Source organism: Bacillus sp. FSL W8-1202, from assembly GCF_038006165.1.
Classification (GTDB): Bacteria; Bacillota; Bacilli; order Bacillales; family Bacillaceae; genus Bacillus; species Bacillus subtilis.
Map to the genome: position 1 here is coordinate 2,674,380 of NZ_JBBOUR010000001.1, position 230,686 is coordinate 2,905,065.

At 43.5% G+C, this 230,686-nt stretch carries 225 protein-coding genes, 2 pseudogenes, 2 riboswitches and 1 other annotated feature (2 of these 230 only partly in view); of the genes and pseudogenes, 213 read left to right on the plus strand and 14 right to left on the minus strand.

The features are described 5' to 3' along the window. Positions 1-1,652: the final stretch of a pyruvate carboxylase gene (gene pyc / locus NSQ09_RS13970; RefSeq protein WP_341031737.1), read on the plus strand. It extends 1,795 nt beyond the left edge of the window; 1,652 of the gene's 3,447 nt are visible here — the last part of the coding sequence; its start codon lies off the left edge, out of view; the stop codon is at positions 1,650-1,652. Positions 1,653-2,059: 407 nt separating this feature from the next. Here pyc and ctaA read toward each other — a convergent pair whose 3' ends face one another. Continuing rightward, positions 2,060-2,980 carry a heme A synthase CtaA gene (gene ctaA, locus NSQ09_RS13975; RefSeq protein ID WP_014476717.1) on the minus strand — a complete coding sequence of 307 codons (921 nt, stop codon included), beginning with the start codon at positions 2,978-2,980 and terminating at the stop codon, positions 2,060-2,062. Positions 2,981-3,334: 354 nt separating this feature from the next. On the opposite strand from ctaA, the gene cyoE reads away from it, so the two are divergent. The 6 genes from cyoE (at position 3,335) to ctaG (ending at position 9,342) form a co-directional block, all read left to right on the plus strand. Next, on the plus strand, positions 3,335-4,252 hold the full coding sequence (cyoE, locus tag NSQ09_RS13980; protein ID WP_003232250.1) for a heme o synthase: 918 nt from the start codon (positions 3,335-3,337) through the stop codon (positions 4,250-4,252). Between the two features lie 239 nt (positions 4,253-4,491). After that, complete coding sequence (gene coxB / locus NSQ09_RS13985; RefSeq protein ID WP_014663859.1) at positions 4,492-5,562, plus strand: cytochrome c oxidase subunit II; 1,071 nt, start codon at positions 4,492-4,494, stop codon at positions 5,560-5,562. 32 nt (positions 5,563-5,594) lie between these two features. After that, on the plus strand, positions 5,595-7,463 hold the full coding sequence (ctaD, locus tag NSQ09_RS13990; RefSeq protein WP_003232245.1) for a cytochrome c oxidase subunit I: 1,869 nt from the start codon (positions 5,595-5,597) through the stop codon (positions 7,461-7,463). Next, entirely contained in the window at positions 7,463-8,086 is a 624-nt protein-coding gene (ctaE, locus tag NSQ09_RS13995; protein ID WP_003232244.1) for a cytochrome c oxidase subunit III, read from the plus strand. Before ctaD ends, ctaE begins: the two co-directional genes overlap by 1 nt. 2 nt (positions 8,087-8,088) lie before the next feature. Further along, positions 8,089-8,421, plus strand: a complete 333-nt coding sequence (gene ctaF / locus NSQ09_RS14000; RefSeq protein WP_003232242.1) for a cytochrome c oxidase subunit IVB — start codon at positions 8,089-8,091, stop codon at positions 8,419-8,421. 27 nt (positions 8,422-8,448) lie between these two features. After that, entirely contained in the window at positions 8,449-9,342 is an 894-nt protein-coding gene (gene ctaG / locus NSQ09_RS14005; RefSeq protein WP_014479711.1) for a cytochrome c oxidase assembly factor CtaG, read from the plus strand. A gap of 31 nt (positions 9,343-9,373) precedes the next feature. On the opposite strand, the gene NSQ09_RS14010 is transcribed toward ctaG, so the two are convergent. Beyond that, positions 9,374-9,736 carry a YugN family protein gene (locus NSQ09_RS14010; protein ID WP_014479712.1) on the minus strand — a complete coding sequence of 121 codons (363 nt, stop codon included), beginning with the start codon at positions 9,734-9,736 and terminating at the stop codon, positions 9,374-9,376. 139 nt (positions 9,737-9,875) lie between these two features. Here NSQ09_RS14010 and NSQ09_RS14015 point away from each other — a divergent pair, with 139 nt between their 5' ends. From NSQ09_RS14015 to coaD, 8 genes are all read left to right on the plus strand, one after another. After that, complete coding sequence (locus tag NSQ09_RS14015; RefSeq protein WP_326069587.1) at positions 9,876-10,322, plus strand: CBS domain-containing protein; 447 nt, start codon at positions 9,876-9,878, stop codon at positions 10,320-10,322. An 83-nt stretch (positions 10,323-10,405) separates the two neighbouring features. After that, complete coding sequence (locus NSQ09_RS14020; protein WP_041335865.1) at positions 10,406-11,446, plus strand: CAP domain-containing protein; 1,041 nt, start codon at positions 10,406-10,408, stop codon at positions 11,444-11,446. A 231-nt stretch (positions 11,447-11,677) separates the two neighbouring features. Then, a complete protein-coding gene (locus tag NSQ09_RS14025; RefSeq protein WP_003232233.1) occupies positions 11,678-12,076 on the plus strand; it encodes a YlbD family protein in 399 nt (132 codons plus the stop codon). A 15-nt stretch (positions 12,077-12,091) separates the two neighbouring features. After that, positions 12,092-12,331, plus strand: coding sequence for a YlbE-like family protein (locus NSQ09_RS14030; RefSeq protein WP_003232231.1), 240 nt, complete (start codon positions 12,092-12,094; stop codon positions 12,329-12,331). Between the two features lie 115 nt (positions 12,332-12,446). After that, complete coding sequence (ricF, locus tag NSQ09_RS14035; RefSeq protein ID WP_003221370.1) at positions 12,447-12,896, plus strand: regulatory iron-sulfur-containing complex subunit RicF; 450 nt, start codon at positions 12,447-12,449, stop codon at positions 12,894-12,896. A 54-nt stretch (positions 12,897-12,950) separates the two neighbouring features. Next, a complete protein-coding gene (locus tag NSQ09_RS14040) occupies positions 12,951-13,223 on the plus strand; it encodes a YlbG family protein (protein ID WP_015715839.1) in 273 nt (90 codons plus the stop codon). A 322-nt stretch (positions 13,224-13,545) separates the two neighbouring features. Continuing rightward, positions 13,546-14,100 carry a 16S rRNA (guanine(966)-N(2))-methyltransferase RsmD gene (gene rsmD / locus NSQ09_RS14045; RefSeq protein ID WP_017694816.1) on the plus strand — a complete coding sequence of 185 codons (555 nt, stop codon included), beginning with the start codon at positions 13,546-13,548 and terminating at the stop codon, positions 14,098-14,100. A gap of 4 nt (positions 14,101-14,104) precedes the next feature. Further along, positions 14,105-14,590, plus strand: a complete 486-nt coding sequence (gene coaD, locus NSQ09_RS14050) for a pantetheine-phosphate adenylyltransferase (RefSeq protein ID WP_003245283.1) — start codon at positions 14,105-14,107, stop codon at positions 14,588-14,590. A 10-nt stretch (positions 14,591-14,600) separates the two neighbouring features. Here coaD and spoVV read toward each other — a convergent pair whose 3' ends face one another. Beyond that, a complete protein-coding gene (gene spoVV / locus NSQ09_RS14055; protein ID WP_017694817.1) occupies positions 14,601-15,827 on the minus strand; it encodes a dipicolinic acid transporter SpoVV in 1,227 nt (408 codons plus the stop codon). Positions 15,828-16,007: 180 nt separating this feature from the next. Here spoVV and NSQ09_RS14060 point away from each other — a divergent pair, with 180 nt between their 5' ends. Further along, positions 16,008-16,790, plus strand: a complete 783-nt coding sequence (locus NSQ09_RS14060) for a patatin family protein (RefSeq protein ID WP_017694818.1) — start codon at positions 16,008-16,010, stop codon at positions 16,788-16,790. Between the two features lies 1 nt (position 16,791). Beyond that, positions 16,792-17,817 (plus strand): protease DdcP, encoded by a 1,026-nt coding sequence (gene ddcP, locus NSQ09_RS14065; protein ID WP_014476730.1) that lies wholly within the window; start codon positions 16,792-16,794, stop codon positions 17,815-17,817. Between the two features lie 16 nt (positions 17,818-17,833). Here ddcP and NSQ09_RS14070 read toward each other — a convergent pair whose 3' ends face one another. Next, positions 17,834-19,081: a nucleotidyltransferase gene (locus tag NSQ09_RS14070; protein WP_003244707.1), complete on the minus strand. Its 1,248-nt coding sequence runs from the start codon at positions 19,079-19,081 to the stop codon at positions 17,834-17,836. Continuing rightward, entirely contained in the window at positions 19,078-19,263 is a 186-nt protein-coding gene (locus tag NSQ09_RS14075; RefSeq protein WP_003232215.1) for a hypothetical protein, read from the minus strand. The genes NSQ09_RS14070 and NSQ09_RS14075 overlap by 4 nt, the downstream gene beginning before the upstream one ends. Positions 19,264-19,290: 27 nt before the next feature. Here NSQ09_RS14075 and NSQ09_RS14080 point away from each other — a divergent pair, with 27 nt between their 5' ends. The 3 genes from NSQ09_RS14080 (at position 19,291) to gerR (ending at position 20,737) form a co-directional block, all read left to right on the plus strand. Beyond that, complete coding sequence (locus NSQ09_RS14080) at positions 19,291-19,809, plus strand: YceD family protein (RefSeq protein WP_014479718.1); 519 nt, start codon at positions 19,291-19,293, stop codon at positions 19,807-19,809. Positions 19,810-19,830: 21 nt separating this feature from the next. Continuing rightward, positions 19,831-20,010 (plus strand): 50S ribosomal protein L32, encoded by a 180-nt coding sequence (gene rpmF, locus NSQ09_RS14085; RefSeq protein ID WP_003154457.1) that lies wholly within the window; start codon positions 19,831-19,833, stop codon positions 20,008-20,010. A gap of 145 nt (positions 20,011-20,155) precedes the next feature. Beyond that, positions 20,156-20,737 carry a sporulation specific transcriptional regulator GerR gene (gene gerR / locus NSQ09_RS14090; protein WP_015383592.1) on the plus strand — a complete coding sequence of 194 codons (582 nt, stop codon included), beginning with the start codon at positions 20,156-20,158 and terminating at the stop codon, positions 20,735-20,737. 56 nt (positions 20,738-20,793) lie between these two features. Here gerR and NSQ09_RS14095 read toward each other — a convergent pair whose 3' ends face one another. Further along, entirely contained in the window at positions 20,794-21,276 is a 483-nt protein-coding gene (locus NSQ09_RS14095) for an N-acetyltransferase (protein ID WP_014476736.1), read from the minus strand. A 159-nt stretch (positions 21,277-21,435) separates the two neighbouring features. On the opposite strand from NSQ09_RS14095, the gene NSQ09_RS14100 reads away from it, so the two are divergent. From NSQ09_RS14100 to sirC, 53 genes and pseudogenes are all read left to right on the plus strand, one after another. Next, a complete protein-coding gene (locus tag NSQ09_RS14100) occupies positions 21,436-22,332 on the plus strand; it encodes a 2-dehydropantoate 2-reductase (RefSeq protein ID WP_017694819.1) in 897 nt (298 codons plus the stop codon). A gap of 70 nt (positions 22,333-22,402) precedes the next feature. Further along, positions 22,403-24,022: a bacillithiol biosynthesis cysteine-adding enzyme BshC gene (bshC, locus tag NSQ09_RS14105; RefSeq protein ID WP_121591777.1), complete on the plus strand. Its 1,620-nt coding sequence runs from the start codon at positions 22,403-22,405 to the stop codon at positions 24,020-24,022. Between the two features lie 125 nt (positions 24,023-24,147). Further along, the gene (gene mraZ / locus NSQ09_RS14110) at positions 24,148-24,579 is read left to right on the plus strand and encodes a division/cell wall cluster transcriptional repressor MraZ (protein ID WP_003221402.1); all 432 of its coding nucleotides are present in this window, start codon (positions 24,148-24,150) and stop codon (positions 24,577-24,579) included. A 69-nt stretch (positions 24,580-24,648) separates the two neighbouring features. After that, positions 24,649-25,584, plus strand: a complete 936-nt coding sequence (rsmH, locus tag NSQ09_RS14115) for a 16S rRNA (cytosine(1402)-N(4))-methyltransferase RsmH (RefSeq protein WP_015715844.1) — start codon at positions 24,649-24,651, stop codon at positions 25,582-25,584. Positions 25,585-25,623: 39 nt separating this feature from the next. After that, positions 25,624-25,977: a cell division protein FtsL gene (gene ftsL, locus NSQ09_RS14120; protein ID WP_003232200.1), complete on the plus strand. Its 354-nt coding sequence runs from the start codon at positions 25,624-25,626 to the stop codon at positions 25,975-25,977. A 5-nt stretch (positions 25,978-25,982) separates the two neighbouring features. Further along, a complete protein-coding gene (gene pbpB, locus NSQ09_RS14125; protein ID WP_041057388.1) occupies positions 25,983-28,124 on the plus strand; it encodes a penicillin-binding protein 2B in 2,142 nt (713 codons plus the stop codon). Between the two features lie 116 nt (positions 28,125-28,240). Next, a complete protein-coding gene (locus tag NSQ09_RS14130) occupies positions 28,241-30,181 on the plus strand; it encodes a stage V sporulation protein D (protein WP_014479725.1) in 1,941 nt (646 codons plus the stop codon). Positions 30,182-30,356: 175 nt separating this feature from the next. After that, positions 30,357-31,841, plus strand: a complete 1,485-nt coding sequence (locus tag NSQ09_RS14135) for a UDP-N-acetylmuramoyl-L-alanyl-D-glutamate--2,6-diaminopimelate ligase (RefSeq protein WP_003245326.1) — start codon at positions 30,357-30,359, stop codon at positions 31,839-31,841. 111 nt (positions 31,842-31,952) lie between these two features. Continuing rightward, positions 31,953-32,927, plus strand: coding sequence for a phospho-N-acetylmuramoyl-pentapeptide-transferase (gene mraY, locus NSQ09_RS14140; RefSeq protein ID WP_003232192.1), 975 nt, complete (start codon positions 31,953-31,955; stop codon positions 32,925-32,927). Then, on the plus strand, positions 32,928-34,283 hold the full coding sequence (murD, locus tag NSQ09_RS14145) for a UDP-N-acetylmuramoyl-L-alanine--D-glutamate ligase (RefSeq protein ID WP_015383601.1): 1,356 nt from the start codon (positions 32,928-32,930) through the stop codon (positions 34,281-34,283). A 60-nt stretch (positions 34,284-34,343) separates the two neighbouring features. Next, a complete protein-coding gene (gene spoVE, locus NSQ09_RS14150; protein WP_003244810.1) occupies positions 34,344-35,444 on the plus strand; it encodes a stage V sporulation protein E in 1,101 nt (366 codons plus the stop codon). A 122-nt stretch (positions 35,445-35,566) separates the two neighbouring features. Then, positions 35,567-36,658, plus strand: coding sequence for an undecaprenyldiphospho-muramoylpentapeptide beta-N-acetylglucosaminyltransferase (gene murG / locus NSQ09_RS14155; protein ID WP_017694823.1), 1,092 nt, complete (start codon positions 35,567-35,569; stop codon positions 36,656-36,658). A 31-nt stretch (positions 36,659-36,689) separates the two neighbouring features. Further along, positions 36,690-37,601 carry a UDP-N-acetylmuramate dehydrogenase gene (gene murB, locus NSQ09_RS14160; protein WP_003232182.1) on the plus strand — a complete coding sequence of 304 codons (912 nt, stop codon included), beginning with the start codon at positions 36,690-36,692 and terminating at the stop codon, positions 37,599-37,601. A 129-nt stretch (positions 37,602-37,730) separates the two neighbouring features. Further along, positions 37,731-38,522, plus strand: coding sequence for a cell division protein DivIB (divIB, locus tag NSQ09_RS14165; protein ID WP_069837492.1), 792 nt, complete (start codon positions 37,731-37,733; stop codon positions 38,520-38,522). Further along, positions 38,519-39,214, plus strand: coding sequence for a DUF881 domain-containing protein (locus NSQ09_RS14170; RefSeq protein ID WP_014476745.1), 696 nt, complete (start codon positions 38,519-38,521; stop codon positions 39,212-39,214). The genes divIB and NSQ09_RS14170 overlap by 4 nt, the downstream gene beginning before the upstream one ends. Before the next feature lie 22 nt (positions 39,215-39,236). Next, entirely contained in the window at positions 39,237-39,944 is a 708-nt protein-coding gene (locus NSQ09_RS14175; protein WP_069837493.1) for a DUF881 domain-containing protein, read from the plus strand. Between the two features lie 17 nt (positions 39,945-39,961). Continuing rightward, the gene (locus NSQ09_RS14180) at positions 39,962-40,327 is read left to right on the plus strand and encodes a small basic family protein (protein ID WP_003238683.1); all 366 of its coding nucleotides are present in this window, start codon (positions 39,962-39,964) and stop codon (positions 40,325-40,327) included. Positions 40,328-40,490: 163 nt separating this feature from the next. Continuing rightward, positions 40,491-41,813, plus strand: coding sequence for a cell division protein FtsA (ftsA, locus tag NSQ09_RS14185; protein ID WP_003232169.1), 1,323 nt, complete (start codon positions 40,491-40,493; stop codon positions 41,811-41,813). A gap of 35 nt (positions 41,814-41,848) precedes the next feature. Continuing rightward, complete coding sequence (ftsZ, locus tag NSQ09_RS14190; protein ID WP_003232167.1) at positions 41,849-42,997, plus strand: cell division protein FtsZ; 1,149 nt, start codon at positions 41,849-41,851, stop codon at positions 42,995-42,997. Between the two features lie 302 nt (positions 42,998-43,299). Then, complete coding sequence (locus tag NSQ09_RS14195) at positions 43,300-47,601, plus strand: bacillopeptidase F (RefSeq protein ID WP_272515575.1); 4,302 nt, start codon at positions 43,300-43,302, stop codon at positions 47,599-47,601. Between the two features lie 194 nt (positions 47,602-47,795). Continuing rightward, complete coding sequence (gene spoIIGA / locus NSQ09_RS14200; RefSeq protein ID WP_026113602.1) at positions 47,796-48,725, plus strand: sigma-E processing peptidase SpoIIGA; 930 nt, start codon at positions 47,796-47,798, stop codon at positions 48,723-48,725. A 62-nt stretch (positions 48,726-48,787) separates the two neighbouring features. Beyond that, positions 48,788-49,507 (plus strand): RNA polymerase sporulation sigma factor SigE, encoded by a 720-nt coding sequence (gene sigE, locus NSQ09_RS14205; RefSeq protein WP_003221446.1) that lies wholly within the window; start codon positions 48,788-48,790, stop codon positions 49,505-49,507. Positions 49,508-49,646: 139 nt separating this feature from the next. Beyond that, positions 49,647-50,429, plus strand: coding sequence for an RNA polymerase sporulation sigma factor SigG (gene sigG, locus NSQ09_RS14210; RefSeq protein WP_213382380.1), 783 nt, complete (start codon positions 49,647-49,649; stop codon positions 50,427-50,429). 147 nt (positions 50,430-50,576) lie between these two features. Then, positions 50,577-51,370: pseudogene (locus NSQ09_RS14215) on the plus strand (ABC transporter ATP-binding protein). A 12-nt stretch (positions 51,371-51,382) separates the two neighbouring features. Then, a riboswitch (TPP riboswitch) is annotated at positions 51,383-51,484 on the plus strand. Positions 51,485-51,571: 87 nt separating this feature from the next. After that, positions 51,572-52,852 (plus strand): N-formyl-4-amino-5-aminomethyl-2-methylpyrimidine deformylase, encoded by a 1,281-nt coding sequence (ylmB, locus tag NSQ09_RS14220; RefSeq protein WP_341031762.1) that lies wholly within the window; start codon positions 51,572-51,574, stop codon positions 52,850-52,852. 82 nt (positions 52,853-52,934) lie between these two features. Continuing rightward, on the plus strand, positions 52,935-53,180 hold the full coding sequence (locus tag NSQ09_RS14225; protein WP_003232153.1) for a YlmC/YmxH family sporulation protein: 246 nt from the start codon (positions 52,935-52,937) through the stop codon (positions 53,178-53,180). Between the two features lie 162 nt (positions 53,181-53,342). Beyond that, positions 53,343-54,179, plus strand: coding sequence for a peptidoglycan editing factor PgeF (gene pgeF, locus NSQ09_RS14230; RefSeq protein ID WP_341031764.1), 837 nt, complete (start codon positions 53,343-53,345; stop codon positions 54,177-54,179). Positions 54,180-54,185: 6 nt separating this feature from the next. Next, positions 54,186-54,878, plus strand: a complete 693-nt coding sequence (locus NSQ09_RS14235) for a YggS family pyridoxal phosphate-dependent enzyme (RefSeq protein WP_014479734.1) — start codon at positions 54,186-54,188, stop codon at positions 54,876-54,878. Next, complete coding sequence (gene sepF, locus NSQ09_RS14240; RefSeq protein ID WP_014479735.1) at positions 54,875-55,330, plus strand: cell division protein SepF; 456 nt, start codon at positions 54,875-54,877, stop codon at positions 55,328-55,330. Before NSQ09_RS14235 ends, sepF begins: the two co-directional genes overlap by 4 nt. A gap of 6 nt (positions 55,331-55,336) precedes the next feature. Beyond that, positions 55,337-55,609, plus strand: coding sequence for a YggT family protein (locus NSQ09_RS14245; RefSeq protein WP_014479736.1), 273 nt, complete (start codon positions 55,337-55,339; stop codon positions 55,607-55,609). A 60-nt stretch (positions 55,610-55,669) separates the two neighbouring features. After that, positions 55,670-56,443 carry a YlmH family RNA-binding protein gene (locus NSQ09_RS14250; protein ID WP_015383612.1) on the plus strand — a complete coding sequence of 258 codons (774 nt, stop codon included), beginning with the start codon at positions 55,670-55,672 and terminating at the stop codon, positions 56,441-56,443. Between the two features lie 93 nt (positions 56,444-56,536). Continuing rightward, the gene (gene divIVA / locus NSQ09_RS14255) at positions 56,537-57,031 is read left to right on the plus strand and encodes a septum site-determining protein DivIVA (RefSeq protein WP_003221468.1); all 495 of its coding nucleotides are present in this window, start codon (positions 56,537-56,539) and stop codon (positions 57,029-57,031) included. 62 nt (positions 57,032-57,093) lie between these two features. Further along, positions 57,094-57,320 (plus strand) — a binding site (T-box leader). 52 nt (positions 57,321-57,372) lie between these two features. After that, positions 57,373-60,138, plus strand: coding sequence for an isoleucine--tRNA ligase (gene ileS, locus NSQ09_RS14260; protein ID WP_017694832.1), 2,766 nt, complete (start codon positions 57,373-57,375; stop codon positions 60,136-60,138). Positions 60,139-60,282: 144 nt separating this feature from the next. After that, positions 60,283-60,657, plus strand: coding sequence for a sporulation-related RNA polymerase-binding protein YlyA (gene ylyA, locus NSQ09_RS14265; protein WP_017694833.1), 375 nt, complete (start codon positions 60,283-60,285; stop codon positions 60,655-60,657). A 102-nt stretch (positions 60,658-60,759) separates the two neighbouring features. Then, positions 60,760-61,224 (plus strand): signal peptidase II, encoded by a 465-nt coding sequence (lspA, locus tag NSQ09_RS14270; protein WP_003245047.1) that lies wholly within the window; start codon positions 60,760-60,762, stop codon positions 61,222-61,224. Position 61,225: 1 nt separating this feature from the next. Continuing rightward, positions 61,226-62,137, plus strand: coding sequence for an RluA family pseudouridine synthase (locus tag NSQ09_RS14275; protein WP_024572186.1), 912 nt, complete (start codon positions 61,226-61,228; stop codon positions 62,135-62,137). A 182-nt stretch (positions 62,138-62,319) separates the two neighbouring features. After that, positions 62,320-62,865, plus strand: a complete 546-nt coding sequence (gene pyrR, locus NSQ09_RS14280) for a bifunctional pyrimidine operon transcriptional regulator/uracil phosphoribosyltransferase (protein WP_003232127.1) — start codon at positions 62,320-62,322, stop codon at positions 62,863-62,865. Between the two features lie 173 nt (positions 62,866-63,038). Continuing rightward, positions 63,039-64,346: a uracil permease PyrP gene (pyrP, locus tag NSQ09_RS14285; protein ID WP_015483210.1), complete on the plus strand. Its 1,308-nt coding sequence runs from the start codon at positions 63,039-63,041 to the stop codon at positions 64,344-64,346. A 145-nt stretch (positions 64,347-64,491) separates the two neighbouring features. After that, positions 64,492-65,406: an aspartate carbamoyltransferase catalytic subunit gene (locus NSQ09_RS14290; protein WP_257986613.1), complete on the plus strand. Its 915-nt coding sequence runs from the start codon at positions 64,492-64,494 to the stop codon at positions 65,404-65,406. Continuing rightward, complete coding sequence (locus NSQ09_RS14295) at positions 65,390-66,676, plus strand: dihydroorotase (protein ID WP_017694837.1); 1,287 nt, start codon at positions 65,390-65,392, stop codon at positions 66,674-66,676. Before NSQ09_RS14290 ends, NSQ09_RS14295 begins: the two co-directional genes overlap by 17 nt. Next, a complete protein-coding gene (locus NSQ09_RS14300) occupies positions 66,673-67,767 on the plus strand; it encodes a carbamoyl phosphate synthase small subunit (protein ID WP_003232115.1) in 1,095 nt (364 codons plus the stop codon). The genes NSQ09_RS14295 and NSQ09_RS14300 overlap by 4 nt, the downstream gene beginning before the upstream one ends. Further along, the gene (gene carB / locus NSQ09_RS14305; RefSeq protein WP_341031774.1) at positions 67,752-70,967 is read left to right on the plus strand and encodes a carbamoyl-phosphate synthase (glutamine-hydrolyzing) large subunit; all 3,216 of its coding nucleotides are present in this window, start codon (positions 67,752-67,754) and stop codon (positions 70,965-70,967) included. Before NSQ09_RS14300 ends, carB begins: the two co-directional genes overlap by 16 nt. After that, the gene (gene pyrK, locus NSQ09_RS14310) at positions 70,964-71,734 is read left to right on the plus strand and encodes a dihydroorotate oxidase B electron transfer subunit (RefSeq protein WP_041335909.1); all 771 of its coding nucleotides are present in this window, start codon (positions 70,964-70,966) and stop codon (positions 71,732-71,734) included. The genes carB and pyrK overlap by 4 nt, the downstream gene beginning before the upstream one ends. Continuing rightward, the gene (locus NSQ09_RS14315) at positions 71,734-72,669 is read left to right on the plus strand and encodes a dihydroorotate dehydrogenase (protein WP_017694840.1); all 936 of its coding nucleotides are present in this window, start codon (positions 71,734-71,736) and stop codon (positions 72,667-72,669) included. Before pyrK ends, NSQ09_RS14315 begins: the two co-directional genes overlap by 1 nt. After that, positions 72,638-73,357 carry an orotidine-5'-phosphate decarboxylase gene (pyrF, locus tag NSQ09_RS14320; RefSeq protein WP_003232107.1) on the plus strand — a complete coding sequence of 240 codons (720 nt, stop codon included), beginning with the start codon at positions 72,638-72,640 and terminating at the stop codon, positions 73,355-73,357. Before NSQ09_RS14315 ends, pyrF begins: the two co-directional genes overlap by 32 nt. Continuing rightward, positions 73,354-73,986, plus strand: a complete 633-nt coding sequence (gene pyrE / locus NSQ09_RS14325; protein WP_015715860.1) for an orotate phosphoribosyltransferase — start codon at positions 73,354-73,356, stop codon at positions 73,984-73,986. Before pyrF ends, pyrE begins: the two co-directional genes overlap by 4 nt. 145 nt (positions 73,987-74,131) lie before the next feature. Next, a riboswitch (SAM riboswitch) is annotated at positions 74,132-74,237 on the plus strand. Between the two features lie 161 nt (positions 74,238-74,398). Beyond that, entirely contained in the window at positions 74,399-75,100 is a 702-nt protein-coding gene (locus NSQ09_RS14330; protein ID WP_029317783.1) for a phosphoadenylyl-sulfate reductase, read from the plus strand. Positions 75,101-75,111: 11 nt separating this feature from the next. Continuing rightward, complete coding sequence (gene cysP, locus NSQ09_RS14335) at positions 75,112-76,176, plus strand: sulfate permease (protein ID WP_103330241.1); 1,065 nt, start codon at positions 75,112-75,114, stop codon at positions 76,174-76,176. A 48-nt stretch (positions 76,177-76,224) separates the two neighbouring features. Continuing rightward, positions 76,225-77,373 (plus strand): sulfate adenylyltransferase, encoded by a 1,149-nt coding sequence (sat, locus tag NSQ09_RS14340; RefSeq protein ID WP_129134274.1) that lies wholly within the window; start codon positions 76,225-76,227, stop codon positions 77,371-77,373. Between the two features lie 12 nt (positions 77,374-77,385). Then, entirely contained in the window at positions 77,386-77,979 is a 594-nt protein-coding gene (gene cysC, locus NSQ09_RS14345; RefSeq protein ID WP_015252120.1) for an adenylyl-sulfate kinase, read from the plus strand. Between the two features lie 98 nt (positions 77,980-78,077). Then, positions 78,078-78,851, plus strand: coding sequence for a uroporphyrinogen-III C-methyltransferase (gene cobA / locus NSQ09_RS14350; RefSeq protein WP_015383623.1), 774 nt, complete (start codon positions 78,078-78,080; stop codon positions 78,849-78,851). 2 nt (positions 78,852-78,853) lie between these two features. Further along, positions 78,854-79,639 (plus strand): sirohydrochlorin chelatase, encoded by a 786-nt coding sequence (gene sirB, locus NSQ09_RS14355; RefSeq protein WP_024572607.1) that lies wholly within the window; start codon positions 78,854-78,856, stop codon positions 79,637-79,639. Next, a complete protein-coding gene (sirC, locus tag NSQ09_RS14360) occupies positions 79,620-80,108 on the plus strand; it encodes a precorrin-2 dehydrogenase (RefSeq protein WP_017694847.1) in 489 nt (162 codons plus the stop codon). Before sirB ends, sirC begins: the two co-directional genes overlap by 20 nt. A 39-nt stretch (positions 80,109-80,147) precedes the next feature. Here the strand turns inward: sirC and rqcH are convergent, their stop codons facing one another. After that, a complete protein-coding gene (gene rqcH / locus NSQ09_RS14365) occupies positions 80,148-81,860 on the minus strand; it encodes a tRNA modification protein RqcH (RefSeq protein WP_172843760.1) in 1,713 nt (570 codons plus the stop codon). Between the two features lie 121 nt (positions 81,861-81,981). On the opposite strand from rqcH, the gene NSQ09_RS14370 reads away from it, so the two are divergent. From NSQ09_RS14370 to spoVM, 17 genes are all read left to right on the plus strand, one after another. Beyond that, positions 81,982-84,654 (plus strand): calcium-translocating P-type ATPase, SERCA-type, encoded by a 2,673-nt coding sequence (locus tag NSQ09_RS14370; protein WP_041057411.1) that lies wholly within the window; start codon positions 81,982-81,984, stop codon positions 84,652-84,654. A gap of 82 nt (positions 84,655-84,736) precedes the next feature. After that, the gene (locus tag NSQ09_RS14375) at positions 84,737-85,612 is read left to right on the plus strand and encodes a YicC/YloC family endoribonuclease (protein WP_009967215.1); all 876 of its coding nucleotides are present in this window, start codon (positions 84,737-84,739) and stop codon (positions 85,610-85,612) included. A 76-nt stretch (positions 85,613-85,688) separates the two neighbouring features. Next, positions 85,689-85,958, plus strand: a complete 270-nt coding sequence (gene remA / locus NSQ09_RS14380; RefSeq protein WP_003154355.1) for an extracellular matrix/biofilm regulator RemA — start codon at positions 85,689-85,691, stop codon at positions 85,956-85,958. A gap of 7 nt (positions 85,959-85,965) precedes the next feature. Next, complete coding sequence (gmk, locus tag NSQ09_RS14385) at positions 85,966-86,580, plus strand: guanylate kinase (RefSeq protein ID WP_003232083.1); 615 nt, start codon at positions 85,966-85,968, stop codon at positions 86,578-86,580. A gap of 3 nt (positions 86,581-86,583) precedes the next feature. Next, a complete protein-coding gene (gene rpoZ / locus NSQ09_RS14390) occupies positions 86,584-86,787 on the plus strand; it encodes a DNA-directed RNA polymerase subunit omega (RefSeq protein ID WP_003221520.1) in 204 nt (67 codons plus the stop codon). An 82-nt stretch (positions 86,788-86,869) separates the two neighbouring features. Beyond that, on the plus strand, positions 86,870-88,090 hold the full coding sequence (gene coaBC, locus NSQ09_RS14395; protein WP_017694849.1) for a bifunctional phosphopantothenoylcysteine decarboxylase/phosphopantothenate--cysteine ligase CoaBC: 1,221 nt from the start codon (positions 86,870-86,872) through the stop codon (positions 88,088-88,090). Further along, positions 88,087-90,504 carry a primosomal protein N' gene (gene priA / locus NSQ09_RS14400; RefSeq protein ID WP_341031791.1) on the plus strand — a complete coding sequence of 806 codons (2,418 nt, stop codon included), beginning with the start codon at positions 88,087-88,089 and terminating at the stop codon, positions 90,502-90,504. Before coaBC ends, priA begins: the two co-directional genes overlap by 4 nt. A 26-nt stretch (positions 90,505-90,530) precedes the next feature. After that, on the plus strand, positions 90,531-91,013 hold the full coding sequence (gene def, locus NSQ09_RS14405) for a peptide deformylase (RefSeq protein WP_015383630.1): 483 nt from the start codon (positions 90,531-90,533) through the stop codon (positions 91,011-91,013). 4 nt (positions 91,014-91,017) lie between these two features. Continuing rightward, positions 91,018-91,971 (plus strand): methionyl-tRNA formyltransferase, encoded by a 954-nt coding sequence (fmt, locus tag NSQ09_RS14410; RefSeq protein WP_134155419.1) that lies wholly within the window; start codon positions 91,018-91,020, stop codon positions 91,969-91,971. Next, positions 91,958-93,301, plus strand: coding sequence for a 16S rRNA (cytosine(967)-C(5))-methyltransferase RsmB (rsmB, locus tag NSQ09_RS14415; RefSeq protein WP_014479761.1), 1,344 nt, complete (start codon positions 91,958-91,960; stop codon positions 93,299-93,301). Before fmt ends, rsmB begins: the two co-directional genes overlap by 14 nt. 3 nt (positions 93,302-93,304) lie before the next feature. Further along, positions 93,305-94,396, plus strand: coding sequence for a 23S rRNA (adenine(2503)-C(2))-methyltransferase RlmN (gene rlmN / locus NSQ09_RS14420; protein ID WP_014476780.1), 1,092 nt, complete (start codon positions 93,305-93,307; stop codon positions 94,394-94,396). A 6-nt stretch (positions 94,397-94,402) separates the two neighbouring features. Continuing rightward, positions 94,403-95,167 carry a protein-serine/threonine phosphatase PrpC gene (gene prpC / locus NSQ09_RS14425; protein ID WP_043857480.1) on the plus strand — a complete coding sequence of 255 codons (765 nt, stop codon included), beginning with the start codon at positions 94,403-94,405 and terminating at the stop codon, positions 95,165-95,167. After that, positions 95,161-97,107, plus strand: a complete 1,947-nt coding sequence (gene prkC / locus NSQ09_RS14430) for a serine/threonine protein kinase PrkC (RefSeq protein ID WP_341031802.1) — start codon at positions 95,161-95,163, stop codon at positions 97,105-97,107. The genes prpC and prkC overlap by 7 nt, the downstream gene beginning before the upstream one ends. Before the next feature lie 14 nt (positions 97,108-97,121). Continuing rightward, positions 97,122-98,018, plus strand: a complete 897-nt coding sequence (rsgA, locus tag NSQ09_RS14435; protein WP_326147980.1) for a ribosome small subunit-dependent GTPase A — start codon at positions 97,122-97,124, stop codon at positions 98,016-98,018. A gap of 4 nt (positions 98,019-98,022) precedes the next feature. Continuing rightward, a complete protein-coding gene (gene rpe / locus NSQ09_RS14440) occupies positions 98,023-98,676 on the plus strand; it encodes a ribulose-phosphate 3-epimerase (RefSeq protein ID WP_341031809.1) in 654 nt (217 codons plus the stop codon). Positions 98,677-98,748: 72 nt separating this feature from the next. Beyond that, the gene (locus tag NSQ09_RS14445; protein WP_014479765.1) at positions 98,749-99,393 is read left to right on the plus strand and encodes a thiamine diphosphokinase; all 645 of its coding nucleotides are present in this window, start codon (positions 98,749-98,751) and stop codon (positions 99,391-99,393) included. A gap of 64 nt (positions 99,394-99,457) precedes the next feature. After that, the gene (gene spoVM, locus NSQ09_RS14450; RefSeq protein ID WP_003221545.1) at positions 99,458-99,538 is read left to right on the plus strand and encodes a stage V sporulation protein SpoVM; all 81 of its coding nucleotides are present in this window, start codon (positions 99,458-99,460) and stop codon (positions 99,536-99,538) included. 72 nt (positions 99,539-99,610) lie between these two features. On the opposite strand, the gene rpmB is transcribed toward spoVM, so the two are convergent. Continuing rightward, positions 99,611-99,799 (minus strand): 50S ribosomal protein L28, encoded by a 189-nt coding sequence (gene rpmB / locus NSQ09_RS14455; protein ID WP_003221548.1) that lies wholly within the window; start codon positions 99,797-99,799, stop codon positions 99,611-99,613. 276 nt (positions 99,800-100,075) lie between these two features. Here rpmB and NSQ09_RS14460 point away from each other — a divergent pair, with 276 nt between their 5' ends. From NSQ09_RS14460 to mutL, 122 genes and pseudogenes are all read left to right on the plus strand, one after another. Continuing rightward, positions 100,076-100,438 (plus strand): Asp23/Gls24 family envelope stress response protein, encoded by a 363-nt coding sequence (locus NSQ09_RS14460; RefSeq protein WP_041057440.1) that lies wholly within the window; start codon positions 100,076-100,078, stop codon positions 100,436-100,438. A gap of 15 nt (positions 100,439-100,453) precedes the next feature. After that, complete coding sequence (locus tag NSQ09_RS14465) at positions 100,454-102,115, plus strand: DAK2 domain-containing protein (protein ID WP_041335949.1); 1,662 nt, start codon at positions 100,454-100,456, stop codon at positions 102,113-102,115. Between the two features lie 138 nt (positions 102,116-102,253). Further along, positions 102,254-102,916: an L-serine ammonia-lyase, iron-sulfur-dependent subunit beta gene (gene sdaAB / locus NSQ09_RS14470; RefSeq protein WP_003232050.1), complete on the plus strand. Its 663-nt coding sequence runs from the start codon at positions 102,254-102,256 to the stop codon at positions 102,914-102,916. Between the two features lie 25 nt (positions 102,917-102,941). After that, positions 102,942-103,844: an L-serine ammonia-lyase, iron-sulfur-dependent, subunit alpha gene (gene sdaAA, locus NSQ09_RS14475; RefSeq protein WP_017694855.1), complete on the plus strand. Its 903-nt coding sequence runs from the start codon at positions 102,942-102,944 to the stop codon at positions 103,842-103,844. Then, entirely contained in the window at positions 103,822-105,870 is a 2,049-nt protein-coding gene (recG, locus tag NSQ09_RS14480) for an ATP-dependent DNA helicase RecG (protein WP_272515568.1), read from the plus strand. The genes sdaAA and recG overlap by 23 nt, the downstream gene beginning before the upstream one ends. A gap of 108 nt (positions 105,871-105,978) precedes the next feature. After that, positions 105,979-106,545 (plus strand): transcription factor FapR, encoded by a 567-nt coding sequence (gene fapR / locus NSQ09_RS14485; RefSeq protein ID WP_003232044.1) that lies wholly within the window; start codon positions 105,979-105,981, stop codon positions 106,543-106,545. Between the two features lie 13 nt (positions 106,546-106,558). Beyond that, complete coding sequence (gene plsX / locus NSQ09_RS14490; protein ID WP_341031818.1) at positions 106,559-107,560, plus strand: phosphate acyltransferase PlsX; 1,002 nt, start codon at positions 106,559-106,561, stop codon at positions 107,558-107,560. An 18-nt stretch (positions 107,561-107,578) separates the two neighbouring features. Further along, the gene (gene fabD / locus NSQ09_RS14495; protein ID WP_015383644.1) at positions 107,579-108,532 is read left to right on the plus strand and encodes an ACP S-malonyltransferase; all 954 of its coding nucleotides are present in this window, start codon (positions 107,579-107,581) and stop codon (positions 108,530-108,532) included. Then, a complete protein-coding gene (fabG, locus tag NSQ09_RS14500; protein WP_003232035.1) occupies positions 108,525-109,265 on the plus strand; it encodes a 3-oxoacyl-[acyl-carrier-protein] reductase in 741 nt (246 codons plus the stop codon). Before fabD ends, fabG begins: the two co-directional genes overlap by 8 nt. Before the next feature lie 83 nt (positions 109,266-109,348). Further along, entirely contained in the window at positions 109,349-109,582 is a 234-nt protein-coding gene (gene acpP / locus NSQ09_RS14505; RefSeq protein WP_003154310.1) for an acyl carrier protein, read from the plus strand. Positions 109,583-109,721: 139 nt separating this feature from the next. Then, on the plus strand, positions 109,722-110,471 hold the full coding sequence (gene rncS, locus NSQ09_RS14510; protein ID WP_003232030.1) for a ribonuclease III: 750 nt from the start codon (positions 109,722-109,724) through the stop codon (positions 110,469-110,471). A gap of 100 nt (positions 110,472-110,571) precedes the next feature. After that, positions 110,572-114,132, plus strand: a complete 3,561-nt coding sequence (gene smc, locus NSQ09_RS14515; RefSeq protein WP_341031824.1) for a chromosome segregation protein SMC — start codon at positions 110,572-110,574, stop codon at positions 114,130-114,132. A 19-nt stretch (positions 114,133-114,151) separates the two neighbouring features. Then, positions 114,152-115,141, plus strand: a complete 990-nt coding sequence (ftsY, locus tag NSQ09_RS14520; RefSeq protein WP_017694859.1) for a signal recognition particle-docking protein FtsY — start codon at positions 114,152-114,154, stop codon at positions 115,139-115,141. An 84-nt stretch (positions 115,142-115,225) separates the two neighbouring features. Beyond that, on the plus strand, positions 115,226-115,996 hold the full coding sequence (locus NSQ09_RS14525) for an aminoglycoside phosphotransferase APH(3') (protein ID WP_026113604.1): 771 nt from the start codon (positions 115,226-115,228) through the stop codon (positions 115,994-115,996). 130 nt (positions 115,997-116,126) lie between these two features. Continuing rightward, entirely contained in the window at positions 116,127-116,459 is a 333-nt protein-coding gene (locus NSQ09_RS14530; RefSeq protein ID WP_003238590.1) for a putative DNA-binding protein, read from the plus strand. 13 nt (positions 116,460-116,472) lie between these two features. Further along, positions 116,473-117,813: a signal recognition particle protein gene (gene ffh, locus NSQ09_RS14535; RefSeq protein WP_014113771.1), complete on the plus strand. Its 1,341-nt coding sequence runs from the start codon at positions 116,473-116,475 to the stop codon at positions 117,811-117,813. A gap of 105 nt (positions 117,814-117,918) precedes the next feature. Beyond that, positions 117,919-118,191 carry a 30S ribosomal protein S16 gene (gene rpsP / locus NSQ09_RS14540; protein WP_003220815.1) on the plus strand — a complete coding sequence of 91 codons (273 nt, stop codon included), beginning with the start codon at positions 117,919-117,921 and terminating at the stop codon, positions 118,189-118,191. Beyond that, complete coding sequence (locus tag NSQ09_RS14545; RefSeq protein WP_014476792.1) at positions 118,191-118,436, plus strand: KH domain-containing protein; 246 nt, start codon at positions 118,191-118,193, stop codon at positions 118,434-118,436. The genes rpsP and NSQ09_RS14545 overlap by 1 nt, the downstream gene beginning before the upstream one ends. A gap of 121 nt (positions 118,437-118,557) precedes the next feature. Beyond that, entirely contained in the window at positions 118,558-118,944 is a 387-nt protein-coding gene (locus tag NSQ09_RS14550; protein WP_015715875.1) for a YlqD family protein, read from the plus strand. A 4-nt stretch (positions 118,945-118,948) separates the two neighbouring features. Then, the gene (gene rimM, locus NSQ09_RS14555; protein ID WP_003232013.1) at positions 118,949-119,473 is read left to right on the plus strand and encodes a ribosome maturation factor RimM; all 525 of its coding nucleotides are present in this window, start codon (positions 118,949-118,951) and stop codon (positions 119,471-119,473) included. Continuing rightward, positions 119,470-120,201, plus strand: a complete 732-nt coding sequence (gene trmD / locus NSQ09_RS14560; protein WP_017694861.1) for a tRNA (guanosine(37)-N1)-methyltransferase TrmD — start codon at positions 119,470-119,472, stop codon at positions 120,199-120,201. Before rimM ends, trmD begins: the two co-directional genes overlap by 4 nt. A gap of 139 nt (positions 120,202-120,340) precedes the next feature. Continuing rightward, entirely contained in the window at positions 120,341-120,688 is a 348-nt protein-coding gene (gene rplS, locus NSQ09_RS14565) for a 50S ribosomal protein L19 (RefSeq protein ID WP_003220825.1), read from the plus strand. Positions 120,689-120,830: 142 nt separating this feature from the next. Further along, positions 120,831-121,679: a ribosome biogenesis GTPase YlqF gene (gene ylqF / locus NSQ09_RS14570; protein ID WP_003232007.1), complete on the plus strand. Its 849-nt coding sequence runs from the start codon at positions 120,831-120,833 to the stop codon at positions 121,677-121,679. Between the two features lie 70 nt (positions 121,680-121,749). Beyond that, on the plus strand, positions 121,750-122,517 hold the full coding sequence (gene rnhB, locus NSQ09_RS14575) for a ribonuclease HII (RefSeq protein WP_341031828.1): 768 nt from the start codon (positions 121,750-121,752) through the stop codon (positions 122,515-122,517). Between the two features lie 31 nt (positions 122,518-122,548). Further along, the gene (locus tag NSQ09_RS14580) at positions 122,549-124,279 is read left to right on the plus strand and encodes a hypothetical protein (protein WP_341031830.1); all 1,731 of its coding nucleotides are present in this window, start codon (positions 122,549-122,551) and stop codon (positions 124,277-124,279) included. Then, positions 124,276-124,557 (plus strand): FlhB-like flagellar biosynthesis protein, encoded by a 282-nt coding sequence (locus tag NSQ09_RS14585; RefSeq protein ID WP_003232001.1) that lies wholly within the window; start codon positions 124,276-124,278, stop codon positions 124,555-124,557. The genes NSQ09_RS14580 and NSQ09_RS14585 overlap by 4 nt, the downstream gene beginning before the upstream one ends. Positions 124,558-124,729: 172 nt before the next feature. Continuing rightward, a complete protein-coding gene (sucC, locus tag NSQ09_RS14590; protein WP_003244732.1) occupies positions 124,730-125,887 on the plus strand; it encodes an ADP-forming succinate--CoA ligase subunit beta in 1,158 nt (385 codons plus the stop codon). Positions 125,888-125,915: 28 nt separating this feature from the next. Continuing rightward, positions 125,916-126,818 (plus strand): succinate--CoA ligase subunit alpha, encoded by a 903-nt coding sequence (gene sucD, locus NSQ09_RS14595; protein ID WP_003238566.1) that lies wholly within the window; start codon positions 125,916-125,918, stop codon positions 126,816-126,818. A 60-nt stretch (positions 126,819-126,878) separates the two neighbouring features. After that, a complete protein-coding gene (dprA, locus tag NSQ09_RS14600) occupies positions 126,879-127,772 on the plus strand; it encodes a DNA-processing protein DprA (RefSeq protein WP_003245871.1) in 894 nt (297 codons plus the stop codon). Positions 127,773-127,959: 187 nt separating this feature from the next. Beyond that, the gene (gene topA, locus NSQ09_RS14605; RefSeq protein WP_003245599.1) at positions 127,960-130,035 is read left to right on the plus strand and encodes a type I DNA topoisomerase; all 2,076 of its coding nucleotides are present in this window, start codon (positions 127,960-127,962) and stop codon (positions 130,033-130,035) included. Between the two features lie 75 nt (positions 130,036-130,110). Then, positions 130,111-131,418, plus strand: coding sequence for an FADH(2)-oxidizing methylenetetrahydrofolate--tRNA-(uracil(54)-C(5))-methyltransferase TrmFO (gene trmFO, locus NSQ09_RS14610; RefSeq protein ID WP_003244725.1), 1,308 nt, complete (start codon positions 130,111-130,113; stop codon positions 131,416-131,418). Between the two features lie 67 nt (positions 131,419-131,485). Continuing rightward, positions 131,486-132,400: a tyrosine recombinase XerC gene (gene xerC / locus NSQ09_RS14615; RefSeq protein WP_003231988.1), complete on the plus strand. Its 915-nt coding sequence runs from the start codon at positions 131,486-131,488 to the stop codon at positions 132,398-132,400. A gap of 12 nt (positions 132,401-132,412) precedes the next feature. After that, on the plus strand, positions 132,413-132,958 hold the full coding sequence (gene clpQ, locus NSQ09_RS14620) for an ATP-dependent protease subunit ClpQ (protein ID WP_003238555.1): 546 nt from the start codon (positions 132,413-132,415) through the stop codon (positions 132,956-132,958). 16 nt (positions 132,959-132,974) lie between these two features. Beyond that, complete coding sequence (hslU, locus tag NSQ09_RS14625) at positions 132,975-134,378, plus strand: HslU--HslV peptidase ATPase subunit (protein WP_041335959.1); 1,404 nt, start codon at positions 132,975-132,977, stop codon at positions 134,376-134,378. Positions 134,379-134,417: 39 nt separating this feature from the next. Further along, positions 134,418-135,197, plus strand: a complete 780-nt coding sequence (gene codY, locus NSQ09_RS14630; protein WP_003220850.1) for a GTP-sensing pleiotropic transcriptional regulator CodY — start codon at positions 134,418-134,420, stop codon at positions 135,195-135,197. Positions 135,198-135,576: 379 nt separating this feature from the next. Next, on the plus strand, positions 135,577-135,966 hold the full coding sequence (gene flgB, locus NSQ09_RS14635; RefSeq protein ID WP_003245656.1) for a flagellar basal body rod protein FlgB: 390 nt from the start codon (positions 135,577-135,579) through the stop codon (positions 135,964-135,966). Further along, complete coding sequence (gene flgC / locus NSQ09_RS14640) at positions 135,966-136,418, plus strand: flagellar basal body rod protein FlgC (RefSeq protein ID WP_017694868.1); 453 nt, start codon at positions 135,966-135,968, stop codon at positions 136,416-136,418. The genes flgB and flgC overlap by 1 nt, the downstream gene beginning before the upstream one ends. Before the next feature lie 10 nt (positions 136,419-136,428). Then, the gene (gene fliE / locus NSQ09_RS14645; RefSeq protein ID WP_003238544.1) at positions 136,429-136,749 is read left to right on the plus strand and encodes a flagellar hook-basal body complex protein FliE; all 321 of its coding nucleotides are present in this window, start codon (positions 136,429-136,431) and stop codon (positions 136,747-136,749) included. A 38-nt stretch (positions 136,750-136,787) separates the two neighbouring features. Continuing rightward, positions 136,788-138,398, plus strand: coding sequence for a flagellar basal-body MS-ring/collar protein FliF (gene fliF, locus NSQ09_RS14650; RefSeq protein ID WP_080317085.1), 1,611 nt, complete (start codon positions 136,788-136,790; stop codon positions 138,396-138,398). 12 nt (positions 138,399-138,410) lie between these two features. After that, the gene (gene fliG, locus NSQ09_RS14655; RefSeq protein ID WP_003231981.1) at positions 138,411-139,427 is read left to right on the plus strand and encodes a flagellar motor switch protein FliG; all 1,017 of its coding nucleotides are present in this window, start codon (positions 138,411-138,413) and stop codon (positions 139,425-139,427) included. Continuing rightward, positions 139,420-140,172 carry a flagellar assembly protein FliH gene (fliH, locus tag NSQ09_RS14660; protein WP_026113606.1) on the plus strand — a complete coding sequence of 251 codons (753 nt, stop codon included), beginning with the start codon at positions 139,420-139,422 and terminating at the stop codon, positions 140,170-140,172. The genes fliG and fliH overlap by 8 nt, the downstream gene beginning before the upstream one ends. Beyond that, entirely contained in the window at positions 140,169-141,485 is a 1,317-nt protein-coding gene (fliI, locus tag NSQ09_RS14665; RefSeq protein WP_015715886.1) for a flagellar protein export ATPase FliI, read from the plus strand. The genes fliH and fliI overlap by 4 nt, the downstream gene beginning before the upstream one ends. A 2-nt stretch (positions 141,486-141,487) precedes the next feature. After that, entirely contained in the window at positions 141,488-141,931 is a 444-nt protein-coding gene (gene fliJ, locus NSQ09_RS14670; protein WP_017694871.1) for a flagellar export protein FliJ, read from the plus strand. 11 nt (positions 141,932-141,942) lie between these two features. Further along, the gene (locus tag NSQ09_RS14675; protein WP_017694872.1) at positions 141,943-142,557 is read left to right on the plus strand and encodes a MotE family protein; all 615 of its coding nucleotides are present in this window, start codon (positions 141,943-141,945) and stop codon (positions 142,555-142,557) included. A 12-nt stretch (positions 142,558-142,569) separates the two neighbouring features. Continuing rightward, positions 142,570-144,033 (plus strand): flagellar hook-length control protein FliK, encoded by a 1,464-nt coding sequence (locus tag NSQ09_RS14680; protein WP_341031836.1) that lies wholly within the window; start codon positions 142,570-142,572, stop codon positions 144,031-144,033. After that, a complete protein-coding gene (flgD, locus tag NSQ09_RS14685) occupies positions 144,030-144,452 on the plus strand; it encodes a flagellar hook assembly protein FlgD (protein ID WP_003231970.1) in 423 nt (140 codons plus the stop codon). The genes NSQ09_RS14680 and flgD overlap by 4 nt, the downstream gene beginning before the upstream one ends. A gap of 21 nt (positions 144,453-144,473) precedes the next feature. Continuing rightward, entirely contained in the window at positions 144,474-145,268 is a 795-nt protein-coding gene (gene flgG, locus NSQ09_RS14690; RefSeq protein WP_041335977.1) for a flagellar basal body rod protein FlgG, read from the plus strand. A gap of 39 nt (positions 145,269-145,307) precedes the next feature. After that, positions 145,308-145,523, plus strand: coding sequence for a swarming motility protein SwrD (gene swrD, locus NSQ09_RS14695; protein WP_003231966.1), 216 nt, complete (start codon positions 145,308-145,310; stop codon positions 145,521-145,523). Beyond that, a complete protein-coding gene (fliL, locus tag NSQ09_RS14700; RefSeq protein WP_003231964.1) occupies positions 145,520-145,942 on the plus strand; it encodes a flagellar basal body-associated protein FliL in 423 nt (140 codons plus the stop codon). The genes swrD and fliL overlap by 4 nt, the downstream gene beginning before the upstream one ends. Positions 145,943-145,975: 33 nt before the next feature. Then, the gene (fliM, locus tag NSQ09_RS14705) at positions 145,976-146,974 is read left to right on the plus strand and encodes a flagellar motor switch protein FliM (RefSeq protein ID WP_003220879.1); all 999 of its coding nucleotides are present in this window, start codon (positions 145,976-145,978) and stop codon (positions 146,972-146,974) included. Next, positions 146,964-148,100, plus strand: coding sequence for a flagellar motor switch phosphatase FliY (fliY, locus tag NSQ09_RS14710; RefSeq protein ID WP_003231962.1), 1,137 nt, complete (start codon positions 146,964-146,966; stop codon positions 148,098-148,100). Before fliM ends, fliY begins: the two co-directional genes overlap by 11 nt. 25 nt (positions 148,101-148,125) lie before the next feature. Continuing rightward, entirely contained in the window at positions 148,126-148,488 is a 363-nt protein-coding gene (gene cheY / locus NSQ09_RS14715) for a chemotaxis protein CheY (RefSeq protein WP_014476812.1), read from the plus strand. 14 nt (positions 148,489-148,502) lie between these two features. Further along, on the plus strand, positions 148,503-149,162 hold the full coding sequence (gene fliZ / locus NSQ09_RS14720) for a flagella biosynthesis regulatory protein FliZ (protein ID WP_041335980.1): 660 nt from the start codon (positions 148,503-148,505) through the stop codon (positions 149,160-149,162). After that, on the plus strand, positions 149,155-149,820 hold the full coding sequence (fliP, locus tag NSQ09_RS14725) for a flagellar type III secretion system pore protein FliP (protein ID WP_003245692.1): 666 nt from the start codon (positions 149,155-149,157) through the stop codon (positions 149,818-149,820). The genes fliZ and fliP overlap by 8 nt, the downstream gene beginning before the upstream one ends. Positions 149,821-149,834: 14 nt before the next feature. Next, complete coding sequence (fliQ, locus tag NSQ09_RS14730) at positions 149,835-150,104, plus strand: flagellar biosynthesis protein FliQ (RefSeq protein ID WP_017694877.1); 270 nt, start codon at positions 149,835-149,837, stop codon at positions 150,102-150,104. A 7-nt stretch (positions 150,105-150,111) separates the two neighbouring features. Next, positions 150,112-150,891, plus strand: a complete 780-nt coding sequence (fliR, locus tag NSQ09_RS14735) for a flagellar biosynthetic protein FliR (protein WP_003245510.1) — start codon at positions 150,112-150,114, stop codon at positions 150,889-150,891. Continuing rightward, complete coding sequence (flhB, locus tag NSQ09_RS14740) at positions 150,891-151,973, plus strand: flagellar biosynthesis protein FlhB (RefSeq protein WP_003231949.1); 1,083 nt, start codon at positions 150,891-150,893, stop codon at positions 151,971-151,973. Before fliR ends, flhB begins: the two co-directional genes overlap by 1 nt. A 32-nt stretch (positions 151,974-152,005) precedes the next feature. Next, complete coding sequence (flhA, locus tag NSQ09_RS14745; protein WP_341031841.1) at positions 152,006-154,039, plus strand: flagellar biosynthesis protein FlhA; 2,034 nt, start codon at positions 152,006-152,008, stop codon at positions 154,037-154,039. Further along, positions 154,039-155,139 (plus strand): flagellar biosynthesis protein FlhF, encoded by a 1,101-nt coding sequence (gene flhF, locus NSQ09_RS14750; protein WP_017694879.1) that lies wholly within the window; start codon positions 154,039-154,041, stop codon positions 155,137-155,139. The genes flhA and flhF overlap by 1 nt, the downstream gene beginning before the upstream one ends. Next, entirely contained in the window at positions 155,130-156,026 is an 897-nt protein-coding gene (gene flhG, locus NSQ09_RS14755) for a flagellum location/number ATPase FlhG (RefSeq protein WP_072557158.1), read from the plus strand. Before flhF ends, flhG begins: the two co-directional genes overlap by 10 nt. A gap of 1 nt (position 156,027) precedes the next feature. Beyond that, complete coding sequence (gene cheB, locus NSQ09_RS14760; protein WP_014476816.1) at positions 156,028-157,101, plus strand: protein-glutamate O-methylesterase CheB; 1,074 nt, start codon at positions 156,028-156,030, stop codon at positions 157,099-157,101. 5 nt (positions 157,102-157,106) lie between these two features. Further along, positions 157,107-159,125 (plus strand): chemotaxis protein CheA, encoded by a 2,019-nt coding sequence (cheA, locus tag NSQ09_RS14765; RefSeq protein WP_341031844.1) that lies wholly within the window; start codon positions 157,107-157,109, stop codon positions 159,123-159,125. 21 nt (positions 159,126-159,146) lie between these two features. Next, positions 159,147-159,617 carry a chemotaxis protein CheW gene (gene cheW / locus NSQ09_RS14770; protein ID WP_003231938.1) on the plus strand — a complete coding sequence of 157 codons (471 nt, stop codon included), beginning with the start codon at positions 159,147-159,149 and terminating at the stop codon, positions 159,615-159,617. Positions 159,618-159,635: 18 nt separating this feature from the next. Beyond that, positions 159,636-160,265, plus strand: coding sequence for a CheY-P phosphatase CheC (gene cheC, locus NSQ09_RS14775; RefSeq protein ID WP_003231935.1), 630 nt, complete (start codon positions 159,636-159,638; stop codon positions 160,263-160,265). Then, complete coding sequence (gene cheD / locus NSQ09_RS14780; protein ID WP_341031845.1) at positions 160,262-160,762, plus strand: chemoreceptor glutamine deamidase CheD; 501 nt, start codon at positions 160,262-160,264, stop codon at positions 160,760-160,762. Before cheC ends, cheD begins: the two co-directional genes overlap by 4 nt. Before the next feature lie 22 nt (positions 160,763-160,784). After that, positions 160,785-161,549 carry an RNA polymerase sigma-28 factor SigD gene (gene sigD / locus NSQ09_RS14785; RefSeq protein ID WP_003220911.1) on the plus strand — a complete coding sequence of 255 codons (765 nt, stop codon included), beginning with the start codon at positions 160,785-160,787 and terminating at the stop codon, positions 161,547-161,549. Positions 161,550-161,577: 28 nt separating this feature from the next. Further along, positions 161,578-162,081: a swarming motility protein SwrB gene (gene swrB, locus NSQ09_RS14790; RefSeq protein ID WP_015252089.1), complete on the plus strand. Its 504-nt coding sequence runs from the start codon at positions 161,578-161,580 to the stop codon at positions 162,079-162,081. A 143-nt stretch (positions 162,082-162,224) separates the two neighbouring features. Continuing rightward, the gene (gene rpsB, locus NSQ09_RS14795; RefSeq protein ID WP_003220918.1) at positions 162,225-162,965 is read left to right on the plus strand and encodes a 30S ribosomal protein S2; all 741 of its coding nucleotides are present in this window, start codon (positions 162,225-162,227) and stop codon (positions 162,963-162,965) included. Positions 162,966-163,066: 101 nt separating this feature from the next. Further along, positions 163,067-163,948: a translation elongation factor Ts gene (tsf, locus tag NSQ09_RS14800; protein ID WP_003231929.1), complete on the plus strand. Its 882-nt coding sequence runs from the start codon at positions 163,067-163,069 to the stop codon at positions 163,946-163,948. A gap of 145 nt (positions 163,949-164,093) precedes the next feature. Beyond that, positions 164,094-164,816 carry a UMP kinase gene (gene pyrH / locus NSQ09_RS14805; protein WP_003220923.1) on the plus strand — a complete coding sequence of 241 codons (723 nt, stop codon included), beginning with the start codon at positions 164,094-164,096 and terminating at the stop codon, positions 164,814-164,816. 1 nt (position 164,817) lies between these two features. Beyond that, positions 164,818-165,375, plus strand: a complete 558-nt coding sequence (gene frr / locus NSQ09_RS14810) for a ribosome recycling factor (RefSeq protein WP_003231927.1) — start codon at positions 164,818-164,820, stop codon at positions 165,373-165,375. A gap of 130 nt (positions 165,376-165,505) precedes the next feature. Continuing rightward, a complete protein-coding gene (locus NSQ09_RS14815) occupies positions 165,506-166,288 on the plus strand; it encodes an isoprenyl transferase (protein ID WP_003231925.1) in 783 nt (260 codons plus the stop codon). Between the two features lie 3 nt (positions 166,289-166,291). After that, positions 166,292-167,101: a phosphatidate cytidylyltransferase gene (cdsA, locus tag NSQ09_RS14820; RefSeq protein WP_003231924.1), complete on the plus strand. Its 810-nt coding sequence runs from the start codon at positions 166,292-166,294 to the stop codon at positions 167,099-167,101. A gap of 59 nt (positions 167,102-167,160) precedes the next feature. Then, positions 167,161-168,312, plus strand: a complete 1,152-nt coding sequence (dxr, locus tag NSQ09_RS14825) for a 1-deoxy-D-xylulose-5-phosphate reductoisomerase (RefSeq protein ID WP_341031847.1) — start codon at positions 167,161-167,163, stop codon at positions 168,310-168,312. A 6-nt stretch (positions 168,313-168,318) separates the two neighbouring features. Then, complete coding sequence (rseP, locus tag NSQ09_RS14830) at positions 168,319-169,587, plus strand: RIP metalloprotease RseP (protein ID WP_010886508.1); 1,269 nt, start codon at positions 168,319-168,321, stop codon at positions 169,585-169,587. Positions 169,588-169,619: 32 nt separating this feature from the next. Further along, a complete protein-coding gene (proS, locus tag NSQ09_RS14835) occupies positions 169,620-171,314 on the plus strand; it encodes a proline--tRNA ligase (RefSeq protein ID WP_003231918.1) in 1,695 nt (564 codons plus the stop codon). Between the two features lie 108 nt (positions 171,315-171,422). Then, positions 171,423-175,736 (plus strand): PolC-type DNA polymerase III, encoded by a 4,314-nt coding sequence (locus NSQ09_RS14840; RefSeq protein WP_021479286.1) that lies wholly within the window; start codon positions 171,423-171,425, stop codon positions 175,734-175,736. 329 nt (positions 175,737-176,065) lie between these two features. Further along, complete coding sequence (gene rimP, locus NSQ09_RS14845) at positions 176,066-176,536, plus strand: ribosome maturation factor RimP (RefSeq protein ID WP_003231915.1); 471 nt, start codon at positions 176,066-176,068, stop codon at positions 176,534-176,536. A gap of 34 nt (positions 176,537-176,570) precedes the next feature. After that, on the plus strand, positions 176,571-177,686 hold the full coding sequence (gene nusA, locus NSQ09_RS14850) for a transcription termination factor NusA (RefSeq protein WP_003231912.1): 1,116 nt from the start codon (positions 176,571-176,573) through the stop codon (positions 177,684-177,686). A gap of 13 nt (positions 177,687-177,699) precedes the next feature. Then, a complete protein-coding gene (gene rulR, locus NSQ09_RS14855) occupies positions 177,700-177,975 on the plus strand; it encodes a glucose-induced regulator RulR (protein WP_009967250.1) in 276 nt (91 codons plus the stop codon). 1 nt (position 177,976) lies between these two features. After that, on the plus strand, positions 177,977-178,279 hold the full coding sequence (locus tag NSQ09_RS14860) for a YlxQ family RNA-binding protein (protein WP_003220946.1): 303 nt from the start codon (positions 177,977-177,979) through the stop codon (positions 178,277-178,279). Positions 178,280-178,298: 19 nt separating this feature from the next. Further along, positions 178,299-180,449 (plus strand): translation initiation factor IF-2, encoded by a 2,151-nt coding sequence (gene infB / locus NSQ09_RS14865; protein ID WP_003231906.1) that lies wholly within the window; start codon positions 178,299-178,301, stop codon positions 180,447-180,449. Continuing rightward, entirely contained in the window at positions 180,446-180,724 is a 279-nt protein-coding gene (locus tag NSQ09_RS14870) for a DUF503 domain-containing protein (RefSeq protein WP_003220950.1), read from the plus strand. Before infB ends, NSQ09_RS14870 begins: the two co-directional genes overlap by 4 nt. A 16-nt stretch (positions 180,725-180,740) precedes the next feature. Then, entirely contained in the window at positions 180,741-181,094 is a 354-nt protein-coding gene (rbfA, locus tag NSQ09_RS14875) for a 30S ribosome-binding factor RbfA (RefSeq protein WP_341031850.1), read from the plus strand. An 81-nt stretch (positions 181,095-181,175) separates the two neighbouring features. Then, positions 181,176-182,105: a tRNA pseudouridine(55) synthase TruB gene (truB, locus tag NSQ09_RS14880; protein ID WP_003244678.1), complete on the plus strand. Its 930-nt coding sequence runs from the start codon at positions 181,176-181,178 to the stop codon at positions 182,103-182,105. A gap of 18 nt (positions 182,106-182,123) precedes the next feature. After that, positions 182,124-183,074: a bifunctional riboflavin kinase/FAD synthetase gene (gene ribF, locus NSQ09_RS14885; protein WP_003245551.1), complete on the plus strand. Its 951-nt coding sequence runs from the start codon at positions 182,124-182,126 to the stop codon at positions 183,072-183,074. A gap of 156 nt (positions 183,075-183,230) precedes the next feature. After that, the gene (gene rpsO, locus NSQ09_RS14890; protein ID WP_003220957.1) at positions 183,231-183,500 is read left to right on the plus strand and encodes a 30S ribosomal protein S15; all 270 of its coding nucleotides are present in this window, start codon (positions 183,231-183,233) and stop codon (positions 183,498-183,500) included. Positions 183,501-183,672: 172 nt separating this feature from the next. Then, on the plus strand, positions 183,673-185,790 hold the full coding sequence (gene pnp, locus NSQ09_RS14895; protein ID WP_257986620.1) for a polyribonucleotide nucleotidyltransferase: 2,118 nt from the start codon (positions 183,673-183,675) through the stop codon (positions 185,788-185,790). Between the two features lie 116 nt (positions 185,791-185,906). After that, positions 185,907-186,866 carry a polysaccharide deacetylase family protein gene (locus NSQ09_RS14900; RefSeq protein ID WP_213385309.1) on the plus strand — a complete coding sequence of 320 codons (960 nt, stop codon included), beginning with the start codon at positions 185,907-185,909 and terminating at the stop codon, positions 186,864-186,866. Positions 186,867-186,905: 39 nt separating this feature from the next. After that, complete coding sequence (locus tag NSQ09_RS14905; RefSeq protein ID WP_003245717.1) at positions 186,906-188,135, plus strand: M16 family metallopeptidase; 1,230 nt, start codon at positions 186,906-186,908, stop codon at positions 188,133-188,135. A gap of 77 nt (positions 188,136-188,212) precedes the next feature. Further along, the gene (locus NSQ09_RS14910; RefSeq protein WP_003231890.1) at positions 188,213-188,470 is read left to right on the plus strand and encodes a YlmC/YmxH family sporulation protein; all 258 of its coding nucleotides are present in this window, start codon (positions 188,213-188,215) and stop codon (positions 188,468-188,470) included. 185 nt (positions 188,471-188,655) lie between these two features. Then, complete coding sequence (gene dpaA, locus NSQ09_RS14915) at positions 188,656-189,549, plus strand: dipicolinic acid synthetase subunit A (RefSeq protein ID WP_003231888.1); 894 nt, start codon at positions 188,656-188,658, stop codon at positions 189,547-189,549. A gap of 2 nt (positions 189,550-189,551) precedes the next feature. Beyond that, on the plus strand, positions 189,552-190,154 hold the full coding sequence (gene dpaB, locus NSQ09_RS14920) for a dipicolinate synthase subunit B (RefSeq protein ID WP_341031855.1): 603 nt from the start codon (positions 189,552-189,554) through the stop codon (positions 190,152-190,154). A gap of 125 nt (positions 190,155-190,279) precedes the next feature. Further along, on the plus strand, positions 190,280-191,320 hold the full coding sequence (asd, locus tag NSQ09_RS14925) for an aspartate-semialdehyde dehydrogenase (protein ID WP_032721567.1): 1,041 nt from the start codon (positions 190,280-190,282) through the stop codon (positions 191,318-191,320). Between the two features lie 91 nt (positions 191,321-191,411). Beyond that, a complete protein-coding gene (gene dapG / locus NSQ09_RS14930; RefSeq protein WP_015483233.1) occupies positions 191,412-192,626 on the plus strand; it encodes an aspartate kinase in 1,215 nt (404 codons plus the stop codon). A 30-nt stretch (positions 192,627-192,656) separates the two neighbouring features. After that, complete coding sequence (gene dapA, locus NSQ09_RS14935) at positions 192,657-193,529, plus strand: 4-hydroxy-tetrahydrodipicolinate synthase (RefSeq protein WP_003245816.1); 873 nt, start codon at positions 192,657-192,659, stop codon at positions 193,527-193,529. Positions 193,530-193,706: 177 nt separating this feature from the next. Continuing rightward, the gene (rnjB, locus tag NSQ09_RS14940; RefSeq protein WP_017694892.1) at positions 193,707-195,374 is read left to right on the plus strand and encodes a ribonuclease J2; all 1,668 of its coding nucleotides are present in this window, start codon (positions 193,707-193,709) and stop codon (positions 195,372-195,374) included. 115 nt (positions 195,375-195,489) lie between these two features. After that, on the plus strand, positions 195,490-196,227 hold the full coding sequence (tepA, locus tag NSQ09_RS14945) for a translocation-enhancing protein TepA (protein ID WP_003245712.1): 738 nt from the start codon (positions 195,490-195,492) through the stop codon (positions 196,225-196,227). Continuing rightward, positions 196,224-196,436, plus strand: a complete 213-nt coding sequence (gene tepJ / locus NSQ09_RS14950) for a TepA modulator TepJ (RefSeq protein ID WP_047182622.1) — start codon at positions 196,224-196,226, stop codon at positions 196,434-196,436. The genes tepA and tepJ overlap by 4 nt, the downstream gene beginning before the upstream one ends. 130 nt (positions 196,437-196,566) lie before the next feature. Further along, positions 196,567-198,930 carry a DNA translocase SpoIIIE gene (gene spoIIIE / locus NSQ09_RS14955; RefSeq protein WP_128737859.1) on the plus strand — a complete coding sequence of 788 codons (2,364 nt, stop codon included), beginning with the start codon at positions 196,567-196,569 and terminating at the stop codon, positions 198,928-198,930. Positions 198,931-199,073: 143 nt separating this feature from the next. Further along, positions 199,074-199,799 (plus strand): GntR family transcriptional regulator, encoded by a 726-nt coding sequence (locus NSQ09_RS14960; protein ID WP_003245732.1) that lies wholly within the window; start codon positions 199,074-199,076, stop codon positions 199,797-199,799. Positions 199,800-199,937: 138 nt separating this feature from the next. Then, a complete protein-coding gene (gene bcbE / locus NSQ09_RS14965; protein ID WP_031600514.1) occupies positions 199,938-201,149 on the plus strand; it encodes a bacillibactin exporter BcbE in 1,212 nt (403 codons plus the stop codon). A gap of 179 nt (positions 201,150-201,328) precedes the next feature. Next, positions 201,329-202,609, plus strand: coding sequence for an EF-P 5-aminopentanol modification-associated protein YfmF (gene yfmF, locus NSQ09_RS14970; protein ID WP_095843710.1), 1,281 nt, complete (start codon positions 201,329-201,331; stop codon positions 202,607-202,609). Continuing rightward, positions 202,606-203,892 carry an EF-P 5-aminopentanol modification-associated protein YfmH gene (yfmH, locus tag NSQ09_RS14975; protein WP_042975801.1) on the plus strand — a complete coding sequence of 429 codons (1,287 nt, stop codon included), beginning with the start codon at positions 202,606-202,608 and terminating at the stop codon, positions 203,890-203,892. Before yfmF ends, yfmH begins: the two co-directional genes overlap by 4 nt. Positions 203,893-203,946: 54 nt before the next feature. Beyond that, entirely contained in the window at positions 203,947-204,675 is a 729-nt protein-coding gene (gene ymfI, locus NSQ09_RS14980) for an elongation factor P 5-aminopentanone reductase (RefSeq protein ID WP_088467660.1), read from the plus strand. An 80-nt stretch (positions 204,676-204,755) separates the two neighbouring features. Then, positions 204,756-205,013, plus strand: coding sequence for a DUF3243 domain-containing protein (locus NSQ09_RS14985; protein WP_003245199.1), 258 nt, complete (start codon positions 204,756-204,758; stop codon positions 205,011-205,013). Positions 205,014-205,142: 129 nt separating this feature from the next. Continuing rightward, on the plus strand, positions 205,143-205,934 hold the full coding sequence (locus NSQ09_RS14990; protein ID WP_003220998.1) for a DUF3388 domain-containing protein: 792 nt from the start codon (positions 205,143-205,145) through the stop codon (positions 205,932-205,934). A gap of 18 nt (positions 205,935-205,952) precedes the next feature. Continuing rightward, a complete protein-coding gene (rodZ, locus tag NSQ09_RS14995) occupies positions 205,953-206,867 on the plus strand; it encodes a cell shape determination protein RodZ (protein WP_003244699.1) in 915 nt (304 codons plus the stop codon). A gap of 49 nt (positions 206,868-206,916) precedes the next feature. After that, positions 206,917-207,498 (plus strand): CDP-diacylglycerol--glycerol-3-phosphate 3-phosphatidyltransferase, encoded by a 582-nt coding sequence (gene pgsA, locus NSQ09_RS15000; protein ID WP_003244753.1) that lies wholly within the window; start codon positions 206,917-206,919, stop codon positions 207,496-207,498. A 17-nt stretch (positions 207,499-207,515) separates the two neighbouring features. After that, the gene (locus tag NSQ09_RS15005; protein ID WP_003231847.1) at positions 207,516-208,766 is read left to right on the plus strand and encodes a competence/damage-inducible protein A; all 1,251 of its coding nucleotides are present in this window, start codon (positions 207,516-207,518) and stop codon (positions 208,764-208,766) included. Positions 208,767-208,938: 172 nt separating this feature from the next. Then, positions 208,939-209,985 (plus strand): recombinase RecA, encoded by a 1,047-nt coding sequence (gene recA / locus NSQ09_RS15010; RefSeq protein WP_003245789.1) that lies wholly within the window; start codon positions 208,939-208,941, stop codon positions 209,983-209,985. 167 nt (positions 209,986-210,152) lie between these two features. Further along, a complete protein-coding gene (locus NSQ09_RS15015) occupies positions 210,153-211,328 on the plus strand; it encodes a serine hydrolase domain-containing protein (RefSeq protein WP_305090438.1) in 1,176 nt (391 codons plus the stop codon). Positions 211,329-211,603: 275 nt separating this feature from the next. After that, positions 211,604-213,166 carry a ribonuclease Y gene (gene rny / locus NSQ09_RS15020; RefSeq protein ID WP_003221010.1) on the plus strand — a complete coding sequence of 521 codons (1,563 nt, stop codon included), beginning with the start codon at positions 211,604-211,606 and terminating at the stop codon, positions 213,164-213,166. 68 nt (positions 213,167-213,234) lie between these two features. After that, positions 213,235-214,029, plus strand: coding sequence for a 2',3'-cyclic-nucleotide 2'-phosphodiesterase (gene ymdB, locus NSQ09_RS15025; protein WP_003245138.1), 795 nt, complete (start codon positions 213,235-213,237; stop codon positions 214,027-214,029). Between the two features lie 199 nt (positions 214,030-214,228). Continuing rightward, positions 214,229-214,489 carry a stage V sporulation protein SpoVS gene (spoVS, locus tag NSQ09_RS15030; RefSeq protein WP_003154135.1) on the plus strand — a complete coding sequence of 87 codons (261 nt, stop codon included), beginning with the start codon at positions 214,229-214,231 and terminating at the stop codon, positions 214,487-214,489. A gap of 281 nt (positions 214,490-214,770) precedes the next feature. Beyond that, entirely contained in the window at positions 214,771-215,799 is a 1,029-nt protein-coding gene (tdh, locus tag NSQ09_RS15035; RefSeq protein WP_114523671.1) for an L-threonine 3-dehydrogenase, read from the plus strand. A gap of 12 nt (positions 215,800-215,811) precedes the next feature. Further along, a pseudogene (locus tag NSQ09_RS15040) lies at positions 215,812-216,990 on the plus strand (glycine C-acetyltransferase). 147 nt (positions 216,991-217,137) lie between these two features. After that, on the plus strand, positions 217,138-218,667 hold the full coding sequence (miaB, locus tag NSQ09_RS15045) for a tRNA (N6-isopentenyl adenosine(37)-C2)-methylthiotransferase MiaB (protein WP_014664026.1): 1,530 nt from the start codon (positions 217,138-217,140) through the stop codon (positions 218,665-218,667). Position 218,668: 1 nt separating this feature from the next. After that, positions 218,669-219,100, plus strand: coding sequence for a regulatory iron-sulfur-containing complex subunit RicA (gene ricA, locus NSQ09_RS15050; protein ID WP_003231834.1), 432 nt, complete (start codon positions 218,669-218,671; stop codon positions 219,098-219,100). A gap of 253 nt (positions 219,101-219,353) precedes the next feature. Beyond that, positions 219,354-219,899, plus strand: coding sequence for an outer spore coat protein CotE (gene cotE / locus NSQ09_RS15055; RefSeq protein ID WP_003231833.1), 546 nt, complete (start codon positions 219,354-219,356; stop codon positions 219,897-219,899). A 132-nt stretch (positions 219,900-220,031) separates the two neighbouring features. Further along, positions 220,032-222,608 (plus strand): DNA mismatch repair protein MutS, encoded by a 2,577-nt coding sequence (gene mutS / locus NSQ09_RS15060; protein ID WP_129137650.1) that lies wholly within the window; start codon positions 220,032-220,034, stop codon positions 222,606-222,608. A gap of 15 nt (positions 222,609-222,623) precedes the next feature. Next, entirely contained in the window at positions 222,624-224,507 is a 1,884-nt protein-coding gene (mutL, locus tag NSQ09_RS15065) for a DNA mismatch repair endonuclease MutL (RefSeq protein WP_122894521.1), read from the plus strand. Between the two features lie 399 nt (positions 224,508-224,906). On the opposite strand, the gene NSQ09_RS15070 is transcribed toward mutL, so the two are convergent. The 3 genes from NSQ09_RS15070 to NSQ09_RS15080 form a co-directional block, all read right to left on the minus strand. Beyond that, positions 224,907-225,362 (minus strand): regulatory YrvL family protein, encoded by a 456-nt coding sequence (locus NSQ09_RS15070; protein WP_129137651.1) that lies wholly within the window; start codon positions 225,360-225,362, stop codon positions 224,907-224,909. A 255-nt stretch (positions 225,363-225,617) separates the two neighbouring features. Next, on the minus strand, positions 225,618-226,976 hold the full coding sequence (locus tag NSQ09_RS15075) for an IS1182 family transposase (protein WP_041339714.1): 1,359 nt from the start codon (positions 226,974-226,976) through the stop codon (positions 225,618-225,620). Between the two features lie 126 nt (positions 226,977-227,102). Next, the gene (locus NSQ09_RS15080) at positions 227,103-227,660 is read right to left on the minus strand and encodes a hypothetical protein (protein WP_017694906.1); all 558 of its coding nucleotides are present in this window, start codon (positions 227,658-227,660) and stop codon (positions 227,103-227,105) included. Between the two features lie 120 nt (positions 227,661-227,780). On the opposite strand from NSQ09_RS15080, the gene NSQ09_RS15085 reads away from it, so the two are divergent. Continuing rightward, entirely contained in the window at positions 227,781-228,395 is a 615-nt protein-coding gene (locus NSQ09_RS15085; protein WP_341031873.1) for a TetR/AcrR family transcriptional regulator, read from the plus strand. 138 nt (positions 228,396-228,533) lie between these two features. Here the strand turns inward: NSQ09_RS15085 and NSQ09_RS15090 are convergent, their stop codons facing one another. The 3 genes from NSQ09_RS15090 to aprX all read right to left on the minus strand — a co-directional run. Next, positions 228,534-228,890, minus strand: a complete 357-nt coding sequence (locus NSQ09_RS15090) for a hypothetical protein (protein ID WP_003231786.1) — start codon at positions 228,888-228,890, stop codon at positions 228,534-228,536. A gap of 78 nt (positions 228,891-228,968) precedes the next feature. Continuing rightward, positions 228,969-229,793 (minus strand): MBL fold metallo-hydrolase, encoded by an 825-nt coding sequence (locus NSQ09_RS15095; RefSeq protein WP_072557160.1) that lies wholly within the window; start codon positions 229,791-229,793, stop codon positions 228,969-228,971. Between the two features lie 109 nt (positions 229,794-229,902). Then, positions 229,903-230,686, minus strand: partial view of a serine protease AprX gene (gene aprX, locus NSQ09_RS15100; RefSeq protein ID WP_041336030.1) — the 3' portion only. The gene runs 545 nt beyond the window's last position; 784 of the gene's 1,329 nt are visible here — the last part of the coding sequence; the start codon falls outside the window, past its right edge — the gene reads right to left on this strand; its stop codon occupies positions 229,903-229,905.

Genomic DNA, 230,686 nt, shown 5'->3' on the forward strand with positions numbered 1-230,686 from the left:
AAGATCTTCGCAAAGAAGTGCCGAATACATTATTTCAGATGCTGCTTCGCTCATCAAATGCGGTCGGCTATACGAATTATCCGGACAATGTGATTAAAGAATTTGTGAAGCAATCAGCTCAATCCGGTATTGATGTGTTTCGTATTTTCGACAGCTTAAACTGGGTAAAAGGGATGACGTTAGCCATTGATGCTGTTAGGGATACCGGCAAAGTGGCAGAAGCTGCGATTTGTTATACGGGAGATATCCTTGACAAGAACCGGACGAAGTACGACCTTGCATATTATACATCGATGGCGAAGGAGCTTGAGGCGGCCGGAGCCCATATTCTCGGGATTAAAGATATGGCAGGGCTGTTAAAACCGCAGGCAGCATATGAACTCGTTTCTGCGTTGAAAGAAACGATCGACATTCCGGTTCACCTTCATACGCATGATACGAGCGGAAACGGTATTTATATGTATGCGAAAGCTGTTGAAGCCGGCGTTGATATCATAGACGTGGCGGTCAGCTCAATGGCGGGATTAACGTCACAGCCTAGCGCGAGCGGATTTTATCATGCGATGGAAGGCAACGACCGCCGTCCGGAAATGAATGTCCAAGGCGTTGAATTGCTGTCCCAATATTGGGAGTCGGTGCGTAAATATTATAGTGAATTTGAAAGCGGAATGAAGTCTCCGCATACTGAAATTTATGAACACGAAATGCCAGGGGGCCAATACAGCAACCTGCAGCAGCAGGCCAAGGGAGTAGGCCTTGGCGACCGATGGAACGAAGTCAAGGAAATGTACAGACGCGTGAACGATATGTTCGGTGACATCGTCAAGGTAACGCCTTCCTCAAAAGTTGTCGGAGATATGGCACTTTACATGGTGCAAAACAATCTGACTGAAAAAGACGTTTACGAAAAAGGCGAATCTTTAAATTTCCCTGATTCTGTCGTGGAGCTTTTCAAAGGAAATATCGGCCAGCCTCATGGCGGATTCCCGGAAAAACTGCAAAAGCTGATCTTAAAAGGACAGGAGCCGATTACAGTCAGACCGGGCGAACTGCTTGAGCCGGTGTCATTTGAAGCGATCAAACAGGAATTTAAAGAGCAGCATAACTTGGAAATTTCAGATCAGGATGCTGTGGCATATGCCCTTTATCCTAAAGTCTTCACTGATTATGTGAAAACGACAGAAAGCTATGGAGACATCTCGGTATTAGATACACCGACATTCTTCTACGGTATGACATTAGGTGAAGAGATAGAAGTTGAAATTGAGCGCGGCAAAACGCTGATCGTTAAGCTGATTTCAATCGGTGAGCCTCAGCCTGATGCCACCCGCGTCGTTTATTTCGAACTCAACGGGCAGCCGCGTGAAGTAGTCATTAAAGATGAAAGCATTAAGTCTTCCGTTCAGGAAAGGCTGAAAGCAGACCGGACAAATCCAAGCCACATCGCAGCTTCTATGCCTGGAACAGTTATTAAGGTATTGGCTGAAGCAGGCACAAAAGTCAATAAAGGTGATCATTTGATGATTAATGAAGCGATGAAAATGGAAACAACGGTTCAGGCGCCTTTCTCAGGAACAATCAAGCAGGTTCATGTGAAAAATGGTGAGCCGATCCAAACGGGAGATCTGCTTCTCGAAATTGAAAAAGCATAAAAAAAACAAGAGTGTATATCAATGATATACACTCTTGTTTTTTTATAGAAAATGTGGAGTGAAACAGATGGTTAGAAGAGATATAAGGGGACTTCAGAGATTATAGAGTACTGTCACAAGCCCAAAATAAAAAGAGGTATACCACCAATTTTTTAGATGCTTTGTAGTAGTCCATGCATATTTCTTTAAGCACTATCTGATTTTCCAATGGCCAAAAGGCTTTAATACTTATGTTCGCGGACTATAGATGCATATGAAATTTCTATAATCACGATGAGAAAGGGGACAGACCGAAGTGAGCCGCTCACTGATCATCAAGTTCAGTGAAGGCTGGCCATTGAAACAATAAAGCGCCAAAACAAGACATGAAAAAGACCAAAGCCGTCTAAGGCTTTGGTCTTGAGTCCTTATGATTGCCTGGATTCATAACGGAAACGAGCAATCAATAATAAGAAGTAGCATAGAACGCCAAACAGACAGGCAATAAAGAACGAGTGGGCAAGTGCAAAACCCAGAGCGAGTTCAGTGTATACGATCATAATACCGGACAGTGCCTGTAATGTAATAAAAATAAGACATGAGATCCAACCCCAAAAGATTTGTTTTTGATCTTTATAGGAAGTAATAGCATGAACAGCGGCAACAATAATCCATACAAATAACAGTAAGGCTGCTGCTCTGTGGCCCATTTGCACCCATTCATGGAATTGGGTCGGAAGTCCATTGTTCAGCGGGCTGCACAGCGGCACATCAGGACATGCCAGACTTGATTCAGTGTGTCTTACATATGCGCCTGTATACACAACGATATAGGAATATATCAAAATTCCTATCATGTGAAATTGCATCTTTTTGCCGATTTGAAGCGGCTTAACCAGTGTTCTGACTGATTTATCAGCTTCAAATATGAGCAATGTTAAAATAAGCACTGAAGCAAAAGAAATTAATGAGATGCCGAAGTGAAGCGCCATAATCAGCGCGTTCGAACCGAATACGACAGCCAATGCGCCAAGCAATGCCTGAAGAAATAAAAAGATAATTGACATGATCGCGAGAAACGTTGTTTCACGAAAAATCGGCGTGATTTTTCTCCATGACCAAAACGCAAGGCTTAGCACAAGGATAATAGAGATTCCGCTTGCGAATCGGTGGCTCCATTCAATAATTGAAGCCGGATTCAGTTCAGGGAAAAAACGGCCGTGACACAGCGGCCACTGTCTGCCGCATCCTTGGCCGGAACCTGTTTTTGTAACGAGGGCACCCCCGATTAAAACAATTAGCATGACAAATGTCGTCAGAACACCGAGAGCTTTTAATGCTTTATTCATACAATATTCACCTTCTTAACATACTGCTGCAATTTTATATACGTTCCAAGTGTAAGCGAATATGTGTTTTGTGGCAATTCCCAGAGCCTTTTGTTCACAAAAATATAATAGAATGACGGCTTCTGGAAAATGTACACTTGATTATTCATGCCGGGTCTGATAGAAATAAGGTAAACGCAATGCCGATTTGGAGATTGCCTTCATCTTTGGTAAAATTCATAAAAAGTTCACAAATAAATTCCTGTTTGTCGTTTAATATTTAATAGGATGTTTTTTTACAAGATGTTATCTTGTATGATAGAGTTGCAGGTTATTTTATTCTCCTGCGTTAGGTTTGTAAGGGAGGTTTACGTTATGGCTAACTCCAGAATCTTAAATGATACAGCTATAGACGGACAAATTGAAGAAACAACGGCATGGAAAGATTTTCTGTCCCTTATTAAAATAGGGATCGTCAATTCTAACCTCATCACGACTTTCACTGGAATGTGGCTTGCACTGCATATATCCGGTTTAAGTTTTTTAGGCAATATAAACACCGTTCTTCTTACGTTAATCGGGTCTTCACTGATTATTGCGGGCTCCTGCGCGATCAATAACTGGTATGACCGGGACATTGACCATCTTATGGAGCGTACGAAAGTAAGACCGACGGTTACGGGTAAAATTCAGCCGAGTCAGGCGTTATGGTCTGGAATTTTGCTGGTTGCTTTAGGATTGATCATGCTGCTGATGACAACTGTCATGGCTGCTGTTATCGGTTTTATCGGAGTCTTTACGTATGTTGTATTGTACACAATGTGGACGAAACGCCGCTATACGATTAACACAGTAGTAGGAAGCGTTTCCGGTGCAGTGCCGCCGCTTATTGGATGGACGGCAGTGGAAGGGAATATCGGTGTCGTAGCATGGGTGTTATTCATGATTTTATTTATTTGGCAGATTCCTCACTTCTTAGCATTGGCTATTAAGAAAACAGAGGATTACAGAGCTGCAAATATTCCGATGCTTCCTGTCGTATACGGATTTGAAGTGACAAAAAGACAAATTATTGTGTGGGTTGCGTGCCTGATGCCGCTTCCGTTTTTCCTTGGTAGCCTGGGTCTTCCGATTGTGATTCTCGGCTTGCTGTTAAATATCGGCTGGCTGATTCTTGGCTTAATGGGATTCCGCTCCAAGAATATCATGAAGTGGGCAACACAAATGTTCGTTTACTCGCTTAACTACATGACAATCTATTTCGTTGCCATGGTTGTCTTGACGCTTTTCTAAAAAATAGATATGATGCTTGTTTTATCGCTTCAAAATAAACGATGACAACTAGTAAATGCCGCCTTGACCTCTTGTTTAATCAGGCGGCTTTACTTTTATACATAGATGGCATTTTGAGTAAAAAAACTCATAATTTAAGAGAAGAGGAAATGTAAGTGCTTTATTGGTGATAGGTTGGATGGCGATAGATTTCGATCCGCTTTCCGCCTTTGTATTGACCAGAAAAGGGGTTGGGTGAAATGGTAAAGCATTGGCGTCTTATTTTATTATTAGCCTTAGTGCCGCTTCTATTAAGCGGATGTGGAAAACCTTTTTTATCCACGCTCAAGCCTGCTGGCGAGGTGGCTGATAAACAGTATGACCTGACAGTGCTCAGCACATTGATTATGGTGGTTGTTGTTGCAGTAGTATCTGTTATCTTCTTTTATGTGATTGTGAGATTCAGAAGATCACGGGTCGGTGAGAACACGATACCGAAACAGGTAGAGGGGAATAAATTTTTAGAAATCACATGGACCGTGATCCCGATTTTGCTGCTCATTATTCTTGTGATTCCTGTTGTATTATATACGCTGGAGCTAGCGGACACATCACCAATGGATAAAAAAGGCCGCAAAGCTGAGGATGCTCTTGTAGTCAATGTTAGGGCAAATTTATACTGGTGGGAGTTTGAGTACCCTGATTACGGCATTATCACAAGCCAGGAGCTGATTGTACCGACAGATCAGCGTGTATATTTTAATTTAAAAGCCTCTGATGTAAAACATTCCTTCTGGATTCCTTCAGTTGGAGGAAAACTTGATACGAATACGGATAATGAAAATAAGTTCTTCCTGACATTTGATTCAAAACGAAGCAAAGAGGCAGGAGATATGTTTTTTGGGAAGTGTGCAGAGCTTTGCGGCCCTTCACATGCGCTGATGGATTTTAAGGTGAAGACGATGTCTGCAAAAGAATTTCAGGGCTGGACAAAAGAAATGAAGAACTATAAGTCTACAGCAGAGAGCGATTTGGCTAAGCAGGGTGAAGAACTGTTTAAAGAGAAAAACTGCCTGAGCTGCCATGCGGTAGAGCCGAATGATAAGCGTGCAGAAGCCGCTAGAACGGCACCTAACTTGGCGACCTTCGGTGAAAGGACAAAAGTGGCAGGGGTGAAAGAGGCCAACAAAGAAAATGTGAAGGCTTGGCTGAAGGACCCTGACAGTATAAAGCCGGGGAACAAAATGACAGGCACATATCCAAAGCTCTCAGACAGCGAAACAGATGCGCTTTATGAATACTTAAAAGGCTTAAAAGCGGAAAGCAAGTAGGGAAGAAAGGGAGATATTGGGGGAGGTCACATATGTTGAATGCGCTTACAGAAAAGCGGACGCGCGGATCTATGCTTTGGGATTATTTGACGACGGTGGACCATAAAAAAATCGCGATTCTTTATTTAGTGGCAGGGGGATTCTTCTTTCTTGTCGGGGGAATTGAAGCGATGTTTATCAGAATTCAGCTTGCAAAGCCGGAAAATGCGTTTCTCAGTGCTCAAGCATACAATGAAGTAATGACTATGCACGGAACGACGATGATCTTTCTGGCTGCGATGCCGCTCTTATTTGCCTTGATGAATGCGGTTGTGCCTTTGCAGATCGGGGCTCGGGACGTTTCGTTTCCATTTTTAAACGCGCTTGGTTTTTGGCTCTTCTTTTTCGGGGGCATTTTCTTAAATCTAAGCTGGTTTTTGGGCGGAGCGCCAGATGCGGGCTGGACGTCATATGCCTCACTTTCGCTTCATTCTAAAGGACACGGCATAGACTTTTTCGTCCTCGGACTCCAAATATCGGGGCTCGGGACGCTGATAGCCGGGATTAACTTTTTGGCCACGATTATCAACATGAGGGCTCCGGGCATGACGTATATGAGGCTGCCTTTGTTTACATGGACGACATTTGTGGCCTCGGCATTGATTTTGTTCGCGTTTCCGCCGCTTACGGTTGGATTGGCTCTCATGATGCTGGATCGGCTGTTCGGAACCAATTTCTTTAATCCGGAGCTTGGCGGAAATACGGTCATTTGGGAACATTTATTTTGGATCTTCGGCCACCCGGAGGTTTATATCCTAATTTTGCCTGCATTCGGTATTTTTTCTGAGGTCATCCCTGTGTTCGCCAGAAAGCGTTTGTTTGGCTATTCTTCAATGGTTTTTGCAATCGTGCTCATCGGCTTTCTGGGCTTTATGGTTTGGGTGCACCACATGTTCACGACTGGTCTCGGCCCGATTGCAAATGCGATTTTTGCGGTTGCAACAATGGCTATCGCGATTCCGACCGGGATTAAGATTTTTAACTGGCTGTTGACGATTTGGGGAGGAAATGTGAAGTATACAACCGCTATGCTGTATGCTGTCTCATTTATTCCATCCTTTGTGCTCGGCGGTGTGACGGGAGTCATGCTGGCAGCTGCTGCGGCTGATTATCAGTTCCATGATACGTATTTTGTGGTTGCGCACTTCCACTACGTCATTATTGGCGGCGTTGTATTCGGCCTTTTAGCCGGTGTTCATTTCTGGTGGCCGAAAATGTTCGGTAAAATTCTGCATGAAACGATGGGGAAAATTTCATTTGTATTGTTTTTTATCGGCTTTCACCTCACGTTTTTCATTCAGCATTTTGTCGGCTTAATGGGGATGCCGCGCCGGGTTTATACGTTTTTGCCAGGACAGGGTCTGGAAACCGGCAACTTGATCAGTACAATCGGGGCGTTTTTTATGGCGGCAGCTGTTATTCTTCTGCTGGTCAATGTCATATGGACATCGGTAAAAGGTGAATATGTAGGTGCGGATCCATGGCATGACGGACGTACGCTGGAATGGACCGTTTCTTCACCGCCGCCGGAGTATAACTTTAAACAGCTTCCTTTTGTCAGAGGACTTGATCCGCTTTGGATCGAGAAGCAGGCAGGGCACAAATCAATGACGCCGGCGGAACCGGTTGATGATATTCATATGCCAAACGGCTCAATCCTGCCGCTCATCATTTCCTTCGGCCTTTTTGTCGCAGCGTTCGGGCTGCTGTACAGAAGTGATTACGCTTGGGGCCTGCCGGTGATCTTTATCGGGCTCGGCATCACATTTATTACGATGCTGCTTCGTTCAGTAATTGATGATCACGGCTATCATATTCATAAAGAGGAACTGCCGAACGATGATAAAGGGGTGAAGGCATAATGCAAGTTCAAGAAAAATTCACCGCAGAAACCTTTCCAGCTTCTCCCGAAAAAGTAACCCTGGAAGGGAAAAATAAATTTTTAGGCTTTTGGCTTTTTCTTGGCGGAGAGACTGTTCTGTTTGCGTCTCTCTTCGCCACGTTTCTTGCGCTTCGGAATTCAAATGCCGGTGATCCGCCTACGACGGAAATGTTCGATGTGACACTTGTATTCATTGCCACAATGCTGCTATTAACGAGCAGTTTAACGAGTGTGTACGCGATGTACCACATGAAGAACTTTTCCTTCGGCAAGATGCAGCTTTGGCTGGGAATTACAATTTTATTGGGGGCCGGCTTTTTAGGACTGGAAATCTATGAGTTCAAGCATTACACCCATGAATTTGGCTTTACCATCACAAGCTCTGCCCTCGGTTCTGCGTTTTACACGCTTGTCGGTACACACGGCGCCCACGTGGCATTTGGGCTTATGTGGATCAGCACGCTTATGATCCGTAATGCCAAGAGAGGGCTGAACCTGTATACGGCGCCTAAGTTTTACGTTGCCAGCCTTTACTGGCACTTTATTGATGTCGTGTGGGTCTTCATCTTTACCGTTGTATATTTAATGGGGATGGTGGGATAAACATGGTCGATAAAAAAAGCAGAGGGCATATCAATAGCGACCTTGAATTCAAGAAAAAAAAGCATGCCCGGGAGATGAAATATCAAGTCCTGTCTTTTGGTTTAATGATCGGTCTTACGATTGTTGCATTTCTGACTGTGGCCACGGACGGTGTCGGCAGCTGGTTTACGATTCCTTTCATTATTTTGCTAGCTGCAATTCAAGTCATCTTTCAGCTGTATTATTTCATGCATATGAATCAGAAAGGGCATGAGGCGCCGGCACTGTTTTTGTATTCAGGGGTGTTTGTCGCGTTTATCACTGTGCTTGCGTTTGTGACAATTATATGGTGGTAATTTGAAACAGCCGCCGGAGGTGAAGAAATGAATCAGTTGGAGATATTCGGGTTTCGCGCGATGTGGAGCCCTTATCTTTTTTGTATCCTGTTAGGCATTACGGCGCTTTATCTCTATTTTTACAGGCGAATGTCTTCAAAGCCGAATCGAATAACTGGTAAAGAGATGGTGTGCTTTCTGTCGGCGATGCTGTTTTTATATGCAGCCGAGGGAAGCCCGGTTGACCTGCTCGGACATATTATGTTCAGCGCACATATGGTGCAGATGGCCGTCCTGTATTTGGTTGTCCCTCCACTGTTAATCGCGGGAATTCCTGCATGGCTCTGGGAAAAAATTATTTTCAGGCCTTCAATCAAACCGGTTTTTTCCTTTTTTACAACGCCTTTAATTGCTTTGCTTTTGTTTAACGGCATTTTTTCTTTATATCATGTACCGCTTATATTTGATACTGTCAAAACCGATTCGTTTTACCATACATTCATCACTTGGCTTATCTTTGTGCTTGCGTTCTTCATGTGGTGGCCGCTTGTTCATAAGGTGGGGCGTCTACGGCAGCTCAGCGGCTTGATGAAGCTGGGGTATATTATGGCGGACGGTATGCTGCTCACACCTGCTTGCGCCTTAATCATGTTCAGCGGTGCGCCGTTATACGCCACCTATACAGATCCGTCTGCATGGGCCGAGGCAATGCGCCTTTGCGTGCCAGCGGATATGATGGGGCAGGTCCCATTAACAGGACCGGAGATGTTGAATACACTGCCTTTGTTAGAGGATCAGCAGCTCGGGGCCGTCATGATGAAAATCATTCAGGAAATTGTGTACGGTACTTTTTTGGCGATTATTTTTTTCCAATGGGTGAAGAAAGAAAGGGAAAAGGACGGGCAGGAAGAGCCGCCGTATATTCAGCAGACGATATCATAAAAGGTACAGCGGAATATGCTGTACCTTTTCGTTACATTTGAACTGTTTTTAACATGTCGGATATGTCCTGAATCAGTGCTTTGCTTTTTGTCACAACCTGTACGGGAAACTCTTCCGTTTCTCCATACTCTACTCCGTGCGGGTAATAATGCTTGCCTAGGAGAGGGGACATTAATTGAATCACCGCGCGTCCGCTTCCGACATCACCCTCTGCCGCAATTCCTTGTATCCGCAGGTAAAACGTGCCCTCAATCGTCGAAAACTTCTTGTCATAGGTGACTCTCTCGTAATCCCATTGACCCGCTCTGATGAGACCTTTGCTTTCCATTAAGTCGTCTAGCCAGCTGAGCTCAGCCTTAACCCCTTCAAGTCCGCTTTCAGTAAACTTCAACACTGACCCCTCCTTATAAAAATTACCTTTCCTGACAATCATAGTATGAAAGCGTTAAACTTTCAATGAATCTTCTTCTTTTGAAAGTATGCAAAAATTAAATTTTGACAACAATAGCACTAGACTAAAGGAGGTTAAACGGATGACAAAAATAAAAGATCTGATGACAGCCGACTTGCAATATTGCACGGTATTAGATAATGTATATGAAGCTGCAGTAAAGATGAAGGACGCAAATGTAGGAGCGATACCGGTAGTTGATGAGGACGGGGAAACATTGGTCGGCATCGTAACCGACCGCGATCTCGTATTAAGAGGAATCGCCATCAAAAAACCGAACTCGCAAAAAATCACTGACGCGATGACCGAAAAACCTGTCAGTGTGGAGGAAGATGCTTCAGTCGATGAGGTTCTTCATTTGATGGCATCGCATCAGCTCAGAAGGATACCAGTTACAAAAAATAAAAAACTGACTGGAATTGTCACGCTTGGTGATCTTTCTTTATCTGAGCAAACGAATGAACGTGCCAGCAGCGCCTTATCGGATATTTCCGAAGGTGATAATAGAGAAGAAGGTTTTTTTCATTAACACATAAATCTTTGACATGTTAAATAGGCTGTATTGTAATGGGATGTAAGCAAAAGATTGTGAATCGCCACGGGGGTGATAGATTGAAAAATATATTGAGAGCAATGGTTATCCTTTTGATTATCTGCGGAACCTATGTTCTGTTTATTCAATATGGATCTGTTCCTGAAAAGAAATCAAATGACAGCGAGCCTCAGGTGTCGAATGAGGAAGCGCAAAGCGGCAAACGAATACATATGCCGACTTCAGGGTTATTGTCCTTCATGGGCAAGCCCGCCGATGAAGTAACGAAAAAGCTTGGGGAACCTGAACGTATTGACCCTTCGGCTTATGATTACGATTGGTGGGTATACAATCAAGGTAAGGATCAATATATCCAAATCGGGGTATTAAACAATAAAGTGGTCACATTATTCGCGTCGGGTAATGATATTAACGCCAAGCCTTTCAAAATTGGAGAATCAACTGGCGAAGTATTCAAGACCACCCAGGTGGCACCATTTGTGAATGTAGAGTATAAAGGAAATTCCTATCGGTTTGAATTTTCTGAAGAGGATATCAATACAAGACCGACTGTAAAGGTAGGAAAGATGTATGTCCAGCTGTATATGGACAAATTTGAGGGGAAGCTATCCAGCATCAGGGCGTTTGATGCGCAAACCTTTGTAAAGCAAAGACCTTATGAGGTAGTGTACCGCGGGGAATTAATTAAACCGAAAGCCGTTTCAGATGAGAAATGGAAAAAGATCCAAACGACGAGCGAAAAGCAAATCCTTGATTTGACGAATGTCATACGTGTTAAACATGGGCTTGCAAAGCTTGAGTGGGATCAGCCGACGGCGGAAGTGGCCTTCGGACATAGTGAGGATATGAAAGAAAATAATTATTTCTCCCATGTCTCCAAAAAATACGGCACGCTGAAAGACCGCTTAGAAGAAGGGCATGTTGACTTTCAGCAAGCGGGAGAAAATATCGCATACAATTATGTGGACGGTCCGGCCGCTGTAGAAGGCTGGCTGAATAGCGAAGGCCATCGAAAAGCGCTTCTGAATTCAGATTATACGCATCTTGGAGTCGGAGTAGACCGAAAATATTACACCCAAAATTTTATTAAACGATGGTAATGAAAGCCGCGGACGAATGGTTCCCGGCTTTTTCTATTTCCATACAAGCTGGTCTGAATGAATGTGCTGATAGCTTACAGATAAGGCCGTTTCCCATCCCTTCAGTCAGGCTTTTTCACCAGTGTATAGGGATATCGCTAAAAATTCATTTGGGAATGAATATAGGCGAACACAATGCCCGACAAAACGATACATTGTAGTAGGTAACGATTTTCGGAGGGGGTGAGGATTGTGGCGAATCAACATGCCAATCATTCAATCAATGACTTTAAACAATTCGTCAAAAAGCATCCCAAGCTGATAAAAGAAGTGCGCAAAGAACAAAGAAGCTGGCAGGACGTATATGAAAATTGGGTCCTCTTCGGGGAGAGCGACCCGATTTGGGATCCGTATCGGGAACCGGAAGAAGCTTCTGAAGCTGTGCCTGAAACACCGCAAAAAAATGATTTTGTCTCGAAAATGGTGACAGCGGTGAAAAAGATGGATGTCAATCAAATGAACGAACAAATCAATAAAATGAGCCAGTCGATCTCATCGTTGCAAAGCCTTCTTAATACATTTTCCGGAAGCGGACAGAAGCATTCTCAGCCAGGTTCTGGACAGCATCCTTTTTCTTTTCGAAAGGATTAAAAAAGGGGAGCTCATATGCGCAAAGAGGTTCAGGAATATATTTTAGCAAACGAAGAACGGAAACGATTCATCAGAGAACAGCCGATATGGTACCGCAGACTTTCAAGAAAACCGGATGATCTGTCCTCCTTTCAGCTTGAAATGATGAATTTTTATGAAAAAACCATTCCGCATCGGGTGAATCAGTTTACGAACGGGATTCAAATGGCGCAAATGATGATGCAAATGTTTCAAGCGATGCGGACAAAAGATTAAAAGACCCTGAAAAAGGGTCTTTTTTCATGCGGTCATAAGGTTTTGTTGGCGGCTGCGGTTAAGCATTTTCCAATTGGCTGGTTTCATGGTAAACTAACAACTGGAGGTGCATGTTATGTATGCGACGATGGAATCCGTGCGGCTTCAAAGTGAAGCTCAGCAGCTTGCCGAGATGATTCTGCAGTCGGAGACGGCTGAGAACTACCGCAATTGTTACAAGCGTCTCCAGGAAGATGAAGAGGCAGGTCGGATTATTCGTTCTTTTATCAAAATAAAAGAGCAGTATGAGGATGTACAGCGTTTTGGCAAATATCATCCTGACTATAGAGAAATATCCCGGAAAATGAGGGAGATCAAACGTGAGCTGGACCTGAACGATAAGGTGGCTGACTTCAAGAGAGCTGAAAATGAGCTCCAGTCCATTCTTGATGAGGTCAGCGTCGAGATTGGGACAGCTGTTTCGGAGCATGTGAAAGTTCCGACTGGGAACCCTTATTTTGACGGTTTGTCTTCATGCGGAGGCGGCTGCGGTTCAGGCGGAAGCTGCGGATGTAAAGTGTCCTGACGAGACTGGCCGTCTCGTCTTTTACATATAAGAGAAAACAGGCAGGTGATTGTATTGGAGAATAGGCGCCAAGGCATGGTTGTGTATCTGCACTCCCTAAAGCAAAGCAAAATGTTGAGGAAGTTCGGGAATGTGCACTATGTATCAAAACGATTAAAATATGTCGTACTATACTGTGATATGAACCAAATTGAAAAAACAATGGACAAGATTGCGTCTTACTCATTTGTGAAAAAAGTGGAGCCTTCTTATAAACCGTTTTTAAAATTGGAATTCGAGTCAAAGCTTGATAAGGCAAAAGAATACGATTATAAAATCGGCATATAGCTATAAAAAAATCCCCGCAGGCATCTGCGGGGTCCTTCTATTCCTTAATATGTTAAGGAGAAGGCAAAGGGAGAGGAGAAACCGGAGGAAGAACTTATGGGGAAACGTAAGTCTTCTCCGCGGTTGGCAACAACATCCTCTAGATGCTGTTGCTTATAGTATGGACAAGGATCATGCTGCCTATACACCTGTTTATCAAGATTAGCGTTCATTGTTTGGAAGAATGCTTTATGTTAAGATAGGATTGATTTTTTTCTATGTACATAGCGGCGTCCGGCCGAATAAAGAAACAAAATAGCTTTTAGAAAAAGTGGTGTGGAACATGAGAGTAATTTCTGGATCAAAAAAAGGCCGTTCACTAAAGGCTGTACCCGGAACATCAACAAGACCGACAACCGACAAAGTGAAGGAATCCATTTTCAATATGATCGGCCCTTATTTTGACGGGGGCAGGGGACTTGACTTATTCGCAGGGAGCGGAGGTCTTGGAATCGAAGCGCTTTCACGCGGGTTTGAGCATTGTATATTCGTTGACCGTGATTTTAAAGCGATTCAAACGGTAAAATCTAATTTGAAAACGCTGGAGCTTACAAAACAAGCACAGGTATACCGCAATGATGCGGAACGTGCTTTGCACGCTGCTGCTAAAAGAGAAACCGGCTTTCGCGGAATTTTTCTCGATCCGCCGTATAAGGAACAAAAGCTGAACGCGCTTTTAACGATGATTGACGAATATCAAATGCTGGAAGAAGACGGCTTTATCGTCGCTGAGCATGACAGAGAGGTCGAGCTTCCCGAAACCGTAGGAGAACTTGTGATGACAAGAAGAGAAACCTATGGGCTTACAGGTGTGGCGATTTATAAAAAGAGGGGGTAGTGAGGTGGCGAGTATAGCTGTCTGTCCCGGCAGTTTTGATCCGGTGACCTACGGGCATCTGGACATCATCAAACGCGGGGCGCATATTTTTGAACAAGTGTATGTATGTGTGCTGAATAATTCTTCAAAAAAGCCTTTGTTCAGTGTGGAAGAACGGTGTGAGCTTCTGAGAGAAGTCACAAAAGACATTCCGAACATAACAGTTGAAACATCGCAAGGCCTGTTAATTGATTATGCAAAAAGAAAAAATGCGAAAGCGATTTTAAGAGGCTTGAGAGCTGTATCTGATTTTGAATACGAGATGCAGGGGACATCAGTAAACCGGGTGCTTGATGAATCTATTGAGACGTTTTTTATGATGACAAACAATCAATATTCGTTTCTAAGTTCAAGCATCGTAAAAGAAGTGGCAAGATACAACGGCTCGGTATCAGAGTTTGTACCGCCGGAAGTAGAGCTGGCGCTTCAGCAAAAATTCAGACAAGGATGAGGGTTTTGACTCATCCTTTTTTTGTTCCGTTTGTCAGTCTGTAAGAAAAAATGATAATGTACGTAAACAGCGCGCATAGTGTGACAGCAGGTCCGATCTGCACAAGCAGATTCCAGCCGTTTATAAAGGCAGTTGGCATGTCACTGCTGTTAAGAGATTTAAATACATACTGATACGGATCATGCCATGCCGTGTAAAGAGGTTTCCATAAAAGCATGACGAAGACAGCGGCATAAACGCCCTGCAGCAAACGTGCGATAAAGAATGGTTTAAATCTAATGTCGGTTTCCGATAAAATACCTGCCACCTGAGCTTGTACGGAAAAGCCGCTAAACCCGAGAATAAAGCTGACGATAATGGCTTTTTGCAGAAGAGAAACATCTGTCTCGCTGACAAGCTTGCTGCCTAATGTAATTTCAAACATCCCTGATAAAAGCGGAATGTCCAATTGAGTCGGAAGCTGAAACAAAGTCAGTGCTCCTTTTGTGAAAACAGACAAAACATCAGTCAGCTGGACCACTGACAACAGCCGATTGAAGACAGAAAATAAAATAATAAAGCCGCCTATCATAAGAAGCGTTTGAACAGAAGACGTCACGGCGTCTCCTAAAATTTTGCCCAAAGGCCGTTTTTCTGCAAGTCTGGCGGTATGAAGAGCGTGTAAAGCATCTTTGACTGAAGGGAAAGGTATCGTTTTCTTTCTTTTGAGATGCTGCTCTTCCTTGCGGCCATAGGAACGCATTGTTAAACCGACAGCCAGATTCCCCAAATAGTGTGCAGAAGCTAATAAAATGCCTAGTGACGCGTTTTGAAAGAAACCGACGGCAACAGCGCCGAAAATAAAGAGCGGGTTTGAAGAATTGGTAAACGACGCGAGCCGTTCTGCCTCTACTCTTGAAATCTGATTTTCCTGCCGCAGACGGGCAGTGAGTTTTACTCCCGCTGGGTTTCCTGATGCCATTCCCATAGCAAGAACGAAGCCGCCGACACCCGGCACGCGAAAGATCGGCCGCATAAAAGGCTCAAGCAAAACACCGACAAATCGCACAATGCCAAAGCCGATTAAGAGTTCGGACAGAATAAAAAATGGCAGCAATGACGGAAACACAACCTCCCACCACATAGACAGCCCGGTTTTAGAGGCTTCGAATGAGGCCTGTGGATGTGAGATGACAGTCGCTGTTAAAAAAAGAAAAAACGAGGCAATCAAAAGTGTATTAATCTTCGACAAGTTCATTCTTACCTCCCCGATGCTAAAAATGCCCAATGACATGTATATCATGATAAAATAATGTATGATGTAAAACGGCCAAGCAGTACCTGTCCTCTTGATTCTTTGTACTAATATACGAGCATAGGCGTTCAGTTTAGACCATAGAATTCGGTATACAGGGAATTCAGGCAGGAGGTTAACGCTTTGGCCAAACCTAAAATCGGGTTAGCGTTAGGATCGGGAGGGGCCAGAGGGCTTGCTCATCTCGGTGTGCTTTCCAGTTTACATAAGCACCAAATTGAAGTGGATATGATTGCAGGAAGCAGCATGGGCGCTTTGGTGGGCAGTTTTTACGCCGCCGGACATGACGTGGCAACGATGAAAAAAGTAGCCAAAGCCTTTAAACGAAGGCTTTATGCTGATTATACGGTGCCGAAGCTCGGTTTTTTAAAAGGTGACCGCGTCAGACAGCTTGTGCATGCTTATACATTCGGAAAACCGATTGAAGAGCTCCAAATCCCGCTGGGCATTGTTGCGTGTGATCTACAGACGGGAGAAAAGATTGTGTTCCGAAAAGGATCAGTGTCAGATGCAGTGAGGGCCAGCATCAGCATCCCGGGTATCTTTATTCCGCAGCGGCTGGACGGACGCCTTCTTGTAGACGGCGCGGTCGTCGATCGAATTCCGGTTTCTGTTGTGAAAGACATGGGAGCTGATATTATCATCGCTTCGGATGTTTCCAGGGTTCGAAAAACTGAAACAGCAGTGCATATTTTTGATGTGATTATGCAAAGTATGGATATACTGCAAAATGAATTAGTGCGGCATCAAACAATTGCCGCAGATATCATGATTCGCCCTTCCCTTGAAACATACAGCTCAAGCTCGTTTGCCAATATTGAAGAAATGATATCGGCAGGCGAAGAGGCGACAAACCGAATGATCAGCAAGATAAGAAAAGAAATAGAGAATTGGGAGGACTCATAATTTGCTACGTAAAAAACATTTTAGCTGGATGCTCGTCATCCTCATACTGATCGCCGTTTTATCATTTATAAAACTTCCATACTATATTACAAAACCGGGAGAAGCGACAGAGCTTGCTTCATTGATAAAAGTGGAGGGAGGCTACCCGGAAAAAGGAAGCCTGTCCTTAATGACTGTTAAAGTGGGACCGGCTAATCCGTTTACATATGTGTGGGCAAAGATGCACCCTTATTATGAAATTGTTCCTGATGAGAGCATTAAGGAGGAAGGCGAGTCAGATAAGGAGTATATGAAAAGACAGCTCCAAATGATGAAAAGTTCGCAAGAAAATGCGGTTATAGCCGCCTATCAAAAGGCAGGAAAAAAAGTCAGCTATTCCTTTAACGGCATATACGCAAGCTCAGTTGTAGAAAACATGCCGGCAAAAGGGAAAATAGAAGTCGGTGATAAAATCATCAGCGCAGACGGCAAAAACTATCAGTCTGCTGAAAAGCTGATTGATTATATCAGCAGCAAAAAAGCGGGAGATAAAGTCACGTTAAAGATCGAAAGAGAAGAAAAAGAAAAGCGTGTCACCCTTACGTTAAAACAATTTCCTGATGAGCCGGATCGGGCAGGAATCGGAGTTTCGCTTTATACAGACAGAAACGTGAAGGTAGAGCCTGATATTGATTTTGAAATCGAAAATATTGGCGGCCCGTCAGCAGGGTTAATGATGTCCCTTGAAATCTATAATCAGCTGACAAAACCAGACGAAACAAAAGGCTACGATATTGCGGGAACAGGTACCATTGATGTTGACGGAAAAGTAGGCCCGATCGGCGGCATTGATCAAAAAGTCGTCGCCGCAGACAAAGCCGGAAAAGACATTTTCTTCGCGCCAAATCAAAACGGCGCCAGCAATTCCGATTATAAGAACGCAGTAAAAACAGCAAAAGATATTGATTCAGATATGAAGATTGTGCCTGTTGATACCATGCAGGATGCAATTGATTATTTGAATAAGCTGAAAGCGAAAAGCACCTGATTCTCAGGTGCTTTTTCTATACATTTAAAAAGTGTTGTTCATCTTCATCATATCGAATCGGTGCATGTCCGTATTCCTGCAGGTCAAACTCAGTTCTCAGCGGCTCTTCTATTGGCAGGCTGTAAATCCTGCTTGCTTTTACGTCCAGATCGAGAGCTGGATGGGAGAAAGAGGACAGTTTGCTGACAAGCGGAACAGACAGTGCTTTTTTCTTTTCGGATAAATAAGCCTGTCCTTTTTTCGTCATGCCGAGAAGCCTGATATACGGCGCCTTATCGTTGTCAAGCAGCTTTTGCATATCCTGTTTTTTTGTTCTGGTTAAAATGTGTGTATTCATCCGCTGGAGCCTTGTCCACGTATAGCGTTTTGTTTTCAGCAGTTCCATAAATTCCTGATAGGAGCTGGATTTTCTGATCGAACGAATAATTCTGTGCTCTAAACCTTCCTCCACCTCGTATACTTGCTGTAATTCCCGTGCCGTTACAGTTGAAAGGCTGTATTTTAAGTAAGAAAAGTAGCTTTCAGGTGTATGCCACAATCCGAAAGATTTGCGGTAAGCTGCTAATTCACGTGCAGATGCAGCAGGGAGAAAACGAAGGCAGGCTTCGAGATTCTGGCCAATCATCGCTTTTCTAATGCTTGTGGCACTTGCTATATGGTTTTCGCCTTCAGGGAGATCGGCATCATGATAGTCCGAAGAGATTCGTGCCGTAGTATAAGGTTTCATAGGATATCCCCCGGTTAGAATCGAGGTCACATACTGGTATCCCAAAATGTTATTTGGTTTTGACAAGTCAAGTGCACTTTCAGTATGCAAAATGGAGCTGAAGGCGATAGCCGCCGCTGCTGGGTAACTGGCCCCCTTTTTAAGTTCTTCTTTAATTCGGTCATTCAATATATGTTTATGCTCATCAATAAGCTGTGCTGTTTCTAAAAAAGGCTTGATATCCCCATTTTCACTCCCGAAAAACAGCGCCTCACATTCAAGTTCGTTCAGGATGGAAACACTGCCGCGTGCAAAAATGTCTGCTTTTTGCACGGCATAAAGATAAGGCAGCTCAATGACAAGATCAACTCCGCTTTGCAGCGCCATTTTTGTTCGGGCCCATTTTGATACAACAGCGGGTTCCCCGCGCTGTAAAAAATGTCCGCTCATGACCGCGACAGCCGTGTCACATCCGGTTTGCAGCTTTGCTGTTTGGGCATGATAAAGGTGACCGTTATGAAAGGGATTATATTCAACCACCAATCCGACAGCTTTCATATTTTTTCCGCCTTTCTTGCTATGTTTAAAAACGTATGGTACATTTGCAAATGAAAACTCTTACGCCTTATTTTTGTTTTAAGTGTATGCATAGCATATTCCGCTGTCAACGATACTTCAATGGCAGCATTATGCTGTAAAGAAAAAATATTGACAAAAACAATCTTAAAAGCTATAATCATGTTTGTTGCTTTCCTGAGGTGATACAAATGAAATGGACGATTTATCAGCTGCATCAAATGCCAAAACAAAGTTTTGAGTTTGATGAAACAGTTGAGTTAAATGAGCTGACAAAGCTGAATTCTGACATTCGCCGCATTTCTCCCGTCCGGGTGAAGGGCAGAGCGGATATCAAATCCAAACAGGTTTCGTTTGATTTTACAATTTCAGGCGAAATGATTTTGCCATGCTCAAGAACACTCGTTGATGTCCCGTATCCATTTGAAATTTCAACAAAAGAACTGTTTATATTTCATCACACGGATGATATAGAAGATGATGACGTTCACATTGTTGAGGACGATACTATCGACTTAACTCCGATCGTGAAAGAAGAAATTCTTTTAGAAATCCCTATGCAAATCTTTTGTGAATCTGAACAAGAAAAAGGAGCTGCTCCTCAAGAAGGAAAGGATTGGCAAGTCATTTCGGAAGAAGACAAGAAGAATCAAGTTGATCCGAGACTTGCAGCCCTTGAAAAGCTCTTAAAACAAGATGATGAATCTTAACTCTTTAAGGAGGTGGGAATAATGGCTGTACCTTTTAGAAGAACTTCTAAAATGAAGAAAAGATTGCGCCGTACACATTTCAAACTTAATGTACCTGGTATGACAGAATGTCCGTCATGCGGAGAGATGAAGTTGTCTCACCGTGTATGCAAAGCATGCGGATCATACAACGGCAAAGACATAAATGTAAAAAGTAACTAATGAGAAAAGCGCAGGGTGAAAGCCCTGCGCTTTTTCTTTTTCTCTTCCTGTCAGCTTGCGGAAAATTTGTGAGTGCAAATAGTCTATCTAATCTATTACCGGCATATGTATGAGATAAATAAGCTGACATGGAGGGAGATTGAATTTGACCATTACAAGACAAGATGCTTGGACTCAGGATGAGGATTTGCTGCTGGCAGAAGTGGTGCTTCGTCATATTCGAGAGGGAGGAACACAGCTCTCAGCCTTTGAGGAGGTAGGAAGGGCGCTGACCAGAACCGCGGCAGCCTGTGGTTTCAGGTGGAACTCGTATGTGAGAAAACAATACCAGTCAGGTATAGAGCTTGCAAAAAAGCAAAGGAAAGAACTGAGAAAGCAAATCGGCGTTCATTCGGTCAATATGCCGAATTCCATGAAGCAGACTGCCTCGGCATCGTCGGAAGGAAAACGAGATTTGTCCATTCAGGATGTCATTCAATTTCTCGAACAATTCAAAGAAGCACCGTCTGCACAAGAATTTCAGCTTGAAAGGGAAAAATTGAAGGAGCAAATTCAATCGCTGCAAAAAGAGCTTGAGGATTTGCGGAGTGAAAATCAGACATTGCGGAATCAGCTAGAGATGACAGAAGAGGATTACAAGGCACTGATCGATATCATGGATCGGGCCAGAAAAATGGTTGTTTCGAAGGAAGACGGAAGAATGAAAAAAGCGGCTCAAGAAACGTAAAGAAACGCCTGAAATGAACCGGCCCTATAGTAAGAATAGGCCGGTTGTTTTGATTTCTATGCAGACTCTCCCGGTGTCATTTCATGATCCATATCAGGATGCCAGATGAGCGGGTTTTCCCCTTTGTCCCGCGCCATATCATACTTAACAGTTTTAAAGTTCATTTTGTTCCAAAATTCCGCTGATTTCATTCTCGGATTTGTCCGGATCGGCATTTTGAATGATTTTGCAAATTCAACCAAGGCTCTCCCGTATCCCCTGTTCTGGTAGCCCGGAAGAACCTCAAGCTTCCACAGCTCCAAATAATCCTGGCGGTTGTCAAAATAGGGATTCGATTTGCCGTTAACTTGATACAGGCTCATTCGTGCTACAAGTTTATCGCCAAAATAAATCCCGTAAAAAGGCGAGGTGCTGTCATTTTCAATAATATTATCCTGAAGTTCTTCAAGCATTGAAAGCTCCTGAATGCCGTATTCTTTGAATTTCTTGAATTCTTCCAGCGTTTTATAGTTGATAAGCAGACGTTCTACCTTTGTCAAACAAATCTCCCCCTTTGTTGTTTCTGTATATATTGTAAACGCTTTATTTAAAAAATCCAAATATTTAAACTTTAATTTTAAGCACATGGGATCTTTGAGAAGTAATTTCTTCTTACTTCTGCTATGATAATACGTAAATGCTAAATTGGGTGTGACATCATGAAAATTGGAATTATCGGCGGAGGCTCCGTCGGTCTTTTATGCGCCTATTATTTGTCACTTTATCACGACGTGACTGTTGTGACGAGGCGGCAAGAACAGGCTGCGGCCATTCGGTCTGAAGGAATCCGGCTTTATAAAGGCGGGGAGGATTTCAGGGCTGATTGCAGTGCGGACACGAGTATCGATTCGGACTTTGACCTGCTTGTCGTGACAGTGAAGCAGCATCAGCTTCAGTCTGTTTTTTCGTCGCTTGAACGGATCGGGAAGACGAATATATTATTTTTGCAAAACGGCATGGGGCATATCCACGACCTAAAAGACTGGCACGTTGGCCATTCCATTTATGTTGGAATCGTTGAGCACGGAGCTGTAAGAAAATCGGATACAGCTGTTGATCATACAGGCATAGGTGCGATAAAATGGAGCGCGTTCGACGATGCTGAACCAGACCGGCTGAACATCATGTTTCAGCATAACCATTCGGATTTTCCGATTTATTATGAGACGGATTGGTACCGTCTGCTGACGGACAAGCTGATTGTAAATGCGTGTATTAATCCTTTAACTGCGTTATTGCAGGTGAAAAATGGAGAACTGCTGACAACGCCAGCTTATCTGGCTTTTATGAAGCTGGTATTTCAGGAGGCATGCCGCATTTTAAAACTTGAAAATGAAGAAAAGGCTTGGGAGCGGGTTCAGGCTGTTTGTGGACAAACGAAAGAGAATCGTTCATCAATGCTGGTTGACGTCATTGGAGGCCGGCAGACGGAAGCTGACGCCATTATCGGATACTTATTGAAGGAAGCAAGTCTTCAAGGTCTTGATGCCGTCCACCTAGAGTTTTTATATGGCAGCATCAAAGCATTGGAGCGAAATACAAACAAAGTCTTTTGAGCTTTTTCGGTAACATGCTATACTCATTTCGGATCACTAACTATTTATTGGAGAAAGGAAGTTCTAGAAGATGCAGCTAACTGAACTTTCCATCAAAAATCAGAATGTGTTTGTACAGCACTATATAGATGGCAAAGAAGAAATGTCTTCTTTTTTTGATTACAGTATTCATCATAAGGACATGTGGCGCGAAAGACTGGAAGACTTATCTTCCCGGTTTTTCGCAAGAGAGGAATTGGCGGCGTACTTAACCTCTTACCATAATAAATTCGGTTCAAGTGCGATGCAGTCTGCTATTGAGAAGCTGAAGGATCCGTCAAGTGCCGCTGTAGTCGGCGGACAGCAGGCAGGACTTTTAACAGGACCGCTTTACACCATACATAAAATCATTTCAATCATTGTTTTAGCAAAGCAACAAGAAAAGGAACTGCAAGTGCCTGTCATACCAATCTTCTGGGTGGCTGGAGAAGACCACGATTTGGATGAGATTAATTTTGTTCACACATCTGAAGAGAATGGGCCTGTGAAAAAAAAGCTGCCTCAGTCTTATTGGAAGAAATCATCAGCAGCGAGTACATCGCTTGATCAGGAAAAGTGTGCCGCGTGGATAGATGATGTTTTTGCCGCTTTTGAAGAAACAGACCATACGAATACACTTCTAGACAATGTGAAACGATGTTTAAGGGAATCTGTTACGTTTACTGACTTCTTTGAACTGCTGATCGCGGATTTGTTCCAAGAAGAGGGCTTAGTTTTATTAAATTCTGGAGATCCGGGGATTAAAAAGCTGGAAACGGCCATGTTCCAAAAGATTCTTCGAGAAAATGATGAACTCGCCCGGGCTGTATCAGATCAGCAGGCCTTCATGCGTCAAGCAGGCTACAAACCGATTATCGAGTCCGGAAAAGAGCAGGCGAATCTGTTTTATGAATACGAAGAAGAGCGTTTTTTAATTGAAAAAGATAACGGCCGATTTGTCATCAAAGAGCTTGATCTAGGATGGACGATGGATGAACTTCATACACATATAGAAGAACATCCAGAGCGTTTCAGCAACAATGTTGTAACGAGACCGTTAATGCAGGAATTTCTCATTCCGACTTTAGCATTTATTGCAGGGCCTGGAGAAATCAACTATTGGGGCGAGCTCAAACAGGCTTTTGCGGTGATGGGCTTCAAAATGCCTCCTGTCATGCCAAGGCTGAACATTACGATACTTGAGCGGCATATTGAGAAAAAACTGGCTGAACGGAATATCTCGTTACAAGACGCGATTGAGCGCGGTACGGAGAATCAAAGAGAGTCATACTTCGAGCGCCAGATTCCGGAAGAGTTTACGGCGGTGATGGATCAGGCGAAAAGCCAAATTGAAGCGATTCACAAAACAGTCCGGCAGGAGGCGTTAAAGGTTGATCAAAGCATGGAACCTTTACTCCTGAAAAATGCCGCTTTTATTCAGGATCAGCTTCAATTCTTAGAGCGCACGGTGACGAAGCGAATTGAAGAAAAAGAAGGCTACGTCTTGAAGGATTATGAAAGAATTCAAAATAGCATTAAGCCGCTGCTTGCGCCGCAGGAACGTATTTGGAATATTATGTATTATTTGAACAGGTACGGTCCAAAATTCTTCACGACATTCAAGAATCTGCCATTTTCTTTTCAAAATCAACATCAAGTTGTCAAACTTTGAAATAAAGTTTTAAAGAACCCTGACTAGTTCAGGGTTTTTTTTTATGGGTAAACAGTGTAAAATGAAGTTGTGGAGCGAAGTGGTGAATAGTGGTGAGTTAAGGAGAGAAAGTGGGGCAAGAGATCATGTTTATGGGTGAATATCAGCATACCATCGATGCGAAAGGCCGCATGATCGTACCCGCTAAATTCAGAGAAGGCCTGGGTGAGCAATTTGTGCTGACTAGAGGACTTGACCAATGTCTCTTCGGCTACCCTATGCACGAATGGAAACAAATTGAAGAAAAACTAAAAGCTCTTCCTCTCACAAAGAAAGATGCCCGCGCGTTTACCCGTTTCTTCTTTTCAGGGGCGACTGAATGCGAACTGGACAAGCAAGGCAGGGTAAATATCGCATCATCTCTATTGAATTACGCCAAACTGGAAAAAGAATGTGTTGTTATCGGGGTTTCTAATCGAATTGAATTGTGGAGTAAAGTAATTTGGGAACAATACACAGAAGAGCAAGAAGATTCATTTGCTGAAATTGCTGAAAACATGATTGGGTTTGATATATAATGATTCTTCGTGTATAACACTCTAAAAACAATTTCAATTCATCCTGATAAAAGGTGGGACCAACACAATATGTTTCAACACAAGACAGTACTTCTTCGTGAAACCGTAGACGGACTCAATATTAAGCCGGACGGTACATATGTAGACTGCACACTCGGCGGAGCTGGGCACAGTACATACTTATTGCAGCAGTTATCCGAGAAGGGGCGTTTAATCGCTTTTGACCAAGATGATACGGCATTACAGCATGCTAAAGAAGTGTTGTCCGATTATAAAGGACAGCTCATTCTGATTAAAAGCAATTTCAGGTATTTAAAAGAATGTTTGAATGAACAAGGCATTACAGAAGTAGACGGCATTTTATTTGATTTAGGGGTGTCCTCTCCGCAGCTGGATACACCGGAGCGCGGATTCAGTTACCATCATGACGCACCGTTGGACATGAGGATGGACCAGTCGGCTACGCTTACGGCGAAAGAAGTCGTTAATGAGTGGCGCTATGAGGATCTCGTCCGTATTTTCTTTAAATACGGAGAAGAGAAGTTCAGTAAACAGATCGCCAGAAAAATTGAGGAGGCAAGAATGAAGTCTCCTATTCAAACTACGGGCCAACTGGTCGATCTAATAAAAGACGCGATTCCCGCTCCAGCGAGAAGGAGCGGCGGACATCCCGCTAAACGCGTGTTTCAGGCAATCAGAATTGCCGTAAACGATGAACTTAGGGTGTTTGAAGAAGCTTTGGAGCAGGCAATTGAGGTTCTGAAGCCAGGGGGCAGGGTATCAGTCATTACCTTCCACTCGCTAGAAGACAGAATTTGCAAAACCACTTTTAAAGAAAAGTCGTCGCTTCCGGAACTTCCTCCGGGGCTTCCTGTTATACCAGAAGAGTTTGAACCGGAGCTGAAGCTCATCACACGAAAACCGATTACGGCATCTCAAGAAGAGCTTGAAGAGAACAACCGGGCTCGTTCTGCCAAGCTTCGGATTGCTGAAAAAAGAAAATAACGAAACGCGAACGCAAAATTAAAAGGAGGTCATCAGCCTATGAGCAATTTAGCTTACCAACCAGAGAAACAGCAGCGGCATGCGATCAGTCCTGAGAAAAAAGTGATTGTCAAGAAAAGGGCTTCCATTACTCTCGGAGAAAAAGTGCTTCTTGTCCTCTTTGCTGCGGCGGTGCTCAGCGTATCGCTTTTGATCGTATCGAAGGCGTATGCGGCATATCAAACCAATATTGAGGTGCAAAAGCTTGAGGAGCAAATTTCATCCGAAAATAAGCAAATTGGTGACCTCGAAAAAAGCGTTGCTGATTTAAGCAAACCGCAGCGCATTATGGACATTGCGAAAAAGAACGGCTTGAATTTAAAAGATAAAAAAGTGAAAAACATACAGGAATGATTCAAATGCCAAAAAAGAATAAATTTATGAATAGAGGAGCAGCGATTCTAAGTATTTGTTTCGCTCTCTTTTTCTTTGTCATCCTGGGGAGAATGGCATATATTCAAATAACCGGAAAAGCGAATGGCGAAGTGCTTGCGACAAAAGCGACAGAGCAGCATGAAAAGAAACGGACCATCGAAGCGAGCCGCGGCTCGATTTTAGACCGAAAAGGAAAAGTCATTGCAGAGGACACAGCGACGTATAAACTGATTGCGATTCTCGATAAAAAAATGACCACTGATGTCAAGCATCCTCAGCATGTTGTAAACAAAGAAAAAACGGCAGAAGCATTGTCTAAAGTGATAAACTTGGACAAGGCCGACATCCTTGATATCTTAAATAAAGATGCAAAACAAGTCGAGTTTGGATCAGCTGGCCGGGATATTACGTATTCACAAAAGCAAAAAATTGAAAAAATGAAACTCCCGGGCATTTCATTTTTGCGGGATACAAAACGCTACTATCCAAATGGTATTTTCGCATCCAATTTAATCGGCTATGCCGAGGTTGATGAAGAAACAAATGAAATTTCCGGCGCGATGGGATTAGAAAACGTGCTGGATAAGTATTTGAAGGAGCGCGACGGATATGTGACATATGAAAGCGACAAATCCGGCTGGGAGCTCCCGAACAGCAAAAATAAAATTACAGCGCCAAAAAATGGTGACAATGTATATTTAACCATTGACCAGAAAATTCAAACCTTTTTAGAAGACAGCATGACAAAAGTAGCGCAAAAGTATAATCCGAAAAAAATCATGGCCGCAGTTGTCGATCCGAAAACAGGCAAAGTCCTTGCCATGGGACAGCGACCAAGCTTTGATCCGAACAAGCGCGATGTGACAAACTACTATAATGATTTGATTTCATATGCGTATGAACCCGGATCAACGATGAAGATATTTACACTCGCTGCTGCGATGCAGGAAAACGTGTTTAATGCGAACGAAAAATATAAATCAGGTACGTTTGAAGTTGGCGGGGAACCTGTCAGGGACCATAATAGAGGTATAGGCTGGGGGCCGACAACCTATCATGACGGCGTCCTTAGATCGTCAAATGTCGCTTTTGCGAAACTGGCGAAAGAAAAGCTGGGATATGACCGTCTTAATCAATATTTACACAAATTCAATTTTTATCAAAAAACAGGTATTGATTTGCCAGGAGAAGTCTCTAGCAAAATCAACTTTAAATATGAATTTGATAAGGCGTCAACCGCATACGGACAAGCGTCTGCAGTCACACCAATTCAGCAGCTTCAGGCCGCAACGGCAATTGCGAATGACGGCAAAATGATGAAACCTTATGTGATTGACCATATCGTTGATCCCGATAAAGATAAAACCATCTATCAAAATAAGCCAGAATCAGCCGGAACCCCAATTTCTGCAAGCACAGCGAAAAAGGTGCGGGATATATTGGGAGAAGTTGTTACGTCGAAAATCGGAACAGGGCAAGCCTATAAAATCGAAGGATTTGATGTTGCCGGGAAAACAGGTACTGCGCAAATAGCCGGTAAAGGCGGATATCTAGACGGAACAGATGACTATATCTTTTCGTTTATGGGTATGGCACCAAAAGATGATCCTGAGCTTTTAATTTATGTTGCTGTACAGCAGCCGCAACTCAAAGCAGGACAAAGCAGTTCAGATCCGGTATCAGAAATCTTCAACCCGACAATGAAAAACAGCCTGCACTACCTGAACATTGAACCAACTGAAAAATCTGACTCAGATAAGGAAGAAACAAAAGCGCAGACAATGCCTGATTTAACAGATCAAACGGTAGCTGCTGCTCAAAAGAAAGCAAAAGAGGAGAATCTCACACCAATTGTCATCGGCAGTGATGTCGCTGTAAAAGAACAGTATCCGAAAGCGGATGAGGAAGTTCTCACCAATCAAAAGGTCTTCCTGAAAACGGGCGGCAAAATCAAAATGCCTGATATGACAGGGTGGTCGAGAAGAGAGGTTCTTCAATACGGCGAGCTCGCGGGAATTCATATTGAAGTAAACGGGCAAGGCTACGCTGTCAGCCAAAGTGTTAAGAAAGACAAAGAAATCAAAGACAAAACCGTAATCAAGGTTAAGTTTAAAAATCCTGATTAAAAAGAAAGCCTGCGTTATGCAGGCTTTCTTTTTTTATGCCTTCAGAGGAGCATCGTTCTACCTGTCCAATTTCAGGCATAAAATGAAACAAGCCTAAATAAGGAGTGAACGGTCTCTTGCGCGTCTCGAATGTAACGGTTAGAAAACGTTTATTATTTGTTTTGCTTTTTGGCGTGATCGTGTTTCTGATCATTGATACAAGGCTGGGGTATGTTCAGTTTGTGATGGGCGAAAAACTGACTTCGCTGGCGAAAGATTCCTGGAGCCGTAACTTGCCGTTTGAGCCGGAGAGAGGCGAGATTCTGGATCGGAACGGTGTGAAGCTGGCAACAAATAAAAGTGCGCCGACCGTATTCGTCGTGCCGCGCCAAGTTCAGAATCCAATGAAAACGAGCAAGCAGCTTGCGGCGGTGCTCAATATGTCAGAAGAAAAAGTATATAAACATGTGACAAAAAAAGCGTCAATCGAAAAGATCACTCCTGAAGGGAGAAAAATTTCAAATGAGAAGGCGAAGGAAATTAAAGCGCTTGATTTAAAAGGTGTGTATGTTGCGGAGGACAGTATCCGTCATTACCCGTTCGGCAGCTTTTTATCTCATGTGCTTGGATTTGCAGGAATTGACAACCAAGGACTCCTTGGATTGGAAGCCTATTACGACGATGATTTAAAAGGGGAAAAAGGTTCTGTCAAGTTTTATACAGATGCCAAGGGTAAAAAAATGCCTGATGAAGCGGATGACTATACGCCGCCTAAGGATGGGCTTGATATGAAGCTGACGGTTGATTCAAAGGTCCAGACGATAATGGAAAGAGAGCTTGATAACGCTGAGGCCAAATATCATCCGGACGGCATGATTGCCGTAGCCATGAATCCGAAAAACGGAGAAATTTTGGGGATGTCTAGCAGGCCTGACTTCGACCCTGCTGATTACCAATCTGTTGATCCGTCCGTCTACAATCGAAACCTGCCAGTATGGAGCACGTATGAACCGGGATCTACCTTTAAAATTATTACACTTGCAGCAGCCCTTGAAGAGCAAAAAGTAAATTTGAAACGGGATCAATTTTATGATAAAGGGCATGCGGAAGTGGACGGAGCGAGACTGCGGTGCTGGAAAAGAGGCGGGCACGGGCTTCAGACGTATCTGGAAGTTGTGCAGAACTCCTGCAACCCGGGGTTTGTTGAATTAGGCGAGCGCTTAGGAAAGGAAAAGCTTTTCAAATATATCAAAGACTTTGGTTTTGGACAAAAAACGGGGATTGATCTCCAAGGCGAGGGAACAGGCATCTTATTCCCGCTTGAGAGAGTGGGCCCGGTGGAGCAAGCAACTACGGCTTTCGGACAGGGAGTATCCGTCACGCCGATTCAGCAAGTTGCAGCAGTATCCGCCGCTGTAAACGGAGGAACGCTCTATACACCTTATATTGCAAAGGAATGGATCGATCCTGTTACGAAGAAAACGGTCAAAAAACAATCACCAATCGCAAAGAAACAAGTCATTTCTGAGGAAACATCCAAACAAATCCGCTATGCTCTAGAAAGCGTCGTCGCAGAAGGAACCGGCCGCAATGCATTTGTAGAAGGATATCGTGTCGGAGGAAAAACGGGAACTGCACAAAAGGTTAAAGATGGAAAATATCTTGAAAACAACCATATTGTATCATTTATCGGTTTCGCGCCAGCTGATGATCCGAGTCTAGTCGTCTACGTTGCGGTGGATAACCCGAAAGGCACGATTCAGTTTGGCGGAACGGTAGCAGCGCCTATTGTCGGAAATATTATGAGAGACAGTCTGCCGGAACTTGGTGTGAAGCTCCGGAAAAATCAAATCGAGAAAAAATACCAATGGAACGACACAAAAACAATAGAAGTTCCGAATGTTGTAGGGATGTCTGTCTCAGATCTTGAGTCACTATTGGTGAATCTCAATGTGGATGCTTCCGGGAAAGGGAGCAAAATCGTTAAACAATCGCCAGCTGCCGGAACGAAAGTAAAAGAAGGCTCAAAGATACGCGTGTATTTGACTGAAGAAGATGAAAAGGAGGCAGCCGATTGATTCGGGCTGCCTATTCTTTTATTGCAGAAAAAATGCTGATATCTTTCAAGATTAGCTGGATGTATCCTTTTATTTACGCTAAAATATGAACTGTATGCTTAAAATCATTACCACATCATTTGATGTGACTTCAATGATAAAAAGAACGAATTAGAATGTTGAGAGGTTTGATACGATGAAACTTACAAAGCTGCTTACATACTTAACAACCGAACCTTCTGTAAACGACTCACAAGACCCTGAAATAACTTCAATTGAGATGGACTCCAGGGAAGTAAAGAAAGGGAGTCTTTTTGTATGTGTAAAAGGGTATACGGTGGATGGCCACGATTTTGCGCAAAAAGCAGTAGAAAACGGTGCAGCGGCTATTGTGGCAGAAAGAGAGGTCGATGTGAATGTTCCTGTTATTATTGTCCGGCAGTCACTTCGCGCGCTCAGCGTTTTGTCTGATGCGTTTTACGGACAGCCGACGAAGAAGCTTCAGCTGATTGGGATAACAGGGACAAACGGCAAAACATCAACGACCCACATGGTCGATGAGATTCTGAAAAAAGCGGGAAAACGCACAGGCTTGATCGGTACAATGTACATGAAAATCGGAGACGAAACACTTCCTGTTAAAAACACGACTCCGGAAAGCGTCACGCTGCAGAAAACGTTTAAGAAAATGAATGACAAGCATGTTGACACTGCAATCATGGAGGTTTCTTCCCACGCTTTGTCTTTAGGACGCGTCCATGGCTGTGATTATGATATTGCCGTGTTTACGAATTTAACACAGGACCATCTGGACTATCATAAAACGATGGATGAGTACCGGCATGCAAAAAGCTTGCTCTTTTCCCAACTTGGCGGGGCTTTCAACCATGAACATCCAAAGCGTGCCGTCCTGAATGCTGACGATGAGGCGAGCGCTTATTTTGAAAAGGTAACAGCTGCGCATATCTCTACATACGGAATTAAAAACGATGCTGATGTGATGGCGAAGAACATCAGTATCACTGCACAGGGCACAAGCTTTGATCTCGTGACAAACAAAGGCACGAAGCACATCACGATGTCTCTCGTCGGACAATTTAATGTGTATAACGTGCTGGCCGCTGTTGCGACATGTATTGCAGCAGGCATACCGTTTGAAATCATCACTGAAGCTGTTGAAGAATTGCATGGTGTAAGAGGCCGTTTTGAATTGGTCAATCAGCAGCAGGAGTTTCCAGTCATTGTAGACTACGCGCACACACCGGACAGCCTTGAAAATGTGCTGGAGACATGCAGAGACATGACGGAAGGAAAGCTATTTGTCGTTGTCGGCTGCGGAGGAGACAGAGATAAGACGAAGCGCCCGAAAATGGCTAAAATTGCTGTGGAGCTGGCTGACGAGCCGATTTTCACGTCAGATAACCCGAGAAGCGAAGATCCTCGCGCGATTTTAAGAGATATGGAAGCCGGAGTAGAGAACGCATACTATCACAGTATTGCAAACCGCGAGCAGGCGATCTTTTTCGCAATTGCCAATGCCAAAAAAGGCGACGTTGTCCTCATTGCGGGAAAAGGACATGAAACCTATCAGCAGATCGGAAATGAAACTTTCGATTTTGATGATGCTGAAGTAGCGGCGAGAGCCATTGTTGAACTCAATAAGAATAAGACGAATTCATAGGAAAGAGATGTTACTGAATAATGGAGCTTGAAAAGATTTTTCATATGGAAAAAAATCATGAATATGATAACTACGTATGTCGTTTGAAAGAAACAGGAGGAGAAAAGGACAATGCTTGAGCAAGTCATTCTGTTTACAATTTTAATGGGGTTTTTAATTAGTGTTCTGCTCTCTCCGATTCTTATTCCGTTTTTAAGAAGATTAAAATTCGGCCAGAGTATTAGAGAAGAAGGACCGAAATCACATCAGAAAAAATCAGGGACACCGACAATGGGCGGGGTCATGATCATACTTTCTATCATAGTGACAACAATTGTTATGACACAGAAGTTTTCAGAAATAAGCCCCGAAATGGTGCTGCTTCTGTTTGTTACGCTAGGCTACGGTTTGCTTGGCTTTTTAGATGATTACATCAAGGTTGTCATGAAGCGCAATCTTGGATTGACATCAAAGCAAAAGCTGATCGGACAAATTATTATTGCAGTTGTATTTTACGCCGTGTATCATTACTACAATTTTGCGACGGATATTCGCATTCCTGGAACTGACTTATCATTTGATCTTGGCTGGGCTTACTTTATCCTTGTGCTCTTTATGCTTGTCGGCGGATCAAACGCAGTTAACCTGACTGACGGCCTTGACGGGTTATTGTCCGGTACTGCGGCGATTGCCTTTGGCGCCTTTGCCATTCTGGCATGGAATCAGTCTCAATATGACGTAGCGATTTTCTCAGTTGCCGTTGTCGGTGCAGTTCTGGGCTTCCTTGTATTTAATGCTCATCCGGCCAAAGTTTTTATGGGAGATACGGGATCGCTTGCATTGGGAGGAGCCATCGTTACCATTGCCATTTTAACGAAATTAGAGATCCTGCTGGTTATCATCGGCGGTGTATTCGTTATCGAGACATTATCTGTTATTTTGCAGGTCATCAGCTTTAAAACGACAGGTAAACGAATCTTTAAAATGAGTCCGCTTCATCACCATTATGAGCTTGTCGGCTGGTCTGAATGGAGAGTAGTCGTGACGTTTTGGGCTGCGGGACTTTTGCTTGCCGTTTTAGGAATTTACATCGAGGTGTGGTTATAAGTGGAAAATGATCAATTTTTACAGAAACAGCATTTTTTAATCCTTGGGCTTGCGAAAAGCGGATATGCGGCGGCCTCCATTCTTCATGAAAAAGGCATTTATGTTGCAGTCAATGACCAAAAGCCTTTTGAAGAAAATGAACCGGCACAAAAGCTTTCTGAAAAAGGAATCGAAGTTGTTTGCGGAGAGCATCCAGTTTCTCTGTTTGATCAGCATCAAATCACGATTCTGATCAAAAACCCGGGAATTCCTTATGAAAATATTATGGTTCAGGAAGCGGAGAAACGAGGCATTCCGGTTTGGACGGAAATTGAGCTCGCTTACTACCTGACCAGCGCCAAGTTTATCGGGATTACCGGATCGAACGGTAAAACGACCACGACAACGCTAATTTACGAAATGCTCAAAGCTGACTCGCAAAAAGCACTGATTGCCGGAAACATCGGCACAGTCGCAAGTGAGGTTGCCTATCATGCTGATGGAGATGAATGGATCGTTACCGAACTGTCTTCGTTTCAGCTGATGGGAACACACGCTTTCAGACCGGAAATCAGCCTGATTTTAAATGTATTTGACGCCCATCTGGATTATCACCATACGCGCGAAAACTATGAAAAAGCGAAACAGAAAGTGTACCTTCATCAGACTGCTTCAGATAAAGCCATTGTCAACCAGGATGATGAAACCGTCGTGCGTCTTGCTGAAGCCGGAAAAGCCGAAATCGTCCCATTTTCAGTCAGCAAAACGCTTGAACAGGGCGCATATGTAAAAGACAGTATGATTATGTTTAACGGCGAAGCCATTCTTCCTCTGGAAGAGGTTGTACTGCCCGGTGCTCATAACCTGGAGAACATTTTAGCAGCTATTGCAGTTGTGAAAACGGCAGGAGCATCCAATGAGGCGGTTAAAAAGGTGCTGACAAGCTTTACTGGTGTGAAGCACCGCCTCCAATATGTCACAACTGTGAATGGCCGCAAATTTTATAACGACAGTAAAGCAACAAACATTCTGGCGACAAGCAAGGCGCTTTCAGCTTTTGATAAGCCGGTCATTCTGCTTGCGGGCGGACTGGATCGTGGAAATGGTTTTGATGACTTGAAACCTTATATGAAACATGTCAAAGCAGTGCTTACATTTGGCCAGACGGCGCCAAAACTCGAGAAACTCGGCAATGAACTGGGAATACAACATGTCAAACGTGTCGATAATGTTGAACAAGCAGTATCTGCGGCGTTTGCGATCTCAAATGAAGGAGATGTCATCCTGCTGTCACCCGCGTGTGCGAGCTGGGATCAATTCAAAACATTTGAAGAACGCGGTGACATGTTTATAGATGCCGTGCATATGCTTAAGTAAGGGCTTGTCTTGAAGTAAATCGGCAGCCCTAATGACTTTAAGCTTGGGGTGTCGATTGCTTTGACTACTAAAAAAACATCGCCTGATTTGTTATTGGTCATCATTACGTTATTATTATTAACAATCGGATTAATTATGGTGTACAGTGCGAGTGCGGTATGGGCGGATTATAAATTTGACGACTCATTCTTTTTCGCGAAACGGCAGCTTTTGTTTGCGGGAATCGGCGTCATTGCTATGTTTTTTATCATGAATGTCGATTATTGGACTTGGAGGACATGGTCCAAATTGCTGATGGTTATCTGCTTTTTCCTTCTGGTGCTTGTTTTGATACCGGGCGTCGGAATGGTGCGGAACGGTTCAAGAAGCTGGATCGGAGTCGGAGCGTTCAGCATACAGCCTTCAGAGTTTATGAAGCTTGCGATGATTGCATTCCTTGCTAAATTTCTCTCTGAAAAACAAAAAAACATCACATCGTTCAGACGGGGGTTCGTCCCCGCACTTGGCATCGTGTTTTCAGCATTTTTGATTATCATGTGCCAGCCTGACCTCGGAACGGGGACAGTTATGGTCGGAACTTGTATTGTCATGATTTTTGTAGCCGGCGCACGGATCGCCCATTTCGTCTTTCTCGGGCTGATCGGCCTCAGCGGATTTGTCGGGCTCGTACTATCGGCTCCATATCGGATAAAGCGGATTACCTCATACTTAAATCCATGGGAAGACCCGCTCGGAAGCGGATTTCAGATCATTCAATCGCTTTATGCAGTGGGGCCCGGCGGGTTGTTCGGAATGGGGCTCGGACAAAGCAGACAGAAGTTCTTTTATCTGCCTGAGCCGCAAACAGACTTTATTTTCGCCATCTTGTCAGAGGAGCTGGGCTTTATCGGGGGAACACTTATTTTGCTCCTCTTCAGCGTCCTGCTGTGGAGAGGAATCAGAATTGCGCTTGGTGCGCCTGATCTGTACGGAAGCTTTGTCGCAGTCGGCATTATTTCAATGATTGCCATTCAAGTCATGATCAATATCGGCGTAGTCACGGGCCTGATTCCTGTAACAGGCATCACGCTCCCGTTTCTGAGCTACGGAGGCTCTTCATTGACTCTAATGCTGATGGCAGTTGGTGTGCTGCTGAATGTAAGCCGCTACTCGAGGTATTAACGAATGTATTTCCAAGCCTCCTGTCTAACATGAAGCTTGGAAACAATTGATGCGATAACCCTGTCCAACAAAACAGGGTTATCGTTATGTTATAGAGAAACTTAGACTGGGGGAAAAAAGAAATGCGAATTGCAATAAGCGGAGGCGGTACAGGGGGACATATTTATCCTGCTCTTGCTTTTATTAAAGAAGTGCAAAGACGTCATCCTAATGTGGAATTTTTATATATCGGAACAGAAAACGGGCTGGAGAAAAAAATTGTTGAGCGGGAGAATATACCGTTTCGTTCAATCGAAATTACAGGATTTAAAAGAAAATTGTCATTTGAAAATGTCAAGACTGTAATGCGTTTTCTGAAGGGCGTCAAAAAGAGTAAATCGTATTTAGCGGAATTTAAGCCCGATGCCGTAATTGGAACGGGCGGTTATGTATGCGGGCCGGTTGTTTATGCCGCTGCGAAAATGGGAATTCCGACTATTGTCCATGAACAAAACAGCCTTCCGGGCATCACGAATAAGTTTCTTTCAAAATATGTTAATAAAGTAGCGATTTGTTTTGAAGAAGCGAAATCACATTTTCCTAGCGAGAAAGTTGTATTTACGGGAAACCCGAGAGCCTCTGAAGTCGTCTCAATAAAGACGGGACGATCAATGGCTGAATTTGGGCTTTCTGAAGAGAAAAAAACGGTCTTAATTTTCGGCGGAAGCCGAGGCGCTGCACCGATTAACCGCGCTGTCATTGACATGCAGGATGCGCTGAAAACAAGAGACTATCAAGTGCTGTATATCACCGGTGAAGTTCACTATGAAAAAGTAATGAATGAGCTGAAAAGCAAGGGTGCCGCTGATAATATGGTCACAAAGCCGTTTCTTCATCAAATGCCTGAGTATTTAAAGGCCATTGATGTCATTGTGGCCAGAGCCGGTGCGACAACGATTGCCGAAATTACTGCTCTCGGAATCCCAAGTGTTCTGATCCCGAGTCCATATGTGACAGCGAATCACCAGGAGGTCAATGCGAGATCTCTCGGCCAGCATGATGCGGCGATTGTACTGAAAGAAACAGAGCTCAGCGGGGAGAAGCTGATTGAAGCGCTAGACCGGATTGTACTGAATGAGCAAACGTTAAAGGAAATGAGCGAACGAACAAAGGCACTTGGTGTTCCTGACGCGGCTGCCCGTTTATACAGCGTACTCGAGGAATTAAAAAAATAGTAGAAAAGCAAATGGAATGCGGAGGTTTACGATGGAGAAAGTGATACAGGAATTAAAAGAACGCGAAGTCGGCAAGGTTCTTGCAAATGAACCGCTCGCGAATCATACAACGATGAAAATCGGCGGACCTGCGGATGTATTGGTCATTCCAAGCAGTGTAGATGCTGTTAAAGACATCATGGACGTGATTAAAAAATATGATGTGAAGTGGACAGTCATCGGCCGCGGATCAAATCTTCTTGTTTTAGATGAAGGAATTAGAGGCGTAGTGATCAAGCTGGGTGCGGGTCTTGACCATTTGGAGCTTGAAGGGGAGCAAGTAACAGTCGGAGGCGGTTATTCAGTGGTCCGCCTTGCTACATCATTGAGCAAAAAAGGTCTGTCCGGTTTGGAATTTGCTGCCGGCATTCCAGGATCAGTCGGCGGAGCGGTTTATATGAATGCCGGCGCTCACGGTTCTGATATGAGCGAGATCCTCGTCAAAGCGCATATTTTATTTGAAGACGGAACGATTGAGTGGCTGACAAATGAGCAGATGGATTTCAGCTATAGGACATCTGTACTGCAAAAGAAACGCCCGGGCGTTTGCCTTGAAGCTGTTTTGCAGCTGGAGCAGAAGGATAAGGAATCAATCGTTCAGCAAATGCAAAGCAATAAAGACTATAGAAAAAATACACAGCCGTATTCAAGCCCTTGTGCGGGAAGCATATTCAGAAATCCGCTTCCGAATCATGCAGGGAACCTTGTAGAAAAAGCAGGCTTGAAAGGATATCAAATCGGCGGTGCAAAGATATCGGAGATGCACGGAAACTTCATCGTCAATGCGGGGGGAGCATCAGCAAAAGATGTGCTTGATCTCATTGACCATGTGAAAAAGACAATCCGTGAAAAATACGAGATTGATATGCACACAGAGGTTGAAATCATCGGCGGAAATCGCTGATTCAAGTTCTGACTGAAGCTGTTCATATGATATACTGTAAGCAAACGACAAACGGCATCATAGTATGCCGTTTGTTTTGGAATAGACAGACTTTTAACAGCTGTTTCATTTGAATGAGGTGAACAGGCAATGAACCCGGGTCAAGACCGAGAAAAAATCGTTAACATTGAAGAGCGGATCCCTAAAATTAAAGAGCAGAGGAAACAAAAGGCAAACCGCCGTCTCATTTCATTTATTATGCTCTTTTTTATTATGGTGCTGATCATTGTGTACCTGCAAACACCAATCAGTAAAGTATCAACAATCTCTGTTACAGGGAATGAAAATGTATCAAAAAAGGAAATTATCGACCTTTCCGATATTAACAGCGGAGATACTGAGTTTTGGAGTTTGGACAAGCGAAAAACAGAAAAGAAGATTCAGCAAAATAAATTAGTGAAAAAAGCGGAGATCAGCAAATCGCTGCCTAATAAAATCAACATTGCAATCGAAGAATATAAAGCGATTGCTTATTTAGAAAAAGACGATGTGTACTATGAAGTGCTTGAAAACGGCTCAGTTCTGCCAAACGAAGTAACGCCGGATGATGCCGGACCGATTTTAGTGAATTGGACAAACCCGAAGAAGCGGTCTCAAATGGCCAAGCAGCTCGATGCGTTGTCAAATTCGTTAAAACAGTCGATTTCAGAAATTTATTATACGCCTGTAAAAATGGATGAAAACCGTATTAAGTTGTACATGAACGACGGTTATGTTGTTACTGCATCTATTAAAACGTTTGCAGACCGAATGAAGACGTATCCTTCTATCATCTCACAGCTAAGCAGCAATAAAAAAGGAATCATTCATTTAGAAGTTGCCACCTATTTTGAAGAGTTTGGGAAAAACGATAAAGCTGCTAAAAAGGAAGATGAAAATTGAGGGGCAAATCAGCAGTCCTTCTTTCCTTGATTATGCTTATCGCAGGCTTTTTGATTTCATTTTCTTTTCAAATGACAAAAGAAAACAACAAAAGCGCGGCTGAGACGGAAGAGTGGAAAAAAGAATATGCGCTGAGAGATGAACTTCTGAAACAAGAGAAAGAAAATAAGAAGCTTGAAAAAGAATTATATCAAAAGCAAAACAAAGTCCGCCAGGCGGAAAATAAGCTGAAGAAAGAGAAGACGGAATACTATAATGTCCTCGAAGATACAGAAAAATACAGGATGTATATTGGGGAAGTCGGTGTGCAGGGAGAAGGCGTTGAGGTGACATTGGAAGATGCGTCATACATACCGGAAGGGGAGAATGTGAATAGTTACATCGTTCACGAAAGCCATATCTTCCAAGTAGTAAACGAACTGTATATCTCAGGAGCGGCGGCTGTCGCCGTTAATGGGCAGCGTTTGACGCATGATTCGTATATCAAATGCAATGGTCCTGTGGTAACGGTAGACGGGGTGCAGCATCCCGCTCCGTTTACGGTATCCGCTATTGGAGATCCAGATGTCCTGCTGCCCTCGTTAAATATCGCAGGAGGCCTAATTGATCAGTTGTCAATGGATCATATTTCTGTTTCGGCAGAAAAAGAGAAAAACGTACAAATGAAACCGATTCTGAAAACGAAGGAATGACTGAAAAAGCGGGTGAAACAGATTGAAAATAAAGCGTTCCTTCATAAGCATCAGTGTGCTTATGGTCATCTTCGGCCTGATGATATCTGTTCAGTTTAATTCGTTAAAGCACCCCAAAGTCCGGGATACAAGAGATATGTGGGATATTAGGGAAGAGCTGACATCAGAGCAGAAGAAGCAGGAAAAGCTGCTGGCTGAAATAAACAAATATGACAAACTGCTGAATAGCTATTCGCAAACGAAAGAAATGACAAAAGAAACCGCGCTAAATAATACCTTGCAATCCTTAAAAAAAACAGCCGGCATGACCGATATAACAGGTAGCGGAATTGTCATTACGATTTCCCCGCTTTTTTCTGAAAGCTTAACAGGAGAGCCGATCGAAAATCCGCCTCCGGATTTGCTGAAAAAGCTGATTAATGAACTCAACTCCTACGGTGCAGAGCATATCTCGATTAACGAGCGAAGAGTTGTGAATCATACAGTCATCAGAGATATAAACGGCACTACAAAAATAGACGGATACGCCCTTGACGATTATCCTTTAACAGTAAAAGTGCTTGCCAAAGATCCGGACACGTTACACAGCAGAGTGAAGGGGTCAGGCCTTGAGGATCTTTTTGCATCTGAAAATTTAGCATTAAAAGCCGGTAAATCTGAAAGCAAACTAACATTAAAAGCATATGACAGACCACTGGACGTACAACAGCTGAAACTGCTTAAAGACTGAAAAGGAGGAGAATTGTCATGTGGCTGCCCGTGTTGGGACTGGTGCTCGGAATAGCGATTGGACTAATGACAAACTTAACGATACCGAGTGAATACTCAAACTATTTATCGCTTGCGGTGCTTGCCGCACTTGATACATTAATCGGCGGAATCAGGGCGCATTTACAAGGTACATATGATGAAATGGTATTTGTTTCCGGTTTCTTTTTTAATATTATATTGGCAATAAGTTTAGCTTTTCTGGGAGTCCATCTTGGTGTAGACTTGTATTTAGCAGGTATATTCGCATTTGGAGTCAGATTATTTCAGAATATAGCCGTTATCAGAAGAAATCTACTAACAAAGTGGACTCTTTCTAAAAAAAATAAAAAAAATGTGATATAAAAGAGGATATACATAGGATATAACGAATATTTTCAATAAACATAAAATGTGAAAAATATTCTGTTGTTATTTTTTGTTACACACTTGTAAAGCCACATTCATTGTATTGTTGTTCCGCAAATAATAGAATAGAAATGATCGAAATGTGAGGAGGTGCCATAGAATGAACAACAATGAACTTTACGTCAGTCTTGACATCGGTACGTCCAATACAAAAGTGATCGTCGGAGAAATGACAGATGATTCCCTTAATATTATCGGTGTGGGAAATGTACCGTCTGAAGGGTTGAAAAAAGGCTCAATCGTTGATATAGATGAGACCGTTCATTCTATAAGAAAAGCGTTTGACCAAGCTGAAAGAATGGTAGGTTTTCCGCTTAGAAAAGCTATTGTCGGCGTTAATGGAAATTATATCAATATTCAAGATACAAACGGTGTTGTAGCAGTTTCCAGTGAAAATAAAGAAATTCAGGTTGAAGATGTACGCCGTGTCATGGAGGCGGCACAGGTTGTTTCAGTACCGCACGAACAGCTGATTGTTGACGTCATTCCTAAACAGTTTATCGTAGATGGAAGAGATGAAATCACCGACCCGAAAAAAATGCTGGGTGTGCGTTTAGAAGTAGAGGGCACCTTGATCACCGGTTCAAAAACAATCTTACATAACTTACTCCGCTGCGTTGAAAGAGCTGGTATTGAAATAACTGATATTTGCCTTCAGCCGCTGGCAGCCGGTTCTGCTGCATTATCAAAGGACGAGAAAAACCTTGGTGTGGCTCTCATTGATATAGGGGGAGGGTCAACAACCATTGCCGTATTCCAGAACGGACATCTCACTTCTACCCGTGTCATTCCTCTCGGAGGCGAAAATATCACCAAAGATATCTCCATCGGATTGAGAACGTCAACAGAAGAAGCAGAACGCGTGAAAAAGCAATTTGGACATGCCTACTATGACGAAGCCTCGGAAGATGAAATATTTGAGGTAACCGTTATAGGCACCAATCAAAAACAAACATTTACACAGCAAGAAGCAGCGAATATCATTGAAGCGAGAGTAGAAGAAATTCTTGAAATTGTTTCAGAAGAGCTTCGCAGTATGGGTATTACCGATCTGCCGGGAGGCTTCGTGCTGACAGGAGGACAAGCAGCTATGCCGGGTGTCATGTCTTTGGCGCAGGATGTGCTGCAAAACAATGTCAGAGTGGCAAGCCCGAATTATATCGGTGTAAGAGATCCTCAATATATGACGGGAGTGGGCCTGATCCAATTCGCCTGCCGGAATGCAAGAATCCAAGGCAGAAAAATAGGCTTTAAGATGCCTGAAGAAGCGATACAGGAAATCGCAGTCTCATCATCTGAGGAACAAGAGCAGCATCATCACCAAAATGAGGTGCAGCAGCGGCCAAAAGGAAAACAAAAAACACAAGCCGAACATAATAAACAGAGCAAAATGAAAAAACTATTAAGCATGTTTTGGGAATAGATAGATAGTCATTCGGCAGATTAGGAGGATTTAGCATGTTGGAGTTCGAAACAAACATAGACGGCTTAGCATCAATTAAAGTAATCGGAGTAGGAGGCGGTGGTAACAACGCCGTTAACCGAATGATTGAAAATGAAGTGCAAGGAGTAGAGTATATCGCGGTAAACACGGACGCTCAAGCTCTTAACCTGTCAAAAGCAGAAGTGAAAATGCAAATCGGCGCAAAGCTGACTAGAGGATTGGGAGCAGGTGCGAATCCGGAAGTTGGGAAAAAAGCCGCTGAAGAAAGCAAAGAGCAGATTGAAGAAGCACTTAAAGGTGCTGACATGGTATTCGTGACAGCTGGTATGGGCGGCGGAACAGGAACAGGTGCCGCACCGGTTATCGCACAAATCGCGAAAGACTTAGGCGCATTAACAGTCGGCGTTGTGACAAGACCGTTTACCTTCGAAGGACGCAAAAGACAGCTTCAGGCTGCAGGCGGAATCTCGGCAATGAAAGAAGCGGTGGATACATTGATCGTGATCCCGAACGATCGTATCCTTGAAATTGTTGATAAAAACACACCGATGCTTGAAGCATTCCGTGAAGCGGATAACGTACTTCGCCAAGGGGTTCAAGGTATTTCTGACTTGATTGCTACACCTGGTCTTATCAACCTTGACTTTGCTGATGTGAAAACAATCATGTCAAACAAAGGATCTGCTTTGATGGGTATCGGTATTGCTACTGGGGAAAATCGCGCGGCAGAGGCAGCAAAAAAAGCAATTTCCAGCCCGCTTCTTGAAGCGGCCATTGACGGTGCGCAAGGCGTCCTCATGAACATCACTGGAGGAACAAACCTCAGCCTATATGAGGTTCAGGAAGCAGCAGACATTGTCGCTTCGGCGTCTGATCAAGACGTAAACATGATTTTCGGTTCTGTTATTAATGAAAATCTAAAAGATGAGATTGTGGTGACAGTGATTGCAACCGGCTTTATCGAACAAGAGAAGGACGTGACGAAGCCTCAGCGTCCAAGCTTAAATCAAAGCATCAAAACACACAACCAAAGTGTTCCGAAGCGTGAGCCAAAACGTGAGGAGCCTCAGCAGCAGAATACAGTAAGCCGTCATACTTCACAGCCGGCTGATGATACGCTTGACATCCCGACATTCTTAAGAAACCGTAATAAACGCGGCTAATGTAAAGGACAAAATCGTTTTCGATTTTGTCCTTTTTTGTTTTTCTCTTCACACTTTCCTTCTTATAAAGTCTTTTTCCCTATTGCTTCCTTCGCTTAGTAACAAAAAAGATAATTAGACCTATTTATTTTTGTGACATTTTTATCATTTTCATATATATGGAAATTGAATGACATGAAACGACAATATCTGTAATTCAGATTGTCTACAGTTAATATACAGCGATGTTCTGACAAACCATTCATTATTAAAAGGAGGGACGACACTTTTTTTAAAAAGCATGTTGAAAAAGGGGGATGAAAATGAAGAAAAAAACGAAAAACAGACTCATCAGCTCTGTTTTAAGTACAGTTGTCATCAGTTCACTGCTGTTTCCGGGAGCAGCCGGGGCAAGCAGTAAAGTCACCTCACCTTCTGTTAAAAAGGAGCTTCAATCTGCGGAATCCATTCAAAACAAGATTTCGAGTTCATTAAAGAAAAACTTTAAAAAGAAAGAAAAAACGACTTTTCTGATTAAATTTAAAGATCAGGCTAACACAGAAAAAGCGGCAAAAGCGGCTGTTAAAAAAGCGAAATCGAAGAAGCTGTCTGCCGCTAAGACGGAATATCAAAAGCGTTCTGCTGTTGTGTCATCTTTAAAAGTCACAGCCGATGAATCCCAGCAAGATGTCCTAAAATACTTGAACACCCAGAAAGATAAAGGAAATGCAGACCAAATTCATTCTTATTATGTGGTGAACGGGATTGCTGTTCATGCTTCAAAAGAGGTTATGGAAAAAGTGGCGCAGTTTCCCGAAGTGGAAAAGGTGCTTCCTAATGAGAAACGGCAGCTTTTTAAGTCATCCTCACCATTTAATATGAAAAAAGCACAGAAAGCTATTAAAGCAACTGACGGTGTGGAATGGAATGTAGACCAAATCGATGCCCCAAAAGCTTGGGCACTTGGATATGATGGAACTGGCACGGTTGTTGCGTCCATTGATACCGGGGTGGAATGGAATCATCCGGCATTAAAAGAGAAATATCGCGGATATAATCCGGAAAATCCTAATGAGCCTGAAAATGAAATGAACTGGTATGATGCCGTAGCAGGAGAGGCAAGTCCTTATGATGATTTGGCTCATGGAACCCATGTGACAGGCACGATGGTGGGCTCAGAACCTGATGGAACAAATCAAATCGGTGTAGCGCCTGGCGCAAAATGGATTGCTGTTAAAGCGTTCTCTGAAGATGGCGGCACTGATGCTGACATTTTGGAAGCTGGTGAATGGGTTTTAGCACCAAAGGACGCGGAAGGAAATCCCCACCCGGAAATGGCTCCTGATGTTGTCAATAACTCATGGGGAGGGGGCTCTGGACTTGATGAATGGTACAGAGACATGGTCAATGCCTGGCGTGCGGCCGATATTTTCCCTGAGTTTTCAGCGGGGAATACGGATCTCTTTATTCCCGGCGGGCCTGGTTCTATCGCAAATCCGGCAAACTATCCAGAATCGTTTGCAACTGGAGCGACTGATATCAATAAAAAGCTCGCTGACTTTTCTCTTCAAGGGCCATCTCCATATGATGAAATAAAGCCGGAAATATCTGCACCGGGCGTTAATATTCGTTCATCGGTTCCCGGTCAGACATATGAGGATGGTTGGGACGGCACATCAATGGCAGGGCCGCATGTATCCGCTGTTGCTGCACTGCTGAAACAGGCGAATGCCTCACTTTCTGTTGATGAGATGGAGGATATATTAACCAGCACGGCTGAACCGCTCACGGATTCAACATTTCCTGATTCACCGAATAACGGATATGGCCATGGTCTGGTGAATGCTTTTGATGCTGTATCCGCTGTTACAGATGGTTTAGGGAAAGCGGAAGGACAAGTTTCTGTAGAGGGGGATGACCAAGAGCCTCCTGCCTATCAGCATGAGAAAGTAACTGAAGCCTATGAAGGTGGCAGCCTGCCACTGACTTTGACAGCTGAAGACAATGTGAGTGTGACATCTGTAAAGCTGTCCTACAAGATTGATCAAGGTGAATGGACAGAGATAACGGCTAAACGAATCAGCGGTGATCATCTAAAAGGAACGTATCAGGCAGAGATCCCAAACATAAAAGGAACTAAACTAAGCTATAAGTGGATGATTCACGATTTTGGCGGTCATGTCGTTTCGTCTGACGTATACGATGTAACAGTGAAACCAAGCATCACGGCGGGATATAAACAGGACTTTGAAACTGCACCCGGCGGCTGGGTTGCGAGCGGAACAAATAATAACTGGGAATGGGGAGTTCCGTCAACTGGCCCAAATACAGCAGCATCCGGAGAAAAAGTATATGGAACGAATTTGACAGGAAATTATGCCAACTCAGCAAACATGAACCTTGTTATGCCTCCTGTTAAAGCACCTGATTCAGGAAGTCTGTTCCTTCAATTTAAAAGCTGGCACAATTTAGAGGATGATTTTGATTACGGCTACGTTTTTGTTCTTCCGGAAGGTGAAAAGAATTGGGAGCAGGCTGGTGTCTATAACGGAAAGACATCAAGCTGGACGGAGGAAGAAATTGATTTATCGGCTTATAAAGGCCAAAACATTCAAGTGATGTTTAACCTTCAATCTGATGAAAGCATTGCAAAAGAGGGCTGGTATATTGATGATGTAGTGCTTTCTGACAAATCAGCCGGAAAAACAGTCAAAAAGAATAAGCTGGGCGTCGAAAAGCCGTCTGGAAAGCAAAAGAAAAAGCCAGTAAATCCGAAAAAGGCTAAGCCATCTGCAAACACAGGGGTAAAACATCAGAACAAGGCTATACAGCCTCAAGTTTTGCCGCTCAGGGCACAAGTCAGTGTAGTGGAAACAGGAAAATCAACTTATTCAGATCAATCCACAGGGCAGTACACGCTGAAGCACAAAGCGGGAGACTATACGCTTATGGCAGAAGCATATGGTTATCAGTCGAAAACACAAAAAGTATCTTTAAAGACGGATCAGACCACACAAGCTAATTTTACGTTAGAAGAGATGAAGAAGGGCACATTAAAAGGCACGGTCATCAATAAAACGACAGGAGAGCCGGTAAAAGGCGCTTCCGTTTATGTTGTAGAGGATGCTGCGGTGGAACCGGCTATGACAAACGACAAAGGTGAATATACGCTGGAGGCCTATGAAGGCGCTTATACGATTAAAGTCGCTGCACCGGGTTATTACAGTGATGAATTTTCCGTTGAGTTAAAAGGTGATGTTACAAAAGAAACTGCATTGAAGCCTTTCGTCGGTTATCCGGGTGAAATTGCATATGATGACGGAACGGCGGAGAATGCCAATTCCTATTTTGCTGCCGGGAACGGATGGGCGGTAAAAATGACGCTCGCTGACGGCAAGGACAAAGGCATGCTTACAGGAGGGCTGTTCAGATTCTGGGATACAGAGTTCCCTGATCCCGGCGGCACAGAGTTTAAGGTTGAGGTATACGATGCTACAGGAAAAGACGGAGCACCGGGCAAGAAAATTGCCGGGCCATTTAACGCTGAAGCTCTTCGCAATGGCGAGTGGACTAAGGTAGATCTCAGTTCAAAAGGGATTATGGTCGATAAAGACTTTTATCTCGTATATATCCAGTCGAAACCTGACCCGTATTCACCTGGATTGGCAATGGATGAAACCGGCAAGAATTCCGGCCGCAACTGGCAGTATATAGGTGGACAATGGGAGCCGGGTGACGAAGCAGACGGCAACTATATGATTCGCGCATTAGTTGATTACGAAGCTGCTGTACCTGAGATTACTTCACCGACAGACAAATCATACACAAATAAGGAGAACGTCACTGTAAAAGGAAAAGCTTCACCTAGTACAACGGTACACATTTATAATGATGAGAAAGAAGCAGGAGAAACAAAAACTGCCGCGGACGGCACGTTCCAGACAGGCATCACACTCAACAAAGGTGAAAATGAGCTGACGGCAACTGCATCAACTGACAACGGAACAACAGATGCCTCCAGCCCAATCACGGTCACGCTTGATCAAGAAAAGCCTGAGTTAACGCTGGACACTCCAAAGGATGGCGGGAAAACAAATAAAGAAACGCTGACTGTCAAAGGGGCTGTATCCGATGACAATCTGAAAGACGTCAAGGTGAATGGCAAAAAAGCAACAATAACCGATGGTTCATACTCAGCCCGAATTCTTTTGGAGAATGGAAGCAATGAAATCAAGGTGATTGCTACAGACTTAGCAGGCAACAAAACGACGAAAAAGGCTGTCATTGATGTCAATTTTGATAAGCCTGTCATTTCCGGCTTAATTCCGGGAGAGGATAAAAACTTAAAAGCCGGTGAATCTGTGAAAATCGCTTTCTCAAGCGCTGAGGATTTGGATGCAACGTTTATCATTCGTATGCCGCTGACGAATGCAAGAGCGAGTGTGCAAAATGCCACCGAACTCCCGTTAAGAGAAATTTCTCCGGGGAGATATGAAGGCTATTGGACAGCCACTTCTTCTATTAAAGCAAAAGGAGCAAAAGTAGAAGTGATCGTACGAGATGATTATGGAAATGAAACTAGAAAAACTGCGAATGGAAAACTTAATATCAACACAGAAAATTAAGTGGAAAAAAGCTGCCGTCATTGGCAGCTTTTTTATATATCCTCTCATTACACTTCCTCGACAAATTAAGCAGATTTCCCTGAAAAATTGTATTTTCCTCTCAACATTAATTGACAGACTTTCCCACAGAGCTTGCTTTATACTTATGAAGCAAGAAGGGGAACAGCGTGAGGCAAGAAAGAAAGGAGTCAGATGTGAAAATCTATTTAGATGTCATTTGGCTGTTAAACTTTTGTTTTGATGCACTTTTGCTTTTGCTCACGGCATTTATTTTAAAACGGCATGTAAAAAAAAGAAGACTGGTAGGCGGAGCGTTCATCGGTTCCAGTATTGTCCTTTTGATGTTTACTCCTTTTTCGCCGATTGTTGAACATCCGGCTGGGAAGCTAGCTTTTTCAGTTGTGATTGTGGTGGTGACATTTGGCTTTAAAAGATTTCGGTTTTTCTTTCAAAATTTGTTTTCCTTTTATTTTGCCACTTTTTTAATGGGGGGAGGAATTATCGGAGCCCATTCTTTGCTGCAGTCAAATTCTATTGTTCAAAACGGTGTCATGATTACCAATCAAACAGGGTTTGGAGACCCGATCAGCTGGTTGTTTATTGTTGGTGGCTTTCCAGCATTATGGTTTTTTTCTAAAAGAAGAATTGAAGATATTGAAACAAAAAACATTCAATATGAGGAACGAGTCAGCGTGCAGGCAGATTTGGGCAGCCAAACACTTCATGTCAGAGGCCTGATTGATTCCGGTAATCAGCTGTATGATCCTCTTACAAAAACACCGGTAATGATCATTTACATTGATAAACTGGAGCCGATTTTCGGAACAGCCGAAACGATGATCATTCGAAACACAGACCCATTGGAAGCCATCGAACATCTCGATGATTCCTTTCGCTTTTTAGATAAAATGAGGTTGATTCCATACAGGGGAGTTGGTCAGCAAAATCAATTTTTATTATGCGTTAAACCGGATCACGTAACGATTATGACAAAAGAAGAAATGATTTCTGCAGATAAATGTTTAATCGGTATCAGCACAACAAAGCTGTCGGCAGATGGAGAGTTTGACGCGATTATTCATCCGAAAATGCTTTCGGGCAAGGCTGTCAAACACGTTTCATAATGTTCGCAAATGTCCGTTACTTATCATACTCAAACGGCGTGACATTTAGAAGGGAGAGGAAGATGAAAAAACTGAAATTACGGTTGACGCACCTCTGGTATAAGCTGCTGATGAAACTTGGGCTGAAAAGTGATGAAGTCTATTACATAGGCGGGAGTGAAGCCCTGCCGCCTCCATTATCTAAAGATGAGGAGCAGGTTTTGTTAATGAAGCTCCCAAACGGCGATCAGGCGGCGCGCGCCATTCTAATTGAACGCAATTTGCGTCTAGTCGTATATATCGCCCGTAAATTTGAAAATACGGGAATTAATATAGAGGATTTAATCAGCATCGGTACCATCGGTCTAATCAAAGCTGTGAATACATTCAATCCAGAAAAGAAAATCAAGCTTGCTACCTATGCCTCCCGGTGTATAGAAAATGAAATCCTGATGTATCTGAGGAGAAATAACAAAATCCGTTCAGAGGTTTCCTTTGATGAACCGCTTAATATTGATTGGGACGGCAATGAGCTTTTGCTTTCTGATGTGCTCGGCACTGACGATGACATCATCACTAAAGACATAGAAGCTAACGTCGATAAAAAGCTTTTGAAAAAAGCGCTTGAACAGCTTAATGAGAGAGAAAAGCAAATCATGGAGCTGCGGTTTGGGCTTGTCGGTGAAGAAGAAAAAACCCAAAAGGATGTAGCGGATATGATGGGGATTTCTCAGTCTTATATTTCGCGGCTTGAGAAAAGAATTATAAAAAGGTTGAGAAAAGAGTTCAACAAAATGGTGTAAAAAATTTTATGGTTAGAACCCCTTTATTTTACAGGGATTTCCTGATTCCGACAGTTTTTCGGTCTGAGTGCAGTGCATATTTTTCCCACCCAAGGAGATACTTAACGTTGTACAGCAGCTCCTGTAGGGAGGGAAAAAAGTGTCGAGAAATAAAGTCGAAATCTGCGGGGTGGATACCTCCAAATTACCAGTACTCAAGAATGAAGAGATGAGAAAGCTGTTTAGGCAGCTGCAGGATGAAGGCGATGATTCAGCAAGAGAAAAGCTTGTAAACGGGAACTTGCGTCTTGTCTTAAGTGTCATTCAACGATTTAATAACAGAGGGGAGTATGTTGATGACTTATTTCAAGTCGGCTGCATCGGACTAATGAAATCCATTGATAATTTTGACCTAAGCCACAATGTTAAGTTTTCAACATACGCTGTACCTATGATTATCGGAGAGATCCGCAGGTATTTACGCGATAATAACCCGATCCGTGTCTCAAGATCACTCCGGGACATCGCTTACAAGGCGCTTCAGGTAAGAGAGCGGTTAATCAGTGAGACAAGCAAGGAGCCGACTGCAGAAGAGATCGCAAAAGTTCTTGAAGTACCGCATGAGGAAATTGTATTTGCGCTTGATGCCATCCAGGATCCGGTTTCTCTATTTGAACCGATCTATAACGACGGCGGAGACCCGATCTATGTGATGGACCAAATCAGTGATGAGCGCAACACAGATTCACAATGGATTGAAGAGCTGGCTTTAAAAGAGGGCATGAAAAGGCTGAACGATAGGGAAAAAATGATTTTGAGAAAGCGATTCTTCCAAGGGAAAACCCAAATGGAAGTCGCCGAGGAAATCGGAATTTCTCAGGCGCAGGTGTCCAGACTTGAAAAAGCGGCTATCAAACAAATGAATAAAAATATTCATCAATAATGAAAAGCCTTTAAAACGATGTTGTTTTAAAGGCTTTTCTATTGATTACGGATGGTTTACGTTTTGGAAAAAGTAAGGTATCCTAGTTCGTACAAAGTTTTATGAAAATTAAAACAATTATAAAAGGCAATAAAGAGGAGGACCACGATGATTTTGCAGCTTGACAATGTCTCACTAAAACGGAATGGGAAATGGATACTGAGAGATATTCATTGGAAGGTGGAAGAAAAGGAAAATTGGGTGCTTTACGGCCTAAATGGCGCCGGGAAGACGGCGCTGTTAAATATGCTTTGCTCTTATTATTTTCCAACATCAGGCGAGATGCAGGTGCTTGGCCATGAATTTGGCAAAACAGAGCTTGGGGAAAAGCTCAGACGTAAAATTGGCCTCGTCTCAGCAGCTCTTCAGCAAAAATTGTATCCGGCAGATTCAGCCTTTGAAATTGCTTTGAGCGGAGCTTACGCTTCGATTGGGTTATATGAAACGCCAAGTAAGGAAACCAGGGAAAAAGCGATTGGTTTGTTAGAGGACTTGGGAGCAATTGAATATGCCGATCGCCGCTATGAAACCCTTTCTCAAGGGGAAAAACAAAGAGCGTTGATTGCTAGAGCACTAATGGCCGATCCGGAGTTGCTGATACTGGATGAACCAGTCACAGGGCTGGATTTTATTGCCCGGGAAAAGTTGTTAGATACGATTACATACATTGCAAACAAAGAAAATGCACCATCTATCCTTTATGTGACTCATCATGCTGAAGAAATTTTGCCTGTCTTTGAAAAGCCCTTTTATTAAAACAGGGAGAGGTCTTTGGATCCGGAGAAATAAAGGAAATGCTTACTGATCAAGTACTTTCCGCTTTTTTTGATACGCCAATCCATGTATTATGGAATCAGGATCGGCCGTTTTTAACAAGAGCTGAGCCGATAACGAATGCCTGACAAACATATATAGATTCATCCTAGGGGTGCTTTGCGAAGCTGAGAGAGACTTTGTCTCAACCCTTTTGACCTGATCTGGATCATGCCAGCGGAGGGAAGCGGTGAAAAGCGGAGTACATCGGACTCCGTTTGTTTTTATTAAGCCGTTTCATCACATTTGAAACGGCTTTTTTGATTTTAAAGAATAGGAGCGGATTTACATTGGATCAACAAATAGACTCTTTGCTCAAAAAAGTGGAAGAACAAAAGGAGGAGCTTATTCAGCTTGCAAAAACGCTGATTTCTTATCAAACACCCGCTCCGCCTGCAAGAAATACAGAGGGCATTCAGTCATGGATTGCGGGATTTTTAAATGAATTGGGATTCTCGATCGACAAATGGGATGTGTACCCTGGAGATCCCAATGTTGTCGGCAAGCTAAAGGGAACAGATTCAGCAGATTATTACAGCCTGATTATCAATGGTCATGTAGATGTGGCAGAGGTAAAAGAGGATGAAGAATGGGAGCGCGATCCGTTTCATCCCATTGAAAAAAACGGTCTCTTAATCGGGCGAGGCGCTTCCGATATGAAGGGCGGAATGGCTTGTGTGCTGTTTGCTGTCAAATTAATTCGTGAAGCCGGCATTGAGCTTCCCGGTGATCTGATTCTGCAATCGGTTATTGGGGAGGAAGTTGGAGAGGCCGGCACACTTGAATGCTGCAAGAGGGGCTACCGCGCTGATTTTGCAATTGTCGCGGATACGAGCGATATGCATATTCAAGGCCAAGGCGGTGTTATTACAGGCTGGATCGAAATCAAAAGCAGTCAAACATTTCATGATGGAACGAGACGGAATATGATTCACGCAGGCGGAGGAACATTCGGAGCAAGCGCAATTGAAAAAATGGCAAAAATCATTGCGGGGCTCGGTGAACTTGAGCGCCACTGGTCTATTATGAAAAGTTATCCCGGTTTTAAACCCGGCACAAATACGATTAACCCGGCAGTTATAGAAGGCGGCAGACATGCGGCTTTTATAGCGGACGAATGCCGGCTGTGGATCACAGTCCATTTTTATCCGAATGAAACCTATGACCAAGTGGCAGCGGAAATAGAAGATTACGTCAATCGGCTGAGTGACAGTGATATTTGGCTTAGGGAAAACCGCCCTGTATTCAAGTGGGGAGGCTCATCTATGATAGAAGACAGAGGAGAAATTTTTCCGGCATTGGAAGTTGACTCTGGCCACCCAGGCGTCTTAGCGCTAACTGCCTCTCATCAGAAAGTGAAACGGGAGTGTCCAATTATTGACGTTTCTCAATCAGTTACAGATGGCGGATGGCTGTATGATGCCGGTATTCCATGCGTAATATACGGTCCTGGAGATCTGCACAATGCACACTCTGTGAACGAGAAGGTATCGATTGAGCAGCTAGTAGAGTATACAAAAATTATACTCGATTTTATCATCAGCTGGTGCAGCCGGAAAAAAGAACAATGACATGAAAATTTCTTCTTGCTGACAAGGTTCAGCCTGCCCGTTCATATACTTGAACAAAAGGACGGAAAAAGGACGTGATGGAATGATCAGCATTTCAGAATTTCAGGTAAAGGATGTCGTCAATGTCTCAAACGGAAAAAAGCTGGGGAGTATTGGTGATATTGATATCAATGTGACCACTGGAAAAATTCAGGCGATCATACTCGGAGGAAATGGGAAAGTTCTCGGATTTTTTGGAAAAGAAGAGGAATTGGTCATTCCATGGCGAAATATAGTAAAAATCGGGGAAGATGTAATCTTAGTCCGATTAAGTGAACCACATGCATAAACCTGCTTGTCTGCCGCAGATTGGCAAATGCCGGAAGTCTCGATTCTTCCGGCACATTTCATTTAGAAATATGCAAATCGGCGCTCAACGAATGCAGTAAGATGTGGTAAAATAAGTGGGGAATTCCGCTTTTTTAAATGTTTGTCGAAAGGTTGGATCATCATGAATACATATCACCCATTCAGTCTTACCACACCCTCGACACTCATGATACAAGACTGGGTTCAAACGAATCAAAACAACAAAAAAGTCATTGCCGGATTTACGACAAAAAACGGCGGTGTCAGCCAAAAGCCTTTTGAATCGTTAAATACAGGATTGCACGTTCATGACAAAGATGCAGATGTAGTTAAAAATCGTGAATATATTGCCGATATGTTTAATACTGATTTGCAGTCTTGGGTATTCGCTGATCAGACACATGATAATCGCGTTCAGAAAGTGACGCAGAGGGATAGGGGAAAAGGCACCCGTGAGTATCACACGGCTCTAAAAGCAACGGACGGGCTCTATACAAATGAAAAAAATGTATTTTTAGCATTATGCTTTGCTGATTGTGTGCCTCTTTTCTTTTATGATCCGGTTAAGTCGCTTGTCGGAGTCGCCCATGCCGGGTGGAAAGGCACCGTCAAACAGATTGGCAGAGAAATGGTGAAGCAATGGACTGAGAAGGAAGGTTCAAATCCCTTAGATATTTACGCTGTTATTGGCCCGTCTATCAGCGGAGCATGCTATACGGTAGACGACCGCGTCATGGATGCTGTTCGTGCATTGCCGGTTTCAGCAGACCTTGCCGCCAATCAGACGGCAAAGGCACAATATCAGCTTGATCTGAAAGAGCTGAACCGTCTTATACTGATGGACAGCGGTTTGGCAAGTGAACAAATTTCTGTCAGCGGTTTATGCACGGAAAGCGAGCCGTCTCTTTTCTATTCTCATCGCCGCGATCAGGGGAAAACTGGACGGATGATGTCCTTTATCGGAATGAAGGAGGCATAAAAGATCTTGCGTGTTGTTGATAATTTACGACATATAAACGAACGAATAAACGAAGCATGTAACAGATCGGGCCGCAGCTCCGATGAAGTTACGGTTATTGCAGTCACAAAATATGTATCACCTGAAAGAGCACAGGAGGCAGTAGATGCTGGCATCACCTGCCTCGGAGAGAATCGGGATGCGGAACTGCTCCGCAAACAGGAATTGATGAAAGGGAATCCGGAATGGCATTTTATCGGCAGTTTGCAATCAAGAAAAGCAAAATCTGTCGTCAATGCGGTTTCCTATATCCATTCCCTAGACCGGCTCTCATTAGCGAAAGAAATTGAAAAACGGGCTGAAGGTACTGTACGATGCTTTGTGCAGGTCAATACCTCTCTTGAGCCTTCTAAACACGGCATGAAAAAAGAAGAAGTCATTCCATTCATACAGGAGCTTTCCGGTTTCGAACATATCCTTGTTGCCGGACTGATGACAATGGCTCCGCTGACTGATGATCAAGATCAGATCAGAAGCTGTTTCAGGTCGCTGAGAGAACTCCGTGACCAGGTTCAGAAGCTGAACCAGCCGAACGCTCCGTGTACTGAACTGTCGATGGGCATGTCAAATGATTTTGAAATTGCAATTGAAGAAGGAGCTACTTATATTAGAATCGGCTCATCGTTAGTCGGAAATGAAACAGGGGGTGTACAGCAATGAGTATGAAGAATAAACTGAAAAACTTTTTCTCAATGGAAGATGAAGAATACGAATATGAATATATTGAGACAGAGCGGGAATCTCATGAGGAGCATGAGCAAAAAGAAAAGCCGGCTTATACGGGGAATAAACCTTCGGGCAAACAGAATGTAGTGAGCTTGCAAAGTGTTCAGAAATCCTCTAAAGTGGTGTTGAGTGAGCCGCGCGTTTATGCGGAGGCGCAGGAAATAGCCGACCATTTGAAGAACCGGCGGGCAGTTGTCGTCAATCTTCAGCGGATACAGCATGACCAGGCGAAGCGGATTGTTGACTTTTTAAGCGGAACCGTTTATGCCATCGGCGGCGATATTCAAAGAATCGGCTCAGATATTTTCCTCTGCACGCCTGACAACGTAGATGTATCAGGCACAATTTCTGAGCTCATATCTGAAGACGAACATCAGAGGTGGTAAAGCGAGATGATCCTTTATCAAGTTTTTTCGGTTTTAAACTTATTAATCACAATATACTCATTTGCCCTGATCATATATATTTTTATGTCATGGGTGCCGAGTACGAGGGAAACAGCAGTCGGGCGTTTTTTGGCTTCGATTTGTGAACCATATCTCGAACCATTCAGAAAAATCATCCCTCCGATTGCAATGCTGGATATTTCACCAATCGTAGCAATACTTGTGCTTCGGTTTGCGACAACCGGCTTGTGGGGACTTTATCGCATGATTGCGTTTTAATGTGACAGTTTGATAGGGGCTTGGCAGCAGCCAAGCCTCTTTACATAGAAGGGAAAGACGATGAGCGATATATATCAGCACTTCAGAAAAGACGAGCGGGCCTTTATTGATCAGGCGCTCGAATGGAAAAGAATTGTCCAGGAGCAGTACCGGATGAAGCTGACCGACTTTTTAGACCCCCGAGAGCAGGTCATCCTCTCTGCTGTTACGGGACAGGCAGATGTCGGGCTTGCCTTTTCCGGCGGCTATGACAGAGCGGAGCGAAAACGGGCGATTCTGTATCCAGAGTACATTACTCCGGAAGAATCGGATTTTGAATTGCAGGCGTTTAACGTCCGTTATGCTGACAAGTTTGTCTCAGTAGATCATCGTTCTCTGCTTGGTGCATTAATGGGCATAGGGTTAAAGCGGCAAAAATTCGGTGACATCGTGTTTTCTGAGACAGCAGTGCAATTGATTGTCTCAGCCGATACCGCTGATTTTGTGGCTGCACAGCTGACCCAAGCAGGCAAAGCGGCGGTCAGCCTAGAGAAAATCGACTTGTCAGACCTTAACATTCCAGCAGTTGATGTCGAAATAAGAGATGACACGGTTTCTTCTTTAAGGCTTGACGCCGTCTGCGCCTCTATGAGCAGGCAATCCCGCCAGAAATCACAGACGCTTGTGAAAAACGGCCTTGTGAAAGTGAACTGGAAGGTGGTTGAAGATCCTTCATACATAGTCGCGGAAGGGGACATGCTGTCAATCAGAGGTTTTGGCCGGTGCAGCTTAACAAAAATCGAAGGGAAAACCAAAAAAGACAAATGGAGAGTTACGTTTGAACGACAAAAATAGTCGGTTTTTCAGTTTTTTTCTCCATCTGTGCGAAATTTGTTTTATAATGTGAACTAGATAACCGTACTGAAATGTAAAAATGGAGGTGGCATCATGCCATTAACGCCAAATGATATTCACAACAAGACGTTTACAAAAAGTTTTCGCGGATATGATGAAGATGAAGTAAATGAATTCCTAGCCCAAGTCAGAAAAGATTACGAAATTGTTCTCCGCAAGAAAACTGAGCTTGAAGCGAAAGTCAATGAGCTTGATGAAAGAATCGGACACTTTGCCAATATTGAGGAAACATTGAATAAATCAATTTTAGTTGCTCAAGAAGCGGCTGAAGACGTAAAACGCAATTCTCAAAAAGAGGCAAAGCTGATTGTTCGGGAAGCGGAGAAAAACGCTGATCGCATTATCAACGAATCGTTATCAAAATCAAGAAAAATTGCTATGGAAATTGAAGAGCTGAAAAAACAGTCTAAAGTGTTCAGAACACGTTTCCAAATGCTGATTGAAGCTCAGCTTGATCTTCTGAAAAATGACGATTGGGATCATCTCCTTGAGTATGAAGTCGACGCTGTATTTGAGGAAAAGGAATAAATTCTCTGATTATCTTGACATTTTCTTAGCTTGTCGAATATAATACGTTCATAAATTCAGATGAAAAAACGGTTGAAAGGGACAGTCATGTTTCCTTCAGGCCTTCATAGCGACCCGGAGATGGTGAGAGTCCGGGATGGCCGGAATCATGTAGATCAGCCCTTTAGTTTCCTTGCTGAACTCACAGTAGGTTAGGACGTTCATCACGTTACGATGCTCAAGAGGAAAAAGTGTATGCTTGCTTTTTCTAAAAGGGTGGTACCGCGAGATAAGCTTTCTCGTCCCTTATGGGATGAGAGGGCTTTTTTTATTTTCTGAAAAAATGCAGTGGAGGAATGAAAATGGATTTTAAAGACACGCTCTTAATGCCGAAAACAGATTTCCCGATGCGTGGAAATTTGCCAAACCGTGAGCCTGACATTCAAAAAAAATGGGAGGAAGAGGATATCTATCGTCTTGTTCAGGAACGGACGAAAGACCGCCCGAAATTTGTTTTACATGACGGACCTCCGTATGCAAATGGCGACATCCATATGGGCCATGCACTTAACAAGATTTTGAAAGACTTCATTGTCCGCTATAAATCAATGAGCGGCTACAACGCACCGTATGTGCCGGGCTGGGATACACACGGATTGCCAATTGAAACAGCTCTGACAAAAAACAAAAAGGTCAACCGCAAAGAAATGTCAGTAGCGGAATTCCGCAAACTATGCGAAGAGTACGCTTGGAAGCAAATCGAGGGACAGCGTGAGCAATTCAAACGTCTTGGTGTCCGCGGTGACTGGGAAAACCCATATGTGACATTAAAACCGGAATACGAAGCGCAGCAAATCCGCGTATTTGGTGAAATGGCAAAACGAGGCTACATTTACAAAGGCCTTAAACCGGTTAACTGGTCGCCTTCAAGTGAGTCTGCTCTGGCTGAAGCCGAGATCGAATATCAAGATAAACGTTCAGCATCTATTTACGTCGCTTTTGGTGTAAAAGACGGAAAAGGTGTTCTTGAAAACGGTGAGCGCATCATCATTTGGACAACAACGCCTTGGACAATTCCGGCGAACCTCGGAATCTCAGTGCACCCTGATCTTGAGTACAGCGTGATTGCAGTAGGTGATGACCGCTTTGTCGTAGCAAGTGCCTTAGTCGAAAATGTTGCATCGGCATGCGGATTTGATCAGTATGAAGTGACAAGAACGGTCAAAGGGAAAGACCTTGAGAACATTATCGCTGAACACCCGCTATATGGCAGAGACTCTCTCGTTATGCTTGGTGAACACGTAACAACTGATGCCGGAACAGGCTGTGTTCATACAGCGCCAGGACATGGGGAAGATGACTTTATCATCGGCCAAAAATACGGTTTAGATGTGCTTTGTCCGGTTGATGAAAAAGGTGTAATGACAAGCGAAGCTCCTGGCTTTGAAGGCATGTTCTATGATGATGCAAACAAAGCGATCACACAGCAGCTCGATGAAAAAGGCGCACTTGTGAAGCTTGAATTCATTACTCACTCTTATCCGCATGATTGGAGAACAAAAAAACCAACCATTTTCAGAGCGACAGCGCAATGGTTTGCGTCTATTAAAGATTTCAGATCAGACCTGCTGGATGCCATTAAAGAAACCAAATGGGTTCCTGAATGGGGCGAGCAGCGTTTGCACAACATGGTTCGGGACCGAGGAGACTGGTGTATTTCCAGACAGCGTGCGTGGGGTGTGCCGATTCCGGTATTTTACGCTGAAAACGGAGAACCGATTATTACAGATGAAACCATTGAACATGTTTCTGAATTGTTCAGACAGCACGGATCAAACATTTGGTTTGAAAAAGAAGCAAAGGATCTTCTTCCGGAAGGCTTTACGCATCCTGGCAGCCCGAACGGCACATTTACAAAAGAACAGGATATCATGGATGTTTGGTTTGATTCAGGCTCTTCACATCAAGCAGTGCTTGAAGAACGTGATGACCTCGTTCGCCCGGCTGATTTATACCTAGAGGGATCTGACCAATATCGCGGCTGGTTTAACTCTTCTCTTTCTACAGCAGTAGCCGTAACAGGGAAAGCGCCGTATAAAGGTGTGCTCAGCCATGGGTTCGCACTGGATGGAGAAGGACGCAAGATGAGTAAATCAATCGGTAACGTTGTTGTTCCGGCTAAAGTCATGAAACAGCTTGGTGCCGACATCTTAAGATTATGGGTATCTTCAGTGGATTATCAGGCGGACGTTCGTGTGTCTGACGCCATTCTAAAGCAGGTTGCGGAAGTATATCGAAAAATCCGCAACACGTTCCGTTTCCTTCACGGCAACCTTTTCGATTTTGATCCAAAAACAAATGCGGTGGCTGTCGAAGATCTTCGTGAAGTGGATCAGTATATGCTGATTAAGCTGAACAAGCTGATTGATAAAGTGAAAAAAGCGTATGATGAGTACGAATTTGCGGTTGTGTATCACAGCATTCATAATTTCTGCACAATCGAATTGAGCTCATTCTACCTTGATTTTGCAAAAGATATTGTCTACATCGAGCATGCGGATCATCCGGATAGACGCAGCATGCAGACAGTATTCTACGAAACGCTTCTTGCATTAGTGAAGCTTTCAGCGCCTATCCTTCCACATACGGCAGACGAATTGTGGTCGCATTTAACATTTGTTGAAGAGCAGAGCGTTCAGCTGACAGATATGCCGGAAACAATCGCGGTTCCAAACAGTGAAGCGACTGAAGAAAAATTTGACCGCTTTATGGCTCTTCGTGATGACGTGCTAAAAGCATTAGAAACTGCGCGAAATGAAAAAATTATCGGTAAATCTTTGGAAGCAAACCTGAAATTGTATCCAAACAAAGAAAACAAGGAGCTCTTGGCTTCCATAAAAGAAAACCTTTCTCAGCTGTTTATTGTGTCTGAACTGACAATCAGCGAAGAAAATGATGCGCCGAACGATGCGCAAAGCTTTGCGACGGGTAAAATCGCTGTCGAGAAAGCGGAAGGCGAAATGTGTGAGAGATCTCGTGTGATTTCAAAAGATGTAGGGGCAAATCCGAAATATCCTACACTTTCATTACGCAACGCTGAAATCGTTGAAAAATACTATCAAAAATAATGCAAAAGGGCCCGGCGTAAAAGCCGGGCTTTTTTTGTGCCAAGAGTGACATCCTTTAGAACGACAGGAAAAATCTTATGGGCTTTAGATCATCATTCACAGGCAACAATAAAGATACTACGTTAAGAGCAGGAGTTGTGAAGAATGAATGATCAACTGACCGCAATTTATACGGAACTTCTTCTGATGAAAGAAGAATTACAGTCGAGATTATTTGAGTATTCTTGCTTTCAGGTTTCTATAAGCCCGCAAGCAGCAATCAATCAAAAACAAAAAGCAACTCTGATCTATCATATTAAAGAAGAACTTCAAGACGTTCTCCTTGCATTGTCCAAAATCGAAAACGGCACATTCGGATACTGTGAAGAAACCGGGGCTCCCATTCCTCTTGCAAAACTGGCAGTGCTGCCGACGGCCCGAACAGCAAACGATTTTCTTTATTCTGTCCAATTTGAGAAAAAAACGCTTCCGATATGGAAATCAACGGATATCGAATATGGTCAGGCACTGTATGAATAACAGTGTCTGGCCGGTTAATATGCCTGATATTTCTTTACTCCAGTGCTTTTTATTGATAAAATGCATAATGGATTAAAGTAACCGTAAACTGGAGGAACGTTTGTGCTGTATTATATGATTGCACTACTTATTATTGCAGCCGATCAATTGACAAAATGGCTAGTTGTTAAGAACATGGAACTTGGCCAAAGCATTCCGATCATTGATCAGGTATTCTATATCACCTCCCATCGCAATACGGGTGCTGCATGGGGGATATTAGCGGGTCAGATGTGGTTTTTCTACCTCATAACAACCGCTGTTATTATTGGTATTGTTTATTACATACAGCGTTATACAAAAGGACAAAGGCTTCTTGGCGTTGCCCTCGGACTTATGCTTGGCGGTGCCATCGGCAACTTTATCGATCGGGCTGTCAGACAGGAAGTTGTGGATTTTATCCATGTTATTATTGTCAATTACAATTACCCGATATTTAACATCGCGGACTCTTCACTATGTGTCGGCGTAATGCTTTTATTTATACAAATGCTGTTGGACAGCGGGAAAAAGAAAAAGGAGCAATAGCATGAATCAAATTGATATAACCGCTTCAGAAGAACAAAAAAGTGAGCGGATTGATAAATTTTTGGCATCGACTGAGAATGATTGGTCAAGAACCCAGGTTCAGCAATGGGTAAAAGACGGACAGGTTGTCGTGAACGGAAGCGCAGTGAAAGCGAATTATAAAATTCAGCCGGGTGATCAGGTGACCGTCACTGTACCCGAACCGGAAGCGCTCGACGTCCTGGCAGAGCCTATGGACCTTGATATTTATTATGAAGATCAGGATGTGCTGGTCGTCAACAAACCTCGCGGAATGGTTGTACACCCAGCACCAGGTCATCTTACGGGCACACTTGTAAACGGCCTTATGGCTCATTGCACAGACCTTTCCGGAATAAATGGCGTGATGCGTCCGGGGATTGTTCACAGAATCGATAAGGACACGTCCGGCTTATTAATGGTGGCGAAAAATGATATGGCGCACGAGTCACTTGTAAACCAATTGGTCAACAAAACGGTCACGCGGAAATATACGGCCGTTGTCCACGGGCTTATTTCTCACGATGACGGCACAATTGATGCGCCGATCGGACGAGATAAGAAAGACCGTCAAAGCATGACTGTGACACGTGATGGCAAAAACGCTGTCACTCATTTTCATGTACTTGAGCGTTTTCAGGATTTTACGTTAGTGGAATGCCAGCTTGAAACAGGAAGAACCCATCAAATTCGTGTTCATATGAAATATATCGGATTCCCATTAGCAGGCGATCCGAAATACGGCCCAAGAAAAACAATCGCCTTTAATGGCCAAGCGCTTCACGCGGGAGTTTTAGGTTTTGACCATCCACGAACAGGAGAATATGTCGAATTTGAAGCGCCGCTTCCTGAGGATATGGCAGAATTAATCGAAAACCTCAGAAAAAACGGTTGACAGCGTGTTTCTTTTCTGAAATAATAAACGAAGCTGAATAGATTCTTTAAAACAGTCCAGAGAGGCTGAGAAGGATAACGGATAGACGGGATGCGTGTATAGGCGCGCACCTTGTCCTAAAACCCCTCTATGCTCTGGCAGAAGGGGTTTTTTCTTCTATATGAACTGTGAGGTGTCACACATTGAATCAAAAAGCTGTCATTCTCGACGAACAGGCAATCAGACGGGCGCTGACCAGGATTGCTCACGAAATGATCGAACGGAATAAAGGAATGAATAACTGCATTCTTGTCGGCATTAAGACAAGAGGGATTTACCTGGCAAAACGCCTTGCGGAACGCATTGAACAGATTGAGGGAAATCCTGTTACAGTCGGTGAAATTGATATTACTCTTTACAGAGACGATCTTTCTAAAAAAACGAGCAATGATGAACCGCTTGTAAAAGGTGCAGATATTCCGGTAGATATCACAGATCAAAAAGTCATTCTCGTTGATGATGTTCTGTATACCGGAAGAACAGTCAGAGCAGGAATGGATGCGCTTGTTGATGTAGGCAGACCTTCCTCCATACAGCTTGCAGTGCTTGTGGACAGAGGACACCGGGAGCTGCCGATCCGAGCGGATTATATCGGGAAAAACATCCCGACATCAAAGTCTGAAAAGGTTATGGTTCAGCTTGATGAGGTAGACCAAAACGATCTCGTCGCCATTTATGAAAACGAATAATAGATCACCTTTTTAAGGGCAATCCAGAGAGGTTGCAAAGAGGTGCACAACAAAGGCCCAAAAAGCATTCGGCAGGTCTTTGTATGCCTCTTTGCGTAAAAAAGCAAAGAGGTTTTTTTATACAGTCATTGAGTCATCCTAAAATGAAAGTCAACAATCAGGGGGAAATCATCATGAGTAAGAAAAAAGTAAATTTAGGGGTCAGGGATGTCCCGACACCTTTCTCTTGGGTTTCATTCAGCCTTCAGCATTTGTTTGCCATGTTTGGCTCAACCATTTTGGTTCCGAAGCTCGTCGGAATGAGTCCTGCTGTGGCGTTGGTGACAAGCGGCATCGGAACACTGGCGTACCTTCTTATTACGAAAGGGCAAATTCCGGCGTATCTCGGTTCGTCCTTCGCCTTTATTTCTCCGATCATTCTGGTAAAAGCGACCGGCGGGCCGGGAGCGGCAATGGTTGGGGCGTTTCTTGCAGGGCTGGTGTACGGGCTGATTGCCTTATTGATTAGGCAGCTTGGAACAGGATGGCTGATGAAGATTCTCCCGCCTGTAGTCGTAGGGCCTGTTATTATCGTCATCGGGCTGGGACTGGCAAGCACTGCGGTAAACATGGCGATGTATGCTGATCCAAACGCGAGTGAGTTGGTCTACAGCTTAAAGCACTTTAGTGTCGCAGGAGTTACGCTGGCAATCACGATTATTTGTGCGATTTTCTTACGAGGATTTTTAAGCCTGATTCCGGTTCTGATCGGAATCATCGGCGGATACTTGTTCGCCCTTACTCAAGGGATTGTCAACTTCCAGCCGGTGCTTGACGCGAAATGGTTTGCAGTGCCTGAATTTATCATTCCGTTCAAAGATTATTCACCGTCAGTTACACTCGGCATCGCAGCCGCAATGGTTCCTGTCGCATTTGTCACAATGTCAGAGCATATCGGCCACCAAATGGTGCTGAGCAAGGTTGTCGGACAAGACTTCATTAAAAAGCCGGGACTGCATCGCTCCATTATGGGTGACAGCGTGGCGACAATTCTTGCTTCTCTGATCGGCGGCCCTCCGACAACGACTTACGGAGAAAACATTGGCGTGCTGGCCATCACAAGAGTATTCAGCGTCTTTGTCATCGGAGGAGCGGCAGTGATTGCCTGTTGCTTCGGCTTTATCGGCAAAATTTCAGCGCTGATCAGTTCAGTGCCGTCAGCGGTCATGGGAGGCGTCTCCTTCCTGCTGTTCGGAATCATTGCTTCAAGCGGCCTGAGAATGCTGATTGACAACAAAATTGATTATGAAAACAACAGAAACCTCATTATTACATCAGTAATCCTTGTCATCGGTGTAGGAGGCGCTTTTATCCAAGTATCTCAAGGCGGATTCCAAGTGTCAGGAATGGCGCTTGCCGCAATTGTCGGTGTCATCTTAAACCTGATTCTTCCGCAGGCGAAGGAAGAGCAGGCAGACACATCTGAACAACATCATATCTAAAACCTTTTAATGAAAGTCCAGAGAGGCTTGGAAGGGTTATGAAGAGAAGGAAGCTTCAATGCTGCCCTCTATTTAACCATACCCCGAGTCTATCTTAGACCGGGGTTTTTTTTCAGCCTTAAGTTGAAAAGAGAGGGGAAAGAACATGAAGCATTTAACGACGATGAGTGAACTCAGCACTGAGGAAATCAAAGATTTGCTTCAAACAGCACAAGAGCTCAAAAGCGGAAAAACAGACAATCAGCTTACAGGAAAGTTTGCCGCAAACCTATTTTTCGAACCGAGCACGAGAACGCGGTTCAGCTTTGAGGTCGCAGAAAAAAAGCTGGGCATGAATGTGCTAAACCTTGATGGAACAAGCACAAGCGTGCAAAAAGGCGAAACCTTATATGACACGATCCGGACGCTCGAATCAATCGGTGTGGACGTCTGCGTCATCAGGCACAGTGAGGATGAGTATTATGAAGAGCTTGTCAGCCAGGTGAACATTCCGATTCTGAATGCGGGAGACGGATGCGGCCAGCATCCAACACAATCACTGCTTGATTTAATGACGATTTATGAAGAGTTCAATTCGTTCAAAGGGCTTACCGTCTCCATTCACGGTGACATCAAGCATAGCAGAGTGGCAAGGTCAAATGCGGAAGTGTTGACAAGATTGGGTGCCCGGGTCCTATTTTCCGGCCCTTCGGAATGGCAGGATGAAGAAAATACATTCGGCACTTATGTCTCAATGGATGAAGCAGTTGAGTCTTCCGATGTTGTCATGCTGCTGCGCATTCAAAATGAACGACATCAATCCGCTGTCAGCCAGGAAGGCTATTTAAACAAATACGGCTTGACCGTAGAACGGGCTGAGCGTATGAAGCGGCATGCGATCATCATGCATCCTGCTCCGGTAAACAGAGGAGTGGAGATTGATGACAGCTTAGTAGAAAGCGAAAAATCAAGAATCTTCAAGCAAATGCAAAATGGCGTATTTATCAGAATGGCAGTGATACAGCGTGCCTTACAAACCAATGTGAAAAGAGGAGAAGCAGCGTATGTCATATCTCATTAAAAACGGCTGGATACTAAACGAAAATGGTGAAAAAACACAAGCGGATATCCGAGTGACTGGAGAAACCATCACCGCAATCGGCAAGCTTGATGCAACGGATAATGAAACGGTAATTGATGCGAAAGGTTTGCTCGTTTCACCTGGGTTTGTTGATCTCCACGTGCATTTCAGAGAGCCTGGCGGAGAGAAAAAAGAAACAATTGAAACCGGGGCCAAAGCGGCGGCACGCGGCGGCTATACTACAGTAGCAGCAATGCCGAATACGCGGCCGGTTCCTGATACAAAGGAGCAGATGGAATGGCTGCAAAACAGAATTAAAGAAACATCATGCGTCAGAGTTCTTCCATATGCATCCATTACGATCAGACAAATCGGCGATGAAATGACAAACTTTGAAGCGTTAAAAGAAGCCGGGGCATTTGCTTTTACAGATGACGGCGTTGGTATACAGACAGCAGGAATGATGTATGAAGCGATGAAACGGGCAGCCGCAATTGACAAAGCGATTGTTGCACATTGCGAGGACAACTCCTTAATTTACGGAGGAAGCGTACATGAGGGGACATTCTCCAAAGCGAACGGGCTAAACGGCATTCCTTCTGTGTGTGAATCGGTTCATATTGCTCGCGATGTGCTGCTGGCTGAAGCGGCAAACTGCCACTATCATGTATGCCATATCAGCACGAAAGAATCTGTCAGAGTTGTACGCGATGCGAAAAAAGCGGGAATCAGAGTGACAGCAGAAGTGTCGCCGCATCATTTGCTGCTTTGTGATGAGGACATCCCGGGGCTGGACACAAACTATAAAATGAATCCTCCGCTCCGCAGCGCAGAAGACAGAGCTGCTTTAATTGAAGGTCTTTTAGACGGAACAATTGATTTTATCGCAACAGACCATGCACCGCATACGGAAGAAGAGAAAAACACAGAAATGAAACTGGCGCCATTCGGAATTGTCGGCTTAGAAACAGCATTCCCGCTTCTTTACACACACTTTGTCAAAAATGGCAGCTGGTCGCTGAAGCAGCTGATTGACTACATGACAATCAAGCCATGCGAAGCGTTCGGTCTCCCATATGGAACATTACAAACGGGGCAAGCTGCGGACATTACGTTAATCGATTTAGAAAAAGAAGCAGTTATAGACAAAGAGACATTTTTATCAAAAGGAAAAAATACACCATTCAACGGCATCAGCTGCATCGGCTGGCCGGTCGCTACAATTGCGGCAGGGAAGCTTGCTTATGAAGAGGGGAGACTTGTCAAATGAAGAGACGATTAGTACTGGAAAACGGAGCGGTATTCGAGGGAGAAGCCTTCGGAAGCTTAGAACACAACATGGGAGAAGTCGTTTTTAATACCGGGATGACAGGCTATCAGGAAATTTTATCTGATCCTTCTTACTGCGGACAGATCGTAACATTAACATACCCGCTTATCGGAAATTACGGCATTAACCGTGATGATTTTGAATCCATTACCCCTTTTGTGAAAGGGCTGATCATCAAAGAATTATGTGAGCTGCCTTCCAACTGGCGTTCAGCATACACCTTAGACGAGTATTTAAAAATGAAAAACATTCCCGGACTCCAGGGGATTGATACAAGGAAGCTGACAAGAATGATCCGCACGGCAGGCGCGCTAAAAGGAACATTCGCTTCATCTGATGAAGATATCGAAGCAGTGCTGAAAAGACTGAACGAAACGGAATTGCCAAGAAATCAAGTATCCCAAGTATCAGCAAAAACAGCATATCCGAGCCCGGGAAGAGGCAAACGCATCGTCTTGGTTGACTTCGGCATGAAACACGGGATTCTAAGAGAGCTGAACAAACGGAAATGTGACGTCATCGTTGTGCCTTACAACATTACAGCGGAAGAGGTGCTTCAGCTGAAACCGGACGGTATCATGCTTTCTAACGGACCTGGAGACCCGAAGGATGTGCCTGAAGCGATTGAAATGATTAAAGGTGTTCTTGGAAAAGTGCCATTATTCGGAATATGTCTCGGCCACCAATTATTCGCGCTGGCGTGCGGGGCGAATACTGAAAAAATGAAATTCGGCCACAGGGGCTCAAACCACCCGGTAAAAGAGCTGGCTACAGGAAAAGTTGCCTTAACATCTCAAAACCATGGATATACAGTTTCGTCTATCAGTAAAACAGAACTGGAAGTGACGCATATCGCAATTAACGACGATACGATTGAAGGGCTGAAGCATAAAACATTGCCGGCATTTACGGTTCAATATCATCCCGAAGCCTCACCTGGTCCTGAGGATGCCAATCATCTATTTGACAGATTCATCGAAATGATCGAAACAACAGAGAAAGAAGGGGAAGCGGTATGCCAAAACGCGTAGACATTAACAAAATTTTAGTAATCGGATCTGGACCGATCATCATCGGCCAAGCAGCAGAATTTGACTATGCGGGAACACAAGCCTGTCTTGCTTTGAAAGAAGAAGGCTATGAAGTCATCCTTGTCAACTCAAACCCTGCCACGATCATGACAGATACAGAAATGGCTGACCGGGTTTATATCGAACCGCTCACACCTGAATTCCTGACACGAATCATCAGAAAAGAGCGCCCGGATGCTATTCTTCCTACACTCGGAGGCCAAACCGGTTTGAATCTTGCGGTTGAGCTTTCTGAAAGAGGTGTTCTGGCAGAATGCGGCGTCGAAGTGCTTGGCACAAAACTGTCTGCGATTCAGCAAGCTGAAGACCGTGACTTGTTCAGAACATTAATGAATGAACTGAACGAACCGGTGCCTGAAAGTGAGATTATCCACTCCCTTGAAGAAGCAGAAAAATTCGTCAGTCAAATTGGATTCCCTGTCATTGTCCGCCCGGCATATACATTAGGCGGAACAGGCGGAGGCATCTGCTCGAATGAGACAGAGTTAAAAGAAATCGTTGAGAACGGCTTGAAATTAAGCCCGGTACACCAATGTCTGCTTGAAAAAAGCATCGCCGGCTATAAAGAAATCGAGTATGAAGTCATGAGAGACAGCCAGGATCACGCCATTGTCGTTTGTAACATGGAAAACATTGATCCAGTTGGAATCCATACTGGAGACAGTATTGTTGTCGCGCCGAGCCAAACGCTCAGCGATCGCGAATATCAGCTCTTGCGGAATGTATCGTTAAAACTGATTCGCGCGCTTGGGATCGAAGGCGGATGTAACGTCCAGCTCGCCTTAGATCCAGACAGCTTCCAATATTACATTATTGAAGTAAATCCGCGTGTCAGCCGTTCATCTGCCCTTGCATCAAAAGCAACGGGGTACCCGATTGCAAAGCTCGCTGCTAAAATTGCAGTCGGACTTTCATTAGATGAAATGATGAACCCGGTGACAGGAAAAACATATGCAGCATTTGAACCTGCTCTTGACTATGTCGTATCCAAAATTCCGCGCTGGCCGTTTGATAAGTTTGAATCAGCAAACAGAAAGCTCGGCACGCAAATGAAAGCGACAGGTGAGGTCATGGCGATCGGCCGCACGCTTGAAGAGTCATTGCTGAAGGCTGTGCGTTCACTGGAAGCGGATGTGTATCATCTTGAATTGAAGGATGCCGCTGACATTTCAGATGAACTTCTTGAAAAGCGAATTAAAAAGGCTGGTGATGAACGCTTATTCTACTTAGCTGAAGCGTATAGAAGAGGCTACACGGTAGAAGACCTCCATGAATTTTCCGCTATCGATGTCTTCTTCTTGCATAAGCTGTTCGGAATCGTACAGTTTGAAAAAGAATTGAAGGCGAATACGGGCGATACAGATGTGCTGAGACGGGCAAAAGAACTCGGCTTCTCTGATCAGTACATCAGCCGCGAGTGGAAAATGAAAGAATCCGAGCTTTACAGCTTGAGAAAACAAGCGGGGATTGCGCCGGTATTCAAAATGGTAGATACATGTGCGGCGGAATTTGAGTCAGAAACGCCATACTTCTATAGCACATATGAAGAAGAAAATGAATCTGTCGTTACAGATAAGAAAAGTGTGATGGTGCTTGGTTCGGGTCCGATTCGAATCGGTCAGGGTGTCGAGTTCGACTATGCGACGGTTCACTCTGTATGGGCAATTAAACAAGCAGGCTATGAAGCCATTATTGTCAATAACAACCCGGAAACCGTTTCAACAGACTTCAGCATCTCAGACAAGCTGTATTTTGAACCGCTTACGATTGAAGATGTTATGCACATCATTGACCTCGAACAGCCAATGGGCGTTGTTTTACAATTTGGCGGACAAACTGCGATTAACCTTGCTGACGAGCTTTCTGCACGCGGAGTGAAAATCCTTGGAACTTCATTAGAAGATTTAGACCGTGCGGAAGACCGGGATAAATTTGAACAAGCGCTTGGAGAACTTGGTGTTCCTCAGCCGCTTGGCAAAACAGCGACATCAGTTGATCAGGCGGTAAGCATCGCAAGTGATATCGGTTATCCGGTACTGGTGCGTCCTTCCTATGTACTTGGCGGCCGGGCGATGGAGATTGTGTACCATGAAGAAGAGCTGCTTCATTACATGAAAAATGCAGTCAAAATCAATCCGCAGCACCCTGTATTAATTGATAGATACTTGACTGGAAAAGAAATTGAAGTCGATGCAGTATCCGACGGTGAAACAGTCGTCATTCCGGGAATTATGGAGCACATTGAACGTGCGGGCGTTCACTCCGGAGACTCAATCGCTGTTTATCCGCCTCAGTCTCTCACAGAGGACATTAAGAAAAAAATTGAACAATACACGATCACATTGGCTAAAGGGCTGAATATTGTCGGTTTGCTCAATATTCAATTCGTCCTGTCGCAAGGCGAGGTGTACGTGCTAGAAGTGAATCCGAGATCAAGCAGAACCGTACCGTTTTTAAGCAAAATTACGGGTATCCCGATGGCGAATCTCGCAACAAAAATCATTCTTGGTCAAAAGCTGGCTGCGTTTGGCTATACAGAGGGCCTTCAGCCTGAACAGCAAGGTGTATTTGTAAAAGCGCCGGTCTTCTCCTTTGCCAAGCTGAGAAGAGTGGACATTACGTTAGGGCCTGAAATGAAATCAACAGGTGAAGTCATGGGGAAAGATTCGACACTTGAAAAGGCGCTCTACAAAGCCTTGATCGCTTCAGGTATTCAAATCCCGAACTACGGTTCCGTGCTTTTAACAGTAGCTGATAAGGACAAAGAAGAAGGGCTTGCCATTGCTAAGCGGTTCCACGCGATCGGCTACAACATTTTAGCGACGGAAGGAACGGCAGGCTACCTGAAAGAAGCTTCCATTCCAGCGAAGGTCGTCGGAAAAATCGGTCAGGATGGCCCGAACTTGCTTGATGTCATCAGAAACGGAGAAGCGCAGTTTGTCATCAATACGCTGACAAAAGGAAAGCAGCCGGCAAGAGACGGTTTTAGAATCAGACGTGAATCAGTAGAAAATGGTGTTGCCTGCCTAACATCTTTAGATACGGCAGAGGCGATATTGCGAGTGCTGGAAAGCATGACATTCCGTGCTGATCAAATGCCGGCAGTCAACACAAATCAGGAGGCGGCAGTCACTTTATGAAAAAAACGTATTTGACAGTATGTTCCAACCAGCAAATTGCAGACCGGGTGTATCAAATGGTTCTGAAAGGGGAGCTTGTCCAAGGGTTTACAACCCCGGGACAGTTCCTTCATCTTAAAGTGAGCGAAGCGGTTACGCCTCTTTTGAGAAGGCCGATCAGCATCGCAGACGTCAACTTTGAAAAAAATGAAGTCACCATCATTTATCGGGTAGATGGGGAAGGGACAAGACTCTTGTCACTGAAGCAGCAGGGAGAACTTGTGGATGTCCTCGGGCCTTTGGGAAATGGCTTTCCTGTTAATGAAGTTCAACCCGGGAAGACGGCTTTGCTGGTAGGAGGCGGAGTAGGTGTGCCGCCTCTCCAAGAGCTGTCGAAACGCTTGAATGAAAAAGGGGTTAATGTCATCCACGTTTTAGGATTCCAATCGGCAAAGGATGTTTTTTACGAGGAAGAATGCCGGCAGTACGGAGACACGTATGTGGCAACAGCTGACGGAAGCTACGGGGAAACCGGATTTGTCACAGATGTGATTAAACGGAAAAATCTAGAGTTTGATATCCTCCTCAGCTGCGGGCCGACACCGATGCTCAAGGCGTTAAAACAGGAATATGCCCATAAAGAAGTATATCTGTCCATGGAGGAACGAATGGGCTGCGGAATCGGCGCATGCTTCGCGTGTGTGTGCCATACAAACGAAAGTGAGACATCCTATGTAAAAGTATGTCTCGACGGGCCTGTATTTAAAGCTCAGGAGGTGGCGCTGTAATGCTAGAGGTGAAATTGCCGGGACTTGATTTAAAAAATCCAATCATTCCTGCATCAGGCTGCTTCGGGTTTGGAAAAGAATTTTCACGTTTTTATGATTTGTCTTGTCTTGGAGCTATCATGATTAAGGCTACGACAAAGGAGCCGCGCTTCGGGAATCCGACGCCGCGGGTAGCTGAAACTGGTGCTGGAATGCTCAATGCGATCGGTCTCCAAAATCCGGGGCTGGATAGCGTGTTGCATCATGAGCTGCCGTGGCTTGAGCAGTTTGATACGCCGATCATTGCCAATGTCGCAGGTTCTCAAGTCGAGGATTATGTTGAAGTCGCAGAGCATATCAGCAAAGCGCCTAATGTTCATGCTCTTGAATTGAATATTTCCTGCCCGAATGTGAAAACAGGCGGAATCGCTTTTGGCACGAATCCTGAGATGGCTGCCGATTTGACAAAAGCGGTGAAAGAGGTTTCGGATGTACCCGTTTATGTGAAGCTTTCTCCGAACGTGGCTAATATCACAGAAATTGCCTTAGCGATCGAGGAAGCGGGAGCGGACGGTCTTACGATGATCAACACATTAATCGGCATGAGACTCGATTTAAAAACCGGCAAACCGATATTAGCGAATAAAACAGGGGGACTTTCAGGCCCTGCTGTGAAGCCGGTTGCCATTCGCATGGTGTATGAAGTCAGCCAGGCGGTCAACATCCCGATTATCGGAATGGGAGGCGTGCAAACGGCTGAAGATGCCCTGGAATTTCTTCTCGCGGGAGCAAGCGCAGTCGCTGTCGGAACAGCAAACTTTGTGAATCCTTTTGCATGTCCAGAGATTATTGAACAGCTCCCATCTGTTTTGCGCCAATACGGCTATCAATCAATTGAAGAATGCATCGGAAGGAGCTGGAATCATGAAAAACAACCTGCCCATCATCGCGCTTGATTTTGCGTCAGCTGAAGAAACACTTGCGTTCTTAGCGCCTTTTCAGCAAGAACCATTATTTGTAAAGGTTGGAATGGAGCTTTTTTATCAAGAAGGGCCATCGATCGTGAAACAATTAAAAGAAAGAAACTGCGAGCTGTTTTTAGATCTCAAGCTTCATGACATCCCGACCACTGTAAACAAAGCGATGAAGCGCCTTGCCAGTCTCGGCGTAGACCTCGTCAATGTTCATGCTGCCGGGGGCAAAAAAATGATGCAGGCAGCTCTCGAAGGCTTAGAAGAAGGTACGCCGGCTGGAAAAAAACGTCCGTCACTTATCGCGGTAACCCAGCTGACAAGCACATCTGAACAAATCATGAAAGATGAACTGCTGATCGAAAAGTCTCTGATTGATACGGTTGTGCACTACAGCAAACAGGCGGAAGAAAGCGGACTGGATGGAGTGGTCTGCTCTGTTCATGAAGCAAAAGCCATTTACCAAGCGGTGTCGCCTTCATTTCTGACTGTCACTCCGGGGATCAGAATGTCAGAGGACGCTGCGAATGACCAAGTCCGCGTAGCGACGCCTGCCATTGCAAGAGAGAAAGGTTCATCAGCGATTGTAGTAGGACGCTCGATTACAAAAGCGGAAGACCCGGTAAAAGCCTATAAGGCTGTCAGACTTGAATGGGAGGGAATCAAATCTTGAAACAAATCATCGCAAAACATCTATTAGACATCCAAGCTGTATTTTTACGCCCGAACGAGCCGTTCACATGGGCAAGCGGCATTTTATCACCGATCTACTGTGACAACCGCCTTACGCTATCTTTCCCAGAGGTCAGAAACGATGTTGCTTCAGGTATCAGCAAGCTTGTCAAAGAGCATTTTCCTGAAGCTGAAATGATTGCGGGAACAGCAACTGCCGGTATTCCTCATGCTGCTCTTGCGGCTGACCGTTTGAATCTTCCGATGTGTTATGTGAGGAGCAAGCCGAAGGCGCACGGCAAAGGCAATCAGATTGAGGGAGCTGTGCAAGAAGGGCAAAAAACAGTCGTCATTGAAGACTTAATCTCCACAGGAGGCAGCGTGCTTGAAGCTTGTGCAGCTTTACAAGCGGCCGGCTGTGAAGTGCTTGGTGTCGTCTCAATCTTTACGTACGGACTTCCTAAAGCGGAGGAAGCCTTCGCAAAGGCAGAACTGCCATACTACTCATTAACTGATTATGATACGCTCACAGAGGTCGCGCTTGAAAACGGAAATATTCATTCAGATGATCTAAAAAAGCTGCAAACATGGAAGCGAAATCCCGAGTCAAAAGATTGGTTTAAAAAATAAAAAATAAATTCAAATGATGTAAAGAGGCTTCAAAGCCTTGCTGTACTTGAAAACAGGCTGTGAGGCCTGTTTTTTTTATTAATCCTATAAAAAAAGTCGGGTTGACTTATGTTAGAATTGTGCTAAAATTTACTACAAATCTAAAAACTTATCAAGAGCGGCTGAGGGACTGGACCTATGAAGCCCGGCAACCTGCATAGTTTGTAAGGTGCTACTTCCAGCAAAATGAATTCCATTTTGAAAGATAAGGGCTGCATGCTGTTCCTGTCTTTCTTTCCGCCGGATTGAAAGTTTTTTATTTTAAGAGGTAAAAAGGCTATCTGTATATCAGCAGCCGCGAATCACATTACATGGGAAAAGACAACCGGCAGAAAGCTACTGTTTGTTTGTCTCCGAAAGGAGGAAAGAAGAAATGTTAACGTATGATAATTGGGAAGAACCAACGATTACATTTCCGGAAGACGATCCTTATAAAGGAGCGCTGTCAGTTTTAAAATGGGCATACGGCCATTACGGCGATCAGCTTGTTTATGCCTGCAGTTTCGGAATTGAGGGAATCGTTCTGATTGACTTAATTTATAAAGTGAAAAAAGACGCAGAGATTGTGTTTCTTGATACAGGACTTCATTTTAAAGAAACCTATGAAACAATTGAACGAGTGAAAGAGCGTTATCCGGGTCTTAATATCATCCTGAAAAAACCGGATCTCACCCTTGAGGAACAAGCCGAAGAACATGGTGACAAACTGTGGGAAAGAGAGCCGAATCAGTGCTGCTATCTTAGAAAGGTCGTTCCTTTAAGAGAGGCGCTTTCAGGACATCCAGCCTGGCTTTCCGGCCTGCGCCGCGATCAAGGGCCAAGCCGTGCCAATACGAATTTCTTAAACAAAGATGAAAAATTCAAGTCAGTAAAAGTTTGCCCGCTTATCCATTGGACTTGGAAAGACATTTGGAGATACACATCCCGGAATGAACTGGACTACAATCCGCTTCATGACCAAGGATATCCAAGTATTGGCTGTGCGCCTTGCACTGCTCCCGCTTTTACAGCAGAGGATTTGCGCTCAGGCAGATGGAATGGTATGGCGAAAACAGAATGCGGACTGCATGAATAAGGAGCTGCAAAATGGAATTAGCCGCTATTTTATTTAGCTTGTTTTTCGCGATGAATATTGGTGCAAGCGGCGCTGCAGCTTCGATGGGGGTTGCTTACGGCTCCGGAGCCATCAAAAAGAAAACCTACGCTTTGATCCTATGCGCAGTCGGTGTCTTTGCCGGGGCGGTCATTGGCGGAGGCGAGGTTGTAAAAACAATCAGCTCCGGCATTATTCCTGAGCAGACGATTACACTGACGATTGTTTGCATCATTATTGGAGCTGCTGCCCTGTCGCTCTTTACTGCTAATCTGCTCGGCATTCCTTTGTCGACAAGTGAAGTAACAGTCGGCGCGGTTGTCGGCGTGGGAGTGGCTTATAAAGTATTGTTTGTGAACAATCTTCTGATCATTGTGTCATTTTGGGTTTTTGTCCCGCTGTTCGCTTTCGGCTTCACCTATTTCGTATCTAAGCTGTTTCGTTATTTTAAGATTGAAGTAAAATCTTCTAAAAAGCAAAAAATCCTCGGCATTGTTTTGTTAGTTGCCGGATTTTTCGAAGCATTCTCTGCCGGCATGAATAACGTGGCGAATGCTGTTGGCCCGTTAGTAGCTGCCGGTGTGCTTGATGTCGGAAAAGGAACCTTGTATGGAGGAGCTTTTGTTGCGCTTGGCGCACTGTTATTAGGCCGGCGTGTGCTAGAAACAAACGGGAAGAAAATTACGAGATTCTCCAAAGGGGAAGGCATTCTCTTATCCGGTACAGGAGCGGGACTGGTGATCATCAGTTCTGTATTTGGGATGCCGGTGCCCTTGGCGCAAGTCACGTCATCGTCTATTATCGGAATAGGCATGGCAAAAAACGGTCCGAACGTGTTCCATAAACAAGTTGTTCAAACGATGCTGAAGGTATGGATCGTATCGCCGTTTTTATCTTTATCGATTTCTTATCTGCTTGTATCCTTGTTTTTAAAAGCAGATTATTATTCGATCTTTATCATGGTAAGTGTGCTTTTAGCGACGGGCGGTGCCGTCAGCCTGACAAAGGCCATTCGTAAAGAGAGACGCTCAGTCCACGAACAAGGCGGGGGAATCTGATCATTAATCTGAGTAATTTTATAAGTTAACTAGGAGGAGATGGATATTATGAGCTTAGCACCACACGGAGGAACATTAATAAACAGAGTAGATGAATCATATGATGTGAGCGGCATTCAAAAAGAAATTGAACTTGATTTAATTTCTTTCGCGGATTTGGAATTGATCGGTATCGGTGCATACAGCCCGATTGAAGGTTTCTTTAATGAAAAAGATTACGTATCTGTGGTCGAAAACATGCGTCTTTCTTCCGGCGTTGTCTGGTCTCTTCCAATCACGCTTCCGGTCGATGCGCAAAAAGCAGCGGAACTGTCAGTTGGTGAAACGGTAAAGTTAACGTATGAAGGAGAAACATACGGCGTTATCCAAATCGAAGACCTGTATGTGCCTGACAAACAAAAAGAAGCTGTCAATGTGTACAAAACAGATGAACAGGAGCATCCTGGTGTTAAAAAGCTGTTCAGCCGCGGCAATACATATGTCGGCGGGCCGATTACGTTGATTAAAAAAGCTTCAAAACAGTTCCCTGAATTTACATTTGAACCGTCAGAAACGAGACGCCAGTTTGCGGAAAATGGCTGGGAAACCATTGTCGGTTTCCAAACAAGAAACCCTGTTCACAGAGCGCATGAATACATTCAAAAAACGGCTCTTGAAACAGTAGACGGCTTGTTCTTGAATCCGTTAGTAGGTGAAACAAAATCTGATGACATTCCAGCTGATGTACGGATGGAAAGCTACCAAGTGCTTCTTGATCATTATTACCCGAAAGATCGCGTTTTCCTTGGTGTCTTTTTAGCGGCGATGCGTTATGCAGGCCCGAGAGAAGCAATTTTCCACGCGCTTGTCAGAAAGAACTACGGCTGCACACATTTCATCGTCGGCCGTGATCATGCAGGTGTAGGTGACTATTACGGAACATACGAAGCACAGGAGCTGTTTGACACATTTAAACCTGAAGAACTCGGGATTACGCCGCTGAAATTTGAGCACAGCTTCTTCTGTAAAAAATGCGGAAATATGGGAACAGCGAAAACATGCCCTCATGGCAGAGAGCATCACGTCATTTTATCAGGCACTAAGGTAAGAGGCATGCTGAGAGACGGTGTGCTGCCGCCTGCTGAATTCAGTCGAAAAGAAGTCGTAGAAGTGTTAATCAAAGGGATGAAGAAAAAAGAAGAAGTAGGCGTATCTTAAGGAGGACTGGCAGTGACAAATCGCGATATTGTATGGCATGAAGCCTCTATCACAAAAGAAGAGTACCAGCAAAAAAACAAGCATAAAAGCTCCATTCTCTGGCTGACAGGGTTAAGCGGCTCAGGCAAATCAACGATTGCCAACGCCGCTGCGAGAGAATTGTTTGAGCAAGGCTACCAAGTGATTGTGCTGGACGGGGATAATATCCGTCACGGCTTAAATAAGGATCTTGGTTTTTCTGATGAAGACCGAAAAGAAAACATCCGCCGAATCGGAGAGGTGGCAAAGCTTTTTGTTCAGCAGGGAACCATTGTGATTACTGCTTTTATCTCTCCTTTCCGCGAGGACAGGCAACAGGTTCGCGAGCTTGTGGAAGCGGGCGAATTTAATGAAGTCTACATTAAATGCGACCTTGATATTTGTGAACAAAGAGATCCGAAAGGGCTTTACAAAAAAGCAAGAAACGGAGAGATTCCGTTCTTTACAGGAATTGATTCACCTTATGAAGAACCGGAAGCTCCAGAGCTCGTTCTTGATTCAGGACAGCATGACCGTGAAGCGTGTAAAAATCAGCTGATCGAGTTTGTTAAACAAAAATTGAGCTGAATATGATCTGCTGTGTTCTTCTCAGATGCCGGAATGCAAGCGAGAATAACATCACAGCGAATGTTCTGGAAGAACTCGAATAGATCGGGGGAAATACGATGGGGAAAGTATATATTGTAGGAGCGGGTCCTGGTGACCCTGATCTGTTGACAATTAAAGCGCTGAAAGCCATTGAAAAAGCTGATGTCATCTTATATGACAGATTAGTAAATAAAGAGATTTTACAATATGCCAAAGAGCAAGCAGACCTGATCTACTGCGGGAAGCTTCCAGATTTTCATACGATGAAGCAGGAAACCATCAATCGATTTCTTGTGAAGTATGCGCAAAAAGGGAAAATGGTTGTCAGACTGAAAGGCGGAGACCCTTTTGTGTTCGGCAGAGGAGGGGAAGAAGCGGAATGCCTCTCTGAAAATGGAATTCCGTTTGAAATCATCCCCGGCATTACGTCTGGAATCGCGGCAGCCGCTTATGCCGGGATTCCTGTTACTCATCGGGAGGCGGGCTCTAACGTCGCTTTTGTAACGGGTCATTATAAAAAAGAAGAAGATTTTGAGGAAAAGTGGAAAGCGCTGGCTACAGGAATTGATACACTTGTCATCTATATGGGTATCAAAAACGTGCAGCAGATTGAAAGAAAACTCCTTGAAAACGGCCGGGACGGTTCTACGCCGGCAGCCTTTATTCATTGGGGAACAACGGACAAGCAAAAATCTGTTTTTTGTACAGTTGACACCCTTTCAGAAACGGTGGTAAAAGAAAACATTACAAATCCGAGTTTAATTGTCATTGGAAATGTTGTAAATTATCACTATAAGCTGGAATGGTTTGAATCTGAACTGAAAAAACAAGATTTAAGCGAGGCGTTGTAAAAATGAAACAAGCAATTTTATATGTCGGCCACGGCAGCCGGGTCAAAAAAGCACAGCAAGAAGCCGCAGCCTTTTTGGAAGGATGCAAGGCCCACATCTCTGTGCCAGTACAAGAAATCAGCTTTTTAGAGCTTCAGGAGCCGACAATTGAGACAGGATTTGAAGCATGTGTGAAGCAAGGCGCCACTCATATCGCAGTGGTGCCTCTGCTTCTTTTAACAGCTGCGCATGCAAAACATGATATTCCGGAAGAAATTGCCCGTGTTGCATCCCGATATCCGTCAGTCCGCATTTCATATGGAAAGCCGATCGGGATTGACGAAGAAGTAGTCAAGGCTGTATATCACCGAATGAAAGACATAGGTGTTCCATATGAAAATGCCAGAGTGGTACTCATCGGAAGGGGAAGTTCAGATCCAGATGTCAAAAGAGACGTAACTGGTATTGCTAATCTTCTTCAGGAAATGATTCCAGTCAAGGAAGTCATTCCGTGCTTTTTGACAGCATGCGGCCCTAATTACAAAGAGGTTTTTTCAGAACTTAAAAAAGATGACGGCATAACAACCTTTATCGTTCCATATTTGCTCTTTACGGGTATGCTGATGAATGAAATCGAACGAGAGGTTCAGAAATTAAAAGCTCATAATCCGAACGTCTACCTCTCTTCCTATATCGGTTTTCATCCTCATGTGAAAAACGCATTTTTGAACCGTGTGAGAGAAACTGCGGCAAATCCTGAGGGGCAATTTGATTTTGATGGAGGTTCATATGCTTCCGCTGCACATTAGCCTGGAAAAGAAGAAGGTTGTGATTGCGGGGGGCGGCAGCATCGCTCTCAGAAGGCTGAAAACGGTGATTTCTGAGGGAGCTGATATAACGCTCGTCAGTCCGGATGTTGAACCGGAAATCAAGCAAATGGCAGAAGAGCGACGTATCAAATGGGAAAAACGGACAATTGAAAAAGAAGATTATCTCAATGCTTTCTTCATTATTGCTGCGACGGATAATGCGGCAGTGAACAAAGAAATTGCCCAATCCGCATCGCCTTTTCAGCTTGTCAATTGTGTCAGTGACGCTGAGCTTGGCAATGTATATATGCCGAAAATCGTCAAAAGAGGGCATGTCACTGTGTCTGTTTCTACAAGCGGAGCCAGTCCAAAGCACACGAAAGAGCTTGCTGAAAACGTGGATAAGCTGATTGACGGCGATTTTATTGCTGAAGTGAACAGGCTTTATCAGGTGAGAAGAAAGAAATAAGCCAGAGCATACAAATGCTCTGGCTTTTCTTTATGCGGCTCAGCTTTTTTTGAGCTTGATGACAGTATCAGCATCAGGCGTGACAAAGACGGTATGCTGGCTGTCATAGGTGACGAAACCGGGTTTCGCGCCGTTTGGTTTTTTGACATGTCTGATTTTTGTATAATCTACAGGCACTGAACTTGAATCTTTAGCTTTTGAAAAATAAGCTGCAATTGTCGCGGCTTCCATGATTGTTTGCTCATCCGGTTCGCTGCTTCTGATCACAACGTGGGAGCCTGGAATGTCCTTCGTGTGAAGCCAGATATCGTCTCTGGCCGCCGCTCTTGTCGTTAAATATTCATTTTGACGATTGTTCTTACCCACTAAAATTGTCAGCCCTGAGGTGGATTCATATGTTTCTAACACCGGATTGTGCGGTTTTTGCTTTTTCTGGCCTTTTTGCTGCTTAGGGCGTAAATATTTGCCCTCTACAAGCTCTTCCCTGATTTCGCTGATATCCCGGGGAGAAGCGGACGAAAGCTGCTGAATCAGCTGATCAAAATATTCGATCTCTTCCTGTGCCAGCCTGATTTGCTCCTCGACAACTGCGACCGAATTTTTCGCTTTCTGATACTTCGTGAAATAGGCCTGTGCGTTTTCAGAAGGCGTTTTGTTCGGGTTTAAAGGAATCGTGATTGTCGGGCTTTCTTCATCATAATAATTGATGACCTCAGCCTGTTTATCACCTTTTTTCAGCATATATAAATTAGCGGTTAAAAGCTCTCCGTAAAGCTGAAATTCCTTCGCGTTTTCCGAATACTCCAGGGTTTTCTCTAATTTTTTGATTTTGTTGGCATTCTTCTTCCGTTCGTTCACAACAAAACGCTCAAGATCCTGAGCCTGTTGCTTGACCCGGTCTCGTTCAGCTTTTCCGAAATAAAAACGGTCGAGCAGTTCGCTTAATGTATCAAAACTGCGCGCTTCGCCCTTTAGATGAGTCAGCTCCAGCAGATAAAAATATTCCTTTCCGTTTACAGTCGTAATGTTGGGAATGAAACGGTGCTCTTTCACTTCGGCAAACAGTGCCAGCAATGCTTTTGGCAGTGTGACTTTGTTGGCAAGGCCTGCTCTGTGAACCGCTTCTTTGGCGAAAAGCGGAGACACCCCTGAAAAGTAGTCGACAATTTGTTTATCAAGCCTTCCTTCTTGAAAGCTGAGGTGACGCAAAATATCATCTTCTGACGCCTCAAGAGGCGATATTTTGTCCTGGGCAGGCGGAAGCTTATAATCTTGGCCGGGCAGTACTGTACGGTAGCTGTTCATTGACGGTGATAAATGCTTAAGTCCGTCGATGATCACATTTTCTGCTGCGTCAGTCAAAATGATATTGCTGTGGCGGCCCATAATTTCTACATAAAGCTTTCGTACGGTTTCATCGCCAATTTCGTTTCGGCTTTTGATATGAAAAATCATAATGCGGTCTAAGCCCGCTTGTTCAATTTTCTCAATGAATCCGCCTTCGATATGCTTTCTCAGCAACATGCAAAACATTGGCGGTTCGCTTGGATTTTCATAAGCTTGTGCCGTGATATGCACCCGTGAATAGCTCGGATGTGCCGATAATAATAGTTTTTGGTTTTTTCCCTTGGCACGGATGTGGAAAATCACATCGTGCTTATATGGCTGATGGATTTTTGTAATTCGTCCGCCCATTATTTTCTCGTTAAGTTCGTGTGTCATTCCGTATGTAAACATGCCATCAAACGACATATGCAATACACCCTCTCATTCTTCCTGCATTCGATAATTATAGCATGAAATGGGACGAGTCAGAATAAGCATGCTTATAGAGTGATATCTCTATAAGAGAGCAGGGGAGTGGACGAGCGGAATGAAGTTTCATGAAATGGGACAAACAGATTTACTAGAGGCAACCAATACGTCCATGAAACAAGGATTAACAGAAAAAGAGGTAAAAAAACGCCTTGACAAGCATGGACCAAACGAGCTGCAAGAAGGGAAAAAAACTTCAGCGCTTCTCTTGTTTTTCGCGCAGTTCAAAGATTTTATGGTGCTTGTGCTTCTGGCGGCAACGTTAATCTCAGGTTTTCTTGGTGAATATGTAGATGCGGTTGCGATTATTGCGATTGTGTTTGTGAATGGCATACTCGGTTTCTTTCAAGAAAGGCGTGCTGAGCAATCTCTTCAGGCTTTAAAAGAGCTTTCAACACCGCATGTCATGGCACTCAGAGAAGGAAGCTGGACAAAGATTCCTTCTAAGGAACTGGTGCCGGGTGATATTGTGAAATTTACGAGCGGGGACAGAATTGGCGCAGACGTTCGAATTGTTGAAGCAAGAAGCCTTGAAATAGAAGAATCAGCGCTGACCGGGGAATCAATCCCGGTTGTGAAGCATGCTGATAAATTGAAAAAACCGGATGTTTCACTTGGCGATATTACCAATATGGCATTTATGGGTACGATTGTGACCCGCGGCAGCGGTGTGGGGGTTGTCGTCGGGACAGGAATGAATACGGCTATGGGGAAAATTGCCGACATGCTTGAATCGGCAGGGACATTGTCAACCCCGCTGCAAAGAAGACTGGAGCAGCTCGGGAAGATTTTGATTGTTGTTGCATTGCTTCTGACCGTACTTGTCGTTGCTGTCGGTGTTATTCAGGGGCATGATCTGTACAGTATGTTTTTAGCAGGTGTCTCGTTAGCGGTAGCTGCTATTCCGGAGGGGCTGCCGGCGATTGTGACAGTGGCGCTTTCGCTTGGTGTACAGCGGATGATTAAACAAAAATCCATTGTTAGAAAGCTTCCTGCTGTTGAAACGCTTGGGTGTGCGTCTATCATTTGTTCAGATAAAACAGGGACAATGACCCAAAACAAAATGACGGTGACACATGTCTGGTCCGGAGGGAAAACATGGAGAGTGGCAGGGGCCGGCTATGAACCGAAAGGAAGCTTCACACTAAACGAAAAAGAGATCAATGTCAATGAACATAAGCCGCTTCAGCAGATGCTTCTGTTCGGAGCGCTTTGTAACAACTCCAATATTGAGAAAAGAGACGGCGAATATGTGCTTGACGGAGATCCGACAGAGGGAGCGCTGCTCACCGCGGCAAGAAAAGGCGGTTTTTCAAAGGAGTTTGTTGAATCAAACTACCGGGTGATCGAAGAATTTCCGTTTGATTCTGCACGGAAAATGATGACTGTCATCGTAGAGGATCAAGACAGAAAGCGCTATATCATTACAAAAGGTGCACCGGATGTACTGATGCAGCGATCTTCCCGTATTTATTATGACGGCTCAGCGGCTCTTTTTTCAAATGAAAGAAAAGCAGAAACAGAGGCGGTATTAAGACATTTGGCATCACAGGCGCTCAGAACGATAGCGGTCGCCTACAGGCCGATAAAAGCAGGCGAAACACCGTCAATGGAGCAGGCGGAAAAAGACCTGACCATGCTTGGCCTTTCAGGTATCATTGATCCCCCGCGGCCGGAAGTCAGACAGGCGATAAAAGAATGCCGTGAAGCAGGAATTAAGACCGTTATGATAACAGGTGATCATGTAGAAACCGCTAAAGCGATAGCGAAAGACTTGCGCCTCCTTCCGAAAAGCGGCAAAATCATGGACGGCAAGATGCTGAATGAACTTTCTCAAGAAGAGCTTTCTCATGTGGTGGAGGATGTATATGTATTTGCCCGCGTTTCCCCTGAACATAAACTAAAAATCGTAAAAGCCTATCAGGAGAACGGGCATATTGTGGCGATGACGGGAGACGGCGTCAATGATGCTCCTGCCATTAAACAAGCTGATATCGGCGTCTCTATGGGTATTACCGGGACAGATGTGGCCAAAGAAGCATCATCTCTTGTTCTCGTAGATGATAATTTTGCGACGATTAAATCAGCGATAAAAGAAGGCAGGAACATCTACGAAAATATCAGGAAGTTTATCAGATACCTGTTGGCGTCTAACGTCGGAGAAATCCTTGTCATGCTGTTTGCGATGCTGCTGGCCCTTCCTTTACCGCTCGTTCCGATTCAGATTTTGTGGGTCAACTTGGTGACGGACGGATTGCCGGCAATGGCGCTCGGCATGGATCAGCCGGAAGGAGACGTCATGAAGCGCAAGCCCCGTCATCCGAAAGAAGGGGTATTTGCCCGCAAGCTAGGATGGAAGGTCGTTTCCAGAGGATTTTTAATCGGAGTTGCCACTATTTTAGCGTTTATCATTGTGTACCACCGCAATCCGGAAAACTTGGCTTATGCCCAGACGATCGCGTTTGCCACATTGGTGCTCGCTCAGCTTATTCACGTGTTTGACTGCCGCAGCGAAACTTCTGTTTTCTCTAGAAATCCGTTTCAAAACCTGTATTTAATCGGCGCGGTATTGTCATCCATTTTGCTGATGCTTGTAGTAATCTACTATCCGCCGCTTCAGCCGATTTTCCATACTGTAGCCATCACGCCGGGGGACTGGATGCTCGTCATCGGTATGTCTGCCATCCCTACTTTTTTGCTGGCGGGGTCACTTTTAACAAGAAAAAAATAAATTCATATGATATAATCTTAGGGGTAATAGCGTGTCTATTGCCCTTTTATTATGAGAACAGGGAAGAATTGGGTGTTTTAAAATGATACGAAGTATGACAGGCTTCGGCAGTGCAAGCAAAACACAAGACGATCTCTCTGTAAGCGTTGAACTTAAATCTGTGAACTACAGATTTAAAGAAGTGAACGCTCGTTTGCCAAGGCCTTTGCTATATTTTGAAGATAAGCTGAAACAGACCATTCTGCAGCATATTCAGCGCGGAAGAATTGAGCTTTTCGTATCCGTTGACAGCGATATGCTTGTTGAGAAAAGGCTTGAAATTGATTGGCCGCTGCTCGATGAGTTTGTCGCAGCCGCGAGAGATATGAAGAAGCGGTATCAATTGTCTGCAGAGCCCGATGTAATGGATTTCTTTAAGCTTGATCATGTCGTCCAGGTTCATGAAGAACAGACGCAAAATGACAAGCTGGAGGCGTTGATCATCGATGCTGCAGAAGAAGCGGTAAAAGGTCTCTGTGAAATGCGTGAAAAAGAGGGGCTGCTCTTAGCGAAAGACTGCCTGATGCATATTGATCAGCTTGAAGAGCTGGTGAGAGAAACTGAATTGCTGGCTGCAGATGTCGTATCTCGTTATCGGGAACGGCTGTACGCCAGAATCAAAGAATGGACTGAAGACGTATTAGACGAGAGCCGGCTTGTAACAGAATGCGCTATTTTTGCAGACCGCTCTGATATCACTGAAGAGATTACAAGGCTGAAGAGCCACTTCGCCCAGTTTCGTGATATATTAGCTAGTGGCGGAGCTGTCGGGCGCAAACTCGACTTTCTTGTTCAGGAGCTCAATCGGGAAGCAAATACGATCGGCTCAAAAGCAAATGATCATCAGATCACAAAGCTTGTCGTTGAAATGAAAAGTTCTATTGAAAAAATAAAAGAACAAGTGCAAAATATAGAATAGTGACTGTGCGTATTGTTTACAGACGGTCTTACTAGGCTAAACTAGAGACGTCTATTTTACAGGGGGAACGTAGAAGATGACGATTAAACTGATTAATATCGGATTTGGCAATATCATCTCCGCCAATCGGATGATTTCGATTGTCAGCCCGGAGTCTGCGCCAATCAAACGGATGATTCAGGATGCAAGAGACCGCGGAATGCTAATTGACGCTACATACGGACGAAGAACCCGTGCAGTTGTCGTCATGGATAGTGATCACATTATCTTATCTGCCGTCCAGCCTGAGACAGTTGCACACAGACTTTCTGTTAAAGAAGAAATTATGGATGAAGGGCAGGGGTAATTGCCGCATGAAAGAAAGAGGGTTATTAATCGTTCTCTCAGGTCCCTCAGGAGTTGGTAAAGGAACGGTGCGACAAGCGATCTTTTCGCAGGAAGACACAAAATTTGAATATTCGATTTCAGTAACCACAAGAAGTCCAAGAGAGGGCGAAGTGAACGGAGTCGATTATTTTTTCAAAACAAGAGACGAATTCGAACAAATGATTGCGGACAACAAGCTGCTTGAATGGGCAGAGTATGTCGGCAATTATTACGGCACGCCAGTCGATTATGTTGAACAGACGCTTCAAGATGGAAAAGACGTCTTTTTAGAAATTGAAGTTCAAGGGGCTCTTCAAGTGAGAAATGCTTTCCCGGAAGGCCTGTTTATTTTCCTTGCGCCTCCAAGCCTTTCTGAACTGAAAAACAGAATCGTGACACGAGGCACAGAAACAGACGCTCTGATTGAAAATCGAATGAAAGCCGCAAAAGCTGAGATCGAAATGATGGATGCTTATGACTATGTCGTTGAAAACGATAATGTCGAAACGGCTTGCGATAAAATCAAAGCAATCGTTCTTGCTGAACATTTGAAGCGTGAACGCGTTGCACCAAGATATAAGAAAATGCTGGAGGTTGAATAATCAATGTTAGATCCGTCAATTGATTCTTTAATGAATAAATTAGATTCAAAATATACGCTGGTGACTGTTTCTGCGAGACGCGCACGTGAAATGCAAATCAAAAAAGACCAAATGATTGAACATACGATTTCACACAAATATGTAGGCAAAGCTTTAGAAGAAATTGATGCAGGCCTGCTTTCGTTTGAAAAGGAAGACCGCGAATAGTAGCACAAGTAGCAACCTATATCACATGTAGGTTGTTATTTTTTTCCGTGCGGTTTTGTAAAGTGCAGAGGGGGAGAATTCATTGCTAAACAATCGAAATGTGTTACTTTGCGTGAGCGGAGGCATCGCTGTTTATAAAGCCTGTGCGTTAACGAGCAAGCTGGTTCAGGCAGGAGCAAATGTCAAAGTGATTATGACTGAGTCCGCTTGCCGATTCGTTTCACCGCTGACATTTCAGGCATTGAGCCGCCACGAAGTCTATACAGATACATTTAAAGAACAAAATCCAAGCGTTATTTCTCATATTGATGCCGCAGACTGGGCCGACTTGATTATCGTAGCGCCGGCTACGGCTAATGTGATTGGAAAACTGGCAAACGGCATCGCTGATGATATGCTGACGACAACATTGTTGGCAGCAACGGCTCCCGTTTGGATCGCGCCGGCGATGAACGTTCATATGTATGACCACCCGGCAGTCAAACGAAACATTTCTGTTCTTTATCAGGACGGTTATCGTTTTATTGAGCCAAGTGAGGGCTATTTAGCATGCGGTTACGTAGGAAAAGGCAGATTGGAAGAGCCGGAAAACATCGTAAAGCTGGCCGAAAAACATTTTGCTGAAGAAACATCCGCTCCTTTAGAAGGCAAGCATGTGGTCATTACAGCCGGCCCAACGCGGGAAGCGGTTGATCCTGTCCGGTTTTTTACCAATAAATCGACGGGCAAAATGGGCTACGCACTAGCGGAGGCTGCTGTCCAGCTCGGCGCACGGGTAACCTTAATTTCTGGGCCTGTTTCACTTGATCAGCCTAAAGGCCTTGCTGAGTTTATCCCTGTTCAATCGGCTGCGGATATGCGCGAAGCTGTGCTCTCTGTGTATGACGCAAGCGATATAGTCATTAAAACAGCTGCGGTAGCCGATTTTACGCCGAAAACAGTATTTGACCATAAAATGAAAAAACAAGACGGCGGCATGACCTTAGAACTGAAAAGAACAGTCGATATTTTGAAAGAATTGGGCGAGAAAAAGAAAGAGCAGATTTTGGTCGGATTTGCCGCCGAAACACAAGACATTGAACACTATGCACGTAAAAAGCTCGCCGCTAAAAACCTTGATTTGATTGTGGCAAATGATGTGAAAGCAAATGGGGCCGGTTTTGGTGCTGATACGAATATCGTGACAATCTTTTTCAAAGACGGGCATAAACGCGAACTCCCGATTATGTCTAAGCTCGATGTTTCTTTTGAAATCCTTCAGGAGATCGCAGCCCTCTCAAAACAAACCGGAGAGCGCTCATGAATTTTGCAGAAGTCATCGTTGATGTCAGCACCAAAAATATAGACAGGCCTTTTGATTATAAAATCCCAGACCATCTGAAGGGCATGGTCAAAACGGGGATGCGGGTCATTGTTCCGTTTGGCCCCCGTAAGATTCAAGGGTTTGTGACAGCAGTCAAAGAAGCATCTGACCTATCGGGAAAATCTGTCAAGGAAGTAGAGGATTTATTAGATCTTACACCTGTTCTGACAGAGGAGCTTATGGATCTGTCATCATGGCTGTCAGACAAAACGCTGTCTTTTAAAATAACGGCGCTTCAAGCAATGCTGCCTGCCGCCTTAAAGGCGAAATATGAAAAAGAATTAAAAATTGCACACGGAGCCGATCTTCCGCCGCAAGTGGAACGGCTGTTTTCTGAAACAAAGACGCTGCTGTATTCAGATATACCCGATCATGAGACGCTGAAACTGATTCAAAGGCATGTTCAAAAAGGGGACATTGACGTGACGTATAAAGTCGCGCAAAAAACCAATAAAAAAATGGTCAGGCATATTCAGGCAAATGCGAGTAAAGAAGAGCTTGCTAAGCAGGCTGAGGGATTGTCCCGCCAAGCAGCAAAACAGCAGGCGATTCTCCACTTTCTCATCTCTGAGCCGGAAGGTGTGAAAATTCCTGCGGCGGAATTGTGCAAAAAAACGGATACGAGCTCTGCAACCATTAAAACCCTTATCCAAAAAGGGCTTTTGAAGGAAAGCTATGAAGAGGTTTACAGAGATCCCTATCAGGACAAAATGTTCAAAAAAACAGAGCCCCTGCCGCTGACAGACGAACAGAGGGCTGCCTTCGAGCCCATACGCGAGACATTGGACAGCGATGAGCATAAAGTGTTCCTCCTTCACGGCGTGACAGGAAGCGGAAAAACGGAAATTTATCTGCAATCAATTGAAAAAGTACTGGCGAAAGGAAAAGAAGCCATCGTCCTCGTACCGGAAATATCGCTGACGCCGCAAATGGTCAACCGCTTCAAGGGCCGCTTCGGCTCCCAGGTGGCAGTCATGCACAGCGGTTTATCCACAGGAGAAAAATATGACGAGTGGCGTAAAATCCACCGGAAGGAAGTACGGCTTGTCGTCGGTGCCAGATCCGCGATTTTTGCTCCGTTTGAAAATCTCGGAATGATAATCATCGATGAAGAGCACGAGTCTTCCTATAAACAGGAAGAAATGCCGCGCTATCATGCGAAAGAGGTGGCAATCAAGCGGGCTGAGCATCACAGCTGCCCGGTTGTATTAGGGAGTGCTACGCCGACATTAGAGTCATATGCAAGAGCGCAAAAGGGCGTATACGAGCTTCTTTCACTGAAGCACCGTGTTAACCACCGGGTGATGCCTGAGGTTTCGCTTGTCGATATGAGAGAGGAGCTTAGAAACGGCAATCGTTCGATGTTTTCAGTTGAATTGATGGAAAAGCTTGAAGAAACGATTGCCAAGGGTGAGCAGGCGGTGCTGTTTTTAAATAAGAGGGGCTATTCTTCCTTTGTGATGTGCAGGGATTGCGGCTATGTCCCGCAATGCCCGCACTGCGACATTTCCATGACGTATCATCGTTACGGCCAAAGGCTGAAATGCCATTATTGCGGACATGAAGAGCCTGTTCCGCACACTTGTCCTGAATGCGCAAGCGAGCATATCCGCTTTTTCGGAACGGGAACACAGCGAGTGGAGGAAGAGCTGACAAAAGTGCTGCCAAGTGCGAGAGTGATTCGGATGGATGTTGACACGACATCACGGAAAGGCGCCCATGAAAAATTACTGTCAGCTTTCGGAGAAGGAAAAGCGGATATTCTTCTCGGAACGCAAATGATCGCGAAAGGGCTTGATTTTCCGAATGTCACGCTTGTCGGAGTGTTAAGTGCTGATACAACACTTCATATTCCTGATTTCAGATCGGCTGAAAAAACATTTCAGCTGTTAACGCAAGTCAGCGGCCGGGCAGGCAGGCATGAAAAGCCCGGCCATGTCATCATTCAAACGTATACACCGTCTCATTACAGTATCCAGCTGACGAAAACACACGATTATGAAACGTTCTATCAGCATGAAATGGCGCACAGGAGAGAGCAATCCTATCCGCCATACTACTATTTGGCTCTTGTGACTGTTTCTCATGAGGAAGTGGCGAAAGCAGCGGTTACAGCTGAAAAAATCGCTCATTTTTTGAAAGCAAACTGCGGAGATGACACGAAAATTCTCGGACCAAGCGCGTCGCCGATAGCCAGGATCAAAGATAGATATCGCTATCAATGCGTGATAAAATACAAACAGGAAAACCAGTTATCCGCTTTATTGAAGAAGATACTGGAACATTATAAACGCGAAATTGAACAAAAACATGTAATGATTTCAATTGATATGAATCCTTATATGATGATGTAAGATCTCACGTCTTGGAGGGTAACAAATTGGCAGTAAAAAAGGTCGTCACACATCCTGCGGAGGTTTTGGAAACACCTGCGGAAACCGTGACTGTTTTTGATAAAAAGCTAAAAAAACTGCTTGATGATATGTACGACACCATGCTTGAAATGGATGGTGTCGGACTGGCAGCGCCGCAAATCGGCATTTTAAAAAGAGCGGCCGTCGTAGATATCGGGGATGACAGAGGGAGAATTGATCTCGTTAATCCTGAAATTTTAGAAAAAAGCGGCGAGCAAACCGGAATTGAAGGATGCTTGAGCTTTCCTGGCGTCTATGGTGATGTCACACGTGCCGATTATGTCAAAGTGCGTGCGTTTAACCGTCAGGGAAAACCGTTCATTCTGGAAGCGCGAGGCTTTTTAGCAAGAGCCGTGCAGCATGAAATGGACCACTTAGACGGTGTGCTGTTTACATCTAAAATAAGTAAATACTATACAGAAGATGAACTAGCGGATATGGAAGGATGATTTGATGACGAGAATCGTATTTATGGGAACGCCGGATTTTTCAGTTCCTGTTTTAAGAACCCTGATAGAGGACGGATATGAAGTAGTGGGGGTCGTCACACAGCCGGACCGTCCGAAGGGCAGAAAAAAAGTACTGACACCTCCTCCGGTAAAGGAAGAGGCATTGCGCCACGGCATCCCGGTTCTTCAGCCGGAAAAAGTCAGATTAACAGAAGAAATTGAAAAAGTGCTGGCATTAAAGCCTGACCTGATTGTAACGGCGGCATTCGGACAAATTTTGCCTAAAGAGCTTCTCGACAGTCCAAAATACGGCTGCATTAACGTTCACGCATCCCTTTTGCCGGAACTGCGCGGCGGGGCACCGATCCATTATTCCATTCTGCAGGGAAAGAAAAAAACCGGGGTTACCATTATGTATATGGTAGAAAAATTGGATGCCGGGGACATGATCTCAAAAGTGGAAGTGGACATTGAAGAAACCGACAATGTCGGAACACTGCACGATAAATTAAGCGTTGCTGGCGCGAAGCTATTGTCTGAAACGGTTCCAAACGTTATTGCCGGCAGCATATCACCTGAAAAGCAGGATGAAGAGAAAGCGACGTACGCGCCTAACATTAAAAGAGAGCAAGAGCTGCTCGACTGGTCCAGAACGGGCGAAGAGCTTTACAACCAGATCCGCGGCTTAAATCCATGGCCTGTTGCTTATACGACTCTAAACGGACAAAACTTGAAAATATGGGCGTCGAAAAAAATAGCGGCACCAACAACAGCTGAGCCCGGCACAGTCGTTGCAGTTGAAAAGGAAGGAATTATCGTTGCCACAGGTAATGATACGGCCCTGTTATTAACCGAACTCCAGCCGGCAGGCAAAAAACGAATGAAAGGCGAAGACTTTGTGCGAGGCGCTCATGTTGAAGCCGGTGATGTGTTAGGAGTAAACAATGAAAAAAACTAGTGTTCGTGACATCGCCCTTGAGGCGCTGATCAAATTAGAACAAAACCAGGCATATAGCAACCTGCTGCTGAAATCGGTCATTAAATCAAATGAACTGAGTGATCAGGACAGAGGGCTTTTGACTGAACTTGTCTATGGTACATTACAAAATAAGATCGCGCTTGATTATATGCTTAAACCGTTTATCAATAAGCCTCAAAAGGTAAAGCCGTGGGTGATTCAGCTTCTTCGCCTATCCTTATATCAAATGGAGTATTTAGAGAAGATTCCAGACAGGGCAGCCATCCATGAAGCGGTTGAGATTGCTAAAATCCGCGGACACAAAGGCATTGCTTCATTTGTCAACGGCGTGCTCCGTTCTATTCAGCGCGAAGGTGTTCCATCCTTTGACGCGATCGAAGATCCTGTACGCCGGCTGGCGACAGAAACAAGCCATCCGGAGTGGCTTGTGAAAGAGTGGGCGGATGCGTATGGATTTGAAGCTGCGGAAAAGATTTGCCGCATCCATCTCATTCCGCCGAAACAGACGCTGCGTGTCAATCAAATGAAAGCAGACAGAGCTGAGCTGCTTGACCAAATGGCTGCTGAGGGAATCGAAGTTGAAAAAGGCGACCTCGCTGAAGATGCTGTGAAGCTCTTAAAGGGAACAATTGCCGGAACTCATTTCTTCCAAAACGGCGAAGTTTCCATCCAGGATGAGAGTTCCATGCTCGTCGCCCGCGCCCTTGACCCTAAGCCTGATGAAACAGTGCTTGACGCATGTGCGGCGCCTGGCGGAAAGTCGGCTCATATCGCAGAATTAATGCAGAACAAGGGGAGCGTTACGTCGCTTGATCTTCACAAACATAAAGTGAAGCTGATCAAAGAAGCGGCAGACCGGCTTGGCCTGACAATCATTCATGCGGAAACAATGGATGCTAGAAAAGCGGGGGAAACGTTTGAAAACGAACAGTTTGACCGAATATTGGTCGATGCCCCGTGCTCAGGTTTCGGTGTTATCAGAAGAAAGCCGGACATGAAATACACGAAAAAGCCTGACGACAGCGCCCGTCTAGCTGAAATCCAGCTGTCGATCTTGAGGGAAATCGCACCATTAGTAAAAAAAGGTGGCACTCTTGTCTACAGTACGTGTACAATGGACCGGACAGAAAATGATGAAGTAATACATGCGTTTATACAAGAACATCCTGATTTTGAACCCGATTTGTCTCTTGAAAAGCGGCTGCCTGAAAAGGTGAGACCCTTTGTTCGGGATGGAAGGCTTCAAATCCTTCCTCATTATTTCGGAACAGATGGTTTCTTTATTTGCAGCATGAGAAAGAAGGGATAAGCAATGGCAGAACTTAATAAAACAAAAGTAAGAAAAGAATTGCGGACAGAGCGTCCGTCGATTTATTCTTTTGAATTAGACGAAATTAAACAATGGCTGACAGACAACGGAGAGAAACCGTTCCGTGCGGCTCAGATTTTTGAATGGCTATATGAAAAACGCGTATCTTCTTTTGAAGAAATGACAAACCTCTCAAAGGATCTGCGTGAGAAATTAAACACTCACTTTGTGTTAACAACGCTGAAAACGGCTGTTAAACAAACCTCTCAAGACGGTACGATGAAGTTTTTGTTTGAGCTTCATGACGGTTATACCATCGAAACCGTTTTAATGAGACACGAGTATGGCAATTCTGTATGTGTAACGACACAAGTCGGCTGCCGTATTGGCTGTACATTCTGTGCGTCAACGCTTGGAGGCTTAAAACGAAACCTTGAAGCGGGGGAAATTGTCGCTCAAGTAGTCAAAGTGCAAAAAGCTCTTGATGAAACGGATGAACGCGTCAGCTCTGTCGTGATCATGGGAATCGGCGAACCTTTTGATAACTTTAACGAAATGCTCGCTTTCTTGAAAATCATTAACCATGACAAGGGCCTGAATATCGGTGCTCGCCATATTACGGTCTCTACGAGTGGAATCATCCCGAAAATTTACGAATTTGCTGATCAGCAAATGCAGATTAACTTTGCAATTTCTCTGCACGCGCCGAACACAGAAATCAGAAGCCGTTTGATGCCGATTAACAGAGCATATAAACTGCCTGATCTAATGGAAGCCGTTAAATATTATATTAATAAAACAGGACGCCGCATCAGCTTTGAATACGGGCTGTTCGGAGGCGTAAACGACCAGGTGGAACACGCCGAAGAGCTTGCCGACTTGCTGGAAGGAGTCAAATGCCACGTGAACTTGATTCCGGTAAACTACGTGCCTGAACGGGACTATGTGCGCACACCGCGTGATCAGATTTTTGCTTTTGAAAAAACGCTGAAATCCCGCGGAGTAAATGTCACAATCCGAAGAGAGCAAGGACATGACATTGACGCAGCCTGCGGTCAGCTTCGCGCGAAGGAGCGTCAAGACGAGACGAGGTGATGAGGGTTGTTAACAGCCTTAAAAACAGATACAGGAAAAATCCGCCAGCATAATGAAGATGATGCGGGGATATTCAAGGGGAAAGATGAATTTGTATTAGCGGTTGTCGCTGATGGCATGGGCGGCCATCTTGCTGGAGATGTTGCGAGCAAGATGGCTGTGAAAGCCATGGGGGAGAAATGGAATGAAGCAGAGACGATTCCAACTGCGCCCTCGGATTGTGAAAAATGGCTCATTGAACAGATTCTTTCGGTAAACAGCAAAATATACGATCACGCTCAAGCCCACGAAGAATGCCAAGGCATGGGGACGACGATTGTATGTGCGCTTTTTACGGGGAAAACGGTTTCTGTTGCCCATATCGGAGACAGCAGATGCTATTTGCTTCAGGACGGTGATTTCGTTCAAGTGACAGAAGACCATTCGCTTGTAAATGAACTGGTTCGCACTGGAGAGATCTCCAGAGAAGACGCTGAACATCATCCGCGAAAAAATGTGTTGACGAAGGCGCTTGGAACAGACCAGTCAGTCAGCATTGACACCCGTTCCTTTGATATAGAACCCGGAGACAAACTGCTTCTATGTTCTGACGGACTGACGAATAAAGTGGAAGGCACTGAGTTAAAAGACATCCTGCAAAGCGATTCAGCTCCTCAGGAAAAAGTAAACCTGCTTGTGGACAAAGCCAATCAGAATGGCGGGGAAGACAACATTACAGCAGTTTTGCTTGAGCTTGCTTTACAAGTTGAAGAGGGTGAAGATCAGTGCTAATCGGCAAGCGGATCAGCGGGCGTTACCAAATTCTCCGCGTTATAGGCGGCGGGGGAATGGCCAACGTGTATTTAGCTGAGGATATCATTCTAGACCGTGAAGTCGCAATTAAAATCCTGCGGTTTGACTATGTAAATGACAATGAATTTATCAGGCGTTTCCGCAGAGAAGCCCAATCCGCATCAAGCCTCGATCACCCGAATATTGTCAGCATTTACGATTTGGGCGAGGAAGATGATATTTATTATATTGTCATGGAATACGTTGAAGGCATGACGCTTAAAGAATACATAACAGCAAATGGGCCGCTTCACCCTAAAGAAGCGCTGAACATCATGGAGCAAATTGTCTCAGCCATCGCTCATGCCCATCAAAACCAGATTGTTCACAGAGACATCAAGCCGCATAACATTTTGATTGATCATATGGGAAATATCAAAGTAACGGATTTTGGAATTGCGACGGCACTAAGTTCGACCACAATCACCCATACCAATTCAGTTCTGGGCTCGGTCCATTACTTATCACCTGAACAGGCCCGGGGCGGCTTAGCCACAAAAAAATCAGATATTTATGCGCTTGGAATCGTTCTATTTGAGCTTTTAACCGGCCGTATTCCGTTTGATGGAGAGTCAGCAGTCAGCATCGCCTTGAAGCATCTTCAAGCGGAAACTCCTTCGGCAAAAAGGTGGAATCCATCGGTCCCCCAAAGCGTTGAAAACATCATACTCAAGGCAACTGCCAAAGATCCGTTTCATCGCTATGAAACGGCTGAAGACATGGAAGCAGACATAAAAACAGCTTTTGATGCCGACAGACTCAATGAAAAGAGATTTACGATTCAAGAAGATGAAGAAATGACAAAAGCGATACCTATCATTAAAGATGAAGAACTCGCTAAAGCTGCTGGCGAAAAAGAAGCTGAAGTGACAGCCGCACAAGAAAACAAAACAAAGAAGAACGGCAAAAGAAAAAAGTGGCCGTGGGTTTTGCTCACGATATGCCTTGTTTTTATCACAGCTGGAATTCTTGCTGTCACTGTTTTTCCGTCGCTTTTCATGCCTAAGGATGTCAAAATACCTGATGTCTCCGGAATGGAATACGAAAAAGCCGCAGGGCACTTGGAAAAAGAAGGTTTACAGGTTGATTCCGAGGTGTTGGAAATCTCAGATGAAAAAATTGAAGAGGGCCTGATGGTAAAAACGGACCCTAAAGCGGATACAACAGTCAAAGAAGGCGCCACGGTCACTCTTTATAAAAGCACCGGAAAGGCAAAAACGGAGATCGGTGATGTGACAGGCCAAACGGTCGACCAGGCAAAAAAAGCGTTGAAGGACCAAGGGTTTAAACATGTAACGGTAAATGAAGTGAATGACGAGAAAAACGCGGGAACTGTCATTGACCAAAATCCTTCAGCAGGGACTGAGCTTGTCCCGAGTGAAGATCAAGTCAAACTTACAGTCAGTATCGGACCCGAAGACATTACACTTAGAGACTTGAAAACCTACAGTAAAGAAGCAGCGTCTGGATATCTGGAAGACAACGGATTGAAGCTTGTAGAAAAAGAAGCATACTCAGATGATGTTCCAGAAGGACAGGTTGTCAAACAAAAACCAGCAGCAGGTACGGCAGTAAAGCCGGGAAACGAAGTTGAAGTGACATTCTCTCTCGGACCAGAGAAAAAACCTGCGAAAACAGTGAAAGAAAAGGTCAAGATCCCCTATGAACCAGAAAATGAAGGGGACGAGCTTCAAGTGCAAATCGCGGTTGACGATGCTGATCACAGCATCTCTGACACTTACGAAGAATTTAAGATAAAAGAGCCGACTGAACGAACGATCGAACTAAAGATTGAACCCGGCCAAAAAGGGTACTATCAAGTAATGGTAAACAATAAAGTTGTCAGCTACAAAACCATTGAGTATCCGAAAGATGAATAACAAGGAGGGAAAATATGCCTGAGGGCAAAATTATTAAGGCGCTAAGCGGCTTTTACTATGTACTGGATGAATCAGAGGATTCAGATAAAGTAATACAATGCAGAGGAAGAGGCATTTTCAGAAAAAACAAAATTACCCCTCTTGTCGGCGATTATGTTGTGTATCAAGCTGAAAATAACAAAGAAGGATATTTAATGGAAATTAAAGAAAGAACCAACGAGCTTATCAGGCCGCCAATTTGCAACGTTGATCAAGCGGTCCTTGTTTTCTCAGCGGTTCAGCCTTCTTTCAGCACGGCATTGCTCGACCGCTTCCTGGTTCTCGTTGAGGCCAATGATATTCAGCCGATTATATGCATTACTAAAATGGATCTGATTGAAGATCAAGATACAGAAGATACGATACAAGCCTATGCAGAAGACTATCGGAATATTGGTTATGACGTATACCTTACCTCCTCTAAGGACCAAGACAGTTTAGCGGACATCATCCCGCGTTTTCAGGATAAAACAACGGTATTTGCCGGTCAGTCCGGTGTTGGGAAATCCTCGCTTCTCAACGCAATCAGTCCGGAGCTCGGATTAAGAACAAACGAGATTTCCGAGCATTTGGGCCGCGGGAAACACACAACCCGCCACGTGGAGCTGATTCACACGTCCGGAGGTTTGGTTGCAGATACACCGGGATTCAGCTCGCTTGAATTTACAGACATTGAGGAAGAAGAGCTGGGCTATACCTTCCCTGATATCAGAGAAAAAAGCTCTTCATGCAAATTTAGAGGCTGTTTACATCTGAAAGAGCCGAAATGTGCGGTGAAACAAGCTGTTGAAGACGGGGAATTAAAGCAGTATCGCTATGACCATTATGTTGAATTTATGACGGAGATAAAAGACAGAAAGCCGAGGTATTAGCATAATGATAAAGGTTGCACCATCTATTCTTTCCGCTGATTTTGCCGCTTTAGGCAATGAGATTAAAGATGTAGAAAAAGGCGGAGCCGATTGTATTCATATTGATGTTATGGACGGCCATTTTGTCCCGAATATCACAATCGGTCCGCTGATTGTAGAAGCAGTCCGGCCGGTAACGGATCTGCCGCTTGATATCCATTTAATGATAGAAGAGCCGGATCGTTATATCCCGGCTTTTGCGAAAGCAGGCGCAGATATCCTGTCTGTGCATGCTGAGGCATGTCCGCACCTGCACCGTACCATCCAGCTCATTAAAGAGCAAGGAGTGAAGGCCGGAGTAGTTCTAAACCCGCATACTCCTGTTCAAGTCATCGAGCATGTTTTCGACGATCTCGATCTTGTTCTTTTAATGACGGTGAACCCGGGCTTCGGCGGGCAGAAATTTATTCATTCAGTCCTTCCTAAAATAAAAGAGGTTAAGCGAATGGCGGATGAAAAAGGAAAAAAAGATCTGTTAATTGAAGTAGACGGCGGCGTCAACAAAGAAACCGCTCCGCTCGTCATTGAAGCGGGCGCAAATTTACTCGTTGCCGGTTCAGCTGTTTATGGGCAGTCTGACCGCAAAAAAGCAATTTCTGAAATCAGAGGAAGCAAATAAGCAGCTTTAGAAAAGAGCTGGGCATACAATAGCCTAAGCTCTTTTTCCTGTATGCAGAGAAAGGAATCAGAGATGAAAACAATTAATATCGTTGCGGGAGGCCCGAAAAATCTCATTCCCGATCTAACCGGCTATACGGATGAACACACGCTTTGGATCGGTGTTGACAAAGGCACCGTCACTCTCTTAGATGCCGGGATCATTCCTGTTGAAGCCTTCGGAGATTTTGACAGCATAACAGAGCAAGAACGCCGGCGAATAGAAAAAGCCGCTCCCGCCCTTCATGTGTATCAAGCAGAAAAAGATCAAACAGATTTAGACCTCGCCCTTGATTGGGCGCTGGAAAAGCAGCCGGATATTATTCAGATTTTCGGCATTACAGGCGGCAGAGCTGATCATTTTTTAGGAAACATTCAGCTTCTGTATAGAGGTGTAAAAACGAACATAAAAATTAGGCTGATAGACAAACAAAATCATATTCAAATGTTCCCTCCTGGTGAATATGATATTGAGAAGGATGAAAATAAGCGATATATCTCCTTCATACCGTTTTCCGAAGACATACATGAGCTGACCCTGACCGGTTTTAAATATCCTCTAAATAATTGTCATATTACGCTCGGTTCAACACTATGTATTAGTAACGAACTCATTCATTCACGAGGTACTTTTTCGTTTGCAAAAGGCATATTAATAATGATAAGAAGCACGGATTAAGCATGTGCTTTCATTCAATTGCTGAAACAAGGCGGTTACGGGACGTTATAGGAGGGGACAAAAAATGAAATTTTACACCATTAAATTGCCGAAGTTTTTAGGAGGAATTGTCCGGGCGATGCTGGGCTCATTTAGAAAAGATTAAGGCCCAGGGGTTCAAAGCCCTCTTTCACCACATAAAAACGCCTGCCACATATCGGGGCAGGCGTTCATTTTGTTATACACGCTCAACTTTACCGGATTTCAAAGCTCGAGCAGATACATATACTTTTTTAGGTTTTCCGTTCACAAGGATACGAACCTTTTGAAGATTCGCGCCCCATGTGCGCTTAGAAGCGTTCATTGCGTGAGAACGGTTATTCCCAGCTGTTGTTTTTTTACCTGTGATAACGCATTTACGTGCCATTTGTTTCCCTCCTCACTTGCACAAAACATCTACTTTTTAACATTCATATAATCTTAGATGCTTTCGATATGGATACTTTAAATAATTTACCACAGCTAAAAAACGTTTGCAACTATTGTTTCATCATCTTTCAAGAAAATTCACTTGACATCTTGCGGAAACAGCAGCGCTATAGTATATGTAGAGGTACGGCCAGCGATTATTGCCTGGTCTTTTCATAATGGAAACCATATAGTAGAATAGCTGTAACTCTATGCATTCGAAGGAGGAACTAGTGTGTCCATTGAATTAAGAACGAAGTACGGACAGATTGATATATCTAATGAAGTCATCGCGATGGTTGCAGGAGGCGCGGCGGTTGACTGTTACGGCATTGTCGGCATGGCCTCTAAAAACCAGATTAAAGACGGACTGACTGAAATCCTTCGGAAAGAGAATTTCAGCAGGGGTGTCCAAGTTCGCCAAGCAGGAGAACAGATACATATCGACATGTATATCATTGTCAGCTACGGCACGAAAATTTCTGAAGTGGCACATAATGTCCAAACAAAAGTAAAGTACACAGTAAATCAAACCATCGGACTGGCAGTGGACTCTGTCAATATTTATGTCCAAGGCGTACGAGTGACGAACCCGTAGTTAGGAGGAGTAGGATTGTCTATCAGAACATTAAACGGCAGAACCTTTGCCGAGATGATTCTTGCGGGAGCGCAGAATCTGTCTCAAAACGCCAGTGCAGTTGATGCACTGAACGTGTTTCCGGTGCCGGACGGTGATACGGGAACAAATATGAACCTGTCGATGACTTCCGGAGCAAGAGAAGTTGAACAAATGGATACGGATGATATCGGGAAGGTGGGTTCCGCGTTATCTAAAGGGCTGCTCATGGGAGCACGCGGAAATTCAGGAGTTATCCTATCCCAATTGTTCCGCGGATTTAGCAAAAGCATTGAAACGAAAAAAGAAATTAATGCACTTGAGTTTGCCGCTGCGCTGCAAGCAGGTGTAGACATGGCGTATAAAGCTGTCATGAAACCTGTAGAGGGCACCATTTTAACAGTTGCAAAAGACGCTGCAAAAAAAGCGATGATCTTAGCAGAAAAAGAAACCGATATCACTGCGCTGATGACTGCAGTGACAGAAGAAGCAGAGGCGTCTTTAAACCGCACCCCTGAATTGCTGCCTGTCCTAAAGGAAGTAGGAGTTGTCGATAGCGGGGGCAAAGGCCTGCTTTGTGTGTATGAAGGTTTCCTTGCTTCATTAAAAGGTGAAACTGTACCTCAGAAAGCAGTTCTTCCGTCACTTGACGACATGGTCAGCGCGGAGCATCACAAGAGCGCGCAAAGCATGATGAATACCGAAGATATTGAATTTGGATTCTGTACCGAAGTGATGGTTAGGCTTGATCAGACAAAAAGAGAGTTCGACGAAGGCACGTTCAGGCAAGACCTCAGCCAGTTCGGAGATTCTCTGCTTGTGATTGCGGATGAATCGCTGGCGAAGGTTCATATTCATGCTGAAGAGCCGGGAAACGTGTTAAACTACGCCCAGCATTACGGTGAATTGATTAAAATAAAAATAGAAAATATGAGAGAACAGCATACCTCTATCATCAGTCAAGAAAGCAAACCTGCAGACAACGAAACACCGCCGGCAAAACAGCCGTATGGCATTGTGACTGTGGCGATGGGAGAAGGAATTTCAGACCTATTCAAAAGCATTGGCGCTTCTGTTGTGATCGAAGGCGGCCAGACCATGAACCCAAGCACTGAGGATATTGTTGATGCCGTGAAGTCTGTAAATGCAGATACAGTATTTATCCTTCCTAACAACTCCAACATTATCATGGCTGCTAACCAAGCGGCCAGCGTAGTGGATGAACAGGTTTTTGTCATTCCTGCTAAAACGGTTCCGCAAGGGATGTCAGCCCTGCTGGCTTTTAACCCGGATCAAGAAGCTGAAGCGAACGAGGCCAATATGCTAAGCGCCATTCAGCAAGTAAAAAGCGGACAGGTGACGTTCTCAGTCAGAGATACTCATATTGACGGTAAAGATATTAAAAAAGGTGACTTTATGGGCATTCTGAATGGAACGATTATCGGCACTTCTGAAAATCAGCTGTCAGCCGCGAAAATGCTGCTGTCAGAAATGATCCGAGAAGATGATGAAATCGTGACCATTCTATATGGTGAGGATGCGTCTCAGGAAGAAGCTGAGCAGCTTGAAGCGTTTCTCAGTGAAAAGTACGAGGAGATTGAGGTTGAAATCCACAATGGGAAACAGCCTCTGTATTCGTATATCGTTTCTGCAGAATAGAAGGGCAATTTGCCCTTCTATTCTTATGTCTGCTTTTAAGTGCGGCAGCGCTGTAACGCGCCCGCTTGCCATTTTATATCTGATCAATTAGTCTAGAAGCAAAGCGCTAATAAGCTCTGGTTTATAAGGAGGAATAGCATGAAATACAGAAGCGTTTTTGATATTATCGGCCCGGTTATGATCGGTCCGTCCAGCTCTCATACAGCGGGAGCTGCCAGAATCGGGAGAGTGGCCAGAAGTTTATTTGGCAGAGAGCCTGAGCGCATCATTGTATCTTTTTACGGCTCGTTTGCGGAAACGTATAAGGGCCACGGCACAGATGTCGCGATTATCGGCGGATTGCTTGATTTTGATACATTCGACGAACGGATTAAAACCGCTATACAAATTGCAGAAGCTAAAGGAATTGATATAGAGTTTCGGGTAGAAGACGCTGTCCCGGTCCATCCGAACACAGCAAAAATCACCATTTCTGATGAAAAGGGTGAGCTTGAACTGACGGGTATTTCGATTGGCGGAGGAAAGATTGAAATCACAGAATTGAATGGTTTTGAGCTCCGGCTGTCAGGAAATCATCCGGCCATATTAGTTGTTCATAATGACAAATTTGGCACAATTGCCGGTGTTGCCAATGTTCTGGCGAAATTTTCAATCAACGTAGGACATATGGAAGTAGCCCGGAAAGATATCGGACAGCTTGCGCTGATGACAATAGAGGTCGATCAAAATATTGACGACCATATTCTCGACGAGCTGTCGAAGCTGCCGAATATTATTCAAGTGACAAAGATTGCTGACTAGCGAAAAGGGTCAGGAGGAGCCAGTTATGTTTCGTAATGTAAAAGAATTAATTGAGATTACTAAAGAAAAACAAATATTGATCTCTGATGTGATGATAGCTCAAGAGATGGAAGTAACAGAAAAAACAAAAGAGGACATTTTTCAGCAGATGGATCATAACCTGTCTGTTATGGAAGCGGCGGTTCAGAAAGGACTCGAGGGAGTTACGAGCCAAACGGGCTTAACAGGCGGAGATGCCGTTAAATTGCAGGCCTATATTCGATCGGGAAAAAGCCTGTCTGGCCCGCTGATTTTAGATGCTGTATCGAAAGCCGTTGCAACAAATGAAGTAAATGCAGCAATGGGAACCATCTGTGCGACACCGACTGCAGGTTCTGCCGGTGTGGTGCCCGGTACGTTATTTGCTGTAAAAGAAAAGCTGAATCCAACAAGAGAACAAATGATCCGCTTTTTGTTTACAGCCGGGGCTTTCGGATTTGTCGTGGCTAATAACGCAAGCATTTCCGGCGCCGCCGGAGGATGTCAGGCAGAGGTTGGATCAGCTTCAGGTATGGCGGCTGCGGCCATTGTTGAAATGGCAGGAGGAACACCCGAACAAAGCGCGGAAGCCATGGCCATTACATTAAAAAATATGCTAGGCCTTGTGTGCGACCCTGTTGCAGGGCTTGTTGAGGTGCCTTGCGTGAAACGGAATGCGATGGGCGCGTCAAATGCGATGATTGCCGCTGATATGGCATTGGCGGGCATTACAAGCCGCATTCCATGTGATGAGGTTATCGATGCCATGTATAAAATAGGTCAAACGATGCCAACTGCACTTAGAGAAACAGGCCAGGGCGGTTTAGCGGCAACACCGACAGGAAGAGAATTAGAGAAAAAAATTTTCGGAGGAGCGCTAGGTTCACGTGAAACAAAATCAGCAAACTAGTATAGCTAACATTAAGGGTATTGGGCCGGAAACAGAAAAAACATTACACGAACTCGGTATTTATGACATTTCTGATCTTCTGAATTATTTCCCTTATCGCTATGATGACTACGAGCTGAGGGATTTAGAAGAAGTAAAGCATGATGAAAGAGTCACAGTCGAAGGGAAGGTTCATTCAGAGCCTTCTCTTACCTATTACGGAAAAAAACGAAACAGGCTGACATTCAGGCTTCTGGTCGGCCACTATTTAATCACAGCCGTATGTTTTAACCGGCCTTATTTGAAGAAGAAGCTTTCGCTCGGCTCTGTGGTGACGGTTTCAGGTAAATGGGACAAGCACCGCCAAACCATCTCTGTTCAGGAGTTGAAAAACGGGCCGCATCAAGAAGACAAAAGTATTGAACCAGTGTATTCTGTGAAAGAAAATGTTACCGTCAAAATGATGAGGCGCTTTATTCAGCAGGCGCTGACCCAATATGCAGACTCACTTCCTGATCCTCTTCCGGAAAAGCTAAGAAAAAGCTATAAACTGCCTGACTATTATCAGGCGTTAAAAGCAATGCACCAGCCTGAAACAAGGGAAGCATTAAAGCTTGCCAGACGGCGGTTTGTTTATGAAGAATTTTTGTTGTTTCAGTTGAAAATGCAGGCGTTCCGAAAGGCGGAAAGAGAGCAGACACAAGGGATACGGCAGCGTTTTTCAAACGAAGAACTCATGAGATTTATCAAAAGCCTCCCGTTTCCCCTCACAAACGCCCAGTCACGCGTTCTTCGCGAAATAACAGCAGACATGTCTTCTCCATACAGAATGAACCGCCTTCTTCAAGGGGACGTTGGATCAGGAAAAACGGCAGTTGCCGCCATTGCACTGTATGCCGCGATCCTATCCGGATACCAAGGAGCGCTCATGGTGCCGACAGAAATTCTGGCCGAGCAGCATGCTGATTCGCTCGTTTCGCTATTTGAAAAATGGGACGTCAGCGTTGCTCTTTTGACAAGCTCTGTTAAAGGGAAGCGGCGAAAAGAACTGCTTGAGCGTCTTGCGGCGGGTGAGATTGATATTCTTGTAGGAACCCACGCTTTAATCCAAGACGAGGTGGAGTTTAAGGCGCTGAGTCTCGTTATTACTGATGAACAGCACAGATTTGGAGTTGAGCAGCGCAAAAAGCTTCGGAACAAAGGGCAGGATCCCGATGTTCTCTTTATGACAGCCACTCCAATCCCAAGAACATTAGCGATCACAGTGTTCGGTGAAATGGATGTATCTGTCATTGATGAGATGCCGGCTGGACGAAAGCGAATTGAAACCTATTGGGTAAAACATGACATGCTGGATCGTATTTTGGCATTTGTCGAAAAAGAATTAAAGCAAGGCAGGCAGGCTTATATCATCTGTCCGCTGATTGAAGAATCAGACAAGCTTGATGTGCAAAACGCCATTGACGTGTACAATATGCTTTCTGATATTTTTCGGGGAAAATGGAATGTCGGCCTTATGCATGGAAAGCTGCATTCCGATGAAAAAGACCAGGTCATGAGAGAATTCAGCGCAAATCACTGTCAAATTCTCGTATCAACCACTGTAGTTGAGGTTGGCGTGAATGTTCCGAATGCAACGATTATGGTGATTTATGACGCCGACCGTTTCGGACTATCACAGCTTCACCAGCTGCGCGGCCGTGTTGGACGGGGTGAGCATCAATCTTTCTGTATTCTGATGGCTGATCCAAAATCAGAAACAGGGAAAGAACGGATGAGGATCATGTCGGAGACCAATGACGGTTTCGAGCTGTCTGAAAAGGATCTGGAACTGAGAGGTCCCGGTGATTTCTTCGGAAAAAAACAAAGCGGAATGCCGGAATTTAAAGTGGCGGACATGGTTCATGATTACAGAGCGCTTGAAACGGCAAGGCAGGATGCTGCGAATCTTGTGGCTTCTGACGCGTTCTGGAAGGAGCCGGAATACGCTGTGTTACGAGATGAATTGCTGAAGAACGGAGTAATGGACGGGGAAAAATTAAGCTGAGTATCAGAAGTTTTTGGTGTTCAGCCAGAAACAATCGTTGCATTCCAATCTATGAAATTATATACTACTATTAGTACCTAGTCTTAATTGTCCGGATGGTGTTTAGATATGAGAAGAAATAAGAGAGAACGCCAGGAATTACTTCAGCAGACGATTCAAGCAACCCCCTTTATTACAGATGAAGAATTAGCGGGTAAATTCGGGGTGAGCATCCAGACGATACGTTTGGACCGCTTAGAGCTTTCCATACCTGAACTGAGAGAAAGAATTAAGAACGTGGCAGAGAAAACACTTGAGGACGAAGTGAAGTCCCTGTCACTTGATGAAGTTATCGGAGAAATTATTGACCTTGAGCTGGATGATCAGGCGATATCCATTTTAGAAATAAAACAGGAGCACGTGTTCAGCCGGAATCAGATTGCGAGAGGACACCATTTATTTGCACAGGCGAATTCTTTGGCCGTTGCAGTCATTGATGACGAGCTGGCGCTGACTGCAAGTGCAGACATCCGCTTTACAAGACAGGTAAAGCAGGGTGAACGTGTCGTAGCAAAAGCGAAAGTGACGGCTGTCGAAAAAGAAAAAGGAAGAACGGTTGTCGAAGTGAACAGCTACGTTGGCGAAGAAATTGTTTTTTCTGGACGCTTTGACATGTATCGTTCAAAACATTCATAAAGGTGGAGCATGCATGAGAATAGCTGTAGATGCAATGGGAGGAGACCACGCTCCCAAAGCTGTTATTGACGGAGTTATAAAAGGTATAGAGGCATATGATGATCTCCATATCACACTTGTCGGTGACAAAACAACGATAGAATCAAATTTAACAACTACATCAGATCGCATCACGGTGCTGCACGCAGATGAAGTGATTGAGCCTACGGATGAACCGGTCCGTGCCGTGCGAAGAAAAAAGAACTCATCTATGGTTCTTATGGCGCAGGAGGTTGCGGAAAACAGAGCTGACGCCTGCATTTCAGCAGGAAATACCGGTGCATTAATGACAGCCGGTCTCTTTATTGTCGGAAGAATTAAAGGAATTGACCGTCCGGCGCTTGCCCCGACACTTCCGACTATTTCGGGAGACGGATTTCTTCTCCTTGATGTCGGCGCCAATGTCGATGCCAAACCGGAGCACCTCGTTCAATATGCCATCATGGGTTCTGTTTATTCTCAGCAAGTGCGCGGTGTCACTTCACCGAGAGTCGGACTTTTAAATGTCGGAACAGAAGATAAAAAAGGAAACGAACTGACGAAGCAGACTTTTCAAATTTTAAAAGAAACAGCAAACATCAATTTTATCGGAAACGTGGAAGCGCGAGACCTTTTAGATGATGTGGCTGATGTTGTAGTAACAGACGGCTTTACCGGGAATGTTACACTCAAAACGCTGGAAGGCTCTGCGTTGTCTATTTTTAAAATGATGAGAGACGTAATGACGTCTACTTTGACATCAAAGCTTGCAGCAGCTGTGCTGAAGCCAAAATTGAAAGAAATGAAAATGAAAATGGAGTATTCGAATTATGGCGGAGCAAGTCTTTTTGGCTTAAAAGCGCCTGTGATCAAGGCGCACGGCTCTTCAGATTCAAATGCTGTATTCCATGCGATTCGGCAAGCAAGAGAGATGGTCAGCCAAAATGTGGCTGCGCTCATTCAGGAAGAAGTGAAAGAAGAAAAAACAGATGAGTAGTCTGGAGGTTTTTACATCATGAGTAAGATTGCATTTTTATTCCCGGGTCAGGGATCACAATTTATCGGCATGGGAAAAGAGCTTTATGAGCAGGTGCCTGCTGCAAAGCGTCTGTTTGATGAAGCCGATGAAACATTAGAAACAAAACTCAGCTCGCTTATTTTTGAGGGTGCTGCTGAAGAATTAACACTTACATACAATGCGCAGCCTGCTTTGCTTACGACAAGCATCGCTGTTCTTGAGAAATTTAAAGAATCTGGCATTACACCTGATTTCACAGCAGGACACAGCCTTGGTGAATATTCTGCACTGGTTGCGGCTGGCGCTCTGTCTTTCAAAGATGCTGTTTATACCGTCAGAAAGCGCGGAGAGTTTATGAATGAAGCGGTGCCGGCTGGCGAAGGAGCAATGGCTGCGATTCTCGGCATGGATGCTGAAGCATTAAAGCAAGTAACCGATAAAGTCACAGAGGAAGGCAACCTTGTACAGCTTGCGAATCTCAACTGTCCTGGCCAAATCGTCATTTCCGGAACAGCTAAAGGGGTCGAGCTTGCATCTGAACTGGCAAAAGAGAACGGCGCAAAACGCGCAATTCCGCTTGAAGTAAGCGGTCCGTTCCATTCTGAACTGATGAAACCGGCTGCTGAAAAGCTGAAAGAGGTATTGGACGCCTGTGACATAAAAGACGCTGACGTTCCGGTCATCTCAAATGTTTCTGCTGACGTGATGACTGAAAAAGCAGATATCAAAGAAAAACTTATTGAGCAGCTTTACTCTCCGGTTCGTTTTGAGGAAAGCATTAACAAGCTGATCGCAGAGGGTGTTACGACTTTTATTGAAATCGGTCCCGGAAAAGTGCTTTCAGGCCTTGTGAAAAAAGTAAATAGACGGTTAAAAACAATTGCTGTATCAGATCCGGAAACGATCGAGCTGGCAATTCAAACGCTTAAGGAGGAGAATGATAATGCTTAATGATAAAACGGCTATTGTCACTGGCGCATCCCGCGGAATCGGCCGCTCAATCGCCCTTGATCTGGCAAAAAGCGGAGCCAATGTTGTCGTGAACTACTCCGGCAATGAAGCGAAAGCAAATGAAGTGGTAGATGAAATCAAATCAATGGGCAGAAAAGCAATTGCTGTAAAAGCGGATGTATCAAATCCCGAAGATGTACAAAACATGATAAAAGAAACATTGTCTGTTTTTTCTACGATTGACATTCTGGTTAATAATGCGGGAATTACAAGAGACAATCTCATCATGAGAATGAAAGAAGACGAATGGGATGACGTCATTAACATTAACCTGAAGGGTGTTTTCAACTGCACAAAAGCTGTTACAAGACAAATGATGAAACAGCGTTCAGGCCGCATTATTAACGTATCGTCTATCGTCGGCGTCAGCGGAAACCCTGGACAAGCCAACTACGTGGCTGCAAAAGCCGGCGTCATCGGTTTAACCAAATCTTCCGCTAAAGAGCTCGCCAGCCGAAATATTACGGTAAACGCAATAGCGCCAGGATTTATCTCAACTGATATGACAGATAAACTTGCAAAAGACGTTCAAGACGAAATGCTGAAACAAATTCCGCTCGCGCGCTTTGGTGAACCTAGCGATGTCAGCAGTGTTGTCACGTTCCTAGCTTCAGAGGGAGCTCGTTATATGACAGGCCAAACGCTTCATATTGACGGCGGAATGGTGATGTAAGTTTTTTCTCGAAAATTTCATCGTAGTTTCTCTAGTTTTTTAAAAACGAATCCACTATAATACTTGAGGGGAGGTGAATTGCTATGGCAGACACATTAGAGCGTGTAACGAAAATCATCGTAGATCGCCTTGGCGTTGATGAAGCAGACGTCAAACTTGAAGCTTCTTTCAAGGAAGACTTAGGTGCTGATTCCCTAGATGTAGTTGAGCTTGTTATGGAACTTGAAGACGAGTTTGATATGGAGATTTCTGACGAAGATGCTGAAAAGATTGCAACAGTCGGCGACGCTGTGAACTACATACAAAACCAGCAATAAGCTGATGCTAAAAGTCCCGCCGAAACGCGGGGCTTTAGCCCTTTATTCGTGCAGTTATTACAGCATGCCGCTTTTACGCGCGCTGTATCCGGTTTAGTCAGAGAAGCGCGGTGAACCTGATGTGCCTATGGAGGTTACTATGTCAAAACACTCACATTATAAAGATAAAAAAAAGTTCTATAAAAAAGTAGAACAATTTAAAGAGTTTCAAGAACGGATTTCGGTTCACTTTCAAAATGAAAAGCTTTTGTATCAAGCATTTACACATTCATCTTATGTGAATGAGCATCGGAAAAAGCCGTATGAAGATAATGAAAGGCTTGAATTTTTAGGTGACGCTGTTTTGGAACTGACGATCTCCAGATTCTTATTTGCCAAATACCCGGCTATGAGTGAAGGAGATTTGACGAAATTGAGAGCCGCAATTGTTTGCGAACCGTCTCTCGTTTCATTGGCTCACGAGCTGTCATTCGGCGATCTTGTCCTGTTGGGTAAAGGCGAGGAAATGACAGGCGGAAGAAAGCGTCCTGCTCTATTGGCGGATGTTTTTGAGGCATTTATCGGAGCCTTGTACCTTGACCAGGGATTAGAGCCGGTCGAAAGTTTCTTAAAAGTTTATGTGTTCCCTAAAATTAACGATGGTGCTTTTTCTCATGTGATGGATTTCAAAAGCCAGCTGCAGGAATACGTGCAGCGGGACGGCAAAGGCTCTCTGGAGTATAAAATCTCCAACGAAAAAGGACCTGCGCACAACCGTGAATTTGAAGCCATCGTATCTCTAAAAGGTGAACCACTCGGAGTCGGAAACGGCCGTTCAAAGAAAGAAGCCGAACAGCACGCTGCTCAGGAAGCTTTAGCTAAATTGCAAAAACACCATACGAAACAATAAAATCCCCCTTATGACTCAGGGGGATTTCAGTATGTATGCCGTCTTATTTCACCAATGTTTATGATAGAATTGAAATACTTATTACATAAGGAGGATCGCTATGTTCCTCAAACGTTTAGACGTTATAGGATTTAAATCATTTGCAGAACGGATTTCCGTAGACTTTGTTAAAGGCGTGACAGCAGTTGTCGGGCCGAACGGAAGCGGAAAAAGCAACATCACTGATGCCATTCGCTGGGTTCTCGGCGAACAATCGGCACGCTCTCTTCGCGGCGGAAAAATGGAAGACATCATTTTTGCCGGGAGTGATTCAAGAAAGCGATTAAATCTAGCTGAAGTTACGCTTACTCTTGATAATGATGATCATTTCTTGCCAATTGACTTCCACGAGGTGAGTGTCACAAGACGTGTGTACAGATCAGGTGAGAGTGAGTTTCTGATTAACAATCAGCCGTGCCGCTTGAAGGATATTATTGATTTATTTATGGACTCTGGCCTTGGTAAAGAAGCATTTTCTATTATCAGCCAAGGGAAAGTGGAAGAGATCCTGAGCAGCAAAGCGGAGGATCGCCGCAGTATCTTTGAAGAAGCGGCCGGGGTGCTTAAATATAAAACGAGAAAGAAAAAAGCAGAAAATAAACTGTTTGAGACACAGGACAATCTAAATCGGGTAGAAGATATATTACATGAGCTTGAAGGGCAGGTTGAACCTCTTAAAATTCAAGCTTCAATAGCGAAAGACTACCTTGAGAAAAAGAAAGAGCTGGAGCATGTTGAAATTGCGCTGACTGCCTATGATATCGAAGAGCTGCATGGTAAATGGTCGACTCTTAAAGAGAAAGTGCAGATGGCAAAAGAAGAAGAGCTTGCTGAATCGTCTGCTATTTCTGCGAAAGAAGCAAAGATTGAGGATACAAGGGACAAAATACAAGCGCTTGATGAGTCAGTAGATGAGCTCCAGCAAGTTTTACTGGTAACTAGTGAGGAGCTTGAAAAGCTTGAAGGCCGTAAAGAAGTCCTGAAAGAACGAAAGAAAAACGCTGTGCAAAACCAAGAACAGCTTGAAGAAGCCATCGTTCAGTTTCAGCAAAAAGAAACGGTTCTGAAAGAAGAGCTTTCGAAGCAGGAAGCTGTCTTCGAAACGCTTCAGGCTGAGGTGAAGCAGTTAAGGGCGCAAGTAAAAGAAAAACAGCAGGCTCTCAGTCTTCACAATGAAAATGTCGAAGAGAAAATCGAGCAGCTGAAAAGTGATTATTTTGAGCTGTTAAACAGCCAGGCTTCGATACGCAACGAACTCCAGCTTCTTGATGACCAGATGTCCCAATCCGCTGTCACATTGCAGAGACTCGCGGACAACAATGAAAAGCACCTGCAGGAACGGCGTGATATTTCTGCGCGTAAAGCCGCATGTGAAACGGAATTTGCCCGAATTGAGCAGGAGATTCACAGTCAAGTCGGTGCATATCGTGATATGCAGACAAAATATGAGCAGAAAAAGCGCCAATACGAAAAAAATGAATCCGCTCTGTATCAGGCATACCAATACGTTCAGCAAGCGAGATCAAAAAAGGACATGCTTGAGACGATGCAGGGAGATTTCTCCGGCTTTTATCAAGGTGTTAAAGAAGTGCTGAAAGCGAAAGAGCGCCTTGGCGGAATTCGCGGAGCGGTTCTTGAGCTGATTTCTACAGAACAGAAGTATGAAACGGCCATTGAAATAGCGCTCGGCGCTTCTGCTCAACACGTCGTGACCGACGATGAACAATCTGCCCGAAAAGCGATTCAATATTTAAAGCAGAATTCCTTCGGCCGGGCGACGTTTCTGCCTCTTTCTGTTATTAGAGACCGCCAGCTTCAAAGCCGTGACGCGGAAACAGCCGCCCGGCATTCATCATTTCTCGGGGTTGCCAGTGAACTTGTCACATTTGATCCTGCGTATCGAAGCGTCATCCAGAATCTTCTTGGAACCGTTCTGATCACAGAGGACTTAAAGGGTGCAAACGAGCTTGCGAAGCTTCTCGGGCACCGGTACCGCATCGTAACCCTTGAGGGAGATGTTGTGAACCCCGGTGGTTCAATGACGGGCGGCGCGGTTAAAAAGAAAAATAACTCCCTCCTCGGAAGAAGCCGGGAGCTAGAAGATGTGACGAAACGGCTCGCTGAAATGGAAGAGAAAACAGCACTGCTTGAACAAGAGGTCAAAACCCTTAAGCACTCCATTCAGGATATGGAGAAAAAACTGGCTGACTTAAGAGAAACCGGGGAAGGCTTAAGGTTAAAGCAGCAGGATGTGAAAGGCCAGCTGTACGAACTTCAAGTTGCCGAGAAAAATATCAATACCCATTTAGAGCTCTATGACCAAGAAAAATCTGCTCTGTCTGAAAGCGATGAAGAGAAAAAAGCGCGCAAACGCAAGCTTGAAGAAGAGCTCTCTGCCGTATCTGAAAAGATGAAACAGCTTGAAGAGGAAATAGACAAACTGACAAAACAAAAACAAACGCAATCCTCAACGAAAGAGTCTCTCTCCAACGAGCTGACTGAGCTGAAGATCGCTGAGGCCAAAAAAGAGCAGGCTTGCAAGGGGGAAGAGGACAACCTTGCCAGATTAAAGAAAGAGCTCACTGAAACAGAGCTTGCGTTAAAAGAAGCAAAAGAAGACTTAAGCTTCTTAACGTCAGAGATGTCATCTAGCACCAGCGGCGAAGAAAAGCTGGAAGAAGCAGCAAAACATAAATTGAATGACAAAACGAAAACGATCGAACTGATTGCATTAAGGCGCGATCAGCGCATCAAGCTTCAGCATGGGCTTGATACGTATGAGCGTGAGCTGAAAGAAATGAAACGTCTGTATAAACAAAAAACAACGCTCTTAAAAGACGAAGAAGTCAAACTCGGACGGATGGAAGTCGAGCTTGATAATTTACTCCAGTACTTACGGGAGGAATACAGCTTGTCCTTTGAAGGGGCAAAAGAGAAATATCAGCTTGAAACTGATCCAGAGGAAGCCAGAAAGCGCGTGAAGCTGATTAAACTCGCAATTGAAGAGCTGGGTACCGTGAACCTCGGAAGCATAGATGAGTTTGAGAGGGTCAACGAACGGTACAAGTTTCTGTCGGAACAAAAAGAAGATTTAACAGAAGCGAAAAATACCTTGTTCCAAGTGATTGAAGAAATGGATGAAGAAATGACGAAGCGCTTTAACGACACATTCGTCCAAATCCGCTCACACTTTGATCAAGTTTTCCGCTCCTTATTCGGAGGAGGGCGAGCTGAACTGAGGCTCACCGATCCTAACGATCTGCTTCATTCAGGAGTCGAGATTATCGCTCAGCCGCCGGGGAAAAAGCTGCAAAACTTAAATCTCCTGTCAGGCGGAGAGCGTGCGCTTACTGCTATAGCGCTCTTATTCTCAATCCTAAAGGTTCGTCCAGTGCCGTTTTGCGTCCTTGACGAAGTAGAGGCTGCGCTCGACGAAGCGAATGTGTTCCGATTTGCGCAGTATTTAAAAAAATACAGCAGTGATACCCAGTTTATTGTGATTACCCACAGAAAAGGAACGATGGAGGAAGCGGATGTGCTTTATGGCGTAACCATGCAGGAATCCGGTGTTTCCAAGGTAATCTCCGTTAAGCTGGAAGAAACAAAAGAATTCGTTCAGTAACGAGGAAAGAGGTTAAAAGATGAGCTTTTTTAAAAAATTAAAAGAGAAAATCACAAAACAGACAGATTCCGTATCTGAAAAGTTTAAGGATGGCCTTGAGAAAACAAGAAACTCCTTTCAAAACAAAGTGAATGATCTTGTATCCCGTTACCGTAAAGTGGATGAGGATTTCTTCGAAGAGCTTGAAGAGGTTCTTATCAGCGCGGATGTCGGTTTTACAACCGTTATGGAATTAATAGATGAGCTGAAAAAAGAAGTCAAACGCAGAAATATTCAAGATCCAAAGGAAGTCCAGTCAGTGATTTCTGAGAAACTGGTCGAGATTTATAACAGTGGAGATGAGCAAATTTCAGAACTGAACATCCAGGATGGGCGTTTAAACGTAATCCTTCTGGTAGGTGTAAACGGCGTCGGGAAAACAACAACGATCGGAAAACTTGCTTATAAAATGAAACAAGAAGGAAAATCTGTCGTACTTGCCGCCGGAGACACCTTCAGAGCGGGAGCCATTGAACAGCTGGAAGTGTGGGGAGAGCGTACAGGAGTGCCTGTCATTAAGCAGACGGCCGGAAGCGATCCGGCGGCTGTCATCTACGATGCTGTTCATGCTGCGAAAGCAAGAAATGCCGATGTATTAATTTGTGATACGGCAGGTCGTCTCCAAAACAAAGTAAATCTCATGAAAGAGCTTGAAAAAGTAAAACGTGTTATCGAAAGAGAAGTTCCTGAAGCTCCGCATGAGGTGCTGCTTGCCCTTGATGCCACGACCGGCCAAAATGCAATGGCTCAGGCAAAAGAGTTCTCTAAAGCAACAAATGTTACCGGCATTGCTTTAACGAAGCTTGACGGTACGGCAAAAGGCGGTATCGTCCTTGCGATTCGCAACGAGCTTCACATCCCGGTTAAACTAGTCGGTTTAGGAGAAAAAGTTGATGATCTTCAGGAATTTGATCCAGAATCCTATGTGTACGGACTCTTTTCAGATTTAGTGGAAAAAGCCGAGGATTAATGAATAAAAAGCGAGTATAAAATGGACAGTTTTATACTCGTTTTTTTATACGCATTGATATATCGGAATGGAGGGTGCAGATTGTTGGACAAATGGCTGAAAGCTGAATTGGAAAGAAAGATCGGCGCAATAAAACATATGTCGCTGTTGGATGAACAGGGAGGCACTTCAACCGTTCGAAAAATAGTGACAAGCCAAGGCGCATTTCTGTTGAAAAGCTCTTCTCAACAGAGGTATCGGGAATGGTTAAGGAGAGAAGCCCTTGTTTTACAAAAGCTTACCGAAACTCATCGTCTGCCTGTCCCTGTTTATTATGGGTTTATCCAGCAACAGCATTCCAGCCATATCGTCATGTCGTTTGAAGATGGAATTACACTGACTTCTGCTTTAAGGAAAGCAAAGGGGGATACTGAAAAGAAAAAGCTGATCAAAAGCTTCGGCCAGTTTCTCAAGCGTCTGCATGAAACCGAACTTGCCCCTGATTTACAGCCGGAAATAGATTGGCTCGATCTGCAAATCAAACGAGCCGGTGAATATGTCGAAAAAGGACAAGCTGAAGGCAGCGCAGGGCTTTTGAAGGAATTGGACGAGCACAGGCCTGTTCCTGTTCAGCAGACAATGATTCACGGTGACTGCACAACTGATAATGTGCTGGTGAAAGACGGAGAGGTCTATCTGTTTATTGATGCTGCGGGAATATCGGCGGGAGACCCGCGATATGATGAATCATTAGCGATCAGAAATTTTGTCACAAATGAAGCATTTCTCAATGCTTTTTACGAAGGCTATTGTCGCTATCGAGTATCTAAACAAGAATTTGAGTATTTTAACGGCGGTCTATATGAATTTTTCTGAAAAAACCGAATGAATTTATTATGCAAAAAGAGCAGCATGCTTTGACAAGATAAAAACTTGACAGTGTCAATAAAACCGTGTAAACTAAGTTATCGTAAAGGGATTTGACTTAACAAAGGGGAGAGCTCAAATGTCACTCGAAAAGACAACGAGAATGAATTATCTGTTTGATTTTTATCAGTCGTTGTTGACGTCAAAACAGAAGAGCTATATGTCGCTTTATTATTTGGACGATTTCTCCCTAGGCGAAATAGCCGAAGAATATGAGGTTTCAAGACAAGCTGTTTATGATAACATCAAACGAACAGAAGCGATGCTTGAACAATATGAAGAAAAGCTGCTCCTTTTGAAAAAGTTTCAGGAGCGTAAAGAGATGTTTAATAAGCTGAAGGAGCTTGCTTCCGGTTCAAAAGAAGAGGAAGAAATTACAGCTCTGATTGAAGCGCTTGAGAAATTAGATTAGGAGGCGGCAAACTATGGCATTTGAAGGATTAGCCGACCGACTGCAGCAGACGATTTCTAAAATCCGCGGAAAAGGGAAAGTCAGCGAACAAGATGTAAAAGATATGATGCGTGAGGTTCGTCTTGCGCTGCTTGAGGCTGACGTTAACTTTAAAGTAGTCAAAGATTTTGTCAAAAAAGTAAGTGAACGCGCTGTAGGCCAAGACGTCATGAAAAGTCTGACGCCCGGCCAGCAGGTCATTAAAGTTGTTAAAGAGGAACTGACTGAGCTGATGGGCGGCGAAGAGAGCAAAATCGCCGTCGCAAAAAGGCCGCCGACTGTTATTATGATGGTCGGTCTCCAAGGTGCCGGTAAAACGACAACAAGCGGTAAGCTTGCGAATCTGCTGCGCAAAAAGCATAATCGCAAACCGATGCTGGTTGCTGCCGATATTTACCGCCCAGCCGCAATTAAGCAGCTGGAAACACTCGGCAAACAGCTTGATATGCCTGTTTTCTCTCTTGGCGATCAGGTCAGTCCTGTAGAAATAGCTAAACAGGCTATTGAGAAAGCCAAGGAAGAACATTATGACTATGTCATTTTGGATACGGCAGGGCGCTTGCATATCGACCATGAACTGATGGATGAACTGACCAACGTCAAAGAAATCGCGAATCCGGAAGAAATTTTCCTGGTTGTCGATTCAATGACCGGTCAGGACGCTGTGAATGTTGCCAAAAGCTTTAATGAACAGCTCGGTTTAACCGGTGTTGTGTTAACTAAGCTGGATGGAGACACACGCGGCGGAGCTGCGCTTTCTATTCGCGCTGTCACAAACACGCCAATTAAGTTCGCAGGTTTGGGCGAAAAGCTTGATGCGTTAGAGCCGTTCCACCCTGAACGCATGGCATCAAGGATTCTCGGCATGGGCGACGTGCTGACATTGATTGAAAAAGCACAGGCCAGCGTTGATGAAGACAAAGCCAAAGAGCTGGAACAAAAAATGAGAACGATGAGCTTCACATTGGACGATTTTCTGGAGCAGCTCGGGCAAGTCAGAAACATGGGGCCGCTTGATGAGCTTCTGCAAATGATGCCGGGTGCAGGTAAAATGAAAGGCCTGAAAAACATCCAAGTTGATGAAAAACAGCTGAATCATGTGGAAGCAATCATTAAATCAATGACTGTTCTTGAAAAAGAACAGCCGGATATTATCAATGCCAGCCGGCGGAAGCGGATTGCAAAAGGAAGCGGGACATCCGTACAGGAAGTCAACCGTCTGCTTAAGCAGTTTGATGAAATGAAAAAAATGATGAAGCAGATGACAAACATGTCAAAAGGCAAGAAAAAAGGGTTTAAGCTACCTTTTATGTAATCGGTTATACATGATAAAACCGTTGTTAAGAAAAAACACTTTACAAACACTTTTATCATTGTTAATATACTATCTTGTTGAAATATTTTCGGAGGTGCTAGTAAAATGGCAGTAAAAATTCGTTTAAAACGTATGGGAGCAAAAAAATCTCCTTTCTATCGTATTGTTGTAGCAGATTCTCGTTCACCACGTGACGGCCGTTTCATCGAAACAGTCGGAACTTACAACCCGGTTGCAAAACCAGCGGAAGTAAAAATTGACGAAGAGCTTGCTCTTAAATGGCTTCAAACTGGAGCGAAACCATCTGATACAGTTCGCAACTTGTTCTCTAGCCAAGGAATCATGGAAAAATTCCACAACGCTAAACAAGGCAAGTAATGACTGATCAACACTTGGAAGATTTGATTGTCCACATTGTGACGCCGCTTGTTGATCATCCAGATGACATTCGCGTCATAAGAGAAGAAACCGATCAAAAGATTGCGCTGCGCTTATCTGTCCATAAGTCAGATACCGGTAAAGTTATCGGAAAGCAAGGCCGGACTGCAAAAGCGATTCGAACAGCTGTATTTGCAGCTGGCGCACAGTCTTCTAAGAAAGTTCAATTTGAAATATTTGACTAAAAGGGAGAGGGCCGGCACCTCCCCTTTTTTTACACGCAAAAAAAGGGTAAACTGATAGAAGCTTAGGCAAAATAGAAAAGCCTGGGCGAGTAAAAGTTTTAAAAGCGGGGAGCTTGGTGCGATGCAAATTATTCACCGTGTAGCCGTTATGCAAGTCTTAACCGAGCGCAGTAAAGAAAAGCTTTTAGCTTCTTTTGCCGAAAAGAAACAAATGCTTGAACGAGAATGCAGCCAGCTCTATTTTCAGCTTAGAAAACATGAGAAAGAACAGCAAAACCCTGATATGATAGAACAATTTAAAAAGGCAATAGAAAAGCGAAAAGATGATATGAAAATCATCGATTTTCAAATTGCTCAAGTACATACATTGCCGCTTGGCAGTGAGTTGAAAGAAAAGGAAGTCGATGCGCTGCTGACGATTGAAGCCGGGGATGACTGGCATGAGAAAACAGCAGCGAACACCATCGTCATAAAAGACGGAAAAGTAATTGAAATTCGCCAGAGGTGATCATATGACAAAGCGATGGTTTAATGTAGGCAAAATCGTAAATACCCACGGAATCAAAGGCGAAGTGCGGGTGATTTCAAAAACAGATTTTGCCGAAGAACGATACAAGCCGGGAAACACGCTGTATTTGTTTATGGACGGCCGTAACGAACCAGTGGAGGTAACGGTAAACACACATAGACTGCATAAGCAATTTCATCTCCTGCAGTTTAAAGAAAGACAAAACCTAAATGAAGTAGAAGAGCTGAAAAACGCAATCATTAAAGTTCCTGAAGAAGAATTAGGAGAGCTGAATGAGGGTGAATTTTATTTCCACGAAATTATTGGGTGTGAAGTATTTACTGAAGAAGGCGAACTCATCGGAAAGGTCAAAGAAATTTTGACGCCTGGAGCCAATGACGTTTGGGTCATCGGACGAAAAGGAAAAAAAGACGCACTCATTCCTTACATTGAATCAGTGGTCAAACATATCGATGTCAGGGAAAAGAAAATTGAGATTGAACTCATGGAAGGGTTAATAGACGAATGAAAATCGATTTTTTGACGCTGTTTCCCGAAATGTTTGAAGGCGTGCTCGGCTCATCGATTCTTCAAAAAGCCCAGGAAAAAGATGCGGTGCAGTTTCAAGTCGTAAATTTCCGGGAGTACTCTGATAACAAGCACAATACTGTTGATGATTATCCTTATGGCGGCGGGGCAGGCATGGTTCTCAAGCCTCAGCCTGTTTTTGAAGCGGTCGAGGACCTGACATCAAAGGCAGCCGCTGCTCCGCGTATTATTCTCGTATGCCCGCAAGGTGAGCGTTTTACCCAAAAAAAAGCCGAGCAATTAGCAAAGGAAGAGCATTTACTGTTCATTTGCGGCCACTATGAAGGCTATGATGAACGCATTCGCGAGCACTTGGTAACGGATGAAATATCAATTGGCGACTTTGTTCTGACGGGCGGTGAGCTCCCTGCAATGATGATCGCAGACAGTGTGGTCAGACTGCTTCCGGGCGTACTGGGCAAAGAGGCTTCCCATATTGAGGATTCCTTCAGCACCGGACTTTTAGAGCACCCGCATTATACAAGACCGGCAGATTACAAAGGTTTAAAAGTGCCTGAAACACTCTTGTCAGGAAACCATGCAAAAATTGAAGAATGGCGGAATAAAGAATCGATCAGAAGGACCTACCTAAGACGTCCGGATCTGTTGAAAGACTACCCGCTTACAGAGCAGCAAAGAAAGTGGATTTCTGAATGGGAAAAAGAATAGATTTTATTGCATAGGCTATGAAATTGTGATAAGATACTACTTGTGGCTTAAGCGGGCTTATCCGCTGCAAGCTTGAAAACGATGTTCCGCTGTGCCGGTTTTTGTGGCCAAGAGCATCTGTTGGAAGGAGTTGAAAACGATGCAAAAACTAATTGAAGATATCACAAAAGAACAGCTTCGTACTGATCTTCCTGCGTTCCGTCCTGGTGACACTTTACGTGTACACGTTAAAGTTGTTGAGGGTAACCGTGAGCGTATCCAGATCTTTGAAGGTGTTGTGATTAAGCGTCGTGGTGGTGGAATCAGCGAAACGTTCACAGTTCGTAAGATTTCTTACGGTGTTGGCGTTGAACGTACTTTCCCTGTACACACACCAAAAATCGCGAAAATCGAAGTTGTACGTTACGGTAAAGTACGCCGTGCTAAACTTTACTACCTGCGTGAACTTCGCGGAAAAGCGGCTCGTATTAAAGAGATCAGACGATAATGATAACGAACGAAAAGAGCTTGTTACCTGTAACAAGCTCTTTTTTTATACAGAATTTGAAAATGCCGGACAGGCATCGTAAAATACATAAAGGACAACAATGAATCATGCATACTGAAGATAAAGGCGGTGTTCGTGTCACATGACAATTCAATGGTTCCCGGGCCATATGGCAAAAGCAAGAAGGGAAGTAACCGAAAAATTAAAATTAATCGATATCGTATATGAATTGGTAGATGCCAGAATTCCAATGTCATCAAGAAACCCAATGATTGAAGATATTCTAAAAAACAAGCCGCGAATTATGCTGTTAAACAAGGCTGACAAAGCAGATGCGGCAGTTACACAGCAGTGGAAAGAGCACTTTGAGAAGCAGGGGATCCGCTCTCTGTCTATTAATTCTGTAAATGGACAAGGGTTAAATCAAATTGTGCCTGCATCAAAAGAGATCCTCCAAGAAAAATTTGACCGGATGCGTGCGAAAGGTGTGAAGCCGAGAGCGATTCGCGCTTTGATTATCGGCATTCCAAACGTCGGAAAATCAACACTCATCAACCGGCTTGCAAAGAAAAACATAGCAAAAACGGGAGACAGACCTGGTATTACGACTTCTCAACAGTGGGTCAAAGTTGGGAAAGAATTAGAGCTATTAGATACACCGGGAATTTTGTGGCCTAAATTTGAGGATGAACTTGTCGGTTTGAGACTGGCAGTCACCGGGGCTATTAAAGACTCGATTATCAATTTGCAGGACGTGGCCGTGTTTGGTCTTCGTTTTCTCGAAGAACATTACCCAGAACGGCTTAAAGAGCGTTATGGCCTTGACGAGATCCCAGAGGACATTGCCGAGCTGTTTGATGCAATAGGTGAAAAGCGGGGCTGTCTCATGAGCGGTGGGCTCATTAACTACGATAAGACGACTGAAGTCATCATTCGCGATATTCGCACTGAAAAGTTCGGCAGGCTGTCATTTGAACAGCCGACGATGTAAAGGCGCGCAGAAATGCGGGTCTTTATTTTTTCTTGGCTGAACCGATACATACAGTAAGGGAGAAGAGAAAGTGAATACATTAACCGTAAAGGACATTAAAGACCGTTTGCGGGAAGTGAAGGATGCACAAGACCCATTCATTGCCCAATGCGAAAACGACCCGAGAAAAAGCGTTCAAACGCTTGTAGAGCAATGGCTTAAAAAGCAAGCGAAAGAAAAAGCGCTGAAAGAACAATGGGTGAATATGACTTCCTATGAAAGGCTGGCAAGAAACAAGGGATTTCGCTTGATGGCAGGTGTTGACGAGGTCGGCCGGGGGCCATTGGCAGGACCAGTTGTCGCCAGCGCAGTCATCCTTCCAGAGGAATGTGAAATACTTGGACTGACAGACTCCAAAAAGCTTTCAGAGAAAAAACGCGAGGAATATTACGAGCTTATTATGAAGGAAGCACTGGCGGTCGGGATAGGAATTGTAGAAGCTACTGTGATTGATGAGATCAATATATATGAAGCTTCAAAAATGGCAATGGTGAAAGCGATACAGGATTTGTCGGATACACCTGATTATTTGCTTGTTGACGCAATGACACTTCCGCTCGACACGGCTCAGGCGTCAATTATAAAAGGCGATGCCAAAAGCGTGTCTATTGCGGCAGGTGCGTGTATCGCAAAAGTGACGAGGGACCGAATGATGAGCGCTTATGCTGAAACGTATCCCATGTACGGCTTTGAAAAAAATAAAGGCTATGGGACAAAAGAACATTTGGAAGCTCTCGCTGCATACGGCCCAACTGAATTGCACCGCAAAACTTTCGCTCCTGTTCAATCTTTCAGATAAATCACCATGGACAAGGAGGCACCTTTTTAAAATGAACATACGAAATGATGTGCAAAAGGCGCTGCAGCACCTTTTCGGGCGTACAGCCGACCCGCAGGTTACATCAAAAGTAAACGAAGCGCTAAACGGGGAGAAGCGTCTCCTCTTAGGAAAAGTGCTTCGTTTACTAGGAGATCAGCATGCCCTGATCCAAGTCGGCAATCAAACTGTTCAGGGAAAACTTGAAACCCAGCTTCGTCCTCAGGCATACTATTGGTTTTCCTACGAAAAAAAAACGGCAGAGCAAACAGGCCGTCTTCAGGTCGTTCAAAGCTTTGATCAAAATCCTAAAACCATTCAGGATGCAGCTGGCAAGCTTTTAAATGCCATGTCAGTGAAGACGTCAAACGCAGCTCTCATGATGACAGGAGCGATGCTGAAGAGCAAAACACCCGTAACAGAAAATGATATCAAAACAGCTGTCCGCTGGATGGACACGCTGCCTTCGCAAGACACAAAAAAAGCAGTTGAAACGGTTCTCTTCGCTTTAAAGCGTGATCTTCCCATTCACTCCGAGATTTTGAATGGTGTTCACGCTGTGAAATCGCCTGTTCCGTTGCATCAGCACGTATCCCAGCTGCTACAGGCAATCGACCAAAACCCTCAGCAGAGCCAAATGATGTCAAAGCTAAAGGAAGCAGTTACGGCGCTTTTAAATAGTGAAATCGATGTCCATGCAGAACGGCTGATTGATAAGCTTATTTCTTTAACCGACAATACGAAAGCACCTTTTCCGGCGAATACAGCTGGAAGCAGGGAGCTTAGCACACCAGCTGGCTCCCCCGGAAAAGCCAGCCTGCCGATTGCAAATCACACAGCAGAACAGGGAAGCATACAAGAAGAGCCTGTTAAAACAGCAGCAGACATTCCAATTAAAGAAGCCCGCCAGCTGCTGGTGAAGCTGACGGAATCTGCTGAAAAAAACAGTCTCCAAATTGTGAAAGAAGCAGCAAATTGGATTAAAGCGGCTGCTTCATCGGGTGATAGTAAGTCACTTGCAGCTTCAGCAGTTTTACAGGCGGCACAAGTCACAGACCAGGAAGCCGAAGTCTTTTTAAAGGCTGTTCAGCAGACAGCACCCCATTTGGCGGATAAGGCAGATGTTCTTTCTTTCTTATCCAAAGTGAAAATGGCAATCGGCGCAAGGGACGAGGTTGCGTTCATTAAAGCGTTTGAACAAGGAAGCGCAGTCACATCTGGCGAAATGCAATCCATCAAGCTGGCTCTTTCTGCCTTAAGAGCATCGCATGAGGTAGCCGAACCAGTCAAACAAGAAGCCGATCAGCTTTTTCATAAATTAAATGGCCAGCTTTTCATGCAGCAGGACCATCCATCATACAGCCAAATTGTAATGTCATTTCCGATGTTTTCGAAGTCAGGGGTTCAGGACATGACTGTTCTGTTTAAAGGAAAGAAAGAAGCGGATGGAAAGCTTGATCCTTCCCATTGCCGCCTTTTGTTTTTGCTGCAGCTTGATACACTAAAAGAAACCGTCGTTGATTGCTTGGTACAGCAAAAAGTCATGACCATTACAATAGAGACTGATTTCGAGCTGCAGGCTGCGATCGATCCGATGGTGCCCGCGCTTAAACAGGGGCTAAAGGAAATGGGGTACAGCCTTTCAGGGGTAAACGCTAAAAAAAGGGTTCACACCGAAGAAAAGGCTTCAATCGATCAATATATAACAAGTATCAGTGATCAGGAAGTGGATGTGAAAATATGAAAGAGCAGACACCGATCAGAAAAGCTGTTGCTCTCCATTATGACGAACAAAAAGACAAGGCGCCGAGAGTGATTGCCACAGGGAAGGGCCATGTAGCTGACAACATTATCAAAGAAGCGAAAAAAGCAGGGGTCCCGATTCAAGAAGATCGGACCCTTGTCGAATTAATGCGCCATTTGACGGTAGATGATCAAATTCCTGAAGCTCTTTATGAAACGGTAGCCGAGATTTTTTCATTCATTTACAAATTGGACGAAAGCGTAAAAAACAAAAAATAGCTAAAATATTCCCCATCCTCCTTTGAAATTTATGTTTTTAATAAAGTAAAAGTTTGAATGTTTAGAAGGATTAAAAGATTTTGCATCGAACTGTAGACAATTCTTCCAGTATTATTATAGAATGAAAGCGCAGTCTATTTTAGTTTTGTTACATAAGTTAGGAGGATGGGAAATGAATATCCATGAGTACCAGGGAAAAGAAGTCCTCAGAAAATATGGGGTATCTGTTCCTGAAGGTAAAGTGGCTTTTACAGCAGAAGAAGCAGTTGAGAGTGCAAAGAGCTTATCCAGCTCGGTTTATGTCGTAAAGGCTCAAATTCATGCTGGCGGTCGAGGCAAAGCTGGTGGGGTAAAAATAGCAAAATCATTAGACGAAGTAAAAGCGTATGCCGAAGAACTATTAGGGAAGACCCTAGTTACACATCAGACGGGTCCGGACGGCCAAGTAATAAAACGCTTACTTATTGAAGAAGGCTGCGATATTAAAAAAGAATATTACATCGGTCTAGTGCTTGACCGCGCCACTTCAAGAATCGTTTTGATGGCTTCTGAAGAAGGCGGAACGGAAATTGAAGAGGTTGCGGAGAAAACACCGGAAAAAATCAAAAAAGCTGTCATTGATCCGGCTGTCGGCCTTCAAGGCTATCAAGCCAGAGAAATTGCATTCGCTATTAATATTCCAAAAGAGCTCGTGGGAAAAGCTGCTAAATTTATGCTTGGACTATATAAAGCGTTTGTTGAGAAAGACTGCTCAATCGCCGAAATCAATCCGCTTGTTGTTACCGGCGACGGAAATGTGATGGCGCTTGATGCAAAATTGAATTTTGACAGCAATGCGTTGTACCGACAAAAGGACATTATGGAATACAGAGATTTGGATGAAGAAGATCCGAAAGAAATTGAAGCGTCCAAATATGATCTAAGCTACATTTCCCTTGATGGAAATATCGGCTGTATGGTAAACGGCGCGGGGCTTGCAATGTCCACGATGGATATTATCAAGCATTATGGAGGAGAACCGGCCAACTTTCTTGATGTGGGCGGCGGTGCAACCGCTGAAAAAGTCACGGAAGCATTTAAAATCATTCTTTCTGATCAAAACGTTAAAGGGATTTTTGTCAACATTTTCGGCGGCATTATGAAATGTGATGTCATCGCAGAAGGGGTTGTTGAAGCGACTAGACAAGTTGGTTTGACATTGCCGCTTGTCGTCCGTCTTGAAGGCACAAACGTGGATCTAGGGAAGAAAATCCTTAGTGAATCAGGATTAAACATTACATCTGCGGAATCAATGGCTGACGGCGCGCAGAAAATCGTATCCTTAGTTTAAGAAAGAATGAAAGGCAGGGGACCAAATAATGAGTGTTTTCATTAATAAAGATACAAGAGTTATTGTGCAAGGGATTACAGGTTCTACCGCTTTATTTCATACGAAGCAGATGCTTGAATACGGCACAAATATCGTTGGCGGTGTAACACCTGGAAAAGGCGGAACAGAAGCGGAAGGTGTTCCTGTATTTAATACAGTGGCTGAAGCAGTTCAAACGACCGGCGCTAACGCGTCTGTTATATATGTGCCCGCACCGTTTGCAGCTGATGCGATTATGGAAGCGGTAGATGCGGAGCTTGATCTCGTGATTTGTATCACAGAACATATCCCGGTTTTGGATATGGTGAAGGTCAAACGCTTCATGGAAGGCAAGAAAACGAGACTGATAGGGCCGAACTGTCCTGGTGTCATTACGCCTGAAGAATGTAAAATCGGCATTATGCCCGGATACATCCATAAAAAGGGTCATGTAGGCGTTGTATCACGTTCAGGAACATTAACATACGAAGCGGTGCACCAGCTCTCAGAAGCGGGTGTAGGGCAATCTACAGCTGTTGGAATCGGCGGCGACCCTGTAAATGGAACAAACTTTATTGACGTTTTAAAAGCGTTTAACGAAGATCCTGACACACACGCAGTCATCATGATTGGCGAAATCGGCGGTACTGCCGAAGAGGAAGCGGCAGAGTGGGTAAAAGCCAACATGACAAAACCGGTAGTCGGTTTTATCGGCGGTAAAACAGCACCTCCTGGGAAGCGCATGGGGCATGCAGGCGCCATTATTTCCGGCGGAAAAGGGACAGCTGATGAAAAAATCAAAACCCTTAATGCATGCGGAATCGAAGTTGCAGAGACACCTTCTGTCATGGGTGAAACCTTAATCAAGGTGCTGAAAGAGAAGAACTTGTTCGAAACTTGTAAAACGCATTAATAAAAAAGGGACAGCCGTCAAGGCTGTTCCTGCTTTTTCTAACAAAAGGAGGTCAATCTATTGGATCAGGCCGCTGTCTGCCTAACGATTTGCAGAATCAATCAATTATTATCCCCATCCCTTCTATTAAAATGGTGGAAAGCCGATCCGTCTATGTCGCTGACATCACCCGTGTTACAAACGGTTACTCGTGATCAAATAAAAGCAGCTGCATTAAAAAACGAAATAGAACAATTTTATCCAAAGCTCCCGCGTGTACTTGCTGCTTATCGTGAGCAAGGCATTAACACCATCCCTATTTCTTCAAAGCAATATCCTTTCTGGCTTAAAAGCATTTATGATCCCCCTGCCGTACTGTTTGCAAAAGGTGATATGACTCTTCTTTCGAAAGGGAGAAAAATTGGAATTGTAGGCACAAGAAATCCAACAGCTTATGGGAAACAAGTTGTCAATCATCTTACAAAAGAGATCTGTCGTAAAGGTTGGGTGATTGTCAGCGGACTGGCGTCTGGGATAGACGGAATGTCCCATGCTGCAAGTATTAAGGCGAAGGGGCGGACAATTGGCGTCATTGCAGGCGGATTTCAACACATTTATCCCCGAGAAAACCTTCAGTTAGCAGATCACATGGCTAAACACCATATCCTGCTGTCAGAGCACCCACCTGAAACGAAACCCCAAAAATGGCATTTCCCTATGAGAAACCGTATTATCAGCGGACTAAGTGAAGGCGTTATTGTCGTTCAGGGCAAAGAAAAAAGCGGTTCGCTGATTACTGCCTATCAAGCATTGGAACAAGGGAGAGAGGTATTTGCCGTACCCGGTTCATTATTTGACCCTTACGCCGGAGGTCCTATAAAACTGATCCAGCAGGGGGCTAAAGCCATATGGTCAGCAGAGGATATTTTCGAGGAACTTCCTGAGAGAAACGTTCAATATACGGAACCCTTTTGAATTATCGTTTGACAAACGGTATTGTAATATTTAATAATAGTGAGGATTTAAAGTTGCATATTGTTTTCTATTTAATTAATGACGTTCATGATAAAGAATGAAATGTTGAAAGCCAAATAAAGACAGCTGCAAAAATAAAATTGAAATATCTTGAAAAGAGAGAGAACACCTCTTGAGGGGGATGAAAATGTCTGATTATCTAGTCATCGTGGAATCGCCCGCTAAGGCGAAAACGATTGAACGTTACTTAGGTAAAAAATATAAAGTAAAAGCATCAATGGGACATGTCCGGGATCTTCCAAAAAGTCAAATGGGAGTTGACATAGAACAGAATTTTGAACCGAAATATATTACCATTCGAGGTAAAGGCCCGGTATTAAAAGAGCTGAAAACGGCTGCGAAAAAAGCCAAAAAAGTGTATCTCGCAGCCGACCCCGACAGAGAAGGGGAAGCGATTGCATGGCATTTGGCACACAGTCTTGATTTAGATCTCAACTCAGACTGCCGTGTGGTGTTTAACGAAATTACAAAAGACGCTATTAAGGAATCGTTTAAGCATCCACGCATGATCAATATGGATTTAGTGGATGCACAGCAAGCGAGACGTATTTTAGACAGGCTTGTCGGATATAAAATCAGTCCAATCTTATGGAAAAAAGTCAAAAAAGGGCTTAGCGCAGGACGCGTGCAATCCGTTGCCCTCCGTTTGATTATTGACCGTGAAAAAGAGATTAACGACTTTAAGCCCGAGGAATATTGGACAATTGACGGTACGTTCTTAAAAGGTCAAGAAACCTTTGAAGCGAGCTTTTTCGGGAAAAACGGCAAAAAACTTCCTTTAAATAGTGAAGCTGATGTAAAAGAGATTCTTTCTCAGCTCAAAGGGAATCAATATACAGTTGAAAAAGTAACCAAAAAGGAACGCAAACGTAATCCCGCTTTGCCTTTTACCACTTCTACCCTGCAGCAGGAAGCGGCTCGCAAGCTCAATTTCAGAGCGAAGAAAACGATGATGATTGCACAGCAATTATATGAAGGAATTGATTTAGGAAGAGAAGGAACGGTTGGTCTGATCACGTATATGAGAACGGATTCAACCCGTATTTCAAATACGGCTGTTGATGAAGCAGCTGCATTTATTGATCAGACTTATGGAAAAGAGTTCCTAGGCGGAAAACGGAAGCCTGCGAAAAAGAATGAAAATGCCCAGGATGCCCACGAAGCAATTCGGCCGACATCAGTTCTTAGAAAACCAAGTGAATTAAAAGCAGTCCTCGGCAGAGACCAAATGAGACTGTATAAATTAATTTGGGAGCGTTTTGTTGCCAGCCAAATGGCACCGGCTGTTCTCGATACAATGAGTGTCGACCTGACAAACAATGGTTTGACATTTCGTGCAAATGGAAGTAAAGTCAAGTTTTCCGGGTTTATGAAGGTTTATGTTGAAGGAAAAGACGACCAAATGGAAGAAAAAGACCGGATGCTGCCTGACTTACAAGAAGGCGACACGGTATTATCAAAAGATATAGAACCTGAGCAGCATTTTACCCAGCCGCCTCCGCGATATACTGAGGCCCGGCTTGTTAAAACCCTTGAAGAACGCGGTATCGGCCGTCCATCCACATATGCTCCGACACTTGATACTATTCAGCGGCGCGGCTACGTGGCATTGGATAATAAACGTTTCGTTCCGACTGAATTAGGTCAGATCGTTCTTGACTTGATCATGGAGTTTTTCCCCGAGATCATTAACGTTGAGTTTACAGCTAAAATGGAGAGAGATCTTGATCATGTTGAAGAAGGAAATACCGAATGGGTCAAGATTATCGATAATTTCTACACCGATTTTGAAAAACGCGTCAAAAAAGCCGAATCGGAAATGAAGGAAGTTGAGATTGAACCAGAGTATGCTGGAGAGGATTGTGAATTGTGCAGTTCTCCAATGGTATATAAAATGGGACGGTACGGTAAATTCTTAGCTTGCTCCAACTTCCCTGACTGCCGGAACACGAAACCGATTGTGAAACAAATCGGTGTGAAGTGCCCGAGCTGCGGAGAAGGAAACATTGTTGAGCGAAAATCGAAAAAGAAACGGGTGTTTTACGGCTGTGACCGTTATCCGGACTGTGAATTCGTATCATGGGACAAACCAATTGAACGAAAATGCCCGAAATGCGGAAAAATGCTCGTCGAGAAAAAACTCAAAAAAGGCATACAAGTCCAATGCGTGGAATGCGATTATAAGGAAGAACCACAGAAGTAGCGGTGAGCAGGGTCTTGCTCACCTTCTTTGTGTGTTAAAAGAAGACCTTGAATAATAAACTAGGAGATGTGAAAGATGAACCAACAAACAGTGAATGTAATCGGAGCCGGACTCGCAGGAAGTGAAGCAGCATGGCAGCTTGCCAAACGGGGGATTCAAGTCAAATTGTATGAAATGCGGCCAGTTAAACAAACGCCTGCGCACCATACAGATAAATTTGCCGAGCTTGTCTGCAGCAACTCTCTTCGCTCTAATACACTTGCTAACGCTGTCGGTGTATTAAAGGAAGAAATGCGTGCACTTGATTCAGCCATTATCGCGGCGGCTGACGAATGTTCGGTGCCTGCCGGGGGCGCTCTTGCAGTAGACCGTCATGAATTTGCCGCAAGTGTGACAAATCGGGTGAAAAATCATCCAAACGTAACCGTTATTAATGAAGAAGTGACTGAAATTCCTGAAGGCCCCACTATCATCGCAACGGGTCCGTTAACATCAGAATCGCTGTCTGCCCAGCTGAAGGAGCTGACTGGAGAGGACTATTTATATTTTTATGACGCAGCGGCGCCGATTGTAGAAAAAGACAGCCTTGATATGGATAAAGTGTATCTGAAATCCCGTTATGATAAAGGTGAAGCAGCATATTTGAACTGCCCGATGACAGAAGAAGAGTTTGACCGTTTTCATGAAGCATTAACATCAGCAGAAACAGTGCCGTTAAAAGAATTTGAAAAAGAGATTTTCTTTGAAGGCTGCATGCCGATTGAAGTCATGGCAAAACGGGGTAAGAAAACAATGCTTTTCGGTCCGATGAAACCGGTTGGTCTAGAGCATCCTGTTACAGGAAAACGCCCTTATGCCGTCGTTCAGCTCAGACAGGATGATGCTGCGGGAACACTTTATAATATTGTAGGATTCCAGACACATTTAAAATGGGGAGACCAAAAGGAAGTTCTCAAGTTGATTCCAGGGCTTGAAAATGTAGAAATCGTCAGATATGGCGTGATGCATAGAAACACATTTATTAACTCTCCAAGCCTGTTAAAGCCGACTTATCAATTTAAAAACCGCAGTGATCTGTTCTTTGCAGGCCAAATGACGGGAGTAGAAGGATATGTGGAATCAGCTGCCTCAGGACTTGTAGCAGGCATTAATGCGGCGAAGCTTGTATTGGGAGAAGAGCTTGTGATCTTCCCTCAGGAAACAGCAATTGGCAGTATGGCACATTATATTACAACAACAAACCAGAAGAACTTCCAGCCGATGAATGCAAACTTTGGGCTTTTGAAAGAATTGCCAGTTAAAATTAAAAATAAAAAAGAACGAAATGAACAATACGCGAACCGTGCGATTGAAACAATTCAAACAATTTCGAAAACAATATAGGTATTGATTGCAACCTGAGCGCGATTTGTGATACCATTTAAAAGCCCTTCCTGGGGAGGTATTAGGCATGGAGAATGTTAAGAATTTCGTAAAGTTATTCGTTGAATATTTACAAATTGAAAAAAATTATTCACAATATACTATTGTGAATTATGTGGATTCAATTGAAGAATTCGAGACTTTCCTGCGCGTTCAAGGTATAAATGGATTTGAAGAAGCTGCATATCAAGATACTAGGATTTTTTTGACAGAAGCCTATGAAAAAGGTTTATCGAGAAGAACAATAAGCAAAAAGATATCTGCATTAAGAAGCTTTTATAAGTTTCTGATGCGGGAAAAGCTTATTGAAGAAAATCCGTTTCAGCTTGTTCATCTGCCAAAACAGGAGAAACGGATACCGAAGTTTCTATATCAAAAAGAGCTTGAGGAGCTGTTTGAAGTTTCAGATATAAGCCAGCCGGCCGGAATGAGGGATCAAGCGCTGTTAGAGCTGCTCTATGCCACTGGAATGAGGGTCAGTGAATGCTGTTCCATAACTATTAACGACGTTGATTTATTTATGGACACTGTGCTTGTTCACGGTAAAGGCAAGAAGCAGCGCTATATCCCCTTTGGGTCTTATGCCCGCGAAGCGTTGAAGGTATACATGAATAGCGGAAGACAGTGCTTGCTGATGAAGGCAAAAGAACCTCATGATCTATTATTCGTAAATCAAAGAGGCGGACCGCTTACAGCCCGTGGCATCAGACATATTTTAAGCGGGCTTGTTCAAAAAGCGTCAAGCACTTTACATATCCATCCGCATATGCTTCGACATACGTTCGCCACGCATCTGTTAAATGAAGGAGCGGATTTGAGAAGCGTTCAAGAACTGCTCGGGCATTCCAATCTGTCTTCTACACAGATATACACGCACGTTTCGAAGGAAATGTTGAGAAACACATATATGTCTCACCATCCAAGAGCATTTAAGAAAAATTAAAGGAGGCCCTTTATGTCATCTTTTCATGCGACCACAATATTTGCCGTACAGCATAAAGGACGAAGCGCTATGTCCGGAGACGGCCAAGTAACATTTGGTCAGGCTGTTGTCATGAAACACACGGCACGGAAAGTGAGAAAACTGTTTAACGGCAAAGTTCTTGCTGGTTTTGCGGGATCTGTTGCAGACGCTTTTACTTTATTCGAAAAGTTTGAAGCTAAGCTTGAAGAATATAACGGCAACTTAAAACGGGCGGCTGTTGAGCTTGCAAAGGAATGGCGCAGTGATAAAGTGCTAAGAAAGCTCGAAGCCATGCTGATTGTTATGAATCAGGATACTTTGCTTCTCGTATCGGGAACAGGCGAGGTGATCGAACCAGATGACGGCATTCTCGCGATTGGATCAGGAGGCAATTACGCTTTGGCAGCGGGAAGAGCACTGAAAAAGCATGCCGGGGAAAGCATGTCTGCAAGTGAGATTGCCAGAGCCGCGTTAGAAACAGCAGGCGAAATTTGTGTTTACACGAACGATCAAATCATACTGGAAGAGCTTGAATAGAAAGGACTTGAGGCGCATGGAAAAAAAACCGTTAACTCCTAGACAGATTGTAGATCGGTTAGACCAATATATTGTCGGTCAGCAAAATGCGAAAAAAGCTGTCGCCGTGGCATTAAGAAACCGCTATAGAAGAAGTCTTCTGGATGAAAAGCTGAAGGACGAGGTCGTTCCGAAAAACATTTTAATGATGGGTCCTACCGGCGTCGGGAAAACTGAAATTGCCAGACGAATCGCTAAGCTTTCAGGTGCGCCATTTATCAAAATTGAAGCTACTAAATTTACCGAAGTCGGCTATGTAGGCAGAGATGTTGAATCAATGGTCAGAGATCTTGTGGAGACTTCTGTTCGGCTTATCAAAGAAGAGAAAATGGATGAAGTAAAGGAACAGGCAGAAGAAAATGCAAACAAACGCATTGTTCGTCTGTTAGTTCCCGGGAAGAAAAAACAATCTGGCGTTAAAAATCCGTTTGAAATGTTTTTTGGAGGCAGCCAGCCGATTGGTGAAGATGAGGCGGAGAGCCAGGAAGAAGCAAACATCGAAGAAAAAAGAAAACGAATGGCGCATCAGCTGGCTTTAGGAGAGCTCGAAGACTACTATGTAACAGTAGAAGTCGAAGAGCAGCAGCCTTCTATGTTTGACATGCTGCAGGGCTCGGGTATGGAGCAGATGGGTATGAACATGCAGGATGCGCTGAGCGGATTAATGCCAAAGAAAAAGAAACGGCGCAAAATGACAGTCAGAGAAGCCAGAAAAGTCCTGACGAATGAAGAAGCAAGCAAACTCATCGATATGGATGAAGTCGGCCAGGAAGCTGTTCAGAGAGCAGAAGAGAGCGGGATTATCTTTATTGATGAGATTGATAAAATCGCAAAGAACGGCGGTGCATCTTCTTCTGCCGATGTTTCAAGAGAAGGCGTTCAGCGGGATATCCTTCCGATTGTTGAGGGTTCTACTGTTGTCACAAAATATGGTTCTGTAAAAACAGACCATGTATTATTTATTGCAGCAGGAGCGTTTCATATGGCCAAACCGTCTGATTTGATTCCTGAGCTGCAGGGGCGTTTCCCGATTCGTGTAGAACTGAACAAACTTACGGTAGACGACTTCGTGAGAATTTTGGTTGAGCCGGATAATGCGCTGCTGAAACAATATCAGGCATTATTGCAGACAGAAGGTATATCTCTTGAATTTTCTGACGAAGCTATTCATAAGATTGCTGAAGTTGCTTATCATGTGAACCAGGACACAGATAATATCGGTGCGAGACGCCTTCATACAATACTTGAACGCCTATTAGAAGATTTGTCGTTTGAAGCTCCAGATGTAACGATGGAGAAAATAACGATTACACCACAGTATGTCGAAGAAAAGCTCGGAACGATAGCCAAAAACAAAGATTTAAGTCAATTTATATTGTGAAAAATTTAATATGAGGAATGTTTAGGAGGATTATTTATCATGGCTTTATTACAAAAAACAAGAATTATTAACTCCATGCTGCAAGCTGCGGCAGGGAAACCGGTAAACTTCAAGGAAATGGCGGAGACGCTGCGGGATGTAATTGATTCCAATATTTTCGTTGTAAGCCGCAGAGGGAAACTCCTTGGGTATTCTATTAACCAGCAAATTGAAAATGATCGTATGAAAAAAATGCTTGAGGATCGTCAATTCCCTGAAGAATATACGAAGAATCTGTTTAATGTCCCTGAAACATCTTCTAACTTGGATATTAATAGTGAATATACTGCTTTCCCTGTTGAGAACAGAGACCTGTTTCAAGCTGGTTTAACAACAATTGTGCCGATCATCGGAGGCGGGGAAAGATTAGGAACACTTATTCTTTCACGTTTACAAGATCAATTCAATGACGATGACTTAATTCTAGCTGAATACGGCGCAACAGTTGTCGGAATGGAAATCCTAAGAGAAAAAGCAGAAGAAATTGAAGAGGAAGCAAGAAGCAAAGCTGTCGTACAAATGGCTATCAGCTCGCTTTCTTACAGTGAGCTTGAAGCAATTGAGCACATTTTTGAGGAGCTTGACGGAAACGAAGGTCTTCTTGTTGCAAGTAAAATTGCTGACCGTGTCGGCATTACCCGTTCTGTTATTGTGAACGCACTCAGAAAGCTGGAGAGCGCCGGTGTTATCGAGTCTAGATCATTAGGAATGAAAGGTACTTATATCAAGGTACTAAACAACAAATTCTTAATTGAATTAGAAAATCTAAAATCTCATTAATCACAAAAAGAACCCTTTTTGAGGGTTCTTTTTTTATTTCAAATAAAGGAAATCAATAAGCTTTATTTCCTGGGTTGAAAGTCTTTCTATGTAATAATTTTAATAAATTTTGCATTTTTCTTCAAAAAGTTTCAAAAATGCCGAAAAGAAAGGAGAAAAAACAGAAATTCTGCTATTTTCAGGCTTATATCAAGGCGAGAAATGTAGTTCTAACAATCTAGGACTTTATACCTAGTTGTAAAATAGATAATTGTGAGGACATTTTTTTACACGAACTTCATAGACTTTATGCCTGTTATTTCTTACAATAAGCATATAGTTTTACAATTATCGACAAGGATATTGAGGGTGAAAAAAACTGAAATGGAGGTAAGTGGATTTGAGCTTATTTTCTGGAACGATACAAAATCTTGAAAATGCCTTGAGCAGAGCGGATATTAAGCAAAAAGTCATAACTAATAATATCGCCAATATAGATACACCGAACTATAAGGCAAAAAAAGTCTCTTTCCAAAATTTATTAGATCAAGAATCCTCGCGTCTTGAAGCGATAAAAACAGACTATCGTCATGTTGATTTTTCTGATACTGATTCGAATTATTCAATTGTTGCGAGCGGAGATACATCGTATCAGCAAAACGGAAACAATGTTGATGTTGACAAAGAGATGACAGAATTGGCGCAAAATCAAATCAACTATCAAGCTTTGGTTGAAAGAATGAACGGTAAATTTAATTCGCTGAAGACCGTATTAACAGGAGGAAAATGATGACAGCTTTTCATAGCTTAAATGTTTCAGCATCGGCTTTAACAGCTCAGCGAGTCAGAATGGACGTTGTATCATCTAACTTAGCAAATATGGATACGACAAGAGCTAAGCAGGTGAATGGAGAGTGGGTGCCTTACAGAAGAAAAATGGTTTCCCTTCAGTCAAAAGGTGAATCGTTCTCTTCCATTCTCAATTCTCAAATGAGCGGAAGCGGTATTGCTGGAAACGGTGTGAAGGTTTCAAAAATTACGGAGGATGATTCGGATTTTAATCTTGTCTATGATCCGACAGACCCTGATGCAAACGCTGATGGATATGTACAAAAGCCTAATGTTGATCCATTAAAGGAAATGGTTGATCTTGTCAGCAGCACCAGGTCATATGAAGCGAATGTCACGGCGATGAATGCCACAAAGGGAATGCTGATGAAGGCGTTAGAAATCGGAAAGTAGGTGAATGAATGTGATTAATGCAATTTCTCCTTTTCAGGTTCAAAATACTCAAAACACTCAAAATGCAACAAATCAAGTAAACAATAGCCAAAAAACAGATTCTTCAAATCAAACAAGCTTTTCGGAGCTTTTAAAAAACTCTATTAGTTCGTTAAATGAGTCCCAAGTAGCTTCTGACAACATGACTAATGCCTTGGCTGCAGGAAAAGATGTAAATCTTGATGAGGTCATGATCGCTGCTCAAAAAGCTAGCATCTCTCTAACTGCAGCAACAGAGTTCCGCAATAAAGCTGTGGAAGCTTATCAGGAGATTATGAGAATGCAAATGTAGGGGGATTTAGAGAAAGAGTGGAGTGACCGGGGGTTAACATGAATCGTACTCTAATGCAAATGAAAAACAAAACGAGTGAGTTTTGGAAAAATAGATCTAAATTACAAAAGATTTTAATGGTTAGTGCTTTAGCGGCAATTATTATTATTGGAATTATTATTAGTGTTTTTGCTTCAAATTCTAAAATGGCGCCGCTGTACAAAGATTTGTCTGCCGAAGAAGCAGGACAAATCAAAGAAGAATTGGATGCAAAAAAAGTGCCAAACGAACTTTCGAATGGCGGTACAGTGATTAGTGTTCCGGAGGATCAGGTTGATTCTTTGAAAGTGCAGATGGCTGCAGAAGGACTTCCTAAAACCGGATCAATTGATTATTCATTTTTTGGACAGAATGCCGGCTTTGGTTTGACAGACAATGAGTTTGATATGGTGAAAGTAAAAGCTACACAGACAGAACTGTCAAACTTGATCAATGAAATGGACGGTATTAAAAGTTCAAAAGTAATGATTAATCTCCCGAAAGACGCGGTGTTTGTCGGTGAAGAGCAATCTGCAGCATCTGCATCAATCGTTTTGCAGATTCAACCGGGTTATACACTTGATCAAAGCCAGATCAACGGATTATATCATCTGGTATCTAAAAGCGTGCCGAACCTAAAAGAAGATAACATCGTCATCATGGATCAAAATTCTACATACTACGATAAATCAGACAGTGATGCAGGGTCCTACGCGGATAGTTATTCTTCTCAGCAAGGAATTAAGTCTCAAGTTGAAAAAGACATTCAAAAACATGTACAGTCACTTCTTGGTACGATGATGGGCCAAGATAAAGTCGTTGTCTCCGTTACAGCAGACATTGATTTCACAAAAGAAAATCGGACAGAAGACATTGTCGAACCTGTGGATAAAGAAAACATGGAAGGCATTGCAGTCAGCGCTGAAAAGGTATCTGAAACATATCAGGGCGACGGTGCAGCCAACGGCGGAACTGCCGGAACCGGCGAGGAAGATGTAACAAATTATAAGGCTGACGGTGAAAATACCGAAAGCGGAAACTACGAAAAAAACAGCAACAAAATCAATTACGAGGTTAACCGAATTCATAAAGAAATCGCTGAAAGTCCTTATAAGGTCAGAGATTTAGGGATTCAAGTAATGGTAGAGCCGCCTGATGCCAAAAACACAGCGTCGCTATCAACTGAAAGACAGGATGATATACAAAAAATCCTTTCAACTGTAGTCAGAACATCTTTGGATAAAGACGAAACGCAAAACCAGAATTTATCTGATGCTGATATCAATAATAAGATTGTTGTCTCCGTTCAGCCATTCGACGGCAAAGTCAATTTGGATACAAATACGGTAAAATCCTCAGGTATCCCGCTGTGGGCATATATTGTAGGCGGTGTTTTAATCGCAGCGATCATTGTTCTGATCATTATGCTTATCAGAAAGAAACGGGCGCAAGAGGATGAATTTGAGGAATATGAGTATGAGGTTCCTCAAGAACCAATCAATTTGCCTGATATCAACGAAGAGGAAAATGAAACAGCGGAATCAGTCAGACGAAAACAGCTTGAAAAGATGGCGAAAGACAAGCCGGAAGATTTTGCAAAACTGCTGAGAAGCTGGCTGGCCGAGGATTAGGAGGAATTAGAAATGGCGAGACGTGATCAAGATAAGCTTACAGGAAAACAAAAAGCAGCCATTCTCATGATTTCCTTGGGGTTAGATGTGTCAGCTTCTGTCTATAAGCACTTAACCGATGAAGAAATTGAAAGGCTTACTCTGGAAATATCAGGTGTTCGAAGCGTCGATCATCAAAAAAAGGATGAAATCATAGAAGAATTTCATAATATAGCCATTGCGCAAGATTATATTTCTCAAGGCGGTTTAAGCTATGCAAGACAAGTTCTGGAAAAGGCGCTTGGAGAGGATAAGGCGGAGAACATTCTAAACAGGCTGACTTCTTCTTTGCAGGTTAAACCATTTGATTTTGCCAGAAAAGCGGAGCCTGAACAAATTTTGAATTTTATCCAGCAAGAGCATCCGCAGACGATGGCGTTAATCTTGTCTTATTTAGATCCAGTGCAGGCCGGGCAGATTTTATCCGAGCTGAATCCGGAAGTACAGGCTGAGGTTGCGAGAAGAATCGCGGTTATGGATAGAACATCTCCAGAAATAATTAATGAGGTAGAACGGATTCTGGAACAAAAATTATCTTCTGCATTTACTCAGGATTATACACAAACAGGCGGAATTGAAGCTGTTGTGGAAGTGTTAAACGGGGTAGACAGAGGGACAGAGAAGACGATCTTGGATTCATTGGAAATTCAGGATCCCGATCTTGCTGAAGAAATTAAAAAGCGGATGTTTGTCTTCGAAGATATTGTCACACTTGATAACCGTGCCATTCAGAGAGTCATTCGCGATGTTGAGAACGACGATTTGCTCCTTTCATTAAAGGTTGCAAGCGAGGAAGTCAAAGAAATTGTGTTCAACAATATGTCACAGCGTATGGTTGAAACCTTCAAAGAAGAAATGGAATTTATGGGCCCTGTACGCTTGAAAGATGTAGAAGAAGCTCAATCGAGAATTGTAAGTATCGTCAGAAAGCTTGAAGAAGCCGGTGAAATTGTAATAGCAAGAGGCGGAGGGGATGATATTATTGTCTAATATCATTAAACAAGAATCATCTATTTCTCCACAAAAGGAAAAAAGAAAACTTTCTATACAAGAGGTGCGTATTGATCATTCTCACCTTTTGCAGGCTGAAGAGAACCCGGAGGCGCTTATGGCCCGAGTGAAAGAGGAAGCTGATCGGATTTCTGAGCAGGCAAACAGTCATATAGAAAATATTCGCCGTCAAATTGAACAGGAGAAAAACGATTGGGCGGCTGAAAAACAGAAGCTTATTGAAGAAGCAAAAGCCGAGGGCTTTGAACAAGGAGTAGCGCTGGGCAAAGCTGAGGCAATGAAACAGTATGCAGAACTGATCGGCCAAGCAAACAGTATAACTGAAATGTCCAGAAAAGCTGTTGAGAACAAGCTTGAAGACGCTAATGAAGAAATCGTTGAGCTTGCCGTTGCCCTAGCAAAAAAAGTTTGGCAGCAAAAGTCTGATGATAAAGAGGCTTTCCTCCTGCTTGTACAACAGGTTATAAACGAAGTGAAGGAATATGACGATATATCAATTTATGTTGATCCATATTACTATGAGACAATCTTTCAGCAAAAAGATGAAATCCAGCAGCTTCTTTATAAAGAATGTCGGCTTGGCATATATGCTGATGAAAAAGCTCAAAAAGGAACCTGTTATATTGAAACTCCTTTTGGCAGGGTAGATGCGAGTGTTGACACACAATTGATGCAATTGAAAGATAAACTTCTGACAGCGCTGGAAGCAGGTGCAGCTGAATGAAGACACAGAGTCTGATAGATTGTATAGAAATGACAGACTCGTATAAACGGTACGGAAAAGTCAAGCGGGTCATCGGCCTGATGATTGAATCAAAAGGGCCAGCAAGCTCAATTGGCGACGTGTGCCTGATTTATGCAAAAGGACAATCTGGGAAAGTCATTAAAGCTGAGGTAGTCGGCTTCCAGGAAGAAAATATTTTGCTTATGCCTTATTTAGAGGCTGCGAGCATTGCACCTGGCAGCATTGTAGAAGCTACTGGGGAATCACTTCGGGTTAAAGTTGGAACCGGACTGATTGGACAAGTCATCGATGCTTTTGGAGAACCGCTTGACGGAAAACTTCTGCCGAAAGGGCTTTCGCCTGTATCAACGGAGCAATCACCGCCCAACCCGATGAAACGGCCGCCTATCCGTGAAAAGATGGGTGTTGGAGTCAGATCAATTGACAGCTTGCTGACAGTCGGTAAAGGCCAGCGGATTGGAATTTTTGCAGGAAGCGGTGTCGGAAAAAGCACCTTAATGGGGATGATCGCCAAGCAGACAGAGGCTGACTTAAACGTCATTGCACTTGTCGGAGAACGCGGACGAGAGGTTCGGGAGTTTATTGAAAAAGATCTGGGGAAAGAGGGGCTGAAACGATCGATTGTAGTCGTTGCCACCTCAGACCAGCCAGCATTAATGAGATTGAAAGCGGCATATACAGCGACTGCCATTGCCGAGTATTTCCGAGATAAAGGCCAAAATGTCATGTTTATGATGGATTCTGTTACAAGGGTGGCAATGGCGCAGCGAGAGATTGGACTGGCTGCTGGGGAGCCTCCGACGACAAAAGGCTATACACCTTCAGTGTTCGCTATTTTACCTCGTTTACTAGAACGAACGGGTGCAAACGAGCATGGAACCATTACGGCATTTTATACAGTGTTGGTAGACGGGGATGACATGAATGAGCCGATTGCCGATACTGTACGCGGAATTTTAGACGGACATATTGTGTTGGACAGGGCGCTTGCCAATAAAGGCCAGTTTCCTGCAGTTAACGTACTAAAAAGCATCAGCAGGGTGATGTCAAACATTTCAACAAAACAGCATCTGGATGCGGCAAATAAATTCCGTGAACTTTTATCGACATATCAAAATTCGGAAGATCTCATTAATATCGGAGCTTACAAAAGAGGATCATCCAGAGAAATTGATGAAGCGATACAATTTTATCCGCAGCTTATTCAATTTTTAAAGCAGGGAACAGACGAACCGGCTTTATTGGAAGAAAGCATTGCTGCATTAACTAGTTTGACAGGAAATGAGGAATAAACGTGGCTTATCAATTTAGATTCCAAAAGCTGCTGGAACTAAAAGAAAATGAAAAAGACCAATCCTTATCCGAGTATCAGCAATCAGTTTCTGAATTTGAAAACGTTGCTGAAAAATTATATGAGAATATGAGTAAAAAAGAATTGCTGGAACAAGATAAGGAAAAGAAATTAAAAAGCGGCATGAGTGTACAAGAAATGAGGCACTACCAACAATTTGTCTCAAATCTTGATAATACGATCTATCACTATCAAAAGCTTGTCATTATGAAAAGAAATCAAATGAATCAAAAACAAGAAATTTTGACAGAGAAAAACATTGAAGTGAAAAAGTTTGAAAAAATGCGTGAAAAACAGTTTAAAATGTTTGCTCTTGAAGATAAAGCTGCAGAAATGAAAGAAATGGACGATATTTCGATTAAGCAGTTTATGATTCAAGGCCATTAGGAGCGAATGTAATGTCCGGCAAAAAGAAAGAATCAGGTAAGTTCCGTTCGGTTTTGCTTATCATTATCCTCCCGCTGATGTTTCTATTAATCGCAGGGGGGATTGTTCTTTGGGCTGCTGGTATCGATGTCTTAAAGCCGATACAGGATGCTGCGGCAAAAACGCCGGTTCTTAAAGAATTGGTCCCTGAAACCGAAAATAAAAAAGGCGCAGCATCAAGTAAGGATAGCAGTAATACGGCAGCTCTGGAAAAGACCATTAAGGATCAAAAAAGTGAAATCAGTATATTGAATAAAGATTTAGAAACAAGTAAATCAGAAATCGACAGGCTCAATCAAAAGATCCGTTCACTTGAAAAGACGGCTGAGGATCAAAAAAAGTCATCAGAAGATCATACTGAAGGATCAGCAGACTCGAAAGCTTCTTCTGAAAATGACAAAGTGATCAGTGTGTACAAAAGCATGGACAGCGGAAAGGCTGCTAAAATTATTGCCCAATTAAAGGAGCAAGAAGCACTGAAAATATTGAATGGCCTAAGCAAAAAGCAGCTTGCTGACATATTGGCGAAAATGACTCCTGAGCAAGCAGCAACCTATACAGAAAAAATTGCTGCCAGCCAAGAATAGGGGGAATGAAAGGTGAAGCTGCTTGAATTAGCCGGACCTTTGCTGCAAACCACAACGGGTTCTGCCGCTAAAAACATGAAAAGTAGCCAGGGAGTTTTTCAAAACTGGCTTATGTCTGAGGCTGGATTGAAGGAACTTTCAGAACAAGGAAAGGGTACTCCTAATTCCGAAGATCAGCTTTTAGCAGATGCGCTTAAAAAGATCGGTGAATGGCTAAATGCAAGTCCTGAAGATCAAGACAAACAAAATGCGGATCTTTTGCAAACATTAAGCAAACTGACAGGGAAGCAATTGGATGCGAATGCTCTGCAAATGTTGCAAAATCTTTTGCAAGCAGTTGAATCAAAAATGTCAGGCGGGACGGATCAATTGCTCACAGAAACGGAGAAAATCTTTTCAGAAGCTAAAACGGCTCTGAGTGCCAATGATTCTGCTTCTGACATTAATGGAGCACTGAAGTCTGATAAAGAGCAATCAAATCAGGAAAATGAAGTATCCGAGCCTGCTAAAGAGCTTATCTATATCCAGATGTTCATTAGCCAGCTCGTAGAAGGGAATAAGCTGACTGATCGCGGGAATGGCAATGAAGCTCATGCCATTTACCAAAATGGAGATCAATTCCTTTCTGCATTAGAAAAGAAGGGTGTATCTCAACAACTAATTCAGGATCTTAAACAGCAAATATTCACTAAAGCTGAGTCAAGTTCAAAACTTTACTCGATGACAGCGTCAGAGCTGAAAAGTTTTCAAAGCTTAATGGATCAAATGTCTATGCTTCCTCAAAAAGGGACCAAAGAATGGAGTTTAGCTGAAAGCCAGCTGAAAGCCTTCTTGTTATCGAAATCATCCGAATCATCACAAGACTTTGGGAAGCGTGTTCTCACACCGCTCTCGCAGAGTTCATCCAGCAAAAATGCATCGGATGTTTCTGGAAGTATTCAGCCTGTAGATAGTAAATCAGGACTCCGAATGCTGTTTTCGGGGTATCGGGGCATAGGAGGAGTTCAAACACTTGATCTGCAGCAGATGTCATCTGATATACCAAATACCGAAACAAAAACGGTGGCTGATCAAGTGATTAATGCGTGGAAGCAGATGAAATATACGCCTTTCGGCAGATCGACGGGAAGTTTCACTATTCGGCTGAACCCTGAACATTTAGGATTTGTCACAATCAAGCTGACAAATGAAAATGGAATGTTTCAGAGTAAAATCATAGCATCTAGCCAATCAGCAAAAGAATTGCTTGAACAGCATCTTCCTCAGCTGAAGCAATCATTGCCGAATATGGCCGTCCAAATTGACCGTTTTACTCTTCCGGTCCAAAGCGGGGATCAACCGATATACGGCCAGCTTGCTGATGAACAGAAACAGCAGCAAGAGGGGCAGAGACAGCAAAGACAGAAAAAGCAATCAAATGATTTTGGCGATCTGCTCGATGAAGTGTCGATGGTTGAAATGGAGGAAGAAGAATGACTTCTATAAGTTCAGAATATAAACTGCCTGAAAAAACGAACACTGTGTCGACGAACAACAGCAGCTTGGGGAAAGACGAGTTTTTAAAAATATTAATGACTCAAGTTCAAAACCAAGATCCGCTTAACCCGATTGACGATAAAGAATTTATCAGCCAGATGGCGACTTTTTCAAGCTTGGAGCAAATGATGAATCTGAATACGACAATGACTCAATTCGTTGAAAACCAAGATCCGTTTACAACGTATGTTGATTGGATGGGAAAAGAAGTATCTTGGACTGATGGTAAAAGTGCAACAGATAAAACAGGCACAGTAAGCTCTGTTAAACATTTTAAAGGAAATTATTATCTCGTTCTTGATGATGGGACCGAGATCAGTCCTGCGAATGTCATGTCTGTGGGACAATCATCTAAATAAAAACATCTGGGGGAATATATTATGTTACGTTCACTTTATTCTGGAATCAGCGGTATGAAGAACTTTCAAACAAAGCTTGACGTAATCGGTAACAACATTGCCAACGTAAATACAGTAGGATTCAAAAAGAGCCGTGTGACCTTTAAAGATATGGTAAGCCAAACCATTGCCGGCGGTTCTGCTGCTGGTGCAACAATCGGCGGAACAAACTCTAAGCAAATCGGTTTAGGTTCATCATCTGGCACAATTGATACAATTCATTCAACAAGCGCGACACAAAGCACAGGAAGAACACTTGATTTAGCAATTGACGGCGACGGTTACTTCCGAATTGATACAGGTGACGGGACAGCTTATACAAGAGCAGGGAACTTCTATTTAGATAATACTGGAACACTGGTTACAGGTGATGGCTACCATGTACTAAATATGAATGGCGGAACAATTAAAATTCCTACTGATGCTCAAAGCTTTAGCATTGGTTCTGATGGAAAGGTGTCAATTGTTGATGCCGGTGGTCAATCACAAGACGGGGGACAAATCGGGATTGTTACTTTTGCCAACAGTGATGGATTGGATAAAATCGGAAGCAACCTATACCGTGAATCTTTAAACTCTGGAACGGCCAGTGCAGCGAACCAGCCTGGTGACGGCGGAACTGGTGCTCTTAAATCAGGATTTCTCGAAATGTCTAACGTCGATTTAACTGACGAATTTACTGAAATGATCGTAGCCCAGCGCGGATTCCAATCAAACTCAAAAATTATTACAACATCTGATGAAATCCTTCAAGAACTGGTTAACCTTAAACGTTAAGGAGGGAGGGGAGGCGAGTAATCGCTTCTCCGCTGTTTTATGATTAAAGTAACCCGTTTGAACGGGCAGCCCTTTACACTGAATGCGCTATTTATTGAACAGATTGAATGTTTTCCGGATACTACAATTACTCTGTCAAATGGTAAGAAGTTTGTAGTAAAAGAAGATGAAGAAGCTGTTCTGGAAAAGATCGCAGCTTTCTACCGAAAAATACAAATATTTGCAATGGATCAAGGAATAGAGGAACCGGAATGAAGAAAAAGTTAATGATCATATTACTAATTATTCTTATCGTAATTGGTGCTCTCGGGGCGGCGGCTTATTTTGTTTTAGGCGGAAAGTCCGAAAAAAGTGAAGCGAAAAAAAGTATTGATGAAATCGTTGCGTCTTCTGTTGATGTAGAAGAGATCACAACAAATTTAAAGTCTGATAACATTATCCGTCTTGCTATTAAACTTGAAACCGATTCTGATAAATCAAAAGAAGAACTTGAGAAACGTGATTTCCAAGTGAAAGACGCTGTTATATCACTGCTGGCTGATACGAATGCTGATCAGATTGAGGGAGACAAGGGAAAAGAAACCTTTAAGAAGGAACTAAAAGATAAAATAAATAGCTACCTCCAAGAAGGAAAAGTAGAAAAAGTGTATATTACCTCCTTTAATCTGCAATAAAGCATAATTTGACAGAATACGGAGGTGAGGAAAATGTCAGGAGAAGTTCTCTCCCAAAATGAAATAGATGCACTGCTCTCTGCAATATCAACTGGTGAAATGGACGCTGAAGAGCTGAAAAAAGAAGAAAAAGAGAAGAAAGTCAAGGTTTATGATTTCAAACGTGCGCTGCGGTTTTCTAAGGATCAGATCCGCAGTTTAACGAGAATTCATGACAATTTTGCAAGACTTCTTACCACTCATTTTTCTGCTCAGCTCAGAACCTATATTCACATATCTGTCAGTTCTGTTGATCAGGTTCCGTATGAGGAATTTATCAGATCGATTCCAAACATGACGATTCTGAATCTATTTGATGTTCATCCGATGGAAGGAAGAATTATGATGGAGGTCAACCCCACGATAGCTTATACGATGATGGATCGAGTCATGGGCGGGATTGGAATCAGTCATAACAAGGTTGACAGTTTGACAGAAATTGAAACAAAAATCATTTCTAATTTATTTGAAAATGCACTGGGTAATTATAAAGAAGCTTGGCAGTCAATTGCTGATATTGAACCGGAAATGACTGAGTTTGAAGTGAATCCGCAATTTGTTCAGATGGTATCTCCTAATGAAACAGTCGTGGTGATCTCGCTCAATACTCAAATTGGTGAAATCAGCGGTGTCATTAATCTCTGTATCCCGCATATTGTACTCGAGCCGCTCATACCGAAGCTTTCAGTCCACTATTGGATGCAATCAGACCGAAATGAGCCAAAGCCTGAGGAAACAAAGTCGCTTGAAAAACGTATCATGACAGCACAAATACCTGTCGTGGCCGAGCTCGGCACATCTGAACTGACGATAGAAGAGTTTTTAAGTTTAGAAGTCGGAGACTGCATAACTTTGGACAAATCAGTCACGGATCCTCTTACTGTATTGGTCGGAGATAAGCCGAAATTTTTAGGACAAGCCGGCCGGGTGAATCGAAAACAGGCAGTGCAAATTTTAGATCACGACATAAGAGGTGAACAAGATGGAGAATAATAGATTATCTCAAGATGAGATTGACGCGCTTCTTAACGGTACTGGCAGCACGCTTGATGAGCCAGAGATTCCGGAAGTAGATGACTTATCGGAAATGGAGCGTGATGCGATCGGTGAAATCGGTAATATTTCATTCGGCAGTTCTGCGACAGCACTGTCAACGCTTTTAAATCAAAAGGTCGATATTACGACTCCAAGCGTAACGGTCATTCCAAGAAGTAAAATCAGCGATGCGTTTCCTGAACCGTATGTAGCGATTGAAGTGAATTATACGGAGGGCTTCAGCGGAAGCAACCTGTTAGTCGTGGAACAAAGTGACGCGGCGATCATTGCGGACTTAATGATCGGGGGAGACGGAAAAGGTGCGGACCCTTCACTGGGTGAAATCCATTTAAGTGCGGTTCAAGAAGCAATGAACCAAATGATGGGATCGGCTGCCACATCAATGTCTACTGTATTCAGTAAAAAAATTGATATTTCACCTCCTCGGGTTGAATTGTTGGATGTTACTGAAGAAAAGGGTACAGACCGTATTCCTGATGATGAAATGCTGGTGAAAGTTTCTTTCAACTTAAAGGTGGGAGAATTAATAGACTCCAGCATTATGCAGCTTTACCCATTGACATTTGCGAAAGATTTAATTTCAAGCCTTATGAACTCAGAAAGTGCAGAGGAAGAAGAAACGGTGCAGCCTGAAGTTACATACGAACAGCCGAAAGAGCCTGTGACGCCAGAGCCGCGTATTGAACCGAAGCAACAGCAGCAGCCGCCAAAAAGGCAGGGAACAGCAAAAAAAGCAGCGCCAGTTCAGGTTTCACCGGTGGAATTTTCCGCGTTTGATCCAAACGAAGCTGTACAAGCCCCTATTCATAATCTGGATATGCTTTTGGATATCCCGCTTTCGATTACTGTTGAGCTTGGCAGAACGAAGAGAAGCGTAAAAGAGATTTTAGAGCTTTCTGCCGGAAGTATTATCGAGCTTGATAAATTAGCCGGTGAGCCTGTAGATATTTTAGTTAATCAGCGTATCGTTGCCAAAGGCGAGGTCGTTGTCATTGAAGAAAACTTCGGAGTAAGAGTCACTGACATTTTAAGCCAGGCAGAGCGCATTAATAATTTAAAATAACGAAACACAAGGAGAGAGATAGATTATGGCACATAGAATTTTAATTGTAGATGACGCAGCATTTATGCGAATGATGATTAAAGATATTTTAGTTAAAAATGGTTTTGAAGTTGTGGCGGAAGCTGAAAATGGAGCACAAGCGGTAGAGAAATATAAAGAGCATTCACCTGACCTTGTTACTATGGATATCACGATGCCAGAAATGGATGGTATTACAGCATTAAAAGAAATTAAACAAATTGATGCGCAGGCAAGAATCATCATGTGTTCTGCTATGGGACAGCAATCAATGGTTATTGATGCCATTCAGGCCGGCGCTAAGGATTTCATTGTGAAACCTTTCCAAGCTGACCGTGTGCTTGAAGCAATCAACAAAACATTAAGTTAAAGGGTGTACGACTGTTGAAAAAGAGTCAATATTTTATCGTTTTTATTTGTTTTTTCGTTTTATTGAGTGTACATCCGATTGCTGCTGCCGCGGCAGACTCTGATAATTCAACTGTAAACGAATGGTTTCAAAAGAAAGATGAAAAAACTGCAGATAAGTCAGAGCAAAAGAAAGAAAAAACAACAAAAACTGCTGATGAGACGGAGGGAGCGGCTGCTCCTTCTGTCTCAGCTTTTGATTTTGTAAAGATGATTTTCGCTTTATTGTTTGTTATCGTGCTGATTTACGGGCTGGTTAAGCTCATGAACAAAAGAAATCGGCTCCTAAAGCCTTTTCAATATGTTGAAAATATTGGCGGCACATCGGTCGGCCAGAACAGATCCATACAATTGATCAAGGTTGGGAAAAGTGTGCTCGTCGTCGGTGTAGGAGAGACGATCCAGCTGCTGAAAGAAATTGAGGATGAAAAAGAGATTGAAGTCATTCTCAGTCAGCATGAAGAGGCAATGTCAAGCAAAATAGAGTGGCAAAAGTTTGTGAAGCCGCTTAAGAGTTCTGAACATCAGCCGCAGCAAAAACTGCCTTCATTTTCAAAAGCATTAAAAGAGCAACTTGAAGAGTTAAAACAAAACCGTTCTGAAGGAAAGAAGAAAGGCCCACGTCATCATGAATGAGTTTATAAATATTTTCAGTTCAAGCGATCCGGAAAACGTAAGTTCGACTGTTAAATTACTATTATTGTTAACTGTATTTTCAGTGGCGCCTGGAATATTGATTCTTATGACTTGTTTTACTCGCATCGTCATTGTTCTGTCATTTGTCAGAACTTCACTTGCGACGCAATCTATGCCCCCAAACCAGGTTCTAATCGGGCTTGCGCTGTTTTTAACATTTTTTATTATGGCTCCTACTTTTTCAGAAATTAATAAAGAAGCGCTGACCCCATTAATGGACAACAAAATCAGCTTGGATGAAGCGTATACGAAAGCTGAGGAACCGATTAAAGAATTTATGAGTAAACACACAAGGCAGAAGGATCTGGCGCTGTTTATGAATTACGCGAAAATGGATAAACCTGAATCATTAAAGGATATTCCGTTAACAACAATGGTTCCGGCTTTTGCCATATCGGAGCTTAAAACAGCATTTCAAATAGGTTTTATGATTTTTATCCCTTTTTTAATTATAGATATGGTAGTGGCGAGCGTCTTGATGTCAATGGGAATGATGATGCTGCCTCCAGTTATGATTTCTCTGCCCTTTAAAATATTACTTTTTGTTTTGGTAGACGGCTGGTATTTAATTGTGAAATCTTTGCTTCAGAGCTTTTAGGGTAGGTGCTAAACGTGAGTTCAGAATTTGTAATTTCTATGGCGGAAAAAGCCGTATACGTAACGCTGCTGATCAGCGGGCCATTATTGGCTATTGCTTTACTGGTCGGTTTAATTGTCAGCATATTTCAGGCGACAACTCAAATCCAGGAACAGACTTTGGCGTTTATTCCGAAAATCGTGGCGGTTCTCCTGGCTCTCATTTTTTTTGGTCCGTGGATGCTGTCGACGATTCTTTCATTTACAACAGAGCTGTTTTCTAATTTAAATCGTTTTGCAGGGTAATGTAGAGATGAATTCAATTATTGACTTATTTCCTGCTTTTTTATTGGTTTTTATTAGAATCTCTGCTTTTTTTGTAACGATTCCGCTATTTGGACATCGAAATGTGCCAGCTGTTCATCGCATAGGTTTTGCTTTTTTTCTTGCGGTCATTTGTTTCAGCACCATTGATAAACCGCCCTCTTTGGAGATAGATGAGCACTATATGCTTTTGGCGTTTAAAGAAGCTTTGGTCGGCCTATGTCTGGGTTTAATTGCTTATATGATGATTGCCGCAGTGCAGATAGCCGGCTCGTTTATTGATTTTCAAATGGGATTTTCAATAGCAAACGTTATTGATCCGCAAACCGGTGCACAAAGTCCGTTGATTGGCCAGTTTATCTATACGATGGCACTTTTGTTTATGCTGAGTGTTAATGCCCACCATTTGTTGCTGGATGGTATTTACTACAGCTTTCAGTATATTTCAGTTGATCAGGCATTTCCGAATTTCGGCGATGAAAAGTTTGCCTATTTTATTGCGAAAAGCTTTAATGCAATGTTTATTATCGCTTTTCAAATGTCAGCGCCGGTTGTGGCCAGTTTGTTTCTAGTTGATTTAGCATTAGGTATCGTGGCTCGAACTGTTCCGCAGTTAAATGTATTTGTGGTCGGTCTGCCTTTAAAGATCGCTGTCAGTTTCATTATGCTCATTGTATGTATGTCCGTTATCTTCGTCGTTGTCCGGAATGTTTTCAGTTTAACGATTGAAACGATGCGGAATCTTTTAGCATTGGTCGGTGTTTCTTAATGAAGCTTAGAGTTGACCTGCAGTTTTTTGCGGGAGAGAAGACAGAAAAAGCCACTCCGAAAAAACGGAAGGATACGCGAAAAAAAGGGCAGGTAGCCAAAAGCTCGGATGTCAATACCGCCGTTTCTTTACTGGTAATATTCCTTTCGCTTATTGCAATTGGTCCGTATATGAGAGACAGGCTGCTGTCATTCATAGAAACATTTTATACCGAATCGCTCACAATGAAGCTCTCAGAATCAAATGTGCATACATTGTTTGTCAGCTTATTAAAGGATATGGGCATGATACTCGCACCGATCTTGCTTGTTGCTCTTGTTGCAGGAGTCGTAAGCAACTATATGCAGGTTGGGTTCTTATTTTCTGCTGAAGTGATACAGCCTAAGCTTGAAAAACTGGATCCGATCAAAGGCTTTAAACGAATATACAGTATGAGGGCGATTGTAGAGCTGATTAAATCAATTTTGAAAATCGTAGTCGTCGGTTTTGCGGCTTTTGCTGTGCTTTGGCTGCATTATGGAGAAATTCTCCGGCTTCCTCTCCTGACACCCGAAGAGGCACTTTCTTTTGTTTCAAAACTCACTTTGTGGATGGGACTAAGCGGTGCAGGTGCATTGTTGATTCTTGCGGGTCTCGACTATTTATATCAGAGATTTGACTATGAGAAAAATATCAAAATGTCAAAACAAGATATAAAAGATGAGTACAAAAAATCTGAAGGAGACCCGATTATCAAGTCTAAAATTAAACAAAGACAGCGGGAAATGGCGATGAGGCGGATGATGCAGGAAGTTCCAAAAGCAGATGTCATTATCACAAACCCGACTCACTATGCGATTGCTTTGAAATATGATGAAGAAAAAATGGACGCACCTTATATTGTTGCAAAAGGCGTCGACCACCTTGCGTTAAAAATCAGGAAAATTGCTAAAGAGCATGATGTCATGATGGTAGAAAACAGACCGCTTGCCCGTGCGTTATATGATCAAGTGGAAATTGACCAGGCAGTGCCGGAAGAATTTTTTAAAGTTTTAGCAGAAATTCTGGCTTACGTATATAAAACAAAACAAAAAGTATATTGAATTTTTCGATTTAAAAGGAGAGAAAAAACAGCATGTCAACAAGAGATTTATCCGTTTTAATAAGTGTTGTCCTCATTGTGGCGATGCTGGTGATTCCATTTCCTCCATGGCTGTTAAGTATTTTGATCATTATTAATATTTCTCTTGCGTTGATCGTGCTTCTCACCACAATGAATATGCAGGAAGCGCTTCAGTTTTCGATTTTTCCGTCACTGTTGCTGCTTTTGACCCTATTTCGTTTGGGCTTGAACGTCTCAACTACCCGTTCAATTCTTTCACACGGTGAAGGAGGGAAAGTCGTCGAGACTTTCGGAAATTTCGTTGTCGGCGGAAATGTATTAGTTGGACTCGTTGTATTTATCATCATTATTATTATTCAGTTTATCGTCATTACAAAAGGTGCTGAACGTGTTTCCGAGGTTGCAGCAAGGTTTACGCTGGACGCAATGCCGGGGAAGCAGATGAGTATTGATGCTGATTTAAACGCAGGGATGATTACCGAACAGGAAGCGAAGCATCGCCGCGAAAAAGTGGCAAGAGAAGCAGACTTTTATGGAGCAATGGACGGTGCCAGTAAATTTGTAAAAGGTGACGCCATTGCCGGAATCATCATTGTGATGATCAATATTATTTTCGGAATCGTGATCGGAATGCTTCAGCAGGGCATGTCCATTCAAGAGGCTGCTTCACACTTTACGATGCTGACTGTAGGGGATGGAATTGTTTCGCAAATCCCGGCACTGTTAATTTCTACGGCTACGGGTATTGTGGTCACAAGAGCTGCCTCTGAAGGAAACTTAGGGCATGACATTACAGGCCAGCTGTTTGCGTATCCAAAGCTTTTATACGTCGCAGCAGCTACGATCATGCTTTTAGGTATTTTCACTCCGATCGGCATCCTTCTGACGGGGCCGCTTGCGGGATTGCTTGCTTTTGGCGCATATACACTATCTAAATCAGGTAAGGAAAAAGAAGAAGTGGATGAGATTCTTGAGGAAGAGGCTGAGGTGGACGAGCTTAAAAGCCCTGAAAGTGTTGTTCAGCTTCTGCATATAGATCCGATAGAATTTGAGTTTGGATATGGCCTGATACCGCTTGCTGATGCCAATCAAGGCGGTGATTTATTAGACCGAATTGTTATGATACGCCGTCAGTTGGCTTTGGAACTCGGGCTTGTCATTCCTGTCGTGCGAATCAGAGATAATATAGCGTTGCAGCCTAATGAATACCGATTGAAAATTAAAGGAAACGAAGTAGCAAAAGGCGAGCTGTTGCTTGATCATTATTTAGCGATGTCGCCTACTCCTGAGGACGATCTCATTGAAGGGATTGAAACAGTGGAGCCTTCATTCGGTCTGCCGGCTAAATGGATTAGCGAAGCGGTAAAGGATGAAGCCGACATGCTTGGTTATACAGTAGTTGATCCTGCATCAGTCGTTTCAACGCATATTACGGAGAAAATTAAGCAGCATGCCCACGAATTGATCGGAAGGCAGGAGACAAAACAGCTGATCGATCACTTGAAAGAATCGTATCCAGTCCTGGTTGAAGAGGTTACGCCGAATCCATTGTCTGTCGGTGATATTCAGAAAGTGCTTGCTAAGCTTTTAAAAGAAAAAGTTTCAATTCGAAACTTAGTAACGATTTTTGAAACGCTTGCTGACTATGGGAAATTAACAACAGATTCTGATCTTTTGACAGAGTATACAAGACAAGCGCTTGCTAAACAAATTACAGCCCAGTTTGCCAAAGAAAATGAAGTGTTGAAGGTTGTTACTTGTTCGGGCCGTGTAGAAAAGGCAATAGCAGACGGTGTGCAGCAGACGGAACATGGGAATTATTTATCGCTTGAACCAGATATTTCAGAAAGTATAGTGCGCTCTGTCGCCAAAGAAGCTGAACAGCTCTCATTACGTCAGGAAACCGCGATTCTTCTTTGCTCGCCGCCTGTCAGAATGTATGTGAAGCAGCTTCTGGAACGGTACTTCCCTGATCTTCCGGTACTCTCTTATAACGAACTTGAGGCGAATGTTGAGGTACAAAGCATTGGAGTGGTGGATATTTAATGAAAATAAAAAAATTTACTGCTGCTTCAATGCAAGAAGCGGCACTTCTCATCAGAAAAGAGTTAGGTAATGAAGCGGTCATATTAAATTCGAAAAAAATTAAAAAGCGAAAATGGTTTGGCCTCGTCAACAAGCCTGCTGTTGAAGTAATCGCCGTATTGGATCAGGACTTTCTTGAGAAAAAAACGCCTCAGAAGGCAGCTGAACCGAAACAAACATTAAAAACTCCGGTCAGCAGTCCGAAAATAGAGGAGAGAACATATCCCCCTCAAATTCCGGCGCAACAGGAGCTAGGTGATTTTTCAGCATATCAATCTGTACTTCCTGAGCCGCTGCGAAAAGCAGAAAAGCTTTTGCAAGAAACAGGGATCAAAGAGTCTACGAAAACGAACACTCTGAAAAAATTGCTTCGCTTCTCTGTTGAAGCAGGCGGCTTGACTGAAGAAAATGTTGTCGGCAAACTTCAGGAAATACTATGCGATATGCTGCCCGCAGCAGACAAGTGGCAGGAGCCAATTCATTCAAAATATATCGTTCTCTTTGGTTCAACAGGGGCTGGTAAAACAACTACACTTGCTAAACTCGCAGCCATATCTATGCTTGAAAAACATAAAAAAATCGCTTTTATTACAACAGATACGTATCGTATTGCAGCTGTTGAACAGTTGAAAACATACGCTGAACTGCTGCAGGCTCCTCTGGAAGTTTGCTATACAAAAGAAGAATTTCAGCAGGCGAAGGAGTTATTTTCTGAGTATGATCATGTGTTTGTTGATACAGCCGGAAGAAACTTCAAGGACCCGCAATACATTGATGAACTGAAAGAAACGATTCCTTTTGAGAGCAGCATTCAGTCATTTCTTGTTTTATCCGCGACTGCAAAATATGAAGATATGAAGCATATTGTCAAACGGTTTTCATCCGTCCCTGTCAATCAGTATATTTTTACGAAAATAGATGAAACGACTTCCTTAGGTTCTGTATTTAATATACTGGCAGAATCAAAAATAGGTGTCGGGTTTATGACAAACGGACAGAATGTGCCTGAGGATATACAGACTGTATCTCCACTTGGTTTTGTGAGGATGCTGTGCAGATGAACAGATATGACCAAGCAGCAACTTTACGGGCGAAAATGGAAAAACGTGAGCGCGTTCTGCCGATGGTTTATTCACAAAAAGCGAAGACACTTGCTGTCATTAGCGGCAAGGGCGGTGTCGGAAAATCCAATATTACCTTAAATATGGCACTTGCGCTGCAGGATAAAGGTAAGAAGGTGCTGCTCATCGACCTTGATATCGGGATGGGGAACATTGATATATTAATAGGAAATTCATCGTCTGCCACGATAATTGATGTTTTAACCGATCGTAAGCCTTTGCTCCAGTCATTATCCATTGGCCCAAAGGGTTTGCGGTATATATCAGGGGGAACCGGTCTTGATGTGATGTTTCAGCTCGATCAGAGAAAATTGACGTTTTTTGCCAATGAACTTTCTCATGCATTAAGCCAGTTCGATTATGTGCTGTTTGATATGGGAGCGGGCTTATCAAAAGATCAACTGCCTTTTATTTTATCAGCAGAAGATATTTTGATTATAACAACTCCCGAGCCGACGGCCATTATGGACGCATACAGCGCTGTCAAGCACTTGGTTTTGACAGAAAATAAGCTTTCAATGAAGGTGGCTGTCAATCGGTGCCGTGACCAAAAGGAAGGGCTTGACGCTTTTGCCCGCCTCTCCCGTACAATTCATATGTTTTTGGATGTTCAGGTTCAGTTTGCCGGTTCCGTTTCTGACGATGTGATCGTGAGCAAAGCGGTTGTCGAACAGGTTCCTTTTTTCATAAAAAGCCCTCAGGCAAAAGCCAGCCGGTCAGTCCGTATTTTAGCGGACGCCTTGTTTGAAAGAGAAGAAACGAGACACAAAGAAGACAAACAGACATTTATTGAGAAATTATCTTCTTTTTTAATGAGGAGGGCTTAATTTGATTCGTGTGCTTGTAGTTGATGATTCGGCTTTTATGAGAAAAATGATAAGTGATTTTCTGACCGAAGAAAAGCAGATAGAAGTAATCGGAACTGCGAGAAACGGAGAAGAAGCGCTTAAGAAGATTGAATTATTAAAACCGGATGTTATTACTCTAGATGTTGAAATGCCGGTCATGAATGGGACAGATACGCTCCGCAAAATTATTGAGATTTATAACTTGCCGGTCATTATGGTGTCTAGCCAGACCGAGAAAGGTAAAGAATGCACAATTAATTGTTTGGAGATCGGTGCCTTTGACTTTATCACAAAGCCATCAGGCTCAATATCTCTGGATTTATACAAAATTAAAGAACAATTAGTTGAGCGTGTCGTCGCGGCAGGACTTTCCGGCAAGCGGAAACGTCCTGTTTCCCAGACAGTTCGGCCCGAACCTATTGTGCGTGCTGTCGTTAAGCCTGAATTAAGCAAACCGAAACCTGGCACGGGCAGACAAATTGTGTGTATCGGCACATCAACAGGCGGTCCACGGGCGTTACAAAAGGTGATACCGAAGCTCCCTAAGGATTTGAACGCACCAGTGGTTGTCGTACAGCACATGCCTGAAGGGTTTACTGCTTCTTTGGCTGATCGGCTGAATCATTTATCTGACATTCAGGTAAAAGAAGCAAAAGATGGTGAAGCAGCTCTTAACGGCTGTGTTTACATAGCACCGGGCGGAAAAAACATATCCGTTATTAAAAACAGCGAAGGACTCCAGATTGTGCTTGATAACCATGACACACCAAGCCGTCATAAACCATCTGCTGATTATTTATTCCGTTCTGTCGGGAAACTGACAGATTATGAAAAAGTAGCGGTTATCATGACCGGAATGGGCAGTGACGGCACTGCTGGGCTAAAGGACATGCTAACAGCCGGCAATGTGAAAGCCATTGCGGAGTCTGAAGAATCTTGTGTCGTATACGGGATGCCAAAAGCTGCTGTTAAAGCGGGTCTCATTCATGAGATTAAACATGTGGAAGATATCGCAGCATCCATCACAAGCTGTGTGAAAAAAGAGAGGGTGTGATTCAAATGGATATGAATCAGTATTTAGATGTCTTTATTGATGAGAGTAAAGAACATTTACAAACATGTAATGAAAAGCTTCTTCTTTTAGAGAAAGACCCGACTGATCTTCAGCTCGTACATGATATATTCAGGGCTGCCCATACATTAAAAGGAATGAGCGCAACGATGGGCTACACGGATTTAGCACATCTTACCCATCTGCTTGAAAACGTGCTGGATGCAATCCGAAACGGAGACATGGCAGTCACCTCAGACTGGCTGGATATTTTGTTTGAAGCTCTGGATCACCTGGAAGCAATGGTTCAGTCTATTATTGATGGCGGGGATGGTAAAAGAGATATCTCAGAAGTGAGTGCCAAGCTTGATGTGAATGGTGCGCACGCTGAATCCGCTGCCTCCGCGGAACCTGCAGAAGTACAGAGTTCAGCATCTGATTGGGAATATGATGAATTTGAACGTACAGTTATACAAGAAGCGGAGGAGCAAGGCTTCAAACGATATGAAATCAAGATTTCTCTGAACGAAAACTGTATGTTAAAAGCAGTTCGTGTCTATATGGTGTTTGAAAAACTAAATGAAGTCGGAGAAGTAGCCAAAACAATTCCAAGTGCTGAAGTGCTTGAAACAGAAGATTTTGGAACTGATTTTCAAGTTTGTTTCTTAACACATCAATCAGCGGAAGACATTGAACAATTAATCAATGGCGTATCGGAAATTGAGCATGTTGAAGTCATTCAAGGGGCTCCTTTAACATCAGCTGAAAAGCCTGAAGAATCTAAGCAAGAAGATTCACCAGCAGCAGCTGTACCAGCGAAGCAGGAGAAACAAAAACAGCCTGCTAAAAACGATGAACAGGCGAAGCATTCAGCCGGCGGATCTAAAACAATTCGTGTCAACATTGACAGGCTTGATTCTTTAATGAACTTATTTGAAGAGCTTGTCATTGACCGCGGGCGTCTCGAGCAGATTGCGAAAGAGCTTGAGCACAATGAACTGACTGAAACGGTTGAACGAATGACGAGAATTTCCGGAGATTTGCAATCGATTATTCTGAATATGAGAATGGTCCCGGTTGAAACTGTTTTTAACAGATTCCCGAGAATGATTCGCCAGCTTCAGAAAGAGCTGAATAAAAAAATTGAACTCTCGATCATCGGTGCGGAAACTGAACTGGATCGTACAGTAATTGATGAGATCGGAGATCCACTCGTTCACTTGATCAGAAACAGTATTGACCATGGTATCGAGGCGCCGGAAACACGTTTGCAAAAGGGAAAACCGGAATCAGGAAAAGTTGTGCTTAAAGCTTATCACAGCGGCAACCATGTCTTTATCGAAGTAGAGGATGACGGCGCAGGCCTTAATCGCAAAAAAATTCTGGAAAAAGCGCTTGAGCGCGGGGTCATAACGGAAAAAGAAGCTGAAACCTTAGAAGACAACCAAATTTACGAATTGATTTTTGCTCCGGGGTTCTCAACTGCTGACCAAATTTCTGATATTTCCGGCCGCGGTGTAGGACTTGACGTTGTAAAAAACAAACTGGAGTCTCTTGGCGGTTCAGTCAGTGTGAAATCAGCCGAGGGTCAAGGCTCTCTATTCAGCATCCAGCTGCCGCTTACCTTGTCTATTATTTCAGTTCTGCTGATTAAGTTGGAAGAAGAGACATTTGCTATTCCGATTTCTTCAATCATTGAGACAGCAGTTATTGACAGAAAAGACATTTTGCAAACGCATGACCGTGAAGTGATTGACTTTAGAGGGCATATTGTCCCTGTCGTTTATTTAAAAGAAGAGTTTAAAATAGAAGATACAAGAAAAGATGCGGAACAGCTCCATATCATTGTCGTCAAAAAAGGCGACAAACCTACTGCATTTGTGGTGGACTCCTTTATTGGCCAGCAGGAAGTTGTGCTGAAATCACTCGGAGATTATTTAACAAACGTCTTTGCAATTTCCGGAGCTACTATTTTAGGAGACGGAGAAGTAGCGCTCATTATTGATTGTAATGCACTGATTATTTAACCATTCGAGGAGGTGTCTCACATGACTGCAGAAATTAAAACAGGCGAAAAAATGATAGTCTTTATGGTAAATGGCAAAGAATATGCCATTTCCGTCACTCAGGTGAAATCAATTGAAAAATGGCAAAAGCCAACGAGGGTACCTGGCGTCGAACCATATATTTGCGGGGTAATCAATTTACGCGGGGTGGTGACTCCGGTTATTGATTTAAGAAAACGCCTGAATTTGCCAGAGTATGAAATTACCGATGAAACACGAATTATCATTATTGCTTATCGTGATATTGAAGTCGGCTGGATTGTGGATGAAGCGAATGATGTGATTACCGTACACGAAAGTGAAATAGAATCTGCTCCAGAAGGCGTTCAGAAAGATACGGATGTGTCGATCGAACAGATTGTGAAACAAGAGAACAGACTCTTAAATATTATTGATGCGAACGCGGTTTTGGATAAAGAATCATCTCAGTCCGCTGTGCCCGATCAAGCTTAATCTTAAAGGGGTTATGACATGAGTATTTTTAATGGAATCAAAGAAGAGCAGATGGACATTTTGCGGGAAGTCGGCAATATAGGCGCCGGCCACTCCGCCTCTGCAATGGCCCAGCTGTTAAATAGAAAGATAGATATGGAAGTCCCATTTGCAAAGCTGCTGTCTTTTGATGAGCTTGTTGATTTTTTCGGCGGCGCCGATGTCCCGGTTGCCAGCATCTTTTTAAGAATGGAAGGCGATTTAACGGGTTCAATGTTCTTTATAATGCCTTTTTTTCAGGCGGAGCAGTTTATCAGAGAGCTGATTGGAAACCCCGATTTTGACATAGAGGACTTAGGTGAAGACCACATGAGCTCATCCGCTTTGCATGAACTGGGCAATATTTTAGCGGGGTCATATTTAACAGCTTTGGCGGATTTGACGAAACTCCAGCTCTATCCAAGTGTTCCTGAAGTCTCATTGGACATGTTCGGAGCTGTGATCAGCGAAGGGCTGATGGAGCTCAGTCAGGTTGGAGAACACGCCATTGTTGTCGACACGTCAATTTTTGACCAAAGCCATCAGCAGGAGCTGAAAGCGCATATGTTTATGCTGCCGGACTATGATTCATTTGAAAAGCTCTTTGTCGCCTTAGGTGCATCATTATGAGTACAACTGAGGCTGTTGTTATAAAGGTTGGGATTGCTGACGTGAAGATCGCCCGCTTCCCGGATACCATCCGGACCTCTGGTTTGGGCTCATGTGTGGGGCTGGTGCTTTATGATAAAGAAAAGCAAACGGCGGGTCTTGTTCATGTCATGCTTCCGGATTCGACGTTATCGAAAACTGCCGAGCTCAACCGGGCTAAGTACGCTGACACCGCCATACAGACCACGATTGATATGCTGATAGAAGCGGGATGCCGGAAATTTGCATTAAAAGCAAAGCTGGCCGGCGGATCAGAGATGTTTAAATTTAAATCGACAAATGATTTGATGAAGATCGGACCGAGAAATGTATTAGCGATAAAAGAACAGCTGTCTTTATTTAATATTCCTATTATTAGTGAAGATACGGGCGGCTCAAGCGGCCGGACGATAGAATTTGAACCGAAGTCCTGCATGCTGCATATTCGAACTGTTAAACAAGGTGAAAAAACGATTTAATTAAGGTATTAGGGGGATAACAATGCAATCCTTGAATTATGAAGATCAGGTGCTTTGGACGCGCTGGAAAGAGTGGAAAGATCCTAAAGCCGGTGACGACTTAATGCGCCGTTACATGCCGCTTGTCACATATCATGTAGGCAGAATTTCTGTCGGACTGCCGAAATCAGTGCATAAAGACGATCTTATGAGCCTTGGTATGCTTGGTTTATATGATGCCCTTGAAAAATTTGATCCCAGCCGGGACTTAAAATTTGATACCTACGCCTCGTTTAGAATTCGCGGCGCAATCATAGACGGGCTTCGTAAAGAAGATTGGCTGCCCAGAACCTCGCGCGAAAAAACAAAAAAGGTTGAAGCAGCAATTGAAAAGCTTGAACAGCGGTATCTTCGGAATGTATCGCCCGCGGAAATTGCAGAGGAACTCGGAATGACGGTACAGGATGTCGTGTCAACAATGAATGAAGGTTTTTTTGCAAATCTGCTGTCAATTGATGAAAAGCTCCATGATCAAGACGATGGGGAAAACATTCAAGTCATGATCAGAGATGACAAAAATGTTCCGCCTGAAGAAAAGATTATGAAGGATGAACTGATTGCACAGCTTGCGGAAAAAATTCACGAACTCTCTGAAAAAGAACAGCTGGTTGTGAGTTTGTTCTACAAAGAGGAGTTGACACTGACAGAAATCGGACAAGTATTAAATCTTTCTACGTCCCGCATATCTCAGATCCATTCAAAGGCATTATTTAAATTAAAGAATCTGCTGGAAAAAGTGATACAATAATGAATTTCATGGTTAGCGAGTGAAAAACATGTCAACACTATTATGGCTTTTAAGCTTTACGCTCCACGGCGTTCTTCTGTACGCTGTCATTATCCTGTATACGAGGCTCGCTGCAGTGAAAGAAACAGAAAAACAGCAAAAACAGATACTTGAAGAGACGGAAAACACCTTGGCGGCATTTCTGCTTGAATTAAAAGAAGAAAATGAGAAACTGATAGAAAATAAAGCTTCATCTGCAAGTCAATCAGATGAAGAATCCCAAAAGCCAGGCCTTCAGCACTCTGAAACATATCAAGAGCGGGATCCAGTTCAAGAGGCAGAGAATCTTCCTGAACATATTGAAGGTCTGATTACAGAGGTTGACCGTCGGGAAGAGATCGTAAACAGTGAGGTCCAATCATTTGAAGACCAGGTCATAGAATTATATGAACAGGGATATTCGGCAAGTCAAATTGCCCAGAAAATGAAGAGCGGAAAGACAGAAATCGAGCTATTTTTAAAATTTCGCTCCAAAGGTGTAAAGGATTCTTGATTGTCGGATAAAGCTGTGTTATATTATGTCTTGGTGTTAAATACACACGCTTAACGATTTATGCAGAGGGTGCTGCAGGCGGCAGTTCTGCACAAAAATGACCTAAGCGGAGGAAAAAAACCATTATATTAGGAGGAAATAACATGTCAGTCATTTCTATGAAGCAATTGCTTGAAGCTGGTGTTCACTTCGGTCACCAAACACGCCGTTGGAACCCAAAAATGAAGCGTTACATTTTCACGGAGCGTAACGGAATCTACATCATTGACCTTCAAAAAACAGTCAAAAAAGTAGAGGAAGCTTACAACTTCACTAAAAATCTTGCTGCTGAAGGCGGAAAAATCCTTTTCGTCGGAACAAAAAAACAAGCTCAAGATTCTGTTAAAGAAGAAGCTCAACGCTCTGGCATGTACTATGTCAACCAACGCTGGTTGGGCGGTACATTAACAAACTTTGAAACAATCCAAAAACGTATTAAACGTCTTAAAGACATTGAAAAAATGCAAGAAAACGGTACGTTTGATGTACTTCCTAAAAAAGAAGTCGTTCAATTGAAAAAAGAATTAGAGCGTCTTGAAAAATTCCTAGGCGGAATTAAAGATATGAAGGATCTTCCTGATGCATTATTCATCATCGATCCTCGCAAAGAGCGCATCGCTGTTGCGGAAGCTCGCAAATTAAACATCCCTATCATCGGTATCGTAGATACTAACTGTGATCCAGATGAAATCGATGTTGTTATCCCAGCGAACGATGACGCTATCCGCGCTGTTAAACTTCTAACTTCTAAAATGGCAGATGCAATCTTAGAAGCGAAGCAAGGCGAAGAAGAAGCGGAAGTTGCTGAAGAAACTGCACCAGAAACAGAAACAACAACTGCGTAACCTATTCAAAAGGTGATAAGAGGGACTGCCTTTTATCACCTTTTTTCAAGAAAAATGTGTAATATACATACTCTTGTTTAAACATATAAGGAGGAATACAAATGGCAATTACTGCACAGCAAGTAAAAGAACTGCGTGAAAAAACTGGCGCGGGCATGATGGATTGTAAAAAAGCGTTAACTGAAACTGACGGAGATATGGACAAAGCAATTGACCTTTTAAGAGAAAAAGGGATTGCAAAAGCAGCGAAAAAAGCTGACCGTATCGCAGCAGAAGGTTCTACTCTTATTAAAACTGACGGCAACAAAGGCGTTATCCTAGAAGTAAACTCTGAAACTGATTTCGTTGCGAAAAACGAAGGCTTCAAAGAGCTTCTTAACACTTTAGCTGACCACCTTCTTGCAAACACGCCAGCAGATGTTGAAGAAGCAATGGGTCAAAAAATGGAAAATGGCTCAACTGTTGAAGAGTACATCACAAGCGCTGTTGCTAAAATCGGTGAGAAAATCACTCTTCGCCGCTTTACAGTTCTTACAAAAGACGACAGCTCTGCATTCGGTGCTTACCTTCACATGGGCGGCCGCATCGGTGTATTAACTGTTCTCAACGGTACAACTGATGAAGAAACTGCGAAAGATATCGCAATGCACGTTGCTGCAGTTAACCCTCGTTACATTTCTCGTGATCAAGTATCTGAAGAAGAAACAAATCATGAGCGTCAAATCTTAACTCAGCAAGCCCTCCAAGAAGGCAAACCTGAAAACATCGTAGCGAAAATGGTTGAAGGCCGTCTGAACAAATTCTTCGAAGAAATTTGTCTATTAGACCAAGCGTTCGTTAAAAACCCAGATGAAAAAGTGAAACAAGTTATTGCAGCGAAAAACGCTACTGTTCAAACTTTTGTCCGCTATGAAGTTGGAGAAGGCATCGAAAAACGTCAAGAAAACTTTGCTGAAGAAGTAATGAACCAAGTGAAAAAATAATGGTGAAAAGATTTCGCGGCTAAGTCGCGTCTTTTCAGGCAGTATAGGGGACACATTTTGTGTTCCCTATTTTTAAAACTATATTTACAAACCTTTTTTTCTCTTGCATAATAGAAAACGGCAATGTTTACACTTGGAGGTTATCATGGAAAAACCAAAATACAAACGTATCGTATTAAAGCTTAGCGGGGAAGCATTGGCAGGAGAACAGGGAAATGGAATTAACCCGACTGTCATTCAATCCATTGCAAAGCAAGTGAAAGAAATCGCTGAGCTTGAAGTCGAAGTGGCTGTTGTTGTAGGCGGCGGCAACTTATGGCGCGGAAAAACAGGAAGTGACCTGGGCATGGACCGCGCGACTGCTGACTATATGGGAATGCTGGCGACAGTAATGAATTCGCTTGCTCTTCAAGACAGCTTGGAAACACTCGGAATCCAGTCCAGAGTGCAAACATCCATTGAAATGAGACAAGTTGCTGAACCGTACATAAGAAGAAAAGCGATACGCCACTTAGAGAAAAAACGTGTCGTTATTTTCGCTGCGGGCACAGGAAACCCATATTTCTCAACTGATACGACAGCTGCACTGCGGGCTGCTGAAATTGAGGCAGACGTTATTTTAATGGCTAAAAATAACGTTGACGGTGTGTATAATGCTGATCCTAGAAAAGATGAATCAGCTGTTAAGTATGAATCACTTTCTTATCTTGACGTTCTTAAAGACGGCCTGGAAGTCATGGATTCAACAGCTTCCTCTTTATGCATGGACAATGACATTCCGCTTATCGTCTTTTCTATTATGGAAGAAGGAAATATCAAACGTGCCGTTATCGGTGAATCAATCGGAACGATCGTGAGGGGGAAATAACGTGTCAAAAGAAGTATTAACTCAAACAAAAGAAAAAATGGAGAAAGCAATTGCTGCTTATCAGCGCGAATTGGCTACTGTACGCGCAGGGCGTGCAAATCCATCATTATTAGATAAAGTAACGGTTGAATATTACGGAGCGCAGACACCTTTAAATCAGTTGTCTTCTATTAACGTGCCTGAAGCTCGTATGCTCGTTATCACACCATACGACAAAACAGCAATCGGCGATATCGAAAAAGCGATTTTAAAAGCTGATTTAGGTCTTACACCAACAAGTGACGGCAATATGATTCGAATTGCAATTCCGGCACTAACAGAAGAGAGACGGAAAGAATTAGTGAAAGTTGTAAAAAAATATGCTGAAGAAGCAAAAGTAGCTGTTCGTAACGTTCGCCGTGATGCTAACGATGATCTCAAAAAACTTGAGAAAAACGGAGACATTACTGAGGATGAACTGCGTGCTTCCACTGAAGACGTTCAAAAACTGACAGATGAATATGTGTCAAAAATTGACAGTGTCACAAAAGACAAAGAAAAAGAAATCATGGAAGTTTAATGAAAAACTATGTACAATAGATAATAGTGAAAAGACCCTCTCATGTTTACAGGGGGTTTTTTTGTTAATACTGTTGATTACATTGATTATCAGCAGGGAATGTAACCTTTTTGGGTGACGGAGGAATCTCATGCTCAACATACTCAAAAATTGGAAGAATCAGCAAACTGCGGCTTCCAACTTAGAACGTTATACAAAAGAAGACATACTTAAGGGAGAAATTCCCGAACACATCGCCATTATCATGGATGGAAATGGCCGTTGGGCTAAAAAACGCTCTCTTCCCAGAATTGCAGGCCACCATGAAGGGATGAAGGTGGTAAAAAGGACCACGAAGCTCGCAAACGAATTAGGTGTCAAAGTACTGACATTGTATGCATTTTCAACAGAAAACTGGAAAAGACCGAAAATGGAAGTCGATTTTTTAATGAAGCTTCCGGAAGAATTTTTGAATACGTATCTTCCAGAGCTTGTTGAGGAAAATGTACAGGTTCGGATCATTGGGGATGAAACGGCTTTGCCCGCGCACACATTACGTGCGATTGAAAAAGCTGTACAGGACACGGCGCAAAACGACGGAATGATCCTTAATTTTGCTCTTAACTATGGAGGCCGTACTGAAATTGTCAGTGCTGCAAAATCACTCGCGGAAAAAGTGAAGGAAGGCTCTTTGAATATTGAAGACATTGATGAATCGCTTTTTTCTACTTATTTGATGACTGAATCTTTGCAGGATCCTGAACTTTTAATTCGAACGAGCGGCGAGATAAGGCTGAGTAATTTTATGCTATGGCAGGTTGCCTACAGTGAATTTGTCTTTACTGACGTCTTGTGGCCTGACTTTAAAGAAGATCACTTCTTGCAGGCGTTAGGAGAGTTTCAGCAGAGAGGCCGGAGGTTTGGCGGAATTTAGAGGATGGTGGACATGAAACAAAGAATTTTGACAGGTGTTCTGGCAGCAATTGTATTTTTATTTTTGGTTATTGTCGGGAAATTGCCGTTCACCATATTAATTTATGCTATGGGCAGTGTGGCGCTTTTTGAACTTTTACGGATGAAAAAGCTGAAGCTGGTTTCACTGCCGGGTTTGATCGGTCTTTTATTATTGTGGATGTTCTTATTGCCAAGCCAGTATTCGTTTTTTGAAGCGGACGGGATTTCCAAAATGGAAATCGCTTTATTTGCGGTACTGCTATTGCTGACTTACACAGTGTTGGTCAAGAACACCTTTACTTTTGATGAAGTCGGATTTATTACGCTTGCAGCAATTTACATCGGAATGTGTTTTCATTATTTTATCGAAATCAGAAATCTTGACCAATACGGATTAACATACATTTTTTATGCGTGTGTTGTCATTTGGTCCACCGATTCCGGTGCCTATTTTGTTGGTAAATCGCTTGGGAAGCGGAAACTGTGGCCTGAAATCAGTCCGAATAAAACAGTGGAAGGGTTTGCAGGCGGAATTGTCATCGCACTTGTATTGGCGACGATTTTTCAGCTTGTTGCACAACTTCCGATCCCGTATATTTATCTGCTGTTGATCACGCTGTTTTTGTCTGTTTTTGGACAACTGGGAGATTTAGTGGAATCCGCGTTGAAAAGACATTACGATGTAAAGGATTCTGGGAATATTCTTCCCGGGCATGGCGGTATATTAGACCGTTTTGACAGTTTCTTGTTTGTCATGCCTTTCTTGTACTTTCTGCTTGCCCTTTTTTCATAAAAAAGTCTAAATGAATATGAGACTGATCATGCAGCAATAGAATAGGAGTAGTGGCAACTTTGAAAAATATTTGTCTTTTAGGAGCAACAGGATCAATCGGTGAACAGACTCTTGATGTACTGCGTGCACATCAAGATCAATTTCAGCTGGTATCTATGTCGTTTGGCAGAAATATTGATAAGGCCGTTCCAATGATTGAGGTCTTTCAGCCGAAGTTTGTCTCTGTCGGTGATCTGGATACATATCATAAATTAAAACAAATGTCTTTTTCTTTTGAATGCCAAATCGGGCTGGGAGAAGAAGGACTGATAGAAGCAGCAGTGATGGAGGAGGTTGACATTGTTGTCAACGCTTTGCTTGGAAGCGTCGGCCTTATCCCGACGTTAAAGGCAATTGAACAGAAAAAAACAATTGCGCTTGCAAATAAGGAAACTCTTGTCACTGCAGGGCATATAGTAAAAGAACATGCTAAGAAATATGATGTTCCGCTGCTGCCTGTTGACAGTGAGCATTCAGCCATTTTTCAAGCTCTTCAAGGCGAACAGGCTAAAAACATTGAACGCCTCATCATTACTGCATCCGGCGGAAGTTTTCGGGACAAGACGCGGGAGGAGCTCGAATCAGTAACAGTTGAAGATGCATTAAAACATCCAAACTGGTCAATGGGTGCAAAAATTACAATTGATTCGGCTACAATGATGAATAAGGGATTAGAGGTGATCGAGGCACACTGGCTTTTCGATATACCTTATGAACAAATTGATGTGGTTTTACATAAGGAGAGCATCATCCATTCAATGGTTGAGTTCCATGATAAAAGTGTGATCGCACAGCTCGGAACTCCGGATATGAGAGTCCCCATTCAATATGCGCTCACTTATCCTGACCGATTGCCATTACCAGATGCGAAAAGGCTTGAATTATGGGGAATCGGCAGCCTTCATTTTGAGAAAGCTGATTTTGACAGGTTCCGATGCTTACAATTTGCTTTTGAATCAGGTAAAATAGGAGGAACAATGCCGACAGTGCTAAATGCGGCAAATGAAGTAGCTGTCGCTGCCTTTTTAGCTGGCAAGATACCGTTTTTGGCTATTGAAGACTGTATCGAAAAGGCACTAACCCGCCATCAATTACTGAAAAAACCGAGCCTGGCGGACATTCAAGAAGTGGACAAAGATACCCGGGGATACGTCAATTCAATACTCACATAAGGTGGTATGTTCGTGAATACAGTTATAGCGTTTATCATTATTTTCGGAACGCTCGTTTTCTTCCATGAACTGGGCCATTTATTGCTAGCCCAAAGAGCGGGAATTCTCTGCCGTGAATTTGCGATCGGCTTCGGTCCAAAGATTTTTTCTTTCAAAAAAAATGAAACAGTCTATACGATCAGGCTGCTTCCGGTCGGCGGATTTGTTCGTATGGCCGGCGAAGATCCGGAAATGATTGAGGTGAAACCCGGATACACGGTCGGGCTTCTGTTTAATAAAGAAGATCAAGTTGAGAAAGTCATCATCAATCAAAAGGAGAAATATCCGGATGCTTTAGTCATTGAAGTGGAAACAGCGGATCTAGAGCATGACATGAAGATCACCGGTTATGAACAGGGGAAAGAGGACGAACTTTCCAGCTTTACTGTCAGCGAAACATCCTTTTTTATTGTAGACGGAGAAGAAGTGCAGATTGCGCCGTATAATCGCCAATTTGGTTCCAAACCTGTGTGGCAGCGGATTAAAGCAATTGCTGCAGGGCCGATTATGAACTTTATTTTAGCTTACGTCATTTTAGTGATGCTTGGGCTGATTCAAGGCGTACCGTCAAATGAACCTATGCTCGGGCAGCTGACAGACAATGGACGGGCGGCTGAAGCAGGGCTAAAAGAAGGGGATTATATCCAAAGCATTAACGGAGAGAAAATGAGGTCTTGGACTGACATTGTCTCCGCTGTAAAAGAAAACCCGGAGAAAGAAATGGACGTTGCAGTAAAAAGAGATAACAAAACGCTTCATATTTCGGTGACTCCGGAAGCTGTTAAAGATGAGAACAAAAAAACAATCGGACGTTTCGGTTCCTATGCGCCGACTGAAAAAGGCGTACTCTCAGCGGTTGCTTACGGCGCGACATCAACAGTTGATGTCACCAAAGCCATTTTAACCAACCTGAGCAAATTAGTAACAGGCCAGTTTAAACTCGATATGCTGTCAGGTCCTGTCGGCATATATGACATGACAGACCAAGTGGCGAAAACAGGGATAGTGAACTTATTTCAGTTTGCGGCGTTTTTAAGCATTAACCTTGGGATTGTCAACCTGCTTCCGATTCCGGCACTTGACGGAGGAAGACTGTTGTTTCTATTTATTGAAGCGATTCGGGGCAAACCGATTAACAGGGAAAAAGAAGCATTTGTTGTGTTTATCGGAGTAGCTTTCTTAATGCTTCTTATGCTGGTTGTCACATGGAACGATATCCAGCGGCTGTTTTTGTAAACGAAAAGTAAATCAATCAGAGGTGCGAAGAAATGAGACAAAGCTTGACGCTTATTCCTACGCTCCGTGAAGTTCCAGCTGATGCCGAAGCAAAAAGTCATCAGCTTCTTCTGAGAGCAGGATTTATCAGACAGAATACGAGCGGGGTATACAGCTATATGCCTCTTGCGTATAAGGTGATTCAAAACATTCAGCAGATTGTTCGAGAGGAAATGGAGAAAATTGATGCCGTAGAAATGCTCATGCCCGCATTGCAGCAGGCAGAGACATGGCAGGAATCAGGCAGATGGTATACGTATGGTCCCGAACTGATGAGACTAAAAGACCGTCATGGCCGTGAATTTGCTTTAGGGGCAACGCATGAAGAGGTTATCACTTCGCTTGTTCGCGATGAGGTTAAATCTTATAAGCGTCTCCCTCTGACTCTTTATCAAATTCAGTCTAAGTTCAGAGATGAAAAACGTCCTCGCTTCGGTTTGTTAAGAGGCCGCGAATTTATTATGAAGGATGCGTACTCTTTCCATGCATCTGCAGAGAGCCTGGATGAAACGTATCAAAAAATGTACGAGGCCTATTCTAATATTTTTGCCCGCTGCGGCATTAATGTAAGACCTGTTATCGCTGATTCAGGCGCAATGGGAGGAAAGGATACGCACGAATTTATGGCACTTTCTGCGATCGGAGAGGATACGATTGCGTATTCTGATGAATCACAGTACGCGGCTAATATCGAGATGGCTGAAGTTCTTCACCAGGAAGTTCCTTCAGATGAAGAGCCTAAAGCTCTAGAGAAGGTTCATACGCCTAACGTGAAAACAATCGAAGAACTGACTGCGTTCTTACAGGTTTCGGCTGAAGCGTGCATTAAGTCAGTATTGTTTAAAGCTGATGACCGTTTTGTCTTAGTGCTTGTAAGAGGGGATCATGAAGTTAACGATATTAAAGTGAAAAACTTGCTTCATGCAGAAGTTGTAGAGCTTGCTACACATGAAGAGGTCATTCAGCAGCTCGGAACAGAGCCAGGCTTTGTAGGCCCTGTCGGTATTCATCAGGATGTGGAAGTATATGCCGATCAAGCTGTGAAAGCAATGGTTAATGCTGTTGCCGGGGCAAATGAAGGAGATCATCATTATAAAAATGTCAATGTGAATCGTGACGCGCAAATTAAAGAATTTGCTGATCTTCGTTTTATTAAAGAAGGTGATCCTTCACCAGACGGCAAGGGAACGATCCGTTTTGCTGAGGGAATCGAAGTCGGACAAGTCTTTAAGCTCGGAACACGCTATTCAGAAGCGATGAATGCGACATATTTAGATGAAAACGGACGCGCGCAGCCAATGCTGATGGGCTGTTACGGAATCGGTGTGTCAAGAACGCTTTCTGCTATTGCTGAACAGCATCACGACGAAAAAGGCTTAATATGGCCAAAAAGCGTTGCGCCGTACGATCTTCATATTCTTGCTTTGAACATGAAAAACGATGGGCAAAGAGAGCTTGCTGAAAAGCTGTATGCCGATTTAAAAGCGGAAGGCTATGAAGTGCTCTATGACGACCGTGCTGAGCGTGCCGGCGTAAAATTCGCTGATTCAGATTTAATCGGCCTTCCAATCCGCATCACTGTCGGAAAACGAGCTGACGAAGGAATCGTCGAAGTGAAAATTCGTCAAACTGGTGAGTCAACTGAGATTTCAGTAGACGAATTATCTGCGTTTATCAGCAAGCAGTAATCACCATAACGATTTATCAAAAAACATGTTAAAATAGAAATAATAGAAGGTACCTCATTGCCTGAGGTACCTTCACTTATGATGTTTTTAGGGAGGGATACTGTCTTAATGGAACAGTTATCAGTAAACAGAAGGCAGTTTCAAATTCTTCTGCAGCAGATTAATATGACAGATGATACCTTCATGACATACTTTGAACATGGCGAGATTAAAAAGCTGACAATTCACAAAGCTTCTAAGTCTTGGCATTTTCATTTTCAATTTAAATCTTTGCTGCCTTTTCAAATATATGACACATTAACAACGAGGCTGACGCAATCGTTTGCCCACATAGCAAAAGTGACATCTTCAATTGAAGTTCAGGATGCCGAGGTCAGTGAAAGTATCGTTCAAGACTACTGGTCACGCTGCATTGAAGAACTGCAGGGCATTTCGCCGCCGATTATCAGTCTTTTAAACCAGCAAAAACCGAAGCTGAAGGGCAATAAACTGATTGTCAAAACCAAAACGGATACAGAAGCGGCTGCGCTAAAAAACAAATACAGTTCCATGATTCAAGCAGGCTACCGTCAATTTGGCTTTCCGGATCTTCAGCTTGATGCTGAAATATTTGTATCCGAGCAGGAAGTTCAAAAGTTTCGGGAACAAAAGCTTGCGGAAGACCAAGAGCGGGCTATGCAGGCCTTGATTGAAATGGAGAAGAAAGATAAAGAAAGTGATGAAGACCAAGCACCATCTGGTCCTCTTGTTATCGGTTATCAAATTAAAGATAACGAGGAAATCCGGACGCTTGACAGCATCATGGACGAAGAACGGAGAATTACGGTCCAAGGTTATGTGTTTGATGTGGAGACGCGCGAGCTGAAGAGCGGGCGCACGCTGTGTATCTTCAAAATTACAGACTATACAAATAGTATTTTGATCAAAATGTTTGCACGTGAAAAAGAAGATGCGGCGCTGATGAAGTCTCTGAAAAAAGGAATGTGGGTAAAAGCACGCGGAAGCATTCAAAATGATACATTTGTCAGAGACCTTGTCATGATCGCAAATGACGTAAACGAAATAAAAGCAAAAACCCGTGAAGATTCAGCACCTGAAGGAGAAAAAAGAGTGGAATTGCATCTTCATTCCCCAATGAGCCAAATGGATGCTGTTACGGGTATCGGAAAGCTTGTCGAACAAGCGAAAAAATGGGGGCATGAGGCCATCGCTTTGACCGACCATGCTGTCGTTCAATCCTTCCCTGATGCGTATTCTGCGGCCAAAAAGCATGGAATTAAAATGATTTACGGGATGGAAGCGAATCTCGTGGATGATGGCGTGCCAATTGCTTATAATGCCGCACATCGTCTGCTCGAAGAAGAAACATATGTTGTTTTTGACGTTGAGACGACAGGATTGTCTGCTGTATACGATACCATTATTGAGCTGGCTGCAGTAAAAGTAAAAGGCGGAGAAATTATTGATAAATTTGAGGCGTTTGCGAACCCGCATCGTCCGCTTTCCGCCACAATCATAGAGCTGACAGGGATCACTGATGATATGCTACAAGACGCTCCGGATGTCGTAGATGTAATAAGAGATTTCAGAGAATGGATTGGCGATGATATCCTTGTCGCTCATAATGCAAGCTTTGATATGGGATTCTTAAATGTAGCCTATAAAAAGCTTCTTGAAGTCGATAAAGCTAAAAACCCAGTCATTGACACGCTAGAACTAGGACGTTTTCTCTATCCGGAATTTAAGAACCACCGGTTGAACACACTTTGTAAAAAGTTTGATATCGAACTCACACAGCATCACCGTGCGATCTATGATACTGAGGCAACCGCTTATTTGCTTCTGAAAATGCTGAAAGACGCAGCTGAAAAAGGCATTCAGTACCATGATGAGTTGAATGAAAATATGGGTCAGTCCAATGCTTATCAAAGATCAAGACCGTATCATGCAACATTACTTGCCGTGAACAGCACGGGACTTAAAAATTTATTTAAGCTTGTGTCACTTTCTCATATTCATTATTTTTACAGAGTGCCGCGTATTCCGAGATCTCAGCTTGAGAAATACAGGGAAGGGCTGCTGATCGGTTCTGCCTGTGACAGGGGAGAGGTTTTTGAGGGAATGATGCAAAAATCGCCTGAAGAGGTGGAAGATATCGCGTCATTCTATGATTACCTTGAGGTTCAGCCCCCTGAAGTGTATCGTCACTTGCTGGAGCTTGAACTGGTCCGTGATGAAAAAGCGCTGAAAGAAATTATTGCGAATATCACGAAGCTGGGGGAAAAGCTTAATAAACCGGTTGTTGCTACGGGAAATGTTCATTACTTGAATGATGAGGATAAAATCTACAGAAAGATTTTAATATCCTCACAAGGCGGGGCAAATCCGCTGAATAGGCATGAACTGCCGAAAGTGCATTTCAGAACGACAGACGAAATGCTTGAAGCTTTTTCTTTCTTAGGTGAAGAAAAAGCGAAGGAGATCGTAGTCACCAATACCCAAAAGGTTGCTTCTTTAGTTGATGACATCAAGCCGATTAAAGATGATTTATATACGCCGAAAATCGAAGGCGCTGATGAAGAGATCAGAGAAATGAGCTATCAGCGTGCAAGAAGCATTTACGGGGAAGAGCTGCCTGAAATTGTCGAAGCGCGGATTGAAAAAGAGTTAAAGAGTATTATTGGCCACGGATTTGCTGTTATTTACTTGATCTCTCACAAACTTGTAAAACGTTCACTAGATGACGGGTATCTCGTTGGTTCCCGTGGTTCCGTAGGATCTTCATTAGTTGCGACACTTACTGAGATTACTGAGGTAAACCCGCTGCCGCCGCACTATGTTTGTCCTGAGTGCCAGCATTCTGAGTTCTTTAATGACGGTTCTGTCGGTTCCGGTTTTGACCTGCCTGACAAGACATGCCCTCATTGCGGAACGCCTTTGAAAAAAGACGGCCATGATATTCCATTTGAAACGTTCTTAGGATTTAAAGGGGACAAAGTACCTGATATCGATTTGAACTTCTCAGGGGAATATCAGCCGCAAGCACACAATTACACAAAAGTATTGTTCGGAGAAGACAATGTATATCGTGCGGGAACAATAGGCACGGTGGCAGAAAAAACAGCCTACGGTTATGTAAAAGGCTATGCCGGAGACAACAATCTTCATATGCGCGGTGCCGAAATAGATCGGCTCGTACAGGGATGCACAGGTGTAAAACGTACAACTGGACAGCACCCTGGCGGTATTATCGTAGTTCCGGATTATATGGATATTTATGATTTTTCACCGATCCAGTTCCCGGCAGATGCCACAGGTTCAGAGTGGAAAACGACTCATTTTGATTTCCACTCCATCCATGACAACCTGTTAAAACTTGATATTCTCGGACACGATGACCCGACTGTTATTCGGATGCTTCAAGACTTAAGCGGAATAGATCCGAAAACAATTCCGACGGATGATCCTGAAGTGATGAAGATCTTCCAGGGAACCGAATCACTCGGTGTGACTGAAGAACAGATTGGCTGTAAAACGGGCACTCTTGGAATTCCTGAATTCGGAACCCGATTTGTCCGGCAGATGCTTGAAGATACAAAGCCGACCACTTTTTCTGAGCTCGTTCAGATTTCAGGCTTGTCTCACGGAACTGATGTATGGCTTGGCAATGCACAGGAGCTCATCCACAATAATATTTGTGAGCTGAGTGAGGTTATCGGCTGCCGTGATGACATTATGGTTTATTTAATCTATCAAGGCCTTGAGCCGTCCCTTGCCTTTAAAATCATGGAATTCGTGCGTAAAGGAAAAGGATTAACGCCTGAATGGGAAGAAGAAATGAAAAATAACAATGTCCCAGACTGGTATATTGATTCCTGTAAAAAGATTAAATACATGTTCCCGAAAGCCCACGCCGCGGCATATGTCTTAATGGCAGTCCGCATTGCTTACTTTAAAGTGCATCATGCTCTTTTGTATTATGCGGCTTATTTTACCGTTCGTGCAGATGACTTTGATATTGATACAATGATCAAGGGCTCTACAGCAATCAGAGCGGTAATGGAGGATATAAACGCTAAAGGACTTGATGCTTCACCGAAGGAAAAGAACCTTCTGACTGTTTTAGAATTAGCGCTTGAGATGTGTGAGAGAGGCTATTCATTCCAAAAAGTCGATTTATATCGCTCCAGCGCCACAGAGTTTATTATTGACGGCAACAGTCTTATTCCGCCGTTTAACTCTATTCCAGGGTTAGGGACGAACGCTGCTTTGAACATTGTAAAAGCTCGCGAAGAAGGCGAATTCCTCTCAAAAGAAGATTTGCAAAAGAGAGGGAAAGTATCAAAAACGATTTTAGAGTACTTAGATCGCCATGGCTGTCTGGAGTCACTGCCTGATCAAAACCAATTGTCACTGTTCTAATATGGAAAGCAGAATTTCTCAGAAATTCTGCTTCTATGCATACATAAGCGCAAAAAGTGCCATCGTAATATTAGAGTTTCTGTCACTTGCTTAGGTATGAAGGTAAGCGTATATCCATTTGCAATAAAAATATGGTTATGGTATAGTTTTATTGGAAATGCTAACGATTACCGAGGCAAAGAGTGGGGAAACCCGCTCTTTTGTATTGAACAGGAGAATTTTGTCTCGACATGTTCATCGTTTACTTTTTAGCCCCTGCTCTTTTGAAGCAGGGTTTTTATGCAGAGTGACGAGACGAATATGAGATCGACAGCACAAGGAGGAAGAACATGAGCAAAAAAGTGACTGACACCGTTCAAGAAATGGCTCAGCCAATCGTAGACAGCCTTCAGCTGGAACTCGTTGACATTGAATTTGTCAAAGAGGGCCAAAGCTGGTTCCTTCGCGTGTTTATTGATTCCGATGACGGTGTGGATATTGAGGAATGTGCCAAAGTAAGCGAAGCTTTAAGCGAAAAGCTTGATGAGGCAGACCCAATCAGCCAAAATTACTTTCTTGAAGTCTCATCTCCAGGAGCTGAGCGTCCGCTAAAGAAAAAAGCCGATTTCGAAAAATCACTAGGAAAAAACGTATACATTAAGACGTATGAGCCTATTGACGGCGTAAAAGTGTTTGAAGGTGAACTGGCTGAATTTGATGGACAAACAGTGACAGTTGAGATCACGATCAAAACAAGAAAGAAACGGATCAATATTCCGTATGAAAAGATAGCTAATGCAAGATTAGCTGTTACATTCTAATGAATACAAATGTTTTAAGGGGGGAGACCGTTAAATGAGCAGTGAATTATTAGATGCTCTCACGATTCTTGAAAAAGAAAAAGGCATCAGTAAAGAAATTATCATCGAAGCAATCGAAGCTGCGTTAATTTCTGCTTATAAGCGGAATTTTAATCAAGCGCAAAATGTACGGGTGGATCTAAACCGTGAAACTGGCTCCATCCGTGTATTTGCAAGAAAAGATGTCGTTGACGAAGTATACGACCAGAGATTAGAAATCTCAATTGAAGAGGCACAGGGCATCCATCCGGAATATATGGTCGGCGATGTCGTCGAAATCGAAGTTACACCTAAGGATTTCGGGCGCATAGCTGCTCAAACAGCGAAGCAGGTCGTCACACAGCGTGTGCGCGAAGCTGAGCGCGGTGTGATTTATTCTGAATTTATCGACCGTGAAGAAGACATCATGACAGGGATCGTCCAGCGTCTGGACAATAAATTTATCTACGTGTCTTTAGGCAAAATAGAAGCCTTGCTGCCGGTTAATGAGCAAATGCCGAATGAAAGCTACAAGCCCCATGACCGCATTAAGGTATATATCACAAAAGTAGAAAAAACAACGAAGGGTCCGCAGATTTATGTGTCAAGAACACATCCAGGCCTGTTAAAGCGTTTGTTTGAAATTGAAGTGCCTGAAATTTATGATGGAACTGTCGAGCTAAAATCTGTTGCCAGAGAAGCCGGCGACCGTTCGAAAATTTCTGTTCGCACAGATGATCCTGACGTTGATCCTGTCGGTTCATGCGTAGGGCCTAAAGGCCAGCGTGTGCAAGCAATCGTCAATGAATTAAAAGGTGAAAAAATTGACATTGTCAACTGGTCCAGTGATCCTGTAGAATTTGTCGCGAATGCGCTCAGCCCTTCCAAAGTGCTTGATGTCATTGTTAATGAAGAAGAAAAAGCGACAACTGTTATTGTTCCTGATTACCAGCTGTCTCTGGCAATTGGAAAAAGAGGACAAAACGCACGCTTAGCTGCTAAACTGACAGGCTGGAAGATTGATATTAAGAGCGAAACGGACGCAAGAGAACTTGGAATCTATCCGAGAGAACTTGAAGAAGATGATGAGCCGCTCTTTACGGAGCCTGAAACTGCTGAATCGGATGAATAAGAGGTGACTTTAGGTGAATAAACACAAAAAGATCCCATTACGCAAATGTGTAGTGACTGGTGAAATGAAGCCTAAAAAGGAACTGATCCGAGTTGTACGGTCGAAAGAAGGCGAAATCTCAGTAGACCCGACCGGAAAAAAGAATGGGCGGGGTGCTTATTTAACGCTGGATAAAGAGTGCATCTTAGCAGCAAAAAAGAAAAACACTTTGCAAAATCAATTTCAATCACAAATCGATGACCAGATTTTCGATGAATTGCTGGAACTGGCGGAAAAGGTGAAAAAATAAAATGTCTGGAATGGAATGGTTTCCCTTGCTGGGTCTGGCCAATCGAGCTCGTAAGGTCGTGTCAGGCGAAGACTTGGTAATAAAAGAAATCAGGAATGCGCGTGCAAAGCTTGTCCTGCTTACAGAGGATGCATCATCTAACACAGCAAAAAAAGTAACTGACAAGTGCAATTATTATAAAGTCCCTTATAAAAAAGTCGAGAGTCGCGCGGTTCTTGGACGCTCTATCGGTAAAGAAGCCCGTGTCGTTGTCGCCGTCACTGACCAAGGTTTTGCGAATAAGCTGATCAGCTTGCTCGATTAATATTTTTGGGGGTGAACGAATGGCTAAAATGAGAGTATACGAATATGCAAAAGCGTTAAATGTTTCAAGTAAGGAAATTTTGACCGCACTGAAGAACATGGATTTAGAAGTGAATAATCACATGGCCATGCTTGAAGAAAAGGCCATTAAAAAGCTAGATGCCAAATATAAAAAAGGCGGCGCAGCTGCTAAATCTCAAAAGCCAGCAGAAACGAACAAAAACAAACAGCCACAAGGGGTTAATCAGCAATCAGCTGGAAATCAACCAAATAAAATTCGAGACGGAAAGAAGAATGACGTGCAGAATAATCAATTTAACAAAAACAAGAAGAATAACAACAACAAAAAAAATAAACGCAACAACAACAATAATAAAAACCAACATCAGCAAAAGCCTGTAAAGCCGAAAAAAGAGCTTCCTGAGAAAATTACATTCTCTGGCACTTTAACAGTTGGCGCACTTGCTGAAGAGCTTGGCAAAGAGCCTTCAGAACTCATTAAAAAGCTGATGCTTCTTGGCGTAATGGCAACCATTAACCAAGAGCTTGATAAAGACACAATCGAACTCATTGCATCAGAATATGGTGTTGAAACAGAAGAGGTCATTGTGCTTGAAGAAACAGAGCTGGAAAAATACGAAGAGCCTGATAATGAAGAGGATCTTGAAATTCGTCCTCCTGTCGTGACAATCATGGGCCACGTTGACCATGGGAAAACAACGCTTCTTGACAGCATCCGTAAAACAAAGGTTGTTGAAGGGGAAGCAGGCGGAATCACTCAGCATATCGGCGCTTATCAAATTGAAGAGAACGGCAAGAAAATCACGTTCTTGGATACACCGGGCCACGCCGCATTTACAACAATGCGCGCACGCGGTGCAGAAGTAACTGATATTACGATTCTTGTCGTAGCTGCCGATGACGGTGTCATGCCGCAAACAGTTGAAGCGATTAACCATGCAAAAGCAGCAGAGGTTCCAATCATCGTTGCTGTGAATAAAATAGATAAAGAATCCGCAAACCCTGACCGTGTAATGCAAGAACTGACGGAATACGGACTTGTCCCTGAAGCTTGGGGCGGAGAAACCATTTTTGTGCCGCTTTCCGCTTTAACTGGAAAAGGCATTGATGAGCTCGTTGAAATGATTTTGCTTGTCAGTGAGGTAGAGGAACTGAAAGCGAATCCGAATCGTCAGGCAAAAGGAACGGTTATTGAAGCTGAACTCGATAAAGGCAGAGGGTCAGTCGCGACGTTGCTCGTACAGACTGGAACACTGCATGTCGGTGATCCGATCGTAGTCGGCAATACATTTGGCCGTGTCCGTGCAATGGTCAACGACATTGGCCGCCGTGTGAAAACTGCCGGCCCGTCAACTCCGGTTGAAATTACCGGTTTGAATGATGTCCCTCAAGCGGGAGACCAATTCCTTGTCTTTAAGGATGAAAAAACAGCTCGTTCTGTCGGTGAAGCCCGTGCTTCGAAACAGCTTGAAGAGCAGCGCAGCGATAAAGCGAAGCTCAGTCTTGATGATTTATTTGAGCAAATTAAGCAAGGTGATGTAAAAGACATCAACCTCATCGTAAAAGCTGACGTTCAAGGATCTGCTGAAGCTTTAACGGCTGCACTTCAAAAAATTGAAGTAGAAGGCGTTAAAGTGAAAATCATCCATACAGGCGTTGGTGCGATTACTGAATCAGACATTATCTTGGCATCTGCTTCCAATGCAATTGTTATCGGGTTTAATGTGAGACCGGACGGAAATGCTAAGAGTACGGCTGAAGCTGAAAATGTAGATATTCGACTTCACCGTATCATTTACAAAGTAATCGACGAGATTGAAGCTGCCATGAAAGGTATGCTTGATCCTGAATATGAAGAAAAAGTAATTGGTCAAGTAGAAGTACGCCAAACATTCAAAGTATCTAAAATCGGTACAATTGCCGGCGGATATGTTACTGAAGGAACCATTACGCGCGACAGCGGCCTCCGTTTAATTCGTGACGGCGTCGTCATCTTTGAAGGCGAAGTAGATGTTCTGAAACGCTTTAAAGACGATGTGAAAGAAGTTTCACAAGGCTATGAATGTGGTATTACAATTAAGAAATACAATGACATTCGTGAAGGTGACATCCTTGAAGCGTTTGTCATGCAAGAAATTGAAAGAACGTGATCGGATTTGCGGAGTGTGAATGCATCATTTATGATGCAGGATCGCTAAAAGAAAAGCGTGCCGTTCTGAAGCGGATTTTAACCAGGGTTCAAAACAAGTTCAATGTTTCGATTTCGGAGATTGGCTATCAGGACACCTGGCAAAGAACCAGCTTCGGAATCGCCGCTGTTTCTTCCTCTCGCGTTCAAACAGAAAAAGAACTGCAGCGCGTCCTAGCGTTTATCGATTCTTTTCCTGAAATTGAACGGACGATCACTAGGACAGAGTGGTTTTAACTTAGAGGTGATTGAATTGAGTATGAGAGCAAACCGTGTCGGCGAGCAAATGAAAAAAGAACTCGGTGATATTATCAGCCGCAAGCTGAAAGACCCGAGAATTGGTTTTCTGACAGTAACGGATGTACGTGTATCAGGTGATTTGCAAATTGCAAAGGTGTATATCTCGGTTCTCGGTGACGAGAAAAAACGGGAAGAAGCGCTGAAAGGGCTGGCAAAAGCGAAAGGATTTATCCGATCCGAAATCGGCAGCCGCATCAGACTTCGAAGAACGCCTGAAATTGAATTTGAGTTCGATGAATCAATCGATTACGGGAATCGGATCGAAACACTGATTCACGAATTACATTCAGAGAAACCATCTGAATAAAAAAAGAGAGGATAGGCGTATATCGTCTGTCCTCTCTCTTCGTTTATAAGAAAAAAACTCAAAAGAAGGAGTGAAAGGCAAATGGTTAACGGAGTTCTCCTTTTACATAAACCTGTTGGCATGACATCGCACGACTGTGTCATGAAGATCCGAAAGCTGTTAAAAACAAAAAAAGTAGGACATACAGGAACGCTCGATCCGGAAGTATCAGGCGTGCTTCCGATTTGTGTAGGAAGAGCGACAAAAATAGTCGAATACTTAACTGAAAAATCTAAAACGTATGATGCAGAAATAACATTGGGCTTTTCAACCACAACAGAGGATCAAACCGGAGAAACGGTGGAAACAAAGCCTGTCAATCACGACATTGATAAAGCGGATGTAGAAAAGGTTTTAAACAGTTTAAAGGGGAAACAAGAACAAATTCCGCCCATGTATTCCGCTGTAAAAGTAAACGGCAAAAAATTATACGAATACGCAAGAGCAGGGATTGAAGTAGAACGTCCGAAACGTATGATAACCATTGAAGACATTGCCCTGACAACAGAGATTAAACATCATGGAGAAACCGCAAGCTTCCGGTTTACAGTGACTTGCTCCAAAGGGACCTATGTAAGGACGCTGGCGGTCATGATCGGAGAAAAGCTCGGATATCCGGCCCATATGTCTCATTTAATCCGTACGGCATCCGGAGATTTTTCTCTCGACGAATGCTTTACTTTTGATGAACTCGAAGCACAGGCCCAATCCGGAACCGTGGAAGAGCATACAGTTCCTATTGAACGTGCGCTCAATCATTTGCCGAAATGGATCATAAGTGATACATTAGCTAAGAAAGTAGAAAATGGGGCTTTGCTTGAGACGCCCGAGCAGTTTTCTGAAATGACAAGTGGAGACCGTATTGCCGTCTTTACTGAATCCGGAACCTGCTTGGCGATCTATTTCCCTCATCCTGCAAAAAAAGGGCTGTTAAAGCCGGCAAAAGTATTGATGCAAAAAAGCGAACAATAGAAAAAAGGTGACCGTTCTGTGAAGACGATACATATTACACATCCTCATCATTTAATAAAAGAGGAGCAGGCAAAATCAGTGATGGCGTTAGGTTATTTTGACGGCGTTCATCTCGGGCATCAAAAGGTAATCGGCACAGCGAAGCAAATAGCCGAAGAAAAAGGTCTGACATTAGCTGTGATGACCTTTCATCCCCATCCTTCTCACGTGTTGGGCAGAGATAAGGAACCAAAGGATCTGATTACGCCTCTTGAAGACAAAATAAACCAAATTGAACAATTAGGCACAGAAGTTCTGTATGTCGTTAAATTTAATGAAGTGTTTGCTTCTCTTTCTCCTAAGCAGTTTATAGACCAGTATATTATCGGCCTTAATGTGCAGCACGCAGTGGCAGGCTTTGACTTTACGTACGGCAAATACGGCAAGGGAACAATGAAGACCATGCCGGATGATTTAGACGGAAAAGCTGGGTGCACAATGGTAGAAAAATTAACGGAGCAGGATAAAAAAATCAGTTCTTCGTATATCCGTACCGCGCTTCAAAACGGAGATGTTGAATTGGCGAATGTCTTGCTTGGACAGCCTTATTTTATTAAAGGAATTGTCATTCATGGTGATAAAAGAGGGCGGACCATCGGGTTTCCGACAGCGAATGTCGGTTTAAATAACAGCTATATCGTTCCGCCCACAGGTGTATATGCCGTAAAAGCGGAAGTGAACGGCGAAGTTTACAATGGCGTTTGCAATATTGGCTATAAGCCAACGTTTTATGAAAAGCGCCCTGAACAGCCTTCCATCGAGGTCAATCTGTTTGATTTCAATCAGGAGGTATATGGAGCCGCTATAAAAATCGAATGGTACAAACGGATTCGGAGCGAGCGGAAATTCAATGGCATCAAAGAATTAACTGAGCAAATTGAGAAAGATAAGCAGGAAGCCATCCGTTATTTCAGCAATTTGCGGAAATAACTTGCAACGCACGCAAATTTTATTCTAAAATATTTGCATATAGGCACGATTTTTAGTATGATAGTTTTCGTAGTCTTAAAACCATTGCTTGGCAATCCGAAGTCACCGACGGTTGCTAGGTAACTGGGGCTAAATATGATTTGGAGGTGAAACAGGATGGCAATTACTCAAGAGCGTAAAAACCAACTCATCAATGAGTTCAAAACACACGAATCTGATACTGGATCTCCAGAAGTTCAGATCGCTATCCTAACTGACTCAATTAACAACTTGAACGAGCATTTACGTACTCACAAGAAAGACCACCACTCACGTCGCGGTCTTCTTAAAATGGTAGGTAAGCGTCGTAATCTTCTTACGTATCTGCGTAATAAAGACGTAACTCGTTACCGTGAGTTAATTAACAAACTAGGCTTACGTCGATAATCGTAAAAAGCGGGAGGATTCCCGCTTTTTTATCGTATTAAAGCGAAATTTCTTATAACAAATCATTGAAATCCTTTTACATACTACTTTGACATTGATATGTTCAATTCATTTCGTTCATAATAGGAGTAATTGATTATTTCACACAACGAAGAGAGGAGTTCGTAATTGTATGGGACAAGAAAAACATGTCTTTACCATAGATTGGGCCGGAAGAACGCTTACCGTTGAAACCGGCCAGCTTGCCAAACAGGCAAATGGTGCTGTGATGATCCGCTACGGTGATACAGCAGTACTTAGTACAGCAACCGCTTCAAAAGAACCTAAACCGCTTGATTTCTTCCCTCTTACTGTAAACTATGAAGAAAGATTATATGCGGTAGGGAAAATTCCGGGCGGATTTATTAAAAGAGAAGGACGTCCAAGTGAAAAAGCGGTTCTTGCCAGCCGTTTAATTGACCGTCCGATCCGTCCTTTGTTTGCCGATGGATTCCGTAATGAAGTTCAAGTCATCAGCATTGTCATGAGTGTTGACCAAAACTGCTCTTCAGAAATGGCTGCCATGTTCGGTTCATCTCTTGCACTTTCTGTATCGGATATTCCGTTTGAAGGACCGATTGCAGGGGTTACTGTCGGACGCATTGATGATCAATTTATCATTAACCCGACAGTCGATCAGCTTGAAAAAAGCGACATCAATCTTGTCGTTGCCGGCACGAAAGATGCGATTAACATGGTAGAAGCGGGAGCGGACGAAGTTCCTGAGGAAATCATGCTTGAGGCCATTATGTTCGGCCATGAAGAGATTAAACGCCTGATTGCATTCCAAGAAGAAATTGTTGCAGCAGTCGGCAAAGAGAAATCTGAAATTAAGCTCTTTGAAATTGATGAAAAGCTTAATGAAAAAGTAAAAGCTTTGGCAGAAGAGGATCTGCTGAAAGCCATCCAAGTTCATGAAAAGCATGCCCGTGAAGATGCCATTAACGAAGTGAAGAACGCAGTTGTGGCAAAATTCGAGGATGAAGAACATGATGAAGACACAATCAAGCAAGTGAAGCAGATTTTATCCAAGCTGGTGAAAAATGAAGTTCGCCGCCTGATTACTGAAGAGAAAGTAAGACCGGACGGCCGCGGTGTCGATCAAATCCGCCCGCTCTCTTCAGAGGTTGGCCTCTTGCCAAGAACGCACGGTTCAGGTCTATTTACAAGGGGACAAACTCAGGCCCTCAGCGTATGTACGCTAGGTGCTCTGGGAGATGTGCAAATCCTTGACGGCTTAGGTGTCGAAGAGTCGAAACGGTTTATGCATCATTACAACTTCCCGCAATTCAGCGTTGGGGAAACAGGACCGATGCGCGGACCGGGACGTCGTGAAATCGGACACGGAGCACTGGGTGAGCGTGCGCTTGAGCCAGTTATTCCGTCTGAAAAAGACTTCCCTTATACTGTCCGTCTTGTTTCAGAAGTGCTTGAATCAAACGGTTCTACATCTCAAGCAAGCATTTGCGCAAGCACACTTGCAATGATGGATGCCGGTGTACCGATTAAAGCGCCAGTTGCTGGTATTGCGATGGGTCTTGTCAAATCAGGCGAACATTACACTGTTTTGACTGACATCCAAGGCATGGAAGACGCGCTCGGAGATATGGACTTTAAAGTAGCGGGAACTGAAAAAGGCGTAACGGCCCTGCAAATGGACATTAAAATTGAAGGACTTTCCAGAGAGATTCTTGAAGAAGCGCTTCAGCAGGCGAAAAAGGGCAGAATGGAAATCCTCAACAGCATGCTTGCAACATTAAGCGAATCAAGAAAAGAGCTTTCTCGATATGCGCCTAAGATCTTAACAATGACCATTAATCCTGATAAAATCCGCGATGTCATCGGACCAAGCGGGAAACAAATCAATAAGATCATCGAAGAAACCGGTGTTAAAATTGATATTGAGCAGGACGGCACAATCTTTATTTCCTCTACAGATGAAAGCGGCAACCAAAAAGCGAAAAAAATCATCGAAGACCTTGTGAGAGAGGTTGAAGTCGGCCAACTTTACCTAGGTAAAGTGAAACGGATTGAAAAATTCGGGGCTTTCGTTGAAATTTTCAGCGGAAAAGACGGTTTGGTGCACATTTCAGAGCTTGCGCTTGAACGCGTAGGGAAAGTTGAAGATGTTGTGAAAATCGGAGACGAGATTCTTGTCAAAGTCACTGAAATTGATAAACAAGGACGAGTGAATTTATCCCGCAAAGCGGTGCTCCGTGAAGAGAAAGAAAAAGAAGAACAACAATCTTAAATGAAAACATAAAAGGAGCCTGGGAGACCCGGCTTCTTTATTTTGAAGCTTTTCAAAAGCAGGCGGGTTCTACCTTGTCCTTCTCCTTCATAATGTGAGGTGAGGGGGGACAGAACATGTACAAAAAATTTGTACCGTTTGCCGTTTTTTTATTTCTTTTTTTTGTCTCATTTGAGATGATGGAAAATCCGCATGCACTTGATTATATAGGGGCAATGAAAAAAGATACGGTGACTGTCACGGCGTCAAAAGACCCGTTATATGAAGAATTGCTTCAAAAAGCGCCGGAGTACGAAGTTAAGCCCCAGAATGCAAGAATTGATAAAGTGTGGAAAAGCATTCCAGGCTACAATGGATTAAAGGTCAATATTGAACAATCATATAAAAAAATGAAAAAGAATGGCGAGTTTCGGGAAAAAGACCTGGTGTACAGCCAAGTAAAACCAAGTGTTCATCTTGAGTCACTTCAGCCTGAGCCTATTTATAAAGGAAATCCTGACAAGCCGATGGTGGCTTTCTTAATCAATGTGGCATGGGGAAATGAGTATTTGGAAAAAATGCTCCCTATTCTGCAAAAGCACCAGGTTAAAGCTACGTTCTTTTTAGAAGGCAATTGGGTGAGAAAAAATGAACAGCTCGCTAAGAAGATTGCAAAAGACGGACATGAAATCGGAAATCATTCATACAATCATCCGGATATGAGCAAACTGACTACAGGAAGAATTTCCGAGCAGCTCGACAAGACTAATGAACAAATAGAACAAACGATCGGTGTTAAGCCAAAGTGGTTCGCTCCGCCAAGCGGAAGTTTCAGAAAAGCGGTTATCGACATTGCAGCAGAGAAACAGATGGGAACAGTCATGTGGACAGTTGATACAATCGATTGGCAAAAGCCGGCTCCGTCTGTACTTCAGACGAGAGTGTTAAGCAAGATACATAATGGTGCCATGATTTTAATGCATCCGACTGACCCTACGGCGGAAAGTCTTGAAGCGCTGATTACACAGATAAAAGACAAAGGATATGCGCTTGGAACAGTCACTGAACTAATGGATGAAACAAGACTATTGAAGTAACAGATGAAGGCAGCTTGTCTTTGAATAGGAGGAACAAATTTGATTAAACGATATACGTGTCAAAATGGTGTAAGAATTGTGCTGGAAAATAACCCGACAGTCCGTTCTGTTGCGATCGGCGTATGGATCGGCACAGGTTCGAGACATGAAACGCCGGAGATAAACGGAATTTCTCACTTTTTAGAGCACATGTTCTTTAAAGGGACGAGCACAAAATCTGCACGCGAGATAGCAGAATCTTTTGATCGTATTGGCGGCCAGGTCAATGCGTTTACTTCAAAGGAATATACCTGCTACTATGCAAAGGTGCTTGACGAGCATGCGAATTACGCGCTGGACGTATTAGCAGATATGTTCTTTCATTCAACGTTTGATGAAAACGAGCTGAAAAAAGAGAAAAATGTAGTATATGAAGAAATTAAAATGTATGAAGATGCGCCGGACGACATTGTACATGATTTACTGAGCAAAGCCACTTACGGCAATCATTCTTTAGGCTACCCAATTCTAGGCACGGAAGAAACGCTTGCTTCCTTTAACGGTGACTCTCTCAGACAATACATGCATGATTATTATACGCCGGACCGAGTGGTGATTTCGGTAGCGGGCAATATATCTGACAGTTTTATCAAAGATGTAGAAAAATGGTTCGGGTCATACGAGGCGAAAGGCAAAGCGACAGGCCTTGAGAAGCCTGAGTTCCACACGGAAAAACTGACGAGAAAAAAAGAAACAGAGCAGGCTCATTTGTGCCTTGGATTTAAAGGCTTAGAGGTTGGCCATGAACGTATTTATGATTTAATCGTCCTCAACAATGTGCTCGGAGGCAGCATGAGCAGCCGGCTGTTCCAAGATGTGCGTGAAGATAAAGGACTTGCTTATTCTGTTTACAGCTATCACAGCTCATATGAAGACAGCGGAATGCTAACGATTTACGGCGGAACGGGTGCAAATCAGCTTCAGCAGCTGTCGGAAACAATTCAAGAAACCCTTGCCACATTAAAACGTGACGGCATTACCTCGAAAGAACTGGAAAACAGCAAAGAGCAAATGAAGGGAAGCTTAATGCTGAGCTTAGAAAGCACAAACAGCAAAATGAGCCGAAACGGAAAAAATGAACTGCTGCTCGGCAAACATAAAACATTAGATGAAATCATCAATGAATTAAACGCCGTGAACTTAGAGCGTGTTAACGGCCTTGCCAGACAATTGTTTACTGAAGACTATGCATTAGCACTTATCAGCCCTTCCGGCAATATGCCGTCTTAAAATGGAAAGCCTGCTCCATAATGGAGCAGGCATTTTTTAATCCCTTTCATCATACATAGTACAAGGGGGTGACAGACATGCGGCTCAGTGAATTATCAGGAAAGGAAATTGTAGACATCAAAAGAGCTGAACGGCTCGGAGTGCTCGGCCAGACCGATTTGGAAATCAATGAACAGGATGGACAGATTACAGCACTCCTCATTCCCACAGTTAAGTGGTTTGGTTTGAGAAAGCAAGGTCATGACATTCGTGTCCCATGGCACCATATTCAAAAGATCGGTTCAGATATGATTATATTAGATGTACCTGAGGAAATGCCTCCTCGACAAGAGTAAATAGCCCAATTGCCTGTGAAGCGGGCTCTAAAGAAAACATCTGAAACATCGGCTGCCGGAGCCGATGTTTTTTTATATGGAAAAAGCGCATCTTTTATATTCACCGGTATTTCCTTTTGATCATAAGATGAAGGGGAGCTTAACAACTAGAGATCCAGTATATACAAAGAAGGTGAACGTTTAGAATGTTAACCGGATTGAAAATTGCAGTTATCGGCGGTGACGCAAGACAGCTCGAAATTATAAGAAAGCTCACTGAACAGCAGGCTGACATCTATCTTGTCGGTTTTGACCAATTGGATCACGGTTTTACCGGGGCAGTAAAATGCAATATTGATGAAATTCCTTTTCAGCAAATAGACAGCATCATTCTTCCAGTATCCGCGACAACAGGAGAAGGTGTCGTATCAACTGTATTTTCTAATGAAGAAGTTGTGTTAAAACAGGACCATCTCGACAGAACGCCTGCACATTGTGTCATTTTCTCAGGAATTTCTAACGCCTATTTAGAAAACATTGCAGCTCAGGCAAAAAGAAAACTTGTAAAACTGTTTGAGCGGGATGACATTGCGATATACAACTCTATTCCGACAGTAGAAGGAACGATCATGCTGGCTATTCAGCACACGGATTATACGATACACGGATCACAGGTGGCCGTTCTCGGTCTGGGGCGCACCGGGATGACGATTGCCCGTACATTTGCCGCGCTCGGGGCGAATGTAAAAGTGGGGGCAAGAAGTTCAGCGCATCTGGCACGTATCACTGAAATGGGGCTCGTTCCTTTTCATACCGATGAGCTGAAAGAGCATGTAAAAGATATAGATATTTGCATTAATACCATACCGAGTATGATTTTAAATCAAACGGTACTTTCTAGCATGACACCAAAAACCTTAATATTGGATCTGGCCTCACGTCCCGGGGGAACGGATTTTAAATATGCCGAGAAACAAGGGATTAAAGCACTTCTTGCTCCCGGGCTTCCAGGGATTGTCGCTCCTAAAACAGCTGGGCAAATCCTTGCAAACGTCTTGAGCAAGCTTTTGGCTGAAATACAAGCTGAGGAGGGGAAATAAGGATGTCGTCATTAAAAGGAAAAAGAATCGGGTTTGGGCTGACCGGGTCGCATTGCACATATGAAGCGGTTTTCCCGCAAATTGAGGCGTTGGTCAACGAAGGAGCTGAAGTCCGTCCGGTTGTCACATTTAATGTGAAATCCACAAATACCCGATTTGGAGAGGGCGCAGAATGGGTTAAAAAAATTGAAGACCTGACTGGATATGAGGCCATTGATTCGATTGTAAAGGCAGAACCTCTTGGGCCGAAGCTGCCCCTTGACTGCATGGTCATTGCGCCTTTAACAGGCAATTCAATGAGCAAGCTGGCAAATGCCATGACGGACAGCCCGGTGCTGATGGCGGCAAAAGCGACAATCCGAAACAATCGGCCTGTCGTTCTGGGTATCTCGACAAATGATGCTCTTGGTTTAAACGGAACAAATTTAATGAGGCTCATGTCAACAAAAAATATCTTTTTTATTCCATTCGGGCAAGACGATCCATTTAAAAAACCGAATTCAATGGTAGCCCAAATGGATCTGCTACCGCAAACGATTGAAAAGGCACTCATGCACCAGCAGCTTCAGCCGATTCTAGTTGAGAATTATCAGGGAAATGACTAAATTTACAGAAAATCTTTCCCAAACTAAAAAATTCGGTCATCACCCGCATATTCTATGGTAAAATAAAACGTAAAATCATAGTCAAATCAATTCAATGAAGCTGATTGGCGGAAGGAGTTTTACAGATGGGAAGAGGTTTACACGTAGCTGTTGTCGGAGCGACAGGGGCTGTGGGACAACAAATGCTTAAAACACTTGAAGACAGAAACTTTGAAATGGACACACTTACATTGCTATCTTCAAAACGCTCTGCGGGGACAAAAGTCACGTTTAAAGGCCAAGAGCTGACTGTTCAGGAAGCTTCTCCTGAGAGCTTTGAAGGGGTAAATATTGCTTTGTTCAGCGCCGGCGGAAGCGTATCACAAGCATTGGCACCAGAAGCTGTAAAACGCGGCGCTATTGTTATAGATAATACGAGCGCGTTCCGCATGGATGAAAATACACCGCTTGTTGTGCCAGAAGTGAATGAGGCAGACTTGCATGAACACAACGGCATTATTGCCAATCCAAACTGCTCTACAATCCAAATGGTTGCGGCACTTGAACCGATCCGCAAAGCATATGGCTTAAACAAGGTCATCGTATCAACTTACCAGGCAGTATCAGGAGCGGGTAATGAAGCTGTAAAAGAGCTTTACAGCCAAACACAGGCGATTTTAAATAAAGAAGAAATAGAGCCTGAGATCATGCCTGTAAAAGGTGACAAAAAACACTATCAAATCGCCTTCAACGCGATTCCGCAAATCGATAAATTCCAAGATAACGGCTATACGTTTGAGGAAATGAAAATGATAAATGAAACGAAAAAAATCATGCATATGCCTGACCTTGAAGTAGCTGCTACATGTGTGAGACTGCCAATCCAAACTGGGCACTCAGAGTCCGTCTACATCGAAATAGACCGTGATGACGCTACAGTTGAAGATATTAAAAATCTATTGAAAGAAGCTCCGGGCGTGACACTACAGGATGATCCAAGCCAGCAGCTTTATCCGATGCCTGCTGATGCTGTCGGCAAAAACGATGTGTTTGTGGGCCGCATCCGCAAAGACTTGGACAGAGCAAACGGTTTTCATTTATGGGTTGTTTCTGATAACCTATTAAAAGGCGCGGCATGGAACTCTGTTCAAATTGCAGAAAGCCTGAAAAAACTAAACCTCGTATAAAAGAGAGAATTTTCTAAAGACGAATAGAAGAGAGTAAGGCGCTATCAGCCTGCTCTCTTCTGTTACGTCCGAATAATTTGGAGTGAAAACAGTGAAGATAATTGTTCAAAAGTTCGGCGGAACATCAGTAAAAGATGATAAAGGCCGCAAACTGGCTTTAGGGCATATTAAAGAAGCAATCAGTGAAGGATATAAGGTTGTCGTTGTCGTTTCAGCGATGGGCCGAAAAGGAGACCCGTATGCAACAGATTCTTTGCTTGGGCTGCTTTACGGCGATCAGTCAGCGATTTCTCCTAGGGAACAGGATTTGCTTTTATCTTGCGGAGAGACTATTTCCTCTGTCGTCTTTACAAGCATGCTGCTTGATAACGGTGTGAAAGCAGCTGCGCTGACAGGGGCTCAGGCTGGCTTTTTAACGAATGATCAGCATACCAATGCGAAAATCATTGAAATGAAACCGGAGCGTTTATTCAGTGTGCTCGCCAATCATGATGCGGTAGTCGTCGCAGGCTTCCAGGGCGCAACTGAAAAGGGTGATACAACTACAATCGGCAGAGGGGGCAGCGATACGTCTGCAGCCGCACTCGGAGCAGCTGTTGATGCGGAATACATTGATATTTTCACCGATGTAGAAGGCGTGATGACTGCTGACCCAAGAGTGGTGGAAAATGCAAAACCGCTTCCTGTTGTGACGTATACGGAAATCTGCAACCTGGCGTATCAGGGGGCCAAGGTCATTCATCCGCGTGCTGTGGAAATCGCAATGCAGGCCAAGGTTCCGATCCGCGTCCGTTCGACTTATTCGAATGATAAAGGTACATTGGTGACATCACATCACTCTTCCAAGGTCGGCAGTGATGTTTTTGAAAGGCTGATTACGGGAATCGCCCATGTCAAAGATGTCACGCAGTTCAAAGTGCCTGCGAAAATCGGCCAGTATAACGTTCAGACTGAAGTGTTCAAGGCTATGGCAAACGCTGGAATCAGTGTCGATTTCTTTAACATTACACCTAGTGAAATCGTCTATACGGTAGCCGGAAATAAAACAGAAACAGCTCAGCGTATTTTAATGGATATGGGCTATGATCCAATGGTGACGAGAAACTGCGCGAAGGTATCGGCGGTCGGCGCGGGCATTATGGGTGTTCCCGGTGTTACGTCCAAAATTGTATCGGCTCTTTCAGAAAAAGAAATTCCGATCCTTCAGTCGGCTGACAGCCATACGACGATATGGGTGCTCGTCCATGAAGCGGATATGGTTCCTGCTGTAAACGCTTTGCATGAAGTGTTTGAACTTTCGAAGTAAATGTGATTGAATCATGATGAGGTGAATAAAATGAATTTCGGAAATGTGTCTACAGCGATGATTACACCCTTTGACAATAAAGGGAACGTAGACTTTCAAAAACTGTCTACACTGATTGATTACTTGTTGAAAAACGGAACGGATTCTTTAGTAGTAGCGGGAACAACTGGAGAATCTCCGACCCTTTCAACTGAAGAAAAAATTGCGCTTTTTGAATATACGGTAAAAGAAGTAAACGGACGGGTGCCCGTTATCGCTGGTACTGGGAGCAACAACACGAAAGATTCCATTAAGCTGACAAAAAAAGCTGAGGAAGCGGGCGTGGACGCTGTTATGCTTGTTACCCCGTATTACAATAAACCTTCTCAAGAAGGAATGTACCAGCATTTTAAAGCAATTGCGGCAGAGACATCTCTTCCGGTTATGCTCTATAATGTTCCTGGCCGTACGGTTGCTTCTCTTGCTCCTGAAACGACGATCCGTTTGGCGGCAGACATTCCGAATGTGGTTGCGATTAAAGAAGCGAGCGGAGACCTCGAAGCGATTACAAAAATTATTGCTGAAACACCTGAAGACTTCTATGTCTATTCAGGGGATGATGCTCTAACGCTTCCAATTCTTTCAGTTGGAGGTAGAGGAGTTGTGTCAGTGGCGAGCCATATTGCAGGCACTGATATGCAGCAAATGATCAAAAATTATACGAATGGGCAAACAGCTAATGCGGCACTGATTCATCAGAAACTGCTGCCGATTATGAAGGAACTGTTTAAAGCGCCTAATCCTGCTCCAGTCAAAACAGCGCTTCAGCTGAGAGGTCTTGATGTCGGTTCTGTGCGTCTGCCTCTAGTCCCATTAACTGAGGATGAACGTCTGAGCTTAAGCAGCACGATCAGCGAACTGTAAGAAAATTTCATACAGTGAAACAAACGCGGTCATTCTCACATTCAGCTGAGTTTGACCGTTTCTTTTACATATTGGTTTTCCCTAAACCTTCTGCTTTATCTTGTTTTCTAAATTTACTTTCAGTTATAATAGGAACAAGTGATGATGGACGGGTATGAGACTAGGAGGATATAGATTTTGAAAAAGAAAAATACAGAAAACGTTAGAATTATCGCCCTTGGCGGTGTCGGAGAGATTGGGAAGAACCTTTATGTCATTGAAATTGACTCAGACATATTTGTCGTTGATGCCGGCCTTATGCATCCAGAAAACGAAATGCTCGGTATTGATGTAGTGATTCCTGACATATCATATTTGATTGAACGGGCTGACCGCGTCAAGGCAATCTTTTTAACGCACGGGCACGATGAAAATATCGGCGGCGTTTTTTACTTATTAAACAAGCTGTCCGTTCCAGTGTACGGAACAAAATTGACGCTTGCACTGTTAAGAGAGAAATTAAAACAATACGGACATAACCGAAAAACTGATTTAAGAGAAATTCACTCCAAATCTGTCATTACATTTGAATCAACAAAAGTATCGTTCTTTAGAACGATTCACAGCATTCCTGATTCTGTAGGTGTGAGCTTTAAAACATCACTTGGATCTATTGTATGCACGGGAGACTTCAAATTTGACCAAACACCTGCACTTAATCAGACGTGCGACATTGGCGAGATCGCCAAGATCGGCAATAGCGGCGTGCTCGCTCTGCTTTCTGACAGTGCAAATGCGGAACGGCCGGGTTACACCCCTTCGGAAGCGGCTGTCAGCGGAGAAATTTCGGATGCGCTGTATAATTCACAGAACCGGGTGATTATTGCTGTTTTCGCATCCAATATTAACCGGATTCAGCAAGTCATTCATGCATCGGCTCAAAATGGCAGAAAGATTGCCGTAGCCGGAAAAAATCTTCAATCTGTCCTGCAGCTGGCGAGAAAGTTAGGATACATTGAAGCAGATGATGAATTGTTTATTTCTGTACAGGATGTCAAAAAATATCCGAAGCGCGAAGTGGCTATTATTACAGCCGGAAGCCAAGGTGAACCATTAGCTGCTTTGACAAGAATGGCAAACAAAGCTCACAAACAGCTGAACATTGAAGAAGGGGATACGGTGGTCATTGCGTCAACTCCGATTCCCGGGCAGGAACTCATTTACTCTAAAACAGTAGATCTTCTTGCGAGAGCCGGTGCACAAGTCATCTTTGCCCAAAAGCGTGTTCATGTATCAGGCCACGGCTCACAAGAAGAGTTAAAGCTGATGATCAACCTGCTTAAACCAAAATATTTGATTCCTGTAAACGGCGAATACAGAATGCAAAAAGCTCATTCAAAAATCGCTGAAGAAACCGGCATGAAGCGCAGTGACATCTTCTTAATTGAAAAAGGCGACGTCGTTGAATTCCGCGGCCAAAACGTAAAAATTGGGGATAAAGTTCCTTACGGCAATATTTTAATTGATGGTTTAGGTGTCGGTGATATCGGCAATATCGTATTGAGAGACCGCCGCTTGCTTTCACAGGACGGAATTTTAATCGTTGTCATTACACTTGATAAACAAAAGAAACATCTTGTATCAGGACCAGAAATTATCACTCGCGGCTTTGTTTATGTAAGAGAGTCTGAAGGTCTTATCGTACAGGCTACTGAGCTTGTACGGTCCATCGTGACAGAAGCGACTGAAACATCAAATGTCGAATGGTCAACGTTGAAGCAGGCAATGCGGGATGCTTTGAACCAATTCCTTTATGAAAAAACGAAACGTAAACCGATGATCATCCCAATTATTATGGAAGTATAATGACTGACTAAAGACCGGAGCTGCTCCGGTCTTTATTTTTTGTCCTTCAAGCCGGGATTGAATGAAGTATCTTTGTTCATAATACAAAGAGAAACTCGGAAAGGATGAAAGCGAGATGGATCATCGTATGGAAAACACAGAAGAAGAGCGTCCTGAAAAAAATGATGCGAAGGACAGCATTATGAATAAAATACAGCAGCTTGGTGAAACGACGCTTCCGCAGCTGCCCCAAGATACAAATATTCATTGTCTGACCATTATCGGACAAATTGAAGGCCATGTTCAGCTTCCTCCGCAAAACAAAACAACAAAATATGAACATGTCATCCCGCAGATTGTGGCAATTGAACAAAATCCTAAAATTGAAGGCTTGCTGATCATATTAAATACTGTCGGAGGAGATGTTGAAGCTGGTCTTGCAATAGCGGAAATGCTTGCATCTTTATCGAAACCGACCGTTTCTATCGTGCTTGGCGGGGGACATTCCATCGGCGTTCCGATTGCTGTATCCTGTGATTACAGCTATATCGCCGAAACAGCAACGATGACGATTCATCCAGTTAGGCTCACCGGGCTGGTCATCGGGGTGCCGCAAACGTTTGAATACCTGGATAAGATGCAAGAAAGAGTTGTTAAATTTGTGACAAGCCATTCCAATATAACCGAAGAGAAGTTTAAAGAGCTAATGTTTTCAAAAGGAAACTTAACACGCGATATCGGAACAAATGTGGTCGGTAAGGATGCAGTTAAATACGGATTGATCGATCACGCAGGCGGTGTCGGACAGGCAATCAATAAACTGAATGAGCTCATCGATGAAGCAAGGAAAGAAGAAGGACGGATGATTCAATGATTCTTTATACCGTGATGCCGCAGGAAATTGTGTTTGCAGAACAGAACCAAGAGAAAAGCGCACATGAGCAAATTGAATATAAAGGTGTACCGCTTCTAGTCGAAATGAAAGGGAATGAAGCGGAAGTCATTCAAATCATGAGCACCAATCCAATGCATTTTCTGCATCCGGACATTTCACCGGGACAAAAGCTGAAATTAAACGTATAAGAATCCAACCCTTTTTTAAGGGCAAAATATGCTATAATAGGGGAATCCTACAGAAAAAACGCAGCCTGTAAACGGCTGCTTTCTTCATTATGTATGAACTTACATTTTTTAACGCAGTAAGGTGATGAGTGTGGCAAAGAAAAAACGAAAATCAAGAAAAAAACAGGCGAAACAGCTCAATATAAAATACGAGCTCAACGGATTGCTGTGTATAGCCATTTCAATTATCGCAATCTTGCAGCTGGGGGTAGTCGGACAAACGTTTATCTATTTGTTCCGCTTTTTTGCTGGAGAGTGGTTTATTTTATGCTTGTTAGGTTTATTGGTATTAGGAGTCTCACTGTTTTGGAAGAAAAAAACCCCAAGTCTTTTAACGAGACGAAAGGCCGGGTTGTACTGTATCATCGCAAGCATATTGCTGCTTTCTCACGTGCAGCTATTTAAAAATTTGACGCACAAAGGGTCTATTGAGTCCGCAAGCGTGGTGCGCAATACATGGGAATTGTTTTTAATGGACATGAATGGCAGCTCTGCTTCACCTGATTTAGGCGGAGGGATGATCGGTGCGCTGCTGTTTGCGGCTTCACACTTTTTGTTTGCGTCGACTGGTTCTCAGATCATGGCAATTGTCATGATTTTGATCGGAATGATTTTAGTAACTGGACGCTCGCTACAAGAAACGCTAAAAAAGTGGATGAGCCCGATTGGACGTTTTATAAAAGAACAATGGTTAGCATTTATTGATGATATGAAATCCTTCAAATCAAATATGCAGTCATCAAAAAAAACGAAAGCGCCGAGCAAAAAACAAAAACCGGCCCGCAAAAAACAGCAAATGGAACCGGAGCCTCCTGATGAAGAGGGGGATTATGAAACAGTATCGCCTCTTATTCATTCAGAGCCGATTATCTCAAGCTTTTCTGATCGTAATGAAGAGGAAGAGTCTCCAGTTATAGAAAAGCGCGCCGAACCTGTGTCGAAGCCGCTTCAGGACATCCAACCGGAGACAGGTGATCATGAAACTGTTTCTGCTCCTCCTATGACCTTTACAGAGCTCGAAAATAAGGATTACGAGATGCCGTCACTGGATTTGCTGGCAGATCCGAAGCATACCGGCCAGCAGGCTGATAAAAAGAATATTTATGAAAATGCGAGAAAGCTTGAACGCACATTCCAAAGCTTTGGCGTAAAGGCGAAAGTCACACAGGTTCATCTCGGACCGGCCGTAACAAAATATGAAGTATATCCTGATGTCGGAGTGAAGGTTAGCAAAATTGTCAATTTAAGCGATGATTTAGCGCTTGCGCTTGCTGCGAAGGATATCAGGATCGAAGCGCCTATACCAGGCAAATCAGCAATCGGAATTGAAGTTCCAAACGCAGAAGTGGCAATGGTTTCGCTGAAGGAAGTGCTGGAGTCTAAATTGAATGACAGACCGGATGCGAAGCTGTTAATTGGACTCGGCCGCAATATTTCAGGTGAAGCTGTATTGGCTGAGTTAAACAAGATGCCCCACCTTTTGGTCGCAGGCGCAACCGGTAGCGGGAAAAGTGTCTGTGTCAACGGCATTATTACAAGTATTTTAATGCGCGCGAAACCGCATGAAGTGAAAATGATGATGATCGATCCTAAAATGGTAGAGCTCAATGTCTACAATGGGATTCCGCATTTGCTTGCTCCGGTTGTAACCGATCCGAAAAAAGCGTCGCAGGCTTTGAAAAAGGTTGTCAATGAAATGGAGCGGCGGTACGAATTATTTTCTCATACGGGTACAAGAAATATTGAAGGATACAATGATTATATAAAACGCGCCAACAATGAAGAAGGAGCGAAACAGCCAGAGCTGCCCTATATTGTTGTCATTGTGGACGAGCTTGCCGATCTCATGATGGTCGCTTCATCTGATGTGGAAGATTCGATTACGAGATTGTCCCAAATGGCGCGGGCTGCCGGCATCCATCTTATTATTGCGACACAGCGGCCATCGGTGGATGTTATCACAGGGGTGATCAAAGCGAACATTCCGTCACGAATCGCGTTCAGCGTATCTTCACAGACGGATTCAAGGACCATTCTTGACATGGGTGGCGCTGAGAAGCTTCTTGGCCGCGGCGATATGCTGTTTTTACCTGTAGGGGCTAACAAACCTGTCCGTGTGCAGGGAGCATTTTTGTCGGATGACGAAGTGGAGAAGGTCGTCGACCATGTGATTACACAGCAGAAAGCGCAATATCAAGAAGAAATGATTCCTGAGGAGACGACGGAAACTCATTCCGAGGTTACTGATGAACTTTATGATGAAGCTGTTGAATTAATCGTCGGCATGCAGACGGCATCTGTTTCAATGCTGCAAAGAAGATTCAGAATTGGCTATACGAGAGCGGCGCGCCTGATTGACGCAATGGAGGAACGCGGTGTTGTCGGACCGTATGAAGGCAGCAAACCTAGGGAAGTATTATTATCAAAAGAGAAATATGATGAGCTCTCTTCTTAATGAAGGGAGTTCCGCTTTCTGTAGTCGTCAATAATAACATTATGTAAACTGATCACCTTTCTATTTATTTTTTCGACAAAACATGATATAGTTGTCCCAATTGTTCAATAATTTTTATCGAAAGTGGTTTACGGAGGGGAAACATGTCTACAAAAGCTGATAATCGGCACTTGTATTTGAAAGTAATTGAACGAATTAAAGAGGATATAAAAAATGGGATCTACACTGAGAAGGAAAAGCTGCCTTCTGAATTTGAGCTTTCCAAAAAGCTTGGTGTCAGCAGAGCGACGCTAAGAGAAGCCTTGCGGATACTGGAAGAAGAGCATGTGATTATCAGAAGGCATGGTGTAGGCACTTTTGTCCATTCTAAGCCGTTATTTCTTTCGGGCATTGAACAGCTGAACAGTGTAACCAAGATGATAGAACAGGCGAATATGACCCCTGGCACGATTTTTCTATCATCACAAGTGCTTATGCCGTCTGAAGATGATACGAAGAGATTTCATTTGGCAGAAGGGCAAGAACTTTTTTACCTTGAACGAGTCAGGACAGCTGACGGACAGCCGATTGTGTATTGTATAGACAAAATTCCGATGAATATTTTGCCGAATTCTTTTTCTCATCAGCAAGAATCTATGTTTGACCTTCTTGAGAAAAATTCAGGCTCCGTAATCAGCTATGCAGTAACTGATATAGAACCGATCGGCTATCACGATACCATTTCTCCAGTACTTGAATGCGATCCGGAAACAGCCCTTTTGCTGTTAAAACAAACCCATTACGATCAGCACGATAAACCGGTGCTTTATTCTTTAAATTATTTTAGAGCGGATAAATTCAGATTTCATGTTTTGCGTAAACGATTCTAAAAACGGACGCCTGTATGTGTCTGTTTTTTTATTTGCACTGATTCATGTTTCTTTGTACATACTTTCATTCCGGTTAACGCAATATATAAGGGATGACAAGAAAGTGAATGGGTGAAAATGTTGAGAGAGAAAAATGGAATGAAAAATATTATTGCATTGTCTTCCGTCCCGCTTGTGATGACACTCGGGAACTCCATGCTGATTCCTGTTCTTCCGATGATGGAGAAAAAGCTGTCTGTGACTTCATTTCAAGTGTCTTTAATCATTACTGTATATTCAGTAGTAGCAATTATTTGCATTCCGATTGCCGGATATTTGTCGGATCGTTTCGGGAGAAAAAAAATATTGCTTCCATGCCTCCTCATTGCAGGATTGGGGGGAGCCGTAGCTGCTTTTGCCTCGACCTATATGAAAAATCCTTATGCCATGATCTTGGCGGGGCGGGTTCTTCAAGGCATTGGTTCTGCAGGTGCCGCTCCGATCGTCATGCCGTTTATCGGTGACCTGTTTAAAGGAGACGATGAAAAGGTCAGCGCTGGTCTTGGCGATATTGAAACCGCCAACACGTCAGGGAAGGTACTGAGTCCCATACTTGGAGCCTTACTGGCTTCTTGGTATTGGTTTGTACCGTTTTGGTTTATTCCGTTTTTCTGTTTGATCAGCTTTTTGCTCGTATTGTTTTTGGTGGCCAAGCCTGAAGAAGATGAAGATGCGCCTGCTGTTTCTGAGTTTATTAAGAGTGTGAAGAAAATCTTTAAACAAGATGGTCGCTGGCTTTATACGGTCTTCATTATCGGGTGCGTCATTATGTTTTTGTTATTTGGCGTATTATTTTATTTATCAGATACGCTGGAGAACAAGTATGCTATTGACGGAGTAGCTAAAGGCGGATTACTGGCAATCCCACTTTTGTTTTTGTCAACCAGTTCTTTTATAGCTGGCAAAAAGATCGGTAAAGATAAAGGCCGAATGAAATTTTGCGTTGTTACAGGAATGATTCTGTTAACCCTTTCGTTTATTGCCTTGTGGTGGAACCACAGTTTTTATTTTTTATTTGTCTTTTTAAGCTTTGGCGGGATTGGGATTGGAATGGCTCTTCCTGCTTTAGATGCATTGATAACCGAAGGGATTGAAAGTGAACAATGCGGAACCATTTCCTCCTTCTACAATAGCATGCGCTTTATAGGAGTAGCTCTCGGTCCACCTGTTTTTGCTGCATTAATGTCTAATGCAAACTGGATTATTTTCATACTTTCGGCGTTTTGCAGCATCGTTTCTTTATTTTTAGTGCTCTTTACTGTAGATGCTAAAAAAAGTGAAGAAGAAGAAAAAAACTTAGGTACGGTCTAGCCAGCCGTCTTTTTTCTCGCTTCCTTGCACAGTTTACAACTGTACCTATACAGCATGCGGAGGTTATTGTTTCCTTATAAATCCTACAGTTGCTATAATTACATGAAAGAGTGTTTCTGCGGATGCTGAAAATTGGTCATAATACATACTAATTAAGAAATGAACGAAGGAGGTTCCATATGTCATATGTTAATGAACTCAAATCAAAGCACGGCGGTTTAACCGCACACATTGTAAAAACAGAAAAATTCAAAACCGTCTCGCTTATTTTTAAGATGCTTGCGCCGCTGACAAAGGATCAAGTCACCAAAAGAGCGCTGCTTCCGCATGTGCTTCTTCGCGGAACGAAAAGCCATCCGAAAACCGCAGAATTGCGTTCATACCTGGATGAGCTGTACGGCACGTCAGTATCGGCTGACCTTACGAAAAAAGGAGAGCGGCACGTCATTACGTTCAGGCTTGAAATCCCGAATGAAAAATATTTAAAAGACCAAACGCCGCTACTTGAGAAAGGGCTCCAGCTTCTTGCAGAAATCGTCTTTTCACCTGCTTTAGAGGAAGACGCTTTTCAGTCACAATATGTGGCTCAAGAAAAACGGACGCTTAAGCAAAGAATCCAAGCCGTCTATGATGATAAAATGCGCTATTCGAATTTAAGGCTGATACAGGAAATGTGCAAAAATGAGCCTTACGCGCTTCATGTCAATGGTGAAATCGACGATGTTGATGACATTACGGCAGAGCAATTATACGAAACATACCAAAGCGCTATCCAAAAAGACCAGCTTGATCTATATGTTGTTGGCGACGTGGACAGTAACCAGGTACAATCGGCAATTGATAAGTATTTCAAAACAGAAGAGCGCACTCTTGGCACGATTGAAAACAATCACGCTGATGAAAAAGTTCAGCCAAAAGAAGTAATTGATGAAGAGGATGTCAAGCAAGGAAAACTGAATATCGGCTACCGCACCAGCATCACTTATACAGATCAGGATTATCCTGCTTTACAAGTGTTTAACGGATTGTTCGGCGGATTCTCTCATTCTAAACTTTTCATTAATGTTCGGGAAAAAGCCAGTCTTGCTTACTACGCGGCTTCGCGTATAGAAAGTTTTAAAGGCTTGTTAATGGTGATGTCAGGCATTGAAGTGAAAAATTATGAACAGGCGGTTTCGATTATTGCTGAGCAATTCCAGGCAATGAAAAATGGCGATTTCAGTGAGCAGGATATAGCACAGACAAAGGCCGTCATTCGAAATCAAGTGCTGGAAACGATTGATACAGCATACGGTTTATCTGAGTTTTTATATCAGCAGGCCGCTGCTCAAGTCGAAATTCCTATCGAAGACTTTCTTGCCAATATTGAGAATGTCACAAAAGAGGATATCATTAAAGCCGGCGAAAAGATTCAGCTTGATACGACTTATTTCTTAAAAGGGACGGAGGGTGCATCTTGATCAAACCAATCGAATATGAACAGCTTCAGGAGACGCTGTATCATGAAAAAATGTCCAACGGCCTTGATGTTTACGTTTTGCCGAAAAAAGGCTTCAACAAGACATATGCGGTCTTTACAACAAAGTACGGCTCGATAGATAACCGGTTTGTCCCTTTAGGTAAAAACGAGATGGTTCACGTGCCGGACGGGATTGCTCACTTTCTTGAGCACAAGCTGTTTGAAAAAGCGGACGGAGACGTTTTTCAAGATTTCAGCAAACAGGGGGCTTCTGCCAATGCGTTTACGTCATTTACAAGAACAGCTTACCTTTTCTCAAGCACATCAAATGTTGAACGCAATTTAGAGACGCTTATCGATTTCGTACAGGACCCATATTTTACTGGAAAAACGGTTGAAAAGGAAAAAGGGATTATCGGGCAGGAGATTAATATGTACGACGATAACCCTGATTGGAGGCTTTACTTCGGGGTCATTGAAAACATGTACAAAGAGCATCCTGTCAGAATTGACATAGCGGGAACAGTGGAAAGCATTTCACATATTACAAAAGACCTTCTTTATGAATGCTATGAAACGTTTTATCACCCGAGTAACATGCTCCTTTTCATTGTCGGCCCTGTAGATCCTGAAGCGATTATTACTCAGGTAAGAGAAAACCAGGAGAAAAAGCCGTATACTGATCAGCCGGAGATCAAACGGGAAGAAGTGAAAGAGCAAGAAGCGGTTTTCCGAAAAGAAAAAGAGATCAAAATGAACGTGCAGGGACCGAAATGCCTTGTCGGGCTGAAATCCAAAAAGCCGTTTAAATTAGGCAAAGAGCTCTTAAAGCATGAACTTTCAATGAACTTATTGCTTGAAGCTCTTTTTGGCAAAAGCTCTGCCCAGTATGAATCACTTTATGAAAAAGGATATATTGACGAAACGTTCAGCTTTGATTTTACTGCTGAATATGGATTCGGTTTTGCGGCGATCGGCGGAGATACGCCTGAGCCTGATCAATTGGCTGAAGACATTTCAAGCATGCTTTTGCGCGCCGGTGAACTGATTACTGCTGAAAAGATTGAACTTGCCAGAAAGAAAAAGATCGGTACATTCTTAAAAGCGCTGAATTCCCCTGAATACATCGCCAATCAATTTACCCGTTATGCGTTCTTGGATATGAGTCTGTTTGACGTTGTAACGGTACTCGAGCAGATTACCCTCGAGGATGTCCAGAACGTAATACAAGAGGAAATTGCTGCAGACAGACTGACTGTCTGCAAGGTTGTTCCTAAATCATAAACAAAACATCCCTCCAGTGTGAGGGGTGTTTTTCTGCGGAAAGAAGGAAAGAGGATGAACAAAACAGCACTAATCACCGGAGCAAGCGGCGGCATTGGCAAAAGCATCAGCGAAACCCTTGCGGCTAAGGGATACAATCTGCTGCTGCATTACAATACAAATCAAAATGCGGCAGCGGAGCTTGCTGAAAAACTAAGTCAGATGTTTGGCGTAAATGCGGAGATATTACAAGCTGATCTGTCCGCGCAAGATGGAGCAGATAAGCTGACAAGTTCAATTGTTCAGCCGATTGATGCGATTGTTTTAAACAGTGGAAGAAGCCATTTTGGGCTGATTACGGATGTAGATAACGCAACAGTCCAGGAAATGGTTCAGCTTCATGTGGCGAGTCCGTATATGCTGACGAGAAACCTTCTGCCAGGCATGATTCGGAATAAATCGGGAGCGATTGTGGCTGTCAGCTCGATTTGGGGAGAGACTGGAGCATCCTGTGAAGTGCTGTACAGCATGGCAAAAGGAGCTCAGCATTCGTTTGTAAAAGGATTGGCTAAGGAGCTGGCGCCAAGCGGGATCAGAGTAAACGCCGTAGCGCCGGGCGCAGTTGATACAAATATGATGAATCAATTTACCCCGGCTGAAAAAGAAGAGATCGCTGATGAGATTCCGATCGGCCGGCTGGCCCGGCCGCAAGAAATTGCGGATGCAACAGCTTTTCTCCTGTCTAAAAAAGCGTCATATATCACCGGCCAAATTCTGTCGGTGAATGGCGGCTGGCACTGCTGATCCGAAAATATTCGGTGTATAGTTTCTTTTGTGAAGGACACAATAATCTTGTAACTTCACATGAAATGGAGGAAACAAGCATGTCAGTATTAGAAAACTGGGATAGCTGGAAAAACTTCCTTGGCGACCGTCTAAACTATGCGCAAGATAAAGGTATGAGCCAGGATACGATTACAGATCTTGCGACAGAAATCGGCAGCTACTTGGCTAATGAAGTGGAATCTAAGAACGAGCAGGAAAAAGTGCTGGCAGATCTTTGGAGTGTAGCATCAAAAGATGAACAGCACGCCATTGCCAATATGATGGTTAAGCTTGTTGAAAATAACAGCACTCACTAGGAAGAGAGGGGATTTTTCCTCTCTTTTTTATGTTTTCCTCATCACAGCAACATTCTTCTTTCTAATTAGAGAAAAATGCTTTATGATAAAGGAAGGTAAAATTTTGCCACAATGAAGGGGGTATATCATTTGGCAAAGCTCGAATGGTATTTTGAATATGAAATTCAAGTGAACCGCCCCGGACTGCTCGGGGATATTTCATCTCTTCTTGGGATGCTTTCTATCAACATCGTAACGATAAACGGCGTCGATCTTTCCAGAAGGGGAATGCTCCTCAGGTGCCGCCATATAGATCAAATTAAACGATTAGAATCAATCTTAAAAACGATGGAAACAATTAAAGTAACGAAGCTTAGAGAACCGAGGCTTCGCGACCGTCTTGCCGTACGCCACGGCCGTTATATTCAACGGGATGCCGATGACAAGAAAACGTTCCGCTTTGAACGGGACGAGCTTGGCTTATTAGTCGATTTTATGGCCGAATTGTTCAAAAAAGAAGGCCATAAATTAATCGGAATCAGAGGTATGCCGCGAGTCGGGAAAACGGAATCGATTGTAGCCTCTAGTGTGTGTGCCAGCAAAAGGTGGCTGTTTGTGTCATCAACCTTGCTGAAGCAGACGATAAGAAGCCAGCTGATTGCCGATGAATACAGCACTGAAAATGTCTTTATCGTTGACGGAATTGTGTCAACACGAAGAGGGTCAGAACGCCATCTCCAGCTGGTCCGAGAAATCATGCGGCTTCCGGCAACAAAAGTGGTGGAGCATCCGGACATATTCGTTCAAAATACAGAGTATACACTAGATGACTTTGATTATATTATTGAACTGAGAAATGACCCTGATGAGGTTATTACATATGAACATGCCGAGGAACCCCAAATGTTTGATCAATCCGGGTTTTCAAGCTTTGATTTTTAAAATTGGAAGGTGTTTGTTGTGACTGAACTAGGAATCCGGCTCAAAGAAGCCAGAGAGGAAAAAGCAATGTCATTGGATGATCTCCAAGCGGCAACAAAGATTCAAAAAAGGTATTTAACCGCCTTGGAGGAAGGAAACTATGACATTATTCCGGGGAAGTTTTATGTTCGGGCATTCATCAAGCAATATGCAGAAGCCGTTGGGCTTGATGCGGATCAGCTGTTTGAGGAGCATAAAAAAGATATCCCTAATACGTATCATGATGATGTGTCTGAAAAGATCTCCGGCATGAATCTTCAAAAGGAAATGCCAAAGCCAGCATCTAAGGCGCTGGAGCTGCTGCCAACAATACTTGTTATTCTCGGCGTGATTGTCGTGATTGCCATTGTGTACGCGATCATTCAATTTGCCAATCACAAAAATAGTGATGATCACAATGCGGCATCAGAAAAAGCAATTACGCAAAGTGAGAGCAAGTACGAAATCCCTAAAGATTCAACGCTGAAAGAGAATCAAAATAACAGCTCTGAAAAAGAGACAGACACTAAAAAAGAAACGAAAGAAAACGAAGATAAGAAAAAAGAAAATGACAGTGAGAAGCTGGAGATTAAAGCTGCTGGCACTGAAGGATCGTTAACGACTTATGAAGTGTCCGGCGCTGATAAAATCGAGCTGGAACTGAAGGCATCAGACAGCTCCTGGATTCGAGTGCGCGATGAAAACAGCAGCTCTTTAAAAGAAGGAACGCTGAAAAAAGACGAAACCTATAAAAAAGACATAACTGATCAGAAACAAGTTGATATCCGCACCGGATATGCACCTAATCTGAAAATAAAAATCAACGGTAAGGTTCTTTCATATGAACTTGATCCGAAAAAAGTGATGGCACAAACCATAAAGATTGTAAATAAAAAGGAAGAAAAGTCATCTTAATTACCAGATGACTTTTCTTCACGTCCGAGTATGAAATTGGAGGGGCTTTATGTTTAACTTACCAAATAAAATCACACTAGCTAGAATCGCATTAATCCCAATCTTCATGATTATCATGCTGGCGCCGTTTGACTGGGGCAGGCTCGAAGTTGGAGACGAATCCATCCCGGTCGCACATTTGGCGGGGGCCATTCTATTTATTATTGCATCTACAACAGACTGGGTGGACGGGTATTATGCCCGAAAATTAAATCTCGTAACAAACTTCGGGAAATTTCTTGATCCGCTTGCGGACAAACTGCTCGTATCCGCAGCGTTAATTATCCTTGTTCAATTTGATCTCGCTCCAGCTTGGATGGTCATTGTGATTATCAGCAGGGAGTTTGCCGTGACAGGTTTAAGGCTTGTTTTGGCCGGAACAGGAGAAGTCGTAGCTGCTAACATGCTTGGTAAAATCAAAACCTGGGCACAGATTATTGCGGTATCCGCATTGCTTCTTCATAATCTTCCATTTGAACTTGTGTCATTCCCGTTTGCGGACTTGGCGCTGTGGGTAGCCGTCTTCTTTACTGTCGTTTCAGGCTGGGAATATTTCTCCAAAAACTGGGAAGCGTTAAAAACATCTAACTAAGAAAGAAGGACTTCGTCATGGAATTTCCAAAAAAAGCAGAAATAATTGCAGTCGGTTCAGAGCTGCTGCTTGGCCAAATCGCCAATACAAATGCTCAATTTATCAGCAAACAGCTCGCTGAAATCGGGGTCAACGTATTTTATCATACAGCGGTCGGAGATAACCCGGAACGGCTGAAGCAGGTCATCCGCATTGCTGAAGAACGCTCTGACTTCATTATTTTTTCAGGAGGGCTTGGACCCACAAAAGATGATCTGACGAAAGAAACGATTGCAAATACGCTGGGACGTCCGCTTGTGTTAAATGATGAGGCATTCCAATCCATTGAGGACTATTTCAAACGAACAAAACGCACGATGTCACCTAATAACCGAAAACAGGCGCTTGTGATCGAAGGCTCTGACGTGCTGGCGAATCACTTTGGAATGGCCCCGGGAATGCTCACAGAGCATGAATCGCGCTATTATATGCTTCTTCCTGGACCGCCGAGCGAATTGCGTCCAATGTTTGAAAACGAGGCAAAGCCTCTTCTGCTGAAAAAGATGGGTTCAAATGAAAAAATTGTGTCAACTGTTCTTCGCTTTTTCGGTATCGGTGAATCTCAGCTTGAAGCCGATTTGGAAGATATTATTGATGCACAAACCAATCCGACAATTGCGCCTTTGGCGGCTGATGGAGAGGTGACGCTGCGTCTGACAGCCAAACACGCCGATGAAAAGGAAACAGAGCGTCTGTTAAAAGAAACAGAGGCCGTTATCTTAGAGCGTGTCGGTGAATTTTTCTATGGTTACGATGATACTTCTCTTGTAAAAGAGCTATCTATAGCGTGTAAGGAAAAAGGCATAACAATTTCTGCGGCAGAAAGCTTTACCGGAGGGCTGTTTTCTGAATGGCTGACGGATCATAGCGGTGCCTCAAAATTATTTGCCGGGGGCGTTGTTTGCTATACAAACGACGTGAAGCAGAATGTGCTTGGTGTCAAGAAGGAAACATTAGATCGTTTTGGGGCGGTCAGCAAGGAGTGCGCATCCGAACTGGCTAAGGGTGTTCAAAAACTCACTGGCAGCGATATCGGCATTAGCTTTACTGGTGTAGCAGGACCTGATGCTCAAGAAGGGCATGAGCCTGGGCATGTGTTTATCGGCATTTCCGCAAATGGTAAAGAAGAGGTTCACGAGTTTCACTTTGCGGGCTCCAGAACGGGGATCAGAAAACGCGGCGCTAAATACGGCTGCCATTTAATCTTAAAGCTTTTAGAGCAAAAATAATATTTTCAGCACATTATCCTCCTAAGAAAACATGATTTCTCTGATACATTATGATATTTTGATAGGAATCACGCCAAGAAAAAATCCGAATATGCGTTCGCTTTTTTCTTGGCAAATCCCTTCAAACAGGGTATAGTATATGTAGTGGTAACATAAAGGAGGAAAAAATAGAATGAGTGATCGTCAGGCAGCCTTAGATATGGCTCTTAAACAAATAGAAAAACAGTTCGGCAAAGGGTCCATTATGAAACTGGGAGAAAAGACAGATACAAGAATTTCTACTGTACCAAGCGGCTCCCTCGCTCTTGATACAGCACTGGGAATTGGCGGATATCCTCGCGGACGGATTATTGAAGTATACGGTCCTGAAAGCTCAGGTAAAACAACTGTGGCGCTTCATGCGATTGCTGAAGTTCAGCAGCAGGGCGGACAAGCCGCGTTTATCGATGCGGAGCATGCGTTAGATCCGGTATACGCGCAAAAGCTCGGTGTTAACATCGAAGAGCTTTTACTGTCTCAGCCTGACACAGGCGAGCAGGCGCTTGAAATTGCGGAAGCATTGGTTCGAAGCGGGGCAGTTGACATTGTCGTTGTCGACTCTGTAGCCGCTCTCGTTCCGAAAGCGGAAATTGAAGGCGACATGGGAGATTCGCATGTCGGTTTACAAGCACGCTTAATGTCTCAAGCGCTTCGTAAGCTTTCAGGGGCCATTAACAAATCGAAGACAATCGCGATTTTCATTAACCAAATTCGTGAAAAAGTCGGTGTTATGTTCGGGAACCCGGAAACAACACCTGGCGGCCGTGCGTTGAAATTCTATTCTTCCGTGCGTCTTGAAGTGCGCCGTGCTGAACAGCTGAAACAAGGCAACGACGTAATGGGGAACAAAACGAAAATCAAAGTCGTGAAAAACAAGGTGGCTCCGCCGTTCCGTACAGCCGAGGTTGACATTATGTACGGAGAAGGCATTTCAAAAGAAGGCGAAATCATTGATCTAGGAACTGAACTTGATATCGTGCAAAAAAGCGGTTCATGGTACTCTTATGAAGAAGAGCGTCTTGGCCAAGGCCGTGAAAATGCAAAACAATTCCTGAAAGAAAATAAAGATATCATGCTGATGATCCAGGAGCAAATTCGCGAACATTACGGCTTGGATAATAACGGAGTAGTGCAGCAGCAAGCTGAAGAGACACAAGAAGAACTCGAATTTGAAGAATAAAAATAAAATAAGTTTCAAATGATACAAAAGGCTGAGTGAAAAACTCAGCTTTTTTGTATTTTGCAAAAAAATGATAAAAATATTGCTTTTTTTGACAACTTTTTTAGGGCTTTATTCGTCTAACAAAACGTGTGCAAAATGGAATTTATTTTGGGAGGAAAAAATGAATGACAAGCCCAACCCGCAGAAGAACTGCGAAACGCAGACGGAGAAAACTAAATAAAAGAGGAAAACTGTTGTTTGGTCTTTTAGCAGTGATGGTTTGCATTACGATTTGGAATGCTCTTCATCGAAATAGTGAAGAAAACGAACCATCTCAAGAAACTGCAGCGGTTTCAAATACCGATCAGAAAAAAGAGGTCAAAAAGAAAACTGCCGAAAAATCAGAGGAACAAATCAAAACAGTGGATCGAAACCAAAAAATCAGCAATTATTTAAAAGAGATCGGTTTCAGCGGAACAGCCATGATTGTCAGAAATGGAGAAATCGTAACAAATAAAGGTTTTGGCTATGCTGACCGTAAACACTACATTCAAAATAATCCATTGACATCTTTTTATGTCGGTTCATCACAAAAAGCGCTGATTGCAACTGCTATTTTGCAGCTTGAGGAAAAGGGGAAACTTCAGACAAGTGATCCGGTAAGTACGTATTTACCTCATTTTCCTAACGGACAAACGATTACTTTGAAGAATCTGCTTACACATACATCGGGGATAAACGGACATATTGAAGGAAACGGCGCCATTACTCCGGACGATTTAATAAAAGATATAGAACTTCAGGGAATCAAACGTCAGCCGGGCGTATGGGACTACAAGGATTCCAACTATTCTGTTCTTGCTTATATTATTGCTGAAGTAAGCGGTGAGCCCTATGAACAGTACATAAAGAATCATATTTTTAAACCTGCGGGAATGACGCATGCAGGCTTTTACAAAACATATGAAAAAGAACCTTATCCTGCCGTCGGGTATAAGATGGAGGGCAGCAAAACAGTTACACCGTATATACCTGATTTATCCCAGCTGTATGGAGCGGGTGATATTTATATGAGCGCTATAGATATGTACAAATTTGACCAAGCGCTGATAGACGGAAAACTGTATTCGCAAAAAAGCTATGAAAAGATGTTTACGCCAGGGAGCAGCTCCACATACGGCATGGGATTTTATGTTGCTCCCGGAAGCTATTCAAACCATGGTGTTATGCCGGGCTTCAATATCTTGAACAGCTTTAGCAAATCTGGGCAAACCATTGTTATTTTGTTCTCAAACATTCAAAATAATGCTAAATTGGGCCAAGTGAACAATAAAATATACCAGCTTCTAAATCAAGAATGATTGGCAATCTTCTTTTGGATGAATTGCATTCGGCATGTGAAAAGACGACTGGCCTGCAAACGTTAAGATGGCAAGCTTGACAAGTATTTCCGACACATTTACAATGAAGTTGTAACATTTGTTTTTTTAACATGATTGTTAAACCATTTAAACTTGACAAGGGCGATGAACACACTCATTCCCTGTGAAGGTTCTGTATGTTGAGAAAACTAGACAATGTACATGCCGACACTTTTTAAGCAACAACCAAGTTCATAGCAAGAGGAGGTGAAAGTATGACCCCAATTATGATGGTTCTCATCTCCATTTTGCTGATTCTACTCGGTTTAGTTGTTGGCTACTTTGTTCGTAAAACCATTGCCGAAGCGAAAATTGCGGGCGCACGCGGTGCAGCCGAGCAAATTCTTGAAGATGCGAAGCGTGATGCTGAAGCACTGAAAAAAGAAGCTCTGCTTGAAGCAAAGGATGAAATCCACAAACTTCGAATAGATGCTGAACAGGAAGTTCGTGAAAGACGAAATGAGCTTCAAAAACAAGAAAACCGTTTACTCCAAAAGGAGGAAAACCTTGATCGCAAACATGAGGGAATTGATAAACGGGAAGCGATGTTGGAGAAGAAAGATCATTCTCTGAATGAACGACAACAACATATTGAAGAGATGGAAAGCAAAGTGGATGAGATGATTCGTATGCAGCAGTCTGAGTTGGAACGAATTTCGAGTCTGACTCGTGATGAAGCGAAACAAATCATTCTTGAGCGGGTTGAAAACGAGCTTTCACATGACATCGCCATCATGACAAAAGAAACTGAAAACCGTGCGAAAGAAGAGGCGGATAAGAAAGCGAAAAACATTCTTTCACTCGCCTTACAGCGCTGCGCAGCGGACCACGTTGCCGAAACAACGGTATCAGTTGTCAATCTTCCAAATGATGAGATGAAAGGACGTATCATCGGACGGGAAGGGCGTAACATTCGTACGCTTGAAACTCTGACAGGAATTGACCTGATTATTGATGATACGCCTGAAGCTGTCATTCTTTCCGGATTTGATCCGATCAGACGTGAGACAGCCAGAATTGCTCTTGATAAACTCGTTCAGGATGGCCGTATTCATCCGGCACGGATTGAAGAAATGGTTGAAAAATCTCGCCGCGAGGTCGATGACTATATTCGTGAGATGGGTGAGCAAACGACATTTGAGGTTGGTGTTCACGGCCTCCACCCAGATCTCATCAAGATCCTCGGCCGCTTAAAGTTCCGTACAAGCTACGGTCAAAATGTGCTTAAGCATTCCATGGAAGTCGCATTCTTGGCCGGTCTAATGGCATCGGAGCTTGGTGAAGACGCAAAGCTTGCTAAACGTGCGGGTCTTCTTCACGACATCGGGAAAGCAATTGACCATGAAGTAGAAGGAAGCCACGTTGAAATCGGGGTAGAGCTTGCGACCAAATATAAAGAGCACCCAGTCGTGATTAACAGTATTGCATCACACCACGGGGATGAGGAGCCGACTTCCATTATCGCTGTGCTGGTAGCTGCAGCAGATGCGCTTTCCGCTGCAAGACCTGGCGCAAGAAGTGAGACGCTCGAGAATTATATTCGAAGACTTGAAAAACTCGAAGAAATTTCTGAGTCCTACGAAGGTGTTGAAAAATCATTTGCCATTCAGGCTGGACGCGAAGTGCGTATTATGGTGAAGCCGGATTCAATTAATGATCTTGAGGCTCATCGACTGGCGCGAGATATCCGCAAGCGAATTGAGGACGAGCTCGATTATCCAGGTCATATTAAGGTGACAGTAATCAGAGAGACTCGAGCCGTAGAGTATGCAAAATAAAGTGATGCGCTAAGCATCACTTTATTTTTTTGACGGCAAGGAATTTTCAAGAAGAAAGGATTTACAAAATGAGAATTTTATTTATCGGAGATGTTGTCGGTTCACCGGGCCGTGACATGGTCAAAGAATATGTACCAAAGCTAAAAACAAAATATAAGCCTCACTTTACCATTATTAATGGTGAAAACGCCGCACATGGAAAAGGCCTGACGGAAAAAATTTATCACAGCTTAATCCAGTCCGGCGCAGATGCAATCACAATGGGGAACCACACATGGGACAAAAAAGAAATATTTGATTTTATAGATGACGTTCCGAACTTGGTTCGCCCGGCAAACTTTCCTGAAGGAACACCGGGGAAAGGGATCACATATGTGAAAGCAAACGGCAAAGAACTAGCAGTTATTAATTTGCAGGGACGTACGTTTTTGCCGCCGCTTGATGACCCGTTTTTAAAAGCGGATGAATTGATCGCAGAAGCTGCGAAAAGAACACCGTACATTTTTATCGACTTTCATGCCGAAGCGACAAGTGAAAAGCTCGCACTTGGCTGGTACACGGATGGACGGGCATCGGCTGTAGTAGGAACTCATACACACGTGCAAACAGCGGATAACCGCATTTTGCCGAAGGGAACGGCATATATTACTGATGTGGGAATGACTGGCCCGTATGACGGTATACTGGGGATGGACAGAGAGACGATTATTAAGCGATTCAAAACGAACCTTCCAGTCCGGTTTACTGTCGCTGAAGGAAAAACAACGCTCAGCGGAGTTGTCATTGACATTGACGATCAAACGAAAAAAGCCGTGAAAATTGAGCGTATTTTAATCAACGATGATCACATGTTCTTTGAATAGTTGAACATATGGTTATTTTATAAAAATATTAAAAAGAAAAGCAGGAATATAGCAACTCCTTAGTGAATATAGTAAAAATGGAAGGTAGCCCGCTATTTTTGAAAAGCATTGTGGGGATGGCTTTTTGGATAGCAACATCTAATAATGATTGTTCTAATGAACACTCACTTATCCATTGTAAAACTAAGGGGGAGCAGAAATGGAAATCTTAAAAGTTTCAGCAAAATCGAGTCCAAATTCAGTGGCAGGTGCGCTTGCAGGCGTGTTGAGAGAGCGAGGAGCCGCCGAGATTCAAGCGATCGGAGCGGGTGCATTAAACCAGGCTGTAAAAGCTGTGGCGATTGCCAGGGGATTTGTGGCGCCAAGCGGCGTTGATTTGATTTGTATTCCGGCTTTTACAGATATTCAAATCGATGGGGAAGAAAGAACAGCGATTAAATTAATCGTGGAGCCTCGCTAAAAACAAATAAAGCATTCTCAACCTGTTTGCGTAATGCAAACAGGTTGTTTTTCATTTATTGTGATATTTTCTCCCGATAGTATTTTTAGCACATAAATGAGCGAATATACAAAATCAGAAATGAGCTAAAACGTTTCAAAAAAAAATTTCCGCCCATTTTTCAAGACAGATACTTTTGTCCCTCTGGAAAAGACAGTACTGTTTACGCTTATTCCATATCATGGTACAATCCGAATATAACAAGAATTTTTCAAGGAGGATTGTACATGCAGAGTGGATAGATGAAAGCTCTAATGAAAAAGGACGGGGCGTTCGGTGCTGTGCTGACTGAAGTTCCCATTCCTGAGATTGATAAACATGAAGTCCTCATAAAAGTGAAAGCCGCTTCCATATGCGGCACGGATGTCCACATTTATAATTGGGATCAATGGGCACGTCAGAGAATCAAAACACCCTATGTTTTCGGCCATGAGTTCAGCGGCATCGTAGAGGACGTGGGAGAGAATGTCAGCAGTGTAAAAGTGGGAGAGTATGTGTCTGCGGAAACACACATTGTCTGTGGTGAATGTGTCCCTTGCCTAACAGGAAAATCTCATGTGTGTACCAATACTGCTATAATCGGAGTGGACACGGCAGGCTGTTTTGCGGAGTATGTAAAAGTTCCAGCTGATAACATTTGGAGAAATCCCGCTGATATGGACCCGTCGATTGCTTCCATTCAAGAGCCTTTAGGAAATGCAGTTCATACCGTACTCGAGAGCCAGCCTGCAGGAGGAACGACTGCAGTCATTGGATGCGGACCGATTGGTCTTATGGCTGTTGCGGTTGCAAAAGCAGCAGGAGCTTCTCAGGTGATAGCGATTGATAAGAATGAATACAGGCTGAGGCTTGCAAAACAAATGGGAGCGACTTGTACTGTTTCTATTGAAAAAGAAGACCCGCTCAAAATTGTAAGCGCTTTAACTAGTGGGGAAGGAGCAGATCTTGTTTGTGAGATGTCGGGCCATCCCTCAGCGATTGCCCAAGGTCTTGCGATGGCTGCGAATGGCGGAAGATTTCATATTCTCAGCTTGCCGGAACATCCGGTGACAATTGATTTGACGAATAAAGTGGTATTTAAAGGGCTTACCATCCAAGGAATCACAGGAAGAAAAATGTTTTCAACATGGCGCCAGGTGTCTCAGTTGATCAGTTCAAACGTGATCGATCTTGCACCTGTTATTACCCATCAGTTTCCGTTAGAGGAGTTTGAAAAAGGTTTCGAACTGATGAGAAGCGGGCAGTGCGGAAAAGTAATTTTAATTCCATAAAGGGGGATAAACATGACGAAGGAATTTGAGTTTTTAAAAGCAGAGCTTGATAGTATGAAAGAAAACCATACATGGCAAGACATAAAACAGCTTGAATCTATGCAGGGCCCATCTGTCACAGTGAATCACTAAAAAGTCATTCAGCTATCTTCTAATAATTACCTCGGATTCACTTCACATCCTAGACTCATCAACGCCGCACAGGAGGCCGTTCAGCAGTATGGAGCCGGCACCGGATCAGTGAGAACGATTGCGGGTACATTTACAATGCATCAAGAGCTTGAGAAAAAGCTGGCAGCCTTTAAAAAAACGGAGGCGGCACTTGTATTCCAATCAGGCTTCACAACAAACCAAGGCGTACTTTCAAGTATTCTATCAAAAGAGGACATTGTCATCTCAGATGAATTGAACCATGCCTCTATTATTGACGGAATTCGACTGACAAAGGCGGATAAAAAGGTGTATCAGCACGTCAATATGAGTGATTTAGAGCGGGTGCTGAGAAAGTCAATGAATTATCGGATGCGTCTGATTGTGACAGACGGCGTATTTTCCATGGATGGCAACATAGCTCCTCTGCCTGATATTGTAGAGCTCGCTGAGAAATATGACGCATTTGTGATGGTGGATGACGCCCATGCATCCGGCGTACTTGGCGAAAACGGCAGGGGAACGGTGAATCACTTCGGTCTTGACGGCAGAGTGCATATTCAGGTCGGAACATTAAGCAAGGCAATCGGAGTGCTCGGCGGCTACGCTGCAGGTTCAAAGGTGCTGATCGATTATTTGCGCCATAAAGGCCGTCCATTTTTATTCAGCACATCTCATCCGCCGGCAGTCACTGCAGCTTGTATGGAAGCGATTGATGTCTTGCTTGAAGAGCCGGAGCATATGGAGCGCTTGTGGGAGAATACTGCCTATTTTAAAGCAATGCTTGTGAAAATGGGTTTGACTCTCACAGAGAGTCAAACGCCGATTCTTCCTATTTTAATAGGTGATGAAGGTGTGGCAAAGCAATTTTCAGATCAGCTCCTTTCTCACGGTGTTTTTGCCCAAAGTATCGTTTTCCCGACTGTAGCAAAGGGAAAAGCCAGAATTCGAACAATTATAACAGCAGAGCACACCAAAGATGAACTGGATCAGGCGCTTGATGTCATCGAAAAGACGGCAAAGGAGCTCCAGCTATTGTAACAAGAGGAAGAGTTTACTCTTCCTCTTTTGATTCCTTATTGATTATTATTCTCAATGAGTGTACAATGATAGGTTGCCAGTTGTGCAGAGCTTCGATAACCTTTATACTGAAGGGTGGAAGTTTGGTTTGAAAGGAGAAAATATGACATGAATGAAAAACAAAAATTAGAGAGCGGACAAGTTAATCCATCGGACAAAAAATCCGAGAAGGATTACAGCAAGTACTTTGAAGCTGTTTACATTCCGCCTTCTTTAAAAGACGCGAAAAAACGAGGCAAGGAAGCCGTTACTTATCATAATGACTTTAAAATTTCTGAACAATTTAAAGGATTGGGAGACGGAAGAAAGTTCTATATCCGTACGTACGGCTGCCAAATGAATGAACACGATACAGAGGTTATGGCAGGGATCTTTATGGCGCTCGGTTACGAAGCGACAAACTCTGTTGACGATGCCAATGTCATTTTGTTAAATACATGTGCAATCCGTGAAAATGCTGAAAACAAGGTGTTTGGTGAGCTCGGGCACTTAAAAGCACTGAAAAAAAACAATCCCGATCTGATTTTAGGCGTGTGCGGCTGTATGTCCCAAGAGGAATCAGTCGTGAACCGTATTTTGAAAAAACATCCGTTTGTCGATATGATTTTCGGAACGCATAACATTCATCGCCTGCCGGAGCTTTTGTCAGAAGCATACCTTTCAAAAGAAATGGTTGTAGAAGTTTGGTCTAAGGAAGGGGACGTTATTGAAAACCTTCCGAAAGTCCGAAATGGAAAAATTAAGGGCTGGGTCAATATCATGTACGGCTGTGACAAATTCTGTACGTATTGCATTGTGCCTTACACACGCGGAAAAGAAAGAAGCCGCCGCCCTGAGGATATCATTCAGGAAGTGAGAAGGCTTGCAAGTGAAGGCTATAAGGAAATTACACTGTTAGGCCAAAATGTAAACGCGTATGGAAAAGACTTTGAAGATATGACTTACGGACTTGGTGATTTGATGGATGAACTGAGAAAAATCGATATCCCGAGAATCCGTTTTACAACGAGTCATCCGCGCGACTTTGACGACCGCCTCATTGAAGTGCTGGCAAAAGGCGGAAATCTGCTTGATCACATTCATCTTCCGGTTCAATCAGGAAGCTCAGAAGTTCTCAAGCTGATGGCCCGCAAATATGACAGAGAGCGTTACATGGAGCTGGTGCGAAAAATTAAAGAAGCAATGCCAAACGCTTCATTGACAACGGACATTATCGTCGGATTTCCAAATGAAACGGACGAACAGTTTGAAGAAACGCTTTCTCTATACCGTGAAGTGGAGTTTGACAGCGCCTATACGTTCATTTACTCTCCGCGTGAGGGCACTCCGGCTGCTAAGATGAAAGATAATGTACCGATGCGTGTGAAAAAAGAACGCCTGCAGCGTCTGAACGCGCTGGTGAATGAAATTTCTGCTAAAAAAATGAAGGAATACGAAGGCAAGGTTGTCGAAGTATTAGTTGAAGGTGAAAGCAAAAATAACCCTGATATTCTTGCCGGCTATACTGAAAAAAGCAAGCTCGTCAATTTCAAAGGGCCGAAGGAAGCCATCGGCAAAATCGTCCGCGTGAAAATCCAGCAAGCGAAAACATGGTCGCTTGACGGAGAAATGGTAGGAGAAGCAATCGAGGTGAAATGAGATGACGCTCTACTCAAAAAAAGACATTGTGCAGCAGGCACGAAACCTTGCAAAAATGATCTCTGAAACAGAAGAGGTTGATTTTTTCAAACGGGCTGAAGCGCAAATCAATGAGAATGACAAAGTGTCCACAATCGTTAATCAGATTAAAGCCCTGCAAAAGCAGGCTGTCAATCTGAAGCATTATGAAAAGCATGAAGCGCTCAAACAAGTAGAAGCAAAAATTGACGCGCTGCAAGAAGAGCTTGAAGAGATTCCTGTTATCCAGGAATTCAGAGACTCGCAAATGGAAGTAAATGACCTACTGCAGCTCGTTGCACACACCATTTCCAACCAAGTCACAAATGAAATCATCACATCAACCGGAGGCGACCTGCTGAAAGGGGAAACCGGTTCAAAGGTGAAGCATTCAAATAACAGCTGTTCTCTCTAAACACGGTGCCTTTACAGGCCCGTGTTTTTTTATGTGCGGGTTATGAACTAAATAATCTATGTACCAAATGTTCAATTGGTTTTTCTGTGCGCAGCCGCGTGTAAACTTTATCGCACTTATAAGTAAAGTTTCTAGGCACACCTGCATACAATGGAACAGAAACTTTGTATTTTTATATTTTATTTATAAAAATGCACACTAGACAAATGCCCAGCATAAGATAACACGAAGAAGAACAAGGAGGCATGCCGGAATGTCTGAATACAGGGAAATTATTACGAAGGCAGTAGTAGCGAAAGGCCGAAAATTCACCCAATGCACCAACACCATCTCGCCTGAGAAAAAACCGAGCAGCATTTTGGGTGGTTGGATTATTAACCACAAGTATGACGCTGAAAAAATTGGAAAAACGGTAGAAATTGAAGGGTATTATGATATAAACGTATGGTACTCTTACGCGGACAACACAAAGACAGAGGTTGTCACAGAACGGGTAAAATATGTAGATGTCATTAAACTCAGATACAGAGACAATAATTACTTAGATGATGAGCATGAAGTGATTGCCAAAGTGCTTCAGCAGCCAAACTGCCTTGAAGTGACCATTTCGCCGAATGGAAATAAAATCGTTGTGCAGGCAGAAAGAGAATTTTTGGCGGAAGTGGTAGGGGAAACAAAGGTAGTTGTTGAGGTCAATCCTGACTGGGAAGAGGATGACGAGGAAGATTGGGAAGATGAGCTTGATGAAGAGCTTGAAGACATCAACCCGGAGTTTTTAGTGGGAGATCCTGAAGAATAAAAAAGGGACTAGGGGAGACAGTACCCCCAAGTCTCTTTTTTATATTGATATATCATTCTTTTATCACTTTTTGTTTATGTTATAATGAAGGTTGGAAAATAGAAACGTTGATACATAGTGAGGGATTAAACAATGGCCGGTTATACGCCTATGATACAGCAATATTTAAAAATAAAGGCAGAGCACCAGGATGCCTTTTTATTTTTTCGCCTGGGTGATTTTTATGAAATGTTTTTTGAGGACGCCAAAAAAGCGTCACAAGAGCTGGAAATTACGTTAACGAGCAGAGATGGCGGTGCGGCTGAAAAAATACCGATGTGCGGTGTGCCGTATCATTCTGCTTCCGCGTATATCGAACAGCTTATTAAAAAAGGATACAAAGTGGCGATCTGTGAACAGACGGAAGATCCGAAAGCCGCAAAGGGCGTTGTGAAAAGAGAAGTGGTTCAGCTGATTACGCCCGGAACTGTAATGGACGGCAAAGGCATCCATGAATCGGAAAATAACTTTATCGCATCTGTTTCAGCCTGCTCGAACGGATACGGACTTGCGCTGTCTGATTTAACAACGGGAGAAAATTTGGCTGTTTTGATTGAACGGCTTGAAGACGTCATATCAGAAATTTATTCAGTCGGCGCAAGGGAAATCGTGGTTTCAGGAAGCTTGGATGCCGATACAGTGGCACAGCTGAGAGAGCGGTGCGGTGCAACGATTTCAATTGAAGACGGAGAAACAGACGAACACGTAACGATCATTGAGCACTTAAATAATGAAGATATAACAAAAACATTTCTGCGCTTATATACGTATTTGAAAAGAACCCAAAAGCGCAGCCTTGATCATCTTCAGCCCGTGCAGGTGTATGAGCTTGAGGAAGCGATGAAAATTGACTTGTACTCAAAGCGTAATCTGGAGCTGACCGAAACGATTCGTTCGAAAAATAAAAAAGGCTCCCTTTTGTGGCTGCTGGATGAAACAAAAACGGCAATGGGAGGCCGGCTGCTTAAACAGTGGATTGACCGACCGCTTATCAGAGTCAATCAAATCGAAGAGCGCCAAGAAATGGTGGAAACATTGATGTCCCATTTCTTTGAACGGGAAGATCTGCGTGAACGTTTAAAAGAAGTATATGACTTAGAACGCCTTGCCGGACGCGTTGCATTCGGAAATGTCAATGCCCGGGATTTGATTCAGCTGAAGGAATCGTTAAAGCAAGTTCCTGGCATCAAACAGCTGGTTGCTTCACTGGCTCATGACAAGGCCAAGGAACGTGCAGAGCGCATTGACCCTTGCGGGGATGTACTTGAACTGCTGGAAGAAGCGCTGTACGAAAACCCTCCTTTATCGGTAAAAGAAGGGAACCTGATTAAAGATGGTTATAATCAAAAGCTTGATGAATATCGTGATGCAAGCAGAAACGGAAAAGACTGGATTGCCCGCCTGGAACAGCAGGAGCGGGAATACACAGGCATTCGCTCTTTAAAGGTCGGCTTTAATAAAGTTTTCGGTTATTACATTGAAGTGACAAAAGCAAATTTGCATTTGCTTGAGGAAGGGCGTTATGAGCGGAAGCAGACGTTAACCAATGCAGAGCGCTACATTACACCTGAATTAAAAGAAAAAGAAGCGCTCATTTTAGAGGCGGAAAATAACATCTGTGAGCTGGAGTACGAGCTGTTTACCGAGCTGCGCGAGAAAGTGAAGCAGTATATTCCGCGGCTGCAGCAGCTTGCAAAACAGATGAGCGAGCTGGACGCACTGCAATGCTTTGCGACAATCAGTGAAAATCGCCACTACACGAAACCGGAGTTCTCTAAAGATGAAGTCGAAGTGATTGAAGGCAGACACCCGGTTGTTGAAAAAGTCATGGACAGCCAGGAATATGTCCCGAACAACTGCATGATGGGCGATAACAGACAAATGCTTCTCATTACAGGTCCAAACATGTCAGGGAAAAGCACGTATATGAGACAAATCGCGCTCATTTCCATTATAGCGCAAATCGGCTGCTTTGTACCCGCGAAAAAAGCGGTGCTTCCGATTTTTGATCAAATTTTTACGCGAATCGGCGCTGCAGATGATTTGATTTCCGGACAAAGTACATTTATGGTAGAAATGCTTGAAGCGAAAAATGCGATTGTCAACGCGACGAAAAACAGCCTCATTCTGTTTGATGAAATCGGGCGGGGAACGTCCACTTATGACGGCATGGCGCTGGCACAGGCGATTATTGAATATGTTCACGATCATATCGGCGCCAAGACGCTGTTCAGCACACACTATCACGAGCTGACCGTTCTTGAGGACAAGCTGCCCCAGCTGAAAAACGTTCATGTTCGCGCTGAAGAATATAACGGAACGGTTGTCTTTCTTCATCAAATCAAAGAAGGTGCCGCTGATAAAAGCTATGGTATCCATGTAGCTCAGCTTGCCGAACTGCCGGGAGATCTGATTGCTCGCGCCCAAGATATTTTAAAAGAGCTTGAGCATTCAGGAAACAAACCGGAAGTGCCGGTGCAGAAACCTCAGGTGAAAGAAGAGCCGGCACAGCTGTCCTTTTTTGACGAAGCGGAAAAGCCGGCTGAAACACCAAAGCTTTCAAAAAAAGAAAAGCAAGTGATCGATGCCTTCAAATCACTTAATATACTGGATATGACACCGCTTGAAGCGATGAATGAAATGTACAAGCTGCAAAAGAAATTACATTAAAACGGGGTGATGAATGTGGCAAAAGTCATCCAGCTGTCAGATGAGCTTTCGAATAAAATAGCGGCGGGCGAGGTTGTGGAACGGCCCGCCTCAGTCGTCAAAGAATTGGTGGAAAATGCGATCGACGCTGACAGCACAGTCATTGAAATCGATATTGAGGAAGCAGGCCTTGCATCCATTCGGGTCTTGGATAACGGCGAAGGAATGGAGAATGAAGATTGCAAGCGAGCTTTCCGCCGCCACGCAACGAGTAAAATAAAAGATGAAAATGATTTATTCAGGGTGAGAACGCTCGGTTTCAGGGGAGAAGCCCTGCCGAGTATCGCGTCAGTCTCTCATCTGGAGATTACAACAAGCACTGGTGAAGGAGCTGGGACGAAGCTCGTCCTCCAAGGAGGAAACATCATTTCCGAATCGCGTTCCTCTAGCAGGAAGGGAACCGAAATTGTCGTTTCCAACCTGTTTTTTAACACACCGGCCCGTTTGAAATATATGAAAACCGTTCATACAGAGCTTGGAAACATTACAGATGTGGTTAACCGTATTGCTCTGGCGCATCCAGAGGTATCGATCCGCTTGCGCCATCATGGGAAAAACCTGCTTCAAACGAACGGAAACGGAGATGTGCGCCATGTACTGGCAGCGATTTACGGCACGGCTGTCGCCAAAAAAATGCTTCCGCTGCATGCGAGCTCCTTGGATTTTGAAGTAAAGGGATATATCGCCCTCCCAGAGATTACACGGGCGTCGAGAAACTATATGTCGTCTGTGGTCAATGGACGTTATATTAAAAATTTCCCGCTCGTCAAAGCGGTTCATGAAGGCTATCATACGCTTCTGCCGATCGGACGCCATCCGATTACTTTTATAGAAATTACGATGGACCCGATTTTAGTCGATGTCAACGTGCATCCATCGAAGCTTGAGGTCCGGCTCAGCAAGGAAACAGAGCTTCATGACTTAATTCGTGACGGAATTAAAGATGTATTTAAACAGCAGCAGCTGATTCCGAGTGCCCAGCTCCCGAAAAAATCGGCACCTGTTATCAAAAATGAGCAGCAGTTCATAACCTTTGATGAAAAGCCTCCGGAAAAAAAAGTTCCGGAAAAATCGTCTGCGTCATCTTATTCACCAATGAAGCTCAGCTCAGTCGTGAAAGAGCCGGTTGATGCGGAGGAAGAATTGCCTCCTCTCCAATTTGATGCTCCTCCTATCGTTGATCAGGAACAAACCCTTGAGGTGTCCGATGTTTCAGAAGAACTGCCTGAAACATTTGAGCAGGAATGCCATGAGGAACAGCAGCAGCCAGCGTCTGAGCGGGTTCCAATTATGTACCCGATCGGCCAGATGCACGGGACTTATATATTGGCACAAAACGAAAACGGACTGTATATTATCGACCAGCACGCCGCCCAAGAACGTATTAAATATGAGTACTTTCGTGAAAAGGTGGGGGAGGTTGAGCCTGAGGTGCAGGATATGATTGTACCGCTGACGTTCCACTACTCCACAAATGAGGCTTTGATTATTGAACAGCACAAACAAGAGCTCGAAAGCGTCGGTGTCTTTTTAGAGTCATTCGGCTCTAACAGTTACATCGTCCGCTGCCACCCGGCCTGGTTTCCAAAGGGAGAAGAAGCAGAGCTCATAGAAGAAATCATTCAGCAGGTGCTCGACTCCAAAAATATAGATATTAAAAAACTCCGCGAGGAAGCGGCGATTATGATGAGCTGCAAAGGCTCCATCAAAGCAAATCGCCACCTCAGAAACGACGAAATCAAAGCGCTTCTGGACGACCTCCGAAGCACATCAGACCCATTTACATGCCCACACGGCCGCCCGATCATCATTCACCACTCGACATATGAGATGGAAAAGATGTTCAAACGCGTGATGTAGCGGGGGTGGTAGGCATTGATCCATTCTCTGAATGGATCAATGCTTTTTTTGTACTCCTTCGAGTGTCAGATTATAAGAAACGGTTGTAAACGTGTGAGCAGTGTTAACGCATTATACTTCATGGTTCCTCCGCATAACAAAATTTCCATTTACAGGCAATTGGGATTAATGTATATTTTGGGTGAGGGGGTGGAAACACATGGCATGTGGTCCGAAGATCATTATCTTTTTGGATGAACTTGATGATCCGAATGTAAGAATCATTTTAGAATGCAGAATTTAAATTACAACATTGTGTTTTGCTCCCTGTTCGTGTGAACAGGGAGTTTTTTTCGTTTATATAACTGGTGATGTCAAAATATAGGGTGTTATGAATTTTCCATATCTGCCATCGGCATTTTAAGCTGTTTCTCTATTAGGCTGGTTATCAAAAGCAAGTTCAATGAAAGCCATGAAAGCTGATATCACAACAAGCAAGATATCTGGAATATAAATAGACTCCATAAAGTAATCTGCAAAACAGATCGTTATAAGATTGCTGATAAAATACAGTATAAAAGCAAAAAGTGCAGTCTTTTTCAATGAAAGTGATTTTGCCAAAATGATAGAGATAATCTTTGTGAGTGGGTCTATGATTAAACCTACAGCAAAGCAGGCTAAAATAAATAAAGCTAATGTTTGATTGGAAGCGTATGTGATGCCCAGTATGGAGAATAAGCCTTTCATCCCGAAGAAAAAGCCGCCGAAGATGACTGCAAGCGCCATGGCCGCGATAAAAGTGATAGATACAATTCCGATTAATTTTGATCTGAGGTTAAAATCTTTAGAGTGCTCGTTCTGTTCTTTATGGTTCAAGTATGACACTCCCTTCACCTGCTTACTCATACAAACAGTTACCCTTGAATCAGCCCAAAATATCTATAAGTCTATTTTCTGACGAAAATAGTATAGCATATTTTATCAAAACCAAAAAAGGCCCTTTCCACTAGGGAAGGGCCTTCAGTTTGTCGACAAAAGGGGTTCGGAATGGTCTCATTCCGAACCCCTTTTTAGCTTTTTATGGGATTTTAAGCTATTTAATAAAAAGACAGACCTCTTCGAGTTCATCATTTAGGCCATTTTTGGACCTTGCCACGTCCAGTTGGCCATCTTCTTCAGGTTCATGGCAGCGAAAGTAAGCATCGCCTGCATCGACAATTTTTTAAGTCCCCTTAACGTTGTCCAACGCATGCCATGCTTTTCTTTTCCATCTGCGAATACACGCTCAATGGTTTCTTTACGTTTGGCATAAATCTCTTTCACCTCTGCGTGATAGCGAAGATGGTCTGCCTCTTCTACGTATTCCTGCCAAATATGACGCGTCACCACTTTCTGGTGGTCTTTACTCTCCGTACATCTGGCTAAAAATGGGCATGTCGCACAAATCTGTTTTGGCGATTTGTACTCCCGATATCCTTCTTTATTCGTTGTCGAGTAGGCCAAGATCTCACCTGCCGGGCAAAGATAACAGTCAAAGTATTCGTCATACACATAGTCATGTTTTCGGAAAAAACCTTTTTTCGTACGTGGTCGTGTGTATGGCAAGGCAGGGGTCATCCCCTGTTCCAATAAGTAACGGGTAATCGCAGGAGTTTTGTACGCGGCATCTGCGGCGACCGCTTCAGGCTTTCCGACTCTCTCTATGACCTTTCCGACCAATGGCTCTAAAATCTGACTATCATGTGTGTTGCCAGGTGTGACCATGGTGCCAAGCACAAAACCGTTACGATCCGCGGCTGCGTGAAAAGAATAGGCGAACTGCTTCGTCCGTTCATCCTTCACATAGTAACCACTCTCTGGATCGGTGGTGCTTTCTTTGATTTCTTTCTTCTCTTCCTTCTCAAACTTGTCCGGAGGAAATGTTTTTTTTCCGTGATCTTCCCGGTCCTGGTTAATCTCTTCTTGAAGGCGTTCCTGATACGCGCGTGTCTCTTTGCGAACGACTTTCTTTTCAAATTTGCGTTTGTTCGCACTCGCTTTAACATGGGTCGAATCCACGAAAACGTGCTCGGCACTGATTAGCTTTTTCTCGGCAGCTTCCTTTAAGATGCGATAGAAAATCTGTTCAAACAGATCGGTATCTTTAAAACGGCGTTCATAGTTTTTTCCGAACGTAGAGAAATGAGGCACTTTATCGTGAAAACCATACCCAAGGAACCAGCGATAGGCCATATTGGTTTCCACTTGTTCAATCGTTTGGCGCATGGACCGGATTCCAAACGTGTATTGAAGGAAGGTCAATTTAATTAAGATGACAGGATCAATACTGGGACGACCGATTTCTGAATACATGTCCTTCACCAAGTCATAGATGAACGAAAAATCAAGTGCTGCCTCTATTTTACGAACCAAGTGGCTGGCCGGTACCAATTGATTTAACGTAATCATTTCTAATTGATCTCGTTGAATGGGATTATGTTTCGAAAGCATGTCAATCACCTCAAGTTATGTAGTACTTCCATTGTAAAATAAAAAAGACTGTAGGCAAACTGGATTTCTTCCAGTTTGTCTACAGTCTGAAGGCCCTTTCCACTAGGGAAGGGCCTTTTCATCATGTTAACTCCTGAGATTCGCCGAAGTTTTCTCTTTTTTTGGCCAAATAAAATAGCTGGCTGTAATGAGAAAGTCAATGCCTATAATGACAGTCCACAGTTTAAGAATGCCGCTCAAAGCCTCGGTTCGGGCAGAGTCATTGATAAAATAGATCATCCCTGCCAATAGTCCCGCACCAATTAAGTAGGCCAGCACATGTTTTAGCCAGCCTTTCGCACCGTGCTTGGCATGGTCCATTCCAAAACGTTTCAGCGGTTTTGCGCCTTTTTTTGTCACATAATATTGAAACTTTTCATCTGCCCATTGAATCATTTGTTTCCCATAAGCGATTGATATACCGATGTAAACAGCTGCAATCCCATGGGCTGCGGTCGCTGAGGCTCCGCGGTAAAGGTCCACACCAGTTGCCGCTAACAAGATCAAATCGATAACTGGAGTTAAGGCAAGGAATAGCAGTCCTAATGTATGTCGTTTGAATACGTAGCGTACAGCAAGCCCCAAAACAATGACAACCCAAAACGCAATTTCACAGAAAACAATCATCCATGCGATACCGTTCAATCCATTCCCCTCTTTTCAATACAGTTGTATTATTTAAATAATATGTTACCATCTTTGTTTTTGTAACACAACTGTATTATAAAAATTGCTCTCTCATTTTTTTCTTGTTACAATAAAGCTATGCCAAAACAAATTGACCATGAGAAAAGAAGAAAACAAATTGCAGAAGCAACGTGGCGCGTCATTTTAGAACGAGGGATGGAGGGAGCATCAGCCAGAAATATTGCAAAGGAAGCAGGATTGTCATTAGGTGCGCTGCGCCATTATTTCTCTACACAGGATGAATTGCTTGCTTTTGCAATGAAACTTGTCCAAGAAAAGGTGACGGACCGAATTAAGGACATTGCAGTGAGGGATTTGCTCCCTAAGGAAAAAGTGTTGCAAATTTTGCTTGAAATGGTCCCGACGAATGAAGAAACGATTAGAGAGATGGAGGTTTGGTTTGCTTTTACTGCTTACGCCAGACATAAAAAGGATATGTTTGATGCGAATCATGACGGGATTTTCAGCGGCATGCGGAATCTGATTGCCTATTTAGATGAATCCGATTTACTGAAGCCGAATGCTGATAAAGACATTGAAGCTGAGAGACTTTACGCGCTTGTTGACGGCTTGTCTTTACATGCCATGCTTGACCCTGTGCGAGTGAATAAAGACCGAATCAAGCGGGTCATTATGCAGCATGTAGAGTCAATTTGCGTGGAAGGTAAACGTGAGACAGAAGAGAAGGAATAATGATAAATCTGTATAAAAACGGTTCAATAAAGTGCCTTGATCTATTTACTAAGTGTTACTGGATAGCTCGATATAAAGCAGCGCCTTTGAACGAAAGCTCAAAGGCGCTACGCTGTATTATTTTGATGAAAGTGGCTGTCAGCTGTGCTGGATATCAATTGTATATACTGCACGATCTGTTACGACCTTCAATCCTTCGTTTTCTTGGTGAATATGAATGTCACCTAATAAAGGAATCTCATAGGCATTTTGCGGAAGCGGTACGTTTCCGTCCTCAGTGAATGTTGTTCCTTCGCCTTCTAAAACAAGCTCTTCTTTCGCAACATAATCATCAGGATGATTCGTACTGCGTATAGCCACTTTTTGAAGGTGGAGAACAATCTGATCCAAGTCTGATATCTCTTCATCATGGGTCAATTCACCTTTTCTAATATCAAGCGTCTGGCCGACTTTTGATTCCAGCCATTGAGAAAGCTGTGTATTCGTGTGTGCCATCAATATTCCTCCTTTTGATCTACACGATACTATTCCCAATTGCTGCATCTTTTACACGGAAAAGAGCCGCCTCACTCTTTATGTATGAAACAATTCGCTGTTGAGAGCCTTGATATAGCGTACGGCAGAACGCTGGACCGCTTCACTGGCATTTTCTTTGACAACTTTAGAAAAAGCATTGTAAAGCCGGTTGAATTGAAGCGGTTTTACTTTGGCTGCTATTTCTTCAACTTTGGAGGCGGGAAGGGGAATGAGATTTGGGTAGCTGTACATAAAGCTGACCCAGTTTCGATCCGCCGCAACCGTAATGATATCTCCGGTCAATAGACAGCCTTTCCCTTCATTGCCCTTGCTCCAATGCAAAACAGCACCGCCTTTAAAATGTCCGCCCAGTCGGTAAAGGTCCAGTCCCGGCTTCATATTGAGCGTTTCCCCTGACCAGCAGTGAATGTGATTGCTTGGCCTTGTCACCCATTCTTTATCATCCTCATGGATATAGATCGGCGCCTGAAACGCTTCAGCCCACTCAACCTGAGTAGAGTAATAATGCGGATGAGACAAGGCGATGGCTTGAATACCGCCTAATTCGTTGATTTGGTCAATTGTCTTTTGGTCAAGATATGTCATGCAATCCCACAGCACATTGAAGCCCTTATGCTGGATAAGATGGGCTGTTTGTCCGATCGCAAACTCTGGTTCAGTTTTGATGCTGTAAAGATGCTCTTCTTCCTTTTTAAGGATGTTTTGAAGGTTTCCTTTCTCACGCATGTCTTCAAGGGTTGTCCAAGTTTGTCCATCGGGATGAATATACTGTCTTTCATCCTCGCAAATCAGACACGAGTTGGGCGGATCTACTGTCTGTGCATGTTGCACACCGCATGTGTTGCAGATATAATATGGCACTTTCTTCACTTCCTTCATCTATTTTCCATTATTCTACCTTATGATTATGAATATGCAAACAAAAAACCGGCAGTTCTGCTGAGAGAGAATTGCCGGCTTTTGATGATGTTTATTGGCCGGGAACGGAATTTTCTGCGTTGACAGCGCCCGCTCCGTACACATTCGGATCTTCATCTTTCCATTTGTCCGTGCCGTTTTTCAAAAGCTCTTTTACTTCATCAGGGGTAAGATCCGGGTTGTGCTGAAGAATTAAAGCTGCGATTCCTGCGCAAATCGGTGTTGCCATTGAGGTTCCTGACATTGTAAAGTACTGAGACCCTACACGGCTTGACTTTTGGAGCTTATCAATATAAGAATTCGGAGAGCGAAGGGAAATAATATTAACACCCGGCGCTAAAATATCGGGCTTTTCTTTCCCATATACTGTCGGGCCGCGGCTTGAGAAGGAAGCGACAGTATCATCATCGCTGCTTGCAGTATTGTTATCGTCAAGCGCACCTACTGTAATCACCTTTTCGCTCACGCCCGGGCTTGCAATGGTCTGCGAATCAGGGCCTGAGTTTCCGGCAGCGACACAGACGACAATCCCTGCGCTCCACGCTTCCTCAACCGCTCTGACTAACGGATCTTCCTGTTCATGATCATATCTAAGGGCATCGCCCCCGAGCGACATGCTAATAATATCAATCGGTTCATCGGGGTTGTCCTCATTGTATTGAATACACCACTCAACACCCTCTATAATATCTGCTAACGTTCCTGAACCCTGCTTGTTTAATACCTTTACGCCGATGAGATTGGCTTCCGGTGCAGGTCCGCGGTATTGACCGGAAGAGGATGCGCCGCTGCTTGCGACATCACCTGCACAGTGTGTGCCATGACCATTATCATCG

What these genes read in the sequence shown, in the direction of transcription:
- ctaA (WP_014476717.1), bottom strand. Translation starts at nt 2,980, where the DNA reads ATGAATAAAGCATTAAAAGCTCTCGGTGTTCTGACGACATTTGTCATG.
- cyoE (WP_003232250.1), top strand. Translation starts at nt 3,335, where the DNA reads ATGGCTAACTCCAGAATCTTAAATGATACAGCTATAGACGGACAAATT.
- coxB (WP_014663859.1), top strand. Translation starts at nt 4,492, where the DNA reads ATGGTAAAGCATTGGCGTCTTATTTTATTATTAGCCTTAGTGCCGCTT.
- ctaD (WP_003232245.1), top strand. Translation starts at nt 5,595, where the DNA reads ATGTTGAATGCGCTTACAGAAAAGCGGACGCGCGGATCTATGCTTTGG.
- ctaE (WP_003232244.1), top strand. Translation starts at nt 7,463, where the DNA reads ATGCAAGTTCAAGAAAAATTCACCGCAGAAACCTTTCCAGCTTCTCCC.
- ctaF (WP_003232242.1), top strand. Translation starts at nt 8,089, where the DNA reads ATGGTCGATAAAAAAAGCAGAGGGCATATCAATAGCGACCTTGAATTC.
- ctaG (WP_014479711.1), top strand. Translation starts at nt 8,449, where the DNA reads ATGAATCAGTTGGAGATATTCGGGTTTCGCGCGATGTGGAGCCCTTAT.
- NSQ09_RS14015 (WP_326069587.1), top strand. Translation starts at nt 9,876, where the DNA reads ATGACAAAAATAAAAGATCTGATGACAGCCGACTTGCAATATTGCACG.
- NSQ09_RS14030 (WP_003232231.1), top strand. Translation starts at nt 12,092, where the DNA reads ATGCGCAAAGAGGTTCAGGAATATATTTTAGCAAACGAAGAACGGAAA.
- ricF (WP_003221370.1), top strand. Translation starts at nt 12,447, where the DNA reads ATGTATGCGACGATGGAATCCGTGCGGCTTCAAAGTGAAGCTCAGCAG.
- rsmD (WP_017694816.1), top strand. Translation starts at nt 13,546, where the DNA reads ATGAGAGTAATTTCTGGATCAAAAAAAGGCCGTTCACTAAAGGCTGTA.
- spoVV (WP_017694817.1), bottom strand. Translation starts at nt 15,827, where the DNA reads ATGAACTTGTCGAAGATTAATACACTTTTGATTGCCTCGTTTTTTCTT.
- NSQ09_RS14070 (WP_003244707.1), bottom strand. Translation starts at nt 19,081, where the DNA reads ATGAAAGCTGTCGGATTGGTGGTTGAATATAATCCCTTTCATAACGGT.
- NSQ09_RS14075 (WP_003232215.1), bottom strand. Translation starts at nt 19,263, where the DNA reads ATGATTATAGCTTTTAAGATTGTTTTTGTCAATATTTTTTCTTTACAG.
- NSQ09_RS14080 (WP_014479718.1), top strand. Translation starts at nt 19,291, where the DNA reads ATGAAATGGACGATTTATCAGCTGCATCAAATGCCAAAACAAAGTTTT.
- rpmF (WP_003154457.1), top strand. Translation starts at nt 19,831, where the DNA reads ATGGCTGTACCTTTTAGAAGAACTTCTAAAATGAAGAAAAGATTGCGC.
- NSQ09_RS14100 (WP_017694819.1), top strand. Translation starts at nt 21,436, where the DNA reads ATGAAAATTGGAATTATCGGCGGAGGCTCCGTCGGTCTTTTATGCGCC.
- bshC (WP_121591777.1), top strand. Translation starts at nt 22,403, where the DNA reads ATGCAGCTAACTGAACTTTCCATCAAAAATCAGAATGTGTTTGTACAG.
- mraZ (WP_003221402.1), top strand. Translation starts at nt 24,148, where the DNA reads ATGTTTATGGGTGAATATCAGCATACCATCGATGCGAAAGGCCGCATG.
- rsmH (WP_015715844.1), top strand. Translation starts at nt 24,649, where the DNA reads ATGTTTCAACACAAGACAGTACTTCTTCGTGAAACCGTAGACGGACTC.
- ftsL (WP_003232200.1), top strand. Translation starts at nt 25,624, where the DNA reads ATGAGCAATTTAGCTTACCAACCAGAGAAACAGCAGCGGCATGCGATC.
- pbpB (WP_041057388.1), top strand. Translation starts at nt 25,983, where the DNA reads ATGCCAAAAAAGAATAAATTTATGAATAGAGGAGCAGCGATTCTAAGT.
- NSQ09_RS14135 (WP_003245326.1), top strand. Translation starts at nt 30,357, where the DNA reads ATGAAACTTACAAAGCTGCTTACATACTTAACAACCGAACCTTCTGTA.
- mraY (WP_003232192.1), top strand. Translation starts at nt 31,953, where the DNA reads ATGCTTGAGCAAGTCATTCTGTTTACAATTTTAATGGGGTTTTTAATT.
- murG (WP_017694823.1), top strand. Translation starts at nt 35,567, where the DNA reads ATGCGAATTGCAATAAGCGGAGGCGGTACAGGGGGACATATTTATCCT.
- murB (WP_003232182.1), top strand. Translation starts at nt 36,690, where the DNA reads ATGGAGAAAGTGATACAGGAATTAAAAGAACGCGAAGTCGGCAAGGTT.
- divIB (WP_069837492.1), top strand. Translation starts at nt 37,731, where the DNA reads ATGAACCCGGGTCAAGACCGAGAAAAAATCGTTAACATTGAAGAGCGG.
- NSQ09_RS14180 (WP_003238683.1), top strand. Translation starts at nt 39,962, where the DNA reads ATGTGGCTGCCCGTGTTGGGACTGGTGCTCGGAATAGCGATTGGACTA.
- ftsA (WP_003232169.1), top strand. Translation starts at nt 40,491, where the DNA reads ATGAACAACAATGAACTTTACGTCAGTCTTGACATCGGTACGTCCAAT.
- ftsZ (WP_003232167.1), top strand. Translation starts at nt 41,849, where the DNA reads ATGTTGGAGTTCGAAACAAACATAGACGGCTTAGCATCAATTAAAGTA.
- NSQ09_RS14195 (WP_272515575.1), top strand. Translation starts at nt 43,300, where the DNA reads ATGAAGAAAAAAACGAAAAACAGACTCATCAGCTCTGTTTTAAGTACA.
- sigE (WP_003221446.1), top strand. Translation starts at nt 48,788, where the DNA reads ATGAAAAAACTGAAATTACGGTTGACGCACCTCTGGTATAAGCTGCTG.
- NSQ09_RS14225 (WP_003232153.1), top strand. Translation starts at nt 52,935, where the DNA reads ATGATCAGCATTTCAGAATTTCAGGTAAAGGATGTCGTCAATGTCTCA.
- pgeF (WP_341031764.1), top strand. Translation starts at nt 53,343, where the DNA reads ATGAATACATATCACCCATTCAGTCTTACCACACCCTCGACACTCATG.
- sepF (WP_014479735.1), top strand. Translation starts at nt 54,875, where the DNA reads ATGAGTATGAAGAATAAACTGAAAAACTTTTTCTCAATGGAAGATGAA.
- NSQ09_RS14245 (WP_014479736.1), top strand. Translation starts at nt 55,337, where the DNA reads ATGATCCTTTATCAAGTTTTTTCGGTTTTAAACTTATTAATCACAATA.
- NSQ09_RS14250 (WP_015383612.1), top strand. Translation starts at nt 55,670, where the DNA reads ATGAGCGATATATATCAGCACTTCAGAAAAGACGAGCGGGCCTTTATT.
- divIVA (WP_003221468.1), top strand. Translation starts at nt 56,537, where the DNA reads ATGCCATTAACGCCAAATGATATTCACAACAAGACGTTTACAAAAAGT.
- ileS (WP_017694832.1), top strand. Translation starts at nt 57,373, where the DNA reads ATGGATTTTAAAGACACGCTCTTAATGCCGAAAACAGATTTCCCGATG.
- ylyA (WP_017694833.1), top strand. Translation starts at nt 60,283, where the DNA reads ATGAATGATCAACTGACCGCAATTTATACGGAACTTCTTCTGATGAAA.
- NSQ09_RS14275 (WP_024572186.1), top strand. Translation starts at nt 61,226, where the DNA reads ATGAATCAAATTGATATAACCGCTTCAGAAGAACAAAAAAGTGAGCGG.
- pyrP (WP_015483210.1), top strand. Translation starts at nt 63,039, where the DNA reads ATGAGTAAGAAAAAAGTAAATTTAGGGGTCAGGGATGTCCCGACACCT.
- NSQ09_RS14290 (WP_257986613.1), top strand. Translation starts at nt 64,492, where the DNA reads ATGAAGCATTTAACGACGATGAGTGAACTCAGCACTGAGGAAATCAAA.
- NSQ09_RS14295 (WP_017694837.1), top strand. Translation starts at nt 65,390, where the DNA reads ATGTCATATCTCATTAAAAACGGCTGGATACTAAACGAAAATGGTGAA.
- NSQ09_RS14300 (WP_003232115.1), top strand. Translation starts at nt 66,673, where the DNA reads ATGAAGAGACGATTAGTACTGGAAAACGGAGCGGTATTCGAGGGAGAA.
- carB (WP_341031774.1), top strand. Translation starts at nt 67,752, where the DNA reads ATGCCAAAACGCGTAGACATTAACAAAATTTTAGTAATCGGATCTGGA.
- pyrK (WP_041335909.1), top strand. Translation starts at nt 70,964, where the DNA reads ATGAAAAAAACGTATTTGACAGTATGTTCCAACCAGCAAATTGCAGAC.
- NSQ09_RS14315 (WP_017694840.1), top strand. Translation starts at nt 71,734, where the DNA reads ATGCTAGAGGTGAAATTGCCGGGACTTGATTTAAAAAATCCAATCATT.
- pyrF (WP_003232107.1), top strand. Translation starts at nt 72,638, where the DNA reads ATGAAAAACAACCTGCCCATCATCGCGCTTGATTTTGCGTCAGCTGAA.
- NSQ09_RS14330 (WP_029317783.1), top strand. Translation starts at nt 74,399, where the DNA reads ATGTTAACGTATGATAATTGGGAAGAACCAACGATTACATTTCCGGAA.
- cysP (WP_103330241.1), top strand. Translation starts at nt 75,112, where the DNA reads ATGGAATTAGCCGCTATTTTATTTAGCTTGTTTTTCGCGATGAATATT.
- sat (WP_129134274.1), top strand. Translation starts at nt 76,225, where the DNA reads ATGAGCTTAGCACCACACGGAGGAACATTAATAAACAGAGTAGATGAA.
- cobA (WP_015383623.1), top strand. Translation starts at nt 78,078, where the DNA reads ATGGGGAAAGTATATATTGTAGGAGCGGGTCCTGGTGACCCTGATCTG.
- sirB (WP_024572607.1), top strand. Translation starts at nt 78,854, where the DNA reads ATGAAACAAGCAATTTTATATGTCGGCCACGGCAGCCGGGTCAAAAAA.
- sirC (WP_017694847.1), top strand. Translation starts at nt 79,620, where the DNA reads ATGCTTCCGCTGCACATTAGCCTGGAAAAGAAGAAGGTTGTGATTGCG.
- rqcH (WP_172843760.1), bottom strand. Translation starts at nt 81,860, where the DNA reads ATGTCGTTTGATGGCATGTTTACATACGGAATGACACACGAACTTAAC.
- NSQ09_RS14370 (WP_041057411.1), top strand. Translation starts at nt 81,982, where the DNA reads ATGAAGTTTCATGAAATGGGACAAACAGATTTACTAGAGGCAACCAAT.
- NSQ09_RS14375 (WP_009967215.1), top strand. Translation starts at nt 84,737, where the DNA reads ATGATACGAAGTATGACAGGCTTCGGCAGTGCAAGCAAAACACAAGAC.
- remA (WP_003154355.1), top strand. Translation starts at nt 85,689, where the DNA reads ATGACGATTAAACTGATTAATATCGGATTTGGCAATATCATCTCCGCC.
- gmk (WP_003232083.1), top strand. Translation starts at nt 85,966, where the DNA reads ATGAAAGAAAGAGGGTTATTAATCGTTCTCTCAGGTCCCTCAGGAGTT.
- rpoZ (WP_003221520.1), top strand. Translation starts at nt 86,584, where the DNA reads ATGTTAGATCCGTCAATTGATTCTTTAATGAATAAATTAGATTCAAAA.
- priA (WP_341031791.1), top strand. Translation starts at nt 88,087, where the DNA reads ATGAATTTTGCAGAAGTCATCGTTGATGTCAGCACCAAAAATATAGAC.
- fmt (WP_134155419.1), top strand. Translation starts at nt 91,018, where the DNA reads ATGACGAGAATCGTATTTATGGGAACGCCGGATTTTTCAGTTCCTGTT.
- rsmB (WP_014479761.1), top strand. Translation starts at nt 91,958, where the DNA reads ATGAAAAAAACTAGTGTTCGTGACATCGCCCTTGAGGCGCTGATCAAA.
- rlmN (WP_014476780.1), top strand. Translation starts at nt 93,305, where the DNA reads ATGGCAGAACTTAATAAAACAAAAGTAAGAAAAGAATTGCGGACAGAG.
- rsgA (WP_326147980.1), top strand. Translation starts at nt 97,122, where the DNA reads ATGCCTGAGGGCAAAATTATTAAGGCGCTAAGCGGCTTTTACTATGTA.
- rpe (WP_341031809.1), top strand. Translation starts at nt 98,023, where the DNA reads ATGATAAAGGTTGCACCATCTATTCTTTCCGCTGATTTTGCCGCTTTA.
- NSQ09_RS14445 (WP_014479765.1), top strand. Translation starts at nt 98,749, where the DNA reads ATGAAAACAATTAATATCGTTGCGGGAGGCCCGAAAAATCTCATTCCC.
- spoVM (WP_003221545.1), top strand. Translation starts at nt 99,458, where the DNA reads ATGAAATTTTACACCATTAAATTGCCGAAGTTTTTAGGAGGAATTGTC.
- rpmB (WP_003221548.1), bottom strand. Translation starts at nt 99,799, where the DNA reads ATGGCACGTAAATGCGTTATCACAGGTAAAAAAACAACAGCTGGGAAT.
- sdaAB (WP_003232050.1), top strand. Translation starts at nt 102,254, where the DNA reads ATGAAATACAGAAGCGTTTTTGATATTATCGGCCCGGTTATGATCGGT.
- sdaAA (WP_017694855.1), top strand. Translation starts at nt 102,942, where the DNA reads ATGTTTCGTAATGTAAAAGAATTAATTGAGATTACTAAAGAAAAACAA.
- fapR (WP_003232044.1), top strand. Translation starts at nt 105,979, where the DNA reads ATGAGAAGAAATAAGAGAGAACGCCAGGAATTACTTCAGCAGACGATT.
- plsX (WP_341031818.1), top strand. Translation starts at nt 106,559, where the DNA reads ATGAGAATAGCTGTAGATGCAATGGGAGGAGACCACGCTCCCAAAGCT.
- fabD (WP_015383644.1), top strand. Translation starts at nt 107,579, where the DNA reads ATGAGTAAGATTGCATTTTTATTCCCGGGTCAGGGATCACAATTTATC.
- fabG (WP_003232035.1), top strand. Translation starts at nt 108,525, where the DNA reads ATGCTTAATGATAAAACGGCTATTGTCACTGGCGCATCCCGCGGAATC.
- acpP (WP_003154310.1), top strand. Translation starts at nt 109,349, where the DNA reads ATGGCAGACACATTAGAGCGTGTAACGAAAATCATCGTAGATCGCCTT.
- rncS (WP_003232030.1), top strand. Translation starts at nt 109,722, where the DNA reads ATGTCAAAACACTCACATTATAAAGATAAAAAAAAGTTCTATAAAAAA.
- smc (WP_341031824.1), top strand. Translation starts at nt 110,572, where the DNA reads ATGTTCCTCAAACGTTTAGACGTTATAGGATTTAAATCATTTGCAGAA.
- ftsY (WP_017694859.1), top strand. Translation starts at nt 114,152, where the DNA reads ATGAGCTTTTTTAAAAAATTAAAAGAGAAAATCACAAAACAGACAGAT.
- NSQ09_RS14530 (WP_003238590.1), top strand. Translation starts at nt 116,127, where the DNA reads ATGTCACTCGAAAAGACAACGAGAATGAATTATCTGTTTGATTTTTAT.
- ffh (WP_014113771.1), top strand. Translation starts at nt 116,473, where the DNA reads ATGGCATTTGAAGGATTAGCCGACCGACTGCAGCAGACGATTTCTAAA.
- rpsP (WP_003220815.1), top strand. Translation starts at nt 117,919, where the DNA reads ATGGCAGTAAAAATTCGTTTAAAACGTATGGGAGCAAAAAAATCTCCT.
- NSQ09_RS14545 (WP_014476792.1), top strand. Translation starts at nt 118,191, where the DNA reads ATGACTGATCAACACTTGGAAGATTTGATTGTCCACATTGTGACGCCG.
- NSQ09_RS14550 (WP_015715875.1), top strand. Translation starts at nt 118,558, where the DNA reads ATGCAAATTATTCACCGTGTAGCCGTTATGCAAGTCTTAACCGAGCGC.
- rimM (WP_003232013.1), top strand. Translation starts at nt 118,949, where the DNA reads ATGACAAAGCGATGGTTTAATGTAGGCAAAATCGTAAATACCCACGGA.
- trmD (WP_017694861.1), top strand. Translation starts at nt 119,470, where the DNA reads ATGAAAATCGATTTTTTGACGCTGTTTCCCGAAATGTTTGAAGGCGTG.
- rplS (WP_003220825.1), top strand. Translation starts at nt 120,341, where the DNA reads ATGCAAAAACTAATTGAAGATATCACAAAAGAACAGCTTCGTACTGAT.
- ylqF (WP_003232007.1), top strand. Translation starts at nt 120,831, where the DNA reads ATGACAATTCAATGGTTCCCGGGCCATATGGCAAAAGCAAGAAGGGAA.
- NSQ09_RS14580 (WP_341031830.1), top strand. Translation starts at nt 122,549, where the DNA reads ATGAACATACGAAATGATGTGCAAAAGGCGCTGCAGCACCTTTTCGGG.
- NSQ09_RS14585 (WP_003232001.1), top strand. Translation starts at nt 124,276, where the DNA reads ATGAAAGAGCAGACACCGATCAGAAAAGCTGTTGCTCTCCATTATGAC.
- sucC (WP_003244732.1), top strand. Translation starts at nt 124,730, where the DNA reads ATGAATATCCATGAGTACCAGGGAAAAGAAGTCCTCAGAAAATATGGG.
- sucD (WP_003238566.1), top strand. Translation starts at nt 125,916, where the DNA reads ATGAGTGTTTTCATTAATAAAGATACAAGAGTTATTGTGCAAGGGATT.
- topA (WP_003245599.1), top strand. Translation starts at nt 127,960, where the DNA reads ATGTCTGATTATCTAGTCATCGTGGAATCGCCCGCTAAGGCGAAAACG.
- trmFO (WP_003244725.1), top strand. Translation starts at nt 130,111, where the DNA reads ATGAACCAACAAACAGTGAATGTAATCGGAGCCGGACTCGCAGGAAGT.
- xerC (WP_003231988.1), top strand. Translation starts at nt 131,486, where the DNA reads ATGGAGAATGTTAAGAATTTCGTAAAGTTATTCGTTGAATATTTACAA.
- clpQ (WP_003238555.1), top strand. Translation starts at nt 132,413, where the DNA reads ATGTCATCTTTTCATGCGACCACAATATTTGCCGTACAGCATAAAGGA.
- hslU (WP_041335959.1), top strand. Translation starts at nt 132,975, where the DNA reads ATGGAAAAAAAACCGTTAACTCCTAGACAGATTGTAGATCGGTTAGAC.
- codY (WP_003220850.1), top strand. Translation starts at nt 134,418, where the DNA reads ATGGCTTTATTACAAAAAACAAGAATTATTAACTCCATGCTGCAAGCT.
- flgC (WP_017694868.1), top strand. Translation starts at nt 135,966, where the DNA reads ATGACAGCTTTTCATAGCTTAAATGTTTCAGCATCGGCTTTAACAGCT.
- fliF (WP_080317085.1), top strand. Translation starts at nt 136,788, where the DNA reads ATGAATCGTACTCTAATGCAAATGAAAAACAAAACGAGTGAGTTTTGG.
- fliG (WP_003231981.1), top strand. Translation starts at nt 138,411, where the DNA reads ATGGCGAGACGTGATCAAGATAAGCTTACAGGAAAACAAAAAGCAGCC.
- fliI (WP_015715886.1), top strand. Translation starts at nt 140,169, where the DNA reads ATGAAGACACAGAGTCTGATAGATTGTATAGAAATGACAGACTCGTAT.
- NSQ09_RS14675 (WP_017694872.1), top strand. Translation starts at nt 141,943, where the DNA reads ATGTCCGGCAAAAAGAAAGAATCAGGTAAGTTCCGTTCGGTTTTGCTT.
- flgD (WP_003231970.1), top strand. Translation starts at nt 144,030, where the DNA reads ATGACTTCTATAAGTTCAGAATATAAACTGCCTGAAAAAACGAACACT.
- flgG (WP_041335977.1), top strand. Translation starts at nt 144,474, where the DNA reads ATGTTACGTTCACTTTATTCTGGAATCAGCGGTATGAAGAACTTTCAA.
- swrD (WP_003231966.1), top strand. Translation starts at nt 145,308, where the DNA reads ATGATTAAAGTAACCCGTTTGAACGGGCAGCCCTTTACACTGAATGCG.
- fliL (WP_003231964.1), top strand. Translation starts at nt 145,520, where the DNA reads ATGAAGAAAAAGTTAATGATCATATTACTAATTATTCTTATCGTAATT.
- fliM (WP_003220879.1), top strand. Translation starts at nt 145,976, where the DNA reads ATGTCAGGAGAAGTTCTCTCCCAAAATGAAATAGATGCACTGCTCTCT.
- fliY (WP_003231962.1), top strand. Translation starts at nt 146,964, where the DNA reads ATGGAGAATAATAGATTATCTCAAGATGAGATTGACGCGCTTCTTAAC.
- cheY (WP_014476812.1), top strand. Translation starts at nt 148,126, where the DNA reads ATGGCACATAGAATTTTAATTGTAGATGACGCAGCATTTATGCGAATG.
- fliP (WP_003245692.1), top strand. Translation starts at nt 149,155, where the DNA reads ATGAATGAGTTTATAAATATTTTCAGTTCAAGCGATCCGGAAAACGTA.
- fliR (WP_003245510.1), top strand. Translation starts at nt 150,112, where the DNA reads ATGAATTCAATTATTGACTTATTTCCTGCTTTTTTATTGGTTTTTATT.
- flhB (WP_003231949.1), top strand. Translation starts at nt 150,891, where the DNA reads ATGAAGCTTAGAGTTGACCTGCAGTTTTTTGCGGGAGAGAAGACAGAA.
- flhA (WP_341031841.1), top strand. Translation starts at nt 152,006, where the DNA reads ATGTCAACAAGAGATTTATCCGTTTTAATAAGTGTTGTCCTCATTGTG.
- flhF (WP_017694879.1), top strand. Translation starts at nt 154,039, where the DNA reads ATGAAAATAAAAAAATTTACTGCTGCTTCAATGCAAGAAGCGGCACTT.
- cheA (WP_341031844.1), top strand. Translation starts at nt 157,107, where the DNA reads ATGGATATGAATCAGTATTTAGATGTCTTTATTGATGAGAGTAAAGAA.
- cheW (WP_003231938.1), top strand. Translation starts at nt 159,147, where the DNA reads ATGACTGCAGAAATTAAAACAGGCGAAAAAATGATAGTCTTTATGGTA.
- cheC (WP_003231935.1), top strand. Translation starts at nt 159,636, where the DNA reads ATGAGTATTTTTAATGGAATCAAAGAAGAGCAGATGGACATTTTGCGG.
- cheD (WP_341031845.1), top strand. Translation starts at nt 160,262, where the DNA reads ATGAGTACAACTGAGGCTGTTGTTATAAAGGTTGGGATTGCTGACGTG.
- sigD (WP_003220911.1), top strand. Translation starts at nt 160,785, where the DNA reads ATGCAATCCTTGAATTATGAAGATCAGGTGCTTTGGACGCGCTGGAAA.
- swrB (WP_015252089.1), top strand. Translation starts at nt 161,578, where the DNA reads ATGTCAACACTATTATGGCTTTTAAGCTTTACGCTCCACGGCGTTCTT.
- rpsB (WP_003220918.1), top strand. Translation starts at nt 162,225, where the DNA reads ATGTCAGTCATTTCTATGAAGCAATTGCTTGAAGCTGGTGTTCACTTC.
- tsf (WP_003231929.1), top strand. Translation starts at nt 163,067, where the DNA reads ATGGCAATTACTGCACAGCAAGTAAAAGAACTGCGTGAAAAAACTGGC.
- pyrH (WP_003220923.1), top strand. Translation starts at nt 164,094, where the DNA reads ATGGAAAAACCAAAATACAAACGTATCGTATTAAAGCTTAGCGGGGAA.
- NSQ09_RS14815 (WP_003231925.1), top strand. Translation starts at nt 165,506, where the DNA reads ATGCTCAACATACTCAAAAATTGGAAGAATCAGCAAACTGCGGCTTCC.
- cdsA (WP_003231924.1), top strand. Translation starts at nt 166,292, where the DNA reads ATGGTGGACATGAAACAAAGAATTTTGACAGGTGTTCTGGCAGCAATT.
- rseP (WP_010886508.1), top strand. Translation starts at nt 168,319, where the DNA reads ATGTTCGTGAATACAGTTATAGCGTTTATCATTATTTTCGGAACGCTC.
- proS (WP_003231918.1), top strand. Translation starts at nt 169,620, where the DNA reads ATGAGACAAAGCTTGACGCTTATTCCTACGCTCCGTGAAGTTCCAGCT.
- NSQ09_RS14840 (WP_021479286.1), top strand. Translation starts at nt 171,423, where the DNA reads ATGGAACAGTTATCAGTAAACAGAAGGCAGTTTCAAATTCTTCTGCAG.
- rimP (WP_003231915.1), top strand. Translation starts at nt 176,066, where the DNA reads ATGAGCAAAAAAGTGACTGACACCGTTCAAGAAATGGCTCAGCCAATC.
- nusA (WP_003231912.1), top strand. Translation starts at nt 176,571, where the DNA reads ATGAGCAGTGAATTATTAGATGCTCTCACGATTCTTGAAAAAGAAAAA.
- NSQ09_RS14860 (WP_003220946.1), top strand. Translation starts at nt 177,977, where the DNA reads ATGTCTGGAATGGAATGGTTTCCCTTGCTGGGTCTGGCCAATCGAGCT.
- infB (WP_003231906.1), top strand. Translation starts at nt 178,299, where the DNA reads ATGGCTAAAATGAGAGTATACGAATATGCAAAAGCGTTAAATGTTTCA.
- truB (WP_003244678.1), top strand. Translation starts at nt 181,176, where the DNA reads ATGGTTAACGGAGTTCTCCTTTTACATAAACCTGTTGGCATGACATCG.
- rpsO (WP_003220957.1), top strand. Translation starts at nt 183,231, where the DNA reads ATGGCAATTACTCAAGAGCGTAAAAACCAACTCATCAATGAGTTCAAA.
- pnp (WP_257986620.1), top strand. Translation starts at nt 183,673, where the DNA reads ATGGGACAAGAAAAACATGTCTTTACCATAGATTGGGCCGGAAGAACG.
- NSQ09_RS14900 (WP_213385309.1), top strand. Translation starts at nt 185,907, where the DNA reads ATGTACAAAAAATTTGTACCGTTTGCCGTTTTTTTATTTCTTTTTTTT.
- NSQ09_RS14910 (WP_003231890.1), top strand. Translation starts at nt 188,213, where the DNA reads ATGCGGCTCAGTGAATTATCAGGAAAGGAAATTGTAGACATCAAAAGA.
- dpaA (WP_003231888.1), top strand. Translation starts at nt 188,656, where the DNA reads ATGTTAACCGGATTGAAAATTGCAGTTATCGGCGGTGACGCAAGACAG.
- dpaB (WP_341031855.1), top strand. Translation starts at nt 189,552, where the DNA reads ATGTCGTCATTAAAAGGAAAAAGAATCGGGTTTGGGCTGACCGGGTCG.
- asd (WP_032721567.1), top strand. Translation starts at nt 190,280, where the DNA reads ATGGGAAGAGGTTTACACGTAGCTGTTGTCGGAGCGACAGGGGCTGTG.
- dapA (WP_003245816.1), top strand. Translation starts at nt 192,657, where the DNA reads ATGAATTTCGGAAATGTGTCTACAGCGATGATTACACCCTTTGACAAT.
- tepA (WP_003245712.1), top strand. Translation starts at nt 195,490, where the DNA reads ATGGATCATCGTATGGAAAACACAGAAGAAGAGCGTCCTGAAAAAAAT.
- tepJ (WP_047182622.1), top strand. Translation starts at nt 196,224, where the DNA reads ATGATTCTTTATACCGTGATGCCGCAGGAAATTGTGTTTGCAGAACAG.
- NSQ09_RS14960 (WP_003245732.1), top strand. Translation starts at nt 199,074, where the DNA reads ATGTCTACAAAAGCTGATAATCGGCACTTGTATTTGAAAGTAATTGAA.
- bcbE (WP_031600514.1), top strand. Translation starts at nt 199,938, where the DNA reads ATGAAAAATATTATTGCATTGTCTTCCGTCCCGCTTGTGATGACACTC.
- yfmF (WP_095843710.1), top strand. Translation starts at nt 201,329, where the DNA reads ATGTCATATGTTAATGAACTCAAATCAAAGCACGGCGGTTTAACCGCA.
- ymfI (WP_088467660.1), top strand. Translation starts at nt 203,947, where the DNA reads ATGAACAAAACAGCACTAATCACCGGAGCAAGCGGCGGCATTGGCAAA.
- NSQ09_RS14985 (WP_003245199.1), top strand. Translation starts at nt 204,756, where the DNA reads ATGTCAGTATTAGAAAACTGGGATAGCTGGAAAAACTTCCTTGGCGAC.
- pgsA (WP_003244753.1), top strand. Translation starts at nt 206,917, where the DNA reads ATGTTTAACTTACCAAATAAAATCACACTAGCTAGAATCGCATTAATC.
- NSQ09_RS15005 (WP_003231847.1), top strand. Translation starts at nt 207,516, where the DNA reads ATGGAATTTCCAAAAAAAGCAGAAATAATTGCAGTCGGTTCAGAGCTG.
- recA (WP_003245789.1), top strand. Translation starts at nt 208,939, where the DNA reads ATGAGTGATCGTCAGGCAGCCTTAGATATGGCTCTTAAACAAATAGAA.
- NSQ09_RS15015 (WP_305090438.1), top strand. Translation starts at nt 210,153, where the DNA reads ATGACAAGCCCAACCCGCAGAAGAACTGCGAAACGCAGACGGAGAAAA.
- rny (WP_003221010.1), top strand. Translation starts at nt 211,604, where the DNA reads ATGACCCCAATTATGATGGTTCTCATCTCCATTTTGCTGATTCTACTC.
- ymdB (WP_003245138.1), top strand. Translation starts at nt 213,235, where the DNA reads ATGAGAATTTTATTTATCGGAGATGTTGTCGGTTCACCGGGCCGTGAC.
- spoVS (WP_003154135.1), top strand. Translation starts at nt 214,229, where the DNA reads ATGGAAATCTTAAAAGTTTCAGCAAAATCGAGTCCAAATTCAGTGGCA.
- tdh (WP_114523671.1), top strand. Translation starts at nt 214,771, where the DNA reads ATGAAAGCTCTAATGAAAAAGGACGGGGCGTTCGGTGCTGTGCTGACT.
- miaB (WP_014664026.1), top strand. Translation starts at nt 217,138, where the DNA reads ATGAATGAAAAACAAAAATTAGAGAGCGGACAAGTTAATCCATCGGAC.
- ricA (WP_003231834.1), top strand. Translation starts at nt 218,669, where the DNA reads ATGACGCTCTACTCAAAAAAAGACATTGTGCAGCAGGCACGAAACCTT.
- cotE (WP_003231833.1), top strand. Translation starts at nt 219,354, where the DNA reads ATGTCTGAATACAGGGAAATTATTACGAAGGCAGTAGTAGCGAAAGGC.
- mutS (WP_129137650.1), top strand. Translation starts at nt 220,032, where the DNA reads ATGGCCGGTTATACGCCTATGATACAGCAATATTTAAAAATAAAGGCA.
- NSQ09_RS15075 (WP_041339714.1), bottom strand. Translation starts at nt 226,976, where the DNA reads ATGCTTTCGAAACATAATCCCATTCAACGAGATCAATTAGAAATGATT.
- NSQ09_RS15085 (WP_341031873.1), top strand. Translation starts at nt 227,781, where the DNA reads ATGCCAAAACAAATTGACCATGAGAAAAGAAGAAAACAAATTGCAGAA.
- NSQ09_RS15090 (WP_003231786.1), bottom strand. Translation starts at nt 228,890, where the DNA reads ATGGCACACACGAATACACAGCTTTCTCAATGGCTGGAATCAAAAGTC.